The 224,192-nt window shown below is 62.9% G+C and carries 213 protein-coding genes, 1 pseudogene and 2 riboswitches (2 of these 216 only partly in view); of the genes and pseudogenes, 127 read left to right on the top strand and 87 right to left on the bottom strand.

Features of this window, described 5'->3' with window-relative positions:
- The 3 genes in view from ACPW75_RS18100 to ACPW75_RS18090 are tightly spaced (at most 56 nt apart) and all read left to right on the top strand, a layout consistent with a single transcriptional unit that may run on beyond the window.
- Positions 1-91 carry the final stretch of a GNAT family N-acetyltransferase gene (locus tag ACPW75_RS18100; RefSeq protein ID WP_077097550.1) on the top strand. It extends 368 nt beyond the left edge of the window, so only the last 91 of its 459 coding nucleotides appear in the window; its start codon lies beyond the left edge, outside the window; its stop codon occupies positions 89-91.
- Between the two features lie 13 nt (positions 92-104).
- Entirely contained in the window at positions 105-350 is a 246-nt protein-coding gene (locus ACPW75_RS18095; RefSeq protein WP_049046857.1) for a DUF3624 domain-containing protein, read from the top strand.
- Between the two features lie 56 nt (positions 351-406).
- Complete coding sequence (locus ACPW75_RS18090) at positions 407-1,153, top strand: SDR family oxidoreductase (RefSeq protein ID WP_077097552.1); 747 nt, start codon at positions 407-409, stop codon at positions 1,151-1,153.
- 61 nt (positions 1,154-1,214) lie between these two features.
- Here ACPW75_RS18090 and ACPW75_RS18085 read toward each other — a convergent pair whose 3' ends face one another.
- Positions 1,215-2,687 carry a C69 family dipeptidase gene (locus ACPW75_RS18085; protein ID WP_190283842.1) on the bottom strand — a complete coding sequence of 491 codons (1,473 nt, stop codon included), beginning with the start codon at positions 2,685-2,687 and terminating at the stop codon, positions 1,215-1,217.
- 465 nt (positions 2,688-3,152) lie between these two features.
- Here ACPW75_RS18085 and ACPW75_RS18080 point away from each other — a divergent pair, with 465 nt between their 5' ends.
- Positions 3,153-3,605, top strand: coding sequence for a hypothetical protein (locus tag ACPW75_RS18080; RefSeq protein ID WP_077097556.1), 453 nt, complete (start codon positions 3,153-3,155; stop codon positions 3,603-3,605).
- A 195-nt stretch (positions 3,606-3,800) separates the two neighbouring features.
- Here ACPW75_RS18080 and ACPW75_RS18075 read toward each other — a convergent pair whose 3' ends face one another.
- Entirely contained in the window at positions 3,801-4,382 is a 582-nt protein-coding gene (locus tag ACPW75_RS18075) for a hypothetical protein (RefSeq protein WP_017408897.1), read from the bottom strand.
- A gap of 211 nt (positions 4,383-4,593) precedes the next feature.
- Here ACPW75_RS18075 and ACPW75_RS18070 point away from each other — a divergent pair, with 211 nt between their 5' ends.
- A complete protein-coding gene (locus ACPW75_RS18070; RefSeq protein ID WP_077097558.1) occupies positions 4,594-5,769 on the top strand; it encodes an iron-containing alcohol dehydrogenase in 1,176 nt (391 codons plus the stop codon).
- 143 nt (positions 5,770-5,912) lie between these two features.
- Here ACPW75_RS18070 and ACPW75_RS18065 read toward each other — a convergent pair whose 3' ends face one another.
- The 3 genes from ACPW75_RS18065 to ACPW75_RS18055 form a co-directional block, all read right to left on the bottom strand.
- Positions 5,913-6,542, bottom strand: a complete 630-nt coding sequence (locus ACPW75_RS18065) for a glutathione S-transferase family protein (RefSeq protein ID WP_179101497.1) — start codon at positions 6,540-6,542, stop codon at positions 5,913-5,915.
- 108 nt (positions 6,543-6,650) lie between these two features.
- Positions 6,651-7,919, bottom strand: coding sequence for an O-acetylhomoserine aminocarboxypropyltransferase/cysteine synthase family protein (locus tag ACPW75_RS18060; protein WP_077097561.1), 1,269 nt, complete (start codon positions 7,917-7,919; stop codon positions 6,651-6,653).
- Positions 7,920-8,075: 156 nt separating this feature from the next.
- Positions 8,076-8,252 (bottom strand): hypothetical protein, encoded by a 177-nt coding sequence (locus ACPW75_RS18055; RefSeq protein ID WP_077097563.1) that lies wholly within the window; start codon positions 8,250-8,252, stop codon positions 8,076-8,078.
- Between the two features lie 100 nt (positions 8,253-8,352).
- Here ACPW75_RS18055 and sgrR point away from each other — a divergent pair, with 100 nt between their 5' ends.
- From sgrR to ACPW75_RS18040, 3 genes are read left to right on the top strand one after another with little or no spacing between them, the layout of a single operon-like run.
- A complete protein-coding gene (sgrR, locus tag ACPW75_RS18050; RefSeq protein WP_179101493.1) occupies positions 8,353-10,086 on the top strand; it encodes an HTH-type transcriptional regulator SgrR in 1,734 nt (577 codons plus the stop codon).
- Between the two features lie 35 nt (positions 10,087-10,121).
- Positions 10,122-10,517 carry an acyl-CoA thioesterase gene (locus ACPW75_RS18045; protein ID WP_039215100.1) on the top strand — a complete coding sequence of 132 codons (396 nt, stop codon included), beginning with the start codon at positions 10,122-10,124 and terminating at the stop codon, positions 10,515-10,517.
- A gap of 31 nt (positions 10,518-10,548) precedes the next feature.
- Positions 10,549-11,262 carry a hypothetical protein gene (locus tag ACPW75_RS18040; protein ID WP_077097567.1) on the top strand — a complete coding sequence of 238 codons (714 nt, stop codon included), beginning with the start codon at positions 10,549-10,551 and terminating at the stop codon, positions 11,260-11,262.
- A 50-nt stretch (positions 11,263-11,312) separates the two neighbouring features.
- Here ACPW75_RS18040 and ACPW75_RS18035 read toward each other — a convergent pair whose 3' ends face one another.
- Together ACPW75_RS18035 and ACPW75_RS18030 are read right to left on the bottom strand one after the other, a co-directional pair.
- A complete protein-coding gene (locus ACPW75_RS18035) occupies positions 11,313-12,068 on the bottom strand; it encodes a lipase secretion chaperone (RefSeq protein WP_077097569.1) in 756 nt (251 codons plus the stop codon).
- Positions 12,065-12,976 (bottom strand): lipase family alpha/beta hydrolase, encoded by a 912-nt coding sequence (locus ACPW75_RS18030; RefSeq protein WP_179101494.1) that lies wholly within the window; start codon positions 12,974-12,976, stop codon positions 12,065-12,067. Before ACPW75_RS18030 ends, ACPW75_RS18035 begins: the two co-directional genes overlap by 4 nt.
- 290 nt (positions 12,977-13,266) lie before the next feature.
- Here ACPW75_RS18030 and ACPW75_RS18025 point away from each other — a divergent pair, with 290 nt between their 5' ends.
- A complete protein-coding gene (locus ACPW75_RS18025; protein WP_043125593.1) occupies positions 13,267-13,692 on the top strand; it encodes a hypothetical protein in 426 nt (141 codons plus the stop codon).
- A gap of 21 nt (positions 13,693-13,713) precedes the next feature.
- On the top strand, positions 13,714-14,328 hold the full coding sequence (locus ACPW75_RS18020; protein WP_077097573.1) for a superoxide dismutase: 615 nt from the start codon (positions 13,714-13,716) through the stop codon (positions 14,326-14,328).
- Positions 14,329-14,381: 53 nt separating this feature from the next.
- Here the strand turns inward: ACPW75_RS18020 and ACPW75_RS18015 are convergent, their stop codons facing one another.
- From ACPW75_RS18015 to ACPW75_RS18000, 4 genes are all read right to left on the bottom strand, one after another.
- On the bottom strand, positions 14,382-15,344 hold the full coding sequence (locus ACPW75_RS18015) for a SanA/YdcF family protein (RefSeq protein WP_179101495.1): 963 nt from the start codon (positions 15,342-15,344) through the stop codon (positions 14,382-14,384).
- 211 nt (positions 15,345-15,555) lie between these two features.
- Complete coding sequence (locus tag ACPW75_RS18010; RefSeq protein WP_077097575.1) at positions 15,556-18,303, bottom strand: collagenase; 2,748 nt, start codon at positions 18,301-18,303, stop codon at positions 15,556-15,558.
- A 491-nt stretch (positions 18,304-18,794) separates the two neighbouring features.
- Complete coding sequence (locus ACPW75_RS18005; RefSeq protein ID WP_179101496.1) at positions 18,795-19,118, bottom strand: fimbrial protein; 324 nt, start codon at positions 19,116-19,118, stop codon at positions 18,795-18,797.
- Between the two features lie 93 nt (positions 19,119-19,211).
- Positions 19,212-19,297, bottom strand: a riboswitch (cyclic di-GMP riboswitch).
- A gap of 65 nt (positions 19,298-19,362) precedes the next feature.
- The gene (locus ACPW75_RS18000) at positions 19,363-20,280 is read right to left on the bottom strand and encodes an IS5 family transposase (protein WP_024946304.1); all 918 of its coding nucleotides are present in this window, start codon (positions 20,278-20,280) and stop codon (positions 19,363-19,365) included.
- 1,033 nt (positions 20,281-21,313) lie between these two features.
- Here ACPW75_RS18000 and ACPW75_RS17995 point away from each other — a divergent pair.
- The 6 genes from ACPW75_RS17995 (at position 21,314) to ACPW75_RS17970 (ending at position 27,265) form a co-directional block, all read left to right on the top strand.
- A complete protein-coding gene (locus tag ACPW75_RS17995) occupies positions 21,314-21,856 on the top strand; it encodes a fimbrial protein (protein WP_011704492.1) in 543 nt (180 codons plus the stop codon).
- A gap of 99 nt (positions 21,857-21,955) precedes the next feature.
- Entirely contained in the window at positions 21,956-22,345 is a 390-nt protein-coding gene (locus ACPW75_RS17990) for a hypothetical protein (RefSeq protein WP_016349292.1), read from the top strand.
- A gap of 67 nt (positions 22,346-22,412) precedes the next feature.
- Positions 22,413-24,947, top strand: a complete 2,535-nt coding sequence (locus tag ACPW75_RS17985; protein WP_077096675.1) for a fimbria/pilus outer membrane usher protein — start codon at positions 22,413-22,415, stop codon at positions 24,945-24,947.
- 10 nt (positions 24,948-24,957) lie between these two features.
- On the top strand, positions 24,958-25,689 hold the full coding sequence (locus tag ACPW75_RS17980) for a fimbrial biogenesis chaperone (protein ID WP_077096674.1): 732 nt from the start codon (positions 24,958-24,960) through the stop codon (positions 25,687-25,689).
- 2 nt (positions 25,690-25,691) lie between these two features.
- Positions 25,692-26,717 (top strand): fimbrial protein, encoded by a 1,026-nt coding sequence (locus tag ACPW75_RS17975; protein WP_077096673.1) that lies wholly within the window; start codon positions 25,692-25,694, stop codon positions 26,715-26,717.
- An 8-nt stretch (positions 26,718-26,725) separates the two neighbouring features.
- A complete protein-coding gene (locus ACPW75_RS17970) occupies positions 26,726-27,265 on the top strand; it encodes a fimbrial protein (protein WP_077096672.1) in 540 nt (179 codons plus the stop codon).
- A gap of 2 nt (positions 27,266-27,267) precedes the next feature.
- Here the strand turns inward: ACPW75_RS17970 and ACPW75_RS17965 are convergent, their stop codons facing one another.
- From ACPW75_RS17965 to ACPW75_RS17935, 7 genes are all read right to left on the bottom strand, one after another.
- Positions 27,268-28,500 (bottom strand): winged helix-turn-helix domain-containing protein, encoded by a 1,233-nt coding sequence (locus ACPW75_RS17965; protein WP_077096671.1) that lies wholly within the window; start codon positions 28,498-28,500, stop codon positions 27,268-27,270.
- A 301-nt stretch (positions 28,501-28,801) separates the two neighbouring features.
- A complete protein-coding gene (gene menE, locus ACPW75_RS17960; protein WP_077096670.1) occupies positions 28,802-30,208 on the bottom strand; it encodes an o-succinylbenzoate--CoA ligase in 1,407 nt (468 codons plus the stop codon).
- A 10-nt stretch (positions 30,209-30,218) separates the two neighbouring features.
- Positions 30,219-31,148, bottom strand: a complete 930-nt coding sequence (menC, locus tag ACPW75_RS17955; RefSeq protein ID WP_077096669.1) for an o-succinylbenzoate synthase — start codon at positions 31,146-31,148, stop codon at positions 30,219-30,221.
- On the bottom strand, positions 31,148-32,008 hold the full coding sequence (gene menB, locus ACPW75_RS17950; RefSeq protein WP_077096668.1) for a 1,4-dihydroxy-2-naphthoyl-CoA synthase: 861 nt from the start codon (positions 32,006-32,008) through the stop codon (positions 31,148-31,150). The genes menC and menB overlap by 1 nt, the downstream gene beginning before the upstream one ends.
- Positions 32,001-32,771, bottom strand: coding sequence for a 2-succinyl-6-hydroxy-2,4-cyclohexadiene-1-carboxylate synthase (gene menH / locus ACPW75_RS17945; RefSeq protein WP_077096667.1), 771 nt, complete (start codon positions 32,769-32,771; stop codon positions 32,001-32,003). The genes menB and menH overlap by 8 nt, the downstream gene beginning before the upstream one ends.
- Positions 32,761-34,491, bottom strand: a complete 1,731-nt coding sequence (menD, locus tag ACPW75_RS17940; RefSeq protein ID WP_077096666.1) for a 2-succinyl-5-enolpyruvyl-6-hydroxy-3-cyclohexene-1-carboxylic-acid synthase — start codon at positions 34,489-34,491, stop codon at positions 32,761-32,763. Before menD ends, menH begins: the two co-directional genes overlap by 11 nt.
- Positions 34,492-34,525: 34 nt before the next feature.
- On the bottom strand, positions 34,526-35,872 hold the full coding sequence (locus tag ACPW75_RS17935) for an isochorismate synthase (RefSeq protein ID WP_077096665.1): 1,347 nt from the start codon (positions 35,870-35,872) through the stop codon (positions 34,526-34,528).
- Positions 35,873-36,079: 207 nt separating this feature from the next.
- On the opposite strand from ACPW75_RS17935, the gene ACPW75_RS17930 reads away from it, so the two are divergent.
- The gene (locus ACPW75_RS17930; RefSeq protein WP_043118361.1) at positions 36,080-36,985 is read left to right on the top strand and encodes a 1,4-dihydroxy-2-naphthoate polyprenyltransferase; all 906 of its coding nucleotides are present in this window, start codon (positions 36,080-36,082) and stop codon (positions 36,983-36,985) included.
- A gap of 106 nt (positions 36,986-37,091) precedes the next feature.
- Entirely contained in the window at positions 37,092-37,307 is a 216-nt protein-coding gene (locus ACPW75_RS17925; RefSeq protein ID WP_029304506.1) for a DUF6500 family protein, read from the top strand.
- Positions 37,308-37,386: 79 nt separating this feature from the next.
- On the opposite strand, the gene ACPW75_RS17920 is transcribed toward ACPW75_RS17925, so the two are convergent.
- Positions 37,387-38,784: a PepSY-associated TM helix domain-containing protein gene (locus ACPW75_RS17920; RefSeq protein WP_077096663.1), complete on the bottom strand. Its 1,398-nt coding sequence runs from the start codon at positions 38,782-38,784 to the stop codon at positions 37,387-37,389.
- Positions 38,785-39,057: 273 nt separating this feature from the next.
- On the opposite strand from ACPW75_RS17920, the gene ACPW75_RS17915 reads away from it, so the two are divergent.
- Complete coding sequence (locus tag ACPW75_RS17915; RefSeq protein WP_077096662.1) at positions 39,058-39,453, top strand: hypothetical protein; 396 nt, start codon at positions 39,058-39,060, stop codon at positions 39,451-39,453.
- Between the two features lie 43 nt (positions 39,454-39,496).
- On the opposite strand, the pseudogene ACPW75_RS17910 reads toward ACPW75_RS17915, so the two are convergent.
- From ACPW75_RS17910 to ACPW75_RS17890, 5 genes and pseudogenes are all read right to left on the bottom strand, one after another.
- Positions 39,497-39,571: pseudogene (locus tag ACPW75_RS17910) on the bottom strand (YkgJ family cysteine cluster protein); the annotation flags it as partial.
- A gap of 55 nt (positions 39,572-39,626) precedes the next feature.
- On the bottom strand, positions 39,627-39,917 hold the full coding sequence (locus tag ACPW75_RS17905) for a YkgJ family cysteine cluster protein (RefSeq protein ID WP_016349308.1): 291 nt from the start codon (positions 39,915-39,917) through the stop codon (positions 39,627-39,629).
- 72 nt (positions 39,918-39,989) lie between these two features.
- Positions 39,990-41,366 carry an ATP-dependent RNA helicase DbpA gene (gene dbpA / locus ACPW75_RS17900; protein WP_425904333.1) on the bottom strand — a complete coding sequence of 459 codons (1,377 nt, stop codon included), beginning with the start codon at positions 41,364-41,366 and terminating at the stop codon, positions 39,990-39,992.
- A gap of 127 nt (positions 41,367-41,493) precedes the next feature.
- Positions 41,494-42,276: an IS3 family transposase gene (locus ACPW75_RS17895; RefSeq protein ID WP_223936907.1), complete on the bottom strand. Its 783-nt coding sequence runs from the start codon at positions 42,274-42,276 to the stop codon at positions 41,494-41,496.
- A 35-nt stretch (positions 42,277-42,311) separates the two neighbouring features.
- Positions 42,312-42,626 (bottom strand): transposase, encoded by a 315-nt coding sequence (locus ACPW75_RS17890; RefSeq protein WP_039026396.1) that lies wholly within the window; start codon positions 42,624-42,626, stop codon positions 42,312-42,314.
- A 521-nt stretch (positions 42,627-43,147) separates the two neighbouring features.
- Here ACPW75_RS17890 and ACPW75_RS17885 point away from each other — a divergent pair.
- Positions 43,148-44,353 (top strand): NupC/NupG family nucleoside CNT transporter, encoded by a 1,206-nt coding sequence (locus ACPW75_RS17885; RefSeq protein ID WP_016349310.1) that lies wholly within the window; start codon positions 43,148-43,150, stop codon positions 44,351-44,353.
- 92 nt (positions 44,354-44,445) lie between these two features.
- Here the strand turns inward: ACPW75_RS17885 and ACPW75_RS17880 are convergent, their stop codons facing one another.
- The 4 genes from ACPW75_RS17880 to ACPW75_RS17865 all read right to left on the bottom strand — a co-directional run bounded on the left by ACPW75_RS17880 (position 44,446) and on the right by ACPW75_RS17865 (position 46,488).
- Positions 44,446-44,946 (bottom strand): metal-dependent hydrolase, encoded by a 501-nt coding sequence (locus tag ACPW75_RS17880; protein ID WP_039215114.1) that lies wholly within the window; start codon positions 44,944-44,946, stop codon positions 44,446-44,448.
- 92 nt (positions 44,947-45,038) lie between these two features.
- Positions 45,039-45,596 carry a cytochrome b/b6 domain-containing protein gene (locus tag ACPW75_RS17875; protein WP_077096660.1) on the bottom strand — a complete coding sequence of 186 codons (558 nt, stop codon included), beginning with the start codon at positions 45,594-45,596 and terminating at the stop codon, positions 45,039-45,041.
- 49 nt (positions 45,597-45,645) lie between these two features.
- Positions 45,646-45,915 carry a PepSY domain-containing protein gene (locus tag ACPW75_RS17870; protein WP_077096659.1) on the bottom strand — a complete coding sequence of 90 codons (270 nt, stop codon included), beginning with the start codon at positions 45,913-45,915 and terminating at the stop codon, positions 45,646-45,648.
- A gap of 120 nt (positions 45,916-46,035) precedes the next feature.
- Positions 46,036-46,488, bottom strand: coding sequence for a YaiI/YqxD family protein (locus ACPW75_RS17865; protein WP_011704516.1), 453 nt, complete (start codon positions 46,486-46,488; stop codon positions 46,036-46,038).
- Between the two features lie 105 nt (positions 46,489-46,593).
- Here ACPW75_RS17865 and zntB point away from each other — a divergent pair, with 105 nt between their 5' ends.
- Together zntB and ACPW75_RS17855 are read left to right on the top strand one after the other, a co-directional pair.
- Positions 46,594-47,586 carry a zinc transporter ZntB gene (gene zntB / locus ACPW75_RS17860; protein ID WP_179101450.1) on the top strand — a complete coding sequence of 331 codons (993 nt, stop codon included), beginning with the start codon at positions 46,594-46,596 and terminating at the stop codon, positions 47,584-47,586.
- A gap of 9 nt (positions 47,587-47,595) precedes the next feature.
- Positions 47,596-48,114: a mechanosensitive ion channel domain-containing protein gene (locus ACPW75_RS17855; protein WP_045790742.1), complete on the top strand. Its 519-nt coding sequence runs from the start codon at positions 47,596-47,598 to the stop codon at positions 48,112-48,114.
- Positions 48,115-48,156: 42 nt separating this feature from the next.
- Here ACPW75_RS17855 and ACPW75_RS17850 read toward each other — a convergent pair whose 3' ends face one another.
- The 11 genes from ACPW75_RS17850 to ACPW75_RS17800 form a co-directional block, all read right to left on the bottom strand.
- Complete coding sequence (locus ACPW75_RS17850) at positions 48,157-48,405, bottom strand: hypothetical protein (RefSeq protein WP_011704519.1); 249 nt, start codon at positions 48,403-48,405, stop codon at positions 48,157-48,159.
- A gap of 63 nt (positions 48,406-48,468) precedes the next feature.
- Entirely contained in the window at positions 48,469-49,044 is a 576-nt protein-coding gene (locus tag ACPW75_RS17845; protein ID WP_077096658.1) for a DNA-J related domain-containing protein, read from the bottom strand.
- Complete coding sequence (locus ACPW75_RS17840; protein WP_179101449.1) at positions 49,041-50,828, bottom strand: cation:proton antiporter; 1,788 nt, start codon at positions 50,826-50,828, stop codon at positions 49,041-49,043. Before ACPW75_RS17840 ends, ACPW75_RS17845 begins: the two co-directional genes overlap by 4 nt.
- A 182-nt stretch (positions 50,829-51,010) precedes the next feature.
- Positions 51,011-51,532 (bottom strand): MltR family transcriptional regulator, encoded by a 522-nt coding sequence (locus ACPW75_RS17835; RefSeq protein ID WP_005308438.1) that lies wholly within the window; start codon positions 51,530-51,532, stop codon positions 51,011-51,013.
- Between the two features lie 114 nt (positions 51,533-51,646).
- Positions 51,647-52,792, bottom strand: coding sequence for a mannitol-1-phosphate 5-dehydrogenase (locus tag ACPW75_RS17830; RefSeq protein WP_016349320.1), 1,146 nt, complete (start codon positions 52,790-52,792; stop codon positions 51,647-51,649).
- A 37-nt stretch (positions 52,793-52,829) separates the two neighbouring features.
- On the bottom strand, positions 52,830-54,752 hold the full coding sequence (locus ACPW75_RS17825) for a PTS mannitol transporter subunit IICBA (RefSeq protein WP_016349321.1): 1,923 nt from the start codon (positions 54,750-54,752) through the stop codon (positions 52,830-52,832).
- A gap of 454 nt (positions 54,753-55,206) precedes the next feature.
- Complete coding sequence (locus ACPW75_RS17820) at positions 55,207-56,253, bottom strand: DUF418 domain-containing protein (protein WP_077096656.1); 1,047 nt, start codon at positions 56,251-56,253, stop codon at positions 55,207-55,209.
- 21 nt (positions 56,254-56,274) lie between these two features.
- Positions 56,275-56,868: a TetR/AcrR family transcriptional regulator gene (locus ACPW75_RS17815; protein ID WP_077096655.1), complete on the bottom strand. Its 594-nt coding sequence runs from the start codon at positions 56,866-56,868 to the stop codon at positions 56,275-56,277.
- A gap of 192 nt (positions 56,869-57,060) precedes the next feature.
- Positions 57,061-59,082, bottom strand: coding sequence for an exoribonuclease II (locus ACPW75_RS17810; RefSeq protein ID WP_077096654.1), 2,022 nt, complete (start codon positions 59,080-59,082; stop codon positions 57,061-57,063).
- A gap of 100 nt (positions 59,083-59,182) precedes the next feature.
- Entirely contained in the window at positions 59,183-60,082 is a 900-nt protein-coding gene (locus ACPW75_RS17805) for a LysR family transcriptional regulator ArgP (protein ID WP_077096677.1), read from the bottom strand.
- A 267-nt stretch (positions 60,083-60,349) separates the two neighbouring features.
- Positions 60,350-60,973 carry an acyl-homoserine-lactone synthase gene (locus ACPW75_RS17800; protein WP_043125540.1) on the bottom strand — a complete coding sequence of 208 codons (624 nt, stop codon included), beginning with the start codon at positions 60,971-60,973 and terminating at the stop codon, positions 60,350-60,352.
- Positions 60,974-61,035: 62 nt separating this feature from the next.
- On the opposite strand from ACPW75_RS17800, the gene ACPW75_RS17795 reads away from it, so the two are divergent.
- From ACPW75_RS17795 to ACPW75_RS17780, 4 genes are all read left to right on the top strand, one after another.
- Positions 61,036-61,818 (top strand): LuxR family transcriptional regulator, encoded by a 783-nt coding sequence (locus tag ACPW75_RS17795; protein WP_005315931.1) that lies wholly within the window; start codon positions 61,036-61,038, stop codon positions 61,816-61,818.
- Positions 61,819-62,031: 213 nt separating this feature from the next.
- On the top strand, positions 62,032-62,652 hold the full coding sequence (gene lysE, locus ACPW75_RS17790) for an L-lysine exporter (protein ID WP_011704530.1): 621 nt from the start codon (positions 62,032-62,034) through the stop codon (positions 62,650-62,652).
- Positions 62,653-62,779: 127 nt separating this feature from the next.
- Complete coding sequence (locus ACPW75_RS17785) at positions 62,780-64,759, top strand: bifunctional 2',3'-cyclic-nucleotide 2'-phosphodiesterase/3'-nucleotidase (protein WP_179101452.1); 1,980 nt, start codon at positions 62,780-62,782, stop codon at positions 64,757-64,759.
- A 126-nt stretch (positions 64,760-64,885) separates the two neighbouring features.
- Entirely contained in the window at positions 64,886-66,223 is a 1,338-nt protein-coding gene (locus ACPW75_RS17780) for an IS4-like element ISAeme15 family transposase (protein ID WP_024945976.1), read from the top strand.
- Positions 66,224-66,266: 43 nt separating this feature from the next.
- Here the strand turns inward: ACPW75_RS17780 and ACPW75_RS17775 are convergent, their stop codons facing one another.
- The 8 genes from ACPW75_RS17775 to hslR all read right to left on the bottom strand — a co-directional run bounded on the left by ACPW75_RS17775 (position 66,267) and on the right by hslR (position 73,805).
- Complete coding sequence (locus tag ACPW75_RS17775) at positions 66,267-66,743, bottom strand: glycine zipper 2TM domain-containing protein (protein WP_005308463.1); 477 nt, start codon at positions 66,741-66,743, stop codon at positions 66,267-66,269.
- A gap of 137 nt (positions 66,744-66,880) precedes the next feature.
- Positions 66,881-67,333 carry a GNAT family N-acetyltransferase gene (locus tag ACPW75_RS17770; protein WP_039215349.1) on the bottom strand — a complete coding sequence of 151 codons (453 nt, stop codon included), beginning with the start codon at positions 67,331-67,333 and terminating at the stop codon, positions 66,881-66,883.
- Between the two features lie 120 nt (positions 67,334-67,453).
- Entirely contained in the window at positions 67,454-67,849 is a 396-nt protein-coding gene (locus ACPW75_RS17765) for a nitrous oxide-stimulated promoter family protein (RefSeq protein ID WP_026080215.1), read from the bottom strand.
- 112 nt (positions 67,850-67,961) lie between these two features.
- Complete coding sequence (locus ACPW75_RS17760) at positions 67,962-69,764, bottom strand: aminopeptidase P family protein (protein WP_077096420.1); 1,803 nt, start codon at positions 69,762-69,764, stop codon at positions 67,962-67,964.
- Positions 69,765-69,797: 33 nt separating this feature from the next.
- The gene (locus tag ACPW75_RS17755) at positions 69,798-70,463 is read right to left on the bottom strand and encodes a GntR family transcriptional regulator (RefSeq protein WP_011704535.1); all 666 of its coding nucleotides are present in this window, start codon (positions 70,461-70,463) and stop codon (positions 69,798-69,800) included.
- Between the two features lie 175 nt (positions 70,464-70,638).
- The gene (pckA, locus tag ACPW75_RS17750) at positions 70,639-72,264 is read right to left on the bottom strand and encodes a phosphoenolpyruvate carboxykinase (ATP) (RefSeq protein WP_190283847.1); all 1,626 of its coding nucleotides are present in this window, start codon (positions 72,262-72,264) and stop codon (positions 70,639-70,641) included.
- Positions 72,265-72,413: 149 nt separating this feature from the next.
- Complete coding sequence (gene hslO, locus ACPW75_RS17745; RefSeq protein ID WP_024943636.1) at positions 72,414-73,298, bottom strand: Hsp33 family molecular chaperone HslO; 885 nt, start codon at positions 73,296-73,298, stop codon at positions 72,414-72,416.
- Between the two features lie 108 nt (positions 73,299-73,406).
- Complete coding sequence (gene hslR, locus ACPW75_RS17740) at positions 73,407-73,805, bottom strand: ribosome-associated heat shock protein Hsp15 (protein WP_016349333.1); 399 nt, start codon at positions 73,803-73,805, stop codon at positions 73,407-73,409.
- 214 nt (positions 73,806-74,019) lie between these two features.
- Between hslR and exeC the strand changes: the two genes are divergently transcribed.
- The 13 genes from exeC to exeN all read left to right on the top strand — a co-directional run bounded on the left by exeC (position 74,020) and on the right by exeN (position 85,679).
- Complete coding sequence (gene exeC, locus ACPW75_RS17735; protein WP_274460900.1) at positions 74,020-74,868, top strand: GspC family type II secretion system variant ExeC; 849 nt, start codon at positions 74,020-74,022, stop codon at positions 74,866-74,868.
- A 21-nt stretch (positions 74,869-74,889) separates the two neighbouring features.
- Positions 74,890-76,923 carry a GspD family T2SS secretin variant ExeD gene (exeD, locus tag ACPW75_RS17730; RefSeq protein WP_024943634.1) on the top strand — a complete coding sequence of 678 codons (2,034 nt, stop codon included), beginning with the start codon at positions 74,890-74,892 and terminating at the stop codon, positions 76,921-76,923.
- Positions 76,923-78,428, top strand: a complete 1,506-nt coding sequence (gene exeE, locus ACPW75_RS17725; protein ID WP_016349336.1) for a GspE family T2SS ATPase variant ExeE — start codon at positions 76,923-76,925, stop codon at positions 78,426-78,428. The genes exeD and exeE overlap by 1 nt, the downstream gene beginning before the upstream one ends.
- A 1-nt stretch (position 78,429) precedes the next feature.
- Positions 78,430-79,650: a GspF family T2SS innner membrane protein variant ExeF gene (gene exeF / locus ACPW75_RS17720; protein ID WP_077096415.1), complete on the top strand. Its 1,221-nt coding sequence runs from the start codon at positions 78,430-78,432 to the stop codon at positions 79,648-79,650.
- A gap of 116 nt (positions 79,651-79,766) precedes the next feature.
- Positions 79,767-80,198 (top strand): GspG family T2SS major pseudopilin variant ExeG, encoded by a 432-nt coding sequence (exeG, locus tag ACPW75_RS17715; RefSeq protein ID WP_005308483.1) that lies wholly within the window; start codon positions 79,767-79,769, stop codon positions 80,196-80,198.
- Between the two features lie 47 nt (positions 80,199-80,245).
- Positions 80,246-80,365 (top strand): type II secretion system protein, encoded by a 120-nt coding sequence (locus tag ACPW75_RS17710; protein WP_017785800.1) that lies wholly within the window; start codon positions 80,246-80,248, stop codon positions 80,363-80,365.
- Complete coding sequence (gene exeH, locus ACPW75_RS17705) at positions 80,362-80,913, top strand: GspH family T2SS minor pseudopilin variant ExeH (protein WP_029301893.1); 552 nt, start codon at positions 80,362-80,364, stop codon at positions 80,911-80,913. Before ACPW75_RS17710 ends, exeH begins: the two co-directional genes overlap by 4 nt.
- Positions 80,910-81,269, top strand: coding sequence for a GspI family T2SS minor pseudopilin variant ExeI (gene exeI / locus ACPW75_RS17700; RefSeq protein ID WP_005308487.1), 360 nt, complete (start codon positions 80,910-80,912; stop codon positions 81,267-81,269). The genes exeH and exeI overlap by 4 nt, the downstream gene beginning before the upstream one ends.
- A 68-nt stretch (positions 81,270-81,337) precedes the next feature.
- Positions 81,338-81,967, top strand: a complete 630-nt coding sequence (gene exeJ, locus ACPW75_RS17695; protein WP_077096414.1) for a GspJ family T2SS minor pseudopilin variant ExeJ — start codon at positions 81,338-81,340, stop codon at positions 81,965-81,967.
- A gap of 89 nt (positions 81,968-82,056) precedes the next feature.
- Positions 82,057-83,070, top strand: coding sequence for a GspK family T2SS minor pseudopilin variant ExeK (exeK, locus tag ACPW75_RS17690; RefSeq protein WP_077096413.1), 1,014 nt, complete (start codon positions 82,057-82,059; stop codon positions 83,068-83,070).
- Positions 83,071-83,189: 119 nt separating this feature from the next.
- Positions 83,190-84,374 (top strand): GspL family type II secretion system protein ExeL, encoded by a 1,185-nt coding sequence (gene exeL / locus ACPW75_RS17685; protein WP_029304526.1) that lies wholly within the window; start codon positions 83,190-83,192, stop codon positions 84,372-84,374.
- On the top strand, positions 84,371-84,862 hold the full coding sequence (gene exeM, locus ACPW75_RS17680; protein WP_016349344.1) for a GspM family type II secretion system protein ExeM: 492 nt from the start codon (positions 84,371-84,373) through the stop codon (positions 84,860-84,862). The genes exeL and exeM overlap by 4 nt, the downstream gene beginning before the upstream one ends.
- A gap of 61 nt (positions 84,863-84,923) precedes the next feature.
- Positions 84,924-85,679, top strand: coding sequence for a GspN family type II secretion system protein ExeN (exeN, locus tag ACPW75_RS17675; RefSeq protein ID WP_017408951.1), 756 nt, complete (start codon positions 84,924-84,926; stop codon positions 85,677-85,679).
- A 60-nt stretch (positions 85,680-85,739) separates the two neighbouring features.
- On the opposite strand, the gene ACPW75_RS17670 is transcribed toward exeN, so the two are convergent.
- Positions 85,740-86,555: a helix-turn-helix transcriptional regulator gene (locus tag ACPW75_RS17670; protein WP_143238992.1), complete on the bottom strand. Its 816-nt coding sequence runs from the start codon at positions 86,553-86,555 to the stop codon at positions 85,740-85,742.
- A 180-nt stretch (positions 86,556-86,735) separates the two neighbouring features.
- Between ACPW75_RS17670 and tyrS the strand changes: the two genes are divergently transcribed.
- Positions 86,736-88,004: a tyrosine--tRNA ligase gene (gene tyrS, locus ACPW75_RS17665; RefSeq protein WP_077096412.1), complete on the top strand. Its 1,269-nt coding sequence runs from the start codon at positions 86,736-86,738 to the stop codon at positions 88,002-88,004.
- A gap of 170 nt (positions 88,005-88,174) precedes the next feature.
- On the opposite strand, the gene yrfG is transcribed toward tyrS, so the two are convergent.
- Positions 88,175-88,843, bottom strand: coding sequence for a GMP/IMP nucleotidase (yrfG, locus tag ACPW75_RS17660; RefSeq protein WP_077096411.1), 669 nt, complete (start codon positions 88,841-88,843; stop codon positions 88,175-88,177).
- A gap of 138 nt (positions 88,844-88,981) precedes the next feature.
- Here yrfG and nudE point away from each other — a divergent pair, with 138 nt between their 5' ends.
- From nudE to ACPW75_RS17645, 3 genes are all read left to right on the top strand, one after another.
- Complete coding sequence (nudE, locus tag ACPW75_RS17655; protein WP_016349349.1) at positions 88,982-89,590, top strand: ADP compounds hydrolase NudE; 609 nt, start codon at positions 88,982-88,984, stop codon at positions 89,588-89,590.
- Positions 89,591-89,625: 35 nt separating this feature from the next.
- Positions 89,626-90,438, top strand: coding sequence for a 3'(2'),5'-bisphosphate nucleotidase CysQ (cysQ, locus tag ACPW75_RS17650; RefSeq protein WP_011704554.1), 813 nt, complete (start codon positions 89,626-89,628; stop codon positions 90,436-90,438).
- Between the two features lie 412 nt (positions 90,439-90,850).
- Complete coding sequence (locus tag ACPW75_RS17645; protein ID WP_044799096.1) at positions 90,851-92,122, top strand: aromatic amino acid transport family protein; 1,272 nt, start codon at positions 90,851-90,853, stop codon at positions 92,120-92,122.
- 72 nt (positions 92,123-92,194) lie between these two features.
- On the opposite strand, the gene ACPW75_RS17640 is transcribed toward ACPW75_RS17645, so the two are convergent.
- The 3 genes from ACPW75_RS17640 to metJ all read right to left on the bottom strand — a co-directional run bounded on the left by ACPW75_RS17640 (position 92,195) and on the right by metJ (position 93,729).
- Entirely contained in the window at positions 92,195-92,533 is a 339-nt protein-coding gene (locus ACPW75_RS17640; RefSeq protein WP_029301901.1) for a tRNA-binding protein, read from the bottom strand.
- Positions 92,534-92,617: 84 nt separating this feature from the next.
- On the bottom strand, positions 92,618-93,370 hold the full coding sequence (locus ACPW75_RS17635; RefSeq protein ID WP_077096410.1) for an AraC family transcriptional regulator: 753 nt from the start codon (positions 93,368-93,370) through the stop codon (positions 92,618-92,620).
- A gap of 35 nt (positions 93,371-93,405) precedes the next feature.
- The gene (gene metJ, locus ACPW75_RS17630; RefSeq protein WP_005308521.1) at positions 93,406-93,729 is read right to left on the bottom strand and encodes a met regulon transcriptional regulator MetJ; all 324 of its coding nucleotides are present in this window, start codon (positions 93,727-93,729) and stop codon (positions 93,406-93,408) included.
- Between the two features lie 208 nt (positions 93,730-93,937).
- Between metJ and metB the strand changes: the two genes are divergently transcribed.
- Positions 93,938-95,101, top strand: coding sequence for a cystathionine gamma-synthase (gene metB / locus ACPW75_RS17625; protein WP_077096409.1), 1,164 nt, complete (start codon positions 93,938-93,940; stop codon positions 95,099-95,101).
- On the top strand, positions 95,101-97,569 hold the full coding sequence (locus ACPW75_RS17620; protein WP_077096408.1) for a bifunctional aspartate kinase/homoserine dehydrogenase II: 2,469 nt from the start codon (positions 95,101-95,103) through the stop codon (positions 97,567-97,569). Before metB ends, ACPW75_RS17620 begins: the two co-directional genes overlap by 1 nt.
- 425 nt (positions 97,570-97,994) lie before the next feature.
- Here ACPW75_RS17620 and ppc read toward each other — a convergent pair whose 3' ends face one another.
- Positions 97,995-100,628 carry a phosphoenolpyruvate carboxylase gene (gene ppc / locus ACPW75_RS17615; protein ID WP_077096407.1) on the bottom strand — a complete coding sequence of 878 codons (2,634 nt, stop codon included), beginning with the start codon at positions 100,626-100,628 and terminating at the stop codon, positions 97,995-97,997.
- A 215-nt stretch (positions 100,629-100,843) separates the two neighbouring features.
- On the bottom strand, positions 100,844-101,989 hold the full coding sequence (gene argE / locus ACPW75_RS17610) for an acetylornithine deacetylase (protein ID WP_045529046.1): 1,146 nt from the start codon (positions 101,987-101,989) through the stop codon (positions 100,844-100,846).
- A gap of 268 nt (positions 101,990-102,257) precedes the next feature.
- Between argE and argC the strand changes: the two genes are divergently transcribed.
- From argC to ACPW75_RS17580, 6 genes are all read left to right on the top strand, one after another.
- Positions 102,258-103,265: an N-acetyl-gamma-glutamyl-phosphate reductase gene (argC, locus tag ACPW75_RS17605; RefSeq protein ID WP_077096406.1), complete on the top strand. Its 1,008-nt coding sequence runs from the start codon at positions 102,258-102,260 to the stop codon at positions 103,263-103,265.
- 23 nt (positions 103,266-103,288) lie between these two features.
- Entirely contained in the window at positions 103,289-104,092 is an 804-nt protein-coding gene (gene argB, locus ACPW75_RS17600) for an acetylglutamate kinase (protein WP_077096405.1), read from the top strand.
- Positions 104,093-104,117: 25 nt separating this feature from the next.
- A complete protein-coding gene (locus ACPW75_RS17595; RefSeq protein ID WP_179101431.1) occupies positions 104,118-105,029 on the top strand; it encodes an ornithine carbamoyltransferase in 912 nt (303 codons plus the stop codon).
- Between the two features lie 54 nt (positions 105,030-105,083).
- On the top strand, positions 105,084-106,319 hold the full coding sequence (locus tag ACPW75_RS17590) for an argininosuccinate synthase (RefSeq protein ID WP_016349361.1): 1,236 nt from the start codon (positions 105,084-105,086) through the stop codon (positions 106,317-106,319).
- 423 nt (positions 106,320-106,742) lie between these two features.
- On the top strand, positions 106,743-108,125 hold the full coding sequence (argH, locus tag ACPW75_RS17585; protein WP_077096403.1) for an argininosuccinate lyase: 1,383 nt from the start codon (positions 106,743-106,745) through the stop codon (positions 108,123-108,125).
- 127 nt (positions 108,126-108,252) lie between these two features.
- The gene (locus tag ACPW75_RS17580) at positions 108,253-108,888 is read left to right on the top strand and encodes an FMN-binding negative transcriptional regulator (protein WP_077096402.1); all 636 of its coding nucleotides are present in this window, start codon (positions 108,253-108,255) and stop codon (positions 108,886-108,888) included.
- A 73-nt stretch (positions 108,889-108,961) separates the two neighbouring features.
- On the opposite strand, the gene ACPW75_RS17575 is transcribed toward ACPW75_RS17580, so the two are convergent.
- From ACPW75_RS17575 to ACPW75_RS17555, 5 genes are all read right to left on the bottom strand, one after another.
- Positions 108,962-109,423 carry a hypothetical protein gene (locus tag ACPW75_RS17575; protein ID WP_077096401.1) on the bottom strand — a complete coding sequence of 154 codons (462 nt, stop codon included), beginning with the start codon at positions 109,421-109,423 and terminating at the stop codon, positions 108,962-108,964.
- 200 nt (positions 109,424-109,623) lie between these two features.
- Positions 109,624-109,836 (bottom strand): hypothetical protein, encoded by a 213-nt coding sequence (locus ACPW75_RS17570; protein WP_016349365.1) that lies wholly within the window; start codon positions 109,834-109,836, stop codon positions 109,624-109,626.
- 108 nt (positions 109,837-109,944) lie between these two features.
- On the bottom strand, positions 109,945-110,286 hold the full coding sequence (locus tag ACPW75_RS17565) for a DUF1294 domain-containing protein (RefSeq protein ID WP_011704568.1): 342 nt from the start codon (positions 110,284-110,286) through the stop codon (positions 109,945-109,947).
- The gene (locus ACPW75_RS17560) at positions 110,283-110,873 is read right to left on the bottom strand and encodes a sugar O-acetyltransferase (RefSeq protein WP_016349367.1); all 591 of its coding nucleotides are present in this window, start codon (positions 110,871-110,873) and stop codon (positions 110,283-110,285) included. Before ACPW75_RS17560 ends, ACPW75_RS17565 begins: the two co-directional genes overlap by 4 nt.
- A gap of 80 nt (positions 110,874-110,953) precedes the next feature.
- Positions 110,954-112,216: an MgtC/SapB family protein gene (locus tag ACPW75_RS17555; RefSeq protein ID WP_016349368.1), complete on the bottom strand. Its 1,263-nt coding sequence runs from the start codon at positions 112,214-112,216 to the stop codon at positions 110,954-110,956.
- A gap of 209 nt (positions 112,217-112,425) precedes the next feature.
- Between ACPW75_RS17555 and ACPW75_RS17550 the strand changes: the two genes are divergently transcribed.
- From ACPW75_RS17550 to cbl, 6 genes are all read left to right on the top strand, one after another.
- The gene (locus ACPW75_RS17550; protein ID WP_077096400.1) at positions 112,426-113,427 is read left to right on the top strand and encodes a sulfate ABC transporter substrate-binding protein; all 1,002 of its coding nucleotides are present in this window, start codon (positions 112,426-112,428) and stop codon (positions 113,425-113,427) included.
- Between the two features lie 56 nt (positions 113,428-113,483).
- Positions 113,484-114,059 (top strand): RBBP9/YdeN family alpha/beta hydrolase, encoded by a 576-nt coding sequence (locus ACPW75_RS17545; protein WP_077096399.1) that lies wholly within the window; start codon positions 113,484-113,486, stop codon positions 114,057-114,059.
- A gap of 279 nt (positions 114,060-114,338) precedes the next feature.
- Positions 114,339-115,178 carry a sulfate ABC transporter permease subunit CysT gene (gene cysT, locus ACPW75_RS17540; RefSeq protein ID WP_005308571.1) on the top strand — a complete coding sequence of 280 codons (840 nt, stop codon included), beginning with the start codon at positions 114,339-114,341 and terminating at the stop codon, positions 115,176-115,178.
- Complete coding sequence (gene cysW / locus ACPW75_RS17535) at positions 115,175-116,071, top strand: sulfate ABC transporter permease subunit CysW (RefSeq protein WP_077096398.1); 897 nt, start codon at positions 115,175-115,177, stop codon at positions 116,069-116,071. The genes cysT and cysW overlap by 4 nt, the downstream gene beginning before the upstream one ends.
- A gap of 22 nt (positions 116,072-116,093) precedes the next feature.
- Positions 116,094-117,161: a sulfate/molybdate ABC transporter ATP-binding protein gene (locus ACPW75_RS17530; protein ID WP_011704575.1), complete on the top strand. Its 1,068-nt coding sequence runs from the start codon at positions 116,094-116,096 to the stop codon at positions 117,159-117,161.
- A 176-nt stretch (positions 117,162-117,337) separates the two neighbouring features.
- Positions 117,338-118,285: an HTH-type transcriptional regulator Cbl gene (gene cbl / locus ACPW75_RS17525; RefSeq protein ID WP_011704576.1), complete on the top strand. Its 948-nt coding sequence runs from the start codon at positions 117,338-117,340 to the stop codon at positions 118,283-118,285.
- Between the two features lie 72 nt (positions 118,286-118,357).
- Here the strand turns inward: cbl and gbpA are convergent, their stop codons facing one another.
- Both gbpA and ACPW75_RS17515 read right to left on the bottom strand, forming a co-directional pair.
- Positions 118,358-119,782: an N-acetylglucosamine-binding protein GbpA gene (gbpA, locus tag ACPW75_RS17520; protein WP_179101430.1), complete on the bottom strand. Its 1,425-nt coding sequence runs from the start codon at positions 119,780-119,782 to the stop codon at positions 118,358-118,360.
- Between the two features lie 62 nt (positions 119,783-119,844).
- A riboswitch (cyclic di-GMP riboswitch) is annotated at positions 119,845-119,930 on the bottom strand.
- 265 nt (positions 119,931-120,195) lie between these two features.
- On the bottom strand, positions 120,196-121,893 hold the full coding sequence (locus tag ACPW75_RS17515) for a methyl-accepting chemotaxis protein (protein ID WP_077096396.1): 1,698 nt from the start codon (positions 121,891-121,893) through the stop codon (positions 120,196-120,198).
- A gap of 295 nt (positions 121,894-122,188) precedes the next feature.
- On the opposite strand from ACPW75_RS17515, the gene ACPW75_RS17510 reads away from it, so the two are divergent.
- Together ACPW75_RS17510 and ACPW75_RS17505 are read left to right on the top strand one after the other, a co-directional pair.
- Entirely contained in the window at positions 122,189-124,036 is a 1,848-nt protein-coding gene (locus ACPW75_RS17510) for a M3 family metallopeptidase (RefSeq protein WP_190283848.1), read from the top strand.
- A gap of 76 nt (positions 124,037-124,112) precedes the next feature.
- Positions 124,113-124,904: a substrate-binding periplasmic protein gene (locus ACPW75_RS17505; protein ID WP_077096393.1), complete on the top strand. Its 792-nt coding sequence runs from the start codon at positions 124,113-124,115 to the stop codon at positions 124,902-124,904.
- Between the two features lie 13 nt (positions 124,905-124,917).
- Here the strand turns inward: ACPW75_RS17505 and ACPW75_RS17500 are convergent, their stop codons facing one another.
- Positions 124,918-127,113 (bottom strand): glycoside hydrolase, encoded by a 2,196-nt coding sequence (locus ACPW75_RS17500; RefSeq protein WP_077096392.1) that lies wholly within the window; start codon positions 127,111-127,113, stop codon positions 124,918-124,920.
- 332 nt (positions 127,114-127,445) lie between these two features.
- Here ACPW75_RS17500 and ACPW75_RS17495 point away from each other — a divergent pair, with 332 nt between their 5' ends.
- Complete coding sequence (locus tag ACPW75_RS17495) at positions 127,446-128,108, top strand: hypothetical protein (RefSeq protein ID WP_179101429.1); 663 nt, start codon at positions 127,446-127,448, stop codon at positions 128,106-128,108.
- Positions 128,109-128,128: 20 nt separating this feature from the next.
- Positions 128,129-129,472 (top strand): zinc-dependent metalloprotease, encoded by a 1,344-nt coding sequence (locus ACPW75_RS17490; RefSeq protein WP_077096389.1) that lies wholly within the window; start codon positions 128,129-128,131, stop codon positions 129,470-129,472.
- 97 nt (positions 129,473-129,569) lie between these two features.
- Here ACPW75_RS17490 and ACPW75_RS17485 read toward each other — a convergent pair whose 3' ends face one another.
- Positions 129,570-132,740 (bottom strand): S41 family peptidase, encoded by a 3,171-nt coding sequence (locus tag ACPW75_RS17485; RefSeq protein ID WP_190283849.1) that lies wholly within the window; start codon positions 132,738-132,740, stop codon positions 129,570-129,572.
- 260 nt (positions 132,741-133,000) lie between these two features.
- Between ACPW75_RS17485 and ACPW75_RS17480 the strand changes: the two genes are divergently transcribed.
- From ACPW75_RS17480 to ACPW75_RS17455, 6 genes are all read left to right on the top strand, one after another.
- Positions 133,001-133,477 carry a L,D-transpeptidase family protein gene (locus ACPW75_RS17480; RefSeq protein WP_024944607.1) on the top strand — a complete coding sequence of 159 codons (477 nt, stop codon included), beginning with the start codon at positions 133,001-133,003 and terminating at the stop codon, positions 133,475-133,477.
- Between the two features lie 150 nt (positions 133,478-133,627).
- Positions 133,628-134,347, top strand: coding sequence for an AzlC family ABC transporter permease (locus tag ACPW75_RS17475; RefSeq protein WP_011704586.1), 720 nt, complete (start codon positions 133,628-133,630; stop codon positions 134,345-134,347).
- Positions 134,348-134,349: 2 nt separating this feature from the next.
- On the top strand, positions 134,350-134,691 hold the full coding sequence (locus tag ACPW75_RS17470) for an AzlD domain-containing protein (protein WP_010635181.1): 342 nt from the start codon (positions 134,350-134,352) through the stop codon (positions 134,689-134,691).
- Between the two features lie 116 nt (positions 134,692-134,807).
- Positions 134,808-136,334, top strand: coding sequence for a YjjI family glycine radical enzyme (locus ACPW75_RS17465; protein ID WP_077098185.1), 1,527 nt, complete (start codon positions 134,808-134,810; stop codon positions 136,332-136,334).
- 37 nt (positions 136,335-136,371) lie between these two features.
- Positions 136,372-137,223, top strand: coding sequence for a YjjW family glycine radical enzyme activase (locus ACPW75_RS17460; protein ID WP_077098187.1), 852 nt, complete (start codon positions 136,372-136,374; stop codon positions 137,221-137,223).
- 192 nt (positions 137,224-137,415) lie between these two features.
- Positions 137,416-137,739 (top strand): DUF1820 family protein, encoded by a 324-nt coding sequence (locus ACPW75_RS17455; RefSeq protein ID WP_011704589.1) that lies wholly within the window; start codon positions 137,416-137,418, stop codon positions 137,737-137,739.
- Positions 137,740-137,781: 42 nt separating this feature from the next.
- On the opposite strand, the gene ACPW75_RS17450 is transcribed toward ACPW75_RS17455, so the two are convergent.
- The 3 genes from ACPW75_RS17450 to ACPW75_RS17440 form a co-directional block, all read right to left on the bottom strand.
- Positions 137,782-138,705 carry a LysR family transcriptional regulator gene (locus ACPW75_RS17450; protein WP_077098189.1) on the bottom strand — a complete coding sequence of 308 codons (924 nt, stop codon included), beginning with the start codon at positions 138,703-138,705 and terminating at the stop codon, positions 137,782-137,784.
- A 60-nt stretch (positions 138,706-138,765) separates the two neighbouring features.
- On the bottom strand, positions 138,766-139,962 hold the full coding sequence (locus ACPW75_RS17445; RefSeq protein ID WP_077098191.1) for an aromatic amino acid transaminase: 1,197 nt from the start codon (positions 139,960-139,962) through the stop codon (positions 138,766-138,768).
- A gap of 168 nt (positions 139,963-140,130) precedes the next feature.
- Positions 140,131-140,406, bottom strand: coding sequence for a metal/formaldehyde-sensitive transcriptional repressor (locus ACPW75_RS17440; RefSeq protein ID WP_005308614.1), 276 nt, complete (start codon positions 140,404-140,406; stop codon positions 140,131-140,133).
- A 71-nt stretch (positions 140,407-140,477) separates the two neighbouring features.
- On the opposite strand from ACPW75_RS17440, the gene dmeF reads away from it, so the two are divergent.
- Positions 140,478-141,437: a CDF family Co(II)/Ni(II) efflux transporter DmeF gene (dmeF, locus tag ACPW75_RS17435; protein WP_190283850.1), complete on the top strand. Its 960-nt coding sequence runs from the start codon at positions 140,478-140,480 to the stop codon at positions 141,435-141,437.
- Between the two features lie 63 nt (positions 141,438-141,500).
- On the opposite strand, the gene ACPW75_RS17430 is transcribed toward dmeF, so the two are convergent.
- Entirely contained in the window at positions 141,501-141,911 is a 411-nt protein-coding gene (locus ACPW75_RS17430) for a hypothetical protein (RefSeq protein ID WP_011704593.1), read from the bottom strand.
- 281 nt (positions 141,912-142,192) lie between these two features.
- On the opposite strand from ACPW75_RS17430, the gene pulA reads away from it, so the two are divergent.
- On the top strand, positions 142,193-146,230 hold the full coding sequence (gene pulA / locus ACPW75_RS17425; protein WP_252411086.1) for a pullulanase-type alpha-1,6-glucosidase: 4,038 nt from the start codon (positions 142,193-142,195) through the stop codon (positions 146,228-146,230).
- Between the two features lie 193 nt (positions 146,231-146,423).
- On the opposite strand, the gene ACPW75_RS17420 is transcribed toward pulA, so the two are convergent.
- Positions 146,424-148,841 carry a zinc/cadmium/mercury/lead-transporting ATPase gene (locus ACPW75_RS17420; protein ID WP_179101545.1) on the bottom strand — a complete coding sequence of 806 codons (2,418 nt, stop codon included), beginning with the start codon at positions 148,839-148,841 and terminating at the stop codon, positions 146,424-146,426.
- Positions 148,842-149,058: 217 nt separating this feature from the next.
- Here ACPW75_RS17420 and tpx point away from each other — a divergent pair, with 217 nt between their 5' ends.
- Positions 149,059-149,559, top strand: coding sequence for a thiol peroxidase (tpx, locus tag ACPW75_RS17415; RefSeq protein ID WP_016349389.1), 501 nt, complete (start codon positions 149,059-149,061; stop codon positions 149,557-149,559).
- A 62-nt stretch (positions 149,560-149,621) separates the two neighbouring features.
- On the opposite strand, the gene ACPW75_RS17410 is transcribed toward tpx, so the two are convergent.
- A complete protein-coding gene (locus ACPW75_RS17410) occupies positions 149,622-150,440 on the bottom strand; it encodes a transporter substrate-binding domain-containing protein (RefSeq protein ID WP_077098236.1) in 819 nt (272 codons plus the stop codon).
- Between the two features lie 169 nt (positions 150,441-150,609).
- Here ACPW75_RS17410 and ACPW75_RS17405 point away from each other — a divergent pair, with 169 nt between their 5' ends.
- Positions 150,610-151,830: a DEAD/DEAH box helicase gene (locus tag ACPW75_RS17405; protein WP_425904332.1), complete on the top strand. Its 1,221-nt coding sequence runs from the start codon at positions 150,610-150,612 to the stop codon at positions 151,828-151,830.
- Positions 151,831-152,010: 180 nt separating this feature from the next.
- Entirely contained in the window at positions 152,011-153,492 is a 1,482-nt protein-coding gene (locus tag ACPW75_RS17400; protein WP_077095876.1) for an alkaline phosphatase D family protein, read from the top strand.
- Between the two features lie 73 nt (positions 153,493-153,565).
- On the opposite strand, the gene ACPW75_RS17395 is transcribed toward ACPW75_RS17400, so the two are convergent.
- The 6 genes from ACPW75_RS17395 to ACPW75_RS17370 all read right to left on the bottom strand — a co-directional run bounded on the left by ACPW75_RS17395 (position 153,566) and on the right by ACPW75_RS17370 (position 159,396).
- Positions 153,566-154,354 carry a hypothetical protein gene (locus ACPW75_RS17395; RefSeq protein WP_077095877.1) on the bottom strand — a complete coding sequence of 263 codons (789 nt, stop codon included), beginning with the start codon at positions 154,352-154,354 and terminating at the stop codon, positions 153,566-153,568.
- Positions 154,351-155,667, bottom strand: coding sequence for a sphingomyelin phosphodiesterase (locus ACPW75_RS17390; protein ID WP_143238966.1), 1,317 nt, complete (start codon positions 155,665-155,667; stop codon positions 154,351-154,353). Before ACPW75_RS17390 ends, ACPW75_RS17395 begins: the two co-directional genes overlap by 4 nt.
- Before the next feature lie 208 nt (positions 155,668-155,875).
- Positions 155,876-157,435 carry a methyl-accepting chemotaxis protein gene (locus ACPW75_RS17385; RefSeq protein ID WP_077095878.1) on the bottom strand — a complete coding sequence of 520 codons (1,560 nt, stop codon included), beginning with the start codon at positions 157,433-157,435 and terminating at the stop codon, positions 155,876-155,878.
- A 238-nt stretch (positions 157,436-157,673) separates the two neighbouring features.
- Complete coding sequence (locus ACPW75_RS17380; RefSeq protein ID WP_077095879.1) at positions 157,674-158,504, bottom strand: CPBP family intramembrane glutamic endopeptidase; 831 nt, start codon at positions 158,502-158,504, stop codon at positions 157,674-157,676.
- A 163-nt stretch (positions 158,505-158,667) separates the two neighbouring features.
- Positions 158,668-158,958, bottom strand: coding sequence for a hypothetical protein (locus tag ACPW75_RS17375; RefSeq protein ID WP_011704604.1), 291 nt, complete (start codon positions 158,956-158,958; stop codon positions 158,668-158,670).
- 63 nt (positions 158,959-159,021) lie between these two features.
- Positions 159,022-159,396 carry a YacL family protein gene (locus ACPW75_RS17370; RefSeq protein ID WP_029304568.1) on the bottom strand — a complete coding sequence of 125 codons (375 nt, stop codon included), beginning with the start codon at positions 159,394-159,396 and terminating at the stop codon, positions 159,022-159,024.
- 321 nt (positions 159,397-159,717) lie between these two features.
- Here ACPW75_RS17370 and ACPW75_RS17365 point away from each other — a divergent pair, with 321 nt between their 5' ends.
- The 7 genes from ACPW75_RS17365 to ACPW75_RS17335 all read left to right on the top strand — a co-directional run bounded on the left by ACPW75_RS17365 (position 159,718) and on the right by ACPW75_RS17335 (position 167,125).
- Positions 159,718-160,833 (top strand): sugar diacid recognition domain-containing protein, encoded by a 1,116-nt coding sequence (locus ACPW75_RS17365; RefSeq protein ID WP_011704606.1) that lies wholly within the window; start codon positions 159,718-159,720, stop codon positions 160,831-160,833.
- Positions 160,834-160,952: 119 nt separating this feature from the next.
- Positions 160,953-162,215: a GntP family permease gene (locus tag ACPW75_RS17360; protein WP_011704607.1), complete on the top strand. Its 1,263-nt coding sequence runs from the start codon at positions 160,953-160,955 to the stop codon at positions 162,213-162,215.
- Between the two features lie 9 nt (positions 162,216-162,224).
- Positions 162,225-163,358, top strand: a complete 1,134-nt coding sequence (locus ACPW75_RS17355; protein WP_077095880.1) for a glycerate kinase — start codon at positions 162,225-162,227, stop codon at positions 163,356-163,358.
- A 210-nt stretch (positions 163,359-163,568) separates the two neighbouring features.
- Positions 163,569-164,132 (top strand): NnrU family protein, encoded by a 564-nt coding sequence (locus tag ACPW75_RS17350; RefSeq protein ID WP_077095881.1) that lies wholly within the window; start codon positions 163,569-163,571, stop codon positions 164,130-164,132.
- A 62-nt stretch (positions 164,133-164,194) separates the two neighbouring features.
- The gene (locus tag ACPW75_RS17345) at positions 164,195-164,728 is read left to right on the top strand and encodes a glutathione peroxidase (protein ID WP_076361516.1); all 534 of its coding nucleotides are present in this window, start codon (positions 164,195-164,197) and stop codon (positions 164,726-164,728) included.
- Between the two features lie 82 nt (positions 164,729-164,810).
- Positions 164,811-165,746 carry a LysR family transcriptional regulator gene (locus ACPW75_RS17340; protein ID WP_016349403.1) on the top strand — a complete coding sequence of 312 codons (936 nt, stop codon included), beginning with the start codon at positions 164,811-164,813 and terminating at the stop codon, positions 165,744-165,746.
- 182 nt (positions 165,747-165,928) lie between these two features.
- On the top strand, positions 165,929-167,125 hold the full coding sequence (locus ACPW75_RS17335) for a NupC/NupG family nucleoside CNT transporter (RefSeq protein WP_011704612.1): 1,197 nt from the start codon (positions 165,929-165,931) through the stop codon (positions 167,123-167,125).
- 263 nt (positions 167,126-167,388) lie between these two features.
- Here the strand turns inward: ACPW75_RS17335 and ACPW75_RS17330 are convergent, their stop codons facing one another.
- Positions 167,389-167,883, bottom strand: coding sequence for a methylated-DNA--[protein]-cysteine S-methyltransferase (locus ACPW75_RS17330; protein WP_077095882.1), 495 nt, complete (start codon positions 167,881-167,883; stop codon positions 167,389-167,391).
- 33 nt (positions 167,884-167,916) lie between these two features.
- A complete protein-coding gene (arfB, locus tag ACPW75_RS17325) occupies positions 167,917-168,333 on the bottom strand; it encodes an alternative ribosome rescue aminoacyl-tRNA hydrolase ArfB (RefSeq protein ID WP_077095883.1) in 417 nt (138 codons plus the stop codon).
- A gap of 201 nt (positions 168,334-168,534) precedes the next feature.
- On the opposite strand from arfB, the gene glnK reads away from it, so the two are divergent.
- From glnK to ACPW75_RS17300, 5 genes are all read left to right on the top strand, one after another.
- Positions 168,535-168,873, top strand: coding sequence for a P-II family nitrogen regulator (gene glnK, locus ACPW75_RS17320; RefSeq protein ID WP_011704615.1), 339 nt, complete (start codon positions 168,535-168,537; stop codon positions 168,871-168,873).
- Positions 168,874-169,080: 207 nt separating this feature from the next.
- On the top strand, positions 169,081-170,088 hold the full coding sequence (locus ACPW75_RS17315; RefSeq protein WP_077095884.1) for a Fe(3+) ABC transporter substrate-binding protein: 1,008 nt from the start codon (positions 169,081-169,083) through the stop codon (positions 170,086-170,088).
- A 40-nt stretch (positions 170,089-170,128) separates the two neighbouring features.
- A complete protein-coding gene (locus ACPW75_RS17310; RefSeq protein WP_077095885.1) occupies positions 170,129-171,754 on the top strand; it encodes an ABC transporter permease in 1,626 nt (541 codons plus the stop codon).
- A 69-nt stretch (positions 171,755-171,823) separates the two neighbouring features.
- Positions 171,824-172,858 (top strand): ABC transporter ATP-binding protein, encoded by a 1,035-nt coding sequence (locus ACPW75_RS17305; protein ID WP_077095886.1) that lies wholly within the window; start codon positions 171,824-171,826, stop codon positions 172,856-172,858.
- Positions 172,859-172,961: 103 nt separating this feature from the next.
- Positions 172,962-173,867, top strand: a complete 906-nt coding sequence (locus ACPW75_RS17300) for a Dyp-type peroxidase (RefSeq protein WP_077095887.1) — start codon at positions 172,962-172,964, stop codon at positions 173,865-173,867.
- A gap of 86 nt (positions 173,868-173,953) precedes the next feature.
- Here ACPW75_RS17300 and argR read toward each other — a convergent pair whose 3' ends face one another.
- Positions 173,954-174,424 carry a transcriptional regulator ArgR gene (argR, locus tag ACPW75_RS17295; RefSeq protein WP_005308670.1) on the bottom strand — a complete coding sequence of 157 codons (471 nt, stop codon included), beginning with the start codon at positions 174,422-174,424 and terminating at the stop codon, positions 173,954-173,956.
- Between the two features lie 201 nt (positions 174,425-174,625).
- Between argR and ACPW75_RS17290 the strand changes: the two genes are divergently transcribed.
- The 6 genes from ACPW75_RS17290 (at position 174,626) to ACPW75_RS17265 (ending at position 179,641) form a co-directional block, all read left to right on the top strand.
- Positions 174,626-175,366, top strand: coding sequence for an ATP-binding cassette domain-containing protein (locus ACPW75_RS17290; protein ID WP_077095888.1), 741 nt, complete (start codon positions 174,626-174,628; stop codon positions 175,364-175,366).
- A gap of 25 nt (positions 175,367-175,391) precedes the next feature.
- Positions 175,392-176,129, top strand: a complete 738-nt coding sequence (locus tag ACPW75_RS17285; protein WP_011704620.1) for a transporter substrate-binding domain-containing protein — start codon at positions 175,392-175,394, stop codon at positions 176,127-176,129.
- 3 nt (positions 176,130-176,132) lie between these two features.
- Positions 176,133-176,783 (top strand): arginine ABC transporter permease ArtQ, encoded by a 651-nt coding sequence (gene artQ / locus ACPW75_RS17280; protein WP_017409015.1) that lies wholly within the window; start codon positions 176,133-176,135, stop codon positions 176,781-176,783.
- 2 nt (positions 176,784-176,785) lie between these two features.
- Positions 176,786-177,448 carry an arginine ABC transporter permease ArtM gene (gene artM, locus ACPW75_RS17275; protein ID WP_077095889.1) on the top strand — a complete coding sequence of 221 codons (663 nt, stop codon included), beginning with the start codon at positions 176,786-176,788 and terminating at the stop codon, positions 177,446-177,448.
- A gap of 221 nt (positions 177,449-177,669) precedes the next feature.
- Positions 177,670-178,605, top strand: a complete 936-nt coding sequence (mdh, locus tag ACPW75_RS17270; protein ID WP_077095890.1) for a malate dehydrogenase — start codon at positions 177,670-177,672, stop codon at positions 178,603-178,605.
- Between the two features lie 436 nt (positions 178,606-179,041).
- Positions 179,042-179,641, top strand: coding sequence for a tetratricopeptide repeat protein (locus tag ACPW75_RS17265; protein WP_016349413.1), 600 nt, complete (start codon positions 179,042-179,044; stop codon positions 179,639-179,641).
- 102 nt (positions 179,642-179,743) lie between these two features.
- On the opposite strand, the gene hmpA is transcribed toward ACPW75_RS17265, so the two are convergent.
- Positions 179,744-180,937 carry an NO-inducible flavohemoprotein gene (gene hmpA, locus ACPW75_RS17260; protein WP_077095892.1) on the bottom strand — a complete coding sequence of 398 codons (1,194 nt, stop codon included), beginning with the start codon at positions 180,935-180,937 and terminating at the stop codon, positions 179,744-179,746.
- A gap of 110 nt (positions 180,938-181,047) precedes the next feature.
- Here hmpA and ACPW75_RS17255 point away from each other — a divergent pair, with 110 nt between their 5' ends.
- Positions 181,048-181,515, top strand: a complete 468-nt coding sequence (locus ACPW75_RS17255) for an Rrf2 family transcriptional regulator (protein WP_011704626.1) — start codon at positions 181,048-181,050, stop codon at positions 181,513-181,515.
- Positions 181,516-181,549: 34 nt separating this feature from the next.
- Here the strand turns inward: ACPW75_RS17255 and ACPW75_RS17250 are convergent, their stop codons facing one another.
- Both ACPW75_RS17250 and ACPW75_RS17245 read right to left on the bottom strand, forming a co-directional pair.
- Positions 181,550-182,830, bottom strand: coding sequence for an HlyC/CorC family transporter (locus ACPW75_RS17250; protein WP_024944580.1), 1,281 nt, complete (start codon positions 182,828-182,830; stop codon positions 181,550-181,552).
- Positions 182,831-182,870: 40 nt separating this feature from the next.
- The gene (locus ACPW75_RS17245) at positions 182,871-183,662 is read right to left on the bottom strand and encodes a cytochrome C assembly family protein (RefSeq protein ID WP_011704628.1); all 792 of its coding nucleotides are present in this window, start codon (positions 183,660-183,662) and stop codon (positions 182,871-182,873) included.
- Between the two features lie 286 nt (positions 183,663-183,948).
- Between ACPW75_RS17245 and ffh the strand changes: the two genes are divergently transcribed.
- From ffh to rplS, 5 genes are all read left to right on the top strand, one after another.
- Positions 183,949-185,325 (top strand): signal recognition particle protein, encoded by a 1,377-nt coding sequence (gene ffh / locus ACPW75_RS17240; RefSeq protein ID WP_011704629.1) that lies wholly within the window; start codon positions 183,949-183,951, stop codon positions 185,323-185,325.
- 183 nt (positions 185,326-185,508) lie between these two features.
- Positions 185,509-185,757, top strand: coding sequence for a 30S ribosomal protein S16 (rpsP, locus tag ACPW75_RS17235; RefSeq protein ID WP_005341383.1), 249 nt, complete (start codon positions 185,509-185,511; stop codon positions 185,755-185,757).
- Positions 185,758-185,781: 24 nt separating this feature from the next.
- Positions 185,782-186,303: a ribosome maturation factor RimM gene (gene rimM / locus ACPW75_RS17230; protein WP_011704630.1), complete on the top strand. Its 522-nt coding sequence runs from the start codon at positions 185,782-185,784 to the stop codon at positions 186,301-186,303.
- 34 nt (positions 186,304-186,337) lie between these two features.
- Positions 186,338-187,087, top strand: a complete 750-nt coding sequence (gene trmD / locus ACPW75_RS17225) for a tRNA (guanosine(37)-N1)-methyltransferase TrmD (protein ID WP_011704631.1) — start codon at positions 186,338-186,340, stop codon at positions 187,085-187,087.
- A gap of 32 nt (positions 187,088-187,119) precedes the next feature.
- The gene (gene rplS / locus ACPW75_RS17220) at positions 187,120-187,467 is read left to right on the top strand and encodes a 50S ribosomal protein L19 (RefSeq protein WP_005313505.1); all 348 of its coding nucleotides are present in this window, start codon (positions 187,120-187,122) and stop codon (positions 187,465-187,467) included.
- A gap of 103 nt (positions 187,468-187,570) precedes the next feature.
- Here the strand turns inward: rplS and ACPW75_RS17215 are convergent, their stop codons facing one another.
- Together ACPW75_RS17215 and mutH are read right to left on the bottom strand one after the other, a co-directional pair.
- Positions 187,571-187,900, bottom strand: coding sequence for an isoamylase early set domain-containing protein (locus tag ACPW75_RS17215; protein ID WP_011704632.1), 330 nt, complete (start codon positions 187,898-187,900; stop codon positions 187,571-187,573).
- Between the two features lie 82 nt (positions 187,901-187,982).
- A complete protein-coding gene (gene mutH / locus ACPW75_RS17210; RefSeq protein WP_039214258.1) occupies positions 187,983-188,657 on the bottom strand; it encodes a DNA mismatch repair endonuclease MutH in 675 nt (224 codons plus the stop codon).
- A 733-nt stretch (positions 188,658-189,390) separates the two neighbouring features.
- On the opposite strand from mutH, the gene rppH reads away from it, so the two are divergent.
- The 8 genes from rppH to ACPW75_RS17170 all read left to right on the top strand — a co-directional run bounded on the left by rppH (position 189,391) and on the right by ACPW75_RS17170 (position 197,085).
- The gene (rppH, locus tag ACPW75_RS17205) at positions 189,391-189,918 is read left to right on the top strand and encodes an RNA pyrophosphohydrolase (RefSeq protein ID WP_011704634.1); all 528 of its coding nucleotides are present in this window, start codon (positions 189,391-189,393) and stop codon (positions 189,916-189,918) included.
- 14 nt (positions 189,919-189,932) lie between these two features.
- Positions 189,933-192,212, top strand: a complete 2,280-nt coding sequence (gene ptsP / locus ACPW75_RS17200) for a phosphoenolpyruvate--protein phosphotransferase (protein ID WP_024944576.1) — start codon at positions 189,933-189,935, stop codon at positions 192,210-192,212.
- A gap of 67 nt (positions 192,213-192,279) precedes the next feature.
- Positions 192,280-193,104 carry a prolipoprotein diacylglyceryl transferase gene (lgt, locus tag ACPW75_RS17195; protein WP_011704636.1) on the top strand — a complete coding sequence of 275 codons (825 nt, stop codon included), beginning with the start codon at positions 192,280-192,282 and terminating at the stop codon, positions 193,102-193,104.
- 94 nt (positions 193,105-193,198) lie between these two features.
- Positions 193,199-193,993 carry a thymidylate synthase gene (gene thyA / locus ACPW75_RS17190; protein ID WP_077095895.1) on the top strand — a complete coding sequence of 265 codons (795 nt, stop codon included), beginning with the start codon at positions 193,199-193,201 and terminating at the stop codon, positions 193,991-193,993.
- A gap of 226 nt (positions 193,994-194,219) precedes the next feature.
- Positions 194,220-195,410 (top strand): Na+/H+ antiporter NhaA, encoded by a 1,191-nt coding sequence (gene nhaA / locus ACPW75_RS17185; protein ID WP_077095896.1) that lies wholly within the window; start codon positions 194,220-194,222, stop codon positions 195,408-195,410.
- On the top strand, positions 195,407-195,814 hold the full coding sequence (locus ACPW75_RS17180; RefSeq protein WP_045529143.1) for a hypothetical protein: 408 nt from the start codon (positions 195,407-195,409) through the stop codon (positions 195,812-195,814). Before nhaA ends, ACPW75_RS17180 begins: the two co-directional genes overlap by 4 nt.
- Complete coding sequence (gene nhaR / locus ACPW75_RS17175; protein ID WP_017409027.1) at positions 195,801-196,733, top strand: transcriptional activator NhaR; 933 nt, start codon at positions 195,801-195,803, stop codon at positions 196,731-196,733. The genes ACPW75_RS17180 and nhaR overlap by 14 nt, the downstream gene beginning before the upstream one ends.
- Before the next feature lie 49 nt (positions 196,734-196,782).
- Entirely contained in the window at positions 196,783-197,085 is a 303-nt protein-coding gene (locus tag ACPW75_RS17170; protein WP_016349423.1) for an ArsR/SmtB family transcription factor, read from the top strand.
- Between the two features lie 50 nt (positions 197,086-197,135).
- On the opposite strand, the gene rpsT is transcribed toward ACPW75_RS17170, so the two are convergent.
- Entirely contained in the window at positions 197,136-197,399 is a 264-nt protein-coding gene (rpsT, locus tag ACPW75_RS17165; protein WP_005308808.1) for a 30S ribosomal protein S20, read from the bottom strand.
- A gap of 191 nt (positions 197,400-197,590) precedes the next feature.
- Between rpsT and murJ the strand changes: the two genes are divergently transcribed.
- Entirely contained in the window at positions 197,591-199,156 is a 1,566-nt protein-coding gene (gene murJ, locus ACPW75_RS17160) for a murein biosynthesis integral membrane protein MurJ (protein WP_016349424.1), read from the top strand.
- 39 nt (positions 199,157-199,195) lie between these two features.
- Here murJ and ACPW75_RS17155 read toward each other — a convergent pair whose 3' ends face one another.
- Positions 199,196-199,393, bottom strand: a complete 198-nt coding sequence (locus ACPW75_RS17155; protein WP_162183721.1) for a hypothetical protein — start codon at positions 199,391-199,393, stop codon at positions 199,196-199,198.
- On the opposite strand from ACPW75_RS17155, the gene ribF reads away from it, so the two are divergent.
- The 11 genes from ribF to tppA all read left to right on the top strand — a co-directional run bounded on the left by ribF (position 199,298) and on the right by tppA (position 211,548).
- Positions 199,298-200,272 carry a bifunctional riboflavin kinase/FAD synthetase gene (gene ribF, locus ACPW75_RS17150; protein WP_077095897.1) on the top strand — a complete coding sequence of 325 codons (975 nt, stop codon included), beginning with the start codon at positions 199,298-199,300 and terminating at the stop codon, positions 200,270-200,272. The two genes, ACPW75_RS17155 and ribF, sit on opposite strands and share 96 nt — an antisense overlap.
- Complete coding sequence (ileS, locus tag ACPW75_RS17145) at positions 200,272-203,133, top strand: isoleucine--tRNA ligase (protein ID WP_017409029.1); 2,862 nt, start codon at positions 200,272-200,274, stop codon at positions 203,131-203,133. Before ribF ends, ileS begins: the two co-directional genes overlap by 1 nt.
- Entirely contained in the window at positions 203,133-203,636 is a 504-nt protein-coding gene (lspA, locus tag ACPW75_RS17140; protein ID WP_011704644.1) for a signal peptidase II, read from the top strand. The genes ileS and lspA overlap by 1 nt, the downstream gene beginning before the upstream one ends.
- A complete protein-coding gene (gene fkpB / locus ACPW75_RS17135; protein ID WP_011704645.1) occupies positions 203,633-204,085 on the top strand; it encodes an FKBP-type peptidyl-prolyl cis-trans isomerase in 453 nt (150 codons plus the stop codon). The genes lspA and fkpB overlap by 4 nt, the downstream gene beginning before the upstream one ends.
- Positions 204,085-205,020 (top strand): 4-hydroxy-3-methylbut-2-enyl diphosphate reductase, encoded by a 936-nt coding sequence (gene ispH / locus ACPW75_RS17130; RefSeq protein WP_029301961.1) that lies wholly within the window; start codon positions 204,085-204,087, stop codon positions 205,018-205,020. Before fkpB ends, ispH begins: the two co-directional genes overlap by 1 nt.
- A 261-nt stretch (positions 205,021-205,281) precedes the next feature.
- Positions 205,282-205,785: a type IVa pilus pseudopilin TppE gene (tppE, locus tag ACPW75_RS17125; protein ID WP_011704647.1), complete on the top strand. Its 504-nt coding sequence runs from the start codon at positions 205,282-205,284 to the stop codon at positions 205,783-205,785.
- Positions 205,782-206,195 (top strand): type IVa pilus pseudopilin TppB, encoded by a 414-nt coding sequence (tppB, locus tag ACPW75_RS17120; protein ID WP_077095898.1) that lies wholly within the window; start codon positions 205,782-205,784, stop codon positions 206,193-206,195. The genes tppE and tppB overlap by 4 nt, the downstream gene beginning before the upstream one ends.
- Positions 206,192-207,286: a PilW family protein gene (locus ACPW75_RS17115; RefSeq protein WP_077095899.1), complete on the top strand. Its 1,095-nt coding sequence runs from the start codon at positions 206,192-206,194 to the stop codon at positions 207,284-207,286. The genes tppB and ACPW75_RS17115 overlap by 4 nt, the downstream gene beginning before the upstream one ends.
- Positions 207,287-207,296: 10 nt before the next feature.
- Positions 207,297-207,773: a pilus assembly PilX family protein gene (locus tag ACPW75_RS17110; RefSeq protein ID WP_077095900.1), complete on the top strand. Its 477-nt coding sequence runs from the start codon at positions 207,297-207,299 to the stop codon at positions 207,771-207,773.
- Between the two features lie 11 nt (positions 207,774-207,784).
- Complete coding sequence (locus ACPW75_RS17105; protein WP_077095901.1) at positions 207,785-211,138, top strand: pilus assembly protein; 3,354 nt, start codon at positions 207,785-207,787, stop codon at positions 211,136-211,138.
- A gap of 8 nt (positions 211,139-211,146) precedes the next feature.
- Positions 211,147-211,548 carry a type IVa pilus pseudopilin TppA gene (tppA, locus tag ACPW75_RS17100; protein ID WP_016349433.1) on the top strand — a complete coding sequence of 134 codons (402 nt, stop codon included), beginning with the start codon at positions 211,147-211,149 and terminating at the stop codon, positions 211,546-211,548.
- Between the two features lie 4 nt (positions 211,549-211,552).
- On the opposite strand, the gene ACPW75_RS17095 is transcribed toward tppA, so the two are convergent.
- On the bottom strand, positions 211,553-211,939 hold the full coding sequence (locus ACPW75_RS17095) for a type IV pilin protein (RefSeq protein WP_077095902.1): 387 nt from the start codon (positions 211,937-211,939) through the stop codon (positions 211,553-211,555).
- A 94-nt stretch (positions 211,940-212,033) separates the two neighbouring features.
- On the opposite strand from ACPW75_RS17095, the gene ACPW75_RS17090 reads away from it, so the two are divergent.
- The 8 genes from ACPW75_RS17090 to luxS all read left to right on the top strand — a co-directional run bounded on the left by ACPW75_RS17090 (position 212,034) and on the right by luxS (position 219,622).
- The gene (locus ACPW75_RS17090) at positions 212,034-212,570 is read left to right on the top strand and encodes a GspH/FimT family pseudopilin (protein ID WP_011704654.1); all 537 of its coding nucleotides are present in this window, start codon (positions 212,034-212,036) and stop codon (positions 212,568-212,570) included.
- Positions 212,561-213,184: a PilW family protein gene (locus tag ACPW75_RS17085; RefSeq protein ID WP_077095903.1), complete on the top strand. Its 624-nt coding sequence runs from the start codon at positions 212,561-212,563 to the stop codon at positions 213,182-213,184. The genes ACPW75_RS17090 and ACPW75_RS17085 overlap by 10 nt, the downstream gene beginning before the upstream one ends.
- Before the next feature lies 1 nt (position 213,185).
- The gene (locus ACPW75_RS17080; RefSeq protein ID WP_077095904.1) at positions 213,186-214,283 is read left to right on the top strand and encodes a PilX N-terminal domain-containing pilus assembly protein; all 1,098 of its coding nucleotides are present in this window, start codon (positions 213,186-213,188) and stop codon (positions 214,281-214,283) included.
- Between the two features lie 12 nt (positions 214,284-214,295).
- Positions 214,296-216,395 (top strand): type IV pilus modification PilV family protein, encoded by a 2,100-nt coding sequence (locus ACPW75_RS17075; protein ID WP_077095920.1) that lies wholly within the window; start codon positions 214,296-214,298, stop codon positions 216,393-216,395.
- A 73-nt stretch (positions 216,396-216,468) separates the two neighbouring features.
- On the top strand, positions 216,469-218,091 hold the full coding sequence (locus tag ACPW75_RS17070) for an NAD+ synthase (RefSeq protein ID WP_077095905.1): 1,623 nt from the start codon (positions 216,469-216,471) through the stop codon (positions 218,089-218,091).
- A 9-nt stretch (positions 218,092-218,100) separates the two neighbouring features.
- Positions 218,101-218,439, top strand: coding sequence for a nitrogen regulatory protein P-II (gene glnB, locus ACPW75_RS17065; RefSeq protein WP_005308848.1), 339 nt, complete (start codon positions 218,101-218,103; stop codon positions 218,437-218,439).
- Positions 218,440-218,500: 61 nt separating this feature from the next.
- Positions 218,501-219,094: a transglycosylase SLT domain-containing protein gene (locus tag ACPW75_RS17060; protein ID WP_274461005.1), complete on the top strand. Its 594-nt coding sequence runs from the start codon at positions 218,501-218,503 to the stop codon at positions 219,092-219,094.
- Positions 219,095-219,112: 18 nt separating this feature from the next.
- Positions 219,113-219,622 (top strand): S-ribosylhomocysteine lyase, encoded by a 510-nt coding sequence (luxS, locus tag ACPW75_RS17055; RefSeq protein ID WP_011704660.1) that lies wholly within the window; start codon positions 219,113-219,115, stop codon positions 219,620-219,622.
- Between the two features lie 62 nt (positions 219,623-219,684).
- On the opposite strand, the gene ACPW75_RS17050 is transcribed toward luxS, so the two are convergent.
- Positions 219,685-220,707 (bottom strand): GGDEF domain-containing protein, encoded by a 1,023-nt coding sequence (locus ACPW75_RS17050; protein WP_029304632.1) that lies wholly within the window; start codon positions 220,705-220,707, stop codon positions 219,685-219,687.
- Between the two features lie 134 nt (positions 220,708-220,841).
- Here ACPW75_RS17050 and rnr point away from each other — a divergent pair, with 134 nt between their 5' ends.
- The 3 genes in view from rnr to ACPW75_RS17035 are tightly spaced (at most 10 nt apart) and all read left to right on the top strand, a layout consistent with a single transcriptional unit that may run on beyond the window.
- Positions 220,842-223,235, top strand: coding sequence for a ribonuclease R (gene rnr, locus ACPW75_RS17045; protein WP_016349442.1), 2,394 nt, complete (start codon positions 220,842-220,844; stop codon positions 223,233-223,235).
- Positions 223,232-223,981 carry a 23S rRNA (guanosine(2251)-2'-O)-methyltransferase RlmB gene (rlmB, locus tag ACPW75_RS17040; RefSeq protein WP_011704663.1) on the top strand — a complete coding sequence of 250 codons (750 nt, stop codon included), beginning with the start codon at positions 223,232-223,234 and terminating at the stop codon, positions 223,979-223,981. The genes rnr and rlmB overlap by 4 nt, the downstream gene beginning before the upstream one ends.
- Before the next feature lie 10 nt (positions 223,982-223,991).
- A protein-coding gene (locus ACPW75_RS17035) for a Crp/Fnr family transcriptional regulator (protein WP_077095907.1) crosses the window boundary here: on the top strand, positions 223,992-224,192 show its 5' end (the start). It continues 366 nt past the right edge of the window; the window shows 201 of its 567 coding nt (coding positions 1-201); it begins with the start codon at positions 223,992-223,994; its stop codon lies off the right edge, out of view.

Here is a 224,192-nt window from a genome sequence, read left to right as displayed (position 1 = left end):
GCTGGGTTTTCGGCCCAGACAGAAGCTGCCGGACTATTATGGCCACGGTCAGCACGCCCACCGGCTGGTGCTGGCGCTGAAGCAGGCCTGAGAGAGGAGAGGGGATGAGCTGCGACAACTGCCTCGCCACCGCCATCAGGGCCAAGCTGGGGCGCTGCCCGGTCTGCGCCGGCCAGACCTTCGTCATCGGTCTGGTCGGCTGGCTGGTCTGGTGGTGGTGTGGCGCCGACACCTCGGTCAACGCCCTCACCGGCCTGCTGTTCGCGCTGGGGGGATCGGGCCTGTTGCTGCTCCACCTGCTGGTGTTTGTCTGGCGCAGGGCGACCGGGCGTGAATTGAGCGATGAATGAATCAGATTGATTTCAAACAGATAAATAACAATAGCGCTGTAGATATGGAGGTTCAGATGATAGCAATGGTAACGGGCGCCTCGTCCGGGTTTGGTGAGTCCATCAGCCGTCAGCTGGTGCAGGCGGGCTACCGGGTGATCGGTACCGGCCGCCGCGGCGAACGGCTGGCTGCGCTGGCCGACGAGCTGGGTGCGCAGTTCCTGCCGCTGGTGTTCGACGTGCAGGACAAGGCGGCCACCCGCGCCGCCATCGACGGGCTGCCGGCCGAGTGGCGCGAGGTGGATCTGCTGGTCAACAACGCCGGGCTGGCGCTGGGGCTGGAGCCGGCCCACAAGGCGGATCTGGAAGACTGGGAGCAGATGATCGCCACCAACATCAGCGGTCTGACCCTGCTCACCCGATTGCTGCTGCCGGGGATGGTGGCGCGCAATCGCGGCCACGTCATCAACATCGGCTCCATCGCCGGCACCTACCCCTATCCGGGCGGCAATGTCTACGGCGCCACCAAGGCGTTCGTGAAGCAGTTCAGCCTCAACCTGCGCGCCGATCTGGCGGGCACCGCCATCCGCGTCACCAACGTGGAGCCGGGCCTGTGCGGCGGCACCGAGTTTTCCAACGTGCGCTTCCACGGTGACGATGCCAAGGCGGCCACCGTCTATCAGGGCGTGCAGGCGATCCAGCCACAAGACATCGCCAATACTGTGCTCTGGATCAGCCAGCAGCCTGCTCACGTCAACATCAACAGCATCGAGATTATGCCGGTGGCGCAGACCTTCGGCCCGCTCAATATCAGCCGTCGCTGATGGTTGCAGCTGACAAAATAAAAGAGGCTCCCAAGGGAGCCTCTTTTCGTTGGCGAGCCGATTACAGGCTCATGATCTTCTTGAACTCCTCCGGCGAGTACTTCTGCTCGGTGCGCTTGGTGAGATCCGTCATCAGCTTGTAGCGCAGCTCTTTGGCCATCTGATAGGTCTGCTCCAGCTGGCCATAGGAGTAGTCGGCGGCCAGCCCGATGGCGGTAGCCTTGTCGCTGGCATAGGCCTGCTTCAGGCTCTGGTCGAGCAGGGCCACCTCCTGGTAGAGCTTGCTGCTCTCCTTGCTCCAGACGCCGCGCAGCAGCGGCAGGTACTTGTCCGGATCGGCGCTGGCCAGCGCGGTCAGGCTACGGAACTGCCAGTAGGCGGAGTCATCGGAGTAGCTGTCGCTGCCGGTGCGATAGGGCAGGGGGTAGGACTCCAGGGTGTTGTAGAGCGGCACCATCACCGATTCGGCCAGCACGCCGTAGCTCTGCCAGATCAGCCCCTGCAGCTCTTTGGGCATCTCCTTGCGCAGCTGGATGACGTGGGATTCGAGCTGCCTGTCGATGCGGATCGGCCGTTCCGCCTTGCCCGCCAGCGGGGTGCCCTCATAGGTGGCGCTCAGCAGTTTGGCCACGTCCGGCACGGCGATGGGGGTATCCGGCTTCATAAAGAGCGGATATTGCGCCTGCCGGGTCGGCTGCGGGTGGCTGGCAGTCAGCATTTTCTGGCCGAGCCACTCCCGATCCACGTTATACGGGTCAGCGATGACCCCGAACGCCTTGGCGAAGTTGAACTCTTTCGGGTCGGCGTTATCCAGCAGTTTGTGTTCGCGCACGAACTCCAGCAGCTTGGGTGAGTGCAGCACATCGGCACCGTCGAGATCGACGCCGTGGATGCGCAGGCCGTTGGCCACCATGGCGTAGCTGTCGTCCGGCACCCGCACCGCGATCCAGTGGTGGCCGGAGCCGATCTCCATCAGCCAGGCCTCGTTCACATCCGCCAGATAGAGGCTGTTGCCTTCCCCGGCGCCATATTGCTCCACATAGCGGCCGAGCAGTGCGACCCCCTCTTTGGCCGTTTTGGCCTGCGGCAGGATCAGGGTCGGGATGATGGCCTCGATGACCCCCTTCTCGATCAGCGGATCGGCTTTCTGGGCCTTGTCGTTGACCTCGGCGCTGGTGGTGGCCGAGATGGCGACGTTGAATTCGTTGATGCCGCGCTCTTCATAATATTTGCCGGCCGGGTCGCTGGACGTCGCATCCCAGTCGCGGATGGCGGAGTAGGCGAAGAAGGCCTTGGGCATCGGCACTTCCAGCCCGTTGCCCAGTTTCCAGATTGTGCCCTCGTTCTGCTGGGCGGGCCGGAAGGCCAGGTACTTGTTCCAGTTGTTGACGCCAAAATCCTCGTTTCTGGCGATCATCACGCTGCCATCGGCACTGGCGCCCTTGCCGACGATGAGGCCGGTACAGGCGTCGGCACTGGTACCAAGTAGGGTGAGCAGGGTGGCGGAGAGAAGACTCAAGGTGTGTTTTTTCATGGGATTGCCCGAAGCGTAACTGTGAGTGAAAGCCAGGCGGTGGGATGCAGGTCTGCCGCAGTGCGATCGGCCGCCGATACGCTGCCGGGGGATCGTGCTGCTCATGGTCGATGACGCAAACATTTCATCCATAACACTGCTTGCTGGTCGTTTTGTGCGCCGAAATTGTATGCCTCGTTGGTTGTTTATTTTGTGATCTATGAGCCGTTCCTTTGCTTTGTCTGGTAAAGCGTGAAAAAGGCAGCGATATGCACCAGAAGCTGCCGATTGGGCAGCGCAGCGTCATGATTCTGACGTCTAGATGACCATCGGGAGGCTCGCAAGCCCGTGCGAGCCGGGATCTGCGCCAATCTGGCAAGTTGGCCTGCAACTTGCTGGTTTTATTGCCAATGATGGGGCCTGGCGCCTCATGCCATCGAATCAGCGACCTCGTCATGCCGGATCGGCATGCAGACCGGAGCCCCCATGGATATCAAACCCTACAGCCAGCAGCTTGCCCAGAGCGCCTCCAACAACCGCGCCCTCGCCACCCTCAGCAGTACCGACAGCGGTCAGGGGGGCGGCTGGGAAGATCTGGTCAACCTCTCCTCCCAGCGGATCACTGGCCAGGCCCAGCAGGCGCTGACCTATGAACACCTGGCCAAGAACAGCAAGCTGCCGCCAGCGCTCGACATCGGCTCCGACAAGGGCGGCGTGATGCAGCAGCTGGTGGACAAGGCGCTCGGTTTTGATCGCAAGAAGTTCAACGAGATAGAAGAGAAGCTCAAGACGATTGCCGACAACAAGCAGCTGACTGCCGAGGAGCGGGCGGAGCAGAGCAAGCCGCTCAACGAGCAGCGGGACGCCATGTTGCAGGATGCGATGGACCGCCTCACCGGCAAGAAGAGCAGCGCCAAGGAAGAGACCAAGAACGCCTGAGCGGCGGGATGACTCGAACGGCAATCCATGGTCGGTGGGGGCAATCACTTGCCCCTGTGCAGGCACCAGCGGGTTGCCGATGCGGCGCAGCACGGGCCGCTCTGCGCCGCTATAACGGCAGCAAAAAAGGGAGGGCGGCTGCCACTCCCTTGGTGACCGGACGGAGCCCGGCCGCTGCATCGACTCAGGCCGTCGCTACTTCTTCTCGGGCAGAATGCCGATCCCCACCGCCTGGGTCTGCACGGCCTTGATCTGGTCGCCCTTGGCGATGAGCGCAAACTGGGCCGGGTTGTGCACCTTGAGCACCAGGGTATGATCCACCCCCTTCACCGTGATGGTCTGCTGCCCCTTGTCGACCGCGATGACGTCGCCATAGAGAGTGACCTTTTTGCCGATCCCGGCGCCCGGCTTCTCGCCTGCCTCGGCCTTGTCGGCCGCCACTTCCACGACACGTTTTCTCACCCCGGCGGTGCCCTTGAGCAGCTCCAGATCCAGCATCTGCATGTATCTCAGTGCTACCGTATCGCCCACCTTGAGGTTGGCCAGGTTGGTGACCTGCTCACCGGCGACGATGTCGAATGCCTCGCCGGCGGCGTTTTTCAGGCTGACCTTGCGGCTGGCCATATCGATGGCAGTGACCGTGGCCTGGGCCGAGACGGCTTCCACCAGATTGGCCTTGCCAGGGGCCGTGGTGACTTCGGCCGCCACCTCGGCGGCCTGTGCCAGGCAGGTCGAGAGGGAGAGCAAACCGGCAATCCATGCATGCTTGAGTTTCATGTGTCAGACCTTATCAACAAAAGAGTGAGGAGGGTGGGAGCGGGGCGATGAGAGTGGAACACCCGGTTCCCAGAGAGACCATAGCAGAGCGGCACGGAAACAGGAGTGGCGCCGCATCACATCTTTCCGCTAGCCCGGCCCCCGCTGCGCAATTTGATAGCCGGCTCCCGTTTTTTGACCTGCCGGAGCCACAGGCGCACAATTCCCCTGCATGCATTCAACCGAGGGCTCTGCCGTGTACAACTTCCAATATGCCAATCCTACCCGCGTCTGTTTCGGTGACGGCCAGATCGCCAGGCTGCCCGAACTGATCCCGGCCGGCAGCCGCCTGCTGGTGCTCTACGGCGGCGGCAGCATCAAACAGAACGGGGTCTATGAGCAGTTGACCCAGGCGCTGGCGGGACGGGAGTGGCTGGAGTTTCCCGGCATCGGGGCCAACCCCCAGTACGATCAGCTGATGGAGGCGGTGGCCCTGGTCAAGCGCGAGCGCATCGACTTCCTGCTGGCGGTCGGCGGCGGTTCCGTGGTGGATGGCAGCAAGTTCGTGGCCGCCGCAGCCTGCTTCGAGGGGGCGGATCCCTGGGAGATCCTGCTGCACAAGGCCCCCATCAAAGGGGCGTTGCCGCTGGGCTGCGTGCTGACCCTGCCGGCCACCGGCTCGGAGAGCAACCCGGCCGCCGTGGTGAGCCGCGGGGAGGCCAAGCTCTCCTTCATGAACCCGCTGGTGCAGCCGGTGTTTGCGGTGCTGGATCCCACGACCACCTACAGCCTGCCGCCACGCCAGGTGGGCAACGGGGTGGTGGACGCCTTCGTCCACATCATCGAGCAGTACCTCACCTTCCCGGTGGGGGGCGAGGTGCAGGACCGGCTGGCGGAAGGCCTGCTGCAGGTGCTGGTGGACAACGGTCCGCGCGCGCTGGCGGAGCCTACCAACTACCAGGTGCGCGCCAACCTGATGTGGGCGGCCAGCCTGGCGCTCAACGGCCTCATCGGTCGTGGCGTACCGCAGGACTGGTCCACCCACGCCATCGGTCACCAGCTCACCGCCCTGCACGGGCTGGATCATGCCCAGAGTCTGGCGGTGGTGCTGCCCTCCCTGCTGCGCGAGCAATCGGCCCAGAAGCAGGAGAAGCTGGCCCAGTTCGCCGAGCGGGTATGGCACTCCAGCCGCGAGGACAAGGCGCTGCGCATCGAGGAGGCGATCATCCGCACCGAGCAGTTCTTCCAGCAGATGGGAGTGGGCACCCGCCTCGCCGACTACGGTCTGAGCGAGAGCTGCATCCCCGGCATCTGCTCCAACCTCAAGCGTTTCGGCCTGACCGCCCTCGGGGAGCAGCAGGACATAGATCCCGACAAGGTAGCGCGGATCCTCTCTCACGCCCTCTAGGCCTGAGGCCCCTGGCCAAGAGGCGATCCGGACAATAAGTGCAGCCAGGATCCTGTCCCACGCGCTCTGATCATCTGGCTGTCGATCAGAAAAAAACGCCCCGATCTCGGGGCGTTTTGCATGGTGTCGCCAGGCGCGGCCGTTTATCCGGCGCTGCGGTCCAGCTCGCGCTCCAGCGCCGCTGCCTTCTGGCGGGCCGGATGGGTGTTGAGTCGCTGCCAGTAGGCCTGCAGATGCGGGAACTGGGCCAGCTGGCCGCTTTGCGCCAGCAGATCCACCAGGAAGGAGTTCAGGATGTCGGCGCCGGTGAGGCGATCGGCCACCAGATAGCGGCGGCTTGCCAGTACCTCATCGAGGTAGCCCAGCACCTTGGCGCACTCGGCCTTGGCGTAGTCCGGCAGGAAGCGCATCGGGCTGCCGTCCTTGCGCACGAACATGTCGAGCAGCAGCGGCAGAATGCCGGAGCTCTCGGCGAAGTGGAGCCACTGCAGGTATTCGGCATAGTCCGGGCTGTCGGTGGCCGGGGCCAGCCGTTCCGGGGCGTGGCGGGCGATCAGGTATTCGGTGATGGCGCCCGACTCCGCCAGTACCCGGCCGTCGAACTCGATGACCGGCGACTTGCCGAGGGGGTGGATGGCCTTGAGCTCGGGCGGTGCCAGAAAGGTGGTGGCATCGCGCTGATAGGCTTTGATCTCATAGGGCAGGCCCAGCTCTTCAAGCAGCCAGATGATGCGTTGGGAGCGGGATTTGTTCAGGTGGTGCAGGACTATCATGGAAACCTCGACGCAGTGACGGAAGGCGGTGATACGCAGCGGCGCGGTGGCGGGTTCACCGCTGGCCAAAAAAGAGCGGGCTGGATGCCCGCTCCTGCGTTGACTGACTCAGGCCTCCAGCGCCTGATCCAGATCCGCCAGTATGTCCTCGATGGCCTCGATCCCCACCGACAGCCGGATCATCTCAGGTTTCACCCCGGCCTTGGCCTGCTCTTCCTCGCTCAACTGGCGATGGGTGGTGGAGGCGGGGTGGCAGGCCAGCGACTTGGCGTCGCCGATGTTGACCAGCCGCTTGAAGATCTTGAGCGCATCGTAGAAGCGCACGCCCGCTTCGTAGCCGTCCTTCAGGCCGAAGGAGAGGATAGCCGAGGGGCGGCCGGCCATGTATTTCTCCGCCAGCAGGTAGTGGGGGTGACCCGGCAGACCGGCGTAGCTGACCCAGGCCACCTTGGGGTGATGCTTGAGGTGATGGGCCACCCGCAGGGCGTTGTCCACGTGGCGCTCCATGCGCAGGCTCAGGGTCTCCAGCCCCTGCAGCAGCAGGAAGGCGTTCATTGGCGCCAGCGCCGCGCCGGTATTGCGCAGCGGCACGGTGCGCACCCGCCCGATGAAGGCGGCCGGGCCAAAGGCCTCGGTATAGACCACCCCGTGATATGAAGGTTCGGGTTTGGTGAGTTGGGGGAAGCGCTCGGCGTGATCCGCCCAAGGGAACTTGCCCGAGTCGACGATGACGCCCCCCAGTGAGTTGCCGTGGCCGCCGACATATTTGGTCAGGCTGTGCACCACGATGTCGGCGCCGTGTTCGATGGGTTTGCACAGCACCGGGGTGGCGACCGTGTTGTCGACGATGAGCGGCACGCCGCGGGCGTGGGCCACCTTGGCGAAGGCCGCCAGATCGACGATGTTGCCGGCCGGGTTGCCGATGCTCTCGCAGTAGACCGCCTTGGTGTTGTCGTCGATGAGGGCGGCGATGGCCTCGGCGCTGTCATCCTTGGCGAAGCGCACCTCGACCCCGAAGCTCGGCAGCATGTGGGCGAACAGGGTGTAGGTGCCGCCATAGAGCTGGGGGGTGGAGACGATGTTGTCGCCGGCGGCGGTCAGCGCCTGGATGGCGTAGGTGATGGCGGCGGAACCCGCCGAGACCACCAGGCCGGCGATGCCCCCTTCCAGCGCGGCCATCCGCTGCTCCAGCACATCGTTGGTGGGGTTCATGATGCGGGTGTAGATGTTGCCTGGCACCGCCAGATTGAACAGATCCGCCCCGTGCTGGGCGCTCTCGAACTCGTAGGCCACCGTCTGGTAGATGGGTATGGCAACGGCCTTGGTGGTGGGGTCGCTGGCAAAGCCGTGGTGCAGGGCCAGGGTCGCATCTTTCATCACACACTCCTTGTTGGATGTTGCTGGGTAGCAGTTATAGATGGATAGACGTCCAATCTATCAGGCCCAGCGCCGATGTAAACCACCCAATCCGGCAAAGCAATTGCGCCCGCTGGCGAACTGCGCCCCTCCTTGTGCGATCCGGGAGAAGGGGGCTCAGAGGCGGCGGCGATACTCCCGATCGTCGATCTGGTTCATATCCCACTGCATCAGGCGGTTTAGCTGGCTCATGGGAGCCTCGATCAGGGTCAGCGGCCTGGGCAGGATCCGCTTGAAGTAACGGCGCAGGATCTGCTGGATCCGGTTCGGTTTGATGGGGTTGGCGTGGCTCATGATGGTGCTCCTCTGCTGTGGTTCTCACGTTCGCCAGCAGTATTGAGCTAAAATGCGGAAGTAAAAACTGATGACTTTCAGCAACAGGATTTCCTCTTTTATGCCTACCAGCCGCCTTTACCAGCAATTCCAACGGCTCGCCCAGCAGCTTGGCTGCGACGAGCGGGAGATCAGCCTCGCCGAGGTGGCGGATCTGCTCTGCTGTACCCCGCGCAACGCCCGCCTGCTGCTGCGCCGCATGCAGGATCAGGGTTGGCTCGGCTGGGCGGCGGAGGCCGGGCGGGGGCGGCGCTCCCGGCTCACCCTGCTCGACAACCAGGAGAGCCTGACCCGGCGCCGGCTGCGGGATCTGCTCAGCCAGGGCCAGCTGGCGCAGGCGGTGCGGCTGGCCGAAGATCGCCTCGATCTGCTCACTCCGCTGCTGATCGAGCAGCTCGGCCAGGCCACCCGGGAAGGGCGCCAGATCCTGCGGGTGCCCTACTACCGGCCGCTGCCGCGCCTGCTGCCCACCGGCCCGCTGCGCCGCTCCGAAATCCATCTGAGCCGCCAGATCTTCAACGGCCTGACCCGGCGAAATGAGGAAAATGGGGAAATCGAGGGGGATCTGGCCCACCACTGGGAGTGTCTGGGCCCCTGTCACTGGCGCTTCTACCTGAGGCCGGCGGTGCGTTTTCACCACGGCCGCGAGCTGGTGGTGGAGGACGTGGTGGAGAGCCTGCTGGTCTTGCGCGATCGCCCGCTGTTCGCCCATCTGGCGCGGCTGGAGAGTCCCTGGCCGCGCACCCTGGATCTTCATCTCGACAGCCCGGATCCTCTGCTGCCCCAGCTGCTGGCCGAGCCGGTGGCGGCCATCCTGCCGCGCGAGCTCAAGGGGGAGGCGGGTTTTGCCCTGCAACCGGTAGGCACAGGTCCTTACCGGGTGACCGCCAACGATCCGCTGCAGCTGTGCCTCGAGGCATTCGACGACTACTTCGGCCTGCGCGCCCTGCTCGACGAGATCGACATCTGGATGCTGCCGGAGCTGGCGGAGCGGCTGGAGAGTCACCTGCAACTGGGGCGCGACAGCCCCGAGCTCGGCACCATGCGCGGCGAGTCGGAGCTGGAATCCGGCTGCTACTTCCTGCTGCAGGACGACAGATCCGCCCCCTTGCAGGATCCCGCCCTGCGCCAGTGGCTGGCCGGCCTGCTCAACCCCATTGCCCTGATGGCGCGGGTCGCCCCCGAGCTGCAGCGAGGCTGGACCAGCGCACTTGGCCTCTTGCCCCACTGGCGCGAGGCGCAGCCGGCCCCGCTGCCGACGCCGAAACAGCTGCCGCGCCAGCTGGTGCTGGCCTGCTTCAACCAGCACCTGGAATTCAACGAGTGTGCCAACGCCATGAGCAGCCTGCTGGCAGAGCAGGGGATCCGGCTCGAGGTGCGCACCCTGGATTACGGCCGCTGGGTGAGCGGGGCGGACGAGGACGTGGATCTCTGGCTCGGCACTCTCAACCTGGAGCACGAACATGCCTTCGCCCCCTACGCCTGGTTGCAGGGCACCCCGCTGCTGCGCAAGGTGTGGGGCAGTCAGCAGCGTCTGTGGCAGGGGCTGACGCAGTGGCGTGCCAGCGGTGAGGAGCCGGGGCCGCGCGCCTTGCTGGCAAGCGTGCAGCAGCAGGGCTGGTTCGTACCGCTGTTTCACCACTGGCTGGAGCTGGAGAGCCGGGTCGGCGTGCACGGGGTGCGGATGACGGCGCTCGGCTGGTTCGATTTTCGCAGCGCCTGGCTGCGTCCGGAGCTGGCCGTCGGCGCCGGCGATACGACGGGGGAGCTTGAGTCCAAAGGCGGGCCGCGTTAGCCTGAGCGCGGTCCAACGACAAGGAGTCGATATCCATGCTGGAAATGCAGATCCAACCCCGTTTTCAAGAGACAGATGCCCTCGGCCACATCAACAACACGGTGCCGGCGGTCTGGTTTGAATCGGCCCGCGACCCGCTGTTTCGCATCTTCTCCCCCGAGCTGGATGTGCACAACTGGCATCTGATCATCGCGGGCTACACGGTGCAGTTCAAACGGGAGCTGTTCTACGGCCAGCAGGTATTGATCAAAACCGGGGTCCGCCGGATCGGCTCCAGCTCCTTCACGCTCTGGCAGGAAGCCTGGCAGGGGGACGAGCTGGCGGTGACCGCCGAAACCACCCTGATCCATTTTGACTACCAGTCCCGCCAGTCCATCCCCCTGAGCGAGCGCCACCGGGAGGGGCTACGGGCCTGGCTGATAGAAAGCTAACCTTGGCCCACCGGCCAATCACAGGACACTTATGCGCAATACCGTGATCGCCCTGAGCCTCGGCTTGGGACTGGGGCTCTGCTCCCTGCCTTCCGTGGCGGCCTCCCTCGCCGAGCAGTTCTCCCTGATGGAAAAGGGGGCCGAGAGCGCCCTCGATACCCGTCTGTTCAGCCACGACGGCGTCGACATCAAGGCCTGGGTGGATGGCGCTCCCGTCATCATCGCCGTGCCCATCATGAACGAGCAGGGCAAGCTGGAAGGGGAGAGCCGCTACTACTTCAAGGGCGGCAAGCTTTTCGGGGTGAAGGAGCCCGCCGCCCAGTTCGCCTTTGACGACGGCGGCAAGCTGACCCAGTGGCTGGACGAGAAGGGCCAGCCCGCCGAGTTCGTCAGCAAGATGAGCATGCAGCAGCGGGAAGTCTGGCTCACCAAACGGGCGGCCGAGCTGGGCAAACTGTTTGCCCAGAGCCCGGCCGAACAGAAGGCGGCCAAGGGGGGCGTCAAGCTCAAGGGAGCGGAGCTCGCCCACTGGCTCTGCAACGGCAAGCTGATGGCACTGGCCGGGGGTGACAAGGTGACCTTCGAGCAGGCCAAGCTCAAGACCCGTGCCGAGGGCATCGAGGGGGAAGTCTCCCTGCGCCAGGAGAAGGGGTGGCAGGATCTGAGCCTCAAGTGCGAGGTGCAGGGAACCCAGGTGACCCGCCTCACCTGGCAGCCGCTGCCGGGCGCCAACAAGCCGCTGTAAGCACGGTTTCAGCATGAAGCGAGGGGGCCCAGATATGGACCCCCTTTTATTTATTGTGGTGACGACTCGCCCAGCCTGAGCCGGGTGAGGGCTTCCACCCGTCGCCACTGGTCGGGCTCGAACCAGCGCGCCAGGATCTCCGGCTGCTGTTCGGCCCGGCGCTCGTCGGGCAGGGGCTTGAGTTCGGCCAGATAGCCGGCCAGCTGTTGCTCGAATCCCTGCTGACTCTCCGCCAGCAGGTGCAGCCGGTCCGCCGCCTCCGGCCCCAGTTGCTCGCGCAGCACGGCGTCCCGCTCGGTCGCGGGCAGCCGCTCCAGACTCTGCAGGTCGCCGAGCAGGCGGCTGTTGGCCTCCGCCTCCCGAAACCACTGGGGCTGCTCCGCCAGCCAGAGCTCGAGCTCGCTCGCCAGCAGCGGCTTGTCGGCATCGCCAGCCTCCGCCAGCGCCTTGCGGCGCAGGGTCCACTGCTCCATCAGCCGATCTTCGGCAAACAGCTGCTCCTGCTCGGCCGGGGTGAAGCTCTGCTGGCGCAACTGCTCGCGCTCGTCGAACAGCACCTGCAGGCTGGCCAGACCCGGATCGGTCGGTACCGTCAGGCTGCCTTCGGCGGCGAGAAAGGCTTCATAGCGGGCCTGCAGCGAGTTCTCATCGGGCGAGGAGGCCGCCTGCCGGGCCTGGGTGGAGCTCGGCCCTGCCTCTTGCGCCGGGGGAGCGGCTGGGGTGGAGTTCAGGGCGGACCACAGCTGCCAGCCCCCCAGCAGAAGGGCCGCTCCCAGCGGAGCGGCTATCAGCCATGCCTTGCTCATAGCCCCAGTCTCTGCAGGCGGTTGGCGTGCTGGCGATAGAGGCTGACCGGGTCGGTCTCAAACAGGTGGCGAATGCCGAACGACTGGTTCACCTCGTCCAAGTGGTTCATCCGGTAGTCGGTGCCGATCACCTTGCCGAGGTGGCTGCTGCACACCCCGACCAGGCCGTCGTTGTGCTCCTTGAAGAAGCTGCCGGTCAGCGCCAGCGCCGGATCCACCGGATCCAGGATGTTGGTCATGGTGCCGCGTCCGCTCCAGGAGAAGTAGTAGACACCATTGGCGGCCTGCATGGGCCCTTCGCCACAGTACTGGCTGGGCAGCCCCTCGGGGTAGCGCTGGTTGAAGCGCTGGGCGCCGGCGCTGGTGAGTGCGTCGAGGGCGGCGAGGGGATCCTGCGGCAGCTGGCTGCCCCCGGAGAGCAGCGAGATGACCCCGGACAGGGCGGAGGCGGCGGCCACCGCCAGCTTCTCGGCCACCGAGCCCGGTGCCACGTTGGCGCGCACCAGATCGGCGATCTCCGAGCCGTAGTTGACCCCGCCCACGCTGGTGGCGGAGGCGACCAGCTCGGGGGCGACCGAGGCGACGTAGCGAATGGTGGGGCCGCCGTGGGAGTGGCCGATGAGGTTTACCTTCTCCGCCCCCGTGATGGCCAGCACCTGCTGCACCTGCCTGAGCAGCTGCTCACCGCGCAGTTCCGAGCTCTGGGTGGCGGAGACCTGAGCCACATAGACCCTGGCGCCATCCCGGGTCAGCGCCTGGGGGATGCCGTAGAAGTAGTCGACCCCGAGCAGCTTGTCGAAGCCGAACAGACCGTGCACCAGCACTATGGGGTAGCGGGTCTGGGTATAACCTGCCGCCTGGCCCAGCATGGGCAGGGCGCACAGCAGCACCAATAGCCATTTTTTCATCTTGTCCATCCTTGTGAATAAGGTTGCCGCAGCGGCAACCACTGGCCTCATGCCAGTACCAACCAGCATGACGGAGCGGGACGTTTGCATCTGTGCAAATGATCACCAAACAGACAGATTCAAAAAAGCCCTACCCATATGGGCAGGGCTGTTGGCGGTGCCGGCACAACTATCCCTTGTGTTCGCCGCTTACATAAGTTAAATAATAATTATTATCATTTGTGGTGTTAAGGATCATGGCGGCGAGCTGGGTAAGAGGATGGGTGGGGACGGAGGAGAGCGACAGCAGCATGGTGCACTGGAAGGTGCAGACCATGAGCGGCAATCGCCACTTCGATGCCGGTGAACACGGCAAGGCGCTCTCCTGCTATCAGCAGGCGCTGTGGCTGGCCCGCCAGCAGTTTGCCGGCTGGCCCGACGTGGACGAGGCGGTCGCTGCGCTGGTGGTGGCCCACCACAATCTGGCGGATCTGCTGGTCGCCATGGCGCGGCCGGAGCGCGCTGCCGACCTGTTGTGCCACATCCACGACTGCCTGCTCGCCACCAGCCAGTCGCCGGCCAGCCCCGATCCTCTGCGGGATGCGGCCTTGCGCCATACCCGCAGTACCCATGCCGAGCTGCTCGCCTTCCTGCGCAAACACGGCAACCACGACGGCATCCGCCGCTGCCTCGGTCAGTGCCTGTGCCAGACCGGGTCCGCCCGCCAACTGCATTAATCACAATAAACAGAGGTGACCATGAGCCATACCCTGCCAGCCCTTGCCTATGCCTATGACGCGCTGGAACCCCACATCGATGCGCTGACCATGGAGATCCATCACAGCCGTCACCATCAGGCCTATATCAACAACCTCAATGCCGCCCTGGCCGATCTCCCCGAGCTGGCGGTGCTGCCGGTGGAGGAGCTGCTTGCCCGTTTCGACAGCCTGCCTGGCAAGGTGCAGGGGGCGGTGCGCAATCACGGCGGCGGTCACGCCAACCACAGCCTGTTCTGGCAGGTGATGAGTCCGCAGGGCGGTGGTGAGCCAGCCGGCGAGCTGGCTGCGGCGATCGAGCGGGATCTGGGCGGACTGGAGGTCTTCAAACAGGCCTTTACCCAGGCGGCGCTGAGCCGTTTTGGCAGCGGTTGGGCCTGGCTGGTGGTCGATCGGAGCGGCAAGCTGCAGGTAGTGAGCAGCGCCAACCAGGACAGCCCCCTGCAGGATGGGCTGGTGCCCATTTTGGGGCTGGATGTGTGGGAACACGCCTATTACCTGAAGTACCAGAACAAGCGTCCCGACTACATAGCCGCGTTTTACAAGGTGATCGACTGGGACGAGGTGGCGCGGCGTTACGTGGCGGCGCTGGCCTGATCGCCGGAAATACCGAGCCCAATGAAAGAGACCCGCCTGTTGGCGGGTCTCTGCTATTGAGGGGTCGGCGCGCTGCTGGTTGCTGCCGCTGCGCTGGCGGCAGCCGGATTATCCACGGGCGTTGCCTCGCTCGGCACGGCTGCGCTGGTGGTCTGGGCACTGCTGGTTGGTGTTGCCGCACTGGCGGCAGCCGGGTTATCCACGGGCGTTGACTCGCTCGGTGCAGCTGCGCTGGTTGCCGCCGCCGCACTGGTGGCGGTGGCAGCGCTCACTGCCGCTGCCGGTTTGGCCTTCGGCTTATGAGGGGGCGGTGCAATGGGCAGGCAGGGCTGGCTCGCCCCTATGGTGCTCAACGCCTGGCAGGGGACCGGGCCGCCGATGACGATGGGCTCGCCGAGGAACTTGGGACCCTTGTCCAGCACGTAGAGGTCGAGCAGCCCCATCAGGCGGGCGAACACCTCGCGCACCCGGGTCTTGATGCCCTGATAGGCGCTGGGGTCCACGGCGTTGAAGCCGACCGCCTCGATGCCGAAATGGCGGGCGATGAAGATGGCGCGCTCGTTGTGAAAGGCCTGCGAGACCACGGTGAAGTGGGCCTGACCGAACACCTCCTTGGCTCGCACGATGGAGTCCAGGGTCCGAAAGCCGGCGTAGTCGCTGTAGATGGCGTTGGCCGGGATGCCGGCCTGGATCAGGGCCCGCCGCATCTGGCGCGGCTCGTTGTACTGCACGGTGGCGTTGTCGCCGGAGACCAGGATGTAGTCCACCTTGCCGTTGTTGTAGAGCTCGGCGGCGGCCTTGATCCGGTACTTGAAGTAGTGGTTCGGGCTGCCGCCAATCAGGTATTTGGAGGTGCCGAGCACCAGGGCGACCCGGTTGTAGGGCACCGCATTGACGTCGTCGTAGGTGTAGTGACGGGCGTCCGAGACGGTCCACTCGCTGTAGCCCAGCAGTGTGGCGACGGAGGCCAGCAACAGGCAGAGGCAGGCGAGCAGGATCTTGGCAAACTTCTTCATGCGCGGTGCGGTTCGGGTCTGAAGTAAGAGGTGACAGAGGGTCATTCTATTACAAGTTGCCGCCGTACGTCAGGCTTGATGACCGCCCAAGACGTCACTCGGGCAGAGGTTGTCGCAGGGAGAGGTCGGCTAACTGCTTGATCCTGAGCCGATTAAAATCGTTCATAAGCAGGGGCGGCCATGGCCGCCCCTTGTCATAGCCGTCTCGTCCTCAGTGGGAGGAGTCGTTGGCCTTGCACTCGTCGGAGTCCTTGTTGGCTTCCCACCAGGGCAGCAGCTCGCGGCCGAGCCACTGCTGGTAGGCCTCGCTGTCATTGGCAATCAGCTGGTCCAGCTCGGCTTCGAAGGCGCTCATGGCCTGCTGCTGATCCGGGTTGCGCAGGGCCTGGGCCATGGCCAGCCAGCTGGCGCCGCGACCGGTCTCGTTCAGGAAGCGGTGCACCGTGTAGGACCAGGAGTAGACCATCTCGCCACCCTTGTCGTAATCCAGGTGCAGGATGTCGGCCAGGGCCGGACGGTCGCTGGCCGGGCGGCCGGCGACGTTGTCCAGACCGCGGGCGAAGCACTGGCCGTGGGCGATGAACTCGGCCAGCCCTTCCGACCACCAGGTGGTGCGGTTGAGCGGGTAGTGGCCGAAGCTGCCGTATTGGTTGAAGCGGCCGTCCAGGTAGTGCACGTACTCGTGGCGCAGGTTCCACACCTGGAACGCTGGGCGCTTCCACTCCGCCTCGTAGGCGAAGAAGCGGGCCTGGTTGCCGGGGCGAGCCGGATCCCCTTCAAGGTAGATGCCACCGTTGTCGGTGGAGACGCCGCCGAACAGGGCACTGCCGTAGCGTTTCCAGTCGTCGGAGGAGTTGAAGACCACCAGTTCCAGCGCCTCGTTGTGATCATCCGCCACCGGCTGCCAGCCGGTTTCCATCTGCTGGTGGAACTGCTGCTCTTCGGCCCCCAGTTCACGGCAGATCCCCTCGGCCTGATCCATGGTCAGATCCTGGGCCCGCAGGCGCAGGGTCGGCGAGCAGGTGTGCTCGAACGGCAGCACGTCCTCCACCCGGACGGGGGTGCAGAGTCCGGCGAAGTCACCGCTGATGCAGGCTTCGCTGGTGCGGTCCGTGTAGGTCAGGTAGTAGGTGGAGAGGGTCAGCGACATGTCTTCCAGCAGATCCTGACTCTGCTGGCCGCCGGGGATCAGGTCGTGGTGGCGAACCAGTGCGATGACGGAGTCATCCAGCAGCTTGCGGTAGCCGTCGAGCTCGTCCGGGCGGGTATAGCGGGCGACCCGGTAGAGGCGGGTGTAAGCATCCAGCACGTTGTTGAGCAGGAACAGATCGGCGCCATCCCGTCCCTTCCACAACGCGAGCTCGCTTATGCCGAGGGCGTGCAGCTGCTTGCGCAGCTCGCCGTCCTGTTGGCGGAAGTCGTTGGCGAAGGGATCGCTGTAGTCGCTGGCGAAGTCGAGGAAGTTGAGCAGATCGAACAGACCGGTCGCCCAGGCGTGCTGGCCGTTGATCTCGCTGGCATGGCGGGTGCTGTAGGCCAGCATCTGGTTGAACTCGCCGAGCAGGGTACCAAAGCGGCCCTGCACTGCCGGGCTCTTGAACTGGCCGTGCAGGGCGATGCTCCAGGCACCCATGACGGCGCCTACCTCGTCGCTGGCCTGCTCCGGGAAGAGCAGCGGATGGGCACCCAGCGCCGTCAATGCCTCGGCCAGCGCCTCGGCTGCGGCCGGGCCGTCTTCCTTGTGCTTGCCGTAGTTGTGGTAGTTGTGGGCACGCACGTATTCCAGCAGCAGCTTCATGGCCGGATGGGCCGGCTGATTGGCCGCCAGCAGGCTCTGGATGCCGCGCGACACGGCCAGCAGCTTGGTGTCATCGTGACCATAGTTCTCCTGCCAGACCGGTGCGGGCTGGCCACTGGCATCCTGCACTATCTTGGCCGCTTCGGCGTCCAGCATCTCGGTGCCCGGCAGATCCGGCTCGGAGCAGGCGCGGCCGTCGGCACGGCGACAGTCGAGTTGCTCTTCCTTGCTGGCCAGCACGATGGGGCGATTGAGCACCCGGTTCTCCTGCCACTCGGTTGTTTCCGGCAGGGTCTGCCATTCGCTGCCCCCCACCGGGTATTGATAGCCGGTGTCCTTCAAGACCACCTGCACCTCGCTGCCGGCGGGCAGGGTCTGGCGGCACACCCGGTAGCTGATGGTCTTGTCCCCTTCCTGACGGGTCTGGGGTTCATCGCACTCCTGCTGGGTCTTGGCCTGTTCCAGCAACCAGGTGTACTGGCGCCAGACGTACAGCTCGCTCACCTGCTTGGCGGCCTGGCTGCCCGCGATGGGCTGCAGGCGGAAGAAGATCTGCTCGAGGCGGCCATCCCGTTCATTGGGAGTCTCTTCCAGCACCTTCAACTGCTGCCAGTTTTGCGGCAGGTACTGCCATGCCTGCTCGGCGCAGCGGCCTTCGGCGTTGAGCTCGCAGCGATCCAGCTCCTGCTCGCTGTGACCCAGGATGACCCGCTCCGCCAGCGGCAGACGATCCTGACGCGGCGCGGTCGGGGTGCCTGCCAGTGGCTCCCAGCGGCCCTGCTTCATGCCGTAGCCAAAGTCATAGCTGCTGGCCGGGACAGCCTTGCCAGCCGGCACCACCTCTTCACAGCTGAGGTAGCGGATCTGCCAGCCCTGCTCGATCTTGAGCTGCGGCTCGCCGCACTGCTGCTCTGCCAGTGCGGCCAGGTTGGCATCGCTCCAGTCGAAGCGGCGATACACCCTCAGCTGCTGATAGGGGGCACTGCCGCTGCGGGCGCTCAGCTCGTAGGTCACTTCGGTGAGACGATCCCCCAGCTGACGGCTGGATTCACCTTTGAGTTGATACTGTTGCCAGTCGGAGGGGGAGTAGTTGGCCAGCGCCGAAGTGGCAAACAGGCCCGGTGCTGCCAGCAGCAGCAACCTGGTACCCAGATTGTTCATTTTTATCCCTTTGTTTGATTGTCTGCGTGATTGACGCGTGCAATCTAGTCAGCCCCAAAAGGATATCAACCCACCAATCAGGCCATATAAATCATTCATTTAGATTAAATCAAAATAAAGCGAGCCCCATTGGGGGCCTTGTTGATAGCAAGGACTCATCTGCCATCTGGGGGGGATCTCAGTCTGAGGCCAGCAACTGTGATCAAAGTCTCGTTTGAGGTTCTTTTGCCAAGCGGGAATGCGACAGTAGCAAGCTGGAGATCAAGCAGGGAAAGTGCTGGTCTACCTGCGTAGAAAGCAGGGGTCATAGTGAGAAGCCGCCGGGCGGCAGTTGGCATGGCAACCAAGGAAAACAGAAGGGGGGTTGGTGGATGGAGAACCGTGATTAACGATGGCAGCCTAAGTGAGGCTGTGGTGGCTCATCCTGCAAAAGGCGAACAGATCCGCCCGAGGTAATGAACAACCCCGGGCAGATGGCAGGAACAATCCGATCAGAGGTAGCTGACGGTGACGATGGCCATGTTGCTGCTGCCGGCAGACAGCTTGTACTGCATGGTGCTGCTGATGGTATTGAGGCTGCCGGCTTGCTGCAGGGTGGCCAGATCCATGGTCTGGCGCTGAGTGCCGGAATAGCAGGTCACGCTGTTGTCGGCGAAGTCGCAGGGGGCTTCATAGATGGTACCGGTGAAGGTGATGGTGCCGTCGGCAGCGGAGGCAGTGGCAGGCAGCAAGGCAGCACCCAGCAGCATGGCTGCGGCGGCAGAAGAAGCGAAACGGATGGCGCTGTTGCGAATGGAAGCGGTAGAAGTGTTCATTTTTATGTCCTTTTCGTCACATGTCGTTGTACGAAAAGGGCAACGCAATCAAAGAGAATGACACAGATACAACTGATGACATCGCTCTTCTCAGATGGCAGCTCCGCTGTCTTAGGTTATGAACCCTTAGACCGGTGGCTTTGCGTCCCGACCTTTCGACCGGTTTGCCCTTTACTCTATGTTTAGATGGCGTTGTTGATCAAATCCGTCGCTGGATGGCCGTTCCCCAACCCGTTGATACCACTCAATTCACTGGCTGGCGAACAGGCATACCAAGCCCTATCAGCTTGTTCATCACCTTCACGCCAGCCAGGATTTCGCCCACCTGGGCGTTGTAGTTCCGCAGGCTCAGCGTTGGCCCGATGAGTTGCTTGAACCGGTACATGGCGGTCTCGGCTATCGAGCGCTGGTGATAGCCGGAGTCTTTCTTCCATTGCTTCAGTTCACCGGCCTTGAGCGCCGTCACCGCCTCGTTGCGGGGATGGTCTTCCTCCCACGGTGCCGCATTTTTTCTCGGCGGTATGGTGGCTTTCGCCCCCTTCTTCTTCAGTAGCGCATGACAGGCCTTGGTGTCATACGCACCATCGGCGCTGACCTGTTTTATCTTGCGTCGTAAGGGGTTGAGCAACGTCGGTAACACCTCGTTATCCGCCACCGTCTCCAGGCTGACTTCGGCAGCGATGACCGCATGGGTTGTGGCATCCACCGCCAAGTGGAGCTTGCGCCACACTCGTCGCTTCTCCTTGCCGTGTTTGCGAATTTTCCATTCGCCTTCGCCATAGACCTTGAGGCCGGTGGCATCAATGACCAAGTGAGCCACCGGGCCTTGGCTGGGGAGGCGGTACTTGATGTCGACGGTCTTGGCGCGCTTGCTGATACAGCTATAGTCCGGCGACTGCAAAGGCACCGCCATCAGTTGGAACAACGAGTTAATGAAGCCTTCTAGCGCCCGCAGCGGCAACTTGAACAAGCCTTTTAGCATCAGGGCCGTCTCAATGGCGGTGTCACTGTAGTGGAAACCTCTCCCTCGGCGGCCATGGTGGACCAGGCAATGCCACTGCTTAATGGCTTGTTCGTCCATCCAGATGGTCAACGAACCGCGTTGCACCAAGGCTTGGTTGTACTGCTGCCAGTTGCTGATCTTGTGCTTGGACTTGCCCATCTGATGCTCTCGGAGACTGCGCTACAGGATCAGATCACCGAGATGACAGATAGTTCCCCGATTTGAGCAACAAGGCCTGTTTAGATGATAACACCCCACTTTGAGAAATCAATCGCCATAAAAAAGTATGGGATATCAGTCACAAATAAAATTTTATATATGACCGTGACAGGAAATATATGGTCTGGCCCATATTAGGCGGTATATATCCAATCTTGTTCATCACTATTGGCTACTGGTTTTCGACGAAGCCTTATTCTGTGGTGAAAATACATGGCTGGCATCTGGTGAATTAAAACCAGGGTCACACAGGAAGGTGGCAAGAGCAGAGATATCAACTTTCCTCCATGCCTAATGGGTTAAAATGATTACCTGATTACCTGATTACCTGATTACCTGATTACCTGATTACCTGATTACCTGATTACCTGATTACCTGATTACCTGATTACCTGGCTATATGGGTGAGCCGTTTTGACTATTGCTTTATAGGTATTTTTAGAATCACCTAAAATACTGCTCAAACATTATTTTGTTGTGTTTTTGTTAATGTTTGTTAAGTGATTAAAAATATCCGATTTCAAATTATGCAATGGGTGTTTGCTATATGAGCTTTATTTATTTCATGGCGTTCGCCAATGTTCCGGTTTGATTTTAAGTGATTGTTTTATAGGTGTTTATAACTGAATTTATAAAAATCAAAATGTATTTGATGTGCATCATATGAGTCGTTAATTTGTCCATCAAGCAAAAGCGGAACACGGTTTTCTGCACAGACGACAAGGATGTATGTAGTTGTGCAGATGAGGTGTAGCGGGAACTGCCCCTGATGCGGTGTGCTGCTTTTGCTTATTTAAATAGACCTTAAAAGGCACAGCTGATTATTGGCATGACCCCTCACCGGCTTAATGAGAGGTTGGGCACCAGCAGTTGCTGTGCAGTATATCGCGGCATCACTGAAGATCGTGACTCCAGCATGATTGGAGTGATGCAGTACAACACACGTTAATCACGTTAATGTAGGTATAAACGAATGAAAGCTAACAAGATTCTGGTTGCTATGGGTGTTGGTTCCATGTTGCTGTGCGGCTCCGCTGTTGCTGCCGGTGGCGCTGGTTCAGGCAAAGTCACCTTCAATGGTGAAATCATCAACGCTCCTTGCTCCGTTGCTCCTGAGTCTGTTGACCAGGTAGTTGAAATGGGTCAGATCAGCACCAAAGAGCTGGCCAGCGGTGGCGAGTCCAACTCCAAGCCGTTCAGCATCAAGCTGCTGAACTGTGAAATCTCCGACAAGGAAGATGCCGTCAAGGTAACCTTCAGCGGTGCCAAAGACCCGGTAGATTCCAGCCTGCTGGTTATCGGTGGTGGTGACGCCGCTGGTGCCGGTATCAAGATGACCGCTCCGGGTGGTGCCCCGATCGTACTGGGTACTCCGACTGCCGCCTTCGGCCTGGTCAACGGTGACAACGAGCTGCCCTTCAGCGCCGTGCTGAAAGGTTATGCCGATCAGACCGCCAACCCGCTGAAAGCCGGCGCTTTCACTGCAGTGACCAACTTTACTCTCTCCTACGAGTAATAGAGTGCTTTAACGTGTGACCAGGGTTGTGGTGGTGCGAGCCACCACAACCTCACACATTCTGTCTCCTCACATCGAACCTTGATCATGAAAACTTCAATGATGGCAGCCATGGTGCTGCAGCTGGTGATGATGGCGGGGTCAGTCCACGCCAATGAACTCACGGATGGACTGGCCGAATCGGGCTGTACGCTGGAGGTGCTGCGCAGCATTCCGCTGCAGGCTCAGCAACCGGGCACACTGAAAATCAGCGGCTGTCAGGTTGAAGGGGCGACGGAGGCATCACTGCCTTTTATTTCCATGTCTGTGCGCGGTGCCATGAGCGATGAGCTGGGCATTCTCAACAACGGCCAATATCACAAGGTATCCGGCGAACGCTTTATTGTTTCGGATATCGTCAACAGTGATCTGGAATTCAATTTGGGGCTCACCAGTAGTCAGCTGTTTTTTCCGGACAGTACGACACTGTTTGAACTCAATTATATGTAAGCAAGCCAATTGCTTAGTGTAGATACCTCATTACGTGAGACCGTTATGCAATTCCTAGAGTGAAAATATGAGCGTTTCAACATCAAACTCTGTGAGAAAAAAACATTATTCAAAAATGGTTTTCATGCTATGCGTGCCCGGCCTGATGGCGGTGGCAAATCACGCATTGGCAGAAACGGAGTTTAATATTGATGCACTCGATCTGGACGAACGGACCAAGATCGACCTCTCCCAGTTTGCCGACGAAGGTTACATCCTGCCCGGCGACTACTACCTCGAGATCGAGGTCAACAAAAACAAGCTGCCCCTGCAGAAGATCCCTTTCTACGAGACTGACACCGGCAAGGGAAAGGGTGGGGTGGCCTGCCTGCCGCAAGAGGTGATCCCCAAGCTGGCGCTGACCGACGAGGCCATCGCCAAGATCGATACCTGGCACGATGGCCAGTGTGCCAACCTGCTGGCGCTGGACGGCGTGGTGATCGCGAACGACATAGGTAACGGCTTGCTGCGCATCGCCGTGCCCCAGGCGTGGATGAAGTACAGCGATCCCAACTGGATTCCGCCCGAACAGTGGGATGAAGGGATCCCGGGGATGATGCTGGATTACAACATCAACGCCCAGGTCAACGAAGGGGATGGTTACTCCAACCGCAACATCAGCAGCTACGGTACGCTGGGGTTCAACTATGGCGCCTGGCGCCTGCGGGGCGACTATCAGGCCAGCTCTTACTGGGGCGACAATGAACGGACATCGACCGAGCTGAACCGTATCTATGCCTATCGCCCCTTGACCGATATGGCTGCCAAGCTGACGGTGGGCGAGCAGCAGCTCAACTCCCAGCTGATCGACGGCTTCCGTTATACCGGCGTCAACCTGGCCAATGACGAGCGCATGTTGCCGCCAAGTCTGCAGGGCTATGCGCCGGAAGTGAGCGGCATCGCCAAGACCAACGCCAAGGTCACCATCTCCCAGTCCGGCCGGATCATCTATGAGACCAACGTGCCGGCCGGTCCGTTTCGCATCCAGGGGCTGGACAGTTCGGTGCGCGGTCGTCTCGACGTGCGGGTGGAGGAGCAGGATGGCAGTGTCAGCTCGTTCCAGGTAGACACCGCGACCGTCCCCTATCTGACCCGTCCCGGTTACGTCCGATACAACCTGGCGGTGGGTGCGCCTTCCGAACAGACGGATTCGGTGCACGATGTGCACGGCCCTGCCTTTGTGACCGGTGATTTCTCCTGGGGGGTGGCCAACTCCTGGTCGCTGTACGGTGGCAGCCTGGTTGCGGGTGAATACAACTCCATGGGGCTCGGTATCGGTCGCGATCTCTATGCCTTCGGTGCCATCTCGGCCGACCTGACCCAGTCCATCGCCAAGCTGCCGGGCCTTTCCACCAAGATTGGCCAGTCGGTGCGGGTGAACTACGCCAAGCAGTTTGATGAATACAACAGCTCGATCACCTTCGCCGGTTATCGCTTCTCCCAGCACAACTTCATGACCATGTCGCAGTTCCTGAGCAACAAGGATCGGCTGGAGAACAACACCACGACCTCGAGCGATGACTACAACACCTGGGGTGACAAGGAGCTCTATACCATCACCGCCAACAAGACCTTCTGGGCGGAAGATGCGGCCAAGGCGCTGACTGTCTATCTGGACTACACCCACAGAACCTATTGGGATCACGAGGCAGAGGATCGCTACGGCCTCTCCATCAACAAGAACGTGAACATCGGCAGCTTCAAGGATGTCTCCGTCTATGTGTCGGCCTACAAGACCAAGACCGAGAACTACGAGGATGACAAGAGTGTCATGCTGACCCTGAGCATGCCGATCGGGGACAGAAAGAGCGCGGGATACAGCGTGCAGTCCTCCAATGGCAAGGTCACCCATCTGGCCACCTATCAGGATTACAGCCGGCCCGATGATACCTATCAGCTGGGGGCGGGCGTGCAAAGCAACGGCCACGCCGTGGCGCGGGGTTACTACAACCATAACAGCGACATCGGGGCGGTCAGCCTCAATGCCTACAGCGTGCAGAGCGAATACACCTCGGTCGGGGCCAGCCTGCGTGGCGGTCTGACGGCGACCCAGCACGGTGCGGCCCTGCACCAGGCGACCCGTCGTGGCGGTACCCGCATGATGGTGGATACCGACAAGACCTCCGGCGTCTCCTTCAACAATGGCCGCGCCGTGACCAACCGCTTTGGCGTCGCGGTGATCAGTGACATGACCGACTATCGCAAGAGCGATACCCGGGTGGACGTGGATCAGCTGGGCGACGACATCGATGCGATGAACGCCATCAAGCAGGGGACCCTGACCGAGGGCGCAATTGGGTATAATGCCTTCGAAATCGCCGAAGGGTTTAAGCTGCTGGCCAACGTCAAACTGCCTGATGGCTCAGTGCCGCCGTTTGGCGCCACCGTCGTCAAGGATTCCGGCCGGGTGCTCTCGGTGGTGGATGAAGATGGCCTGGTCTATCTGACCGGGGTGAAACCGAATGAAGCGTTTGAACTCTCATGGGGCGGGGCCCGCCAGTGCAAGATAGTGGCACCGCAACAAGTAACCGATCTGTCGATGAAGACTCTCACTTGCAAGTAATGGGATACCGATGAAAAAGCTGCTCTCTTATACCTGTCTGGCCGTGCTGGGCATGACCTCGCTCAACGTCAGCGCTGCCATCGTGCTGGACCGTACTCGTGTCGTCTATCCGGGCGGTGCCAAGTCCATCAGCCTCAACATCAAGAACGAGAACCAGAAGCTGCCCTACCTGGCGCAGGCCTGGATTGAAGATGCCCAGGGCCAGAAGATCGCGTCTCCCTTCGTGGTGCTGCCGCCGGTACAGCGGGTGGATGCCAACCAGAAGTCCATCGTGCGTATCGCCAGCGTGCCGGCCATCGACAGCCTGCCCAAGGATCGCGAATCCATCTACTACTTCAACCTGCGCGAGATCCCGCCCAAGAGCGAGAAGAGCAACGTGATGCAGATTGCCGTGCAGTCCAAGATCAAGCTGTTCTACCGCCCCGAGGCCATCCTGCCCGAGCGCGGCGCCATCTGGCAGGATCAGGTGCTGATCACCAAGCAGGGCAAGGCCCTCAAGGTCAACAACCCGACTCCTTACTACATCACCTACGTGGGCCTCGGCCATCCACAGGGCAAGGAGCGGACCACCATCAAGGGTTTCTCCGCCTTTATGGTTGCCCCCAAGTCAGAGCAGACGGTCACCATCCCGGAAACCCTGGGCAATGAATTTGTGATCAGCTACGTCAATGACTACGGCGGATATATGGATATCAAATACCAGTGCACAGGCAATGCCTGTAAAGCTGTGAAGGAGAGATAAAGATGATATTGCGTACCGGTGTACTCGGTATCATGTTCTTGTCCATGCCGGCATTGGCTATCAATGGTGAAGTCAGGGCTGCTACAAAAACTTATGATATTGAGCTTAAAAAGGAAGACATCGTTAACGAGGTAGGTGCAAGAAAAGAGTTTAAGTGGGATTTGAATGGTACTTACCCTGGTACGGCATTCTGTCCAGATCGGGATATTATCGATCAACCTATTTATTACAAGGCAGTAATGAGTGCAGGGTTACCCAGCGTTGGTGGTGGATTTGTCAAGTTAAACGAATTTTTGGATCTCAAGGTTGATATCTGGATTGAAGGTGATCGTCGGGCATATGTTACTGCCCCTTTTACTGAAGAATCCAATTTGGGTAGGTTTACCTGCTACAAGAGAAAGGGCTCTGCAGATTTCGGTTTTAGAAGTGGTAGCAAGGGAATTGTGACGTTTCGCGTTCGTAAACCCATCATCAATGGCGTACAAATCGACGACCATGAAATAGTCGAGATGTTTGGTCGTCTGGGCAGAACGGATTCCGGATTCAATAACGAGGTCATGTCCAGAATCGTTATCAAGTCCTCAGTGTTGTATGTGCCAGAAAAATGCACCATCAACGGAGGGCAGACGATTGAGGTCGAGTTTGGTGACTTGCCTGGTTCCGGGCTGGATGGCAACAACTTTGAAAAAACGGTACCACTTAATTTCGTCTGCAGTGGTGGTGTATTTGACAAAGGGTCATCACTGAAAATAAATCTCGCCATTTCTGGTAAACCCACATCATTTAGCCAGAGTTATCTCAGAACCACTCGAGATGGATATAAAGGTGGTGACGTTATCAAGGATCTTGGTATCAAATTCAAACAACTGGATGGCTCGACACTGAATCTGAATGACTGGTATCCAGTTTCCATGCAGGGGAATATCGGTGACTGGGGTTTTATTGCCGCCCCGATAAGCCCTGCTGGCGCAGAAGTTGCTGCGGGTGATTTCTATGCAACCGGCACTATTGTTGCCTCATTCCAGTAGGAGTCGATATGTTGCGCTTAGGCTGTTTGGGGTTGTTGATTGTTCCGTTGTGGGTCAGTGCTGCTGCCGATGACCTTGAACTGCTTGGAGGGGATCTTCATCTCCATGGCCGTATCATCGATCAACCCTGTGTAATTGCCCCCGAGTCGCTCGATCAGGCGGTGGACATGGGAGTGGTCGATGTCAGGGAGCTTTATGCCAACGGGACCGGGGTTCAGGTCCCCTTTGTCATCCGGCTGACCAACTGCAAGTCGGGTATCTTCCGCATGGCCAAGGTGACCTTTACCGGTTCGCAGGACGCTCAGCTCAGTGGCGGTCTGGCATTTTCGGCAGGCTCCGCCAAGGGGGCCGGCATCCGCCTGTATGACGTGACCCAGTCCCCCTTGACGCTGGGAACTCCCTCCCGTGGTTATCTGCTGGGCGGCACGACGGAGAATGAACTGCAATTCTCTGCCCGGGTGGAAGGGCACCCGGACGCGCTGGCGGCCAAGAATATCCAGCCCGGTGACTATACCGCCGTGGCCAATTTCATCGTGGCTTATGAATAAACTCAGAGGTCGTTGCGCTGGACGACCTTTGAATTGCCGAGGCTGGGCCAGGTGATGACGCCACCCAGATAATTGGAGAGGTAAATGCCGCCCGGCAGCTGAATAAATTGTGCCGTTTGTTTGGGGGGCGTCAGCGCCGCCACCAGGGTTGCCACCATGCCATTGCTGGTCAGCGCCTGCTGATCAATGAAATTGACGATGGTATTTTTGACCTCGACCGAAATATCGCCGTCATCCCGCTCTATATCTCCGACAGAATCCAGATTGAACAGTGTCTGAGCCTTGTCGTCAGTCGCAATAACGGTCGCCACCACAATTTCTCTGTTCATGGTGACAATGAACTTGCTCTTTCTGGTCATCTCCACCCAGTTGTCCGGTGCCTGACAACTGCTGTGGTATCTGACGGTCGTGTCAGCATTATGGTAATAGTTGTGGGATACATTTTTCCCCTGCTGCGCCATGGTCGTGATCACACACTGCAGCTCTTCGGCGATAGGGTGACCATTGCGCAACATGAATATATTTTCCGACAATTGCTGGCTTTTATTGTCGATCGAGAAATAACTGATGGCCTCTTTGCCGACCAGAATGGAAACCTGTTCGTCAGCATAATGAGGAATGCGTTTTATCGGCGGCAACAGGGCGTCAATTTTCAATTTCAGCGCATTTTCCGTATCGCTGGTCATATAAAGCGAGACATGGCTGAGATTGATGGTCCGCAAGGTGTTGGCGGTGGCATAGCTATATATCACCACTGCCAGCGAGGTGAGTGATACCAGCAGCAGCAGCAACAACACGATACGCTTTGGGCTGAAATACCTGTCATATTTGCGACGTGTATATTGGCGGCGGATCTGGGGCGCATTGGCTGGTGCCATCTGATTATCCGCGGGCACGGCCGATTCTTCTGTCTCGCCGACGACCTCGATAGGGGCACAAAAGATATATCCCACTCGTGGAATGGTATCGATCGCATCCATCAAACCGAATGATTCCAGCTTTCTTCTCAATGAGAGGATCTGCCGGTTCAGGTTGGTATCGGTATTGTCCTGGTTTGGCCACAAGGCATCTTGCAGTTTGCTTCTTGGAATGACACTGCCTGCCTCATCACACAGCATTTCGAGCAGCTCGGCTTCTTTGTTGCTGAGCTTGATGTCCTTTTCTCCCTTAGAGAGTCGGAATATTGCCGCGGAGAAAAATATCTCCTCTGCAATTTTATAATTTTTGTTACTCATGTGTGACTCGCCTTACTGCCAAGGAGAGCATTTTACCACCATGCAGTCTTTGTTCAAATAATGCAAAATTGACAATGTCTTTAACTATCAAACGGTTACCTTTCCATTGAAATGCATGATGGCGGATATGGTACTACAGGTAATTAATTCAGTTCAAAAAACGTGCAAAAAAATAGCCATTTATGTAATCGTTCTCACTTACTTGGGCCTGTGAGGAAGATTTTGACACCGCCAGCATTTTCTTTCGAATAATGTGCGTATTTGGATGACTCCTGCATGCCAGGTCCTGTCGCAGGAGTGATTATTGCGCCTTAAGAATATTCTGATATTGCTTGCGCTGCGGCTTGAGGTGACCGCCCAGATCGGGCCAGGGGTGCCACTGGTCCGGCACCATGAAACCGGGCAGAACCTGCCGGATCCAGGCCGCCAGCTCGGCAGGGGACACAGATTCGCCATGCCAGTCGATGAAGGCGGCCGGGCGCTGCCCCCACTCATCGCTCGGTACCGGCACCACCAGCGCCTGCGCCACGGCGGGGTGATCCACCAGTCGCTGCTCTATTGTCTCGGGCTGGATATTCTCGCCCCCGGAGATGAAGAGGTTGTCGAGCCGCCCCTCCACCACCAGTTCGCCATCCGCGGTGAAATGCCCCTTGTCGCGGGTGTGGAACCAGCCTGCCTCATCGAGCAGCCGCTCCAGCTCGCCAGCTTTGAAATAGCCTGCAAACAGGGTGTCACCGCGTACGCAGATCTCCCCCTGCTGGATGCAGACCTCCCGTCCCGGCAGCGCCTTGCCTACCACGCCGGCGGTGGACGGCCGACCGGTGCAGACCTGGCTGCCCATCTCGGAGAGGCCGTAACTCACCTTGGGCTCCAGCCCCATGGCGCTCAGCCGGTTCACCAGGGGCTGGGGAATGGCGGCGCCGCCGAGCAGCAACTCGCGCAGCCGGGTACGGGCGGGGTCAAAGCCCTCCGCTAGCAGTCGCCAGAGCTGGGTCGGCACCAGGGAGAGATGGGTGATGGGTTGCTGCTCGAGCCGCTCCCTGAGCGGGCGGCTGCGATCGTCCAGCACCAGGGCTGCACCCGCCAGAAAGACCCGGAACAGGATGGCGTAACCGCCGACATGAAACAGCGGCAGGGAGAGCAGCCAGCCGCACTCGGCGTCGAGCGGGAGCACGGCGGCCGAGCCCCGCGCCGAGGCCAGATGATTGGCCAGCCGGTGTACCACGGCCTTGGGCGTGCCGCTGGAGCCCGAGGTGAGGATCATGTTGTTGAGCCGGGCTGGATCCAGCATGCAGTCGCCCTCGTCCACCGCCAGCTCATGGGTGAAGTCGAGCCGCAGTGGCTGCCAGTTGCCGGCCGGGATCTCGCCTGCCGACCAGCAGGCCCTGACGGCGAGCAGGGCCGCCAGCTCGGCTTGCCGCGCCAATGGAAAGGCAGGGTTGAGCGGGCAGAAGACGATGCCGCTGCGCACGCAGGCCCAGGCCAGCAACAGGTCGGGCAGGGCGCCGCGCACCACGGCGGCGAGGCGATCACCGGCCTGCAGGCCCGCCTGCCCCAGCTGCTGGCATAGGCCGTTGAGTCTGGCATCCAGCTGTTGGTAGCTGAGCGGGGCGGCGGCGTGAATGGCGATGCGGTCCGGGGCGGACCTCGCCCAGTGACGCACCGGGCAGGGTTGCAGAGGGTGGTGATGGTCAGATAGCGGTGGCATGCAGGCCCCTTCAGTCACGGTGAAACAGGGGCTCCAGCAGGCTCAGGTCGGGTTTGCCGGTCGCGTCCAGCAGATCGGCGGCCAGCCAGCGTTTGGTATCCAGGCCGGGGGCCTGATCCGGCGCCCATTCGCCCGCCAGATGGAACAGCTGGTTCAGGCCGAGGCCGGATTCGAAGCAGGAGGAGACGATCACCTTGAGGCGCAGCTCGCGAGCGCGGGCGACCAGTGCCTCGCAGTGGGCCAGGGAGCCGAGCAGGGTGGGCTTGAGCACCAGGGCGCGCAGCTGGGGGATGGGCTCCCACGGCTTACCTTGGGCCAGCAGTTCGTCGATGGCCACCGGCATGCCGGTGCGATTGGCCACGAAGGCGATGTCGGCAAAGTCGGCGCAGGGGTCTTCCAGGTACTCGATCCGGTTTGGATCCAGATGGCCGCAGAAGGCCCAGGCCTCCTCGCGGGTCCAGCCCTGGTTGGCGTCCAGCACCAGCTTGAGGGTAGGGATGCGGTCGCACAGCAGGCGGATCAGCGCCAGCTCGTCGCGCATGGGGTAACGGGCCACTTTCAGCTTGGCCTTGCTGGGGGTCTTGTGCAGCCAGTTCTTCCAGTGCTTGAGCAGCTCCTGGGGGGAACCCTGGATAAGCGGATAAGGCTCCGGCAGCGGGGTGGTCTGGGCAGGCCAGCAGCGGCGGGCGCAGTCCAGCCCGAATTGCACCGAAGGAAGCTGCGGGGCGATCTCCTGCCCCGCAGCCATCCGTTCCAGACAGGCGATGGCTTCGGCTTGCGCCTCGGCCAGGCTCTCGCGGGAGAAGCCCGGCAGGGGGGCGATTTCCCCCCAGCCGTCGTCAACGCGGACCAGCAGGCCCTCTCGCGCCACCTCCACCTTGCCGTGAAAGGTCAGGGGCTGGGTAAAAGGCAGTTGGTAGCGATAGAGAGCGAGTGTCATCAGGGATTCCTCTTGTATTTGGAGAAGTCGGGACGGCGTTTCTCGTTGAACGCGTTGCGCCCTTCCTGACCCTCTTCGGTCATGTAGAACAGCATGGTGGCATTCCCCGCCAGCTCCTGCAAGCCGGCCTGGCCGTCGCAGTCGGCGTTGAGGGCGGCCTTCAGGCAGCGCAGCGCCATCGGGCTGTTCTGCAGCATCTCGCGGCACCAGCGCACGGTTTCACGCTCCAGCTCCGCCAGCGGCACGACGGTGTTGACCAGCCCCATGTCGAGGGCTTGCTTGGCATCGTACATACGGCACAGGAACCAGATCTCGCGGGCCTTCTTCTGGCCGACGATGCGCGCCATGTAGGAGGCACCCCAGCCGCCGTCGAAGGAGCCCACTTTCGGACCGGTCTGGCCAAACTGGGCGTTGTCGGCGGCGATGGTCAGATCGCACATCATGTGCAGCACGTGGCCGCCACCGACCGCGTAGCCGGCCACCATGGCAACGACCGGTTTCGGGCAGGTGCGGATGTCGCGCTGGAAGTCGAGCACGTTGAGGTGATGAGTCCCCTCGTCATCGCGATAGCCACCGTAGTCGCCACGGATCTTCTGGTCACCGCCGGCACAGAAGGCCTTCTCGCCAAAGCCGGTCAGGATGATGGTGCCGACCTGATCGTCGTAGCGGGCATCGGCCAGCGCCTGCAGCATCTCTTTGACGGTGCGGGGGCGGAAGGCGTTGCGTACCTGGGGGCGGTTGATGGTGATCTTGGCAATGCCATCGTCGGACTTGTGATAGAGGATATCCTCGTAATCGGCGGAGCAATCACGCCACTCGACGGGGGCATAGAGTTCCGCTTCAGTCATTGCTTCAATCATGACGCTTCTCTTCTTGTTGTTGGTTGACCCACTCCGCGAGGAGCCGGGCAAAAGTCTCAGGCTGGTGGGCATGCAGATTGTGGCCGCCATCCAGCTCCAAGTGGTTGATTTTGCGATGCTGACTCGCCATGAGGCAAGCCAGCTGATGGAATTTGTGATCCCGCTTGCCGCTCACGTAGGTGACCTGCAGCGCACCTTGCGCCAGCCAGGGGGCGAGATCCGGCTGCTGGCCCAGAGAGGTGGCGCGCAGCATGGCGGCCACGGCCTTGCCGTCGTTGCCGAGGCGGCGGGCGATCTGACGGGCACGGGCATCCTCGCCCAGATCGGCGAACACCCCCTGCCGATACCAGTCGGCCAATACGGCCGCCAGGGGCTCCTGCTCGAAGCGCCGGGCCCAGCCTTCATCGTGGGCGAGGCGGGCGGGCCGCTCTGCCGGTGGCAGGCCGGGGTGGCAACTTTCCAGCAGCAGGGCCTGCAACCCCACCGGCGCCTGGCTGGCGTGATAGAGGGCGAGTCGCCCCCCCAGCGAATAGCCCGCCAACAGGTAGCGACCGATGTCGCGCGAGGTCAGCTCGTCGTACAGCCAGCGATGGGCCTGCTCGAACCCCGCAACCCGCACTGCCTGGTTGCTGCCATGGCCCGGCAGATCCAGCGCCAGGCTGGGGAGGTCGGCCAGGGCCGCCTGCACGGGTTGCCAGTCGTAGACATCGCCGAGCAGGCCGTGCAGCAGCACCAGCGTAGGTTGATCGGCACTAGCTGCCACGGATCGCGCTTCCCAGTGCCTTCAGATCCTCGGCGACTTCGCTGCTGGGGACCTTGATTTCAATCAGCGTTACCCCCTTTTCCAGCGCGGCGGCGTAATCCCGTTCAAAGTCGGCGAGGCTGGCCGGCGCCCGGTAGTGGAGGCCGAACATGGCGGCGGCGTGTTCGAAGTGCAGGCCGTGGGGCAGGCAGTAGTAAGTCTCCAGCAGCGCGTCCTGGGTCGGCACCGGTAGCATGCGAAAGATGCTGCCGCCATCGTTGTTGAGCAGGATCACCACCAGCGGTCGGCTCGCTTTGCCAAGCAGCGCCAGGCTGTTGAGGTCGTGCAGGGCGCTGAGATCGCCGAGCAGCAGGGTGGTGGGCTCATTGCTGCCCGGCTGGACCGATTGCGCGAAGCCGTAGGCGGTGGCGATGAGGCCGTCGATGCCGGAGGCGCCGCGGTTGGTCATCACCCGGCTGGGGCCTTTGCCCGCCTCGCCGAGCATGTCCATCAGCCGGGCCGGCATGCTGTTGCCGACAAACAGCTGGCCTTTGATCAGCTGGTTCAGACGGTGGCACACCCCGAGCTCGGAGAAACGTTCGCAGGCGCTGCGCACCTGCTGGCTGACGGCCTGCTGGCGCTCCGCCAGCCGGTGCCAGGGCAGGTGCGGGTGCGCCACCGGATGGGCGGCGGCAAAGGCGGCGGGTTCGCACAGCAGGCGGCGGCGCAGCCGGTAGTCCGGGTCGAGCCGGGCTGGCTGCGGGTCGATGAGCCAGTATGCCTGCCAGGGCTGCTGCTTGATGAACTGGCCGAGCCGCTTGGAAATGAGGCGGGCACCGAATTGCAGCAGCACCTCGGCCCGGGCCAGTTCGGCCACGAAGCCGCTGTGTTGCAGGGCGAGATCGGCGTGCACCAGGTTGCGACCATCGAAGCGCAGCTGGCTCTGCAGATCTGCCAGCAGAGGCCAGCCGAGCCGCTCGGCCAGGGCGGCGACCGCCTTGGCCTGGACCGGATCCTGAATGCGGCCGGCGACGATGAGGCCGCGCTTGCCCTGCAGCTCGTCCCAGTCGGGCTGACACGGGCAGGGGGCCTGCGCCAGTTGCCAGGGGCTCCAGGGCTCGGACGAGCGGAGCCAGTCACCGAGGGGGGCCAGGTAGGCGGAGAAGTCCAGATAGGCGTCGCCCGGATAGAGGGGCTCCGGGTACATGCAGTTGAAGTGCACGGGCCCCGGTGTGCGCGCCTGCTGGGCCAGCGCCTGATCCACCGAGCTCAGCACGAAGGCGGCCGGAATGGTGGCGGTGGGGCTCGGCAGGTTCTGCTGATAGACGGGGTAGCGGCCGAAGATCCCCTGCTGGTCGATGGCCTGGTTGGCGCCGTTGTCGATGAGTTCGGGCGGCCTGTCGGCAGAGAGAATGATGAGCGGCACGCCGGTGAGTTGCGCCTCGGCCACCGCCGGCCAGAGGTTGGCCACCGCGGTACCCGAGGTCATGATCACCGCGACCGGGCGGCCGCTGCCCTTGGCCAGCCCCAGTGCCATGAAGCCGAGGCCGCGTTCGTCAAAGTGCAGATGGCGGCGAAAGCCGGGGTGGGCGGCGGCTGCCATGGTGAGCGGTGCCGAGCGCGAGCCGGAGGCCAGCGCGATGTCGCGCACGCCGAGGCGAAAGAGCTCCTCCAGCAAGAGGGAAGACCAGACGTGGTTGAAGGTGGCATGGTGGCTGGCAAACTCTTGGCGCGCGGACATGAGGCTCTCGCAGTGAGGAAACGATGAGAAAACGCTATCCCAGCAGGGAGAGCACGTTGGCGATCTTGTTGTCGAGTTCGGCCCACTCGGCGGCAGGCTCGGAACCCGCGACGATACCGGCGCCGGCAAACAGGGTGATGGCCTGCGCCGTGATGCGGGCGCTGCGGATGGCGACCGAGAACTCCGAGGTCTCCCGGCTCAGCATGCCGCAGGCGCCGGCATACCAGCCGCGGTCATAGGGCTCGCGTTCGCGGATGAAGGCCAGCGCCGCCTCGCGCGGGGCACCGCCCACCGCAGGGGTGGGGTGCAGCGCCTCCAGCAGTTGCCAGTCGCAGACGCCGGGCTTGAGCTCGGCCTCGATGTCGCACTTGAGGTGCTGCAGCAGCCGCAGTTTGAGAATGCGCGGCTCGGTCAGGGTGGCATCTGTGGTGAGCGGCGCCAGCCGGCTGAGGATGTCGGCGTGTACCAGCCGGTTTTCCAGCCGGTTCTTGCTGTCGGCCAGCAGCTCGGCGGCCAGTGCGGCGTCGGTTGCCTCGTCGCCGGAGCGGCGTATGGTGCCCGCCAGCGCCTCGGTGAAGAGGTGCTGATGTTCACGGCGATAGAGCCGCTCGGGGGAGCAGGCGATAAAGCTCTGCTCGGGCGAAAACTGGAAGCCGAAGTGAAAGCAGTCCTGACCGTGCTGTGCCCAGCTGGCCAGCAGCGACCAGGGGGCGACGGCCTGCGGGTCGGCTGTGAGCGTCGCACCGTCATGGGTGAGCCGGCTCTGGCGCGACAGCACCACCTTGGGGGTGTGAGCCTGGAAGTCGGGGGCGGTGACCTGCTCGACCAGGGTCTGCCACTGCGGCTGGCTCGGGCAATCTTCCCGCTGCCATGAATGACGGATCTGCGGCGGCAGAGGGGCTTCCGGCCGAAGGGCGTCGAGGGCGGCGGCGGCGGCCTGCAGTTCGGCCTCGAAGGCGTCGCTGCAGGTCTGCTCCGGCAACCAGAGGTTGAGGCAGAGGGTGACGCACTCGCCACGGCGCACCAGCTCGATGCGGGGCAGCACGAAGCGGCAGGGGCCGAACCCCTGCCAGCCGGGCTGGGTGGGGTCGAACGCCAGTCCGCCATAGTAGCGGGGGCTGTCGTCATGGGGCTGGCTGGTCTGTTCGCAGACCTGGCGGATCGCCTGGGGCTCGGTCAGCTCGCGCAGGCAGCCCAGCGCCACGTATTCGGGGCGGTCGTGTCCTCTGGCATGCCAATAGATACGGGGATAGAGGGTCTGCGCCGCGAGCCAGCCCAGAAAGGAGCCGACCTCGATTGCCACGCGCAGCCGCACGAAGCCGCTGGCATTGCCGTGACGCAGGGCGTCCAGTTGTTGCTTGATATGGGTCTGAGCCAACATGGATTTCGTCTATGAGCCGATAGTGACGGTCCATCCTGCAGAAGGATGCCGTTGGTTTATGCCAAAGGAGCGATTATTCCTATATATTATCTGCCCATTCGTCCATGTAAATCGCCCGGGGAGCTACCTCCCGAGGGGCCAAGTATACCGAAATCCGGTTCGATAACCCTTAACACGATCAATATCTGATTGTTTGGCCATCACAATATGACAAATACCTTATCTATTTGGTTGCTGGCGGCGCGTTTGCGAACGTTGCCGCTGGCGTGCTCCTCCATTTTGCTGGGTTCCGGGCTTGCGGCCAGCCGCGGCGCCTTCGACGGTACCATCATGGCGCTCTCCCTGCTGACCGCCATTCTGCTGCAGATCCTCTCCAATCTGGCCAACGATTATGGGGATGCGGTATCCGGGGCGGACAATGGCGAACGGATCGGCCCCCAGCGCGCCGTGGTCTCCGGCCTCATCACCCGCCGGCAGATGTGCGTGGCCATGGCGCTGACCGCGCTGGCCGCAGTAGTCAGCGGCCTCGCCCTGCTGGGCTGCGCTTTTGGCGATCAGTGGCTGCAGATCCTCACCTTCGTGCTGCTCGGCGGCGCCGCCATCGTCGCCGCTATCACCTACACGGTGGGCAAGACTCCTTACGGCTATCGCGGCTTCGGCGACATCTCGGTGTTCCTGTTCTTCGGCCTGCTGGGGGTGCTTGGCTCCTACTACCTGTTCACCAAGACCCTGCAGTGGGATCTGCTGCTGCCGGCCACCGCCTGCGGCCTGCTGGCCACCGCGGTGCTCAACATCAACAACGTGCGCGACATCGAGACCGACTCGGTGAGCGGCAAGATCACCCTGGCGGTGCGGCTCGGTCGCAACCGGGCCATCGCCTACCACTGGGTACTGCTGGGGGCGGCGTTGCTGACCACCATCGCCTTCCTGCTGACCCAGCCTGCCAGTTTCTGGCCCTGGATCTTCCTGCCGGCCATGAAGCCGCTCACCGATGCCGCCAAGACCCTGCGCCAGAGTTTCGATGGCGAGGTGCTGACCGGCGCGCTCAAGAAGACCGCCATCAGCGCCTTCCTGTTCAGCCTGCTGCTCTCCATCGGGCTGGCGCTCTCCTGACTGGGTGTCATGTGATCGGCAAGGCAAAAGGGCTCCCGGACGGGGGCCCTTTTTGTTGGTTGGGGTATGCTGGCCGCCCAATCACTCATCAGGCCGGAACGCCGCCATGCGCGACTCGCTCAAACAGAAAATCATTCAGGTGTGCCATCAGAAAATCGCGCAGAAGGGGGAGACGGTCGGCGTCTCCTTCTATGCGTTTTTTGCCAACCGTAACGATGACCCCGAGTTGCTGATGGAGGCGGCGACCTGGTGGATCCAGACCCAGCGCCTCGATCACTTCGAGAAGGCGAGGAAGATCCTCCAACTGGTGGAGCAAGCGTAAAGGCGCGCTGAAACCAGGAGGGCTCCCGTGTGGGAGCCCTCCTTGGGTGGCAGCTTGGTGCGGCGCACGGCGCCGGTGACTAGCTGACCCGTGCCAGCCGGGGCGTCCGACGGCGGGCGAAGAGCAGGCTGTCCAGCAGCCAGATCACCAGCATGGAGCCGCCCACCAGCGGGAAGCAGATACCGAGCAGGATCAGCAGGGCAATGGCGCCGCGCATGGGGGGCAGGCTGGCCGGCAAGGGCGGGGCGGCGAGGCGACCACTGGGGCGGCGGCCCCACCAGATCCAGAGCCCGCTCACCGAGCTCAGCAACACCAGCAGGCAGATGAGCAGCATGGCCAGCTGGTGCGGCCAGCCGTAGAGCTTGCCCATGTGCAGCATGACGCCGGTTTCCACCGTCTTGGCGACCGGACCGTAGTCTTGCCAGCGCACGTCGGCCAGCACCTTGCCGCTGTATTGATCGATGTGCAGGGTGGCATCGTTGCGCGGATCATCGGCCGAGATGGCGATGGTGTAGACGCCGCTCGCACCGGCCGGTGGCGTGATGCTGTAGCCCGGCGTGACCTGGCGCGCAGCGGCGATCTCCACCACCTGTTGCAGCGGGATGCGGTGCTCCGCCATCACCATGCCATCGTGCTCGCCGCCGTGACCCATGGCGCTGTGGTCGTGGGCCTTGGGCTCGGCCGAGCTGGGGATGGGGGTGTTCTCGACCGCCCAGGGGACTGTCTGTTGATGGGCATGGTTGAGGCTGCGTGCCAGGGGGGCCGACTTGGGTACCTCGTTCCACATGGCGGCCGGGAAGCGGTTCCAGACGGCGGCAAACTGATCGCCCCAGAAGCCGGTCCAGGTCATGCCGCTCAAGAGCAGCAGCAGCAGGAAACCGGCCCCCCAGAAACCGACCACGGCGTGCAGGTCGCGCCACCAGAGCCGCCCGCGCTGGCTCCAGCGCGGCCACAGGATGCCGCCGACTCCTGGCCCCTTGCGTGGCCACCAGAGATAGAGCCCGCTGATGAGCAGCACTATGCCCCAGCCGGCGGCCAGCTCGATCAGCCGATCCCCTATGGTACCGAGCAGCAGATCGGCGTGCAGGGCGCGCGCCACTGCCTGCAGATTCCACTTGTTGTCCAGGGTGCCGAGCAGGGCGCCGCTGGCGGGATCGAGGAACAGGGTCAGCTCGCTACCGCCCTGGCGGACGATGAACTGGGCGCTGGCCTCCGGGCTGACCGGTGGCAGGTACTTGCTCAGGCTGGCGTTTGGCATCGCCACCATCGCCTTGACCAGCAGCTGATCGGCACTGAGTGGCTGGCTGACGGGGGCGACCTTCATCAGCTCGGGATACATCAGGTTGTCGAGCTGGGGCTTGAACAGATAGACGATCCCGCTCAGCGAGAGCAGGATCAGGAAGGGGGCGACGAAGAGACCCGCATAGAAGTGCCAGCGCCAGATGCGCTGATAGTGGTTCGCGTCCCGATTTTTCATCTCTGTTCCTTGCGCCGTGAGTTAATGTTTCAGTTGGTGGAATGTTGGTGGCGGCGCGGATGATAGCAGCAACGTTTTGTTAACTGCAACAGAACATGGCGGCTGGTCGATGTGGCGGGCAAGGCCGTGCTGAACAGGCCGCCAGTGGGTCAGCCGGTGACGCAATCCCTTCAGGCTCGCGCCAGGTAGAATGGACTTTTTGCAGAGAAATCCTTACCTTGTTGCAACATAAAAGGGTGCTTGCGCGACGAAAATCCAGGGAAGGAGGCAGACGTGAAGTTGCAACCACACGGCCATTTCGAGATGCAGCGACGCGGTCAGGTGCTGATCTGCCGACCGAGCGGCCCTTTCAATCTGGCAGGGGCCATGGCCTATGAGGCTCAGTTCAGCCAGCAGATCGCCAGCCTGCGCGACGCGCCCTGGGGTATTGTCGAAGTAGCGACCGAGTTCGAGGCGGCGGGCCCCGAGGTGCTGGCCCGCTTTCGCCGCCAGTTCGGCTGGTGTGCCAGCAACGGCTGCGCTTTTCTGGCGGTGGTGCTGGCGGGCAGCTTCAAGCAGTATCTGGCGGATCAGGTGTTCGGCGGTTTGCCGTTTCAGGGCGTCCGCTACTTCGAGCAGACAGACGAGGCGCTGCAGTGGCTGGAACGGCAACTGGCCGGGCTGGTCTGACGGCCCATCATCGCGGAAGTGCGATCGAGCGCTCGGTCATCGGTCAGTTGAGCTTGATAAACCACTTGTCCCGCTCGTCGACGCAGTCGGGCTCGCCCATTTCAAATTCACGGCATATCAGGGGACGGGCTTCATGGATGGGGCACATCATCGCGGGAGTGCTCGCCCATCGGTCAGTTGAGCTTGATAAACCACTTGTCCCGCTCGTCGACGCAGTCGGGCTCGCCCATTTCAAATTCACGGCATATCAAGGGGCGGACTTCGTAGATGCGGCACATCATGGTGTTGCGGTCGAGCGCCGCGCACCAGCCATCTTCCAGTCGGTGCATCACCGGCACTTCACCTTCCCGCTCTTCCACATAGCGATCCGGTACGCCGGTATCGGTAAACAGCATCACCTCGAGGCGGCAGCAGCAGGCTTCGCAGTTCTGGCAGCTCACTTCGGGTCGGGTTGTCTGGGTCATGGCATCTGCCTTGTTCTCATGGGCACGGATAAATATGAAACAGGCGCCGAACCGGCGCCTGTGTCGTGAACCTTAGCCCAGCTTGCGAGCGCGGTAGCTGCGCCCCTTGATCTTGCCTTCCTGCAGCCGCTTGAGGGCGGCGCTCGCCACCTGGCGCTTCACCGCCACGTAGGAGTACTGCTCGGAAATCTGGATCTTGCCCACATCGGCCCCGGCAATGCCGCCTTCGCCAGTCAGGGCGCCGAGGATGTCACCGGCGCGCACCTTGCTCTTGCGGCCCGCATCGATGGAGAGGGTCACCATCTGCGGTGCAATCGGCTTGATGTCGCGGCCGATCCCGGCCAGATCCCCTTGCGGAATGGGGGCCTGCTGGTACTCCTCGATGAAGTTGACGCGCTGGGCCTCGTTCGGCTGGTAGAGGCTCAGGGCCAGGCCTTGCTGGCCGGCGCGGCCGGTACGACCGATCCGGTGCACGTGCACCTCGGGGTCGTAGGTCAGCTCGTAGTTGATGACGGCGCCCAGCTCCTTGATGTCGAGGCCGCGGGCAGCCACGTCGGTGGCCACCAGGATGGTGGCGCTGCCGTTGGCGAAACGCACCAGTACCTGATCCCGCTCGCGCTGTTCCAGGTCGCCGTTCAGCGCCAGCGCCGAGAAGCCCTTGGCGGCCAGGTGGTCGGCCACGTCGTTGCAGGCGCGCTTGGTGTTGCAGAACACCACGCAGGAGCTCGGCTGATAGTGGCTGAGCAACCAGCCGAGGGCGTCGAGGCGCTGGCCGGCCGGCACTTCACACAGCTTCTGCTCGATGGCGCTGTCTTCGTGCAGGGACTCCACGCTCACCTCGACCGGGTTGCGCTGCACACCGCGGCTCATCTGGGCGATCCCCTCCGGATAGGTGGCGGAGAACAGCAGGGTCTGGCGGTCGCGCGGGGCGTGGCTGATGACCCGGTTGATGTCTTCGCCAAAGCCCATGTCCAGCATGCGATCCGCTTCGTCCAGCACCAGCGTCTTGAGGCCGTCCAGCTCGAGGGTGCCCTGCTCCAGGTGCTTGAGGATCCGGCCCGGGGTGCCGACGGCGATGTGGGCGCCAAAGCTCAGGGTGGCGGATTGCGGTGCGGTCGGGGTGCCGCCGCACAGGGTGACCAGCTTGACGTTGGGCAGGGTACGGGCAAGACGGCGGATCTCGGTGGCAACCTGATCGGCCAGCTCGCGGGTCGGACAGAGCACCAGCGCCTGCACCTCGAGCCGGTTGACATCGAGGTTGGCAAGCAGGCCGAGGCCGAAGGCGGCGGTCTTGCCGCTGCCGGTTTTTGCCTTGGCGATCAGGTCTTTGCCATCGAGTACCAGGGGCAGGCTCTGGGCCTGGATCGGGGTCATCTGCAGATAACCCAGGCTGGCGAGGTTGTCCTGCAGGGCGGGGGAGAGGTTCAGGCTGCTAAATTCGTTGTTCACAAAAAGACTCTATATCGGAGAAAACGGGCTGCGCCGTGCGCAAGGGCGCGCATTGTATCAGAAAGCGCTGCCGGGTGTGGCGGATTTTTGAACGACTGGATGTAATGACCCAGCCGTTCCTGCACAACTAAGCGGCTTCGGCATAGGCCTGCGCCGGTGTTTTCATCTTTAGCGCCTGGTGAGGACGCTTCTGGTTGTAAAACTGGATCCAGTCGCCAATCACCCGACTGGCATGCTGCAAGGTCTCGAACCTCTGCCGATGGGCACACTGCTCCTTGAGCGTTCTGATCACCCGCTCGACCATGCCGTTTTGTTCCGGCGTGTACGGCGTGATGAACTCCTGCTGCAACCCATAGCTCTTCACCAGTGCTGTGTAGTTGCGGCTGGTAAACACCAACCCATTGTCGCTACGTAACAAAAACGGCGATGCAACTCGTCCCAAGCTGCCGAAGCGAGCAATTAAGGCTTGCTCCAGCGCTGCCTCGGCCGTTTTCGATTTACCACTGCGCGAGAGATGCCATCCCAGTAGTTCACGGGTATGGCAATCAATCACCAGCGCCAAGGAACACCAGCCATCGCGACCAGCCCAGATCCGGCATAGGTCCGTCGCCCAGCGTTGGTTGGGCGCTGAGGCCACCGAAGGCAGGGCCTGGATCCGGGGGCGAAACCCAACCGGACGCTTGCGAACTTGCCAGCCCTTGAGCTGGAAGATGCGCTGTACCGTGTTCTTGTTGAACCCCAACAGGGCTGCAACCGTCCGGTAACCGAACGATGGGTTCTCCTCAATCATGTTTTTGATCGGGGTGACCAGATGCTCCTGAAGCTTGGGCGCGGCCTTGACGCTGCGGTAGTACCAACTACGACGCGGCAGGCCAAACCAGCGGCAGAGCTTGCTGACGGAGACATCAATACCTTCTGCGCGTAATCCCTGCTGAACATCGGCGACTATCTGTCGTCCTCGCCCAGCAGGGAGGCCAGCTTTTTTCTGGCGCGTAACTCCAGCATGGCCTCGCCATAAGCTTCCTGGAGTTCCTTGAGCTGCTTCTCGTACTGCTCGCGAATATCCAGTGGCTTGGCCCGTAAGGCGTTTTCCATGCCCCGTTTGGCGTCATCTACCCATTCTTCAATCTCGGAGGGCGGCAAATCAAAGGCTCGAGCCGCTTCGGCGACGGTGGTCTTGCCCTGAATGATTTCCATGACCAAGGCGGACTTGCGCTTGGCCGTCCAACGTTTGATTTCTTCGTCCATCGTGATGCTCATGTCTGTGATCTCCACTCATTATGACCTGAGCAGGATTTCAGTGGGTCATTACATGGACGGCGACGGTGGCGGGGCTGCGGCAGGGGAAAAACGGTGGCGGCATGTTGTCCGGCTCGTCTGAAAATACCCCACTGCCTTTCGGGAATTAGCTGAAAGAAGCCGGGCCATTCATCGCAAATAAGATAAACGTTTGTCATTTTGATTTGATTAAATAAATTCGCCGTAAATTTAACCTCACCGCTGTGACGCCATTCGCCAGGTTTTAAATAAATGTGAGAAAGCTGTGAAAATAGCCCTTTCAGACTGAGTGGTTTATTTTCAACTCTCTGTTTATTAATGATTTTTATGTTTATTGAACAATGATTAGATGCTTGCGTGAGCGTTTAATTAATTTAAAAACGTTTGTATTATCCAACATGCATATTTTTACCGCAGATTGTGATGGCTATCTGATTTTTAAATATGCAAATGTCTATGATGGCGCCGGTCAAAAAATTACAAATTACTCAGGTGCTACTGGTATGGAATACGTTCACTTTGTGCTCGGACTCGTGATGGTCCTCGCTCTTGCTTTGCTGGCCAACCGCCACAACTGGAAACAGATCAAACTGCGTTATATCGGTCAACTGCTGGTGGTCGAACTGGCGCTGGCCTGGTTCATGCTGAACTCCGAAGTGGGTCTGGCGGTGGTGGGTGGCTTCGCGGCCGGCTTCACCAAGTTGATGGAGTTTGCCAAACAGGGTACCGACTTCGTGTTCGGCGGCCTGGTCAATGAAGGGGCCTTCTCCTTCTTCCTGATGGTACTGATGCCCATCGTCTTCATCTCCGTGCTGATCGGTATCCTGCAGTACATTCGTCTGCTGCCGCTGGTGATCCGCGGCATCGGTACCGTGCTGGCCAAGATCAACGGCATGGGCAAGCTGGAGTCCTTCAACGCCATCAGCTCCATGATCGTCGGCCAGTCCGAGAACTTCATCGCGCTCAAGAACATCCTGCCGCACCTGAACGAGAAGCAGATGTACACCCTGGCCGCCACTGCCATGTCCACCGTCTCCATGTCCATCGTCGGTGCCTACATGCAGCTGATCGAGCCGCGCTACGTGGTGGCCGCGCTGGTGCTCAACATGTTCAGCACCTTCATCGTGCTGTCGCTGATCAACCCCTACGAGCCGGACAATACCGTGACCGACGCCAAGGCGCTGGCCGAAGGTGACGAGCACCACAGCCCGAAGAAAGAGAACTTCTTCGAGATGCTGGGCGAGTACATCATGGCCGGTTTCACCGTGGCGGTCATCGTGGGTGCCATGCTGGTCGGCTTCATCGCCCTGATTGCTCTCATCAACTACCTGTTCGAGATGGCATTCGGTGTCAACTTCCAGTTCGTCATGGGCTACCTCTTCTACCCGATCGCCTGGATCCTGGGCATCCCGAGTGGTGAAGCGCTGCAAGCCGGCTCCATCATGGCGACCAAGCTGGTGACCAACGAGTTCGTGGCCATGATGGACTTGGGCAAGATCGCGGCCCAGCTCTCTCCGCGCACCATCGGCATCCTCTCCATCTTCATGGTGTCGTTCGCCAACTTCAGCTCCATCGGCATCATCGCCGGTGCGGTGAAGGCGCTGAACGAAGAGAAGGGCAACATGGTCTCCCGCTTCGGTCTGAAGCTGGTGTACGGCTCCACCCTGGTGAGCCTGCTCTCCGCCGTGATTGCCGGTGTGATGCTGTAATACCGCCACCCGCTCTCACCATGACAAACCCCTGCCTCGGCAGGGGTTTGTTTTTTTGGGCAACAGCAGGCGCTAGCTGGCCTGACGGAGCGCTAGCCTGGCCAGTGGGCCCAGTAACCGGCGGCCAGCAGGGTGAGAGTGCAAAAGCCGGTCTCGACGGCGCCGCCGCTTTTGAGCGGCCAGCCCGGCAGCCGGTAGCGGCGCTTGCTGGGCCACAGCAGCGGAATGCCGGCCGGGGTGAGCCAGTCTCCCAGCAGGTGGCTGAGGTAGCCGATGATAAGGGCATCCTTGACGCCGGTGGGCAGCAGGGCGGGAGCCAGGCTCTGATCCAGTCCCCAGATGGCGGCGGCCACCGCCAGCAGGCTGTGGGTGAAGCCGCGATGGCCGAACAGCCGCGACAAGGGTTTGGAAATCCAGGGCAGGCGTTGCCCCAGCACCGACTTGGGGTGGTCGAGGTCCGGCAGCAGGGCGCTGGCCAGTGCGGCAGGAATGGTGTGCCACAGGCTGGCGTCGGCCAGGGCCGGCGTCAGCTGGAGTTTGTGGGCGAGCAGGGTGCAGGTAACGGAGAAGAGCAGGTGCCCTTGGGCGGTCATGATGGCTACGACATGGGGAAAATGGCGGCGCATCTTACCAGTGTCGCGGGCCATTGCAGCAAAAAACCGGGGCCCGAGGGGCAGCCCGGTCATTAACTGCGCGGATCTTCCACCTTGGCGTCGGCAGGCACCCGTTTTTTGCCCAGCACCATGGCGCGCACCAGGTCGCTGCGGGTGAGGCGATCGGTCAGGATCACCACGGCCGCATGGACGCCGACGGCGGCCATCAGGGTGTTGGCAATGATGCCGTGCAGCTCCTCCATCCAGTCCTCGCCCCAGAAGGCATCCCAGGTGGTGAGCCAGCCGGTGACGACGGTGCCGACCAGCGACAGCAGCAGCAGCCAGATCATCAGGGCGCCGACTGGGTTGTGGCCGAGGTAGTAGGGGTGACGCCTCTGGGCCAGTTGACGCAGGTAGTAGCGAACCCGGGCCGGGGTCGGCCACCACTGGCCGAAGCGGGCGTAATGGGGACCGACCAGCCCCCACAGCAGGCGGATGATCAGCAGGATGCCCACTGTGTAGCCGGCATATTTGTGGGGCCTGCTGCCCTCTTCCAGCACGAAGAAGTTGAGCAGGCAGAGGGTGACGGTGGCCCAGTGAAACACCCGGATGAGGGGATCCCAGACTTTCACTTCAGACGAGGTTGTCATGGCGTGGCTCCATTAGAAGGGGCCGGCAGGAGACCGGCCCATGGCCGGATTATTCGTCGATCTCTTCTTTGACTTTCTTCAGGTCGGTCGGGTTGAAGTAGATCTCGACCTTGCGCTTCTCCTTGTCCCAACCGTAAATCTCGTAGCAGTTGGTCTTGGTGACCTTGAACTTCTTGATGTCGTAGCCCATCGCCTTGATCTGCTGCTGGGCGTCGGCTTCGCTCATCCACTTGCTCTTGTCGGCCTGGGTACATTGGGGATCGGCCAGGGCTGCGCCGCTCAACAGGGGGATCAGTAACAACAGGGGGGTCAGTTTCATTGCTTGCTCCTTGCGGGTGGTTGGGTCAACAGCCACAAGGTTAGTTCACCTGCCTTAAGAAAGAATTAAGCGCAAAGGGAAATGAATGGGTCTCCCCGGCGGCCGGCCGGGGAGGGAGCATCAACTCAGCTTGCCCCGGATGAGCCACTTGTCGAGGGCGTTGGCGAAGCGCTGCTTGTCGGCCGCGTTGAGGGGGGCCGGGCCGCCGGTCTGCACCCCGGCCGAGCGCAGCTCCTCCATGAAGTTGCGCATGCCGAGCCGCGCCTTGATGGTCTCGCGGGTGTAGATCTCGCCGCGGGGATTGAGCGCCTCGCCGCCGGCATCGATCACCCAGGAGGCGAGCGGAATGTCGCCGGTGATCACCAGATCGCCGGGTTTGACCTGCTGGGCGATGACATGATCTGCCACATCGAAGCCCTTCTCCACCTGCTGGGTCTTGATGAAGGGGGAAGGGGGCACCCGCAGCCCCTGATTGGCCACTAGCGTGGTCACCACCTGGGCACGGTGGGCGGCGCGGTAAAGGATCTCCTTGACCGGAATGGGGCAGGCATCGGCATCGACCCAGATGGGCATGGCAGGGCTTCCTGTGTCTGAAACGAGTGGCGCATCTTAACACGGCCGGCGTGGGGCGGCTGCCCCGGGGCTGAGTCGGGCCCGGCTTTGGTGTAAGCTGGGCCGATGAACATGAGCGAAAAGGACGAGCAGATGGATCGGGTGCCCAGTGACGTAATTTATGGCCTGACCCTGGATGGCAGGGGTGGCATGCAGCCACTGGTGGCGGGCAGCGAGATACCGGCGCAGCAGCCGGGCTGGCTGCATCTGGACTACGGCAATCCGGAGGCAGCGCGCTGGCTGTTGCAGACCCCGCTGCTCAATGATGCGGCGCGCGAGTCGCTGCTCGGCCAGAGCAATCGCCCCAAGCTGGTCCGGATGGGCGAGACGGTGCTGCTGATCCTGCGCGGCATCAACCACAACAAGGACCACAGACCGGAAGAGATGGTGGCGCTGCGCATCTTCATCACCCCGGATCTCATCATCAGCAGCCGGCGCCGGCCGTTGCTGTCGGAGCAGGACGTGTTCAACCAGCTCAAGCTGGGGGGCGGCGCCGATACCCCGGCCGACTGGCTGGTGGAGATCTGCGACGCCCTGACCGACCGGGCCGGGGAGTTCGTCGAGGAGCTGCACGATCAGATCCTGGATCTGGAGGAGATGGTGCTGATGCGCGACCTGCCCGCCAACGGCCGGCTGGCGCTGATCCGCAAGCAGCTCATCATGATCCGCCGCTACCTCTCGCCGCAGCGGGATCTGGTGGCGCGCCTCGCCAACGAGAAGATCAGCTGGCTGGATGAAGATGACCGGCGGCGTCTGCTGGACATCGCCGACCGGCTGCGGCGCTGGCTGGACGATCTGGATGCCGGGGTGGCGCGTACCGCCGTGCTGGCGGACGAGATCAACAACCTGATGGCGGAGGCGACCAACCGCCGTGCCTACCAGATGTCGGTGATGGCGCTGCTGTTCCTGCCCGCCAGCTTCCTGACCGGCCTGTTCGGCATCAACCTGGGGGGCATTCCCGGGGCCGAGAGCCCGACCGCCTTCTGGATCTTCTGCGGCTCCCTGGTGGCGCTGGCGACCGGGCTGGCGGTCTGGCTCAAACATCGGCGCTGGTGGTAAGGAGCAGACATGACGACATGGGAATCTTTTGGCGTGACCCTGCTGTTGCTGCTGGGTCACACCCTCATTCGCGGGCTTATTCACAAGAGCCTGCTGGCGCTGGCCCAGACCCGGCAGGTGAGCGAGAACCGGGTGCTCTACGTGGAGCACGTGTTCCACTTCCTGCTCGGCTGCGCCACCCTGCTGATCCTGGCCGGGGTGTGGGGGCTCGACTTCTCGCGGCTGGTGGTGCTGGCCTCCTCCTTCTTCGCGGTGCTGGGCGTCGCCATGGTGGCGCAGTGGTCGATCCTCTCCAACATCACCGCCAGCATCACCATCTTCTTCGCCTTCCCCTACAAGATTGGCGACCGGATCCGGATCCTCGACAAGGATGACTCGGTCACCGGGGTCATCACCGAGATCGGCCTCTTCTACGTGCGGGTGCGCGATGACAACGGCGATCTGGTCACCTATCCGGCCAACCTGATCTTGCAAAAGCCGGTCAGGCGGCTGGAGGGCAAGGGGACTGAACCCCTGCAACCGGAATGAGAAAAGGCTCCCTTGGGAGCCTTTTTTGAGCCTGCCGATCCCTCAGCGTTCGAAGAAGCGATAGAGGTGCTCGACCTGGATCGGGCAATCCGCCACCAGGTGCACGTGCTGGCGGGCCTCCTCGACCGAGCCGAAGTAGCGGGGGCAGCCCAGGGTGTCGGTCATCTCGTACAGCTTGCCGTCCTGACCCCTGAACTCCACGATCCAGCCGGGCAGGATGGCGTCCTGCAGGATTTCGGCTTCCTTGAAGGCTTGCTGCTGATAGAGCTGGCGAAGTTCGCTGACTGTCATGACATCCTCCCGTGACGCTTGATGCCACTTCAAGTCTAGTGGTTGCAGTCGGGGTCGGCCGGCTCATTTGGCCGATTTGAGGTGCTCCCAGGCCCAGCGCAGGCGGATGAAGGTGTCGGCATCGCCCCCGCGATCCGGGTGGTGTTGCAGCGCCAGCTGCCGCCAGCGGCGGCGGATGACATCGGGCTGTGCCCCGGCCGGCAGGGCGAACAGGGTCAGCGCCTCTGCCCTGTGTTCATCCCGCTCACAGGCCCGCCAGAAACTGCCGAGCAGCGCCTCCACCTCCTCCCGGTCGGTCTGCCAGAACACCTGCCAGTCGAGGTAGTAACTGCGCAGCGCCTCGCCCTGGGCGAGGGCGCTTGCTGCCTCGCGGGTGGCGAGCGGTTCGAGCCGGATATCCAGGGTGCTGATCACCAGCCACCACCCCTCGCCATGAAGCTCGGCCTGCAGCTGGTAGAGGGCGTTCATGATGAGGAAGTTGAGCCGAAACAGCTGCAGCTGCTCATCCCCCGGCAGAGGCGGGATGACCTCCTGGCGGCGCAGCTCGGCCAGCAGTTCGTGCACCTTGTAGCTGCCGCTTGCCTGCCGCAGCAGTGTCAGCAGTGGGGCCAGCAGCGGGTTGGGCCGGGTCTCGCTCATGGGGCGGCCGTCTCCTTCGGTGGCTGCAGGGCGATCAGCAGCTCCCCGGCCTGCGGCTCGACGGGGCCGGTGACGATGCGGGTCCGCCCCTTGCCGTCCAGCACAAACAGCGGGATGGCGCCCGGGTTGGCCTCCTGGTACTGAGCCCAGTCGAACGCCTCGCTCAGCCGGGTCGCCTTGATCTGGCCGCCCCGGCTCAGCAGGCCGCTCAACCGGGCGTAGTTGATGTCGGGACCGAACAGGTTCTGGCGGGCGCGGAAGGTGGCGCTCTCCCGATTGGCCTTGCCGTGCTGCTCGCTGGAGCGCAGGGAGTAGACCTGCTCCTCGCCGTAGAGGTGGGCGAAGTGCAGCACGCCGAGGGCGTTGTTGTGGCGGTTGGGGGAGAGCGCCAGCACTGTGCTGATGCTGGTGAGCGGCAGGTGCAGCTCGGCGTGTTCGGATTGCGGATTGCCGAAGTAGCAGGGCAGGTTGCTCATCCGTGCCTGACGGCAGAACTCCCAGGCCGGATCGCAGAGCTGGACCGGCACCCCCTGATCCGCCAGTGCCCGGCCGATGGCCCGCGCCACCGAGTTGGCCCCGATGATGAGCCAGGTATTGGGTGCACTCTGGCGCATCTTGAGCAGACCGGCCAGCGGCGCCGAGGTGAGGCTCTGCAGCACCACGGTGGAGATGATCACCGCAAACACCAGCGGCACCAGCTTGTCGGCATCGGGAATGCCGGCCTGGTGCAGGCTGATGGCGAAGGAGGCGCTGACCGCCGCCGCCACTATGCCGCGCGGTGCAATCCAGCCGAGCAGGGCGCGGGCCTGCCAGGAGAGATCCGATCCCCAGGTGGAGACCAGGATGCAGAGCGGGCGCGCCACGAACTGCACCACGCACAGCAGCGCCAGCACCATGGGGCCGAGCTGCCAGAGCTGGGCCAGATCGAGGCGGGCCGCCAGCAGGATGAACAGGGAGGAGATGAGGATGACGGCGAGATCCTCCTTGAAGGCCAGCACCTCCTCCAGATCCAGCCCCTCCTGATTGGCGAGCCAGATGCCGAACACGGTGACCGCCAGCAGGCCGGATTCGTGGCTGAGCCAGTTGGAGAGGCTGAAGGTGACCAGCACCAGCGCCAGCACGCCGAACTTGTGCAGGCTGACCGGCAGCCAGTCCTTGCGGATCAGCAGAGTGGTGAGCCAGCCGGCACCGACCCCGATGAGCGAGCCCACCCCCACCGTCTTGGCCAGCGCCAGCAGGGTGTGGCCGATGAGATCACCCTGGCTGCCGAGGCGCACCGCCTCGAACACCAGCACCGCAAACAGGGCGCCGATGGGATCGATGACGATCCCTTCCCAGCGCAGGATGCGGTCTACCTCCCGGGTCGGGCGGATCACGTTGAGCATGGGAGCGACCACGGTGGGGCCCGTCACCACCAGCACGGCGCCGAGCACCATGGCGACCCGCCAGTCCAGTCCCAGCAGGAAGTAACCGGCGCTGCCGATGACGGCGAAACTGGCTAGCATGCCCACCGAGCAGAGGTTGCGCACCACCTTGCCGATCCCCTTGAGCTCGGCCAGGTGCAGGGTGAGCGCCCCCTCGAACAGGATGATGGCGACCGACAGGGAGACCAGCGGAAACAGCAGGTCGCCGAGCAGGGCGTCGGGGTCGAGCAGGCCGCTGACCGGGCCCAGCAGCAGGCCGGTGAGCAGCAGAAACAGGATGGCGGGCACCCGCAGCGACCAGGCCAGCCACTGGGCCAGCACTGAGACCAGGGCGATCCCGGCCAGGGAGAGAGCAATCATGCAGACCTCGATTAAGGCGATGAACCTGGAGGAAGTGTAGTGGGGAAGATGGTCAGATTGACACCAGCCGGCGGCGGGAACAAGGGGGGGAGCGGATCGCGCGACAGCGGTCGTCACGGGGGCATGGCCGCGGGAGAGGGGCAGGGGCAGGGTGTGGCCGCTGGCTGCGGCCACCAGCCGGATTAGATGGGACTCTCTTTGTGGAGTTCGGTGACGCAGTCGGCCACCGCCAGCACCAGCGCCGAGCGCACCACCTGATCGAGCCGGTTCAGCTGCATCTGGTAGAAGGGCCAGTCCTCCTCGTTGGCGGGGGCCTCCTGCGGCATCATGCCGCCCTGGCTGACGCCGTGCAGGCGTGCCAGCAGATCGCGGATGGGCTTGTCGCTGAAACGGTAATCCTTGGGGTCGCGCACCAGAAAATCGCGGATCTTCAAGTAAGCCTCGAGATCCTGATAGCGTTCGAGAGAGATGAGGCCGAGGGCGAAGATGAGCTTGAGGCGCACCTCCAGCTGGCCGAGAGGGCCGCTCTGGTTGAGCAGGGGTTCGATGGCGTATTTGACGGCATACTCCTCCTGACGAAACGCGCGTCGCATCAGAGAGTCGACCGCCTCTTCCAGGATGGTCACGACCTCGAGAAAGAAGCCGCGAGGGCCATCCTGCTCGTTCAATCGCTCCAGTACTTCATCTTCCTGGTGTGTGGTCATAAGTGCATTGGGTCCAGCTGACAGGGAGAGAGTGGGCCTCTCTCCCGGTTTTTATCGTGTGAGGCGCTTTGGTGGCCGGCCCGGGTGGGCCGGCGGCGACGGCGCCTCATCAGGTCACTTCAAATTGCCATAACGGGTGACGATGGCGCTGACGATGTCGCTGTCGGCAGCCAGGCCGGTGATGCGAGCCAGAGCCTGGGCCGGGCCCAGCTCCGCCAGCAGCTGTTGCAGCTCCACCGCCTGCGGGTCATCGGCGTTGCGATAGTGCAGCGCCGCGGCGATCCCCTCCTGCAGGTGATCGCTGGGCAGGCCGTACTCCAGGGTGCCGAGCAGCGGCTTCACCAGCCGATCCCCCGCCGCCAGCTTGCGCAGCGGCTGACGGCCGACCCGGTCAATTTCATCCACCAGATAAGGGTTGGCGAAGCGGGCCAGGATCTTCTCGATATAGGCGGCGTGCAGACGCGGGTCGAAACCGTAGCGTTGTACCAGCACGGCGCCGCTCTCCTCCATGGCGCGGCGCACCTTGCTGCGGATCAGCGGATCCTCGATCGCCTCGCGGATGGTGCGATAGCCCCTCAGCTTGCCGAGGTAGGCGGTGACGATATGGCCGGTGTTGAGGGTGAACAGCTTGCGCTCGACGAAGGCCATCAGGTTGTCGGTGGGCTCCATGCCCGCCACCTGCGGCAGCTCGCCCTTGAACTGGGTCTGGTCGACGATCCACTCGCTGAAGCTCTCCACCGTCACTTCCAGCGGATCATCGTTGGCCGCCGCCGGCGGAACGATGCGATCCACCGCCGAGTCGACGAAGCCGATGCAGGCGTCGAGGGTGGCATGATACGCGACCGGCAGGTACTTGAGTACCTCCTGCTTGAGATGGCTGGTGCCGCGCACCATGTTCTCGCAGGCGATGACGTTGAGCGGTGTCAGGTTGCCGGCATCGAAGCGGGCCTGCAGCCCCTTGGCCAGGGTGCTGGCAATCTTGTCCAGGATGTTGGGGCCGACCGCGGTGGTGACCAGATCGGCGGTGATGATGCGGGCGATCACCTCGTGACCGGCGGAGCTCACCGCCGCCACGTTGCGCACCACGTCCAGCTTCTGATCCGCTCCCACCACGTGCACCTTGTACTCCTGGCGGTGGTTGAGCTGGTCGATCAGGGTCTCGTTGACGTCGGCGAAAGTGACCTGGTGGCTGGCGTCAGCCAGCAGTTTTCCAATGAAGCCGCGACCGATGTTGCCAGCACCAAAATGCAATGTTTTCATGATATTAACCTCTTGAACCAAAGACGATGAAGGACGATCAGGCAGCCTGTTCGGCACCCAGCAAATCCAGGAACTCCTGGGGATCCTGGGTGCTGGCCAGCCGGTCGATGAGGCCGGGTTCGTCCAGTGCATTGGTCAGGCGGGTTATCACCTGCATGTGTTCGTCGTTGCGGGCGGCGATGCCGATCACCAGCCGCGCCACTTCATCGGCCGCCTCGCCGAAGGCGACCCCGGCCGGGTATTGGCAGATGACGATGCCGGTGCGCTTCACAAACTCCTTGGCGGCGATGGTGCCGTGCGGCACGGCGATGGATTCGCCGAGGTAGGTGGAGACCAGCTGTTCGCGCTCCAGCATGGCGTTGACGTAGTCGGGCGCCACGTAACCCCGCTCTGCCAGCAGCTTGCCGGCAGCCCGGATGGCGGCCTCCTTGTTGTCGGCCTTGAGCCCCAGATGCACGTCATGACGGCTCAGGGTGAACACTTCGGCGGCCTGCGGCTCGTAGCTGTCGTCGTTGGCGGCCACCAGCAGCTGCGGGTTGGCTACGTCATCGTTGGCGGCCTGGGTCAGGCTCTGTACCAGCTCCTGATAGAGACCGTTGTCGAGGAAGTTGGTGAGCGAGATGTGGTGGGCGTGCGGCGCGTGGCGACGGGCCCGCTCGGTCAGATCCTTGTGGGTGATGACCCAGTCCACCTGATCGTCGAGCTGATCGATGGCGCGGTTGGTGACGCTGATGTCGAGGCCGGCGGCCTGCACCCGCTTGCGCAGCAGGCCAGCGCCCATGGCGCTGGAGCCCATGCCCGCATCGCAGGCGACCACGATGTTGCGCACTGCCATCAGTTCACCGCCCGGCTTCTTGGCCGCAGCGGTCTCGGGCTTGGCACCCTTCATGGCTTTCATCTTGCGGGTGGCTTCACCGAGGGCATCGGCCTCGTCGGCTTCCGGCTGCTGGGCACGCACGAACACGGCGGCGACCAGGAAGGAGACGGTGGTGGAAGCGACGATGGAGAGCAGCACCCCGATGAGGGAGGCTTTCGGCGTCATCAACAGCACGGCGAAGATGGAACCCGGTGAGGCGGGGGAGACCAGACCTGCGTTGAACAGGGTCAGGGTGAACACCCCGGTCATGCCGCCGGCGATCACCGCCAGGATGAGGCGCGGGTTCATCAGCACGTACGGGAAGTAGATCTCGTGGATGCCGCCGAAGAAGTGAATGATGGAGGCACCGGCAGCGGACTGCTTGGCGGCGCCGCGACCGAACACCATGTAGGCCAGCAGCACGCCCATGCCCGGGCCCGGGTTCGCTTCGATCAGGAAGAAGATGGAGCGGCCGTGCTCGGTGGCCTGCTGGATCCCCAGCGGCGAGAAGATGCCGTGGTTGATGGCGTTGTTGAGGAACAGGATCTTGGCCGGCTCGACGAAGATGGAGGTGAGCGGCAGCAGGTTATTGTCCACCAGGAAGCCGACGCCACCGGCCAGTACGCCGGAGAGCACCTTGACGAAGGGGCCGATCACGAAGAAGGCGAGGATCGCCAGCAGCATGCCGATGAGGCCCGCGGAGAAGTTGTTGACCAGCATCTCGAAGCCGCTCTTGACGCGACCTTCCATCGCCTTGTCGAAACGCTTGATGGCCCAGCCACCGAGCGGGCCGACCATCATGGCGCCCATGAACATGGGAATGTCGGTGCCCACGATGACGCCCATGGTGGTGATGGCACCGACCACGCCGCCGCGCTCACCGCCCATCAGCTTGCCGCCGGTGTAGCCAATCAGCAGCGGCAGCAGGTAGGTGATCATGGGACCGACCAGCTTGGCCAAGGTTTCGCTCGGCAGCCAGCCGGTGGGGATGAAGAGGGCGGTAATAAAGCCCCAGGCGATGAAGGCGCCTATGTTGGGCATGACCATATTGGACAGGAAGCGTCCAAAATTCTGTATCTTGACTTTGGTATCCGGTGATAACATGTCGGGACCCCGTTTTAAGCCTGTTTGATTAAAAGTGGTAGTCGGGCTGGCCGGTTTTGCCGAACCGCCATCCCTGTCGTCTAAGCAACTTCAATCTACCAGCTTGTGATCAAATTAGGCTGAAAACGGGGTGTCTTGTGACGCAGCTCTCAAATACCCCGACCTCCCCCCTCCCTTCATAGTGATATTGATCACATTCACTCTCTGTATTTCGGCTACATTTCGATCTTTGCTGCCGCCAGCATCGTTTTTATGTGACACAAATCACCATTTGCTGTTTGCGCAAACCTGATGTCAATGTGATCCATTTCTCATTTCTATTATTTGTATTCAATTGGAGCAATTTTCCTGACCTGAAAACTGAGGGTATTGACGATGGATTGCTTGAATCCACATTCAAATAACCAATGAATCAATTATTTTGTAACCCACTTTCAGTTTTTCATGATCTCCTTCAGCCGCAGAGCCGACGCATCAGCCACTCCAGCGGGCCTCGCTCGAAGCGCTGACTCCAGAGATTGGCAAACAGCAGCGCCGCCAGGGCGAAGAGGCTGGCGGCCAGCACCACCTCGGGCAGATCCTGCCCCTGCAGCCAGCCGATGGCCTCCAGTACCCCCATGCCGAGCATGATGTGGGCCAGATAGAGGGTCAGGGTCTGCCGGCCGACCGGCAGCCACACTCGCCACCAGCTGGCCTCGGGCAGGGCGCGTCCCAGCCAGAGGCAGAGGGCGATCAGGGTGCTGGCCGCGCCCATGCCGAACAGCAGGTAGAGCGGCGCCGGGGGAATGGGCTGGGTCGCCAGCAGTGGCGCCAGCTCGGGGTTCGGCAAGAGGGTCGGCAACCAGAGCGACAGCCCCTTGGCCAGCGCCATGGCACTCACCCCGCCGGCCAGCAGCCAGCGCTGGGTGACCGGATTGGCCAGAGACTGACGGCTCAGCCAGAGGCCGTAGAGCAGAAAGCCCAGCCAGGGCACCACCGGGTGCCAGCCGTTGAACAGCAGATTGCGGATGAAGCCGGCCAGGGTCCAGAACTCGGGATAGCTGAAGCTGTGCCACTGCCAACCCCGATCGTAATCGAGCAGGAACAGCAGGCCGACGAAGCTTGCCGCCAGCAGCGGGATCAGGGCCAGCAGCCAGGGGGAGGGAAGCCGGAGACAGCAGGCTCCCAGCAGGAAGTAGACGGCGTAGTAGTGGATGATGTCGGCCGGAAACACCAGGTAGTTGAGCAGCCCCACGATCAGCAGGAACAGGGCCCGCCTGGCGGTGTGGCTCATGGCCGCCGACCACGCCAGCTTGCGGGTCGACAGCCCCAGCCCGATGCCGGCCAGCACCACGAAGCTGGCGGCGGAGCGCCCTTCCAGTGCGTCCAGCAGGGGCTTGAGCCAGGTCGGCCCGCCTGCCAACACCCCCATGGCGATGCGAAAATTCACCAGCACCATGCCGAGCAGGGCCATGGCACGGGCCAGATCCAGTCCTTCCAGTCGATTGTGCGGGGTCGTCATGGTGGTGACTCCTTGGAGTGATCAGCAGGCCGGACCCAACAACTGGTCCAGCAGGGACGGCAACCTTTGTTCCACCGGTGCCTGCTCTGGATGCAGGGCCAGGGCGTGGCGCACCGCCTGTCCCTCCAGTGCGTCCAGCAACAGCTGGGCCGTGAGATCCGGTTGCAGGTGTGCAGCCAGCTCCCCCGCCTGCTGGCCACGGCGCACCGTCGCCGCCAGGGCATCGCACAGCTGGCGCTGGTTGCTGGCGAAGGTGGCGGCCATCTCGGGGTGGCGGGTCAGCTCGGCCAGGATCTCGGTGCCGAGCAGCAGGTTCTCCGGGGTCAGCGACCAGGCGAGGTAGCCGGCGGCGAAGCGGGCCAGCGCCGCCCGGGCCGGCCCCTGGACCAGCTCATCCAGCAGGGGTTGCAGCTCGGCCGCCTCCAGCGAGGCGATCAGGGCGATCAGCTCCTCCTTGCGGGCGAAGTGGTTGTAGAGGTTGCCGAGGCTCACCCCGGCGGCGGCGGCGATGTCGCGCATGCCGGTCTGGTGGAAGCCTTGCTCGATGAAGCAGCCGAGCGCCGCCTGGATGATCTGTTCGCGTCGCTGCTCCAGCCGCAGGTTGTTGGTGGTCATGGGGATGCCTCTTGCCTGAAAATTTACCATGAGCGAACGTTCGTTCATTAATTTGTGGGTTCACTCTATGCCCGTAACGAGCAACTGGCAAGCTCGGCGCGTACAAAAAATGATCGGCGGACTCAGCGGGTGGCATGGTCCAATAAAAAAGCCCGCAGAGTGCGGGCTTTTTACAAGGTGGGTAGGCCTGGCTTATTCGGCCTTGGGGGCCTCGTCGGCAGGCGCGGCATCGGCCTCGCTGGTGGGGGCGACCGGCGCCGGGCCGGGCACCAGCTCCACCGCCGGCTTGGCGATGAGGGAGCGGGTCTCTTCCACCGCTTCGGTCAGCTTGACCTCGATGATCTGGCCGAGCTCGTAGACCACCTCGGTCTTGTCCAGATAGACGCGGCCGTTGTCCCAGTTGCACTCCAGCCGATCCTTGTTGTCGAGGATATGGCGGGCGGGCATGAACACCACGGCACCGTTCTCGCGCAGACGCAGCTTGAGGCCGGCGCGCATCACGTCGATGATCTCGGCGTTGAACACCTTGTCGGTGCCGGCATCGGCCTTGAGGTAACGGACATAGAGCCAGTCGCCGATGTCGCGCTCCACCATGCGGTGCAGACGACGGCAGGCGGTCAGGTGCTCGGTGAGCTCTAGGTTCGGGCGCTCACCCGGGGTCTTGCCGGCGATGACGGCTTTGAGCAGGCGATGGTTGACCATGTCGCCGTACTTCCGAATAGGTGACGTCCAGGTGGCGTAAGCATCCAGCCCCAGGCCGTAGTGGGCGCCCGGCTCGGCGGACATCAGCGCATAGCTCTGGAAGCGGCGGATCTTGCCGTCCAGCCAGCGGGTGTCCAGGTTGTCGATCCAGCGGCGCAGGGCGCAGAAGCCGGACAGGCTGGCAATCTCTTCCTTCTCGAACGGGGCCTCAGCGCTTTTCAGCAGATCGATGGCGCCGTCGAGGGACTCTTCGTCAAAGCCGGTGTGGACGTTGAAGATGCCGTAGCCGACTTGCTTGCCCAGCACGCGGCCGGCACAGATGTTGGCGGCGATCATCGACTCTTCCACCATGCGGTTGGCGATGCGGCGCGGCTCGACGTGAATGGCCAGCACTTCGCCGTTCTCGCCCAGCTCGAAGTCGTAGTCGGGACGATCCGGGAACACCAGGGCATGCTCGGTACGCCAGGCAATGCGTGCCTCGGTCATCGCCTTCATCAGCGGCAGCTGGGCCAGCACGCCGGCATCGATATCCAGCTGTTTGCCGTGTTCGGCCCAGTCGGAGACGTCGTCATAGGTGAGACGGGCGTGGGAGCTGATGCGGGCGGCGAAGAACTCGGTCTCCTCCAGCAGCAGGCCATCCTCGGCGATGAGCAGACGGGCGCACAGGGTGTTGCGCTCCTCGCCCTCTTTCAGGGAGCAGAGCTCGTCGGAGAGGGTGCGCGGGATCATCGGCACGTTGCGGCCCGGCATGTAGACGGTGAAGGCGCGCTGGGCAGCTTCCTTGTCCAGCTCGCTGCCTTCGGCCACGTAGGCAGTCGGGTCGGCGATGGCCACCAGCAGCTCCCAGCCGTTGTCCAGCTTGCGGATGGCCAGGGCATCGTCCATGTCCTTGGTCTTGGCACCGTCGATGGTGAAGAAGGGGGTCGCGGTCAGATCGGTGCGCGGCAGCTCTTCCTCTTCGATCACCTTCCACTCCGGCAGATCCGCCGGCTCGACCTGGGCCAGGTTGTGGCGCGCCAGCACCACCCACCAGGGCACGTTGTGATCTTCCTGCGAGGCGATCTTCTGAGTGATCTCGGCAGAGAAGTTGCCGTCCACCAGGGCGTGACGCTTGAGGGTGGCAACCACCCAGTCCCCTTCCTTGAACTCTTTCTCGTCCAGCCCCTTCTTGACGCGGGCCTTGATGGCGTCCTTGATCAGCGGGTGATCGGCGACCACGTTGAGGCGGTCGCGGAACATCTTGACGCGGGCCACGAAGCGAGTCACCGCCTGCTCCAGCAGGGCATCCGGCTCGGCCACTTCCTTCTCTTTTTCGGTACGGATCAGGGCGCTCACCCGGTCACCGTGCATCACCTTCTTCATGTAGGGAGGCGGCACGAAATAGCTGGTCTTCTCATCGACCTCCAGGAAGCCGAAGCCCCGATCGGAGGCGCGGATAACACCCTCTTTCTTGGGGATGTTTTCGCGGATTTGTTGCTTGAGCTGGGCCAGCAGCGGATTGTCTTGGAACATAAGTGAGGAACCTGAAGTGGAAAACCTGGGTGGAGACCTGATGACGGATCGCCCAGCACTATACGTTTTTACCCCTCCAAAGCCAAGGTGAATGGCCGGTTCAGCCGGCTTGCAGTACCCGGCGACCCTGCTCGATCAGGCGCTGGGATATCTGTTTGTGCAGCCCCCGTTCCAGCACCCAGCGGTGCCAGTAGAGCCGCTCGACCAGGTGCTGGTCCGGGCTGAGATCGAGCAGGCTGCCCTCCGCCAGCTGGCGGCGGATCTGCAATTCCGGGATCAGGCAGCAGGCCAGCCCCTGTTCGGCCATGGCGACGAAGGCCTCGGACGAGCGCACCGTGTGGCAGGGGTAGCCGCCGGGTTCCAGCCCGAAGTGGCGGGCCATGTAGCTGACGTGCATGTCGTCGCGCTGATCGAAGGCCACCGCCGGTGCCTTGGCCAGCGCCGCCAGAGTCAGCCCCTGCGGGAAGTGGCGGGTGACGAAGGCGGGGCTGGCGGTGAGCAGATAGCGCATCTCGCCGAGCTCGTCGACGCAGCAGCCGGCCAGCGGCTGGCCGTGCAGGCTGACGGCGCCGAACGCCTGCCCCTCGCGCACCCGATCCAGGGTGCGGCTCTCATCATCCACCAGCAAATTCAGCTCGATGGGGTGCTGCTCCAGCAGCGGGGCCAGGGCCGGCAGAAACCAGGTAGCCAGGCTGTCGGCGTTGACGGCGATGCTGACCCGGATCGGCGCCTGCGGCTCGGCGGGGGAGAGTTCGCCGGCCAGCTCCAGCTCCAGCTGGCGCACCTGACGGTAGTGGGCCAGCAGCTTCTGCCCGAGCGCGGTGGCCTGCAGCGGCTGGCCGCGGATCAGCAGCGGCTCGGCAAACTGCTGCTCCAGCTGCTTGATGCGCTGGGAGATGGCGGACTGGGTAATGTGCAGACGCTGGGCGGCCCGCTCGAAGTTCTGCTCCTGCATCACCGCATCCAGCGCCAGCAGCAGCTTGTAATCCAACGCCTTCATCAGCATGCCTTATCAACAGAGGGAATTGAGAAGGGATGCTACTCAAGTGGTGGCGCGAGAACAACCGGGGATCGCTGAAAATGTCGGCAGACCAGGCGTGACAAGGGCTGTGGGGTCAAAGCGGATTTGTCACTGTGAGATGTGACAGTGGTGGTCAAAAGGTATTCAAGAGATACTCTTTTGCGTCCGTTTTTGCATGGGGTGGAAACGGGCCATAGCGAGAACTTTTAATCCCGGGTCTTACCCCGGGATTTTTTTGCGTTGTCTCTATTCGGTGACCAGTTCGCGCGCTTCGTCATAGGCGCCCTGCAGGGGCTGGCCGACGGCACGGGCGAAACGCTCATCCAGATGGAAGCGGATCCCGACCCCGCGCACGGCGCCCAGATCCACCGCCTGGCGGTGACCGAGCCGTTCGATGGGCAGGCCGAGACGGCGGAAGATCCGCTCCACCGGCAGGCTGACCACGGCAACCAGCTCGCGGATCCCCTGCGCCTTGGCGAAGGCATAGACCTCGCGGAAGATGATGCAGGTCAGTTCGCTGATGCCGTTGCCGAGCCGGGGAGCCCGTTCGGCATCTATGGCGAGGCGGGTCAGCTCCCACACGTCGTTGCTGCGTGGCGGGGCTTCACCGGCGAGGGCGGTGGGGAAGATGCTGGGCAGCATGTAATCCTTGGCACAGCTGAGCAGACGGATGCAGCCGCACAGGCCTTCCTCGTCTTCGATCAGCACCCAGTGGGTATCAGGGGTATCGAAACTGTCCTGCTCCAGACCACGGTGGGATTCCACATCCCAGCCGAGGCGATCGGAGAAGACGCGATTGCGAAAGCGATAAAGCTCGTTTTCTACCTCCCATCTGGGGTGTTCTTTTAATTTTCCTTTGAAAACAAGCATTCAGATGTCTCCATTTCAGTGTTCGGCGCTATAATCGAGGCCCTGGCCAGGGGGGCTAGCATATGAAACAAGACCAACTGCTTGAGTACCTCGAACATTTCACTTCGGTAACGGACGGGGATCGTTTGGCCGAGTTGATCGGTCGGTTCACGCTCGGTATGGGTTACGACTACTACCGGTTTGCGCTGATCATTCCCATGTCGATGCAAAGACCTAAGGTGGTGCTGTTCAACCAGTGCCCAGACTCCTGGGTGCAGGCCTACACGGCCAACCATATGCTGGCCTGTGATCCCATCATTCAATTGGCCCGCAAGCAGACCTTGCCCATTTACTGGAACCGGCTGGATGAGCGGGCGCGTTTTCTGCAAGAGGGCAGTCTTGACGTGATGGGGTTGGCGGCGGAGTTCGGGCTGCGCAACGGAATTTCGTTCCCGTTGCACGGTGCGGCAGGGGAGAACGGCATACTGTCGTTCATCACCGCCGAGCGGGCATCGAGCGATCTGCTGCTGGAGTCCTCGCCCATCCTCTCCTGGATGTCCAACTACATCTTCGAGGCGGCGATCCGGATTGTGCGGGTCAGTCTGCGGGAAGATGACCCTCAGGAGGCCCTGACTGACCGGGAGACCGAATGCCTGTTCTGGGCCAGTGAAGGGAAAACGTCGGGTGAAATCGCCTGCATCCTGGGGATCACGGAGCGAACCGTGAACTACCACCTCAATCAGGTCACCCGTAAAACGGGGTCGATGAATCGCTACCAGGCCATCGCCAAGGGGGTGAGCAGTGGCATTTTGCTGCCCAATCTCGAGCAGGTCGTGGTCACCAACTTCCCCAAGCTGATGCAATAAAACCCGATGATTCTCGGGGCAGAGTGATTGGCTAACAATTGTCAGATCCTGCAATTGACAGTCATGGCCGAATGGCGGCCCTTCTGCCCCGAAGGGGTTATGCCTGCTGCACGGCCATTAGCAAAACCAATGGCTCAGCAGATCAATGAATTTCTCTAAATAGAACTGCCCCCCTTATAGTGCCGTCCAATCACTCTGCTGGACGGTTCATCCATGTTTGCTACCACCCTGCAAGGCTTCACCCTCGGCCTTGCCATGATCATTCCCATCGGTGCCCAGAATGCCTTCGTGCTGAGCCGGGGCATCCACCGCAACCACCATCTGCTGACGGCGACCCTCTGCTGCCTGTGCGATCTCGTGCTGATCGGCATCGGGGTGTTTGGCGGGGCCAACCTGCTGGCGGCCAGCCCGATCGGCCTGGCCCTGCTGACCTGGGGCGGCGTGCTGTTTCTCGGCTGGTTCGGCATCCGTTCCCTGCGCAGTGCCTGGCGCGGGCAGGGAGCCAAGCTGGCGGACTCGCCCCAGTTGATGGGGGTCAAGAGCGTGCTGGCCATGACCCTCGGGGTGACCCTGCTCAACCCCCACGTCTACCTGGACACCCTGATGCTGCTCGGCTCTTTCGGCAGCCAGTTTGCCGAAGAGTTGCGGCCGGCCTTTGCGGCGGGGGCCATGCTGGCCTCGCTGGTCTGGTTCTACAGCCTGGCGTTCGGGGCGGCCGCCCTCTCGCCCTGGCTCGCTCGCGGCAGGGTTCAGCAAGCTATTGATACTATTGTTGGTTTCATCATGCTGGGGCTGGCGTTGCAGCTGGCGAGCGGGGCTCTGCTGGCGTCATAAGGCTATTTTTGTGCCGCACCTCATAAAAATTAATCCCGGCTTCATGCGCTGACATATTCGTCTGTTAAATTCCCGTCGCTGGTAAAGCGACACTCATAATAAAAGGGACAAGACAGTGAATAAAACCATGAAGCTGGGGGCTATTGCAGCCATCGTGCTGTTATCTGCCTGTAGCAATGAAAACGACAGCAAGGCGCAACCGGGTGAGGTTGCCCTGCGTCTGATCCAGACCTCCGATATCCACTCCAACGTGCTGGGCTACGACTACTACCAGAACAAGGAAGATCGCAAGTTTGGCCTCTCCCGCACCGCGCTGCTGATCCGCGCGGCCCGCGCCGAAAACCCCAACAACCTGCTGCTCGACAACGGCGACCTGATCCAGGGCACGCCGCTGGCTGACTACATCTTCGAGCAGTCCGGTGCCGGTTACCTCGACAAGCAGGCCCACCCGGTGTTCAAGGCGATGAACGAGCTCGGCTACGATGCCGGCAACCTGGGCAACCACGAATTCAACTACGGGCTGGATTACCTCACCAAGACCCTGCAGGGAGCCAAGTTCCCCTATGTGAACGCCAACGTGTTCGAGGCGGGCGCCTTCAAGCGTGATGCCAAGGGGCAAATAGACTGGAGCGGCAACAAGTTCACCCCCTACCTGCTGCTGGAGCGCAAGGTGAAGGATGACAAGGGCCAGCTGCAGACCGTCAAGGTCGGTATCCTGGGGCTGACCCCGCCGCAGGTGCTGCAGTGGGACAAGCGTCATCTGGAAGGCAAGGTGGTGGTGGCCGACATGGTCGAGACCGCCAACCACTATGTGCCCGAGCTGCGCGCCAAGGGCGCCGATATCGTGGTGGTGGTGGCCCATACCGGCATCAACGCCAGCAGCTACGAGGCCATGATGGAGAACTCCGCCTGGCACCTGGCCAAGGTGAAGGGGGTGGACGCCCTGATGCTGGGCCACGCCCACAAGAACTTCCCGGGTGACTTCCCGGATCTGCCGGAGGTGGACAACAAGGCCGGCACCCTGAGCGGCATTCCGACCGTGATGCCGGGTTACTGGGGCAACCACCTCGGCATCATCGACCTCAAGCTGGAGCAGGTGGACGGCAAGTGGCAGGTGAAACAGAGCCAGGCCAGCCTGCGCAAGATCGACTCCAGCGAGGGCAGCGCGGTGGATCAACGGGTGGTAGACCTGGTGCAGGCCGACCACGACGCCACCAACCAGTGGCTGGACGAGCCGCTCGGCAAGATCACCTCCTCCATCCACAGCTTCTTCGCCCTGGTGCAGGACGACCCTTCGGTGCAACTGGTGAGCGATGCCCAGCGCAAGCATGCCGAACAGCTGCAAAAAGACGGTCTGCTCAAGGAGTCCTACCCCATCCTGTCGGTGGCGGCGCCGTTCCGTGGCGGCCGCAACGGCATCAATGACTTCACCTACGTGGCCCAGGGCGACATCTCCCTGCGCAACGTCTCCGACCTCTACATCTATCCGAACACCCTGCAGGTGGTCGAGGTGAACGGGGCCACCGTCAAGGAGTGGCTGGAGATGAGTGCCGGCCAGTTCAACCAGATAGACACCGGCAAGACCGAGGTGCAGTGGCTGGTGAACGAGAAGTTCCCCACCTACAACTTCGACGTGATCGACGGGGTCAACTACGAGGTGGATATCACCCAGCCGGCCCGTTACAACAAGGAAGGGGCCAAGGTCAGCGACGGCCAGCGCATCAGCGGCCTCACCTTCAACGGCCAGCCCATCGATCCGGCCCAGAAGTTCTACGTGGTGACCAACAACTACCGCGCCAGCGGCGGCGGCCACTTCCCGGGCATCGACGGCAGCAACATAGTGCATGAAGACCCCTTCGAGACGCGCGAGATCATCGCCCAGTACCTGAAGGCCCAGTCTGCCGACAACCCGGCTGGCTTCAGCCCGGCGGCCAACAACAACTGGCACATGAAGGCCCTGCCGGCCAACGTGGACGTGCGGCTCTACTCCTCGCCCCGCGAGGAGGCCAAGCAGCTGGCCGGTGCGGATCTGGAGTACAAGTCCACCCTGCCGATGGATGACGCCCAGCACCCTGGCTACGCCATCTTCCGGCTGATCCGTCAGTAATTCCCGGCCGACATGGCAATAAAAAAAGCCCTCGCACTGCGAGCAATGCTGATCAGTTAAGGATCCATTGACCGATCCTTCTGCTGTAGGACAATCCGGAACCAATCACTGGTTCCGGATTTTTTTATGTCTATTGCAAACGATCTGAACGATGTTGTTGAGGCATCTGGCGACATGCTGGCTCGGCTGGCCATTTTTGCCGACCATATTCCCGACGAATGGATTACTGCCGCTGCCGCCTTGTCTGAAAAGGCCACTATCCGCCGACGCCGCTTACCTTCTGATATGGTCTTGTGGCTCGTCGTGGGGATGGCCTTTTTCCGCAATGAGCCTATCTCCGAGGTCGCTCGGCGCCTCAACATCTGTGCAGAAGGGTTGGCCAATGATGCCTTGCTCGCGGACAGTGCCCTGTCTCAGGCCCGTCAGCGACTCGGCAAACAGCCGCTCGAGTGGCTGTTCAAACAGTGCGCCGATGTGTGGGGGCGGGAACGTTATCCTGAAGACCATTGGCACGGTTTACAGGTCTTTGCCATCGATGGGGCCCTGTTCCGAACCCAGGATATGCCTGAACTCAGAGCACATTTCGGCTCGGGTAACACCTCAACCAACCGGCAGACACCCTACCCGATGCTGCGGTTGGTCACGCTCATGAATGTCCGCTCGCATGTCATTGCCAACGCGGCCATCAGCCCGTACCGCAAAGGGGAAATCCCCCTGGCCAGCGAGTTCATTCACTCATTGCCGGACAAGTCAGTGACCCTGCTGGATAAAGGCTTCTTCGGTGCCGACCTGTTGCTGCGTATTCAGGCCGAAGACACCGACCGTCACTGGCTCATCCCGGAACGCAAGGGGCTGGTATACACGGAACTTGAGCGCTATGGCGACGGTGACCGTCTGTTGCAAATGACGGTCTCGCCTCAGGCTCGCAAGAAAAACCCGGCGTTGCCGACACACTGGCAAGTTCGCGCAGTGACCTATGAGGTGGCAGGCAAGGAGAAAACGGTCTTTACCTCCCTGCCCGTGGCGCGATTCAGCGCAGCTCAGGTGGCGACCCTGTACCACGAGCGCTGGGAAATCGAGCTGGGATACCGGGATATCAAAAGCGCGATGCAGCACAACGCCATCACGCTGAGAAGCAAGAAAGTGGACTTGGTCTATCAGGAGCTGTGGGGATTGCTGCTTGGATACAATCTGGTCAGGCGGGAGGCCAGCCAGGCCGCCGTAGCCCATCAGCGAGCGCCCAATGAGGTGAGCTTTAAGTTTGCCTGTCATTTCATCGCGAACCAGATGGCAGTGATGGCGGGCGCGTTATCGCCAGCCCATACGCCACGGAGGTTGGCGGAGTTGCGGGGCTGCATAGGCGTCATGTTCATAGAAAAACGCCCCAGGCCATCGAGACCCAGGGCGGTGAAGATATCAAAGACCCGTTTTCCGGTAAATCGCAATGCGGCTCCGCTTAAGTGAACAGCATTGTCGCACTGCGAGGGCTTTTTCATGGGCGGAGGGCTTAGTTGACCACGGCCACGTTGATGGTGCCGTTGCCCTGGGTCATGCGGACCCGGGCGCCCGGCACGAAGGTGGGGCTGGCCTTTTGCACCACCACGATGGATTCGCCGTTCTCTTTCTTGATCTCGAGTTCGACGCCGTCCACCTGGTTGAGCTTGTCACCGGCCGCCTTGCCGGCTGCCGCACCCGCGATGGCGCCACCGGCTGCGGCGATGTCGCTGCCGCGCCCGCCGCCAATGGTGCTGCCGAGCAGGCCGCCGACCACGGCGCCGCCGATGGTGCCGATCAGCGAGTTCTCATCGGCCTGGATCTTGACCGGGCGAGTGGAGAGGATGGTGCCGTAGCTGACGGTCTGCACCTGCTTGGCGCGATCCTTGGTGTAGACGTCGCCGGAGTAGACGTCGCTGTTGGCACAGCCGCTGAGGGTGGTGGCGGTGGTGGTGGCCAACAGGGCGATGAGGGTAATGCGTTTCAACATGATGGGCCTCCTGGGCTGGCATCTAATCTGGTTTGTTCGGTCAGTGATTCAACTCTACGCCAACCGGATTGAGCATGAAACCAGCAAAGTGTAACCAATTATAAGGCCCGGGCCCGGCAAACCCCGTCACCGCCGGCTCAGTCGAGCCGTTTTTCCAGCAGCAGGCGATCCTCGCCCGGGCCGAAATAGTCGCGCTCCTCGGCCAGTTGCTGATAACCGAGTCGAAAGTAGAGGCGCTGGGCCGGATTGGCCGGATCCACCGTCAGTCTGACCCGCTCGATCCCCAGTGTCAGCAGTGACTGCTCCACCTGCAGCATCATGCGTTCGGCCAGGCCGAAGCCGCGCGCCTCCGGCAGCACCGCCAAGGAGAGCAGCCAGCCCTGCGACCGATCCTGTCCCAGTCCGCCCAGGGCATAGCCCAGCAGCTTGCCGTCCAGCTCGGCCACCAGCAGCAGCTCGGGCCACAGATCCATGGCCTGGCGGAAGAAGAAGCCGGGATAGACATCCTCCCCGAATACATTGACGTCGATCTGCCAGATGGCGTGCATGTCGGTGTGGCGCGCCACTCTCAAAACGGGGGGCTGGTGCATCCGGGCTCCTGTGGTGTCGTACGTGCTGCCGGGCGGCAGTCAAAAAGGAGCCACAGGGTAGTGGGCCCGCCGGACTGATGCAAGCGGGTCTGGGGCAGTGGGCAGCAGGGCAGCCCCGGCTCAGGGCGGTAGAGGACGGCTGCCCGGTCGTTTGGGGGCCTTGCGGCGGCTGTCCAGCAGGTGGCGCAGGGCCAGCCAGGGGTGATGCCACAGCATGCGCGGGCCGCTCCACTTCATCACCAGCTGGATCTGCTTGCGCATGGCCGGGGCATAGCAGTGGATGTGGCAGTTGGCACAGGTGGGCTTGTGGCCGTGACCATAGCGGCAGCGGCGCAGCCGCTGGTGGGCGAACTCCTGCAACTGCTGGCAGTGCCGGCAGGCGGGATCCTGATGATGGTGGTCGCAGTAGAGGCGGATCATGGCGCTGACCGTCTGCTGCTCCCGCTTGAGCCTGGGATGCACGGGCGCCTTGTCGGCACGGGCCGGGCGTGCGGGGTGGGAGTGATGGGTCGTCATGCAGGGCATTGTCCGGACCTGGGGCGGTGGGGTCTTGATACAGGTCAAACCAGCGGGCAAAAAAACAGGGCCCGTGGGCCCTGTTTCATCAGACAAGCAGCGTTGTCTGCGCTTAGATGAGGCTGGTTGCCTGCTCCAGCCAGGCGAGATCCTCGCCTTCCAGCAGCGGGCTCAGGCGGCGGTAGACCTCGGCGTGGTACTCGTTGATCCAGCGGAACTCGGCCGGGCTCAGCAGGCTGCGATCGATGAGGCGGGTATCGAACGGTACATAGGTCAGCCGCTCGAAGCCCAGCATCGGCAGCTCGCCGATCTGCTCCTTCTCGGTGACCACCACCAGGTTCTCGCAACGGATGCCGAAGGCATCTTCCCGGTAGTAGCCAGGTTCGTTGGAGAGCACCATGCCCGGCTGCAGGGCCACCAGGCTGCCCTTGGGGGCGATGCGCTGCGGGCCTTCGTGCACGCTGAGGAAGTGGCCGACACCGTGGCCGGTGCCGTGGTCGTAGTTGTAACCGGCTTGCCACAGCGGCTGGCGGGCCAGCACGTCGAGCTGGATGCCGGCGGTGCCGCGCGGGAAGCGGGCCTGATCCAGCGCGATGTGACCCTGCAGTACCCGGGTGAACATTGCCTTGTGCTCGTCGGTCAGCTCACCCACCTTGAGGGTGCGGGTGATGTCGGTGGTGCCGTCCAGATACTGGGCGCCGGAGTCCACCAGATAGATGCTGTCCTGGCCAAAGGTGCGCGGGGTGCCGTTGGTGTGGCGGTAGTGGCACATGGCGGCGTTGGGGCCGAGCGCCGAGATGGTGTCGAAGCTCGGCTCGACATAGTGCTCCTGCTCGCGGCGGAAGGCTTCCAGCTGGTCAGCCAGGGTGCCTTCATCCACCCCGTCGAACTCGCCGCTGGCGATCAGCCGATCCAGCCAGGCCAGGAAGCGGGTGACGGCGACGCCGTCGCGCAGATGGGCGGCGCGCATGCCGGCCAGCTCCACCTCGTTCTTGCACGCTTTGGGCAGCATGGTCGGGTCCTGACCGGCCACCAGGATGGCGCCCGCCTCTTCCATGACCAGTTGAGTCCAGGCGTTGGCGGTGTTGGGATCGGCCAGCACCTTCTGCTGGTCTTCACCGATGCGCTGCAGCACGTCACCCAGCTTGTCGATGGGGTAGACGGAGACATCCTGCCCCACGTGCTGGCTGAAGGCGAAGCAGTCGATCTTGTCGGTGTCGACGAAGAAATCCATGGTGGCGTTGGCGTAGAGCACCGCAAAGCCGAGCACCACCGGCAGCCGCTCCACGTCGCGACCGCGCAGGTTGAGCAGCCAGTTGATGGGCTCGGCCTGGGTCAGCAGCACCGCATCCAGCCCGCGCTTGCGCAGATCGCTGGCCAGCACCTCGCGCTTGGCCTGGCTGGACTGGCCCGCCAGCGCTTCGCTGTAGAGGATGGCCGGATTCTTGGTGGGGGCGGGGCGATCGCTCCAGTGCAGATCGATGGGGTTCTGCTCGACCCGCACCAGCTCGATGCCACGCTCGGTCAGCACCGCCTTGGCATTGTGATACCAGGCCAGGCTGTGCAGGCGGGCGTCGAAGCCGACCCGGGAGCCGGACGGCAGCTGATCCGCCAGCCACTGCACATGGGGATCTTCCACCAGATGGAGAAACTCGAAGAGCTCGGCCGGTGCCTGCATGCGGGCCTGCACCGTGTAACGACCGTCGATGAACAGGGCCGCCCGCTGCGCCAGTATGATGGCGAGGCCGGCGGAGCCGTTGAAACCCGTGATCCAGTCCAGTCGCTCGGCGTAGGCGGGAATGTACTCCCCCAGATGCTCGTCGTCGTGGGGGACGATGAAGGCGTCCAGCTCCATCATGGCCAGTTCGGCCCTGACCTGGGCGACGCGGGTTTCAATAATCTCGAAATGATTCATGTCGTTAATGCCAGATTGTTGTGATGTGAGTGTTCAGTGGTTGTGGCCGCTGTCCAGGATCCGCTTGATGGACTGGCCGGCCGCCTCGATATGTTGCTTGAGCAGTACCACCGCCTCGTGCTTGCGGCGGGCGCGGCACAGCTCCAGCAGCTGGGCGTGCTCGCGCTCTGCCTTGTCGACGCCATCGCTGGCGAACAGCAGCTCGAAGCGCACATAGCGGTCACAGCTCAGATTGATCTGGGCGATCAGCTCCAGTGCCTGGGGGCGGCCGGCGGCCTGATAGAGGGTGGCGTGAAAACTGTGGTTCAGTTCGGCCCAGCGTTCGATCTGGGTGCCCGACTCGAGGGCCTGGTCGAACTGGGCGAGGATCGCCTGCGCCCGAGCGAAGGTCTCCTCCGTCATCAGGTCGACGGCGTGGAACAGGGTATCGGCTTCCAGCAGGGCTCGCAAATAAAAGAGCTCTTCGATGGCCGCGGCGTCCAGCATGGTGACCACGGCGCCGCGGTGGGCCTCGAACTTCACCAGCCCCTGCGCTTCCAGCTGCATCAGGGCCTCCCGCACCGGAATGCGGCTCACCGCCAGCTCCTTGGCGATGGCGTCCTGGCGCAGGGGGGCGCCGGCGGGAAACTCACCGCGCAGGATCCGGCCACGGAGGTTTTCCATCACCATTTGGGTACGGGTCTTGTAGGGTGGGGTCATGATCGGGTCACAGGGGAATCGTTACAAAATTGTATATTGTATAAAGTTGGGCTGAATCTAACGCGCAAGGGCCCACAAGGCAAGGTTTGGCGGGAGTCAAACGCCGCGCTCTGCTCAAAAAAATACCGGCCAGCTGGGCTGACCGGTATGAGATTGGTTGTGAACGGGGTCGCTGTTACAGCTGCGGACCCGCCGCGACCAGACGCTTGCCTTCGTCGTTGTCGGTGAAGCGCTCGAAGTTCTTGATAAAGCGTCCTGCCAGGTCAACCGCCTTGGCATCCCACTCGGCCTTGTTGGCGTAAGTGTCGCGCGGGTCGAGGATCGCCGGGTTCACATCGTGCAGGGCGGTCGGTACTTCCAGATTGAAGATCGGCAGCACCTTGGTCTCGGCCTTCTCGATGGACCCATCCAGGATGGCGTCGATGATGGCGCGGGTGTCCTTGATGGAGATGCGCTTGCCGGTACCGTTCCAGCCGGTGTTGACCAGGTAGGCTTCCGCGCCGGCGGCTTCCATCCGTTTCACCAGCTCCTGACCGTACTTGGTCGGGTGCAGGGAGAGGAAGGCTGCGCCGAAGCAGGAGGAGAAGGTCGGGGTCGGCTCTGTGATGCCGCGCTCGGTACCGGCCAGCTTGGCGGTGAAGCCAGACAGGAAGTGGTACTTGGTCTGCTCCTTGGTCAGCTTGGAAACCGGGGGCAGCACGCCGAAGGCGTCGGCAGTCAGGAAGATCACCTTGTTGGCGTGACCCGCCTTGGAGACCGGCTTGACGATGTTCTCGATGTGATAGATGGGGTAGGAGACCCGGGTGTTCTCGGTCTTGGAGCCATCGTCGAAGTCGATGGTGCCGTCGGCCGCCACGGTCACGTTCTCCAGCAGCGCATCGCGACGGATGGCGTTGTAGATGTCCGGCTCGGCTTCCTTGGAGAGCTTGATGGTCTTGGCGTAGCAGCCGCCTTCGAAGTTGAACACGCCGTCGTCGTCCCAGCCGTGCTCGTCATCGCCGATCAGCTGACGCTTGGGATCGGTGGAGAGGGTGGTCTTGCCGGTACCGGACAGGCCGAAGAAGATGGCCACGTCACCGTCCTGACCCACGTTGGCGGAGCAGTGCATGGAGGCAATGCCGCGCAGGGGCAGGAAGTAGTTCATCATGGAGAACATCCCCTTCTTCATCTCGCCACCGTACCAGGTGCCGCCGATGAGCTGGATCTTCTCGGTCAGGTTGAAGGCGACGAAGTTCTCGGAGTTGAGACCCTGCTCCTTCCAGTTCGGGTTGGTGCACTTGGCACCGTTCATTACCACGAAGTCCGGTTTGAAGGTTTTCAGCTCTTCATCGCTCGGGCGAATGAACATGTTTTTCACGAAGTGAGCCTGCCAGGCCACCTCGGTGATGATGCGCACGGCCAGGCGGGTATCCGGGTTGGCACCGCAGAAGCCGTCGACTACGAACAGGCGCTTGCCGGAGAGCTGTTTGGTCACCAGGGATTTCAGATGTGACCACACTTCCGGGCTGATGGCTTTGTTATCGTTTTTGCCCTGGTCAGACCACCACACAGTATTCTGGGTAGTTGCGTCTTTGACGATATATTTATCTTTAGGGGAGCGGCCGGTGAAGATGCCGGTATTGACATTGACGGCGCCCAGTTCGGTCACCACGCCGCGCTCGAACCCTTCCAGGTCGGCACGTGTCTCTTCCGCGAACAGCTGGTCGTAGGAAGGGTTGCGCAGGATTTCAGTGGAGTTCTTGATACCGTACTGGTCCAGTCCTAATTGCTTGGCCAGGGTGGGTTCTGCCACGATTGTCATTGTATTCTCCTGGGTTCAGAGGTTGGTAGGGTTCTATCTGGCGTTCATCCTATCACTTAGGTGGTAGAGTTTAGCGATCGCCATCAAACTTTATAAAATAGGGTATTTTTTTGTTATTTAAGTTAAAGGCGGGTTTTGCCCGCCTTCAATTAGTGTAACTTGTTTGCATCATTACCGGGAGCCCTGCTGAACAGGGTTTCGACGTCGATCCCATCAAATTGGTACTGGGCGCCGCAATAATCACAGTGCATGTCGATCTTGCCGAGCTCCTGCACCATCTCCATCACCTCTTCTTTCTCTATCTGCAGCAGAGCCCCCTCACAACGGGCGCGGGAGCAGGTGCAGCGGAACTCGACCGCCTGCGGATCGAACACCCGTACCTTGTCCTGGTGGTAGAGGCGGTAGAGGATCTCTTCCGCTTCCAGACCGAACAGCTCTTCATCCTTGATGGTGCTGGTGAGCTGGGTCAGATGCTCGAAATCGTCGCTGTGATCCTCGCTCTGGGCGGGCAGCTCCTGCAGCAGGATGCCGGCGGCGCGCGGCTCACCCTGGTGGTAGCCGGTGCGGATCCACAGCTTGGTCGCCAGCTGTTCGGACTGGGCGAAGTAGTGCTCCAGGCAGCCGGCCAGGGTGTCGGCGTCCAGCGCTATGATGCCCTGATAGCGTTCACCCTGCTCCGGGGTGATGGTGATGACCAGCTGGCCTTCTCCGATCAGGCTCTGCAGCTTGTCGTCGCTCGGCAGTTCCCCTTCATAGCGGGCCACGCCACGCAGCTGCTGGTTGTTGTCGCCGTTGATGACGGCCAGCCGTACCGGGCCGTTGCCCTGCAGCTGCACCGTGATGGAGCCTTCGAACTTGAGGGTGGCGGTCAGCAGGCTGGTGGCGACCAGCAGTTCACCCAGCAGTTTTTGCACCTGTACCGGGTAGTTCTGGGCCTCAACCACGTGGCGGTAGGTGTGGTCCAGCTGGACCAGCTCGCCCCGGACTTCGTACTCTTCGAACAGATAGCGATACAGGAGATCTTGGTTACTCATCATGCATTCCTGGGTTCTTCGGTGGGGTAAATAGATAAAAACATTAATAAACAGCTGGTTAGGAACTTATTCCGGCAACTGTCGTCATAAAAGGGCCATCTTGGCGGGTCAATATTGCTTGACCTTGATCAGCTGGCGCCGCTCCTGCTTGTCGGGGCGACGCTCGGGGCTTGGCGCAAATTGGCTGTTGAAGCGGCGTGCCTCGCTGTTTTCGGCCCGCTTTTTCAGGCTGGCCTCGGTCTCTTCATAGAGCTGCTGGGCCAGCGGGGCGGATTTGCGCTGCTCGCTCACCTCGAGCACCCGCACTTCCCGTTCGTCCTGGCCCTGCCAGCAGCGAATGAGGGCGCCGACCTCGACATGCTTGCCCGGTTTGCTGCGCTGGCCGTTGTAATGCACCTTGCCCCCTTCAATCTGGTCGCGTGCCAGGCTGCGGGTCTTGTAAAAACGTGCCGCCCACAACCACTTGTCGAGACGGACCAGGGCTGGGGTTTCTGCGGGGTTCGGCATGAATCGACTCCGGAATGGCTGAAAGGGGTGCCTGATTATACCAGAGGCGGGCCCCGGGATAGAAACAGGGGGGCTGATGGTGTGACGGAATGTCAATTTTCGCAGCTTCATCCCATCCGGTCGGTTGTCTCTGGGTCCATTGCCGTACACAATAGCCAACCGATTTGGATGCCAGAAAATATTGATAAACATGACGCTACCGTTCAGGGATGACTTGTTGAGCTCCCTTCTGGCCCGTTGTAAAACCGTGCCACTCTCCCGATTCAGCCAGCCTCTGTTCTGGCTTCTGCTGCTGTTGCTGGCCCACCAGTGTGCCGGTCTCACCTGGCGTCTGCTGGATCTCGGCAGCCGGCCCGTCAGCCAGTCCTGGCAACCGTCGGTGGTCGCCAATCAGAGCCAGGGTGCAAACCGGCTCGACCTGAGCAGCGTCAGCCGGCTGGCGCTGTTCGGCAAGGCCAAACAGCAGGCCCAGGCGGCCGATGTTGTCGCAGCCGATGCTCCCAAGACCCAGCTCAACGCCCAGCTCAACGGCGTGCTGGCCAGTTCCGATCCCGCCAAATCCATTGCCATCATCGCCCACAACGGGCTGCAGAACTCCTACGGTATCGGTGATCTCATCGATGGTACCCAGGCCAAGATCCGCCAGGTGTTCCCGGATCGGGTCATCATCGAGCGGGACGGCCGCGACGAGACCCTGATGCTGGACGGGGAAGAGTACGGCAAGCCGCTGCCCAAGCCGGGCAACCAGGACGGCAAGCTCTCCTCGGTGCGCAACGAACTGATGGGCAACCCCGGCAAGATCACCGATTACCTCAATATTTCCCCGGTCCGGGTCGATGGCCGTATGGTCGGCTATCGCCTCAATCCGGGCAGCAATCCGGAACTGTTCAATCAACTGGGGCTGGTCGCCAACGACATGGCGGTCAGCATCAATGGGCTGGATCTGCGGGATAACGCTCAGGCCATGCAGGCGATGCAGCAGGTGGCTGGCGCAACGGAAATGACCGTCACCGTCGAGCGGCAAGGACAGCTCTACGACGTTTATGTCGGCTTGTCAGAATAATGATTTGGAGTAGCACCAAGAATGATAAATAAAGGGAAGGGCTGGCGTCTGGCCACCGTGGCTGCGGCGCTGATGATGGCAGGTTCTGCCTGGGCCACCGAATATTCCGCCAGCTTCAAGAATGCCGACATCGAAGAGTTCATCAACACGGTCGGCAAGAACCTGAACAAGACCATCATCATCGAGCCTTCGGTGCGCGGCAAGATCAACGTCCGCAGCTATGACCTGCTCAACGAAGACCAGTACTACCAGTTCTTCCTGAGCGTGCTCGATGTCTATGGCTTCGCCGTGGTCCCGATGGACAACGGGGTGCTCAAGGTGGTGCGCTCCAAGGATGCCAAGACCTCCGCCATCCCGGTGGTGGACGAGAGCAACCCCGGCAGCGGTGACGAGATGGTGACCCGGGTTGTGCCGGTGCGCAACGTCTCGGTACGCGAACTGGCGCCGCTGCTGCGCCAGCTCAACGACAACGCCGGTGGCGGCAACGTGGTCCATTACGACCCTTCCAACGTGCTGCTGATCACCGGCCGTGCTGCCGTGGTCAACCGGCTGGTGGAAGTGGTGCGCCGGGTCGACAAGGCGGGCGACCAGGAAGTGGATATCGTCAAGCTCAAGTACGCCTCCGCCGGCGAGATGGTGCGGCTGGTGACCAACCTCAACAAGGACGGCAACAACCAGGGCGGCAACACCTCCCTGCTGCTGGCCCCCAAGGTGGTGGCCGATGAGCGCACCAACTCGGTGGTGGTGAGCGGCGAGCCCAAGGCGCGCGCCCGCATCATCCAGATGGTGCACCAGCTTGACCGTGACCTGCAGAGCCAGGGCAACACCCGGGTCTTCTATCTGAAATACGGCAAGGCCAAGGATCTGGTGGAGGTGCTCAAGGGCGTCAGCTCCAGCATCGAGGCGGACAAGAAGGGCGGCGCGGCCACCACCACAGGGGGTGGCGGTGCCAGCATCGGCGGCGGCAAGCTGGCCATCTCCGCCGACGAGACCACCAATGCGCTGGTGATCACCGCCCAGCCGGACGTGATGGCCGAGCTGGAGCAGGTGGTCGCCAAGCTCGATATCCGCCGTGCCCAGGTACTGGTGGAGGCGATCATCGTCGAGATCGCCGATGGCGACGGCCTCAACCTCGGGGTGCAGTGGGCCAACACCAATGGCGGTGGCACCCAGTTTACCGATACCGGTCTGCCCATCGGTTCGGTGGCCATCGCGGCCAAGGATTACCAGAAGAACGGCACCACCACCGGCCTGGCCTCGCTGGCCAAGGATTTCAACGGTATGGCGGCCGGCTTCTACAAGGGCAACTGGGCCGCGCTGGTGACGGCGCTTTCCACCGATACCAAGAACGATATTCTCTCCACGCCGAGTATCGTCACCATGGACAACAAGGAAGCATCCTTCAACGTCGGCCAGGAAGTGCCGGTGCAGAGTGGCTCCCAGAGCTCCACCACCAGCGATCAGGTGTTCAACACCATCGAGCGCAAGACGGTGGGTACCAAGCTGGTGGTGACGCCGCAGATCAACGAAGGGGATTCCGTGCTGCTCAACATCGAGCAGGAGGTCTCCAGCGTGGCGCAGACCCAGGCACCCGGTACCAGCACGCTGGGCCCGACCTTCGATACCCGTACCATCAAGAACGCTGTGCTGGTGAAGAGTGGCGAGACAGTAGTGCTGGGTGGTTTGATGGACGAGAAGACCCAGGAGAAGGTCTCCAAGGTACCGCTGCTCGGCGACATCCCGGTGCTGGGTTATCTGTTCCGCTCGACCTCCAACTCGACCTCCAAGCGCAATCTGATGGTCTTTATCCGACCGACCATTTTGCGTGATGCCGATGTCTACAGCGGTATCTCCAGCAACAAGTACTCCCAGTTCCGCTCCGAGCAGCAGGAGGCGGCGGCGCAGGAGGGCTACCTCACCTCGCCCAAGCGCCAGGTGCTGCCCGAGTACGGCCAGGGCGTGACCATGTCGCCCGAGGTGCAGAAGCAGCTCCAGCAGACACAGTCAGCCCCGCAGACGAGCGGCGGGTCCCAGCCATTCGTGGGTAACAAGTAATGGCAGCATACCAGCTGGATGGCGTCGACATGCCGGCAGCCCTGCCCGAGCTGCCGTTTGCCTTCGCCCGCAACTTCGGGGTGATCCTGACCGAGCGGCAGGGGGCCCCGGTGCTGCTCTGCCGCCAGGGCGTGACGCCGCAAACCCTGCTGGAAGTGCGGCGGGTGGCGGGCTGCGCCTTCACGGTGGAGCAGATGGACGGCGAGGCCTTCGAAGAGCTGCTGATGGCCCACTACCAGCGCGACTCCTCCGAGGCGCGCCAGCTGATGGAGGATCTCGGCAACGAGATGGACTTCTTCGCGCTGGCCGAAGAGCTGCCCCAGAGTGAAGACCTGCTGGATGCCGACGACGACGCCCCCATCATCCGCCTCATCAACGCCATGCTGAGCGAGGCGATAAAAGAAGAGGCGTCCGACATCCACATCGAGACCTTCGAGCGGGCCCTGGTGATCCGTTTTCGCATCGACGGGGTGCTGCGGGAGATCCTGCGTCCCCATCGCAAGCTCGCCTCCTTGCTGGTGTCGCGCATCAAGGTCATGTCGCGGATGGACATCGCCGAGAAGCGGGTACCGCAGGATGGCCGCATCTCACTGCGCATCGGCGGTCGGGCGGTGGACGTGCGGGTTTCCACCATGCCGTCCAGCTACGGTGAGCGAGTGGTGCTGCGACTCTTGGACAAGAACAACGTGCGGCTCGAGCTCAAGCAGCTCGGCATGACGCTGGCCAACCGCAACATCATCAGCGAACTCATTCGCAAGCCCCACGGCATCATTCTGGTGACGGGTCCGACCGGTTCGGGCAAGTCGACCACCCTCTACGCGGCCCTCTCCGAGATCAACTCGCGGGATCGCAACATCCTGACCGTCGAAGACCCCATCGAATATGACCTCGAAGGGGTGGGCCAGACCCAGGTCAACAGCAAGGTTGACATGACTTTCGCCCGCGGCCTGCGCGCCATTCTGCGCCAGGATCCGGACGTGGTGATGGTGGGGGAGATTCGTGACCTCGAGACCGCCCAGATCGCGGTGCAGGCGTCGCTGACCGGTCACCTGGTGATGTCGACCCTGCACACCAACACCGCCATCGGTGCCATCACCCGGATGCGGGACATGGGCATCGAGCCCTTCCTGCTCTCCTCCTCACTGCTGGCGGTACTGGCCCAGCGGCTGGTGCGCACCCTCTGCCCCGATTGCCGCGCGCCGCGCCCCATCACCGAGCAGGAGCGCATTGCCATGGGCATCGAGCTGGCGCCGGATCAGCAGGTGTGGCGGCCGGTGGGCTGCGAGCAGTGCAACCACACCGGCTATCGCGGCCGGACCGGCATCCACGAGCTGGTGGTGATCGACGAAGCGGTGCGCGAGGCGATCCACAGCGCCAGCGGCGAGCTGGCCATCGAGCGGCTGATCCGGGGTCACACTCCCAGCATTCGCCGCGACGGCATCGACAAGGTACTCAAGGGGCAGACCAGCCTCGAAGAGGTGCTGCGCGTGACCCGGGAAGACTGAGATGGCAGCATTCGAATACAAGGCCCTCGACGGCAAGGGACGCAACAAGAGCGGCGTGCTGGAGGGGGATTCCGCCCGCCAGGTACGCCAGCTGTTGCGCGAGCAGGGGTTGACCCCGCTCGAGGTGAACGAGACCACCGAGAAGGCCAAGCGCGAGGCTAACCGCTTCGTGTTGTTCCGCCGTGGTGCCAGCACCGCCGAGCTTGCGATGATCACCCGCCAGCTGGCTACCCTGGTGGGGGCCGGCCTTACCATCGAAGAGGCGCTCAAGGCCGTCGCCGAGCAGTGCGAGAAGGCTCACCTGCGCAGCATGGTAGCCACGGTGCGCAGCAAGGTGGTGGAGGGCTATTCGCTGGCCGATTCGCTGGCGGCCTTCCCCCATGTGTTCGATCAGCTGTTCCGCTCCATGGTGGCGGCCGGCGAGAAGTCCGGTCACCTGGAGAAGGTGCTCAACCGGCTCGCCGACTACACCGAGCAGCGTCAGCACATGCGCACCAAGCTGCTGCAGGCGATGATCTACCCCATCGTATTGACCTGCGTCGCCATCGGCGTCATCTCCGTCCTGCTCACCGCCGTGGTGCCCAAGGTGGTGGCCCAGTTCGAACACATGGGCCAGCAACTGCCGGCCACCACCCGCTTCCTCATCGGTACCAGCGAGCTGATGCAGCACTACGGCCTCTGGTTCCTGTTGCTGCTGCTGGTGGGCGGCTTTGTCTGGCGCTGGTGGCTGACCGACGACAAGCGTCGCCGTCACTGGCACCAGCTGATCCTGCGCCTGCCGGTGATCGGTCGGGTCAGCCGCGGTCTCAACACCGCCCGCTTCGCACGTACCCTGAGCATCCTCAACGCCAGCGCCGTGCCGCTGCTGGAGGGGATGAAGATCTCCGGCGAAGTGCTCTCCAACGACTTTGCCCGCATGCGCATCGGTGAAGCCACCGAGCGGGTGCGGGAGGGGACCAGCCTGCGCAAGTCGCTGGATGAAACCAAAATTTTTCCGCCCATGATGCTGCACATGATCGCCTCCGGCGAGCAGAGCGGCGAGCTCGACAACATGCTGGAGCGGGCGGCAGACAACCAGGATCGGGAGTTCGAAACCCAGGTGAACATCGCCCTCGGGGTGTTCGAACCCATGCTGGTGGTCTCCATGGCCGGGGTGGTGCTGTTTATCGTGATGTCGATCCTGCAGCCGATCCTGGAGCTCAACAATATGGTGAATTTGTAAGGTTCGGACGTTCGAATACGCTTCGCTATTCGAACCTACCCATCCAATCGAGCGATCGTGGTTTAACAGTTAATCGTTGATGGTTCATGCCATCTCATTTCGTGAGGGAGTAAGTCATGCAAAAGCGTCGTCAATCGGGTTTTACCCTGCTGGAAGTGATGGTGGTCATCGTGATCCTGGGGATCCTGGCCAGCCTGGTGGTGCCCAACCTGATGGGCAACAAGGAGAAGGCGGACCAGCAGAAAGCGGTCTCCGACATAGTGGCGCTGGAAAACGCCCTCGACATGTACAAGCTGGACAACAACCGCTACCCGACCACGGAGCAGGGGCTGGACGCGCTGGTCAACAAACCGACCGCCGCACCTGAGCCGCGCAGCTACCGCGAAGGGGGCTACATCAAGCGCCTGCCGCAGGATCCCTGGGGCAACCCGTACCAGATGCTGAGCCCGGGCCAGTTCGGCAAGATCGACATCTTCTCCATGGGGCTGGATGGCGAAGCCGGTACCGATGACGACATCGGCAACTGGAACCTGAAGGATTTCCAATAAGTGATCCCGCCGCGTCGCGCTCACCGAGTCATGCCGGGGCTGCCTGAATGAAGGTGGCCTCTTCTGCCCGTCGCCAGGCCGGTTTTACTCTGCTGGAGGTGTTGCTGGTCGCCATGTTGATGGGTCGGCTCGAGGCCACTGCCATGCAGTTGAGGCTGGCGCCATGAAACATAGTCGCCAGGCCGGTTTTACTCTGCTGGAAGTGTTGCTGGTCGCCATGTTGATGGGGCTGGTTGCCACTGCCGTCACCCTCAGCATGGGCGGCGCCAGGGGGGATAGAGAGCTCGACAAGCAGGCGCGCCGCTTCATGGCAGTGCTGCAGCAGGCGCAGGAGTATTCGGTGATGGATGGCCGGCTGGTGGGCCTGCGTGTCGAGGACAACAGCTGGCAGTTCATGCAGCGCGCGGCCAAGGATCGCAAGTGGCAGGTGATGAGCGGCGACAAGCTGCTGGATCGGGTCGAGTTGCCAGACAACATGCGGCTGGCCATCGAGCTTGAGGGCTTCAGCTGGCGGACCGACTCCGACGAGAAGTACGAGAAGGGGCGCGACGAGAAGGAGCGCACGCCGCAGGTGTTCATCTTTCCCGGTGGCGAGCTGACCCCCTTCGTGCTGACCCTGACCCAGCAGGACGACGATCTGCGCTATGTGCGCACGGTCAAGGCGGACGAGTTCGGCCGTCTGCGTCTGCTGCAGGACGAGGAGGAAGAGGAATGAACGCCCGCGGCATGACCCTGCTGGAAGTCATGGTGGCGCTGGCGGTGTTTGCCATCGCCGGGCTGGCGGTGATGAAGACCGCCAGCGAGCACCTCTCCGGCCTCAACTATCTGGAACAGAAGACCCTGGCGACCTGGGTGGTGGAGAACCAGCTGGTGCAGCAGAAGCTCGAAGCCAAGTGGCCCGGTGACAGCTGGGTGGAAGGGGACGAGCAGATGGCGGGCCAGACCTGGTACTGGCGCTATCGCGGCGTCGCTACCGCCGACAGCAACTTCAAGGCGCTGGACATGGAAGTGCGTACCGCGCCCAAGGCCGACAGCCCGGTGGCCATGATCCGGACCTATATCAGCCGATGAACCTGCATCAAGGTGTCTCCATAAGCCGGAGCCGGCATCAGCCGACGAACATTCACCAACGAGTCTCCATGCTCCGGAGCCAGCGTCAGGCGGGGTTTACCCTGCTGGAGATGCTGGTGGCCATCGCCATCTTCGCCGGCCTGAGCATGGGCGCCTATCAGGTGCTGCAAGGGGTGCTCACCAGCGACGAGGTGGCCAAGCGCAAGGAGGCGCGTCTCTCCGAGCTGCAACTGGCCTTCTCCGTGCTGGAGCGGGACGTCACCCAGATGGTGCCGCGCAGCGGCCGCATCGACGGTGAGAACAACAAAGTGCTGCTGGCGGCCTCCCGCTTCGGCCAGCAGAGCGACGACTGGGGTATGGCCTTCATGCGCGGCGGCTGGCTCAACCCGGACGGCATGCTGCCGCGCTCCGGCTTGCAGCGGGTTGGCTGGCGGCTCAAGGATCACAAGCTGGAGCGGCTGAGCTACCTCTACCCGGATCCGGTGATCGGCACCGAGCCGCGCATCCAGCCGATGCTGGAGCGGGTGACGGCGCTACGGCTCTACTTCTACGACAAGGGGGCCTGGAAAGAGGAGTGGACCCAGCGCAACGTGCTGCCCTACGGGCTGGCGGTGGAGCTGGATCTGGAAGACTACGGCACCATCCGCCGCCAGTTCCTGATCGGGGCCGGTGGACAGAGGGCAGAGAATGGTAACTGATCGTCATTTTCCCCTGTCCGTCACGGAGGATGACGGCACTATTCGATGTCGCCAGTTCCTGATCGGCGCTGGTGGCCAGAGGGCTGAAAATGGCAGCTGATCGTCGTTTTTCCCGCCCAGGCCGTCAGGGGGGCATGGCCCTGCTGGTGGTGCTGCTCATCCTGTCGGTGATGGTGATCATCGCCAGCAACATGAGCGGTCGCCTGCAGCTGGAGCTGCGTCGCACCGCCAACCTCACCGCCGGTAAGCAGGCCTGGTGGTATGCCATGTCGGCGGAGGCGCTGGTGAGCAAGGTGCTGGCCCAGGATTTCAAGGACGACCCCAACGTGGTCAGCCTGGGGCAGAACTGGGCACGCCAGGATGCGGTCTTCCCGGTGGATGACGGCAAGCTCACCGGCCGGGTGCGGGATCTGCAATCCTGCTTCAACCTCAACAGCCTGAGCGTGCCGTTGAAAGACGGGATCAGCGGCGACGATCTGGAGAAGCAGCCCTATCCGGTCAAGGTGTTCAAGGCGCTGCTCAAGCAGCTTGAGGTGGAAGATTACGAGGCGGTGCAGCTGACCGATGCCATCCGGGACTGGACCGACAAGGATACCGTGCTGGTGTCGAGCTACGGCGCCGAGGATGCCTATTACGAAGGGCTCAACCCCCCTTATCTGACCGCCAACCAGTGGATGCTCGGCACCGACGAGCTGCGGGCGGTGCGCGGGGTGAGCGCCAAACTGTACGCCCGGCTGGCGCCCTATGTGTGCGCCCTGCCCAACGACAAGCTGGTGGTGAACGTCAACACCATCCGGCCGGAGCAGTCGGCCCTGCTGGTGGCGCTCTATCTGGACAAGGTGGGGCTTGACGATGCCAAGCGGGTGCTGACCAGCCGTCCCCAGAAGGGGTGGAAGAACAAGAAGGAGATGACGGACCAGATGCCGGTACAGGTGAGCAACATCCAGGGGCTGGATGCGGCGCTGGACGTCAAGAGCAGCTATTTCGAGGCCAGGCTGATTGCCGAGGTGGGTGACACCCGCGCCCGGCTGGAGAGCGTCTTCGTGCGCGGCAAGGACAACAAGCTGGTGATGCTGCGCCGTCTGAACGGCGGCGCCGAATAACAAGGGAGGCGGGTGACGGCCGTTGGCCGGCCCGCGCCATCCCCCGATTGGACTGCAGCCCATGGCTGCGCGCCCGACCATCCCGAGGGATGCGAGCGGGCATGGCAGGAGAGACATTAGTGAGCGAGAGTCTGGTCATCCGTCTGGGGACCAATGCGCAGCAGCCGGTCGAGTGGCTGGTGTGGTCGGGCGGGGAAGAGGAGGTGATCGCCTCCGGTACCCTGGCCTCGGCCCATGCCCTTGGCGAGCTGCAGGAGCGGGCCGGTGGCCGTCCGGCGGTGGTGCTGGTGCCCGGCAGCGATCTTATCTTCCGGCGGGTGAGCCTGCCGGGCAAATACAGCCGCCAGAGTGCGGCCGCCTTGCCCTATCTGCTGGAGGAGCAAATCGCCTCCGACGTGGATGAGTTGCACCTGGTGGTGCTGGGTCATCAGGGTCACGAGGTGGACCTGATGGCGGTCGACAAGGAGAAGATGCAGACCTGGCTCGGTTGGTTGGAGCAGGCTGGTCTCAAGAGCCGGCAACTGCTGCCGGACGTGCTGGCGCTGCCGCAGGCGAGCGAGGGCTGGTCGGCGCTGCAACTGGGCAAGGAGTGGTTGCTGCGCCAGGGGCCCTGCCAGGGCATCGTCGCCGACGAGCCGCTGCTGGCCATGCTGCTGGCGGCGGAGCCGGCGCCGGTGACCATTCACTGCCATACCCCGCCGCCGGCCATTGCGGCGGCCAGCTGGCAGGCGGCCGATCCCGAGCTGCCCATGCTGCTGCTGGCCCGGGGTGCACTCGCCAGTCAGGCCAACCTGCTGCAGGGGCCCTACCGGCCGCAGACCGAATACTCCCGCTACTGGCAACAGTGGCGCAAGGTGGCGGTGGTGGCCGGGGCGCTGCTGGTGGTGGCGTTCGCCCAGCGCGGCGTGCAGCTCTATCAGCTGGCGGAGCAGGACAAGGCGCTCAAGGCGGAGATCCGGCAGGTCTACACCCGGATCTTCCCGGGGGAGAGCCGCATCGTCAACGTGCGCAGCCAGATGACCCAGCACCTCCAGCAACTGGGGCAGACGCCGCAGGACGGGGTGTTGATGGTGCTGACCGAGCTGGCGCCCACCTTCGCCGAAGTGCCCGGCCTCAAGCCCGAGGTGCTGCGTTTCGACGCGGCTCGCGGCGAGCTCAGGTTGCAGGTGACGGCCCCCGGTTTTGCCGAGATCGAGCGTTTTCGCGAGCTGGCCGGCAAGCGCTTCGACGTGCAACAGGGGGAGGTGCGCAGCACCGAAGGCAAGGTTGAAGGGGCACTGGTGCTGAAGGGTAAATCATCATGATGGACAAACTACAAGGCTGGTGGCGCGGCATCAGCGCCCGCGAGCAGCGGCTGGTGGCGGTGGGCGGCAGCGTGCTGTTGATCGGCTTCTGCTACTGGGTTATCTGGCAGCCCATCGGCAATCGCATCGACGAGCGCGAGCGGCAGGTATTGAGCCAGCAGCAGACCCTCGCCTGGCTGAAAGAGAAGGGTGAAGAGGTGCTGGCGCTGCAGGGTGGCCAGGGCCGCCAGCTCGATACCAGCGGCACCCTGGAAGGGGTGGTCAACCGCACTGCCTTCAACCAGAAGATCAAGATTGCCCGCTTGCAGCCCCAGGGTCAGGAGTTGCAGGTGTGGATCGACACGGTGGCGTTCGATGACCTGCTGATCTGGCTGGCGACCCTGGCAGATCGCCATGGCGTGCAGGTGCAGGTGATCGAGGTGGCCCGCGAGAATCTGGCGCCCGGCCTGGTCAAGGTACGCCGCTTGCAGCTGAGCCGTCCCCAATGAAACAACGCGTCCCGAGCAGGGCCATATGCCTGAGCGGGCGTTTGCAGTCGAGTCGTTTTCTATGAAGCAAAGAGTGCTGATTGCCGTGCTGTTTCTGGCGGCCTATCTGGTTTTCCTGCTGGCCAAGCTGCCGGCGTCTCTGGTGGTGCGCTACCTGCCGCTGCCGCCCCTGGTACAGCTGGAAGGGGTGAGCGGCACCCTCTGGAGCGGCCAGGTTGCCCGCCTGCAATACGCCAGCGAGTCGCTGACCCAGCTGCGCTGGGAGCTCAACGGCTGGTCGCTGCTGCGTTTTGCCCCTGAGGTGTCCCTGCGCTTTGGCGAGCGCAGCGGCCTCAACGGGCAGGGGGTGGTTGGCTGGAGCGGCGCCGCCTTTGGCCGCGACATCACCCTCAACGTGCCGGCCCCCTGGCTGCTGGCGCGGGTGCCGATGCAGTTGCCCGTGCCGGTGACGGTGGCTGGCCAGCTGCAGCTCAAGCTCGATCAGGTTGCCCAGGGCAACCCCTGGTGCGACAACCTCTACGGCAACCTCTACTGGTACGGGGCCGATGCCGATACCCCGGCCGGCAAGCTGGTGCTGGGGGATCCCGAGATCAAGCTGACCTGCATCGACTCCCGGCTGGTGGCCGAGCTCAAGCAGGGCTCGGAGGCGGTGCAGGTGCAGGGCAAGCTGGAGCTGCAGGCCAATCGCCAGTACCTGTTCCAGGGCACCCTCAAACCCGGGCCCGAGCTGCCGGAGCAGATGAAGCAGGGGCTGCCCTTCCTTGGCCAGCCCGACGGTCAGGGGCGCTTCCCGCTACGCTACCAGGGCCGCATCTGACGGCCTTGCTGTCTGATCTGGCATGCATGAACACCACCCCGCCCCGGCGGGGTGGTGTCGTTATGGGGTGGTGCCGGCCGGCGCCGTGATGAGGTGATTGAGGAAGAAGCGGAACAGCTCGGCCCGCGAGCGCAGGTGCAGCTTGGCGTAGAGGTGCTTGCGGTGATTCTTCACCGTGCCGCTGCCGATGCCGAGCGCACCGGCAATGGCCTCGGTATCCAACCCCTGCAACAGCAATCCCGCCACCTGGCGTTCACGGCGGGTGAGGCTCGCGCCCCCCACGCTGGCGATGGCCTGCTCCACCGTCGCCTTGAGATCGGTGCCACCCGGCAGTACCGGACTCTGTGCCAGCAACGCGGCTCCCTCCCGCCAGTGCTGGCGGCACAGCGAATGTACCAGCGGAAACAGTACCTCCAGCCTGGCCAGCTCGTCACGACTGAGGGTGCTGCGCTTGTCGAGCCGCCCCAGAAACAGCATCAGGGTGAGGCCGCCGCGCACCGGCAGGATCAATCCAACCTCCTCCTGCCAGCCAGTGGCCTGATAGAAGTGGTGGCGATACTCGGGATCTAGCCGCCCCCGCGACACCTGCGCCAGCGTCCAGACCCCGGCCTCCAGACCCTGTTCCAGCGCCTGCATAAAGGGATCCTGACTGAAGTGGCGGGTGAGGTAGCGATCGAACAGCAGCGCCCGCTGGTGGTGCAGGTTGTCATAGAGGTAAACGGGGCGCTGCCCCACCCCGAGCAGCAGGGCACAGTCGAACGCCACCTGCTGCTGGATAAGACGCACCAGTGCCGCCGGAAAGGCGCTGCCGTGCAGGGCATCGACCACCTCGGTCATGCTGCGGGTCCGGGCATCTGTGGCAAGAGTCTGGATCATGGGCGCTGGTTCATGGCGATGGCTTCCGGGTGGCGGGCAGGCTTCCCGCTATGGTTGTGCGATGGTCACACGATAGCCGGATGCTAGCACGAGAGTGGCAAAACTGTCCCCTGGGGGACATATTCGGCGCAGGCCGGAGCGGCGAGGATGTGGGCTTTTCCCCTTGCTATTGGAGAACCCATGATCAACCCCCACCTGCTCGATGAGCTGACCCGACGCGGCCTGGTGGCCCAGAACTCCGACCCGGCGGCGCTGGCCGACCATCTTGCGACCCCGCGCACCGTCTACTGCGGGTTCGATCCCACTGCCGGCAGCCTGCACATCGGCCATCTGGTGCCACTGCTGATGCTGCGCCGCTTCCAGCTGGCGGGTCACACTCCGGTGGCACTGGTGGGCGGTGCCACCGGACTTATCGGCGATCCCAGCTTCAAGGCGACCGAGCGTAACCTCAACAGCGCCGAGACGGTGCAGGGCTGGGTAGCAAGTCTGTCGGCCCAGATAAAAGCGCTGCTGCCAGCGAGCGAAGGGCTGGCGGCGCCGCAACTGGTCAACAACGCCGACTGGATGGGGCAGATGTCCGCCCTCGATTTTCTGCGCGACATCGGCAAGCACTTCTCGGTCAACGCCATGCTGGCCCGCGAATCGGTGCGCCAGCGGCTGGCCCGCCCGGATCAGGGCATCTCGTTCACCGAGTTCTCCTACGCCCTGCTGCAATCCCAAGACTTCGCGGTGCTCAACCAGCGCCTCGGCTGCACCCTGCAGATCGGCGGCAACGACCAGTGGGGCAACATCACCAGCGGCATGGATCTCACCCGCCGCCTCAATCAGGCCCAGGTGTATGGCATGACGCTGCCGCTCATCACCAAGGCTGACGGCACCAAGTTTGGCAAGACCGAAGGCGGCGCTATCTGGCTCGACCCGGCCCTCACCTCTCCCTACGCCTTCTACCAGTTCTGGCTCGGCACGGCGGACGAGGATGTCTACCGCTTCCTGCGCTACTACAGCTTTATGCAGCTGACCGAGCTTGAGGTGCTAGAGGCTGAGGATGCGAAGCGGCAAGGGCGCAAACTGGCCCAGCAGGTGCTGGCCGAGGAGCTGACCGAGCTGGTGCACGGCAAGGGGGCGCTGGCAGCGGCGCAGCGCATCAGCGAACTGCTGTTCAGTGGCGAGGTGGCCCGCCTTGGCGAGAGCGATCTGGCCCAGCTGGCGCAGGATGGCATGCCAAGCTGCCGAATCGAGGGGGAAACCGATCTGGTGACCCTGCTGGTGGAGAGCCGTCTGGCCAACTCGAAGCGGATCGCCCGCGAGCTGCTGGCGGCAGGCGCCATCAGCCTCAACGGCGAGATCCGCCGGGATGAGCAGCTCACCACCGACTATCGGCTGTTCGGCCGCTACCTGCTGCTGCGCCGGGGCAAGAAGCAGTACCGGCTGGTGACGTGGCTGGGGTGAGTCGCCCCTTGATGGACAAGGGCTGCCTGGGCAGCCCTTTTGTTTATCCATCAGTTCGAGAGCCTTGTAGCCCTGTTGGCTTACATGGCCAGCGGCAATAACTCGGCGCAGTCGCGGAAGGGATGGGGGAGGCGGTGTCTGGTTGCCCAGATGCTCCCCTGCATTTCGGCTTACCCGGCCAGCGGCAATAGCTCGGCGTAATCCCGGATCGCCGGGAAGGCGGTGATGTGCTGCTCGGGCTGGCAACTGTCCGGGTTCTGGATGGCGAGCTGATAGCCGATGCCGTAGTCGGCGGCGGCACGCAAGATCCGCTCGCTGTCATCCACGAACAGGGTGCGGGTCGGGTCGAACGCCAGCCGCTCGCCCAGTGCCTGCCAGCAGTGCTGGCTCTCCTTCGACCAGCCCAGCTCGTGGGTGCTCACCATCAGATCGAGGTGGCCGGCCAGCCCCAGCTGCGCATCCTTCACCGACAGGCTGGCGGGGTGGGCATTGGTGAAGAGCACCAGCTGCTTGCCCGCGGCCCGCAGCGCGGCCAGGAAGGGGATGACGTGGGGCCGCCACTGGATCTTGGCCAGGATCTCCTGCTTGAGGGCTCGGATGTCGAGCCCCAGCGTTTCGCTCCAGTAATCCACGCAGTACCAGTTGAGGGTGCCGCTGACGGCCTGGTAGTGCGCCTCGATCTGCACTCTGGCCTCGGCCAGCGGCAGGCCGAGCCGCTCGGCATAGCGCTCGGGTACCAGCTGTTGCCAGAGGTGGTTGTCAAAATGGAGATCGATCAGGGTGCCATCCATATCGAGCAGGACAGTGTCTATCTGGTGCCAGGGCAGTGGGGTCGGCATGGGGCCTCGGTGGTCGGGTCGAAATGGGCGGGCATTATAACGGATTTTTCCCGCCGCTTTCCCACCCTTGCCCCGTGGTGTTCGAGAGGGGAGTCGTTTACTCTTGAAACACGATTTTTTAACGAGCAGCCAGCCCCGATGAGTGACCTCCACCAACGCAAACCCGTCCACCTCAGCGTCGACACCATGGCGCACGACAAGAGCAAGCCGGAGATCCTCAAGGCCGAGATCGTGGCCGAGAGCCGGCTGTTCAAGGTGGAGTCGCTCCACCTCAAGTTTTCCAACGGCGAGGAGCGGGTCTACGAGCGGATGCGCGGCGGCAACCGGGGCGCCGTCATGGTGGTACCGCTGTTCGATGCCCACACCCTGCTGCTGGTGCGCGAGTACGCGGCGGGCACTCACTCCTACGAGCTGGGCTTCCCCAAGGGGCTGATCGACCCGGGCGAAGATGCCTTCGAGGCGGGCAACCGGGAGTTGATGGAGGAGGCGGGCTTCGGCGCCAACAGCCTGACCTTGCTCAAGCAGGTGTCGCTGGCGCCGGGGTACTTCTCCAGCCGGATGGACATCTTGCTGGCGCGGGATCTCTTCCCCGAGCAGCGGGTGGGCGACGAGCCCGAGCCCCTCGAGGTGATCCCCTGGCCGCTGAACCGGATCGACGAATTGCTGGCGCGACCCGACTTCACCGAGTCGCGCAGCATCAGTGCGCTGCTGCTGGCCCAACGCTGGCTGGCGGAGCAGGCAGAGTAGCCCGCAGGGGCAGTTTGAATACAGAGGATAACAAGATGCAGGAGTTGTTGGCCTGGGTGCCGGGGGTCAAGGAGATCGCGCGCGAAGCGGGCAGGATCCTTCACGAAATCTATCACGGCGGTCAGTTCGAGCGTCAGCTGAAGGAGGATGCGACCCCGGTCACCAGTGCCGATCTTGCTGCCGATGCCTACCTCAAACAGGCGCTGTCGGCGCTCACTCCCCATGTTCCCGTGCTGACCGAAGAGGCGGCCGACATCCCCTTCAGCCAGCGCGCCAACTGGCGTCAGTACTGGCTGGTGGATCCCCTCGACGGCACCGGCGAGTTTATCGCCGGCAGCGGTGACTTCGCCACTCTGATCGCCCTGGTGCAGGACAATGTGCCGGTGCTCGGCGTCATCTATGCCCCCGAGTCGAACGTGCTCTACTGGGCGGTGCGCGGTCATGGCGCCTTCAAGGAGGCGAACGGCGAGGTGCATCCCATCAGCGCCATGCACCACGAGCACGATCAACCCGATTCGCTGGTGGTGGCCATCAGCCGTCGCCAGAAGCTGGAGAACCTGACCCGCCGCCTCAACCCGGCCATCAACTACGAGCTGATCCCGCTCGGCTCCAGCTCACTCAAGTCCTGTCTGGTGGCGGAAGGGGCGGCCGACTGCTACGTGCGGCTCGGCCCCACCGGCGAGTGGGACACCGCCGCCGCCCAGTGCATCGTCGAGGCGGCCGGTGGCCGCATCCTCAGCCTGGCGCTGCAGCCGCTGCGCTACAACGAGACGGAGTCGCTGGAGAACCCGGACTTCATCGTGATGGGGGATCCGGATCTCGCCTGGGGCAGCATTCTGGCGCACTGAGCGGGTGAACAGGTCATCATTGACGACAATCAGGCGGCTCCATGGCCGCCTGATTGCATGGTGTGATCCGCTGGTTTTATCGGGGATGAACAGAAATATCCGCTGGCAAAGCGCGGGAATGACAGTGAATCATCACAAGAGAGGGCGACGGAATGGCACGATTTTTCAGGTAATTCTGCAAACGATCATTTGGCCAAAATAAAAAATTGACCAATAGTGAAAATTTGGTTTTAAATTTCGTTAATTTAACGGAATTTAGTTTTACTCATTTATGTGATCCCGATTCCATTCCCAATCTCACTGGCTGAAGCCCGTAATGGTAGTGATATGTTTCAGGGGGGACTTTTGAGAATTAAATCCCGATAAACCACAATTAACTCAGATTAAAACACTAACAAAAAGTGAATTAGTAATGAGTTTATCTGTAGACGTCACCAAGGAGCTGTCCGGTTCCTGCTCCACCACCGTCAGCGCCACCCCCTGGCGCCGCCACGACACCCACTGGGTCATCAGCCTGTTTGGTACCGCCGTCGGCGCCGGCATCCTGTTCCTGCCCATCAACCTGGGTCTGGGCGGGATCTGGCCCCTCATCATCGTCTCCGTGCTGGCCGGCCCCATGACCTTCCTGGCCCACCGTGGGCTGGCGCGCTTCGTGCTTTCCTCATCGCGCCCCCACGCCGACTTCACCGAGGTGGCCCAGGAGCACTTCGGCAAGATGGCCGGCCGCCTCATCTCGGCGCTCTACTTCCTCTCCATCTTCCCGATCCTGCTCATCTACGGGGTCGGGCTGACCAACACGGTGGAGAGCTTCATGATCAATCAGCTCGGCATGGATGCCCCGAACCGGGTGATGCTCTCCGGCCTGCTGGTGTTTGCCATGATCGCCGTGATGCTGGCCGGTGAGAAGGCGATGCTGCGCGCCTTTGCCGTCATGGTCTATCCGCTGGCGGCCATCCTGGCGGCGCTCTCCTGCTATCTGATCCCCCAGTGGCAGTGGCCGCAGCTGGGTAGCCTGGAGGGCGGCAGCTTCCTCAATACCGTCTGGCTGGCGCTGCCGGTCACCGTGTTCGCCTTCAGCCACGCCGCCGCCATCTCGGGCTTTGCCAACGTGCAGCGCCGGGAGTACGGCGAGCAGGCGGAAGCCAAGAGCAGCCTGATCCTGCGCAACACCACCGTCATGCTGGTGGGCTTCGTGCTGTTCTTCGTCTTCTCCTGCGTGCTGAGTCTCTCGCCAGCCCAGCTGGCCGAGGCCAAGGCCCAGAACGTCTCGGTGCTCTCCTATCTCGCCAACATCACCGACAACCCGGTGATCGTGACCCTGGGGCCGCTCATCGCCTTCATCGCCATCAGCTCCTCTTTCCTCGGCCACTTCCTCGGTGCCCGTGAGAGCCTGAAAAGCCTGATCGCCAAGCCCACCGGCCTGTCGCTGGCCAAGGCGGACCGGCTCGGCATCGCCCTGATGTTCTTCTCCATCTGGGGCGCCGCCATCATCAACCCTGGGATCCTGGGACTGATGGAGACCCTCTCCGGCCCGGTGATCGCCATGATCCTGTTCATCATGCCGGTGGTGGCCATCTACAAGGTGGAGGCGCTGGCCCGCTTCCGCCACCGCTGGGCCAACGGCTTCATCCTGCTGACCGGCTCATTGGCGGTGTCGGCGCTGATCTTCAGCCTGCTGAAGTAACGGCGAGCAACCCGCAGCAAAAAAGAGAGGCGACCCCAGGGTCGCCTCTCTTGTATCGGTTCGGTTGCGGCCTCAGCCCAGCTTGGCGCCGTTCTCCACCGCCTGCTCGGGGATGGCGATCACCACGGCGCCGTCCGGCCGGTAGAAACCGGTCAGCAGAAACTCCGACTGGATCGGGCCTATCTGTTTGGGGGGGAAGTTCACCACGGCGACGATCTGGCGGCCCACCAGCTCCTGCGGTTGGTAGAGGTCGGTGATCTGGGCGCTGCTCTTGCGCACCCCGAGCTCGGGGCCGAAATCCGCCCACACCTTGTAGGCCGGGCGGCGCGCCTCGGGGAAGGGCTCGACCCGCACCAGGGTGCCCACCCTGAGCTCCACCATCTCGAAATCCTGCCAGCTTATGGTCTGCATCTTGGCTCCTCGTTGCCCATACCTTGCATGAGCCTCAGCATGCCTCGAAACGACCTGCGCCGTCTTCGGCAAACGGCCGCCCGGTTACGGCAAGCGGCCGTTTTGTTGGCGCCAGAGGGAAGGGGTCAGTCCGGTTTCGGCCAGGAAGCGCTCGGCGAAGGCCCCCTGATTCTGGTAACCGCAGCGGCTGGCTATTTCGCCGACGGGCAGAGCGGTGTGGGCGAGCAGGGTACGCGCCAGCGCCATGCGTCGCGTCCGGATGTAGTGGGAGACGCTCATCCCCACCTGCTGCTGGAAGGCGTGCTTGAACTGGCTCTGGCCGAGGCAGGCGATGGCGGCCAGCTGCTCGTTGCTGAGGGGCTCGGCGAGATGTGCCTCGATATGGCGCTGCACCTTGCCGATGCGCGGGGCGAGGCGGGCACGGCCGCGCGAGCCTGCCTGCTGCGCCTCTGCCAGCAGACCCAGCCACACCTGCTCCATGCCGGCCACATGGCGCCCCTCGGCCACCATGCGGTGCAGGAAGGCGAGGTAGTGGCGCTGGGCCTGGTCCAGCTCGATGAAGGGGCGCTCGCCCAGCTCGCCGGGCAGCCAGTGACTCTCCTGCACCAGAAACGAGAGCGCCGGATCGGCGGCGTAGTCGTGCCGCTCACCGGGGGCGATGATGCAGGCAAAGCCGGGCGCGAGCCGCCGCCCCTGGCCTTGTACCTCGATCTCGATGGGACCCTCGAGGGGGATCACCAGCTGGGCATGGTCGTGGCTGTGGCTGCAGACGTCGCTCTGGTAGCGACGCAGGCTGAAAGGGGCGGATAGCGATGACGCGGCCTGGGGCCGCGTCATCGAAGGGGGTTTGCTGTTTGGCATCTGCTGCAGGATTACTCGGCGTCGAAATCTTCGATCTCTTTGCCCAGAGCTTCCATGATGGCACGCGCCTCGGCGGGGACGCTGTCCGGATGATCCTTGCGCAGATCTTCGTCGCAGGGCAGCGGCTGACCGGTGAAGGCGTGCAGGAAGGCTTCGCAGAGCAGCTCGCTGTTGGTCGCATGACGCAGGTTGTTCACCTGACGGCGGGTGCGTTCATCGGTCAACACCTTCAGCACCTTGAGCGGGATCGAGACGGTAATCTTCTTGACCTGTTCGCTCTTTTTACCGTGTTCCGCGTAGGGGCTGACGTAGTCGCCGTTCCACTCTGTACCCATGATCCACCTGTTCTCATTTAGCCGTGAGCGCGGATTTTAACCCTTAAGGAATTTAATGGCAATCCAACAGCAAAGCCATTTAGACGTCTAGAAGTGTTGACGGCCTTTTTAAGCTGGCGTAGTGTGGTTCACCATGAGCCTGCAATGGCGGGATGGCGCGTGGCAGAAACAGCATGCCAGCGTGTGAAGAGACATCAAGGAGAGTGACATGACCCACAAGGCCACCCAAGCAGTGCGCACCGGGATTGAGACTGACCAGCAACACGGTGCCGTGGTGCCGCCCATCTACCTCTCCAGTAACTACACCTTTGCCGACTTTGGCGAGCCCCGTCAATACGATTATGCCCGCTCCGGCAACCCGACCCGCACCAATCTGGCGGACGCCCTGGCGGCGCTGGAAGGGGGGGCCGGCGCCGTGGTGACCGGCACCGGCATGGGGGCCGTCCATCTGGTCACCACCGCCCTGCTCAAGGCGGGGGATCTGCTGATCGCTCCCCACGACTGCTATGGCGGCACCTGGCGCCTGTTCGAGTACCTGGCGGCCAAGGGCCACTACCGGGTGCAGTTCGTCGATCAGGGGGATGCGGCGGCACTGGCCGAAGCGCTGGCCCAGCAGCCGGCGCTGGTGTGGGTGGAGACCCCCTCCAACCCGCTGCTGCGGGTGGTGGACATTGCCGCCATCGCCGAGGCGTCCCACGCGGCGGGAGCCAAGGTGGCGGTGGACAACACCTTCCTCTCGCCGCTGCTGCAACAGCCGCTGGCGCTGGGGGCGGACCTGGTGGTGCACTCCACCACCAAGTACATCAACGGCCACTCCGATGTGGTGGGCGGGGTGGCGATCGCCAAGGAATCCGAGCTGGCCGACTCCCTGGTGTGGTGGGCCAACTGTCTGGGACTCACCTCCGGGGCGTTCGACTCCTACCTCACCCTGCGCGGCCTGCGCACCCTGGCTCCCAGATTGCGCGCCCATCAGGAGAACACCGACCGCATCCTCGCCTTCCTGCAGCAGCAACCGCTGGTCAAGCGCATCTATCACCCCAGCCTGCCGAGCCATCCGGGCCACGATATTGCGCGCCGTCAACAGTCCGGCTTCGGCGCCATGCTAAGTTTTGAGCTCGATTGCAATGAGGCGGGCATTCGCGCCTTCCTGGCGGCCCTCACCCTCTTCTCGGTGGCCGAATCCCTTGGCGGGGTGGAGAGTCTGGTGGCCCATCCGGCCAGCATGACCCACAGGGCCATGACCCCGGCCGCCCAGCAGGCGGCAGGCATCAGCAGCCAGCTGCTGCGTCTGTCGGTCGGTATCGAGCACGGTGAGGATCTGGTGGCCGATCTGGCCGCGGCGTTTGCACAGGCACAGCAGGTGGCGAAGTAATGGAACAGCAGCAACAAGGAGAGATCGCGGTGGCAACAGAAGCAGGCTTGAAGCGACGTCACGTCCACAAATTCGGTGGCAGCAGTCTGGCGGATCCGGTCTGTTATCGCCGGGTCGCCAGCATTCTCGAACAGCAAGCCGAGCAGCAGGGGGGCGGGCGAGAGCTGGTGGTGGTCTCCGCCGCCGGCAAGACCACCAACCGGCTGATCCAGCTGGTGGAGCTGGCCGAAGCAGGCGATGAAGCCGCCGGCGAGGCCATCTCGGCCCTGCAGGCCTATCAGCAGAGCCTGATCGACGGCCTGCTGGAAGGGGAGCTTCAGCTCGAGCTGAGCCAGCAGCTGGCCGACGACATGCAGCTGATCGCCAAGACCCTGGAGGGGCAGTTTGACCGCTTCGAGCGCAACGGCCTGCTCGCCTTTGGCGAGGTGTGGTCGGCGCGCCTGTTGGCGGCCTTGCTCACCAGTCGCGGCGACAAGGCCATCTGGCTCGATGCCCGCAGCTTCCTGCGCGCCGAGGATGGTGCCCTGGTCAAGGTGGATACCGCGCTGTCCAGCGAACTGCTCAAGGCGCGGCTGGCGGAACACGCCGGGCGCATCGTGGTGACCGGCTTTATCGCCGCCGACATGGAGGGACGCTCCCTGCTGCTCGGTCGCAACGGCTCCGACTACAGCGCCAGCCTGTTGGCCCTGCTGGCGGACGGCGAATCCACCACCATCTGGAGCGACGTGGCCGGGGTCTACAGCGCCGACCCGCGTCGGGTGAAGGAGGCGCGTCTGCTGGAGCGCCTGAGCCTCGCCGAAGCCAACGAGCTGGCCCGCCTCGGCTCCTCGGTATTGCACTCGCGCACCCTGCAGCCGGTGGCCGACAGCCGCCAGCGGCTCACCCTGCGCTGCAGCTACAACCCGGACGAGGGTTGCACCCACATCCTGCGCCGTGCACCCCGCTCCGGCGGCGCCCGCATCGTCTCCTCGGTGGATCAGATCGCTCTCATCGAGCTGAAGGTACTGCCGCAGACAAACTATGAGCAGACGGTGGCCACCATCGAGGCCCATCTGGCCCGCCATCGCCTCAACCCGCTTACCCTGCAGCGCCAGCCAGATCGCCGGATCCTGCGCCTCGCCTACACCCTCGAGGTGGCGCAAGGGGCGTTCGAGCTGCTGCGCGACTTCCAGCTGCAGGGCAGCTTCACCGGTCTTATCCAGCGCGAAGGCTACAGCCTGGTGGCGCTGGTGGGGGCCGGCGTCACCGACAACGCCGAGCAGTGTCACCGTTTCTACCAGCTGCTGGCGGATCAGCCGCTGGAGTTCGTGCAGGTGGCCAAAGATGGCCTGAGCCTGGTGGCCGTGCTGCGCCAGGTGGTGCTGGAGCCGCTGCTGATCGCCCTGCACAGCGCCCTGTTCAGCCGCCCGAACCGGGTCGGGCTGGTGGTGTTCGGCAAGGGCAATATCGGCGGCCACTGGCTGAATCTCTATGCCCGCGAAAAGGCGCGGCTCGAGCATGAACTGAACCTGGCGCTCACCCTCTACGGGGTGTTCAGCTCGGAAGGGGGCCTGCTCGATGAAGAGGGGCTGGATCCGCTCAAGGTGCAGGACAACTTCAATCCCAAGCCGCTGATCTGGCCCGAGCTGCTGGCCCAGCTGGAGCAGCACGGATTCGATACCCTGATTGCGCTGGACATGACCGCCAGCGAGACGGTGAGCCGCTACTACCCGGACTTTGCCCAGCTCGGCATTCACATCATCGCCGCCAACAAATTTGCCGGCGCCGCCGACAGCGAGTTCTACCAGCGCATCAAGCAGACCTGCCGCGACCATCAGGTGCAGTGGCGCTACAACGCCACTGTCGGTGCCGGGCTGCCTATCCAGTCCAGCATCCAGATGCTGCGCCAGAGCGGCGATCGCATTCAGGGGGTTTCCGGCATCTTCTCCGGCACCCTCTCCTGGCTGTTCCAGCAGTATGACGGCAGCCGCCCCTTCTCCGAGCTGGTGGACGAGGCGTGGCAGCACGGCCTGACCGAGCCGGATCCCCGCGAGGATCTCTCCGGCCAGGATGTGCGCCGCAAGCTGCTCATTCTGGCGCGGGAGGCGGGCTTCGAGCTCGACTCCGCCGATATCGAGCTGGAGAACCTGGTGCCTGTCTCCCTGCGCAAGGTGAGCACGGATCAGTTCATGGACAGGCTGAAAGAGCTGGATGACCCGATCCAGACCGCTTTCGAGGGGGCGCGCCGGGTCGGCAAGGTGCTGCGCTACGTCGCTCGCTTCGAGCACGACGGCAAGGCGCGAGTGGGGCTGGAGGCGCTGGAGCCCCACCACCCGTTTGCCAACCTGCTGCCGTGCGACAATATCTTCGCCATCGAGAGCGACAGCTATCGCACCAACCCGCTGGTGATTCAGGGGCCGGGCGCCGGCCGGGAAGTGACGGCCGCCGCCATCCAGTACGACCTCTGGCAGATCTGTGCCAGCCTGTAACAGCAAACAAACCATTCAGTCAAAGAGGCGCCAGTGGCGCCTCTTTTTATTGTTTAGCGGCAGGTTTTTAGGTCTGCCGGCTGATTTCCCTATCCCGTAAGCGGCCCGTTTTTTAGCTTCTTCAACAGGTTGCAGGCAAGAGTCAGGTAATAACCGGACTTGCACAGGTAGCATGAACGAGCACGGTATTGGTTCCCCCTCTTATTCGCTGAGGCGAGCCCGCTTGTCCAGGCGGTGGCTTCGCGCCCAGCACGGCGACACCGTGTCATCCCCCTTCCTCTCAAGCGGGCAATTGCCCTGACGGCCAATCGCCCCTGCGAATTCGAGGCAACACCTGACGATCAAGGTTCCTGCGGGTCCTGTAGATATGACAAAGGGCGCCGAGGCGCCCTTTGTCATTGAGAGGAGCTTGATAGCCCCGACTATCAACCCGTGTTACGCATACCGGCTGCGATGCCGGCGATGGTGACCATCAGCGCCTGATCCAGCTCGGGATGCAGGGTCTCCGGGTGGTTGCGCGAGCGGCCCAGCAGTTCGACCTGCAGTACGTTGAGCGGGTCTGTGTAGGGGTTGCGCAGCTTGATGGACTCCTTGATCCAGGGCTGGTCGTCGAGCAAGTCGCCCTGCGGGCGCAGCTCCAGCACCACCTGGATGGAGTCGGCAAGCTCCTGACGCAGCTGTTTGCCCAGGCCCCACAGCTCCTTGGGCACCAGCCGGGTGTCGTAGTATTCAGCCAGCCAGACGTCCGCCTTGAGGAACACCATCTCCAGCATCTCGAGGCGGGTGCGGAAGAAGGGCCACTGACGGCTCATCTCTTCCAGCACGCCTTTCTGACCGTCGGCGATGGCTTGCTGCAGCCCCTTGTGGGCACCGAGCCAGGCCGGCAGCATCAGCCGGTTCTGGGTCCAGGCGAAGATCCAGGGGATGGCGCGCAGGCTCTCGACCCCGCCGTTGGGCTTGCGCTTGGAGGGGCGCGAGCCGAGCGGCAGCTTGCCGAGCTCCATCTCGGGGGTGGCGGCGCGGAAGTAGGGCACGAAGTCCGGATGACCGCGCACGATACTGCGGTAGTGATCGCAGGAGACAGACGCCAGCTGCTCCATCACGGCGCGCCAGCACTCCTTGGGCTTGGGCGGTGGCAGCAGGTTCCCCTCCAGCACGGCGCTGGTGTAGAGGTTGAGGCTCTGGATGGCCACCTTCGGCAGGCCGAACTTGAAGCGGATCATCTCGCCCTGTTCGGTCACCCGCAGGCCACCGCGCAGGGATCCTGGCGGTTGCGACAGGATCGCCTGATGGGCAGGGGCGCCACCGCGGCCGACGGTACCGCCACGGCCATGGAACAGGGTGAGGCGCAGGTTGTTGGCCTCGGCCAGCGCCACCAGGGATTCCATGGCGGCGTACTGGGCCCAGCCGGCGGCCATCATGCCCGCGTCCTTGGCGGAGTCAGAGTAGCCGATCATCACGTACTGACGGCCCTGGATGTAGCCGCGATACCAGTCCACCGACAGCAGGCGCTCCATCACGGCGGTACCCGCCATCAGGTCTTCCTGGGTCTCGAACAGCGGGGCGACCGGCATGCGGAACTTGCAGCCGGCCTCTTTGAGCAACAGCTGCACCGCCAGCACGTCGGACGGTGCGCCGGCCATGGAGATGATGTAGATGCCGAACGCATCGGGATCGTGCTGGGCGATGACCTTGCAGGTGTCCAGGGTCTCGCGGGTCTCGTCGCTCGGCTCCCAGTCGGTCGGGATGAGCGGGCGGCGGGAGTTGAGTTCGTTGAGCAGGAAGGCTTGCTTGTCGTCCTCGCTCCATTCGGCGTAGTCACCCATGCCGAGGTAGCGGGTCAGCTCGGAGAAGACCTGGCCGTGGCGCTCGCCATCCTGACGGATGTCCAGCTTGACCAGGTGGATACCGAAGCAGGCCAGCTTGCGCAGCACGTCCAGCAGCATGCCATCGGCGATGTTGCCCATGCCGCAGGCGTGCAGGGAGTGGTAGCAGAGCTCCAGCGGCTCGCGCAGCTGGGCGGTGGTCTTGACCAGATCCCGGCTCTCGCTCGCCTGGCCCTGCACCTTGGCGGTGAGGAACTCCTGGGTTTCGCGCAGCTGTTCGCGCAGCTCGCGTACCAGGGCGCGGTAAGGCTCGGGGTGATCGCCGACCCGCTCGCGCACGGCGTCGGTGCAGTCGGACATGGAGAGCTCGGAGGTGAGCTCCTTGATGTCCTTGTAGAACAGGCTCACCGCCATCCAGCGGCCCAGCTCCAGCACTTCGGCGGTCACCTTGGCGGTGACGAAGGGATTGCCGTCGCGGTCACCGCCCATCCAGGAGGTGAACTTGACCGGCGCGGCATCCAGCGGCAGCCGCACACCCAGGTGGTGTTGCAGCCGCTCGTCCAGATTGCGCATGAATTCGGGGATGGCCGGCCACAGGCTGTTTTCCACCACGGCGAAGCCCCACTTGGCCTCGTCCACCGGGGTCGGGCGCTGTTCGCGGATCTCGTTGGTGTGCCAGGCCTGGTTGACCAGCTGTTCGATGCGATTGAGGATCTTGTCCCGCTCGCGGGGCAGCAGATCGGACAGCTCCAGCGCCTCGAGGCAGTCGTTGAGCTGTACGTGCTTGTGGATCAGGGTGCGACGGGTCACCTCGGTGGGGTGAGCGGTCAGCACCAGATCGATGTCCAGCTCGCGCACGGCCTGGATGATGGCCTCCTGCGACAGGTTGGAGGCTTTCAGCTTGTCGAACATCTGCTCGAGCGGATCCGGGGTGCAGACCTGCTCTTCGCAGCGACGGGAGATGGTGTGGAACTGTTCGGCCACGTTGGCCAGGTTGAGAAACTGGCTGAAGGCGCGGGCCACCGGCAGCAGCTCGTCATCGCTCAGGTTGCGCAGGGTATCGAGCAGACGTTCCCGGTCTGTCTCATTGCCTTTGCGGGAGGATTTGGCCAGCTGGCGAATGGTTTCGATCTTGTCGAGGAAGGCCTGTCCCTGATGATCCTTGATGGACTTGCCCAGCAGTTGACCCAGCATGCCTACGTTGGCGCGTAGTGCGGCGTACTTTTCGTTCATTCCACATCCTTATCTTGTTGGTGCCTGACACCCATCCGGGGTGAGAGACGACCTCACTTATTGTTGTGCGATTACAACATATGCTCCGTCATCTTAGGGTGACAATCTACCCAGATTGTCTGCGCAAGGTCAAATAACAGGCCGATTCAGAACATGTATTTCCATCACCAGTCCCGAGGTGCGATGTCATGTAACTTACTTACATTCCCGTCAATTCAGAGACAGAAACGGCGGATCAGGTGCTGCAATACGCGGGTGGTCGGTTTGACGAACGACAGATCCAGATATTCGTCCGGCTGGTGGGCCTGGGCGATGTGGCCGGGGCCCAGCACTATGGTTTCACAACCGAGCTGCTGGATGAAGGGGGCCTCGGTGCAATAGTTCACGGATTCGGCGGCCCGGCCGCTTGCCCGCTCGGCCTCGCGCACCAGCTCGGAGTCATCGGCGCAGGCGTAGGCGGGGATCGGCTCGTGCAGGTGCTGCAGGTGCAGGCAGCCTGGCTGGTGGATCTCGATGGGGGAGAGCGCCTCTTTGAGCATGCCCATCAGCTCGTCGGGGCCCACCTGCGGGGTGGGGCGCATGTCGATGTGCAGTTCGCAGCAACCGCAGATGCGGTTCGGGCTGTCACCCCCCTGGATGTAGCCGAGGTTCAGGGTCGGCTGCGGCACGGCGAATCTGTGGTCGGCGTACTTCTCCTTCAGGCTGTGCTGCAGCTTGAGCACCTGGCCCATGGCCTGGTGCATGATCTCCAGCGCGTTGACGCCGTTGGCGGGATCCGAGCTGTGACCGCTCTTGCCGGTAATGCGGATGGCTTCCGACATGTGCCCCTTGTGGGCCACCACCGGTACCAGCCCGGTCGGCTCGCCGATCACCGCGTAGTCGGGTTTTAGTTCGGCTGCGGCAGCGATGGCGCGGGCCCCCGCCATGGTGGTCTCTTCATCGGCGGTAGCCAGAATGCGCAGCGGCTTGTTGAGCGTCTTGAGATCGATCTCCTTGAGCGCCTCGACGATAAAGGCGAAGAAGCCCTTCATATCGATGGTACCGAGGCCATAGAGGCGGTTGCCCTCTTCGGTCACCTTGAAGGGATCCTTGCGCCAGGCGCCCTCGTCGAACGGCACCGTATCGGTGTGGCCCGCCAGCAGCAGCCCCCCTTCGCCGTGACCTATCGTCGCCACCAGATTGAACTTGCCCGGCAGATCGGGCAGGGCGGTCACCTCGCACTGAAAACCGAGCTGACCGAACCAGTCGGCCAGCAGCCGGATCACCGCCTCATTGCTCTGATCCCAGCGGGGATCCGTGCTGCTGATGGACGGAATCGCAATAATATTCTTGTAGAGTGAAAAAAAATCCAGATTGGCCACCTGCTCCTCCTTGCTTCCCCGGAATGTTTCTGTTAGAAAATACAAATGCAAAGTGAGTGCATGAATATTCTGTAAGTTTGCCTGAATACGTGGCTCATCGACAAGGCTTCTAGTTGTAAGGGAAAGTTAATGTTCTGTCACCTGATCTATAACCGACGACACACACCCGCCTGAATTGCCCCTCCGCACTTGTGCATGGGGCATCGAACCCCCTTGTGCACCGCAGCACCATGCTGTGAATCTCGAACTCTGACTTGGAATACTCAACATGCTTAACACCGTTATCGTCGGTGCCAGTGGCTACGCGGGAGCCGAGCTGGCCGCCCTGGTCCAGAACCATCCACAACTCAAGTTGTTCGGCCTCTATGTTTCCGCCGGCAGCCAAGACGCCCACAAGCGTTTCTCTTCTCTGCATCCCCAGTGGGTCGGCGCGCTGGATCAGCCGCTGCTGCCGCTGGACGAAGATGGCATGACCCGGATCCTGACCCAGGCCGATCTGGTGCTGCTGGCCACCGCCCACGAGGTGAGCGCCGAGCTTGCACCCAAGTTCCTGGCCAAGGGGCTGCCGGTGTTCGATCTCTCCGGCGCCTTCCGGGTCAAGGATCAGAACTTTTACGACAGCTTCTACGGCTTTACCCACGAGAGCGAACAGTGGCTGGATCAGGCCGCCTACGGCCTGGCGGAGTGGAATGCCGAAGCGGTCAAGGCGGCCCAGCTGATTGCCGTGCCTGGTTGCTACCCGACCGCCTCCCTTTGCGCCCTCAAGCCGTTGCAGCAAGCCGGACTGATTGCCAAGGGGTGGCAGCCCATCATCAACGCCGTCTCCGGGGTCTCCGGGGCAGGTCGCAAAGCGGCCATCAACACCAGCTTCTGCGAGGTGAGCCTCAACCCCTACGGCACCTTCAATCACAGACATCAGCCGGAGATCAGCCACCACCTCGGCAAGGAGGTGCTGTTCCAGCCTCACCTTGGCAACTATGTGCGCGGCATTCTGGCCACCATCTATGTGCAACTGGCGGACGGCGTGACACAGACCCAGGTGGATCAGGCCTACCTCAAGGCCTACGAGGGCAAGCCGCTGGTGCGCCTCACCGGCCAGATGCCCTCCATCCGTGGTGTTGCGGGCACCCCGTACTGCGACCTCGCCTGGCAACAGCAGGGCAACATGCTGGTGGTGGTCTCCGCCATCGACAACCTGCTCAAGGGCGCCGCCTCCCAGGCCATGCAGTGCATAAATATCAAATTTGGATTTGAACCGGCCACCGGCCTGATTTAAGGACTCAAGGAAGGATCGCAACGATGGACAAGCAGACTCTGGTAATCAAGTTGGGTGGCGCACTGATCGAAAACGACGAGGCGCTGACCGCCCTGTTCGCCACCCTCAAGACCTTTCTGGACGAGCAGCACAGACCCCTGGTGCTGGTGCACGGCGGCGGCTGCCTGGTGGATGACCTGCTCAAGGGGCTGGGTCTCACCTCCACCAAGAAGAACGGTCTGCGGGTGACCCCGTTCGAGCAGATCCCCTTCATCGCCGGCGCGCTGGCCGGTACCGCCAACAAGATGATGATGGCCAAGGCCATCGCCACCGACATCCCGGCGGTGGGGCTCTGCCTGGCGGACGGCGGTCTGTGCCAGGTGACCCAGCTCGACCCGGCGCTCGGCGCCGTGGGTGACTGCCAGCCGGGCAACCCGGCGCTGGTGGCGGGGATCCTCGCTCAGGGCTTCCTGCCGGTGGTGAGCTCCATCGGCATCACGGCCCAGGGGCAGCTGATGAACGTCAACGCGGATCAGGCGGCCACCGCCATTGCCGAGGCGCTGGGCGCCGATTTGGTGATGCTCTCCGACGTGAGCGGCATCCTGGATGGCAAGGGCAAGCTGGTGCCCCAGCTCGACAAGGTGACCGCGCTGGATCTGATGGAGAAGGGGGTGATCAGCGACGGCATGGCGGTCAAGGTGAAAGCCGCCCTGCATGCCGCCGAGACCCTGGGCAAACCGGTCTGTGTCGCCAGCTGGCGCTACCCGGATCAGCTGCTCAAGCTGCTGGCTGGCGGCGCCGTCGGTACTATCGTCACGAGTGCCGTCGGCACTGGGGTCCCCCTCTGATCTCCACCGGAACAAGGAACATCCGATGCAACATCTTCTGAAAGACAGTGATCTGAACAAAGCCCAGATTGAAGCGCTGATCGCCCTGGGCAAAGCGGTCAAGGCCGACCCAAAGAAGTACGGCCAGGCGCTGGCCGGCAAGAGCGTGGTGACTCTGTTCGAGAAGCCCTCCCTGCGCACCCGGGTCACCTTCGACATTGGCATCGCCAAACTGGGCGGCCACAGCGTCTATCTGGATCAGCAGAACGGCGCGCTGGGCAAGCGGGAATCGGTGAAGGATTTCGCCGCCAACCTGTCGCGCTGGTGTGATGCCATCGTCGCCCGGGTGTTCGATCACCAGACCCTGGTCGAGCTGGCGGAGCACGGCACAGTGCCGGTGGTGAACAGCCTGTGCAACCTCTACCACCCCTGTCAGGGGCTGGCGGACTTTATGACCATTGCCGAGCACTATGACGACCTGTCGAAGGTGAAGCTGGCCTACCTCGGTGATGGCAACAACGTCAGCCACTCTCTGCTGCTGCTGGGAGCGACCCTGGGTACCGACGTGACCCTGGTCTGCCCGAAAGGCCACGGCCCGGATACCCAGATCTTCCTGCAGGCCCAGGCGCTGGCAGCCCAGTCCGGTGCGACCATCCACATCAGCGACGACGTGGCGGCCATCGAAGGGTTTGACGTGGCCTACACGGATACCTGGGTCTCCATGGGTGACAACACGCCAATGGAGCAGGTAAAAGATATCTTTATGCCTTATCAGATCAACCAGGCCCTGCTCGACCGTACCGGAATCCAGCATGTGCTGCACTGCCAGCCGGCGCACCGGGAGCTGGAGATCACCTCTCAGGTCATGGACGGGCCTGGCTCCCTCATCATGGACGAGGCAGAAAACCGGATGCATATCCAGAACGCCGTACTGCTGACCCTGCTTGGGCACAAATAACGGCAACCGACCCCAAATAACACCCTTTTATCGAATCATCATGGAGAGAAGTAAATGAGCGGAATCAACAAGATCGTACTGGCTTACTCGGGCGGACTGGATACCTCGGCCATCATTCCCTGGCTGAAGGAAAACTATGATGCGGAGATCATCGCCTTCGTCGCCGACGTCGGTCAGGAGCGTGACGATCTGGAAGGGATCGAGCAAAAAGCCATCGCCTCCGGTGCCACCAAGTGCATCGTCAAGGATCTGCGGGAAGAGTTCGTCAAAGAGTACGTCTACCCGACCCTGAAGACCGGCGCCGTCTATGAGGGCACCTATCTGCTGGGGACCTCCATGGCCCGTCCGGTGATCGCCAAGGCCATGGTCGAGGCCGCGCTGGCGGAAGGGGCCGATGCCATCTCCCACGGTTGCACCGGCAAGGGCAACGATCAGGTGCGTTTCGAAGGTGCGGTCGCCGCGCTGGCGCCCCAGCTGAAAGTGATCGCCCCCTGGCGTCTGTGGGACATGCGCTCCCGGGAGGATCTGCTGGCCTACCTGGAGACCCGCAACATCCCCTGCAAGGCGACCCTGAAGAAGATCTACAGCCGCGATGCCAACGCCTGGCACATCTCCACCGAGGGTGGCGAGCTGGAGAGCACCTGGAACGAGCCGTCCGAAGCGGTCTGGCAGTGGACCGTGCCCGCCGAGCAGGCACCGGATCAGCCGGAGTACGTCAAGCTGACCGTGGCCCAGGGTGAAGTGGTGGCCGTTGACGACCAGCCGCTCAGCCCGCACCAGATCCTGATGACCCTGAACGAGCGTGCCGGCAAGCACGGCGTAGGCCGCATCGACATCACCGAAAACCGGATGGTGGGCATGAAGTCCCGCGGCTGCTACGAGACCCCGGGTGGTACCGTGATGGTCGCCGCGCTGCGCGCAGTGGAAGAGCTGGTACTGGATCGCCCGACCCGCGCCTGGCGGGAAAAGCTGGGGGCCGAGTTCTCCCACCTGGTCTATGACGGTCGCTGGTTCACCCCGCTGTGCAAGGCCATCGTCGCCTCCGCCAATGCCATTGCCGAAGATCTCGACGGTGAAGTGGTGCTGAAGATGTACAAGGGTCAGGTCACCGCGGTGCAGAAGAAGTCGCCGAACAGCCTCTACTCCGAAGACTTCGCCACTTTCGGCGCCGACGAAGTGTACGACCAGAGCCATGCCGAAGGCTTCATCCGTCTCTACACCCTGGCCAGCCGGATCCGCGCCATGAAGGAGCAGCACCAGGCCATCGGTGGCGATCACACCCACGGCTAAGCAAGCGCGATAACCCGTTGATTCCGTTGAGGGGGCATGGCCCCCTCTTCTGTAGGTTGAGGGCATGGCTCCTGAGCCATCATCGGCGGTGTGACAAGAGCGGCAGCGCCCCGGCCGCTTCTGTGAGATAACAGGGGAGGTTTTCGAATTATTTGGTGTGCTTTGCCCCCTTCTCCCCTTGCGGGAGAAGGGTTGGGGATGAGGGGGAGGTCATTGGCCATTCCCCTCACCCTAGCCCTCTCCCAGAGGGAGAGGGGACCGGTTCGTAGTTGCTGGATGTGACGTGTTTAACGGCAACAGCGTCGCTCACTACCGCACTGTTATGCAGAAAAATACAGGGCAAGATTTTTGCGCGCAGGCCAAGGGGCTGCGCCAGTACGGCAGGCACAAAGCGCCGCCGACAACGCATTCAAGGAGAGCAGTATGGCACTTTGGGGTGGACGCTTCCGTCAGGGAGCCGATAGCCGGTTCAAGCAGTTCAACGATTCGCTGCGGTTCGATTACCGGCTGGCAGAGCAGGATATTCAGGGCTCCATGGCCTGGGCCAAAGCGCTGGTCAAGGTGGGCGTGTTGACCGAGGGTGAACAGGCCAAGTTACAGCAGGCGATGGAAGTGCTGCTCGCCTCGGTGCAGCAGGATCCCCAGCAGATCCTCAGCTCGGACGCCGAAGATATCCACTCCTGGGTCGAGAGCCAGCTCATCGCCGCCGTCGGCGACCTTGGCAAAAAGCTGCACACCGGCCGCTCGCGCAACGATCAGGTCGCCACCGACCTGAAACTCTGGTGCAAGGCCCAGGGCGAGCTGCTGCTTGGCTCCATCACCGCCCTGCAACAAGGGCTGGTCGCCTCCGCTCGCGCCAATCAGGCCGCTGTGCTGCCGGGTTACACCCACCTGCAGCGGGCCCAACCGGTCACCTACGCCCACTGGGCGCTGGCCTATGTGGAGATGCTGGAGCGGGACTACTCCCGCCTGCAGGATGCCCTCAAGCGCCTCGACACCAGCCCGCTCGGCTGTGGCGCACTGGCGGGCACCGCCTACGCCATCGACCGCGAAGCCCTGGCGCTCGACATGGGCTTTGCCGGCGCCACCCGCAACAGCCTGGATTCGGTCTCCGACCGGGATCACGTGGTGGAGCTGATGCACGTGGCATCCCTCTCCATGACCCACCTGTCGCGCTTTGCCGAAGATCTTATCTTCTACAACACTGGCGAGGCGGGCTTTGTCGAGCTGTCCGATGCGGTCACCTCAGGTTCGTCGCTGATGCCGCAGAAGAAGAACCCGGATGCGCTGGAGCTGATCCGCGGCAAGACCGGTCGGGTGGTCGGCGCCCAGATGGGCATGCTGATGAGCCTGAAGGCGCTGCCGCTGGCCTACAACAAGGACATGCAGGAAGACAAAGAGGGGCTGTTCGATGCCCTCGACACCTGGCACGACTGCCTCGACATGGCGGCGCTGGTGCTGATCGATCTGAAGGTCAATGGCGAACGCACCATGGCGGCGGCCCAGGGCGGCTACGCCAATGCCACTGAGCTGGCGGACTATCTGGTGGCCAAGGGAATTCCGTTCCGTGAGGCGCACCATATCGTCGGCGAGACCGTGGTCTACGCGATCCAGGTGAAGAAGCCGCTGGAGGAGCTGACCATCGGCGAGTTCCAGCGCTTCAGCCCGGTGATCGAGTTCGACGTCTACCCCAATCTGGAGCTGGAAGCGACCCTCGCCAAGCGGGTTGCCAAAGGCGGCGTCGCCCGTGAGCAGGTTGAGGCAGCCCTGACTGCCGCCGAAGCTTGGCTGGCCAAGCGCGGCTGATTGCCAAGCCGAATGAAACGAAGAGGGCTCAGGCCCTCTTTTTTATGTCTATGCCATCGCCTGCCACTACCGATTGCGCAAGAATGGGCTGCTGCATGGACGTCAATGCCTCGCTCAAGGAGCCCTTATGTATCAACCACCCCATTTCGCCGTTACCGACTCCGAGACCCTGCACCAGCTGATCCGGGCCTATCCGCTGGGGGCCCTGATCACCCATGGTGAAGGAGGACTGGATGCCAACCATCTGCCATTCGAGCTGGATTCAGGGGAAGGGGCCCATGGCGTCCTGCGTGCCCACGTTGCTCGCAACAACCCGCTCTGGCAGGATGTGAAAGACGGTGACGAGGTATTGGTGATCTTCAGGGCCGCCGACGGCTACATCTCCCCCAGCTGGTATCCGGGTAAGCATGAGCATCACCAGCAGGTGCCGACCTGGAACTATGCCGTGGTGCACGCCCATGGCCGTATCCGGGTGAGGGACGATGCCCGCTTCGTGCGTCGCTTGCTCGCGACCCTGACCCGTACCCACGAGGCAGGAGAGTCCATTCCTTGGAAGATGGCGGATGCGCCGCGAGACTATCTCGAGGCCAAAGTGGCTGCTGTGGTGGGAATCGAAATCGAGATAACCGGGCTGGTCGGCAAGTTCAAACTGGGTCAGAACAAGGAGGCGGCGGATCGCCTGGGAGCGGCCAATACCTTGCAGGATCGCGGGCAGACCGCGCTGGCTGAGGCAATGCTGAGTCCACCTTGCTCACTACCCTAGCGTGGCAGCATGAGATCCGGCCCGACAAAAACGGCAACCTCCAGGTTGCCGTTTTTCATGGTTCCACTCCCGCTCACGCGCTGGCATTGAGCAGCTTGCCGACCCCTTCCCCCTTGCCGTTGGGCAGGGTTTGCTTGAAGGCGTAGAGCAGCTGATCGAGGTTGAGGTCGCTGTTGCCAAGGGAGCCCTTGAGGGTGTCGAGCTCGCTCTGCAGTGCGTCGAGGCGGGTGCTCTGGGTGCCGTCGGCCAGCTGGGTGCGGGCGGCGTCGATGGCCTGGGGCAGCGACTGGCCTGAGAACTCCTGACCCAGGGTCTGCATCAGCGCCCCCATGAAATGGTTGATGGCGGGGCGGTTCTGCTCGCTGTTGGCATCCTTGATGCCGAGCCGCTGGAACAGGCTCTGCACCGTGGGGGCGAGCCGCTCTTCCTGCACGGGGGTCTCGGCCTTGGCTTGTGGCGTACCATCGCCGAGCAGCTTGCTGCCGAGCTTGAGGGCAAGGGAGGCGAGGGGAAGCAGGGTGCTGATGGCGATCATGATGTCACTCTCCGTACGACTGATGTCATGACGGAGCAGGGAATGGGCCAGTTTGGCGAAAATTCAGCCTGAAAATGGCAGGGGACTGATCCTGCTGTGAATTTAGTTTTTGCCTGGCAGGAGGCGGGTGAGTGCGGGAGGGGGCGGCGGCAAACCCTTGCAGCCCGGGGGCTGGCCGGTTTGCCGCCCGGCTTGCCGGATCAGAGCTCCTTGAACGGGCGGCGCTTCTCCTCCTCGATGACGATGGCCTCCAGATTGGCGATGCGCTCCTGCAGCTGGTTGATGAGCACATCCTGTTTGCCTAGGCGGTCGGTGATACGAATATCCCCCAGCTGGTAGCGGGCCCGCTTGCTGAGAAAGCCGAACAGTGCGCTGATGAAGACGATCAGCACGATACCGGTCCACATGGTCATGAGTGACTCCTTGCCGATGAACAAACGAGAAAACAGCCTGCTTGCCTTCTGTTGTCTCATACCCGATTGCCGGCTGCAATGGCCGACAATCGAGCATTGCGACCCACGTCAGATCGTCTGCCAGAGCGGACGGCCGAGCCAGAGTCCCCACAGGGTGAGGTGCAGCAGCACGATGAACCAGAACACCCTGCGGTAGCTCCCCTTCTGGGTCTTGTGACGCAACCAGTGGCGGGCCACCAGGGCGCCTGGCCAGCCACCGAACAGCTCCAGCAGGTGGAGCCGGGATTCGGGGATGCGCCAGCCACCGCGAATGGCCTGGCGCTTGTCGTGGGCGTAGGCCAGCACCGTCAGCAGGCTCATGGTGGTGACGATGGCGAGCGGCCACCAGTTGGCGTCGGCCAGGCCGAGCCAGGCGGTCCACAGCAGGGGAAGCAGGGCGAGCCAGATCACAGGGCCAGCTCCCAGCCACGGGGGGCGTCCGGGCTCAGGCTGCGGATCACGCGCGCCGGGTTGCCCACCGCCACCGAGTCGGCCGGGATGTCGCGGGTGACCACTGCGCCGGCACCTATGATGGAGCGCGGCCCTATGGTGACGCCGGGGCAGATGATGGCGCCGCCGCCAATCCAGCAGTCATCGCCGATCCGCACCGGCTTGTTGTAGGCGGTCCAGTTGCGTCGCTCCAGATAGTCCATGGTGTGGGTGGCGGTGTAGATCTGCACGTTGGGGGCCAGCAGCACATGGCTGCCTATATGCACCTCGCCCACGTCGAGAATGGTGATGTTGAAGTTGAAGAAGGTCTTCTCGCCGATGTGGATGTTGCGGCCGAATTCGCAGGTGAAGGGAGTGCTGATCCAGCAGGAGTCGGGGCAGTGGCCGAACAGCTCGCCGCACAGGCGCTGGCGCAGGGCTTCGTCACCGGCCGGAGAGGCGTTGAGTTGTGCCAGCAGCGCCTGACCGCGGATCCGGTCGTTCGCTATCTCCTCGCTCTGGCTGTCCAGGGCGCCGCCCGCCAGTACCTTGTCCCAATCGCTTGCCATGCTACAGCTCCTCTCATGTGCCAAGAGGAGCCAGTATACGCGAGCACTTTGGTGGCGTCAGGCTGTCACTTGCTGCAACCTCAGGCGCCGGGCCAGATCAGCGGCAGGATCAGCAGGGCCGAGACGAAGTAGGGCAGCAGCACCCGCAGCCCCAGCCGGCGGCCACCGATCCCCAGGGCCAGCAGCCCCTTCACCAGCGAGTTGACCAGCCCGGCCAGCAGGATGCCGCGGGCCGCCACCTCCAGCGCCAGCTCCTTGTGGGAGAGCTGGGAGAGCGACAAGGTGATGGCGTCCACGTCGGTGATGCCGGAGACCAGCGACAGCAGGTAGACCCCTGAGTTGCCTACCTTGCTCTGCAGCAGGGTGGCCATGAAGCCGATCAGTGCCAGCAGCAGGCCGAACTTGATGGCGGTGGCCAGATCGAGCGGGTTGCTGGTCTGGGGCTGCACCGGGCCGTCGGTCAGCTCCTCGCGCTGGCGCCAGAACCAGAAGGCGAAGCCGTAGACGGTGGCCGCCAGCAGCAGCAGGGGCGCCGCCAGACGCATCGCCAGCTCGCTGTGAATGAGCAGTACCAGCACCAGCAGCCGCAGCCACATGGTGGCCCCCGCCAGCAGGATGCCGGTGGCCAGCAGCCGCTCCAGCCCCCCCTGCTCCTTGTTGAGGCGGGCAAACTGCAGGGTGAGGGCGGTGGAGGAGGCGAGCCCCGCCAGTATGCTGGTGAGCACCAGCCCGGCGCGGGTGCCGAGCAGGCGCACCGCGAAGTGGCCGCAGAACGAGATGCCGGCGATCACCACCACCATCAGCCAGATCTTGAAGGGGTTGAAGGCATCGAGCGGTCCCATCTCCTCGTTGGGCAGCACCGGTAGCAGCACCAGCGAGATGAGCAGAAAGCGCAGGGTGGCGTGAAATTCGGTTTCGCTGAGAAACAGCATCCCCTGCTGGATCTTGCCCTTGAGCCCCATCAGCAGGGCCGCCAGCACGGCGCAGGCCACCGCCTCGCTCGGGCTCAGCAGCACCGACATCAGCCCCAGCAGATAGGTGAGCAGCATGGCCACCGAACTGGTGAGGCCGAACTCCCCCTGCCAGCGCTGGGCCAGCCAGACCGAGAGGCCGCAGCCCGTCACCACCGCCAGCAGACCGAGCAGCGGCAGCCAGGGGCCGAGGGTGGGCAGCAGCAGGGCGCAGACCCCGCCGAGCAGGCCGATGAGGCCATAGGTGCGCATCCCGGCGATGCGCTGGTTGTCCCCCAGCTGGCGCACCTGCCAGCCCCGCTCCAGACCGATGATGAGGCCGATGGCCAGCGACACCAGGGCGCCATTGACGGGTTCTGCATTGATCCACATAACGACTTCCTTTTCGTCATCTGCCTGCCTTGTTTCCATGATGGCACAGCCGGCACCGGGCCAGCGCGGCCTGGCTCACAGAGTGCGCGAATGGCGCCTGCGGCCTCCTGATATGAGCAAATGAGATAAGCAAAGCGTTATTTCTTGGTTCTCGGCATAACAAGCCCACGGCATGCTGCATTCAACCCAACGAGATATGGAGTATCCCCATGAAACTGCGAATGACCGCCCTGACCCTGCTCTCCCTGCTGGCCCTCGGTCAGGCCAATGCCGCCGAGATCCGTTTGCTCAACGTCTCCTACGATCCGACCCGCGAACTGTTCCAGGAGTACAACGGCGCCTTCGCCAAGGAGTGGAAGGCGAAGACCGGCGACGACGTGGTAGTCAGCCAGTCCCATGGCGGCTCCGGCAAGCAGGCGCGCGCCGTGGTGGACGGGCTGGAGGCGGACGTGGTGTCGCTGGCGCTGGCCTATGACGTCAATGCCGTGGCCAAGCAGGGGCTGATTGCCGCCGACTGGCAGAGCCGGCTGGCCAACAATGCGGCGCCCTACACCTCCACCATCGTGTTCCTGGTGAGAAAGGACAATCCCAAGCAGATCAAGGACTGGGATGACCTGGTACGCAAGGACGTGGCCATTGTCACCCCCAACCCCAAAACCTCCGGCGGGGCGCGCTGGAACTACCTGGCTGCTTGGGGCTATGCCCTGAAGAAGAGCGGCAGCGAGGAGGGGGCCAAGCAGTTCGTCGGTGATCTCTACAAGAACGTGAAGGTGCTGGACTCCGGCGCCCGCGGTGCCACCACCAGCTTCATCGAGCGCGGCCTCGGCGACGTGTTGCTGGCCTGGGAGAACGAAGCCCTGCTGGTGCTGGGTCAGCCCGGCAATAGCGACAAGTTCGAGCTGGTGGTGCCGTCGGTCTCCATCCTGGCCGAGCCGCCGGTGGCGGTGGTGGACAAGGTAGCCAAGAAGCACGGCACGGAAGCGGTCGCCAAGGCTTACCTCGATTATCTCTACTCCGACGAGGGGCAGCGCATCATCGCCAAATATCACTACCGCCCCAGCAACCCGGCGATCCTGAAGGAGACTGCGGCCCAGTTCCCGCAACTGGCGCTGTTCACCGTCAAGGATCTGGAAGGGGATTGGGACAAGGCGCAGAAGAAGCACTTCGCCCAGGGCGCCCTGTTTGACCAGATCTACCAGCCGGGTCGCTAAGCGGCCGGTTATCGCCAACTTATCTGGCCCCTGTGCCAGCTGATAGGAGCACCAAGATGAACAAGATCCTCCTGGTTCCCGGTCTGCACAACAGTGGGCCGGATCACTGGCAGAGCCGCTGGCACCAATACTTCCCCCACTGGCAGCGGATGGTGGGGTTGCCGTGGGATCGGCCGGACCTCACGGTCTGGAGCGCCAAGCTGGCGAGCAAGCTGCGCAGCCGGCGCGGCCGGGCTCACCTGGTGGCCCACTCCTTCGGGGCGCTGGCGGCCATCACGGCGGCGCGCCAGCAGCCCGACAAGGTGGCCTCGCTGTTCATCGTGGCCCCGGCAGATCCGGCCCGCTTCGGCTTGCCAGACGAGCTGCTGGCAGGGTCGCTCAAGGTGTCGGCCCAGCTGGTGGTCAGCCGCAACGATCCCTGGATGAGCTTTGAGCGGGCTGAGTACTGGAGCCGCCAGTGGCAGGTGCCGCTGTTCGATGCCGGCGAGGTGGGCCACATCAATGCCCAGTCCGGCCACGGTGAGTGGAATCAGGGGCTCAACCTGCTCGGCACCCTCTATCGGCGGGCCGAGATGGTGGTGGAGCCGACGCCGGCGGTGTGGGAGCGGCGGGCAGCCTTGAGTTTTCGCTGAGCGGCGAGCGTTGATCACAGAGGTTTGGAATAGAGAAGGAGGGCAGGCACCCGACACCACGACAGTCTGATTTGGATAGCTTGGTACATTGCACGACGCTCCATTTTTAGGTCTTTTATTTATATAAAAGACCTTTTTTTCATTTTATGGCTCTAAAAGCCTTGTCCGCCGCTGTTAGACAAAAAAGTGCTTAGCAAAGGCGTTATTGGTGTTTGTTGCCCCAAACAGGAATGCGCAGAATCGCTGTATCTAATGTTTTTCATAACAAACGGATGCGTTATGCGATTTGGTTCTTACTCCGTGCTGCCGGGCTTCGGCCCGACCCTCGGCTTCAGCTTGCTCTATCTGGGCGTGCTGGTGCTGCTGCCGCTCTCGGCGCTGGTGCTGTTCGCGGTGAACAATCTGACCCTGGCCGAGTTCTGGCAGGTGATCGGTTCGCCGCGGGTGCTCGCCTCCTTTCGTCTGAGCTTCGGGGCCGCCCTGGTGGCGGCGCTGCTCAACGCCCTGTTCGGCCTGATCCTGGCCTGGGTGCTGGTGCGCTACACCTTCCCCGGCCGCCGACTGGTGGATGCCCTGATCGACCTGCCGTTCGCCATGCCCACCGCCGTCTCCGGCATCGCCCTGTGCGCCATCTTCGCCCCCAATGGCTGGATCGGGCAGTGGGTTGCCCCGTTTGGCATCGAGCTCGCCTACAACCCCATCGGTGTGGTGATTGCGCTCACCTTCATCGGGCTGCCGTTCGTGGTGCGCACCCTGCAGCCGGTGCTGCGGGAAGCCGAGACCGAGCAGGAGGAGGCCGCCGCCAGCCTAGGTGCCGATCGCTGGCAGACCTTCATCCGGGTGCTGTGGCCGACCCTGGTGCCTGCCCTGCTGACCGGCTTTGCCCTGGCCTTCGCGCGGGCGGTGGGGGAGTACGGCTCCGTCATCTTCATCGCCGGCAACCTGCCGATGGTGTCGGAGATTGCGCCGCTGATGATCATGAGCCACCTGGAGGAGTACGACTACGCCGGCGCCTCGGCCATCGCCGTGGTCATGCTGCTGATCTCTTTCATTTTGTTACTGCTTATCAACAAGTTGCAGGCCTGGAGCTGGGCCCGTATCGGAGGGAGCCGGATATGAACGCATCCAACGCAAGCCTGGCGCTGGCCACGGGCGAGGCGGCGCCGACCACCTCGGTGCGCCAACCTCCCGTCATCCGCGAGCCGGTCTGGGTCAAGTGGCTACTGATCACGGTCGGCCTCGGCTGGTTTGCCGCCCTGCTGCTGCTGCCGCTGGCCACCGTCTTCATCCAGGCGCTGAGCCCTGGCTTGGCCTTTTTCTGGCACGCCATCAGCGAGCCGGAGGCCCTCAGCGCCCTCGGCCTCACCGCCCTGGTGACCCTCTGCTCGGTGCCCCTCAACCTGCTGTTCGGGGTCGCCGCCGCCTGGGCCATCGCCCGTTTCCGTTTCCCGGGCCGGCAGCTGCTCATCACCATCATCGATCTGCCGTTCTCGGTGTCGCCGGTGATCGCGGGGCTGATGTTCGTGCTGATGTTCGGCAGCCGTGGCTGGTTCGGCGAATGGCTGAGCGAGCACGACATCAAGGTGATCTTCGCCACCCCCGGTATCATCCTGGCCACCACCTTCATCACGGTGCCCTTCGTGGTGCGCGAGCTGCTGCCCCAGATGGAGGCGCGCGGCCCGGAAGAGGAAGAGGCGGCCATCATGCTGGGGGCGAGCGGTCTGCAGATGTTCTGGCGGGTCACTCTGCCCGGCATCCGCTGGAGCCTGATGTACGGCCTGCTGCTCTGTACCGCCCGGGCGGTGGGGGAGTTCGGCGCCGTGTCGGTGGTCTCCGGCCACATTCGCGGCCAGACCAACACCCTGCCGCTGCACATCGAGATCCTCTACAACGAGTACCAGACCGGCGCCGCCTTCGCGGTAGCCAGCCTGTTGGCCCTGTTCGGGATCTTCACCCTGCTGGGGGAAACCCTGCTGGCCCGGCTGCGTGCCCAGCCCACTCACTCTCACTGATCACCGAATTCAAGAGGCTGCCATGAGCATTCAGGTACAAGGACTCAACAAGCATTTCAACCAGTACGCGGCGCTGGCCGACATCAACCTCGACTTTCACGACGGTGAGCTGGTGGCGCTGCTCGGCCCCTCCGGCTGCGGCAAGACCACGTTGCTGAGGATCATCGCCGGGCTGGAGCAGGCCGACAGCGGCAGCGTCATCATCCGCGGCGAGGATGCCTCGGATCTGCACGTGCGCGAGCGCAATGTCGGCTTCGTGTTCCAGCACTACGCCCTGTTTCGTCACATGACGGTGTTTGAGAACGTGGCGTTTGGCCTTAGGGTCAAGCCGCGCAGCGAGCGACCGGCCGAGGCGGCGATCCGCGCCCGGGTCAAGGAGCTGCTGGATCTGGTGCAGCTCAGCCACGTGGCCGCGCGCTACCCGACCCAGCTCTCCGGCGGCCAGCGTCAGCGGGTCGCGCTGGCCCGCGCGCTGGCGGTGCAGCCCAAGGTGCTGCTGCTGGACGAGCCCTTCGGCGCCCTCGACGCCCAGGTGCGCAAGGAGCTGCGCCGCTGGCTGCGGGAGTTGCACGACGAGCTGCACGTCACCAGCCTGTTCGTCACCCACGATCAGGAGGAGGCGCTGGAGGTGGCGGACCGGGTGGTGCTGATGAACGCCGGCAAGGTCGAGCAAATCGGCACCCCGGCCGAGGTCTACGACCAGCCCGCCAGCTCCTTCGTGCACAGCTTCCTCGGCAGCGTGAACCTGTTTCGCGGCCGGGTGGCCGGGCAGGGGCTCGGCATCGGCGAGCAGCTGCTGGGCGGGCCCATCAGCTCCCAGCTGGCGGAAGGCAGCGCCGCCGTCGCCTATGTGCGTCCCCACGAGCTGGAGATACTGCCGGCGGATGCACCGGGCGGCATCAGCGCCACCATCACTCGCCTGCTGCCCATGGGGCCGCGCATCCGGGTGGAACTGCGTGGCAATGGGGATACAAACGGTGCACACTTCGAAGCCGAGCTGAGCAAGGAGGCAGCCCGCGCCTTCAGCCCGGGCCAGGGGGTGCGGCTGGTGGCCAAACAGGCCCAGCTCTACCCGGATTACCAGATTTGAGTGGCAGGCCCTTGGCGGGCCGTGCAGGCAAGCAGCGTGACCATGGCGGGGTCTGCCCGCCAGGGATACAACAGGGTCAGTATGGCGCTCAGAGTTCAGGCTCGGGCGGCCAGACAAGATAACAACAAGGCGGCGGGGAAGGCCCCGACCGGCCGGTCAGCGCAGGAGGCGATGACGTGAATTTTCAGCAGTTGCGAATTATCCGGGAGGCGGCACGGCGGGATTACAACCTGACCGAGGTGGCCAATGCCCTGTTTACCTCCCAGTCCGGGGTCAGCCGCCATATCCGCGAGCTGGAAGAGGAGCTGGGGATCGAGTTGTTCATCCGCTACGGCAAGCGGCTGCTCGGCATGACCGAGCCGGGCAAGGAGCTGCTGGTGATCGCCGAGCGCATCCTCAACGACGCCAACAACATCCGCAAGCTGGCCAGCACCTTCGCCAACCGCGAGTCGGGCCGGCTGCTGGTGGCGACCACCCATACCCAGGCCCGTTATGCCTTGCCGCGGGTGGTGAAGGCGTTTCGCGAGCAGTTCCCGCTGGTGCAGCTGGAGCTGCGCCAGGGCAGCCCGGAGGAGATAGTGCGGCTGGTGCAGACCGGCGAGGTGGACATCGGTATCAGCAGCGAGCAGCTCGACAAGAGCGAAGGGGTGGTGGCGTTTCCCTACTACCGCTGGCACCACAACATAGTGGTGCCGGAGCAGCATCCGCTCACCGCCGAGCGGGAGCTGACCCTGGCGGCGCTGGCCCACTGGCCCATCATCACCTATCAGGCCGGCCTGACCGGGCGGGCGCGGGTGGACGAGGCGTTTGCCGAGGCCGGCATCGCCCCGCAGATCCTGCTGACCGCGCAGGACTCCGACGTCATCAAGACCTATGTCGAGCTGGAGATGGGGGTGGGCATACTGGCTGACATGGCGTTTGACACCCAGCGCGACAAGGGGCTGGTGCAGCTGGACGGCAGCCGGCTGTTTGCGCCCCACACCGCCTGGATCGGTCTCAAGCAGGGGCAGTTCCAGCACAACTTCGCCTGGCAGTTCATCCAGCTCTGCAACCCGGAGCTGGCGCTGGCGGACATTCAGGCCCGCGCCATGGGCAGCGAGGCGGCCATCGATTTCCAGATCTGAGGTGGTGCATCAGAAAAAACGGGGAGCCAGTGGCTCCCCGTTTTGTTGATGGCGTCATGCTGGGCCTGCGGCTCAGTTCACCTGGATCCAGGCATCCTGCCAATTGGTGCCGACCCCGGGTTCATACTGGGTGGCACTGGCCGACCACTGGCTGCACCAGCCGCGATAGGGGAAGGGCTTGCACTGGTAGACCTTGCCGTTCTTGGGCTGCAGCACCTTGGTACCGTCGGTGTAGGACTTGAGCCCGTCCGGGAAGGTGAACTGGTAGTCACCGCCGGCGGCCGGATCCTTGAGCATCAGATCCAGGGTCTGCTGCACCGCATCGCCACCGGCCTTGGGTTTGCCCTCGATCACCAGCTGGTGGTGACCGGCGCTGAGCCCGGTGAGCGGCATGGTGAAGCTGTGGGTGCTGTCCTTGATGTCGGCGCTGGTCTGCCCCTTGGCGGCCCCACCGTGATCATACAGGGTGTTGGTGACGGTCAGATCGCCCTCGGCGGCCACGGTAAAGTTGAGGGTGAGCTTGCCCTCGTCGAGCAGGTAGTCGCTCTCCAGGCCGCTCACGCTGACGCCGTTGCTCACTGGCGGCTGCTGTTGCTCGAGCTGGATCTCGACCCGCTCCAGTGCGCTGCCCGCCTTGAAGTAGACCGGGTTCTGGCCGTAGACGGGGTTGAACTGGCCTTCGCCGCTCTGCTGGCCGGCGCGGATCAGGCTCTGCTCTGCATTGATCTTGGTCGCCAGGGCGTGGGTCCAGTTGCTCTTCTGCCCTTGCTCCGGGCTGGCGATGGTCAGCTCGGTCTGCAGATCGGGGCGCACGCCGTTGGCGTCGAACACCAGGGTTCTGGCCTTGTCGCCGACCGCCAGCTCGGTGGAAGGATAGATGGTGCCGCCCTGGCTCCAGGCCAGCGGCGGCTGGGTGCCGCCCTTGAAGTTGGCATCGATCACGTTATAGAAACTGTTGCTGGTGTCCCCCACTTCCCACACCCCCAGGATCACCTGATAGCCGGTGCGCTGGGGCAGGTTGCACTGGTGGGTGACCTGCTTGGGCGGCTGGGTCATGTTGCCGTCCACCACGCAGAAGGGGGTGAGCTCGAAGGCGGCGCGGGTCAGCGGCTGGTTCGGGTTCCAGTCCTGCTTGGTGAGGTAGTAGCGCCAGTTGCGGGTGACGTGGTTGGCGGTGAAGGTCCAGCTGATGGCGAAGGGGCCGGCCTGCACCTCGCGGCGGGTCCAGCGGTCGCTGGTCTGGGCGTTCAGTTCGCGCCAGCTGGCACTGCCGGCCGAGGCGATCTGGCCATCGGGCGGGCCGGCCTGCGGGAAGCCGGAGGGGCCTTCCACGCTCTGGGGCTCCCATTGCACCGCGCCGCACTGGCTGTTGCCGCCGGTCTTGCACAGGTAGTTGCGCGATTCCGGCTGGCTGATATAGCCGTGGGCGAGCACGCTGCCACTGACCAGCAGGGCCAGGGTTGCAGCGACATGATTGAATTGGATTTTTGCTGCCATACATTCCTCTGTTCGACAGATGTGGGCAGTCAAGTTGGCAGGGGGAGTTCCCCGAAGCACGATGTGGCAACCCCGCTATCCTGGACGACATGTCTTTAGACCGGAGGCTTTGCGTCCTGGCCTTTCAACCAGTTTGCCAAATGACTACATAAAGGGTCATGGTGTCGCGTTTGGCGACAACCCATCATGGCTATTTTTGATTAAATAATTAAGTGTAAATCTTTACAGCTTGACCTCATCGGAGTAGAGCAAACACTTAACTGTTTGTTTTTAAATGACGGTTAACTGAACGCCGCCGCATCAATGTCGTCGAACAGGTCGACAAGATGCAAAAAATCCACATTTTTCATCAATGAAGAACGCCCCCGTCAGCCGGGCTGACGGGGGCGTGCGCTGCGACAGGGCAGGACGGATCAGTGGCGAGCGCGGGGGCGTTCGGCCGGGCTCACCTGCCGGTGCAGAGGGGCGAGCCGCTGCTCCAGCTGCTGGTCGATGGCGCTGTCGAGTTTGAATACCGCCAGCCGCTCGTCCAGGCTGCGGGAAAGTCCGGCCAGCAGTTCGCTCTCCTGGGCCAGCTGGGAGGCGGACTGTGACATCTCCAGCGCCGAGTCGTTGATGCCGCTGACGTTGCGGTTCATGTCCTCCGCCACCATGCTCTGCTGCTCCGCGGCGGTCGCTATCTGGGTCGCCATGTCGCTGACGTGCTGGATATGGTTGACGATGAGGGAGAGATCCTGGCCCGCCTTCTCCGACTGGCTGACGCTGCTCTCTGCCAGCTTGCGGCTGGCGTCCATGGCGCTGGCGGCGGTCACCGCCCGCTGTTGCAGCTGGCCGATGGTGCTCTGGATCTCCTCGGTGGACTGGCGGGTGCGACTGGCCAGCTGACGCACCTCGTCGGCCACCACGGCAAACCCGCGGCCCTGCTCGCCGGCGCGGGCTGCCTCGATGGCGGCGTTGAGGGCCAGCAGGTTGGTCTGCTCCGAGATGGCGCTGATGACCGCCGTCACCTCGCTTATCTGCATCACCCCCTCCTTGAGCTGGTTGACCTGCAGGGTGGCTTGCTCCACCTCGGTGGCCAGCGCCTGGATGCCGTGTACGCTGGCGTGCACGTCACGGTTGCCGAGGCCGGCTTCGCTGGTGGCGTCCTGGGTATCGCGGGCGGTGTTCTCGGCGTGGCCCGCCACGTCGGAGATGGTGGCACTCATCTCGTTCATGGCGGTGGCGAGCTGGGCCAGCTGATCCCGCTGGCTGTTGACCGCCTGGTTGGTCTGCTCGGCGGAGGCGGCGATGCGCAGGGCGGCATCCGCCACGTTGCGGGCCCCCTGGCTCGCCTCCAGCAGGGCGCGGCGAATGGCGTCGAGCCCCTGGTTGGTGCAACTGGCGACGGCCCCCAGCTCATCCTTGCCGTGTACCGGGATGCTCACCACCAGATCGCCGGCGGCCACCTGCTGCATGGCCCGGTTGATCTCAGCCAGCGGATTGACGATGGAGCGGCTGATGGCAAAGCCCAGCAGTCCCATCAGCAGGGTCACCAGCAAGGTGGCGCCCCCCATCAGCTGATACTGGGACCAGATGGTGGCCTGGATGTCCTGCAGCAGCACGCCGGAGCCGAGGATCCAGCCCCAGGGCTGATAACCGGCCACCAGCGACATCTTCTGGGCCGCCTCGCCGGAGGGGGAGATCCACTTGTATTCCAGCCGGCCGCTGTGGCCCCCCTTGCCGAGATCCACCATCTGCTGCCAGTGGACGCCGGCGGTGGCGGTGCCGCTCTCACCCATCTGCTGGCCGACCAGCTCGGGTCTGACGGGGTGCACCACCATCCGGCGGTTCTCGTCCAGCACGAACAGGTAGTTGTCGCCGTCAAAGCGCATGCTGTTGAGCATGGCCTTGGCTTCGGCCTGGGCCTGGGGGGCAGGCAGGGTGGCCGCCAGCGTATGGATCCGGCTCATGGCGAGATCCAGCACGGCCTGCAACCTGGCTTCCCGTTCACTCATCAGATTGCGATGCAGGGCACTGACCGAGATGAGCAGCAGTGCGATGAAACCGATCAGCGCCAGTGAGAGCAACAGCATCAGTTTGCGGCTCACGGCAATATCACCGAGCTTGAACATAGTCTCTTCCTTAACTTTCCCGTGCGGGTCTGGTGGTGGCCAGTCCGTTGGCTGGCCCTGATTATTTTGTTATTAACATTTAATTAACTTTCAATGGCTTGGGCCCATAAAACGCCAATTGAGCAATTTGACAATCAGTATAGCCAGCAGACAGAAACCCTCGCTTTTGATAGCGTGATGGCGCGCATCCCGGCGCACTATTTGTCTGCTCAATTTGCAGAAAATGTGAATGAGTTGGCATTTCACCAAAAAGGAGTGGGCGCCCTCGCGGCCGCCCCATAACAAGAGGGAAGTTATGAGTTCCATTGCCAGGAATTATCTCAACCAGCTCAACGCCGACTACCTGCAGGTACACAGGCGCAAGGAGGATCTGTTCTGGTCCACCTACATGGGCACCAGCGACGATCAGGCCGGCTTCACCGCCGCCGAGCAGGCCTACAAGGCGTTCTGCGCCGATCCGGCGCGCCTGCCGGTACTGCGGCAGATGCAGGCCCAGGCCGAGGAGACCGAGCTCAAGCGCGGTCTGGGGGGCTGGATCGCCTTCTTCGAGTGCAACGTCATCGAGGATCCTCAGGCTGCGGCCCTGATGGACGAGCTGGTGGCCGCCGAGGCGGCGCTGTTTGCCCGTCGCCGGGAGCTGAAGCTGACCTTGCTGGACGAGCAGGGCCGGCAGGTGGCCGGCAGCCTGCCCGCCGCCAGCACGGCGCTGGCCGCCAGCAGCGACGAGGCGGTGCGCCACAGCGCGCTCGCCATGTTCCACACCCTGGAGCAGTGGGTGGTCGACAACGGCTATCTGGCCATCGTCGCGCTGCGCAACCGCTTCGCCCGCGCCATGGGTTATCGCGACTACTTCGACTACAAGGTGCACAAGAACGAGCAGATGAGCCCGGCGCAGCTGTTCGCCATTCTCGACGACTTCATCGCCGGCACCGAGCAGCGGCTGCACCAGAGCCTGGCGGAGCTGAAAGCGGCCAAGGGGGAGGTGGCCCTGCTGCCTCACAACCTGCGCTACAGCGTGAGTGGTGACGTGACCCGCCAGCTCGACCCTTACGTGCCCTTCTCGCGGGCGCTGCAGGACTGGGTCGAGAGCTTTCGCCGGCTCGGCATCCAGTACCGCGGCGCCACCCTCACCCTGGATCTGCTGACCAGGGAGGGAAAATACGAGAACGGCTTCTGCCACGGCCCGGTGCCGAGCTTCTGGCAGGAGGGGGAGTGGGTGCCGGCGGTGGTCAACTTCACCAGCCTGGCCAACCCGGCCCAGGTGGGCAGCGGCTGGAGCGGACTCAATACCCTGTTCCACGAGGGTGGCCACGCGGCACACTTTGCCAATGTCACCGGCAACGCCCCCTGCTTCTCCCAGGAGTTCCCTCCCACCTCCATGGCCTACGCCGAGACCCAGTCGATGTTCTGCGACAGCCTGCTGGACGACGCGGACTGGCTCAAGCGCTACGCCAGAAACGCGGCGGGGGAGCCGATCCCCGATGCGCTGATCAAGGCGATGATCGAGGCGCGCCAGCCGTTTCGCGCCTTCAACGAGCGCCAGATTGCGCTGGTGGCCTACTTCGAGCGGGATCTCTACGCCATGGACGAGGCCGAGCGTACCCCGGCCGCCGTGCTGGCACTGGCCCGCCGCTGGGAGCGCCAGATCCTGGGGGTGGAGAGCCCGCGCCCGCTGCTGGCGATCCCGCACCTGCTCAACCAGGAGTCGGCCTGCGCCTATCACGGCTACCTGCTGGCGCTGATGGCGGTGGAGCAGACCCGCGCCTACTTCCTCAAACGCGACGGCTACCTCACCGACAACCCGCGCATCGGGCCGGATCTGGCCGCCCACTACTGGGGGCCGGGCAACGGCATGACCCATGACGAGACGCTGCAAAGCCTGACCGGCAAGGGCTTCAGTGCGGGGCCGCTGGCCCGGGCCTGCAACCAGAGCGTGGCCGAGGCGTGGCAGCAGGCAGAAGCCTGCATGGCGGCGGCCCGCCAGCGTCCTCCAGTTGGCGAGGGTGAGCCGCTCAATGCCCGCATCCGGGTGGTTCACGGCGACCAGCTTATCGCCGACAATAGCGGTTCCGAAGCGGCCATGCTGGCCGACTTCGAGCGCTGGATCCGCGACCACTATCAGGAGACGGTGACCAGCCACTGAGGCGCAAGCCGGTGAACATGCGTTATGTCAGACCCCTGCCGCGGCAGGGGTCTGTTTTCATGGGAAGGAGTCGAGGGTGGGAACAACAGCGCGGTGGCGGTGGCTTCTGGCCACGCTGCTGCTGACGGGAGGGCTGGCGCAGCCGGCCCGGGCACTGCAGGCGCTGACCGAGCAGATGCCCCCTTACAACTATCGGCTGGCCGGTCAGCCGGTGAGCGGTTTCTCGGTGGATCTGCTGCATGCCCTGCTGGCGCGCAGCGGCCTGACGCTGCGCGGTGACATCCAGCTGCAGCCCTGGGCACGGGCCTATCAGAATGCCCGCTATCAGGCGGGCAGCATCCTCTTCTCGGTGGCGCGCACCCCGGAGCGGGAGCAGCAGTTCCAGTGGGTGGGGCCGGTCGGGCCGCGCACCATCAGGGTGTGGCGGCTGAGCTCGCGCACCGACATCCAGCCCCGCAGCCTGCAGGAGGCGAGCCACTACCGGATCGCCGTGGTGCGCAATTCGGCCTCGGCCCAGCAGCTGATCCGCCAGGGGCTGGCGCCGGTCAGCGTCAACAGCGAGGAGGACAAGTTTCGCATGCTGCTGCGCGGCCGGGTGGATCTGGTGACGGCGCTGGATCTGGGGGCCGCCTTTCACATGCACCAGCTGGGCCACGGCCTCGAGGCGCTCACCCCGCTCTTCGTCTATGACGACGGCGAGCAGTACTACTTCGCCCTCAACCTGGCGACGGAGCCGGCCAAGGTGCAGGCCCTGCAGCGGGCCCTCGACCAGATGCGTCAGGATGGCTCGCTGGAGGCGCTGCGCCGGCGCTGGCTCAACCTCCATGCAGTGCCGCCCGCCCCGGCCAGCGGGGCGACCCCCTCCTGATGCCGGCCCGGGCTCAGCCCTGGATCTTCAGCACGCTGACCGGTTTGTCCTTGAGCGCCACCAGCAGCTGGCGGCCCGGCAGCTTGTGGCCGTCGATCATGATGGAGCTGTGGCCGAAGTTGGCCACCAGCCGGCTGCCGTCGGAGAAGCGGGTCTCCTGCACTCGGCCCACCCCGTCACGCCAGCGAAAGCCCACCAGTGCCTTGTCCCACAGCGCCTCGTGCAGCGGGCCGAACTGGCTGTCTAGCCTCACCAGCTCCGGCAGCCGGCTCGCCAGCGTGCTGCGACTCAGGTTGACCAGCGGCGGCGTGTTGTAGAGCAGGCCGAGCAGGGCGCGCTCCTCCTTGATGCCCGGGAATTTCAGATTGTCCAGCAGCCAGTGGTGGCTGTTGAGCACGGAGTCGTGGAACACCGCCTGATAGAGGGGCAGCCGATCCGCCGGGTTGAACACCGTCTTCAGGTAGCGCGGCTTGAGCCGGGCGGGCTGGAAGAAGACCTGCGGCGCCTCGTCCGGCCACCACTTGCCAAGGTAGTAGGGGGACTTGGCCTGCTTGCGCATGGCGGCATCGGTCCAGCCAAAGCCCCAGCTCTGGATGCCGTGGGCAAACAGCAGCGGCTTGCTGGTGAGGGCGTTGCCATCCTCCGAGCCCAGCACTAGCCCGAGTCGCTCACCCACCCAGCTCATGCGGGCGTTGCGGTCGGCGACCATCGCCTGGCTGCCCTGCTGGTGGGCCGGGTTGTAATCGTTGGAGGCCATGGCGGTGCCGTCCACGTCGAGGAACAGGCTGTTGATGCCGCTGGCCTTGGCCAGCTCGCTCATGCGGCTCTTGGCAAACGGCAGGGTGCAGCCGGGGTTGAGATAGACCCCCTCGCCACCAAAGCCCGGCTTGGGCTTGCCGTTGGCCTCGACGATGGCGCAGCGCTTGCCGATCTCCGGCGGCAGCTGGGCGGTGAGCCAGCTGTCGTTGGTGCCGGGCGCGATGGCGGTATCGTAAGAGTCATAGCTGCCCACCAGATAGCCCTGACGCTGGGCGGCGGTGAGGGCATAGCCCTGCTGCAGGGCCGCCGTCCATTGTGGGGTGCCGAGCCACAGCTTGCGCAGTCCCGCCTGCTGCAGCGCCTCGATCACCGGCAGCGACAGCCCCTGGCCCCAGCGCTCCTGCGCCACCAGTTGTTCACCGAACTGGCTCTTGACCCACTGCTGGCGCAGGGCCAGCACCTTGCTCTGGGCCTGCGGGCCCTGCTGGGCAGGCAGCGGCAGCTGGTCGGCAATCAGCCGGTTGAGACCCGCCATGATCAGCGCCTGCTGCCAGGGCTCTGGAGCCTTGGCGGCCAACGCCTCTTGCTCCTCGCTGTTGAAGCCTTGCAGCCACTCCGGCTTTTGCCGGAGCTTGGCCTGCAGCGCGGGCCACGCCCTCACATCTTGCCGATCGAGCAGGGCATCGCCCCACAGGTAGACATGGCTGGCGCCGATCAGCCGCCGCCCGGCGGGGATGCGGGCGACCTTGTCAGCCAGAGACTGCCAGGCCCCCTCGCTCTGCAACCACGCCCGGTAGCGGCGGGCGCCGGCCAGCCAGTCATCCCCCACGCTCAACCGCACCACCATAGGCACCTGCTGGTTGAAGCTGCTGAATTCATGGCTGGCGCTCAGTTGCAGCCGGCCTCCCTGGCGGCTGAAGCGAAGCCGGTTGTCGTAGGGGGTCTGCAGGATCCAGCTGTAGGTCTGCTTGCCGGCATCCTGGCTCCAGAGCGGCAGCTTGAGGTCGTAGTGGGTGTTGAGCTCGGCCAGCTCGTCGCCGACATAGCCGAGCCAGTCGCTGTCGCGCACCGAGAAGCGGCTGCCCTCGCCGAAGGCCAGGGAGAGGTGGGTCTGGTTTTTCGGCAGGCTGAACCAGGCCAGCTGACGGGGACTGTCGCTGACCAGCGTCAACAAGAGGTCGTCACCATCCAGCTTGACCTCCACCCTGGCGTCCTGGGCGGGCCAGTGCCAGCTGGCCTGCTGCTCCCCTTGTTGCAACTGATCGACCTGGCGGGCGGGCTGGCCCGCGCTGACCGGGATCTGGTTGACCGAGATGGCCAGGGTATCGGGATCGATGCGGTAATGCTGGGTCTCGCCCTGCAGTGTCAGGGGGGCGGCGGCCAGCGGCGCCGCCAGCAGTGAAATCAACAGCCAGCCCAGTGCTGGCGCCCGTATCGGCAAACCGTTCATGCAACATCCTTGACCTGATTGATGCCATCAGGGTACGCCGACGCCCGCCCCCCGGTACAGCCAAATCTGCTTAACCCATATGGGGTGAATGGCCTCATTCCAGCCCTTTTTGGAGCCATTTTCATGCGGCAAAAAAGCATCATTCGAACCCTCTCTCAGCCCCCGCCAGCACTGACTTGCGCGACTCATCCTGCGGGTGTGAACCTCCCGCACCCATTTTTTCGACGCCCCATATAGGGGGGTGCCAGCCTGCTCGGCGGTTTCTAGCATGCCTGCTCACTTTGAACGCAATTCATTGTTTTATAAGGATTGTTTTTGACTGGAGTATCAGTATGAAGAGAGCGAAATGGAAGCCTTGGCTGGGGTTGTGCGCCCTCTTGGCCGGGGTGATCGGCTGGTACCTGTGGCCGCACGCGGTGGCGCCCGGTCAGGCGGCGGCAGGGGATGAGGAGCGCGCGGCGGATAGCGGCCCGCTGGCGGAGCTCACGCCACTCGCCGCCATGCCTGCGCCTGTGCTCAAGCCAGCGCCGGTCGCGGCCCCCGCCAAGCCGGATCGGCTGCGGGAAGATGGCTGCCAGCAGCTGGAGACCCCCTGGCAGGCGGCCGAGGTGGATGCCGACTTTCCGCTGGCGGAGCCCGGCGATGCGGTCGAGCAGCCCCAGCCGATCGCCCTGCAGGGCAGCGATCTGGAGCGGGCCCAGGTGGGTGACAGCGTGGCCCTGCCGCTACCGGACGGCAGCACCCTGCAGGCCAGGGTGACCAAGGTTGAGCTGCAGCGGGGCGGGGAGCGCAACTGGCAAGGGGAAATTCGGGTCGACGGTGACAGCTATCCGGTCAATTTCACCGTCGGCAAGCAAGCGACTTTCGGGTTCATCGGCACGCCGCAAGGCAGTTACTCCGTCGAGACCCTGGGAGGCAAGGGTTGGGTTTACAAGAACCCGCCGCTGGATCTGGGTCATGGCGGCGATGACGCCCTGATCCCGACTCACCAATAACAACAGAAAAGGAAGATCACATGCAGAAAACCACCTTGGGGATCATGATTGCGGGATTGCTCGGGGCGACCCCGGTGCTGGCGGAAACCATCGACCTGATGGTGTTGCACAGTCCGGGGCTGGCGGCCCGCTATCAGGGGGACGCCCAGACCCGGATCCAGCACATGATCAACGTCACCAACCAGATCTATGCTGCCAGCGGCCTGGATCTGACGGTGCGGGCCGTGCACGACCAGCAGGTCAATTACCCGGATGGCGGCACCGACAAATCTGCACTCAACGCGGTGACCTACCAGCAGGATCCGGCTTTCAAGCAGGTACCGACCCTGCGCACCCGCTATGGCGCCGACATGGTGGTGCTGATGCGGCCCCAGACCGGTGACCACGGCAGCTGCGGGCTGGCCTGGGTTGGCGGTTCCGCGACCTATACCGATGGCAGCAAGGCGTATGCCGACGGGGATGTCTCCCAGGATGCCGGCAGCATGTTCAGCCATGTCACGGCCACCGGCTGTGGTGACGTGGTGCTGGCGCACGAGCTGGGTCACAACATGGGGCTCAACCACTCCCGCCTGCAGGATGGCACGGGGGGCACTTATCACTATGCGCTGGGACACGGGGTGCGGGGTTCCTTCGCCACCGTGATGGCTTATCCCTCCAGCTTCGGGGTCTACAGCCACGAGTACAAGTTCTCCAGCCCGGACCTGATCTGCAAGGGGCAGCCGTGTGGCGTGGATTATCGGGATCAGGCCAACGGTGCCGATGCGGTGCGGGCGCTGAAGGTGACAACGCCACAGATCGCCGCTTTCTATCCCACCATGGTGTCGGAAGAGCTGCCGGATCTGGGCGAGCTGGAGCGCTCCCTCGAGACCCGGCGCCAGGACCTGGCGGCGGCTCAGGAGCACTACAGCCAGCAGGTGGCGGCCAGAACCGCCCTGCAGGATCGCCAGCAGACGCTCAAGGGCAACTTTGATCGCTACCAGCGCGAGCTGAGCCAGCTGAACCAGCGCAACCGCCAGACGGTGCAGGAGATCAACCGGCTGGTGCGCGAGCACAACAGCTACAACGGCAGCTACGGCCCGCAAGAGTATCGCCGGATCCGCGCCATCCAGGCGGGCCTGAGCGCCCGCATCGATCAGCTGCACGATGAGAACAACGCCATCATTCGCCAGTCCAACGAGATCAGCCTGCGCTACCAGGCCGAGGTGAACGAGTACAACGGCAGCTGGGATCGCTACAACCAGCTGGTGGCAGCGGTGAAGAGTGCCGACGGCAAGGTGGACGAGGCGCGCCGCGAGCTGGAGCTGGCCGAGCACAGGTATCAGCTGGCGCTGGCCCGCCAGCCGGCCGAGACGCAGCCGGCCTGATGCAACAAGGGCGCCTCGCAACAGGCGGGGCGCCCTTGATGTCTGTCAGAGGAGCCGACCGGGCAAGCCCGGCCGGCTCCTCTTTTGCTGGTTGGCGTCAGTCAGCCCGTTTGGCTGCGGGTTTCGCATTCGTCGACAGCTGGGCGAGGGCGGCCTGCACTGCGGCTGCCAGCTGGGGATCGCGTCCCGCCAGCATGTCGGCCGGAGTCAGCGCCACCTGCACGTCCGGGATCAGCTCCTGATTCTCGTACAGGCTGCCGTCGGGGTTGCGCAGTCCCAGGGTCGGGATGCCGTAGGCGAGGCCCGGGATCAGCCTGGAGGTGTGGGCATACACCATGGTGCCGGTGCCCGGCACCGGCTCACCGACGATGGGGCCCACCTTGAGGGTGCGGTAGTACTGGGGAAAGGCCGATCCTTCCGAGTAGCTGCCCGCATTGACCAGCACCACCGAGGGCTTGGTCCACTGGCGGGTGGCGGCGTCCGTCTCCCCCTTGCCAAGGCGTGGCCAGCTGCGGGCCATGCCCTGGGCGCTGCCGCTGCCGGTCAGGAACTCCACCAGGGTGTTGGCCAGATAGCCCCCCTTGTTGAAGCGCACGTCGACGATCAGCGCCTCGCGGTTGCGTTGGCGACCGAGGGCGTCGGCCACCACCTCCTCATAGACGGCGCTGCTCATCTCCGGCAGATAGACGTAGCCGACCCGCCCCTGGCTCAACTGCTCCACCTGGCTGCGGCGCTTGGCGATCCAGCCGTCGAGCTGCAACTGATACTCCTGCTGCAGGTCGATGGCGGTGACCTCCAGCTGGCTGGGCTCCTTGGCCCCCTTGGGCTGCACAGTGAGCGCCAGCCGCTGGCCGGCCTGGTGGTTGAGCAGGGCATCCAGCTCGTTGAGGCTGTGCAGTTCGGTGCCGTTGACGGCCAGCAGGCGGGCTCCCGGCGCGAGATCCGTCTCCTGCTCCAGCGGGCCGCCGGCCAGCAGGGCGTCGAGCTCGACCGCCCCCTGTCGCTCGCGCCAGTAACCACCGAGGCTGGCGGTCTCGTCCGGCATGCGCAGGGAGGGGGCCGGACCGCTGCCCCAGGTGTGGGAGACATTGAGTTCGCCGGCCAGCTCCGCCAGCAGGTTGCCGAAGTCACGATCGTTGCTGATGCCGGGCAACAGGCGGCGATAGGCGGCCACATAGCCGTCCCAGTCCACCCCGTTCATGTCGGCCCGGTAGAACTCGTCCCGGGTGAGGCGGGTGATCTGGTCGAAGGCGGCGCTCATCCGATCCTGCCAGCTGGCGGTGATCAGCAGATTGAAGGGGTGGCTGCTGGCCTCGCCGGAGCGGGTATCGATGAGGGCGATTTCCCCCTCCCGCACCAGGGTGGCGAGGCTGGCATCCTGGTTGAGGCTGGCCTGCGCCGGCCCCGGCTGCTCGGCAAACAGCAGCTTGGTTTCCCCCTTGCGCAGATCCTGGGCGTAGCCCTTGATCTCGCTCTCGCCGTTGGCGCCCATCACCTCCACCAGATAGATCAGATGATCGTCGACGATGCGACTGGCGAGGATGGGGCCCTCTGGCTGCAGCTGGAGTGCCTCCCGGTGGGCCAGGCGGTCAGCTTCGAAGCCGTAACCGGCCTTGGGCGGCGCCTGTTCGGCGATGAAGTCGCTCTTGGCGGCGCGACTGCTGTAGAGACCGAGCAGACTGCCACCGAGGGGCTCGCCATCGGCACCCAGTACCCCGTACTTGGTGGATTGCCAGTAGAGGATGCCGCCGTCCTGACTCCAGGCAGGCTCGCCATCCCGATAGCCGTTGAGGCTGACGTTGACCGGCTTGGCCTTGGCATCCCGGGTATCGATGACGGCGATCTCCTGCTGGGCGGAGTCGGGCTGGATGGTCAGCGCCAGGTGACACGAATCGGGGGCAAAGGCCAGCTCCACCGCGTGACGGGAGGGATTGAACTCGGCGGCGACCAGCTGGCGCTGCTTGCCGCTGGCCAGATCCAGCAGATGGACGGCCTGGCCGTCCACCACGAAGGCGAGCTGTTTGCCGTCGGGGGAGAGGGTCGGCACGCTGATGGCGGCGCCCGGAATGGCCAGCAGTTTCTCCTCGGTCAGGGGGCCGGGGTCGCTGAACAGCTTGTCCGGCTGCCCCTTCTTGAGGCGGTACAGCGCCGCCGGCCCCTCCTGTTCGGAGAGGTAGATGAGCTCCTGCTCTTTATCCAGATAGCGCGGTGCCGACTGCTCGCTGGGGTGGCGGGTGAGCTGGCGTACCCGCTCGCGCCGGGTATCGACCGCGTAGAGATCCCCCTGGCTGACCAGGATCACCTCTTCCCCATCCTGGCGGGCGATGGCCTCGTCGACGGGGCCGGGCTGCCAGCTCTGCTCGGCCGGTACCTTGGCGAACAGCGGCTGGATGACGAGCTTGCGCGGGGTGTCGCTGCCGGCATCGAGGCGGTAGAGCTCCCCCTGCCAGGACCAGACCAGATCCCCCTGGCGGGAGGCAGAGAGGCCGCGCACCGGATGGCCCTTGAAGTGGGTGAGCTGGCGATCCTGGCCGCTGGCCAGATCCCGTTGCCAGACGTTGAAATCGCCGCTGCGCTCGCTCAGGTAGTAGAGCTGCTTGCCCTGCTCGTCCCAGACCGGATCGCTGGCGGCCACCCTGTCTTCAGTCAGCTGGCGATGCTGTTTGCCGTCGAACAGCCACAGACGGGAGACCGCGAACGAGTGCTGGTGCTTGCGAAACGGCTGATCCATGCCCGGCATCTGGTAGGCCAGCTGGTTGCCGTGGGGGCGGGCCAGGGTGGCGGGCAGGGGCTGGGCCGGGGTCAGCGGGCCGCCGGCAACCGGCGTCCAGTAGAGGTTGCCGGCCTGATAGCCTTCTGCCACGAAGTGATCGGCGTCGGGGTCGGTGAGGCGCTGGCTGCTCAGCAGCAGCTGCGTGCCGTCGGCGCTGAAGGCCTGGGGCAGGTCGGGGCGCGAATCCCGGGTCAGCCGCACCATCTCGCCACCGTGGCTCGGCACCACGAACACGTCCTCGTTGCCGTAGATATTGGCGGCAAAGGCTATGAGCTTGCCATCCGGCGACCAGAGCGGGCGCTGGCTCAGGTAGTTACCATCGGTGAGGGGCACGGCGGGGCCGCCATCCCCCGCGCTCAGGTAGACGCGGCCCTGCCAGGTGAAGGCAAGCTGCTTGCCGTCGGGGGAGAGGGCGGGCTCGCGCAGCCAGAGCGGCTCGGCCGCCTTCAGGGAGGAGCAGAGCAGCAGGAGCAGCAGGGAGAGTCGGTATCGCATCGTGAGGTTCCTGAGAGGTGAAAAGCGCCTTATCTTCCCCCAATGTCCCGCCCGGGACTATCCCAAGATAGGGGGGTTATCCCGTTGTTTTGGCAGTTAATTGTAACAATCTATAAAAGATGGTGCGGGATATGTTTCTCTGGATATATTGAGTATTGATGGCGATCCAATATGATGGCGCTCGCCCGCCACACGAGGCGGTGCAGTTCAGATGATTTGGTAACAGAAAAGCCCTTACCAGAGGCTTGCCGAGGGATGGAATGAGAGCCGTATTACTGTGTTTGCTGGGGCTGTGGCCCGCATTGAGTTTTGCCACCCTGTCCGCCGATATGGTGGTGGTGAAGAAATCGAGTTATAGCCTGACCCTGATGAAGGATGGCAAGGAGGTCAAACGCTACTGGATCGCTCTGGGTCCGGCTCCCAAGGGGCACAAGCAGCGGGAAGGGGATCAGCGCACGCCGGAAGGCCGTTACATCCTCGACTACAAGAAGACCAACTCCAACTATTACAAGGCCATCCACATCAACTACCCGAATCTGGACGACATCAAGGCGGCCAACGAGATGGGTGTGCGACCGGGTGGCATGATCATGATCCACGGTCAGCGCAACAGCATAGGCAACACCCGCCTGCAGCCGTCCAACTGGACCAATGGCTGCATCGCCATGCTCAACAAGGATCTGGACGAAGTGTGGAACGCCATCGAACCCGGCACCCCCATCGTCATTCAGCCCTGACTCTCTGCAGTGCGCCACCTCCGGGTGGCGTTCTGTTTTTTGGCTCCCCCTGTTCTGACTCCACCCTCTCTTTACCCGCAGCCTCTTGGTATCCGTCCTCGTGCTGTGCTAGTTTTTCCGGCTCGCCGTGGACGCAACAAGGATGATCCCATGCCATCAGCAACCTGCTCCCGGCCCGTCGGGGCCGAGAGTACCCGCGCGCTCTGGTGGCGCGCTTCCATCGATATTCTGCCGCTCTCCGTCTCGGTGATCCCCTGGGGGATCCTGTGCGGCGCCCTGGCGCTGCAGGTGGGGCTGAGCCCGCTGCAGGCCCAGCTGATGTCGCTGCTGGTCTATGCCGGCGCCGCCCAGCTCTCGGCCACCACCCTGTTCGGGGCGGGGACGCCACTGCTGCCGATCATGGGTTCCACCTTCGTCATCACCTCCCAGCACCTGCTCTACGGCTTCACCTTTCGCCGCGACGTGCTGCCGCTCTCCCTGCGCTGGCGCGCCAGTCTGGCCTTCTTCCTGACCGACGAGATGTTCGCGGTGGCGCTCAAAGACCGGGAGCGCAGCGGCCGTTTCGATCCGGCCTATGCGCTCATCGCCGGCTTCGTCTTCTATCTGTTCTGGAATGCGGCGACCCTGCTCGGCATCGCCGCCGGCCAGTACATCGACGGACTGGATCAGATGGGGCTGGACTTCGCTATCGCCGCCACCTTCATCGCCATGACCATTCCCGCCATGAAGAACCTGCCCATGGTGGCGGCCACCCTGGTGAGCGGTGCCATGGCGCTGCTCACCAAGCCGCTGCTGGCGGAGGTCTACATCATCATCTCGGCGCTCTCCGGCATGCTGGTGGGTTATGTGCTGCACCGGATGAGGAGGTAATCATGAGCTGGCTGATGATAGGCCTGCTGGCCCTGATCACCTTCTTCAACCGCTTCGCCTTCTTCTCGCGGCTGACCCGCTATCAGCCGGGCGCCGAGATGGGAGCCTTCCTCAGCTTCTCGGCCCAGTCGGTGCTGACCGCCATCTGGCTGCCCATCGTCTTCAGCTATCAGCCTGGCACTGGGCTGAGCTGGGATCCGGACTACCTGGTCGCCACCCTGCTGGTGACGGCGCTGACCCTGCTGCGGCTGCCGACCCTGCTGGTGGTGGTGGTCGGCATGGGGGGCTTCTTCCTGCTGCGCTGGCAGGGGGGCGTGGCACAACTGCTGCCCTGGCTGGGCTAGGCCCGTGATCTTGCATGGCGGATGTCTTTATCGGATATCCGCCATGTTGTGAATGTCACTTCAAAAAACACCTCTCAAGTGTGAGGATTTAGCTCCCATCTGTCGAGGAGCGAGCCATGTCCTTCACCGAAACCTGCCAGCGCATCGTGCGCGATCCCCTGCTGTCACCGGCCCAGAAGAGCCATGCCCTGGCGCTGGCCGCCGAAAATGCGCTGCCCTATCCCGAGCTGCCCGCCGAGGTGAGCGAGGCGATGGCCAAGGGCTTTGTCTGCGACATGTTCGAGGGGCACGCCCCCTACAAGCCGCGCTATGTGCTGCCGGATTACGAGAAGTTTCTGCGTCAGGGCTCGGCCTGGCTGGAGCTGGCACCGCCGCAGGATTTCGACGAGGCGCTCGATGCCCTGCGCATCCTCTACCACCACGTGCCCTCCGTCACCGGCATGCCGGTCTGGCTGGGCCGGCTCGATCACCTGCTGCTGCCCTTCGTCGGTGAGCTGGATGACGAGGCCCTCTATCGCAAGCTGAAGGGGTTCTGGATCTACCTGGACCGGGTGCTGCCGGATGCCTTCATGCACGTCAACATAGGCCCGGATGACAACCGGCTCTGCCGCCTGATCCTGCGCATCGACGGCGATCTCAAGCAGGTGGCCCCCAACCTCACCCTGTTCCACGATCCGGCACAGACCCCGGACAGCCTGCTGCTGCTGGGGGTGAAGAACATCGCGGCCTGCAGCAAGCCCCACATCGCCAACTACCCGCTGCATCGCAACACCTTCGATGAGCGCGGCTTCGGCATCGTCAGCTGCTACAACGCCCTGCCCCAGGCGGGTGGCGCCAACACCCTGGTGCGGGTCTCCCTCAAGCGGGTGGCCGAGCAGGCCCACGGTATCGACGACTTCCTGGGCTGCCTGCTGCCCCACTACTGCCGCCTCGCCTCCCGCCTGATCGAGGCGCGTGCCGCCTTCCTGCACCAGGAGTCCGGCTTCTTCGACAGTTTCCTGGTGCAGGAGGGGCTGCTGGAAGAGGATCGCTTTGTGCCCATGTTCGGCATCTACGGCATGGCCGAGGCGGTCAACCTTCTGATGGACAAGGAGAATCTGCCGGAGCGCTACGGCCGTGATGAAGAGGCGAACCAGCTGGGCTACCGTATCTCGGCCCAGCTTGCTCGCCACGTGAGCGAAACGCCGCAATGCCACGCCTGGGGCGGCCGCGCCCTGCTCCACTCCCAGGGCGGGCTCAGCGTGGATCGCGAGGTGACCCCCGGGGTGCGCATCCCCTATGGCGAGGAGCCGGATCCCGCCAGCCACATGCTGGCGCTGGCGCCCCACCACGGCTTCTATCACTCCGGGATCAGCGAGATCCTCACCCTGGATCCCACCATCCGCCAGAACCCGCAGGCGCTGCTGCAGCTCTGCAAGGGGGCGCTCGCCATCGGCATGCGCGAGTTCACCGCCAATGTGGCGGACAGCGATCTGGTGCGGGTGACCGGCTACATGATCCGCAAGAGCGACGTGGCCCGTTTCGCGGCCGAGGGCTCGCGGCTGCAGACTACCTGCCTTGGCGCCGAGGCGAGCGAACTGACCGGGATCCGCCAACGGGCACCGCGGGTGGTGGGGCGCGAGGCGACCCTGTGTGACTACTGAGTGCGGCAGGCGGGCAGGGGCGGCGCGCACCGCGACGGTGAGCCGCTGGCTGCCCTTCTCCTGCGTGGACGGCCCCGGCAACCGGCTGGTGCTGTTTCTGCAGGGCTGCAACTTCGCCTGTCCCGGCTGTCATAACCCGCACACCATCGGCCTCTGCGATCACTGCGGTGACTGCGTGCCCGGCTGCCCGAGCGGGGCGCTGACCCTGCACGAGGGGCGGGTGAGCTGGCAGGCGGCGCGCTGCACCGACTGCGATGCCTGTCTCGATGTCTGCCCCCGCAGCGCGAGCCCCAAGACCGCCACCATGACGGTGGCCGAGGTGCTGGCCCTGCTGCGCCGCTACGGCCCGCTGCTGACCGGCATTACCGTCTCCGGCGGTGAGGCCACCACCCAGCTGCCGTTCGTGATTGCGCTGTTCACGGCCATCAAGGGGGCACCGGATCTGGCCCATCTCGGCTGCCTGCTCGACAGCAACGGTTCGCTCGCCGAGGCCGGCTGGCAACGGCTGCTGCCGGTGCTGGACGGCGCCATGATCGATCTCAAGGGGTGGGGCGACTCTGTGCATCACACGCTGACCGGCTATGGCCGTGAGCGGGTGCTGGCCTCGCTCACCCTGCTGGCGCAGGCGGGCAAGCTGGCGGAGGTACGCCTGCTGCAGGTGCCGGGGCAGAGCGATTATCTCGCTGCCGACGGCACGCTGGAGGGCGGGCTCGCCGCCTTCTTGCGCGCCCTCGGGCCCGTGCCCATCCGCCTCAACGGCTTTCGCCATCACGGGGTGCGCGGGGCAGCGCAGGACTGGCCAGAGGCGACGCGAGAGGAGCTGGAGCAGCTGGCCGCTGCGCTGGCGGTAGCCGGGCTCGGCCCGGTCAGCCTGCCGCCACTACTCTGAATAGCCGGATGCTAATCAGCTGATCGCAAAGGGATTTACTACTACAAGGCAAGATTGGACGGCGAACCGAGCGGTTTGGCGTGGCTTTTTTGCTGCCTGAGTCTTGAGATGACGTAACTGTGATTGCTGTCTATTTGAGCTCTGCGAGGTGGCGGCTAGAATGGGTCAATCGCCCACCATCAACAGACGAACATGAGTGAATCCAACGCCTTATATCGAGTGCAGTTCATTTGTCACAACGAGCGTTACGAAGTCTATGTCAGGGAAGTGAGCCAGGGTCAGCTGTTCGGCTTCATCGAGATCGCCAACTTCGTGTGGGACAACCACACGGCGCTCATCGTCGACCCCAGCCACGAGAAGTTGAAGAGTGAATTTGCCGACGTCAATCGCACCATGATCCCCATGCACCACGTGCTGCGGGTCGATCAGGTGCGCAAGCAGGGGGCCGCCCGCATCACCGAACTGGGCAACAACGTCTCTCCCTTCCCCAGCCCCATCTACACCAAGAAACCCTGACACCCGCCATGCCCGGCCGGCGTGTGCCGGGCAGGGTCGTCCTTATCTCAGCTCGCGGGCCAGTTGCAGGATGCGCTGGCGGAACCAGCGCCGGGCCGGCTCTTCTCCGGCCGGGCCGTACCACACCAGGCTGTGGGTGACGGCACCGTAATCGAAGGGAACCGGCCTGCTCACCAGAGCGTGGGGGGCCGCCTGCTCGGCCCAGCCACCGATGGCGGTGAGGATCAGATCGCTCTGGCGCAGCAGGGCTGCCGCACTGCCAAAATCCGGCAGGATGGCGGCAATCTGCCGGCGCACCTGCAACTGGGCCAGGCTCTGTTCGAAGAAGGGGTTGGCCAGCTCCTGATCGCGAATGGCGATATGGCGCCAGCTCAGGTAGGCATCGAGATCCCAGGATCGCGCCAGCGCCGGGTGATCCGCGCGCAGCAGGCAGACCAGCTTGTCCTCGCGCAGGGTCTCCCACACCAGCCCTTGCTGGCGGGGCAGGGGCTGGCTCTGATCGTGGGGCAGGATCACGAAGTCCAGCTTGCCCGCCGCCAGCGCCGCCAGCCCCTGTTCATCCTTGTTGCGAATGTCGGGCACCAGGCCCGGCACCTCGCGCATCAGCTGCGCCAGGATGGGCCCCATGGGCCAGACCATGCCGCTCTCGCGCAGGGCAAATTTCAGCTGCCCCTGCCAGCTGGCGGGATCGAACCCGCCCTGGCCGGTGAGGCCGTTCAGCTCGCTCAGCAGCCGGTGCAGGGTGGGGCCGAGCCGCTCGGCGAACGGGGTCAGCAGCAGCTGGTTGCCCTGGCGGTAGAGCAGTTGATCGCCGAGCAGATCCCGCAACTGGTTGAGGGTCTTGCTGACGGTGGAGGGGGTGGTGCAGAGCCGCTCGGCGGTGCGGGTGACGCTCTGGCTGTCGAGCAGCAGGTGCAGGGTAACCAGATGACGACCGCCGAGGCGGGAGAGGGCAATGAGATCCATAACGGTTCCACGAGCAAACGGGACAAACAAAAAGCCCCGCCTGAGCGGGGCTTGCGGGGATCAGCCCTTGAGCACGGCGGCCATGGCGTCGGCCACGTAGTCGACGTTGCGGCTGTTGAGGCCCGCCACGCACATGCGGCCGGAGCGCACCAGGTAGACGGCGAACTCCTCGCGCAGGCGGTCCACCTGCTCCGGGGTGAAGCCGGTGTAGCTGAACATGCCGCGCTGGTTGATGAAGTAGCTGAAGTCGCGGCCCGGCACCTTGGCGCTCAGCACCTCGAACAGCTTCTCGCGCATCGCCTTGATGCGGGTGCGCATCTCGGTCACCTCACCGACCCACATGGCGTGCAGCTCGGGTTGGCTCATCACCGCCGCAGTGATCTGGCCGCCGTGGGTGGGGGGGCTGGAGTAGTTGCGGCGCACGGTGGCCTTCATCTGGCCCAGCACCCGGCTCGCCTCTTCGGCATCCTGGCAGATGACCGACAGGCCGCCACAGCGCTCGCCGTAGAAGGAGAGGTTCTTGGAGAAGGAGTTGCTGACGAAGAAGCTGACGCCGGCGGCCACCATGGCGCGAATGGCGTAGGCATCCTCTTCCAGCCCGTCGCCGAAGCCCTGATAGGCGATGTCCATAAAGGGGATCAGGTTCTTCTCGACCACCAGCGCGATCACCTGGTCCCACTGGGCACGGGAGAGATCCACTCCGGTCGGGTTGTGGCAGCAGGGGTGCAGCAGCACGATGCTTTTCGCCGGCAGGCTGCTCAGGCAGTCGATCATGGCGTCAAACTGCACGCCGCCGGTGGCTGCATCGTAGTAGGGGTAGTCGTGCACCTTGATGCCTGCGCCCTCGAACATCGCCTTGTGGTTGTCCCAGGTGGGATTGCTGACCCACACCTCGGAGGTCGGGAAGTAGCGCTTGAGCAGATCGGCGCCGATCTTCAGGGCGCCCGAGCCGCCGATGGTCTGGATGGTGGCGATGCGACCCGCCTTGACCGCTTCGTGGTCGGCGCCAAACAGCAGGTGCTGCACCGCGGTGCGGTAGTTGGCGGCGCCTTCCATCGGCTGGTAGGGGCGCGGGGCCGGGGCGGCGGCGCGCTGGGCTTCGGCCTGCTGTACCGAGGCCAGCAGCGGAATGCGGCCCTGCTCGTCGTAATAGAGGCCGATCCCCAGGTTCACCTTCTGCTCGCGGGTGTCTTTGTGGAAGGTCTCGACCAGGGTCAGGATGGGGTCGCCAGCATAGGCATCGACGTGTTCAAACATGGGGGGTCCTTGCGAAATGGAATCCAGGGTATGGCGATCAATGATCGGCGGTCATCATGGCGTAAAGCCGGCGAGGGCTCAAGTCTGAAAGGGGTGGGGCCGTGGGGCCGACGCCGCCCAGCCGTAAACGGGATGATGTGGGGTTACGCATGGTCCCATCCACCGGCCCTACTTCAGATAGGATCGCAATACCCGCACCACCTGATCCAGATCCTCCAGCCGCTCGGCCGGGGTCGCCTCTTCGGCGCCGAGATGCTCGCGCATGTGGCCCTCCAGCACTTCCAGCATCAGGCCGTTGACGGCGCCGCGAATGGCCGCGATCTGCTGCAAGATGGCGGCGCAGTCGCTCTCCTGCTCCAGCGCGCTCTCCAGTGCCCCTGCCTGTCCCTTGATGCGGCGCACCCGCGCCAGCAGCTTCTTCTTGCCGTGAATGGTGTGTGACATGCAAGATCCTCTCGATCAATAAAACTATACTGGGGTATAGTATATTGCATTGTCGTCCTCAGGAGAAATCCATGTCATCCCTCGCCTCATCCCACTGCCACCAACCCGTCGTCCACGAAGGGAATCCGCTGGCCGAACAGAAGACCCGCTGGGCCGTGCTGCTGACCGTCATCATGATGGTGGCGGAGATCGGCGGCGGCTGGTTCTACAACTCCATGGCGCTGCTGGCCGACGGCTGGCACATGAGCTCTCATGCGCTGGCGCTCGGCCTGTCGGTGCTGGCCTACCGCGCCGCCCGCCACTTCGCCCGTGACCACAGATTCAGCTTCGGCACCTGGAAGATCGAGGTGCTGGGTGGCTTTACCAGCGCCCTCTTGCTGGTGGGGGTGGCCGGCATGATGCTGTTCGAATCGGTGTTCCGGCTGCTGGATCCCAGCCCGATCCACTACCAGCAGGCCATCGTCATCGCCATCGTCGGCCTGCTGGTGAACCTGGCCTGCGCCTGGCTGCTCAAGGATGATCACGGTCATCACCATGGGCACGGTCACGACCACCATCATGATCATCACGACCACGCTCACCCGCACGATCATGGCCAGCATCACGGCCATCAGGATCTCAACCTGCGCGCCGCCTACATTCACGTGCTGGCGGATGCGGCCACCTCGGTGCTGGCCATTCTGGCGCTGGTGGGGGGCATGCTGTGGGGGGCCGACTGGCTGGATCCCCTGATGGGCATAGTGGGGGCCGGGCTGGTGGCGGTGTGGGCCTGGGGCCTGCTGCGCGACTCCGGCCGGGTGCTGCTGGATGCCGAGATGGACGCGCCGCTGGTGGCGGAGATCCGTGAGGTGATCGCCGAGTTGCCGGACGCCGAAGTGCGCGATCTGCACGTCTGGCGGGTGGGCCAGCAGCAGTATGCCTGCGTGCTCTCCCTGTTGATGGAGGCGCCGGTTGCCGCCAGCGAGATCCGCGCGCGGCTCGCCATCCACGAGGAGCTGGTGCACGTCACCATCGAGGTGAGCGCGTCCTGATCCTGGCCGGTTGGCCGCACGCAACAGCAGGAAGGGGCCAAGGCCCCTTCCTGTTTTTCTGGCTCAGTGCGGCTGGCCCTGCACATCCTCCGGTTTGTGCTGCCAGATGGCGCCGAGCAGCAGCTTGAGCAGCAGCTCGGGCGGGTTGTCCAGCAGCCGGCCCGACTCCAGCAGCAGGTGGCCATCGGCCCGAAAGCCGAGGCTGGCGTGGATGGTGCCCTCCTCGCCGCACACCTGGATCAGCCCGCTCAAGCTGCCGCGCTCTCCCGGCTGGCAGCGCAGCCGCAGCTCGCGTGGCTCCCCCAGCAGGGTGAAGGCTCGGGCGAGGGGCGGGGTATCCTCATAATCCGGCCAGTTGAAGAAGTGGTACTGCTCGGCGAGCGTCCCCGCCTGCTGACAAAATTGGTCAAACAATTGGGCAATCTCTTGATACTCCTGGTCCAGCCGTCTGGCCTGCTCTTCAATCCGCTTCATCTGTCGTGGCTCCCTCTCTCTTGCCGTATCCACTTATCCATTTGATCGGAAATCAATTTTTCCAGACATCATGGCTCTGCCCGCAGGTATGTGCCGAATCGGGCGGCAGGTCTGTGAGCCCGATCCGATTTTCGTTATGAAAACGTTATCTTGTTGAAAGCGGTTAACTTTTTTGCCCCCCTGCTCACATTTGAAACGATTTCTGCTGATTAATATGGCACCGCTCGGCAATGACCGGGTACTCGGATATCGAGACTAACTACAGCGGGAATTATAAAAAAATGGATATGAAAAAGACCAAAGTGGCGCTGGTAACAGCCTCACTGCTCGCGCTTTTGTCCGGCTGCAATGACAACAGCTCCTCCCCCTCCACCCCTGACCCCACGGACGGCCCCGTCGCCCGTCTGCCCAATGTGCAACCCCCTGCCGAGCAACTGGTGGCCGGGCCCGATCAGGCGGTGATCGCCCTGGTGGATACCCAGACCAGTGCGGCCCGCGGGGTCACTGGCCCCTTCGCCAACTACAGCCTGCACCTGTGGAACAACGACGCCTGCAGCGCCACCGCCGAGAGCGGCCTCAACGCAGGCTGGGATGACAAGGTCAACACCCCGGCCGCGGCTGACGGCTTCGGCCCGAGCTGGGTGGTGCCCCTCAGCAAGCTGGAAGGCTGCATCAACTTCATCGCCCGCAACGGCGATCTGGCCAACCTGACCGGCAGCGACATGAAGGTGGTCTTCAGCGATCACCCGGACCGCACCGTGGCCATCGTCGCCGGCAAGAACGAGATCTTCGGCAGCCGCGCCGAGGCCTTCACCGCCGCCTTCGGCGTGGCGGGCGCCAGTGCCCACCTGATCGACGGCAACACCCTGATCTGGCAGGGGGGCAAGGACAAGCCCCATGTGCGCCTCTATTACACCGAGTCCGGCACCATCAAGGCCAACGCGGAAGGGGTGTTCGACTTCCCCTACATCACCCTGACTCCGACCAGCCTGACCGCCGAGCAACAGGCCAAGTATCCGCATCTGAAGGATGCCGCCGCCTTCGCCCTGCCGGCTGGCAAGGATCTCAAACCGCTGCTCAAGGGTGAGCTGGTGGCCATCGGCACCGATGCCGACGGCATTCTGCAGGGGGCGACCCTGGTGCAGAGCGCCGGTGCCCTCGATGCCCTCTACAGCGAAGCGGCCACCAAGCTGACTTATGGCGCCGTGGTCGAGGGGGGCAATGTCACTTTCCGGCTGTGGGCGCCGACCGCCAAGTCGGTCAAGCTGGCGCTGTTCGACGGCCAACACAAGCCGCTCGGCGAGCGCACCATGACCCTGGACGAGGCCAGCGGCAGCTGGAGCGTGCAGGGCGGCAGCGAGCTGGTGGGCAAGTTCTACCGCTACGACATCCAGGTCTATCACCCGGTCAGCCGCAAGCTGGAATCCTATCAGGTGACCGACCCCTACTCCCTGAGCCTGGCGATGAACTCCGAGTTCAGCCAGGTGGTGGATCTCAACGATCCGGCCCTCAAGCCGGAAGGGTGGGACAGCCTGAAGGCGCCCCACAGCCAGCAGAACCCGGCCGACATCACCATCTATGAGGCCCATGTCCGCGATCTGACCGGCAACGACGACTCCACCCCGGCCGAGCACCGCGGCAAGTTCCTCGGCCTGACCGATACCGACACGGCGCCGGTCAAGCACCTGCAGGCACTGGCCAAGAGCGGCGTCAGCCACCTGCACCTGCTGCCGGTGTTCGACATCGCCACCGTCAACGAGGATCCGGCCAAGGTCGCCAACATCAGCGACGACTTCGGCAAGCTGTGCCAGGTCAACCCCGAGGTGCAGAACTCCAAGTTCGCCGGCTACTGCAGCAGCGGGCAGACCATTGAGGCCGTGCTCGGCGATCTGCAAGGAAGCGACAGCAAGGAGAACCCGCAGGTGCAGGAGCTCTACGGCTATCTGCGTGGTGTCGACTCCTTCAACTGGGGCTATGACCCCTACCACTACACCACCCCGGAAGGCTCCTACGCCACCAATGCCGAGGGCAGCCAGCGCATCCTGGAGTTCCGCGAAATGGTCAAGGCCATCAAGCAGAACATCGGCATGAACGTGGTGATGGACGTGGTCTACAACCACACCAACGAGGCGGGCCTGGGGCCCAAGTCGGTGCTCGACAAGATAGTGCCCTGGTACTATCAGCGCCTCAATCCGGAGACCGGCTCGGTGGAGAACTCCACCTGCTGCTCCAACACGGCGCCGGAACACGCCATGTTCGCCAAGCTGATGGATGACTCCCTGGTCACCTGGGCCCGCGACTACAAGATCGACGCCTTCCGCTTCGACCTGATGGGCCATCACCCGAAAGATCAGATGGTGCAGGCGCTGGCCGCGGTGAAGAAGGTCAACCCCGAGATGTACTTCTACGGCGAGGGCTGGAACTTCGGCGAGGTGCAGGATGACAAGCGCTTCGTGCAGGCGACCCAGAAACACCTGGCCGGCACCGGCATCGGCTCCTTCTCCGACCGGCTGCGGGATGCGGTGCGCGGCGGCAGTCCGTTCGACGGCGGCGACACCATTCGCAAGACCCAGGGCTTTGGCAACGGCGCCCTGGTGGATGCCAACGAGATGGATGGCGTCGATCGCGCCACTGCCCTGCATCAGGCCGATCTGGTGCGCCTCGGCATGGCCGGCAACCTCAAGGACTTCATCCTGACCGACAAGGACGGGATGCCGAAGAAGGGCTCCGACATCGACTACAACGGTCAACCGGCGGGCTATGCCCAGGATCCGACCGAAATCCAGAACTACGTCGACAAGCACGACAACCAGACCCTGTTCGACAACCTGATCTACAAGGCGCCGCAAGGGGCCGATCTGGTGCGGATGCAGGGGGTGTCGCTGGCCACCGCCATGCTGGGGCAGGGCATTCCCTTCACCCACGCCGGTGTCGAGCTGCTGCGCTCCAAATCCATGGAGCGGGACAGCTACGACTCGGGTGACTGGTACAACCGGGTCGACTACGGCTTAAATGACAATAATTTCGACAAGGGGCTGCCGCGCAAGGACAAGGATGGCGACAACTATCCGCTGATCGAGCAGGTGCTCGGCAAGCACGTCAAACCGAGCGGTGCCGACATGGCGACCATGGTGGGCTTCTATCAGGAGCTGGCCGAGCTGCGTCAATCCTCCCGTCTGCTGCGTCTGGGCAGCGGCGCCGAGGTGATCAAGCGGGTCGACTTCCGTAATACCGGCCCGGATCAGGAGCCCGGCCTCATCGTGATGACGGTGGATGACGGCGTCAATGCGGGTGCGGATCTGGATCCGGCCATCGACGGTCTGGTGGTGATGATCAACGCCACCAATGCTCCCCAGAGCGTCAGCGACTTCCGTGATGGCAACGATCAGCCCATCGACCTGACCAGCCTGCAGTTGAGCCCGGCCCACCACGGCGGCGAGAGCATCGCCCGCGATGCGGCCGTCAATGGCGGTACCCTGACCCTGGGGGCCTGGTCGGCGGCGGTGTTCGTCAAGCCGCAGAGCGGTGCCCAGGGCACTGGCCTGCCGGTCGGCAAGAAGACTGATCTGAGCACGGTACCGCCGTTTGGTGATACCGCCGTCTATCTGAAGGGGTTCCTCAATGAGTGGGGCAACACCAACCAGATGACCTTCAGCAGCAACTTCATGTACGAGTTCACCACCGAGGTGAGCAGCGACAAGCTGGGCACCACCAACGTCAAGATCGCGGATGCCAGCTGGGGTCCCCTCAACTACGGCAGCTGCAATGCGGGTGACAAGCTGGTGGTCGGCACCCCGCTGACCCTTTGCAAGGGCGGCGATACCGGCAACATCGGGCTCGATCTGGCCAAGGCGGGCAGCTACAAGTTCGTGTTTACCGCCATGAACAAGGACAAGCCCACCCTGAGCGTCAGCTTCACCGAGCCGGTGCAGAGCTGCAAGGTGCTGGACACGGTGGCGGGCAATCCGCTCGGCTACAACCTGTTCGTCAAGGGCGAGCTCTCCGGCTGGGCCGCTCAGCCCCAGTACCAGTTGAGCTACAAGGGGATGGACGGCGATCTGGCCATCTATCAGGCGGCCTTCAACTACACCGGCAGCACCGAGTTCAAGGTGGCCAACGAGGACTGGAGCAAGGAGTACCTGCTCAACGGCGGCGGCGCGGTGACGGCGGAGACGGGTTATGCCATCGGCTTCTCCCAGCCGGGCAGCGCCAACAACAGCATCACCTTGCCGCAGGGGCTGTGGAGCGTGCAGGTGAAGGTTGACCCGGCCGGCACCAAGGCCGGTACCGCGGTGATCCAGGAGTGCAGCGCCAAGTAGTCATTCCCATCGAGCCCGGGGCTGGCTCGGCACCCCAGGGTTGAATTCCACCTCGCCAAGGGTGGGATAACTCCGAGAGAGTAAGCAAAGCGCGACTGCCGACCGGCAGCCGCGCTTTTTCTTTGCTGTGGGCGAGGCAATAAAAAAGCCGCCCACTGGGGGGCGGCTGTTGGTTGTGCCGTCAACGGCCGGCTTAGCGCTTGCGCAGCAGGCGCAGGGCGTTGGCGGTGACCAGTGCGGTGGCACCGGTGTCGGCCAGCACCGCAATCCACAGGCCGGTGATGCCGAGCAGGCTGGTGACCAGGAAGATGGCCTTGAGCCCCAGTGCCAGCGCTATGTTCTGGTGGATGTTGGCCAGTGCCGCACGGGAGAGCCGGATCATGGCGGCGACCCCGCCGAGCTGGTTGTGGGTCAGCGCCGCATCGGCGGTCTCCAGCGCCACGTCGGTGCCGCCTCCCATGGCGATGCCGATGCTGGCCCGCTTCATGGCCGGCGCGTCGTTGATGCCATCGCCAATCATCGCGACTTTCTGGCTGAGGCCGAGCTTGGCGATTTCATCGACCTTGCCTTCCGGCAGCAGGCCGGCGCGCCAGCCCATGCCGAGCTCACCGGCGATGGCCTCGGCGGCGCGGGGGTTGTCGCCGGTCAGCATGATGCTCTGCAGGCCGAGCTGGTTGAGCTCTTGCAGCGCCGCAGCCGCTTCTGGCCGGATCTGGTCGCGCAGGGCTAGCAGAGCGGCCGGGGCGGCGTCAGGCTGACCGAGCACCACCACCGTCTTGCCTTGCTGCTCTAGGGTGGCGACCCGGGCCTGCATCGCGGCATCCAGGGTGGCGACCCGGCTCGGCGCCAGCAGCTGCCAGAGGGTACCGTCGATGCGACCTTCCACGCCCATGCCGGGCAGGGCACGCAGCTCCTGGGCCGCGGCGAGGCTGAGGCCCTGTTCGCTGGCCGCCGTCACCACGGCGCGAGCAAGCGGGTGGTGGGAGCCCTGCTCGATGGCTGCCGCCAGTGCCAGCAGTTCGGCCTCCGGCTGGCCATTGAGGCTCACCAGTTCGGTCAGCTGCGGCTTGCCCAGGGTCAGGGTGCCGGTCTTGTCGAAGGCCACGGTATCGATGTGGGCGAGGCGCTCCAGCGCGGCGCCCCCCTTGATGAGGGCCCCCTGTCGGGTGGCTGCCGCCAGCGCTGAGGTGACTGCCGCCGGGGTGGAGATGACCAGGGCGCAGGGGCAACCGATCAGCAGCAGCGCCAGCCCGCGATAGACCCACTCGTCCCAGCTCTGGCCGAAGGCGAGCGGTGGTACCAGCACCACCAGCAGGGCGACCAGCATCATGGCCGGGGTATACCAGCGGCTGAAGCGGTCGATGAAGCGCTCGATGGGGGCGCGCTGGGTCTCGGCCTCCTCGATGAGATGCAGGATGCGGTCGATGGCGTTGTTGCCGGGCTCGGACACCACCTCGAGGCGCAGCACCCGATCCGCCGCCAGGCTGCCGGCGGGCACCTTGTCACCCTGACGGCGCTCCACCGGGATCGATTCACCGGTCAGGGCGCTCTCGTCAAAGGCACCGAGGGCGTCGAGCAGGCGGGCATCGGCGGCCAGGCGGGCACCCGGGGCGATTTCGATGATGTCACCGGGACGCAGCTGGTCGGCAGCGACTTCTTCCCGCACTTCGCCCTCGGCAGTGGTGCGGATGCGCAGCGCCTTGTCGGGCACCAGCGCCATCAAGGCGGTCACTCCGGCTCGGGCGCGGCCGGCGGCGTAGGCCTCCAGATGTTCGCCCAGCATGAACAGCAGCAGCACCATGGCCGCTTCGGCGGTTTCGCCGAGGAACAGGGCCCCCACGGCGGCGACCGTCATCAGGGTCTCGATGGCGAAGGGGGAGCCGCTCTTGGTCAGCGCCCACGCCTTGCGGGAGATGGGCCACAGCCCCCAGAGGGTGGCCAGGGTAAACAGCGGCTGACCGATCTGGCTCGGCAGCAGGGCCGCCACCAGCATCAGTCCGGCCAGCGACAGCGGCTGCCAATACTTGGCGAGCAGGGTCTGCAGCGGGCCGCGCTCGCGGCCGGGCTCCTGCTTGCCGCTGCGCTCGCCCTTGAGCTGGAAGCCGGCGGCCAGCACGGCGGCGGTAACGGGATCGGGGGAGAGGCCGGGGGCCAGATCCACCACCAGCTTCTCGGTGGCAAACAGCACGCGGGCCTGTTGCACGCCGCTCACCCGGCTGACGGCGGTCTCTATCTTGCGGGCGCAGCTGGGGCAGTCCATCCCCAGCACCTGCCAGCTGTGGCGGCGGCTGTTCTGCTCGGGGGCGTCCAGCGGAGGTTCTGCCACGACAGCATGCTCATGGTGGTCGTGCTCCCCGTCATGGGCATGCTGGGCATGGGCGGGCGGTGGAGTGGCGCAACAACCCCCTCTGGGGGGCTCTTCCCCCTCGGGAGCGTCGCTGGCGGCATGATCCTGATGATCATGGGGGGCCTGACTCGCGCAGCAGCTGACCGGTGCGGCCTGGTCGCAGCAGTGGCTGTCGTGCTGGTGCTCGGCCTGGGGCGCAGCGCTCTTGCTGACGGCCTTGATGGGAGCGGCGGCGTGTTGATGGCTGCAGCAGGATTTGCTCATGATGAGTCCCTCTTGGATGGATCCCGCCGGTGCGAGATCTTCGATAACTGAGCCGAGTGTAAACCTTGGTGTTAAGTCCAAGGTCAAGCCCCTTTCTCCCGCTCCTCGCTGCAGGCTGCCGGCAGAGGTGATATCCCTGTGGTTGGCGGGTGTTTGTCCCCGCCCGGCGGGCCTATACTGGAGGGCCTGATCCTCCCTCGATAATCAAGGACATAACATGAGCAATTCCGTTACCCTGCAAGGCAACCCCGTCTCCGTCGCCGGTCACTTCCCGGTTGCCGGCGAGCAGGCCAAGCCGTTTTCCCTGGTGGCCAAGGATCTCTCCGACCTGACCCTGGCGAGCTTCGCCGGTCAGCGCAAGATCCTGAACATCTTCCCGAGCGTCGATACCCCGACCTGCGCCACTTCCGTGCGCAAGTTCAACGAGCAGGCCAGCGCGCTGAACAACGCCGTGGTGCTGTGCATCTCCGCCGACCTGCCGTTCGCCCAGTCCCGCTTCTGCGGCGCCGAAGGGCTGGACAAGGTAGTGACCCTCTCCACCCTGCGTGGTGCCGCCTTCCTGCAGGACTACGGCGTGGCCTTCTCCTCCGGCCCGCTGGTGGGTCTGGCTGCCCGCGCCATCGTGGTGCTGGATGAAGAGAACAAGGTGCTGCACAGCGAGCTGGTAGCCGAAGTCGCCGACGAGCCGAACTACGCTGCCGCCCTGGCCGTACTGTAAGCAGGCAGACTGACAACAATCCCGCCGGGGCATGGCCCCGGCGGGATTTTTTTATGGAACAGTCAGGGGGATTTGGTCACGTTTTTGGCGGGTAGTGGCTCCGGGTGGGGTTGCCACTCGACATAGGGGCGGTGCAGCCTTGAGTAGATCTCTGCCAGCTTGCCGGAGGCGGCGAGCCGGTCGATCGCCTCACCGAGGAAACGATCCGTTTCATCCCCGGCAGGCCCCTTGGCGATGATGAAGACATCCTCGAAATCCCCCAGGTGTTCCCGATGGACATTGGTCAGCTTGAGCTGGCGCAGCATCAGGTCGGCCTCCTCCTGGGCCCAGATGAAGGCGTCGATGCGCCCGCGCGAGAGCTTGCGCAGGGACTGCTCTATGCTCATCGACCGTTGCAGCGGAATGGGCAGAAAGCCGGGGGTCGCCTCGATCAGCAGATCCCGCTTGGTGGGTACTATGCCGTAGGCCATGTCGGGGGTGATGAGGTGGTCGGTATTGCTGTAGAGCACGTGGGTGACCTTGCCGAAGCTGCGGGTGCTGAAGCGATAGGGCAGCAGGTCGGCATCCTGCAGATTGCGGATGGCGGGCAGGCTGAAATCGGCGGTGCCGGCGATCACCCCGGCCATGGCCCGGGCGAGGGGATAGATGGTGATCCGGATGCTCACCTCGGGGTAGAGCTCATCGATGGCGCGCACCAGATCGACGAAGGGGCCGGTCTTGTCGGCGTTGATGAGCCCCGGCAGCTCGCCGAGGTGGGCGTTGAGGATGCGTACCGGTTTGGCGGCAGGGGCGGCCGCCGTGTCGGCGCGAGAGAGGCTGAGGCTGGTCAGCCCCGTCAGGCAGAGCAGCAACAACAGCAGCAGAGAGGGATGTCTGGTCATGGTCTGGTCATGTCCCCGGGGGAGGTTCCCTGAAGTGTAGTCAGGTCCGCTTTGCGCATGGCGGGCCGGGAGTGGGCCAGTGGCCGCGATGGATGGGATTTTACTTATGGTCGGCCGCTCACTAGACTTCGCCCCCACCTCCCTATTCTGTCGATAGCTGCGTAGCCCCATGACTTTTGATGAACTTGCCCTCGCCCCCGCCCTGCTGGCGACCCTGCCCGCCGACCTCAAGTGCCCGACCCGGGTGCAGCAACTGGCCATTCCCGCCGCGCTGGCGGGTCGGGATCTGCTGGCACTGGCCCGCACCGGCAGCGGCAAGACCCTGGCGTTCGGCCTGCCGCTGCTGCAGCGGCTGGACCCGGCCTGCGATCGGGTGCAGGGGCTGGTGCTGGTGCCGACCCGCGAGCTGGCGGTGCAGGTGAGCGAGGCGCTGCAGGGGCCGGCCGCCGGGCTGGGTCTGCGACTGGTGACCCTGTGCGGCGGGGTGGCGCAGGCGCTGCAACAGGCCGAACTGGCGCTGGGGCCGCAACTGCTGGTGGCGACCCCGGGGCGACTGCGGGACCTGCTGGCCCAGCAACTGCTGGGACTGAGCCAGCTGCGCCATCTGGTGCTGGACGAGGCGGATCGGCTGCTGGAGATGGGCTTCTGGCCCGACATCCAGTGGCTGCTGAATGCCATGCCGGTCGAGCGTCAGACTCTGCTGTTCTCGGCCACCCTGCCAGCCGAGCTGGATGCGCTGGCGACCGGTCTGCTGACCGAGCCGGTGCGGGTGGAGGCGGATCCCCGCAACAGCGTGGCCGACGACATCGAGGAGCGCCTCTATCTGGTCAACAAGAGCAGCAAGGTGCCGGCGCTCATCAGCCTGCTCAAGTCCCACGAGTGGCCGCAGGTGCTGGTCTTCATCAGCGCGCGGGACGACGCCGACGGGGTGGCCCGCAAGCTGGCCAAGGCGGGCATCATGGTGGCGGCGCTGCACGGCGAGAAGGAGCAGGCGGTGCGCGAGCAGGCGCTCGGCGACTTCAAGGCGGGCAAGGTACGGGTGCTGGTGGCCACCGACCTGATGGAGCGCGGCATTCACGTGGAGGCGCTGCCGCTGGTGATCAACCTGGATCTGCCCGCCAGCGCCCCCGTCTACGTGCACCGCATCGGCCGCACCGCCCGGGCCGGCCGCAGCGGGCTCGCCATCTCGCTCACCTGCCATGGCGAGGTCGACACCCTGGCGGCGATCCGCACCCTTACCGGCCGCGAGCTACCGCTGGCCGAGCTCGCCGACTTCCCGGTCACCGATCAGCCAGCCAGCGGGGAGGGCAAGCGCGCCCCCCGCGACAAGCAGGCCAATCGTCGTACCCAGGCCAAACGCAGCGCCAAACAGTTCAAGGGCAAGGGCTGAGGTCATTGCTGCCGCCTTGCTCCGTTTCGCGACAAGCAAGGTGATCACAACGTCGCACCCAGGCCAAACGCAGCGCCAAACAGTTCAAGAGCAAGGGCTGACCTGCCCTGCCCGCTTGGGCAGTACCAAAGGACGCCCGTTTCACTATGCTCCATGGGTTCAACCACGGAGGGATAGGCAATGGCGAGTCTGGTGATGGGGCCCCTGCTGGGGCTCGAAGCGGAGACGCAATACAGCATCTGTTTTTTGGCGGGGCCTGACTGCAAGGGCGCCGGGGTCAGGATCAACGGCAGCCTGCTGGCCGCCGGCAAGCAGGCGGATACCCCCAGGGGTGGCTTCTGGCGGGTCAGCTGGACGGCAACCCCGGCCGAGGCGGGTTCGAGCGTGGAGTACCAGATCCTGCTGGACGGGGAGCCCGCCCGGGATCTGGCCGGTGAGGATCGCTGGCAGTTTCATCTGCCTGGGTCGGTGGAGCGGGTGCGCATCGGGTACGCCTCCTGCAACGGTTTTTCCGACTTCAAGCTGCTCACCTCCACCCCGCAGCCCTATGTGATGTGGGACAAGCTGGCCGCCGAGCACGCCACGCACCCCTTCTCGCTGCTGCTGATGGGGGGCGATCAGGTCTATGCCGACTCCCTCTGGACCACGGTGCCCAGCCTCAAGGCCTGGAACGAGCTGGACATGGCGGAGAAGGTCAAACGCAAGGCCACTCGCACCATGGAGGAGCAGCTCGATCGCTTCTACTGCGATCTCTATTGCAAGCAGTGGGGGCGGCCCGAGGTGGCGCGCCTGCTGGCCCGGATCCCGAGCGCCATGATGTGGGATGACCACGACATCTTCGATGGCTGGGGCAGCTATCCCGAGTCGCCGGACAATCTGCAGGGCTGCGACGTCTATCGGGTCATCTATGCCGCCGCGTCCCGCTATTTCCGGCTGTTCCAGCTGCGCTCCATTGCCAACGTCTCCCTGCTGGATCCGGTCAAGCTGGGCCACCACTCCTGGCGGCTGAGTTTTCGGGGTTACCAGATCCTGGCGCTGGACAACCGGGCCAATCGGACCCGCGCTCAGGTGATGAGCCCGTCCCAGTGGGATCAGATCAACGACGCGCTGGCCGCCTGCGACGCGGGCCACCTGCTGGTGTTGGCGGGGGTGCCCGTGGTCTATCGCGACTTCTCCTTCACCGAGGCGGCGCTGGATGCCACCCCCTGGGAGGAGGAGCTGACCGACGATCTCAAGGATCACTGGCGGGCCAAGGATCATCAGGGGGAGCGGGCCCGGCTCATCATGCGGCTGCTGGACAATGCCAAGAGCCGGCGTGGCTGCAAGACCCTGATCCTCTCCGGTGACGTGCACGTGGGCTGCCTTGGCGTCATTCAGGACAAGCGTGAAGGGGTCACCAATGTGCACCAGCTGGTCTCCTCCGGTATCGTCCACCCCTGTCCCACCCAGTTCCAGTGGATGGGGATCCTCGCTATGACCAACGACGATGCCGAATACCTCGACGAGAACCGGCTGATCCGCGCCGAGCTTATCAAGCCGTTCGGCTCCCCCGTCTACCTGCGTACCCGCAACTTCGCCACCCTGCTGATGGGCACCGACAACAAGCTGTGGGCCAACTGGCATTGCGAGAACGGGCTGGCGGCCAGCTATCCGCTGGCCTGATGGCTGTGAAATTCGAAGGGCCCTGACGGGCCCTTTTTCTTGTGAGGATCAGATGCCCCAGGCCGTTGCCTGCTCAGGGCTGATCCGGCGTCTGGGCGAAGAAGTCGCGCCGAAACTGGCCGAGTACCGCCTCCCTGTGCTGCTGCCAGCTTGCCTCGTCCATGTTGCCCCGGCTGGCCGCCAGCTGCTGCTCCAGCTCGGTCAGCTGCTGCTGGTAGTGGCTGCGCTGCGCCAGCTGCTGTTGTCGGCTGGCGGCAAACTGCACGGTCGCTTCGGCCTGCCCGGCCGGCAGGAAGTGGCGAGCCAGGGTCGCCAGTTCCTCGTCCCCCCACAGCTGGCGCGCCTGCTGCAAGCGGGCAGCCGGGTTGAACAGCTCAGTCGCCAGATCCGGATGATCCGCCGCCCACTCATCCTGCAAGCGGGTGAGGGCGGCCAGTCGCTCGGCCAGCGGCAGTTGCTCGTGCTCCTGCGCCAGCTGCTCGAGTGCCAGGGCGTAGCGCCCCTGCAGCCGAAACAGGCTCTCCCCCTCGCTCAGCCATTGGGCCTCTATCGCCTCCAGATTGGCCAGCCGCTCGGCCAGCGGCTGCTCGCTGTCGCTCACCTCGCTGGCGAGCTGCCGGTTCATCTCGTCCGGCAGCTCGCGCCAGCTGGCAGGCGCAGGCGCTGGGCCGGCTGGCACGGTGGTAGCGGCAACCGGGCCGCTAGCGCGGGCCTGTGCCGGCTGTGTCTGCGGCGACGCTGCGGCGGCTGGCTGAGCGAGCTGGCCGGTGTGTGCCGGCCGCGTTGGCGCCTCCTGCCAGCTTAGGTTGAGCAGCAACAAGGCCAGCACTGCCAGTGCCAGCAAGCCGTAGCGGCGCTTCATCGGCTGATCTCTCCCTTGACCGGGAAGTGATCGGAGAGGTTGCTGGCGGGCCAGAGGCTGCCATCGCTGCTGCGCGGGATCCAGACGCTGTTGAGGTTGTGGCGCACGGCGCCGTATTCCCGGCTCACCACCAGATAGTCGAGGTACTCCACGTTGGCACCGCCGGAGAGCGGACCGCCGGCATAGGGGTTGATCCTGGGATCGAAGGTGGCCTCGGTGTAGCCGCCATAACCCGGCTCGTCGGCGTTGAGGTTGGCCAGCATGCCGGCGTAGTCGTCGGCAAACTTGCGCTTGTTGACGTTGAAGTCGCCGCCGTAGATGACGGTGTCGCTGGCGGGGATCTTCAGGCTGGCGGCCAGGGTGCGGATCTGGCCGAACTGGATCTGGCGCAGCCGGCGCGCCTCGTCGGTGTCGAAGCTGGCGGTGTGGGTGGCGAACAGGTGCCAGGCCTTGCCCCCCTTGATCACCTCCGCATACATCACCCCCTTGTCGGCGAAGCAGTCGGTGCCGGTGCACTGGGGATAGACCAGCTGGGCCTCGCGCACTATGGGGTAGCGGCTGACGATCACCACGCCGCCGTCGTGGATGTTGACCCCCGGCTTGTCGAGCACCCTGGTCTGGTACGGGTACTCCTTGGCCAGTGCCTGCAGGAAGCCCTCGCGACGGCCATCGAACACCTCCTGCAACAGCAGGGCGTCATAGCCCTTGAGGTACTCGGGCAGCAGCGCCAGCCGCTCGCCGATGCTGGCGGCGATCACCGGCAGCGCCCAGACGTTGTAGCTGGCCACCTTCAACCTGGCTTCGTCAGCTTCGGGCTGCTCCACCTGCCTGGGCGGAGTCAGCATGTAGTGCAGATCGTCGTAGCGGCCGGTGAACTTGGCGGCAAAGGCCAGCTCCTGCGGCCCGCTCAGGCGGTGGATGGCGCGATCGCTCTGCCAGCCGGAGTTGTCTGCCGGCGTCTCGCCGCCGTGTTGCAGGGTGCTGTTCCACCAGGTGCCCTCCATCTTCTGGTTGAGGCGATAGGTGTCGCCGCTGGGAGTGGTGACCCGGGTTTCGAACAGATAGCTCTTGCCCGCCTTCACCCCCTCGTAGCGGTTGAAGCTGAGCACCATGGCGCTCTCCCAGGGGCCCAGCTCGGTTCTGTGCTGAAGCCACTGGCTGCCAGCCTGCAGCTGGCCGGAGCCGCTCTGGCGGATCTCCAGCTGGACCGGATCCGGGCTGTTGTTGGTGAGGTAGACGTCGGTGTCGGCCAGCGCCTGCAGCGGAAACTGGCTGGCCAGCAGCAGGGCGGCATAACTGAGGGGTTTGTGCATCATGAAGTCCTTCTGGTCGAGGCACGCTGGAAAGTGACTGTTATGGCGGGCACAGAGGTCATTTCATTTACATTTTTGTTACAAATAAATGAAAGGCCCCATATGGGGAGGTGTTAACCCATGGGGTTGGCAACGGCCAAAGGGACGGGGGAGGTCAGGACAAACGAGGTGAAGCGGGCGTGCCGGGCGGCACGCCCCTGCAAGGCGGTCAGTGCTGGAACTGGTTGATCAGGCGGGAGAGGGCATGCAGCCGCTCCACCAGCAGGGTGATGCCGTCGAGGGCCTGGCGGCTGTTGTCGGCGGTGTGGCTGGCCAGCTGATGGATCTGGTGGATGCCCTTGTCCAGGGTGCTGGTGACATCCGCCTGCTGGCTGACGGCCTGGGCAATCTCGTCGCTGGTATGGGTGACCCGGGCCAGCATACGGTTGATCTGGTTGAGCACCTCGGCGGTGGTCCCCACGTGCTGCTGGCAGCGGTCCGAGGTCTGGGCGCCCTGGCTCATGCCGTCGGCCAGCTGACGGGTCGTCTGCTGCAGCGCCTGGATCATCTCGTTGATCTCGCCGGTGGAGCTGCGGGTCTTCTGGGCCAGCGCCCGGATCTCGTCGGCCACCACCGCAAAACCGCGCCCCTGCTCGCCGGCCCGCGCCGCCTCGATGGCCGCGTTGAGGGAGAGCAGGTTGGTCTGATCGGCGATCTGGCTGATCACCTCCAGGATCCCGCTGATCTTCTGGCTGTCGCCGGTCAGCCTGGCCAGCACGGCGTGGTTGGCATCGAGCTCGTGATGGAGCTGATCGACAGAGGACTGGGTGGTGGCCAGCGCCCGCAACCCCTCGGCGGAGACCTGCTGCACCTCGCCCACCAGTTCGCTGGCCTGATGGGCGTTGCTCGCCACGTCGCGAATGGAGTGGCTGAGCTCGGTGATGGCGGCGGCCAGCTGCTCGCTCTGGGCCCGTTGCTGCTGCAGGTGGATGTCGATGGTCTGGATATTACCCCTGTCATCCTCGGCGGCCTGCAGGATCTGCTGGTTGGTATCGGCGCTGCGCCCCACCACCGCCTTGAGCTCGGCCCGCTTCATGCGAAGCGCCAGCTCCAGGGCCGCCAGGGTGTCCCGCCGCCTGGTGTAGAGCACCTGGCAAAGCGGGGTGCCCATCTCTTCGCCGGCAGTGCGGGCCAGCCGGTTGAGCCGCTGCTGCAGGCGCCAGCCGTGCAGCATCTGGGCCAGCAGGGCCAGTGCGCCTGGCGCCCCCCACAGCGGATTGCCGCTGATGATGGCCGCCAGCAGGGTGAGCAGGGCGCCGCCTGACAGCAGCAGGGTGAGCAGACCGGGTTCGAGGGCGAGCCGGCTCAGCCAGGGCAGCGCCTTGCCGGCCCGGATGCGGGCGTAGAGCTGCTCCGCCCAGGCGATGTCGTGTTCGCTCGGGCGGGTGCGCACCGACTGGTACTCGATGATCTGTCGCTGTTCGTTGAGGATGGGGGTGACATAGGCGTTGACCCAGTAGAACTTGCCGCTCTTGGCGCGGTTCTTCACCAGCCCCATCCAGCTTTTGCCCTGGCGCAGCCGCTGCCACATGTCGGCAAAGGCGGCCTTGGGCATGTCGGGGTGGCGTACCAGATTGTGGGGCACCCCCTCCATTTCGGCGGGGTGATAACCGGCCACATCACAGAAGTGCTGGTTGGCGTAGGTGATGTGGCTGGCGGGGTCGGTCGTCGAGATCAGTGACAGGTGGTCGGGGAAACGTATCTCCCCCTCCCGTTGGGTTGTGGTCATGAGTGCATCCTGATTGAGCCAAGTAACTGATAGATTTGTTTTTATTTTTTGTGATTGTTACCGGCCCATTCTAGGGGGCGGCAAGCGCGCTATCTTGGCTTGGGTCAATTAATCGCCACTCTCGCTTAGCTAAATAGTGCAAATGAAAGGTGCATCTGCGCAGGCGGATGGCAAAGGAGTGGGCGGCATGCTCCAAGGGGGGCAGAGGTTGCAGGCGCCCCGCAGGGGGCGCCCGGGATCAGCGGCTGGCCAGCGGGTAGGTAAAGAGGGCAAGGTGGGCGAAGTTGAACAGGAAGTGGATCGCGATGGCGACGCTAAGGCGCCCGCTCAGCAGGAACGCCAGGCCATAGCAGGCCCCCGCCAGCGCGGCGAACAGCACCAGCAGCGGGCCGCCGGCCAGATGGGCGGCGCCGAACAGCAGGCTCGCCACCAGCACCCCAAGCCAGCGCCGGCTGTGTGCGGCGATCCCCTGCTGCAGGAAGCCGCGAAACAGCGCCTCTTCCGCCACGCAGGTGAACAGCAGGTTGTTGAGGGCAAACAGCCACCACCAGTTGGGCAGGCCCACCTCGGGCTTGAGGGCCCCCAGCTGCCAGGCGGCGACTAGCAGGGCCGCCAGCGGCACCAGCAGCAGTGCCAGTCTGCGCCACTGAACGGCGCCGCCCGGGCCCAGCAGGGCGGGCCAGGCCAGCAGCAGGCCGAAGAAGACCAGCGGCTTGTCCAGGTTGAGGTACATGTTGAACGGCACGCTGGCGGGGCCGGCCTGCACCTGATCCAGCACCTTCAGGTTGGTGAAGCCGGGGATGAGGTGCAGCATCAGCGCCACCGCCCACAGCAGCACGGCGCCCAGGGCGACGGCGCGCCAGGGCTGGGGCAGGGAGGGAGTGCGCCAGGCCAGCAGCAGGCCCGCCGCGCTGGCCAGCAGGGCGATGGGGCTCAGGTGGCCGAGGCCGAGGGCCGCCAGCAGGGCAACGGCCAGCATGATGAAGCCGGGCAGCCGTTGCCGGGCCAGACAGAGCAAGACGGCCAGCGCCAGTGCTCCCCAGATGAGTGAATCAGGTAGAGGTAACATTGAGTCTCCAAGGCCGATGAAAGTCCCGCACCTTAACAATGGGACATCCCATGAGACAAGGCTTAATAAGCTGGTCGGATCCCGTGTTCGGCTGGCTGCCAGGGCGCGCGGCCATAAAAAAACCGGAGCTGGGCTCCGGTTTTGGCAAGGGTGACAAGGCGTCTCAGCGGCCGGATTCGGCGATCACCCGGGCAATGATGTCGGCACGCTTGCTGGCTTCCAGCTCGCCCAGGGCGATCAGGCCAGCCTTGAAGATCACGTTCTTCGGCAGGCTGACGTCGTCCAGGGTGGCGATGGCTTCGACGTGCATACCGTTCAGACGGCTGGCATCGCGCGGGCTCAGGTTGACCTGGGTGTTCAGCACCTGCTTGCCTTTCTTCTTGGCAGGGGCGGCTTTTTTCGGTTGTTCCTGCTCGTCTTCCGGCAGTTCGTCATCAAAATCGTAAATAGACATAGTCAATCCTGTTGGTTAGGCAATGGGGCATGGTTGCCCGATGTCGTTTTTCAGAGGGGTCGATCAGCCCATATCCTCGTTGCGGATAAAGGCGCGCCAGGAGCCGAGCACCTGGGCAAAATCTTCCAGCCCGCACATGGCCAGCTGTTCATCATCGTAGTAGGCGAGATCGTCGAGATCCTCATCCTGCTCGATATTGAGGACGTTGGCTTTCACCTCGGCTTCCTCGTGGGTCAGCAGCAGGGAGTAGTCGCCGCCCAGCAGCCGGTATTCGACGCGAGTCCGGCTGGAGAGCTGATCGATGATGGCGAACAGCTCGTCGAGTTTATCCTCGTCCTTGCCCACTTCGTCGATCAGCCACTGGCCGATGGCCTCATGGCCCATGGAGAACCGGGCGCGATAACCGCCGAACGGATCGCGGCGAAATTCATAATCCATAGTTCAGTCCATAGCGGAAGGGTGAGTCGTCATGGGCAGGGCAAATCCTGCTCCATGGCGGGGCGCATATAGCGTAAAGTGGCCTATTCTAGCGAGCCCCCCCTCGCTTGTCTTGAAGATGTGGCATCTTTGCCCCGCTACCGGCGCTTTGTGGTCGGTCCGGCCCCCGCTTTGGAGATGTGATGCAGCTAAACGATACCCTCGCGCGCCAGAGAGTCAGTCGGGCGATAAAGATCCTCTCTTCTTCGGCCAACGTGATGAACGAGCCACAGGGACTCATCATCGCCTCAGGCTATTCCCGTTTCGTTCAGCGGAGTACCTATGCAGCTCAATGACACCCTCGCACGGCAGATAGTCAGCCGGGCGATGAAGATCCTCTCTTTTTCGGTCAACGTGATGGACGAGCACGGCCTGATCATCGCGTCCGGCAACCCGGAGCGGCTCCATCAGCGTCATGAGGGGGCCGTGCTGGCGCTGACCGAAAACCGGGTGGTGGAGATCAGCGACGCCACCGCCCGCGAGCTCAAGGGGGTACGCCCCGGCATCAACCTGCCCATCGCCTATCAGGGGGAGCTGCTCGGGGTCATCGGCATCTCGGGCGATCCGGACGAAGTGCGTGCTTACGCCGAACTGGTGCGCATGACCGCCGAGCTCATTCTGGAGCAGGCGGCGCTCACCGAGCAGCTGCAGTGGGACAAGCGCCACAAGGAGGAGCTGGTACTGCAGCTCATCCGTGGTGAAGGGCGGGACGATCAGCTGCAGCAGGCGGCCCGTTTCCTCGGGCTGGATCTGGCCCAGCCGCGGGTGGTGGCCGTGCTGGCGCTGGAGGAGGCCGACCCGGCCCGGCTGCGGGAGCTGGTGCATCTGCTGGAAAACCCGGAGCGGGACAACCTGGTGGCCATCAACGGCCTGGACGAGATAGTGGTGCTCAAGCCGGCCCAGCTCAGCGACGGCATCTGGCAGTCGGCGCAGGAGCGCAGCCGCATCAAGCAGCTGCTGGCCCGCATTCCCCACTTTCGGGTGCGCATCGGGGTGGGTGATTACTTCGCCGGCACCGGCGGGCTGGCGCGTTCCTACCAGACGGCGCGGGACACCTTGCGCCGTGGCATGCGGCAGGCGCCGCGCAAGCAGGTCTATTTCTTCGAGGATTATCGGCTGCCGGTGCTGCTCGGCAGTCTGGCGGACTCCTGGCAGGCGGATCAGCTGCGGGCCCCGCTGCACAAGCTGGCGCAGGAGGACACAAAGGGAACGCTGCAGAAGACGCTGCGCCAATATTTCTTGCAGGATTGTGATCTGCATCCCTGCGCCGAAGCCCTGTTCATCCACCCCAATACCCTGCGCTATCGGCTGACCCGGATTGAGCAGATAACCGGGTTGAATTTCAACAAGTTAGATGACAAGTTTCTGCTCTATCTCGGGCTCAACCTCGACAGTTGATTTGTTCATTCATACAGAAAGTTACGTTTTACAAAGCTGATATTTGTTTTTTTGACCAAAGCATTCCGATCCCGGATCACCATAATGGCCACCACTCACTCATTTGAAAGGTGCCCGTCATGATCCCTGTATCCGCGCTTGGCGCTCTCGCCGCGCTCTCCATCGCCATCTTCCTGATCCTGAAGAAGGTACCGCCCGCTTACGGCATGATCGTCGGCGCCCTGGCCGGCGGCCTGATAGGCGGCGCCGATCTGACCCAGACCGTCGCCCTGATGATCGGCGGTGCCCAGGGGATCACCACGGCGGTGATGAGGATCCTGGCGGCGGGCGTGCTGGCCGGCGTACTGATCGAATCGGGCGCCGCCACCACCATCGCCGAAACCATCGTCAAGAAGCTGGGCGAGACCCGCGCCCTGCTGGCACTGGCGCTGGCGACCCTGATCCTGACTGCGGTCGGCGTGTTCGTGGACGTGGCCGTCATCACGGTCGCCCCCATTGCGCTGGCCATCGCCCGCCGTGCCGACCTCTCCAAGGCGGCCATCCTGCTGGCGATGATCGGCGGCGGCAAGGCGGGCAACGTCATGTCTCCCAACCCCAACGCCATCGCCGCAGCCGATGCCTTCCACCTGCCGCTCACCTCGGTGATGGCGGCCGGCATCATCCCGGGCCTGTTCGGGCTGGTGATGGCCTACTGGCTGGCGAAGCGCCTCAACAACAAGGGCAGCAAAGTCGCCGCCGATGAGGTGGTGAGCTTCAATGGCAGCAAGCTGCCGGGCTTTGCCGCCGCCATCAGTGCGCCGCTGGTGGCCATCCTGCTGCTGGCCCTGCGCCCCATTGCCGGCATCGTGGTGGACCCGCTCATTGCACTGCCCCTCGGCGGCCTGGTCGGCGCCCTGATGATGGGCAAGTTCAGCAAGGTGAACCAGTTTGCGGTCTCGGGCCTGGCCCGCATGGCGCCGGTGGCCATCATGCTGCTGGGTACCGGTACCCTGGCGGGCATCATCGCCAACTCCGGTCTCAAGGATGTGCTGATCAGCGGCCTGACCGCCTCCGGCCTGCCCTCCTACCTGCTGGCCCCCATCTCGGGTGCCCTGATGTCGCTGGCGACCGCCTCGACCACCGCCGGTACCGTGGTGGCCTCCAACGTGTTCAGCTCCACTCTGATAGAGCTCGGCATCAGCAGCCTGGCGGGGGCCGCCATGATCCACGCCGGTGCCACCGTGTTCGACCACATGCCCCACGGCTCCTTCTTCCATGCCACCGGTGGCAGCGTCCACATGGGCGTGGGTGAGCGGCTCAAGCTCATCCCCTACGAAACCGCGGTCGGTCTGACCATTGCCGCCGTCTCCACCCTGATGTTCGGCGTGTTTGGCCTCGCCTAAGGAATTGATATGAAAATTGTTATCGCCCCCGATTCATTCAAGGAGAGCCTCAGCGCCATGGCGGTGGCCGATGCCATCGAGGCCGGATTCAAGCAGGTGTTGCCGAACGCCACCTACGTCAAATTGCCGATGGCCGATGGCGGCGAGGGGACAGTGCAGTCCCTGGTGGACGCCACCGGTGGCCGCATTCTGCCCTTCTACGTGACCGCTCCCCTTGGCAACAAGGTACAGGGCTTCGTCGGTCTGCTGGGGGATGGCGAGCGCGCCGTCATCGAGATGGCGGCGGCCTCCGGCCTGCATCTGGTGGCGCCTGAGCTGCGCAATCCGCTGCACACCTCGAGCAGCGGCACCGGCGAGCTGATCCTGGCGGCCCTCGACATGGGGGTGAAGCATCTGATCCTCGGCATCGGCGGCAGCGCCACCAATGACGGCGGTGCCGGCATGATCCAGGCGCTCGGCGGCAAGCTGCTCAAGCGCGACGGCACTCCCATCGCGCCGGGCGGCGCCGGTCTGGCCGAGCTGGCCACCATCGATCTGAGCGGGCTCGATTCGCGCCTCGCCAAGATCACCATCGAGGTGGCCTGTGACGTGGACAACCCGCTGTGCGGGCCGAAAGGGGCCTCCGCCGTGTTTGGTCCGCAGAAGGGGGCGACCCCCGCGATGGTGGCGCAGCTGGACGCCAACCTGGCCCACTACGCCGACTGCATCGAGCAGGCGCTTGGCAGGCAGGTGAAGGAGATTGCGGGGGCGGGCGCCGCCGGTGGCATGGGGGCGGCCCTGGTGGGTCTGCTCGGCGCAGAGCTCAAACCCGGCATCCAGATCGTCATCGAGGCACTGAAACTGGCCGAGGCGGTGGCCGATGCGGATCTGGTCATCACCGGCGAGGGACGCATCGACAGCCAGACCATCCACGGCAAGACGCCAATCGGTGTCGCACGCTGCGCCAAGCAGTTCGGCAAGCCGGTGATCGGCATTGCGGGCTGCCTGACCGACGATTACGGCGTGGTGCACGAGCACGGGCTGGATGCGGTGTTCGCCGTGGTCAACCGCGCCATGTCGCTGCCGGAGGCGCTGGCCACCGCCACCACCAACCTGCAGCTCACGGCCCGCAACGTGGCGGCGCTCTATCTGCTGCGACCCTGACTCTCTTCTGGCCGGCGCCTGACGCCGGCCAACCTCGCCCCGTGTCGCGGTGACGACCTGCACCGCTGCAGGTCTGCCCGAAACACCTTGCCGATCAGATGATCGGCTTTTTTCATTATCCTGCTGTATAGCCTGTGCTTTTCTGCGGTTTCTGTATTCTGGCCGCCGACTTTGCGGCATAGTGATCCCCCATAGTACAAGGAGCAACCCATGATCTTGCTGACCCTGGGGGTACTGCTGTTTACCCTGATCCACCTCTATCCCTGCTTCGCAGCTTCCCATCGGGCCCGCTTGCGCGAGCGGCTGGGGGAGAATCGCTACAAGGGACTCTTCTCGTTGCTGGTGTTCATCGCCATCGCCTGCATCATTGCCGGCTGGCGCACCGCCAGCCCCCTGCCGCTCTATTTTCTGCCCGCCTGGGGACCGACCCTGATGATGGCGGTCATGCCCATCGCCCTGATCCTGTTCTGCTCCGGCCAGGGGCCCAATCACCTGCGGCGCTGGCTGGTGCATCCCCAGCTGCTCGGCACCCTGCTCTGGGCCGGTGCCCACCTGGCGGTCAACAGCGAGGCCCGCTCCCTGGTGCTGTTTGGCGGCATCGGCCTGTGGGCGCTGGTGAGCATCGTCTGGATTTCGGTGCGGGACTGGCAGCGTCATCCCCGTCCGGCGGCCAACTGGTATGGCACCGGGCTCAGCGTAGGGGCCGGGCTGGCGCTCACGGCTCTGCTGATCTTCTGGGGGCACGGCATGCTCACCGGCATCCCCCTCTATTGAGCGGGTGAACCGGCCGGCGTGCCCGCGCGTATGTCACTCATCTGCCTGACAGGAGTCGCTCGATGAAATGGATCATGTTGTTGCTGACACTCGGGGCCGGGGCGGCCGTCGCCGCCTGCCCGGACTACTTCAACGTGGAGATGCGGGAGCTCAACAGCACCCAGCGCCACAACCTCTGCCAGCTGACCGAGGGCAAGGTGGTGCTGGTGGTCAATACCGCCTCCTACTGCGGCTATCGCGGCCAGTTCCGGGATCTGGAGACGCTCTACCAGACCTACAAGGAGAAGGGATTGGTGGTGCTCGGCTTCCCCTCCAACGACTTCTGGCAGGAGGCGGGGGAGGAGGGCAAGACAGCCTCGGTCTGCCGACGCGATTACGGGGTGACCTTCCCCATGTTCAACCGGATCGCCGTGCGCGGGGCCGATGCCAGCCCGCTTTACCGGGGGTTGGCCACGGCGGCGGGCGAAGCGCCGGGCTGGAACTTTCACAAATACCTGATCGGGCGTGACGGCAAGCTGGTCGCGAGTTATGGCGCGAACCAGAATCCGGCGGACGATCCCCTGCAAAAAGAGGTCAAACGGGCGCTCGGCCTTTAGCGCTACCCCGCGGCGGGCGGCTCTGGAATAATGGGGGCCCGCTCTTCTCTCTGGTAATCCCGTGCTGCAACGTCTGCCCCAAATGGTGATCTTCGATGCCCTGGTCCGTGAACAGGGCATCTCGGCGGCCGCCCGGCGGCTTGGGGTCTCCAAATCCCACATCAGCAAACAGCTGGCCCAGCTGGAGACCGAACTCGGTGCCCAGCTGGTGCAGCGCACTACCCGCCGCTTCTCTCTCACCGAGCTCGGCCAGGAGTATGCCCGCCACTGCCGCGCCCTGGTGGCGGTGGCGCTGGAGGCGGACTCCATGGTGGCGGAGCGGCGCGGCAAGGTGAGCGGCATCCTGCATCTGGGGGTGGGCCAGTCTTTCGGCCGGCTGCACGTGATCCCGCGCCTCAAGGCGTTTCAGGATCGCTACCCCGAGCTGGAGCTGGAGGTCTCGCTGTTTGATCACCGCACCAACCTGGTGGATGAGGGGCTGGATCTCTGGATCACCACCTACGAGGACAAACCCGAGGCCCTGGTGGGGCAGCGGCTGGCGGACATTCACTTCGTGCTGGTGGCCTCGCCGGACTATCTGCTGAGCCATGGCACCCCGCTGCACCCCAGAGACCTGGCTCAGCACAACTGCATCACCTATCAGAGCCGGGAGCGGCGCTACCACGAGTGGTCGTTTCGCCAGGGTAAGGAGCGCCAGACGGTGCAGGTAGCCGGCAACTACCGGGTGGATCTGGCGGAGGCGGTGCGCGACGCCGCCCTGGCCGGGCTCGGCATCGCCTACGTGGCCAACTATCTGCTGGACAAGGAGTTGCAGTCCGGCCAGCTGATCCCGCTGCTGCCCCAGTGGCGGCCGAACCAGAAGATGGCGGTGCACGCCGTCTATGCCAGACGCGAGCACCTGGATCCCAAGATCCGGCTGTTCATCGACTTCCTCAAGGAGAGCTTCGGTCCGAATCCCTACTGGGAGCAGCGGCTGGCTCCCTGGCTCGGCGGCAAATTGTCCGGCACCGAGGAATAATCGTTTCCATATAAGAACACTGGCTTTCGCTTGAAACCAAAATCAAGTCAAATCAGCCAGTTGCCGCAACCGGTATCGTGCAAACGTTTTTGCTAACAGGGCTGTAACCAAGTGGACTTGCAGTGGCGAGGCCGGGAGCGCAGAATCCGCGCCCATCTTTCGTCCCACCTGATGGAGTCCCTATGATTGCCCTGCTCGGCATCCTGAGCATTCTGGCCGTGGCCACGCTCTGCTCTGATAATCGTCGTCGTATCCCGTTGCGAACAGTGGGTCTGGCCCTCTGCCTGCAAATCCTTTTCGCCGGCCTGGTGCTCTGGCTGCCCGCCGGTCAGCACGTGCTGAACGGGGTAAGCGAAAGCGTCAGCAGCGTGATCGGTTACGGTCAGGAGGGGATCGCCTTCCTGTTCGGCGATCTGGCCAAGTTCAAGCTGGGCTTCATCTTTGCCTTCAACGTGCTGCCGGTCATCATCTTCTTCTCCGCGGTGATCGCCATCCTCTACCACATCGGCCTGATGCCGAAAGTGATCGCCCTGCTTGGCGGCGGCCTGCAGAAACTGCTGGGCACCGGCCGCGCCGAGAGCCTCTCCGCCACCGCCAACATCTTCGTCGGTATGGTGGAGGCGCCGCTGGTGGTCAAACCCTATCTCTCCAAGATGTCGGATTCCCAGTTCTTCGCGGTGATGAGCTGCGGCCTCGCCTCGGTAGCTGGCGGTACCTTGGTGGGTTACGCCAGCATCGGGGTCGAGCTGAAATACCTGATCGCGGCGGCCTTCATGTCGGCGCCGGCCGGTCTGGCCATGGCCAAGATCCTGGTGCCGCCTGCCGCCGAAGAGCAGGACCATCATCAGGACGTGGTGATCCCGCGCGCCACCAACGTGATTGAAGCAGCCGCCGATGGCGCCATGTCCGGCCTCAACATCGCGGTTGCCGTGGGGGCCACCCTGCTGGCGTTCGTCGGGGTGATCGCCATGCTCAACGGCCTGCTGGGCTGGGCCGGCGACCTGGTGGGGCTGGAGCTGAGCTTCCAGATCATCCTGGGCTGGCTGTTTGCTCCCGTCTCCTGGCTGATCGGTATCCCCTGGGAACAGGCTCAGGCTGCCGGCGCCCTGATCGGGACCAAGATAGTGGTGAACGAGTTCGTCGCCTTCATCGCCCTGGTGCAGGATCAGACTCTGAGCGAGTCGAGCAAGGCCATCGTCACCTTTGCCCTGTGTGGTTTCGCCAACATCTCCTCCATGGCGATCCTGATCGGTGGCCTGGGCGCCATGGTGCCGGAGCGCAAATCCTTCATCGCCCGTTACGGCATGCGCGCCATCCTGGCGGGGGTGCTGGCGAACCTGATGAGTGCCTCGCTGGCAGGCTTGTTCCTCGCCCTCTGATTGACCCTGGAGCTAGCACCTTCCGGTCAGAGCCCGCTTCGGCGGGCTTTTTTGTGGTCGCTTGCCGGCAAAAAAAAGCGCCTCAGGGAGGCGCGGGGAAAAAGACAGATTGGAAGCGTCACATGGGTGCCACTTGAATGAGGGATGAGCCATGCCATCCAAGTGTGAAGCCATGATGCCTGATGCTGTCTGAAGCCCTTCTGAGGCGATTCTTCATACTATGTTCATTTTGCTAAACGCAATGGGACTGACTGGTTATAGGGTCAGGGGGCCAGTGCAAAGTTGTCGTCGGTCTGTTGTTCCAGCGCCAGCAACCAGCGTTTGATGGGGATGCCGCCGGCATAACCGGTCAGCTCGCCGCTGCGGCCGATCACCCGGTGACAGGGCACTATGATGCTGAGCGGATTGCGCCCGTTGGCCGCCCCCACCGCGCGAACCGCCTTGGGATTGCCGATGGCCTGGGCTATCTCGAGGTAGCTGACGGTCTCGCCATAGGGAATGTCGCCCAGGGCGCGCCACACCGATTGCTGAAAAGGGGTGCCCCGGGCGGCCAGCGGCAGATCGAAGCGGCGCAGGCGACCGGCGAAGTAGGCCGCGAACTGTTCGACGAAGGGGGCCAGCGCCTGATCGTCGCGCTGCCATTCGTCGGTCGGGGTCACCGGCTGCTCGCCTAGCACGAACTCCACATAGCGCAGCCCGTCCCGGTCGATGGCGATGAGCAGGGGGCCGTGGGCGCTGTCGCAAAAACTGAATTTCATTCTGTCATCCTCGGGCGTTGGGCAAGGGCCCGGCTAGTCCACTACCGGCTTGCCGCGGGTCGATTTTATCTCCCCCTTGCGCTTCTTGGCATCGACCCGCTTGCGCTGGGAGCTGCGGGTCGGCTTGGTGGCGTGGCGGACCTTGGGGCGCCAGGCCGCTTTCTTCAGCAGCTCCACCAGACGGTTCATCGCCTCCTTGCGGTTCATGTCCTGGCTGCGGTGGGTCTCGACCCGGATCATGATGAAGCCGTCGTGAACTCGGCTGTCGCTCAGCTTGTCGAGCCCCTCCTTGTAAAGTGGGGTGAGGCTGGGGGAGTTGCGGTAATCGAAGCGCAACCAGACGGCGGAGTCGGTCTTGTTGACGTGCTGGCCACCGTTGCCCTGTGCCCGCATGGTCTGGAATTGCAGTTCATGCCAGGGCAGGGTAACGCTGTTGGAGATGACTAACATACTGCGGTGCTCTTGTTTGGTGCATCGGCTGTGGCTGGCTCAGCTTGGTGCCTCATAATGGGGCGAGATGCGCTCCCTTGGTGATGCCGGGAGAGTCCTGCTCCAGGCCTAAATGCTATCTTTTTGAAATTAAACAATAAAAAGACTTGGCACAAGAATTGATTCCCCATTCATGACATACCATGGATTGGGAGCAACCAGATGAAGCTGATTACTGCGATTATCAAACCCTTCAAGTTAGACGACGTGCGCGAGGCCATCGCCAACCTGGGGGTCGAGGGTCTGACCGTGTCCGAGGTCAAAGGGTTTGGCCGCCAGAAGGGGCACACCGAATTATACCGGGGAGCCGAGTATCAGGTCGACTTCCTGCCCAAGGTAAAGCTGGAGATAGCGACGGCCGACGACAACGTCGAAGGGGTGATCGAGGCGATCTGCAAGGCTGCCTATACCGGCAAGATCGGTGACGGCAAGATCTTCGTCTACGACCTGCTGCAGGCCGTGCGCATTCGGACCGGTGAGAGCGACGACGAGGCGCTCTGATCGCGCTGGATGGGGCGAATGATCGGTACGTTGTCGCTGATTGACTCCATGGTGGGGCCGGATAGGATTCTATCCGGCCCCTTTGTTTGAACAGGGTTTAAATATGTGATCCCGCCACATCAGGATTTCTTGATCCGGCTGTCGAGCTCAATGCAAAATGCAAACAGCAATGGTTCTCACTCGATATAGCAACTCAAGGAATGGATGATGAAAATGAAGATGTTGGCACTGGCTTTCTCTGCGTTGGCGGCTCAGTCGGCATTGGCGGCAGGGGAGGTGAATGTCTACTCCAACCGGCAGGATGAGCTGATCAAGCCCATCATCCAGCAGTTCGAGAAAGAATCGGGCATCAAGGTCAACGTGGTGTTCGCCAAAGAGGGGCTGAACGAGCGTCTGGAGCGGGAAGGCAAGCTCTCCCCGGCGGATCTGATGCTGACCGTCGACATCAGCCGGCTGACCGATCTGGTGGACAAGGGGCTGGTGCAGCCGGTGGACAGCAAGATCCTGCAGGAGAACATCCCCGCCATCTATCGCGATCCGGACAACCGCTGGTTCGCGCTAACCACCCGGGTGCGCGCCATCTATTCCAGCAAGGATCGTCTCGGCAAGCTCGATACCATCAGCTACGAAGATCTGGCCAAGCCTGAATTCAAAGGAAAAATCTGCACCCGCAGCGGCAAGCATGAGTACAATGTGGCGCTGGTCTCCTCCATGATCGCTCATCACGGCATGACCGAGACCAAGAGCTGGCTGGAAGGGGTCAAGGCCAACCTGGCGCGCAAGCCGCAGGGCAACGACCGGGATCAGGTCAAAGCGATCAAGGATGGTATCTGTGACCTGTCGCTCGGCAATAGCTACTACCTGGGTGCCATGTTGAAGGATCCGGCGCAGAAGGCTTGGGCCGATGCCGTCTACATCAACTTCCCGAACCAGGCTGACCGCGGCGCCCACGTCAACGTGAGCGGCGTGGCCATGACCAAGTACGCCAAGAACAAGGTTGAGGCCCAGAAGCTGATGGAGTTCCTGGCCGGCGACACCGCCCAGCACATGTATGCGGACGTGAACGCCGAATATCCGGTCAAGGCCGGGGTCGAGCCTTCCGCTATGGTCAAGTCCTGGGGCAGCTTCAAGTCTGACGCGCTACCGGTCAGCGATTACGCCAAGCACCGCAAGGACGCCTTGCAGCTGCTGGATGAAGTGAAATTCGACTTGTAATTCAGATGGGGCCAAGGGCCCCATCAACCTCTGTGGTCTCATGAAAAATTTTGGATGGATTACCGGCAGCTGGGCCAGCGCCCTGCTGCTGGCTTTGCCGGTGCTTGCTCTGGTCTTCTCCGCCTTGTCGGCCGACGGAGATCTGTTTGGCCACCTCGCCGATACCGTGCTGTTCGACTATCTGGCCAATACCCTGGGGCTGGTGGTCGGCGTCGTGCTGCTCAGCCTGCTGTTCGGGGTGCCGACCGCCTGGCTGGTGGCCATGTGCCAGGTGCCGGGGCGGCGGGCCCTGCAGTGGGCGCTGATGCTGCCGATGGCCATGCCCTCCTATATCGTCGCCTATGTCTACACCGACCTGCTCGACTACTCGGGCCCGCTGCAGGCGGGGTTGCGGCAGCTGTTTGGCTGGGGCGGGCCGGCCGACTACTGGTTCCCGGCCATCCGCTCCCTCGGCGGCGCCGCCTGGGTGCTGGCACTGGTGCTGTTCCCCTACGTCTATCTGCTGACCCGCGCCTCCTTTCTGGAACAGTCGGTCAGCCTCATTCACTCCAGCCGCCTGCTCGGTTGCTCCCCCTGGCAGAGCTTTCGCCGCCTCAGCCTGCCGCTGGCACGCCCGGCCATCATGGTCGCTGTGTCGCTGGTGGCGATGGAGACGTTGGCCGATTTTGCCACCGTCCACTTCTTTGCCATCAATACCCTGACCACGGCGGTCTACGACACCTGGCTCGGCTATGGCAGTCTGGCTACCGCTGCCAAACTCTCCTGCCTGATGCTGCTGGCGGTGGTGCTGCTGATCGCGCTGGAGCGCCGCTCGCGCAGCCGGCAGCAGGTGTTCCAGAAGTCGATGGGTCATGAGCAGCCGCTGCGCTACCCGCTCAAGGGGATTCGCCGCGCTCTGGCCGGGCTCTGGTGCTGGGGGCTGGTGCTGGCCGGCTTCGGTCTGCCGTTCGTCATTTTGCTGGATTACGGCGTGCGCTACTTCGAATTGTCGTGGACGCCGGAGTTCGTCCGCTTTGCCGGCAACAGCTTGGCTATCTCGGCGCTGACCGCCCTGCTGGCCATGGGCATCGCCCTGTTGCTTGGCTTCTGTCGTCGTCTCGATGGCGGAGTCAAGAGCCTGCTGCCGCTGCGCATCGCCGCCATGGGTTACGCCATGCCGGGTACCGTGCTCGCCATCGGCGTGCTGGTACCGCTCACCGCCCTCGACTTTGCCATCAACGATCTGGCCGAGTTGCTGGGGCGTCAGGGGCCGGGGCTGCTGCTGACCGGTACCATCACCGCCATCGTGTTCGGCTATCTGGTGCGCTTCGTGGCCATCGCCATCGGCTCGGTGGAGAGCAGCATGGGCAAGATCTCCCCCAGCCTCGATATGGCGGCTCGCTCTCTGGGGCAGGGGGATGGCGCCATGCTGCGGCGGGTGCACCTGCCTCTGGTACGGCGCGGCCTGTTTGCCGGTGCCATGCTGGTGTTCATCGAATCCATGAAGGAGCTGCCTGCCGCCCTGCTGCTGCGGCCGTTCAACTTCGATACCCTGGCGACCCACGTCTACCAGTTCGTGTCGGACGAGATGCTGGAGCGCGGCGCGCTCGGCGCCATCGTCATCGTGCTGGTGGGGCTGTTGCCGCTGATCTGGGTCAACCGCAACCTGGATGGGGCGGGGCACTGAGCCCGCCAACCTTGAAATGTTGTCCGGCCGTCGGTCGGTCTGGTTCAAAAGAATATGAGGAAGTCAGCCTTGTCCTGTTTGCAGGTTGAAAATGTCAGTTGCCGTTACAACGGCCGCAATGTGCTGGAGCAGCTCTCCCTGACGGTGGCTGACAACGAGATCGTCTGCCTGCTGGGAGCGAGCGGCTGCGGCAAGACCACGCTGCTCAAGGCCATCGCTGGCCTGCTGCCGCTGGCGGAGGGCACGATCCGCCTCGGCGATACCCTGCTCGACGGGCCCGGTGCCAGCGTGCCGCCCGAGGCGCGCAACATCGGCATGATCTTTCAGGATTACGCCCTTTTTCCCCACCTGACGGTGGCCGACAACGTCGGCTTCGGTCTGACCAAATTCGATCGCCGTGCCCGTCAGCAGCAGGTGGACGAGGCGCTGGCGCTGGTCAATCTGCAGGGGCTGGGGGATCGCTATCCCCATCAACTCTCCGGTGGCCAGCAGCAGCGGGTGGCGATTGCCCGGGCGCTGGTGTGCAAGCCGCGGCTGATGCTGCTGGACGAACCCTTCTCCAACATCGACACCCAGGTACGGATGAAGTTGATCCTGGAGATCCGCGCCCTGCTCAAGCAGCAAGGGATCGGCGCCATCTTCGTCAGCCACAGCAAGGAGGAGGCCTTTGCCTTCGCCGATCGACTGGCGCTGTTTCGCGCGGGTCACATCGAGCAGGTGGGCCAGCCGGAGCAGCTCTATCGCCGCCCCCAGAACCGCTTCGTGGCGGAGTTTCTCGGCGGGGTCAATTACCTGGCGGCCGAGGTGGTGGACAGCCACTGCGTGCGCACGGCGCTCGGGGTCATCTGCGGCAGCGAGCCCCATGGCCGGGCCGTGGGTGAGCTGCTGCAACTGATGCTCAGGCCACAGCAACTGTTGCTGGAGAGCGCCGCAGATGGCGAGCTCAAGGTGGTGGAGCAGCAGTTCCTCGGCCATCACTGCCGGGTGCTGTTCGAGAGCGGCGAGCTGCGGCTGGAGGCGAGCATCGGCGAGCCGCTGGAGGGAGCGCGGGCGCGGGTCAGGGTGACGCCCCACGCGCTGGTGTTGTTTGACCCTTTACCCTGAACGCGTGATATCGTCGTGAAATCAATGAACTGGAACCGCGCTGGTTTATAATCGCGCAACGCTAATCGCCCATATCGCCAATGTCTGTTCAGGGGAGAGATATATGAAAGCCCAAGCCGGGATCTGTGCCGAGCCCAATCTGCACGCCCTCTATCTGATGTTCAACCGCACCGGTGACGCCGCCGAGCTGGTGGCCCGTCTGGCCAGGTTGCCGGCCCTGTGGGAGGCGGTAGCCGCCGATTTCCCCGCTGCCGGCTTCAGCGGTCTGGTCGCCGTCGGTGCCGATGCCTGGGATGGCCTCTATCCTGCCGCCCGTCCGCCCCAGTTCCGCGGCTTCATGGCACAATCCGCCAACGGCCAGGAGGCCCCCAACACCCCGTTCGATCTGTTCGTGCAACTGCGCGCCGATCGGGTCGATGTGCTGCATCACGCCGGTCAGCGCGTCATGGCCCTGCTGGCCGGGCTGGTGGAGCTAGCAGAAGAGGTGCGCGGTTTTCGCAACCTCGACTGCCGCGATCTGACCGGTTTCGTCGATGGCACCGAGAACCCGCAGGATGAGCACCGCGCCGAAGTGGCGCTGCTGGACGGCGGCGAGTTTGCCGGCGGCTCCTACATCCACGTGCAGCGCTGGGTCCATGCCATGAGCGACTGGGAGAAGCTGGCACTGAAGGAGCAGGAAGACATTATCGGTCGCACCAAGGTCGACAACATCGAGTACGAGTCGGCCGACAAGCCGCTGACCGCCCACATCAAGCGGGTCAACCTCAAGACGCCAAAGGGTGAGTCCATGGAGATACTGCGCCAGAGCATGCCCTGGGGCACCATGACAGAGCAGGGGCTCTACTTCATCTCCTGCTGCCGCACCCCGCAGCACTTCAACGCCATGCTGGCCAGCATGTACAAGGGGGAGGGCAGTCACTTCGATCACCTGCTGCGCTTCACCAGGGCGGTGACCGGCGCAGCCTTCTTCGCCCCTTCAGAAGATTTTCTGGTGGCACAGGGCAAATAAGGCTCGCCCACCCGCAGATAACAAAAATCCCGGCCTTGGCCGGGATTTTGCGTTTTGGCGGGACCGCGATGACGCGGCGGCAACCATTACGGCGTCTGTTCGAACAGCTCGAGGGCGGAGAGGTAGAGCTCTTCGATGTCGGTGTCGCTGGTCGGGGTGATGAAGATGGTGTCGTCACCAGCGATGGTGCCGAGGATCCCTTCGGCCTTGCCGAGGGAGTCGAGCAGGCGGGCGATCAGCTGGGCCGCACCCGGGCTGGTGTGGATCACCACCAGGGCACCGTTGTGGTCGACATCCAGCACCAGGTTCTTGAGCGGGCTGGAGGTGGTGGGCACGCCCAGTTCCACCGGCAGGCAGTAGACCATCTCCATCTTGGCATTGCGGGTGCGAACGGCGCCGAAGCGGCTCAGCATGCGCGATACCTTGGACTGGTTGATGTTTTCGAAGCCCATCTCTTGCAGGGCAGTCACTATCTCTGCCTGGGAGCCAAATCGTTCTTCTTTCAGCAAGGCTTTAAAGGCCTTGGCCAGTTTTTCTTGCTTGTCGTTATGCTTCATCTTGGACTCACGAATGAGGAGGTTTGGCTGCCTGTCACGCTCAGGCGGCAGATATGAACAGCGTGCCCATTTTGCATTCATATGCCTATTTTTGCAAGGAAGCGGCGCTTGTTCTGCATATTGATTCAAATATAGCTTGCATCCACCCATGCCAGCGTTAGAATCAGGACGAAATTTTGAAAACTTATTCAATTGGGCTGTATGGGTATTGAATTAATCGGTATCGAAAAATCCTGGCACAAGGTGCCGGTACTGCAACAGGTCAGCTTTCGGACCGCTCCCGGTGAGACCTTGGTGCTGCTGGGCCCGAGCGGTGCCGGCAAGAGTTCTCTGCTGCGCATGATGAACCTGCTGGACACCCCGGATGCCGGTATTCTGCGCATCGGTGAAAGTGAATTTTCTTTCCCGTCCAGCCTCTCCACCGCCGAGTTCAACCGCCAGACCCAGGCGCTGCGGCGCAAGGTGGGCATGGTGTTCCAGCAGTACAATCTGTGGCCCCATCTCACCGTGATGGAGAACCTCATCGAGGCCCCCGTCAAGCTGCTCGGCATGAGCAAGGCGGCGGCCATGGAGAAGGGGGGCTATCTGCTGGCCCAGCTGCAACTGGCCGACAAGCGCGACGCCTGGCCGGCGCGGCTGTCTGGCGGTCAGCAGCAGCGGGTGGCCATCGCCCGTACCCTGATGATGGACCCCCAGGTGCTGTTGTTTGACGAGCCGACGGCGGCCCTCGACCCCGAGATCACCAAGGAAGTGGCGGAGATCATCCGCAACCTGGGCCAGACCGGCATCACCCAGGTGGTGGTGACCCACGAGGTGGAGTTCGCCCGCAAGGTGGCCAGCCAGGTGATCTATCTGGAGAAGGGGCGGATCATCGAAGCCGGCTCCGCCGCCATTTTCCAAGCCCCGCAAACCAGCCGGTTTGCCGAATTCTTGATGCATTGATATTCAAATCGATAAGGAAGCTGTCATGAAAAAGAGTCTGTTGCTGGTCGCCGCCATGGGCCTGCTGAGCACCTCGGTGCTGGCCAAGGAGATCAAGTTCGCCACCGAGGCCACCTACGCGCCGTTCGAATACCTGGACGACAAGAACGAGTTCCAGGGTTTTGACATCGATCTTGCCCGCGCCATCTGTGAACAGGCCAAGCTGGAGTGCAGCTTCCACAACCAGGCTTTCGACAGCCTGATCCCCAGCCTGAAATTCCGTCGTTATGACGCCGCCATCGCCGCCATGGACGTGACCCCGGAGCGGGCCGCCCAGGTTGATTTCTCCGACATCTATTACCAGAACTCCGCCGTGTTCGTGACCAAGAAGGGCGCCTTCAAGGGGCCGGAAGAGCTGGTGGACAAGACCGTCGGCGTGCAGAACGGCACTTCCCATCAGTCCTATCTGGTGGACAACTGGGTGAGCAAGGGTCTGCTGACCGTGCCCTACGCCAGCTACCAGAGCGCCTTCCTCGACATGATGAACGGCCGCACCGACGGCGTGTTTGCCGATACCGCGGTCGCCGCCGACTGGCTCAAGCAGCACAAGGAGTATGCCGTGATCGGCACGCCGGTGACTGACGCCAAGTACTTCGGTACCGGCTTTGGCATCGCGGTGGCCAAGGGTAATCAGGAGCTGCTGACTCAGCTGAACAAGGGGCTGGCCGACATCAAGGCCAACGGCACCTATCAGAAGATCTACGACAAATATTTCGCGCACTAAGCCATGTTGAGCCTGTTGTTGGATGCAGCCTGGATGACCCTCGGGCTGGCCTTGGCATCCCTGGTCGGGGGCATGGTGCTGGCGCTGGCGTTCAGCGCCGCCGAACTGAGCAAGCAGCGCGCTCTGGTGTGGCCGGTGGCCACACTCACCACACTCATTCGTGGCCTGCCCGAGCTGCTGGTGGTGCTGTTCATCTACTTCGGCTCGACCCAGGTGCTGTTCCTCATCACCGGCGAGTACGTGGAGTTCAGCCCGTTCGCCTGCGGCGTGCTGGCGCTCTCCCTGCTGTTCGCCAGCTACGCCACCCAGACCCTGCGGGCTGCCCTCAATGCGGTGCCCGCCGGGCAGCGGTTGGCGGCGCTGGCGCTCGGTCTTGGCAAGGGGCACATCTTCTTTCGCATCGTGCTGCCCCAGGCGTGGCGGCACGCCCTGCCGGGGCTCGGCAATCAGTGGTTGGTGCTGCTCAAGGACACCGCACTGGTCTCCCTCATCGGGGTGAACGAGATGATGCGCCAGGCCCAGATGGCCTCGGCCAGCACCTATCAACCCTTCACCTGGTATGCCGCGGCGGCCCTCATCTACCTGGCCATCAGCCTGGTGAGTGAGTTTGGCTTGAAGCAGGCGTCCCGTTACACCCGTCGTTACGGAGGCTGATCATGCAGGATTACCTGATGACCCTGCTGGGTGGCCTGGCGATTACCCTGCAACTCACGGCATTCAGCCTGCTGCTCGGGGTGCTGATGGCGGCTGCCATGACCTGGGTGCTGGAGCGTCGCATTCCGGTGGCGACCCAGCTGGTGCAGCTGTGGGTGCTGATCTTCACCGGCACGCCGCTGCTGATCCAGATCTTCCTCATCTACTACGGGCCGGGCCAGTTTGCCTGGCTCAAAGAGGGGCCGCTCTGGCCGCTGCTCAAGCAGCCCTGGTTCTGCGCCGTGCTGGCGCTCGGCTTTAATACCGCCGCCTACTCCACCCGGTTGTTCAAGGGGGCGCTCGATGCCATCTCGGCCGGTGAGGTAGAGGCCTGCCGCGCACTCGGTTTCTCCGCTAGCCAGACTTTGTGGATGAAGGTGCGTCACGCCGCCCGGCGGCTGGTGCCCGCCTATTCCAACGAGGTGATCCTGGTGCTCAAGGGGAGTTCGCTCGCCAGTACCATCACCATCATGGATGTGATGGGGCTGGCTCAGCGCCTCAATGCCCAGACCTATGACACCCTGGCGGTGTTCACCGTGGCCGGTGCCCTCTACCTGACCATGAACGGATTGTTAACAATTGGTTTTCGTTGGTGTGAACGCAGGGCGTTGGCCTTCCAGGGCTGAAGTCGGTAGATCTACCTATTAATGGTGAGGGGAAGTGCAGGAAATCTGTGCTTCCCCTCCAATTTTTTGCATTTCCCCCCATTTTTATTCGCCGCCTGTTTATTGGCTCACAGAACCTGTGATTACAACTGTTATCAGATTGTTTTTTAGGGGGGGATCCTTTAAGGTTGGGCGCACAACAAGAAACAACCTTAAACCTACGCTTAAACATGGAGTTGATCATGAAAGTTGCCGTTCTGGGTGCCGCCGGTGGCATCGGCCAAGCCCTCGCTCTGCTGTTGAAAAACCGTCTGCCTGCTGGTTCCGAATTGAGCCTGTATGACATCGCTCCGGTGACCCCGGGCGTGGCGGTCGATCTGAGCCATATCCCGACTGACGTGAAAGTAAAAGGTTTCTGCGGTGAAGATCCGAGCCCGGCTCTGGTCGGCGCCGATGTCGTGCTGATCTCCGCCGGCGTGGCTCGCAAGCCCGGCATGGATCGTTCCGACCTGTTCAACATCAACGCCGGCATCGTCAAGAACCTGGTGGAAAAGTGCGCGGCCTCCTGCCCGAAAGCGCTGATCGGCATCATCACCAACCCGGTCAACACCACGGTCGCCATCGCGGCCGAAGTGCTGAAGAAAGCCGGTGTCTATGACAAGCGTCGCCTGTTTGGTGTCACCACCCTGGACGTGATCCGTGCCGAGACCTTCGTGGCCGAGGCCAAGGGTCTGAACGTCGACAAGGTGCGCGTCAACGTGATCGGTGGCCACAGTGGCGTGACCATTCTGCCGCTGCTCTCCCAGATCGACGGTGCCAGCTTCACCGCCGACGAAGTGGCCGCCATGACCAAGCGTATCCAGAACGCCGGTACCGAAGTGGTGGAAGCCAAGGCCGGTGGCGGTTCCGCTACTCTCTCCATGGGCCAGGCTGCCTGCCGTTTCGGCTTGTCGCTCATCAAGGGTCTGCAGGGTGAAGCCAACGTCATTGAGTGCGCCTACGTGGAAGGCGACGGCAAACACGCCACCTTCTTCGCGCAGCCCATCCTGCTTGGCAAGAACGGTGTCGAAACCGTGCTGGACTACGGCAAGCTGAGCGCCTTCGAACAAGAGGCGATGGATGGCATGCTGGCCACTCTGAAAGCCGATATCCAGCTGGGTGTCGACTTCGTCAAGTAAGGCGTCCGGATGGACAGCAAGGGGAGCTTCGGCTCCCCTTTGTCGTTATGGTGACGGATGCAGGCGGCGCCGGCCTAAGGGGATGCTGCCGGCTGCCGATAACAGGGTGCTGCAGGAGATCCTTATGATGAAACCCATTACCCTTGTCGGCCTTCTCTGTTTGCTGACGCCCCCATTGCTGACGAGCCAGGCGCAGGGGGCCGAGCCTTCCGCCTCTGCCGCCGCCGCGACGAGCGGGGCCGTGGCCGCCTCCGCACCGGCCAGTACGCCGGCGCAACCGGAGGCGGCGGTCCCATCTGCTGCAGCCGCGGTGCCGGCGGCCACGGATACCACGGCTGCGCCATCGACCAGCCCGGCGACGGCCGATGCGCCGGCAGCGGCCCCCATTCCTGCACCTGCCGCCACGGATAGCGGGCGCTCACCCAATAGCCGCCCCATGACCAGCACCCCGAGCAGCAGCAGCGGCCTGAATGTGGACAGTGGCACACTGCAGGCGGTGCCGCTCTATCGCCAGGACGAGCTGCTCAACTGGATTGAACAGGGGCGTCACCTGCAGCAGGTAAAGCAGGACAGGTGCCAGCTTACCCAGGATATCGAGGTGCGGGCCGAGGTGATGAAGGTGCCTGCCTATCAGTTTCTGTGGGGGGACATGCTGGCCTGGGGGGTCTGCATCAAGCCCAACGCGGAGCTGGGGGTCAAATTCATGTGGGAGGCGGCCAATCAGGGATTGGCGCCGGCGCTGGAACAACTGGGCCGTTACTACTGGAAAGGCACGCTGGTGCAAAAGGATCTGCTCAAGGCCGAGACCCTGATGCGGGAGGCCGCCAGCCTGGGCTTCCAGCGGGCACAGATAGAGTGGGTGGAGATGCTGCTGCAGGGAATGGGCAGCCCGCTCGACTATGAAGAGGCCTACCACTGGTTGCACAGCACGGTGATCGGCGACAAGGCGCTGCACCAGAAGGCGACCAGCCTGCTGAGCCGGCTCGGCAACCGGATGCCGGCCAATGCCATCGCCCGCGCCAAGGCGATGCACTGAGCCAAAAAAATGACCCACGGATCTGCATCCGTGGGCCGGGAGGTGCCGGCCGCCGTGCCGTGACAGGCTGGCCCCTCATCTGGTTATAGTGATTAGCCCGCCTTACAGATCTTGGTGGGGACCAAAAACTTCGTAATGGAGCTGGCCGGCCGGAATGTCTGCCGCGATCAGCTGCTGCTTGACTGCCTGCATGAAGCCGACGGGACCACAGAAGTAGTAGTGGGCCTGCGGCGTGATGCGCTCCTTCACTGCAGTCAGGTCCATGGTGCCGGCAAAGTCGTAATCTTCGCCCTGCACATCACTGGCCTGGGGCTCCCGATACCAGACCCGGCTCAGCAGGTTGGCGTTTTGGCGGGATTTTTGCTGAATATCCTCCCTGAAGGCATGTACGGCACCCTGTTCACAGGCGTGCAGCCAGGTGATGTCGGCCTGATGGCCGTTCGCCAGCAACTGGTTGAGCATGCTTATCATCGGCGTGACACCCACACCGGCCGAGAGCAGCACCACCGGGGTATGGCCATCGGCTTTCAGGTAGAAATCGCCGGTGGGGGGCATGACCTCAATCTTGTCACCCGCTTGCAGATGATCGTGCAGCAGGTTGGAAACCTGGCCCTGCGGCTCGCGTTTGACGCTGATGCGGTAGTGCTGGCCGTTGGGGGCATCGGAGAGGGAGTACTGGCGGATCTCCTGATATTCCAGCTCGGGGTGGACCAGCTTGATGCTGAGGTACTGGCCCGGCTTGAAGTCCAGTACCGGCTTGCCATCTACCGGCGCCAGCAGGAAGGAGGTGATGAGCTCGCTTTCGAGCCGCTTCTCCTTGATCAGGAAGGGGCGGGAACCCTGCCAGCCACCTGCCTGGCTCGCCTTCTCCTGATAAATCTCGCTCTCGCGGCCGATGAAGATGCTGGCGAGCACACCATACGCCTTGCCCCAGGCATCCAGCACCTCGTCGGTGACCGCACTTCCACCCAATTCTTTGAGCGTGGCCAAGAGATGACTACCTACAATGTGATATTGTTCTGGCTGGATCAGGAAACCCGTGTGCTTGTGGGCGATACGCTCCACGGCCCCGGCCAGTGCCCCCAGGTTGTCGATGTTCTTGGCATAGGCCGCCACCGCATTGAACAACGCCAGCGGCTGACCGCCGCTGCGCTGGTGCGCCAGGTTGAAAATGTCCTTCAGTTCCGGGTTATGGCTGAACATGCGCTGGTAGAAGTGCTGGGTGAGCGCGGGGCCCGCCGATTCGAGCAAAGGGATGGTGCTTTTGATGACGGCGATGGTGGCTTGGTCTAACATAGGGGGTCCTTGCTAATTGAACATCTAAAATGTCACTTAATAAGCTGCATCCTAGATGTTTATTTGATCTGAATCAATAATCAATTTCCGCGCGATGCGCCACAGGCACTATGAGACTAACTAGCTATACCGATTTTGGATTGAGAGCCCTGCTCTATCTGGCGACCCTGCCGGAGGGCGAATTGTCGAGCGTGGCCAAGGTCTCCGCCTTGTATGACGTCTCCCGCAATCACATGGTGAAGGTGGTGAACCAGCTGGTGAAACTGGGCTATCTGCAGTCCCAGCGCGGCAAGAATGGCGGGATCCGCATGGCTTGTGCGCCGGAGACCGTCAACATCGGTCAGGTGATCCGGGCGCTGGAAGGGAATCTGGACGGGATAGATTGCGGCTCGCCGGCCTGCCACATCGTCTCGGTCTGTCTGCTGAAGAATGCCCTGAAGGAGGCGATGAACGCCTTTCTGGCGGTGATGGACAGCTATACCCTGCAAGACCTGCTGGCCAATCGCGACGAGCTGCAGAAGGTATTTGGCGAATTGATCCCGACTCTGGTGCTGGAGCCGGACGAGGAGAGCGAGTGAGCAAGAAAAAAGGCTGCCAGTGGCAGCCTTTTTTTCAATCTTCAAAGCCAGACTCGTTACGGTATAAATCAGGCATGATCCGCGCCATCTTCACCATGTTGTTCTCCACTTCCAGGATCTCGATGGGGTAGCCGGCCAGCCGCAGACTGATGTTGGGCTGGGGGATCTCCTCCAGGTATTCCAGGATGGCACCATTGAGCGTTCTGGGCCCGTCGATGGGCAGTTGCCAGCTCATCTCCTTGTTCAGCTCGCGGATGCTGGCGGAGCCCTCCACCAGGAAGGTGCCGTCCGGCTGGGGGTGGATCTCGTCGCTGGGAGCGGGGGTCATGGAGGTAGTGAAGTCGCCCACTATTTCTTCCAGAATGTCGTCCAGAGTGATCAGTCCCTGAATGTCGCCGTACTCGTCAACGATGAGGCCGATCCGCTCCTTGTTGCGCTGGAACTTAGCCAGCTGGACGTTGAGCGGCGTTCCCTCCGGGATGAAGTAGATCTCGTCCACCTCCCGCAGCAGGCTCGACTTGTTGAACTGATCCCTGGCCATCAGCCGCAGTGCGTCGCGGGCGTGCAGAAAGCCCACCACGTCGTCGATGTTGTCGCGATAGAGCAGGATCTTGGTGTGGGCACAGTGGGCCAGCTGGCGCAGTATGGTTTTCCAGTCGTCGTTGATGTCGATGGCGTAGATCTCGCTGCGCGGCACCATGATGTGCTCCACCGTCATCTTGTCCAGATCCAGAATGCTGAGCAGCATCTCCTGATGGCGCTGGGGGATGAGGCTGCCGGCCTCGTTGACGATGGTGCGCAGCTCCTCGGTATTGAGGGCGTCATCCTTGCTGGGGTTGAGCCGCAGCAGCTTGAGCAGGCCGCTGGTGATGCCGTTGATCAGCCAGACCAGCGGCGAGAGCGGCACCATCAGCCCCTTGAGCACCCAGGAGGCCGGGTAGGCAATCTTCTCCGGGAACATGGCTGCCAGGGTCTTGGGGGTCACTTCACCAAACACCAGCACGATCAGGGTCAGGCCGAAGGTGGCGATGGCCACCCCGAGATCGCCGAAGACGCGGATACAGACGATGGTGGCGATGGCCGAGGCGAGGATGTTGACCAGGTTGTTGCCGATCAGGATCAGCCCCAGCAGGCGATCCGGGCGGGATAGCAGCTTTTCTACCCGGCGGGCGGCCTTGTGTTTGGTCTGGGCCAGATGTCGCAACTTGTAGCGGTTGAGGGACATCATGCCGGTTTCGGAACTGGAGAAAAAAGCAGACAAGAGGATCAAGATAACGAGAACAATCAGCAATGTACTCGTTGAGATACTGTCCAAGAAGGGCTCCTGTGGGAGTGGGTGATAAAAAGGGTGGCGGTCAGCTCAACAAGACTTCTTTGACGAAGCGGCTGCCAAAATAGGCCAGAGTCAGGATGAAGCTGCCGATCAGGCTCAGGGTGATCACCTTGCGACCGCGCCAGCCACGGGTATGGTGGCCCCACAGCAGCAGCACGTAGACGCACCAGGCCAGGATCGAGAGGATGGCCTTGTGGGACTTGCCCTGGGCGAACATGTCTTCGAGGAAGAACAGGCCGGAGGCAATGGAGAGAGTTAGCAGGAACAGACCCGCCGAGATGAGCTGGAACAGCCGCTTCTCCACCGTCATCAGGGGCGGCATGGCGGGCAGCTGGCTGATCTTGCGCGACTTCAGCTGCCGGTCCAGACAGGCTAGCTGCAGCGCAAACAGGCAGGCGATCATCAATACCGAGTAGGCCATCAGCGCCAGACCGATGTGCAGCAGCAGCTGGGGATGGGCCTCCAGATGGGTGATGTAGCGGCCGGGAATGAGGGCGCTGGCGGCCAGCAGCAGGGCCGAGAAGCTGTAGACCACCGGCAGCAGGATCCAGCCGTTGAAGCGGCGGGTGACGCAGGTCATGAAGCAGCTGATGATGAGACTGACCAGCGAGGCTACGTTGAGCATGCTCAGATTCTGGCCGGAGTGAGTCACCAGCACTTCGCCGGCCACGGCGGTGCCATGGGCGATCAGGGCCAGTCCGATGCAGGCAAACAGGGGGGCTTGTCCCACTGGTTTGGCACTGAGCAGCAGGTGCAGAGAGGCGATGATGGCCAGCAGATAGAACGCCAGGGCCAGAACAGAGATCACGATCATAACCGGGTCGTTGTCGAGCAAGCGATTGGGAATAGGAAGGGCAGTATACCTTGCACAAGATGTGCTCGCCAGTTGTGCTGCCGCCGATCCGCCCATATATAGGCAGCAGTCTGCCGCCGCGGCACGCACCAGAAGGCGCGCCGGCGCCGGCCGAAATACCAGCCTGGGTTCATTGTACCTGCCCTTTTGAGGGGCAGGTCACCGTCGTGTGCGGCGAATAATCGTCCTCATTGCGCCGGCTGAGGTATAATGCCCCCATTTGTTACGCCAAGAACCGGAATGCGTCATGTTTGAGAATTTGACTGAACGACTCTCGCGCACCCTGCGCAATGTCAGCGGCCGTGGTCGTCTGACCGAAGAGAACATCAAAGAGACCTTGCGCGAAGTTCGCATGGCGCTGCTCGAGGCGGACGTCGCCCTGCCGGTGGTGCGTGACTTCGTGGCTCGCGTCAAGGAGCGGGCGGTTGGCCAGGAAGTGGCCAAGTCCCTGAGCCCGGGCCAGGCCTTCATCAAGATTGTGCATGGCGAATTGGTCTCGGTGATGGGGGAGGCCAACGAGCAGCTCAATCTGGCTGCCCAGCCGCCAGCCATCATCCTGATGGCTGGTCTGCAGGGGGCCGGTAAAACTACCACGGTCGGCAAGCTGGCCAAGCTGCTCAAAGAGCGCAGCAAGAAAAAGGTGCTGGTAGTCAGTGCCGACGTCTATCGTCCGGCGGCGATCAAACAGCTGGAAACCCTGGCCAATGACATCGGTGTGGACTTCTTCCCGAGCGATGCCAGCCAGAAGCCGGTCGACATCGCCAATGCGGCCATCGATCAGGCACGCAAGAAGTTCTATGACGTGGTGATCGTCGATACCGCCGGCCGCCTGCACGTCGACAGCGACATGATGGACGAGATCAAGCATCTCCACGCCACCATCAAGCCGGTCGAGACCCTGTTCGTGGTGGATGCCATGACCGGTCAGGACGCCGCCAACACTGCCAAGGCCTTCAACGAGGCGCTGCCGCTCACCGGCGTGATCCTCACCAAGGCGGACGGCGATGCCCGCGGTGGTGCCGCTTTGTCGGTGCGCCACATCACCGGCAAACCGGTCAAGTTCATCGGTATGGGCGAGAAGACCGATGCGCTGGAGCCGTTCCACCCGGATCGTCTGGCTTCCCGCATCCTCGGCATGGGCGACGTGCTCTCTCTCATCGAAGAGGTGGAGCGCAACGTCGATAAAGAGAAGGCGGCCAAGCTGGCCAGCAAGGTCAAGAGCGGCAAGGGCTTCGATCTGGAAGATTTCCGCGAGCAGCTGGCCCAGATGCGCAACATGGGCGGCATGATGGGCATGCTCGACAAGCTGCCGGGCATGTCCGGCTTGCCGGACAACATCAAGGATCAGATGGATGACAAGCTCACCGTGCGGATGGAGGCCATCATCAGCTCCATGACGCCCAAGGAGCGTGCCCATCCCGACCTCATCAAGGGCTCTCGCAAGCGTCGTATCGCTGCAGGCTCGGGCATGCAGGTGCAGGACGTAAACAAGCTGCTCAAGCAGTTCACCGAGATGCAGCGGATGATGAAGAAGATGTCCGGCAAGGGTGGCATGCGCAAGATGATGGGGCAGATGAAGAACATGCTGCCACCGGGATTCGGTGGTGGCCGCGGCCCCTTCTGATTGCCGGTCGTCATGCACACGTCAAGGGCTCACCATGGGTGGGCCCTTTTCATGGGGCCGCTTGTGCAAAAAATGGCTGGCTTGGTTGCAATTATTACGAATCCAAGTAGAATTACGCGGCTTATTTTAAGCTAGGGTCCGCGTGTTTGCGGGCCTTGTTCATTAGATGTTAATGAGGACGATATGGTAACCATTCGTTTACAACGTGGTGGCGCGAAAAAGCGTCCGTTCTACCAGGTAGTAGTTGCTGACAGCCGTAACGCCCGTGACGGTCGTTTCATCGAGCGCGTTGGTTTCTTCAACCCGGTTGCTTCTGGTAACGCTGAAAAGCTGAACCTGGACCTGGCTCGTATCGAGCATTGGGTTGGTACTGGTGCCGCTGTTTCTGACCGCGTTGCCAAGCTGATCAAAGACGCTGCCAAAGCTGCTTAATCAGCCAAACGGTAAGGAGTTAAGGTGGAAAAACCTGTAGTTCTGGGCACCCTGGGTACCGTTTACGGCATCAAGGGCTGGCTTAAAGTGAACTCCTTCACCGATGTTGCCGAAGCGATTTTCGATTACAACCCCTGGCTGATCAATCAGAACGGGGTGTGGCGTGAAATTCAGGTTTCATCCTGGAAGCGTCACAACAAGGGTCTGATCTGCAAACTCGATGGTATCGACGTGCGCGAGGATGCCCTGGCATTGACCAATGTCGAGATTGGCGTAGCCGCCGATCTGTTGCCTGCGTTGCCTGAGGGCGAGTTCTACTGGCGTGACCTGATTGGTTGCTCGGTAGTGACCACCAAGGGATACGACCTGGGCAAGGTGACCGAATTGATGGAAACCGGCTCCAACGATGTGTTGGTGGTTGAGGCCAATGTAAAAGATGCCTTTGGTGCGAAGGAGCGGTTGATTCCGTTCCTGGAAGAGCAGGTGATCAAGAACATTGATCTGACTGCTCGAACAATCGAAGTTGATTGGGATCCTGGTTTCTAGTTTCCCGCGCTAACACGGGTGCCGGAGGTTTCTTATGTGGATTGGGGTGATTAGCCTCTTCCCTGAAATGTTCCGAGCCATTACCGAGCACGGGGTAACGGGTCGGGCCGTCAAGAGTGGCCTGCTGCAGATTGAGTGCTGGAACCCCCGGGACTTTACCCACGACAAACACCGTACGGTCGATGATCGTCCTTATGGTGGTGGGCCCGGCATGTTAATGATGGTTCAGCCGCTGCGTGACGCGATTCATGCAGCCAAGCAAGCGGCGGGAGACGGGGCGAAAGTCATCTATCTCTCTCCTCAGGGACGCAAGCTGACTCAAGCGGGCGTGACCGAGTTGGCGACGAATCAGAAACTGATTCTGGTCGCCGGTCGATACGAAGGTATCGATGAACGCGTGATACAAACCGAAGTCGACGAAGAGTGGTCTATCGGGGATTACGTGTTAAGTGGTGGCGAGTTGCCTGCCATGACCCTGATCGATGCGGTTTCGCGTCTGGTCCCTGGGGTTTTGGGCGATCAGGCCAGTGCCGAGCAGGACTCCTTCACGGATGGCCTGCTGGATCATCCCCACTACACTCGGCCGGAGTTGTTGGATGGATTGGCGGTGCCAGAGGCGCTGACAAGCGGCAATCACGAAGTGATTCGGCGCTGGCGGCTCAAGCAATCGCTCGGACGAACCTGGCAGAGAAGGCCGGAACTTATTAACAACCTAGCTCTGACTGACGAGCAAGAATCACTTCTTGCCGAGTATGTCCGCGAAGTGCGTGACAGCGTTAAGTAGAGTTTTCAGTTTATCCTAGGTAAGGAAAGACAATGAGCAAGATTATTCAGCAGCTTGAACAAGAGCAACTGCGTACCGACATCCCGGCTTTTGCCCAGGGCGACACCGTACGTGTTCAAGTTCGTGTTAAAGAAGGTGGTAAAGAGCGTCTGCAGGCTTTCGAAGGCATCGTTATTGCCAAGCGTAACCGCGGTCTGCACTCTGCTTTCACCGTTCGCAAGATCTCCAACGGCGAAGGTGTTGAGCGTGTATTCCAGACTCACTCTCCGCTGATCCACAGTGTAGAACTGAAGCGTCGTGGTGATGTTCGCCGCGCCAAACTGTACTACCTGCGCAACCTGTCCGGCAAAGCTGCTCGTATCAAAGAGAAGCTCAACTAATTCGATTCGAATTGGTGTCGGTATGTCGGCGAAAAGCTCGACAGGTAGTGAAAAGGCTCGCCAATGGCGAGCCTTTTTTGTATCCGCTTCCGGGTGTGCCGGCTCAACCTGGCTGGCTGACCCGCACCACCGAGTTGTCGCGTCCGAAGGGACCGGGCACGTAGTCATCCGCCGCCCAGTCATTGTCGTAGTGGGTCTCCCCGTTGGGTTGCACCAGCTGGTAGCAATACTCGAAATGAGCGGGACCGTCGGTCGGCAGATTGAGGGTGGTCTTGAACTCACCGCTCTTCATCCGCTTGAGCTCGATGGGTTGCCACTGGCTGAACTCCCCCAGCAACAGCACCTGCTCGGCCTCTCCTGCGGCCTCTTTTTCCACGGCAAAGGTCACCTTGACCTCGGGGCGAGACTTGAGAAATTGCTTGTTGATCGGCATGACGCCTCCTTGTCCTGATTGCGAAGAAATAGCTGCTGGCTATTTTTATATCACTTTATGACAAGGATGTTGATAACCGAGATCAAGCGGGCAGGGCAAAGTGGCGCTGCAGCAGCCCGTGGGTAAAGCCTATCTTGAGGTAAAAGCCGCGCGGCAGGGTCATGATCGGCTGGCCATTGCGGCCGATGGCCCGGGTCAGAGCCTTGTTGTTGGCCGCCTTGGGACGCAGTTGCAACACCTGGCCGTGGCGGGCGCTGATCTGCTCCACCTCTCCCAGCACTATCATGTCCATCAGCTCTTCCCAGTCCTGGCGCAGCAGCCGCTCCTCCTCTTCATTCGGACTCCACAACAGCGGCATACCGATGCGGCGCTCACCGATGGGGATCTCGCGGCTGCCCTCCACCGGGATCCAGAGCACGCGAGAGAGCTTGTTGCGCACATTGGATTGTTCCCACTGCTGGCCGCTGACACCGATCAGCGGTGCCACGCAGACGAAGGTCGTCTCCAGCGGTTTGCCCTGAGGATCGATGGGGATCGTCTTGAGTTCGATGCCAAGATCCGGGAAGTCCTGTTCGGGCTTGCTGCCAGCGCTGGCCCCTAGCTGCCACTCGATCAGCTGACCAACCCAGCCCTTGTCACGACGCAGATCCGCCGGCACGGCGATGTCGGCCGTGGCGGCCAGCTGGGCCAGCGTGAAGCCCGCCATGGCATAGGCGCGGGCCAGCAATTCCTGCTCGGACTGGGGGTTGGTGGGCATGGTTCACTCCTGCAAAGGGGAATTATTCTAGCAACTCTGATCCTCGCTGAGGATCGCTGTTTTTATAACCGATCCTGGCAGGGGTATGCACAGGGGGGGCTGTTTTGTGAGTAAGTACTTATCATAATGATTTTAAACAAATTTGTCTCTATACCCTCGGTCATTGACCAGCAGGATCCAGGCTCAAAATAGTTGTCCAAGGGTTTGCTCGCGCTGTTGCACACAGTTATCCACAGAAATCTTGGATAACTGCCGGCAAGTGCTAATAGTTGGCTCATTGTTACAAAAAAATGTGAAACAGCACCGATTTCAACGGCGATTCCAGAGCAGATAGTGTGCCACTCCTGTGGATAAAATAGCCATGGTGGATCTTTGAACAGTCGAACTTGTTCACAATCGAGATCCCGGATCGCTGGCCGTGAAAGACATGGATCTTGATCCAGCATTGATTGTTTAACATCATGTATTTAAATACATATTCTGTTTTTATCAACATGGGGTATGCTGTCGCCTGGTTTGGATCAGATAAATGAAACTACTGTATATACCTGCTTGCTCACAGGCTTATGCACAGTCTGGGTGGGCAACTTGGTCCAGTTGATCCTTGGATTTGTTTATAAGTCGGCTTGAAATTGAAAGTTATTCATGAGTGGGGGATCGCAGTCCCTGTTTGCTGCCACGAGGTGAATGTGGAACAATCCCCTTATAGATTCAGCCTTTATAAGGTGATCACGTGATAGATGGCGACGGGTTTCGTCCCAATGTCGGAATCGTGATCTGTAACCGTGACGGACAAGTATTGTGGGCTAAGCGCTATGGGCAGCACTCCTGGCAGTTTCCGCAGGGAGGGGTTGATGATGGTGAGACGCCGGAGCAGGCCATGTATCGTGAGCTGTATGAGGAGATAGGCCTCAAGCCCGAAGATGTGACCATCATGGCCACCAGTCGCAACTGGCTGAAGTACCGCTTGCCCAAACGCCTCGTTCGTTGGGACAGTTCACCGGTCTGTATTGGCCAAAAACAAAAATGGTTCTTGCTGCAGCTGGATCCGGGCAGGGAGTCCAGGATCCAGTTCGGCTGTCATGGTCATCCCGAGTTTGATGACTGGCGTTGGGTCAGCTTCTGGTATCCGGTCCGTCAGGTCGTCTCTTTCAAGCGGGAAGTCTATCGACGGGTAATGAAGGAGTTTGCCCCGCTGGCGATGCCGGTGCCGGCTGTTCAGGTCAACAAGAAGGATGGGCGGCGCAATCGCCCCCGTTAAGGAGCACAGATTAGTTGTTAACGGAACTCAGACGCATCGTCGAAAGCATGGCCGAGGCCAATACCCTCGAGCTGGCCTTGCAGGCACTGGTCAGCCAGACCCGGCTGGCCATGATGGTGGACTGCTGTTCCGTTTATGTCTCAGAACCCGAGATGCGCCGCTACCGGCTGGCCGCGACCGATGGTCTGGCCGAGTCGGCGGTGGGCAAGGCCACCCTGCCGTTCGAGCAGGGCATCGTCGGTCTGGTGGGTCAGCGGGAAGAGCTGATCAACCTGGCCGATGCCCCCTCCCATCCCAGCTTCAAGTTCCTGCCCGATGTGGCCGAAGAGGCGTTTCGCTCCTTCCTCGGCGCCCCCATCATGCATCAGCGTCAGGTGGTGGGCATTCTGGTGGTGCAGCAGAAGGAGAGCCGCCTCTTCGATGAGGGGGAAGAGTCCTTCATGGTGACCCTGGCGGCCCAGCTGGCGGCCCGGATCGCCCAGGCCCAGGCCAAGGGCTGGTTGCAGAAGACCGACTGGAGCAAGCCGCTGCGTGGCATTGCCGGTGCCAGCGGCATCGCCATGGCCAAGGCCTGGGTGTGGCGGCCGCGCAAGGAGCTCAACTCCATCACCCCGCGCAAGGATGAGGATCACGCCAGACAGCTGGAGCGGCTGAATGTGGCGGTGGAGGAGGTGCGCCACGATCTGGAGAGCCTGGCACTGCGGTTTCGCGAGAGCTACAGCCAGGACTCGGTCGCCATCTTCGACATCTACCTGCATCTGCTGAACGATCCGGGCTACATCAAGCCCATTCGCAACAAGGTGAGCAAGGAGCACTGGACGGCGGTATCGGCGGTCAAGCTCATCAGTGACCGGCTGATCGATCAGTTCAAGGGGATGAAGGATCCCTACCTGCAGGAGCGCTCCACCGATGTGAAGGACATTGCCCAGCGGCTCATCAGCCGGCTGGTGCAAAACGAGCCAGAGCATATCGCCATCGGCGAGCCGGTGGTACTGGTGGCCGACGAGGTGACGGCCACCATCCTGGCTGAAGTCCCCCGCGAGTTTCTGACCGGGGTGGTGTCGCTCAAGGGGGGCACCAACTCCCACGCCGCCATTCTGGCTCGTGCGATGGGGGTGGCGGCCATCATGGGGGTGGATCTGCCGCTTGGCGACATCGGCGGTCGTATGCTGGTGGTCGATGGCTACAGCGGCGATCTCTTCATCGAGCCCAATCAGGTGATCCTGACCGAGTACCGCCAGCTGCTGAGCGAAGAGCGGGCGCTCGATACCCTGGTGCGCAGCGTCGACAACCAGCCCTCCGAGACGGCCGACGGTGTGCCTGTCTCCCTGCTGCTCAACGCCGGGCTCAGTGCCGACACCGAAATATCCCTCAATCAGCTGGCGGACGGGGTCGGCCTCTATCGCACCGAAATTCCCTTCATGCTGCAGGACAGCTTCCCCTCCGAGTGGGAACAGACCGCCCGTTATCGCGGCATTCTGGAGACCTACCGCAACCGGCCGGTCTGCATGCGGACCCTGGATGTGGGTGGCGACAAGCAGCTGCCCTATTTCCCCATCGTCGAGGAAAATCCCTTCCTTGGCTGGCGGGGGATCCGGCTCACCCTGGATCACCCCGAACTGTTCCTGGTGCAGCTCAAGGCGATGCTGCGGGCCAGCGAAGGGCTGGACAATCTGGCCATCATGCTGCCGATGATCAGCAGCGTCAGCGAAATCAAGGCCTCCCGCCGCCTGCTGGATCAGGCCTGGCGAGAAGTGTCGGAAGAGGCGGCCAGCCGTGAGGCGGTGATCCGCTACCCGAGCCTGGGGGTGATGATCGAGGTGCCTTCCGCCCTCTACATCCTGCCCGAAATGGCGCCGCTCATCGATTTCTGGTCGGTGGGCAGCAACGATCTGACCCAGTACCTGCTGGCGGTGGATCGCAACAACGCCAGGGTCGCCAACATCTACGATGCCTTCCATCCGGCGGTGATCCGCGCCCTGCAGCTGCTGGTCGATGCCTCCCATCGTTACCAGAAGCCGGTGTCGGTGTGTGGCGAGCTGGCCGGTGATCCGGTCGGGGTGCTGTTGCTGCTGGCCATGGGCTATCGCCGCTTCAGCATGAACACGCACAACATCGCCCGCATCAAGTACGTGCTGCGTCAGTCCACCCTGAGCGAACTGACGGTGCTGCTGACGGATGGCCTCAAGCACGACAACCCGCACGTGCTGCGCGGCCTGTTTGCCCGCTATCTGGAAGAGCACGGCCTGGGCGGTTTGCTGCGCGCCGGTCACAAAACGAAACAGACTGATTGATAATCATGCCTTGTCCCTGCTGACGAATGATCGGAAAATGCGGCTTTTCTTATGACTGGGGCCGCATATGCAGCACGATGGATATTGGGTTTTCTCGCAGATTGATCCCGTAGCATTCAGTTTGGGACCACTATCGGTACGCTGGTATGGTCTCATGTACCTGTTTGGTTTCGCATTTGCCATGTGGCTGGCGGGGCGCCGCGCGGATGCGCCGAACAGTGGCTGGACCCGCAACGAGGTCTCGGACCTGCTGTTTTACGGCTTCCTCGGGGTGATCCTGGGTGGCCGGGTCGGTTACGTGCTGTTCTACAACTTCGACATGTTCCTGGCCGATCCCCTCTACCTGTTCAAGATCTGGACCGGTGGCATGTCGTTCCACGGCGGCCTGATCGGGGTCATCACCGCCATGGTCTGGTTTGCCCACAAGACCAACCGCCACTTCTTCACCGTGGCTGACTTCGTGGCACCGCTCATTCCGTTCGGCCTCGGCGTCGGTCGCATCGGCAACTTCCTCAACGGTGAGCTGTGGGGCCGGGTCACCGATGTGCCCTGGGCCATCATCTTCCCGGAGGCAGGTCCCGAGCCACGCCACCCATCCCAGCTCTATCAGTTCGCGCTGGAAGGGGTGGTGCTGTTCATCATCCTCAACCTGTTCTGGCGCAAGAACCCGCCCCGTGGCGCCATCTCCGGCATGTTCCTGCTGTTCTACGGCCTGTTCCGCTTCCTGGTGGAGTTCGTGCGCCAGCCGGACAGCCAGCTCGGTCTCTACTTCCAGGAGATCAGCATGGGCCAGATCCTCTCCACCCCGATGATCATCATCGGTGCCCTGATGATCTGGGTTGCCTACAAGCGGCCGCAGCTGTTCGGTAACAGCGTCAAGGAGGCAAAGTAATGCGAGCCTATCTCGGTCTGGTACAGAAGATCCTGCCGCAGCCTGCCTGTGTGGCTGTGAACCCGTTTGGTGAGACCTTGAAGGAGGCAAAGTAATGCGAGCCTATCTCGACCTGATGCAGAAGATCCTCGATGAAGGGACCGTCAAATCCGACCGTACCGGTACCGGCACCGTCTCCCTGTTCGGCCATCAGATGCGCTTCAATCTGGCGGAAGGCTTCCCGCTGGTCACCACCAAGAAGTGCCACCTGCGCTCCATCATTCACGAGCTGCTGTGGTTTCTCAACGGCGATACCAACACCGCCTACCTGAAAGAGCACGGCGTCAGCATCTGGGACGAGTGGGCCGACGAGAACGGCGATCTGGGGCCGGTTTACGGCGCCCAGTGGCGCTCCTGGCCGGCGGCTGACGGGTCTGTGATCGATCAGATCCAGAAGGCGGTGGACGACATCAAGCACAATCCGGATTCGCGCCGCATCATCGTCTCCGCCTGGAACGTGGGCGAACTGGACAAGATGGCGCTGGCTCCCTGCCACGCCTTCTTCCAGTTCTACGTGGCCGACGGCAAGCTCTCCTGCCAGCTCTACCAGCGCAGCTGTGACGTGTTCCTCGGCCTGCCGTTCAACATCGCCAGCTACGCCCTGCTGACCCACATGATGGCCCAGCAGTGTGACCTGGAAGTGGGCGACTTCGTCTGGACCGGTGGTGACGTGCACCTCTACTCCAACCACATGGAGCAGACCGCGCTGCAGCTCACCCGCGAGCCGCGCCCGCTGCCGACCCTGGTGATCAAGCGCAAGCCGGACTCCATCTTCGACTACCAATTCGAGGATTTCGAGATAGAGGGTTACGACCCCCATCCCGGCATCAAGGCGCCCGTCGCCATCTGATGTGAAAGGCGCCCATGAGGCGCCTTTTTTATGCATAAAAGCCACGGAATATTCACTCTGATGACTGGGCTTAGAGTGATATTCGTGTGGGAGAAAACCTGCTTATAGCAGGCATGTTTGATTTTGCCTTCGGTTTTCTCGTTGTATTTCGCAGTAAGAAACGATTTTCCATTAATTGTTATGGGATATAGACTCAAAACAAAGTAATACTGTGGATAATTTAACCATGAGCGACGTAATCAAAAAGTTCCTCAAGCTGGAGGCCGCCTCCGGAATAATTCTGATCATGGCGGCCATGCTGGCGATGATCCTGGCCAACAGCGGCCTGGCCGGCAGCTATCAGGCCTTCCTCGATACCCAGGTGCAGGTACGCATCGCCGCCCTCGACATCAACAAGCCGCTGCTGCTCTGGATCAACGATGGCTTCATGGCCGTCTTCTTCCTGCTGGTCGGCCTCGAGGTGAAGCGCGAGATGCTGGAAGGGGCCCTCTCTTCCCGGGTGCAGGCCACCTTCCCGGCCATCGCCGCGGTGGGCGGCATGCTGGCACCCGCGCTCATCTATGCCTTCTTCAACTACTCGGATGAAGTGGCGCGCGCCGGCTGGGCCATTCCCGCCGCCACCGACATCGCCTTCGCCCTCGGAGTGATGGCGCTGCTGGGCAAGCGGGTGCCGGTCAGCCTCAAGGTGTTCCTGCTGGCGCTGGCCATCATGGATGACTTGGGCGTGATCATCATCATCGCGCTGTTCTACACCCAGCAGCTGTCGCTGACGGCGCTGGCGATCGGCATCCTGGCGACCCTGACCCTGCTGTGGATGAACCGCCGCGGCGAGGATCGGATCAGCCTCTACATGCTGGTGGGGCTGGTGCTCTGGGTGGCGGTGCTGAAATCGGGCGTCCATGCGACCCTGGCCGGGGTCATAGTGGGCTTCATGATCCCGCTCAACGGCAAGCGCTATGTCTCGCCGCTCAAGCAGCTGGAGCATGCCCTGCACCCCTGGAGTGCCTACCTGATCCTGCCGCTGTTCGCCTTTGCCAATGCCGGGGTATCGCTGGAGGGGATTGGTCTCTCCGCCCTGCTGAGCCCGGTGCCGCTCGGCATCATGCTGGGGCTGTTCATCGGCAAGCCGCTCGGGGTGTTTACCATCAGCTGGCTGGCGGTGAAGCTCGGCATTGCCCAATTGCCCAACGGGGTCAATTTCAAACAGATCTTCGCGGTCAGCATCCTGTGCGGCATCGGCTTTACCATGTCGATGTTCATCGCCTCGCTGGCCTTCGAGCACGGCGGGTTGGATTACGGCAGCTATTCGCGCCTCGGGATCCTGGTGGGATCGACCCTGGCGGCGATCGTCGGTTATCTCGCCCTGCGCATGGCGCTCCCGAATCGGGAGGCCGACCAAAGCACGGAGGGGTTATGAAAAGACTAGGATGGCTGGCCTTGCTGGCGCTGAGCCAGACGGCCTGGGCCGGCAGTCTGCAGGATTGCCAGCAGGATGCGGCCTCGGCCGGCTGCTCGGCCTACCTCAACGGGGTGGTCGACAGCGCCCTGATGCTGGGGGACAGGCAGGCCAAGGCCCAGTTTGGCGAGACCTTCGCCGAGCGGGCGCTGAGCAGCCGGGCCGGCGAGCGGGTCAAACAGTCCAACAAGCGTTATTGCGGGGAGCGGATGCCGGATCCGGCCCGCCTCAAGGCCCATCTGCAGGCGCAGTTCGACGCGAACAAGGTTGACTCGATCAGCGACATGTATGACATTCTGGCGGCTGAACTCAGTTGCTACCGGAGTCCGCGCAGCGCGGGAACCCCATCGGATGTCACACCTTAACTACAACCATCTTTACTATTTTTGGATGACTCAGAAGAAGGGCTCCGTCACGCAAGCGGCGGAAGCCCTCTTCTTGACGCCGCAGACCGTCACCGGCCAGATCAAGCTGCTGGAGCAGCGCCTGGGCGGCAAGCTGCTGATGCGCAAAGGGCGTTCCCTCGAGGCGACCGAGCTGGGTCAGCTGGTGTTTCGCTATGCCGACAAGATGTTCAGCCTCTCCTACGAGATGCTGGATATCGTCAACTACCGCAAGGAGAGCCAGATCCTGTTCGACGTCGGCATCGCCGATGCGCTCTCCAAACGTCTTGCCAGCCGGGTACTGCTCTCCGTCATCCCCAACGACGGTTCCATCCACCTGCGTTGCTTCGAATCGACCCATGAGTTGCTGCTGGAACAGCTGAGCGAGCACAAGCTCGACATGATCCTGTCGGACTGCCCGGTGGACTCCAGCCAGCACGCCGGCCTGCTCTCCAAGCGGCTCGGTGGCTGCGGGGTCAGCTTCTTCTGCAAGGCGCCACTGCCGTCGCTGCCTTTTCCGGCCTGTCTGGAGGAACGCAAGCTGCTGATCCCGGGCCGGCGCACCGCCATGGGCCGCCAGCTGACCCAGTGGTTCGAGCAGCAGGGCGTATCGCCCAGCATCCTCGGCGAGTTTGACGATGCGGCCCTGATGAAGGCATTCGGCTTCTTCAACCAGGGCATCTTCATGGCTCCTACCATCTATCGGGAGGAGATCCTGGAAGGGGAGGAGGTGATGCTGCTGGGGGAGACCCAGGATCTGATGGAGGAGTACTACGTCATCTTCGCTGAACGGATGATCCAGCATCCGGCGGTAAAACGGGTATGCGAGAGCGATTTCTCCTTTCTGTTTGCCGGTCAGGAGGATTTCACCACGATTCAACCGGCAACCCTGTCATTTTAAATCGACGGGCCACAGAGTATGATTCTTGCCTCGAACGAGAGGGAATGAGATGCAACTGGAAGAGATGGAGGCAAATGCAAGCCGGGCGGTCGCTCTGCTCAAGGCGCTGGCCAACGAGCGGCGCTTGTTTATCCTGTGTCAGCTGCTGGAGCGGGAGCTGTCGGTGGGCGAGCTCAACGAGCGGCTGGGTTTGAGCCAGTCGGCGTTGTCACAGCATCTGGCTGTGTTGCGGCGGGATGAACTGGTGGAGACGCGCAAGGAGGCCCAGACGGTCTACTATTCGCTGCGCAGCCATGAGGTGCGCGAGATGATAGGATTGCTGCACAAGTTGTATTGCAGCGAACAGAAATAAAAAACCGGCACGAAGGCCGGTTTTTTTAGCTTTGTTCAGCAGATGCTGAATTAAGCCATAGCTTTGATCTGGGCAGACAGGCGGCTCTTGTGACGAGCAGCTTTGTTCTTGTGGATCAGGCCTTTGGTCGCCATACGATCCATGATCGGCTGAGCAACAGCGAAAGCGGCAGTCGCGGCAGCCTTGTCGCCAGAGGCGATGGCAGCGATGACTTTCTTCAGGTAGGTACGGGTCATGGAACGACGGCTGGCGTTGTGCTGACGACGTTTCTCTGACTGAAGAGCGCGCTTCTTAGCAGATTTGATGTTAGCCAAGGTAAAACTCCTAAAACTGTCTTAGCGAGTGTATTGAAAAGGCCCGGAAATATGCCTTCTCAACCACATATTGTCAAATGATTTGTGCAAATAAACACCGCCCCCCGGTGGTGTGTCAGATGGGAGACGGTTAAACTGTCGGCCGATTCTAACAGCATTCTTTTCTTTCCGACAGTTCCAGAGGCCTCGTCTTGAGTAAGAAATTGATCAAATCCGGCATGATAGTGTCCGGAATGACGTTGGCGTCCCGCGTGATGGGCTTGGTGCGCGATGTGGTCATCGCAAATCTGCTCGGTGCCGGGGTAGCCGCAGACGTCTTCTTCTTTGCCAACCGCATTCCCAACTTTCTGCGTCGCCTGTTCGCCGAAGGTGCCTTCAACCAGGCCTTTGTTCCCGTGATGACGGAGTACAAGAAGAAGGGCGACGAGAGCGAGGTGCGCGAGTTGCTGGCCGCAGTGGCGGGCACCCTCGGTGGGATCGTTACTGTGGTCACCCTGCTCGGGGTGTTGGGCTCCGGGGTGCTGACCGCCCTGTTCGGCTGGGGCTGGTTCTGGGACTGGTTGCACGGCGGGCCGGCGGCCGAGAAGTTCGAGATGGCGAGCCTGATGCTCAAGATCACCTTCCCCTATCTCTGGTTCATCACCTTTACCGCCATGGCGGGGGCCATCCTCAATACCTTCGGCCGCTTCGGGGTCTCCTCCTTCACGCCGATCTTTCTCAACATCACCATGATCGCCGCCGCCTGGTGGATCTCGCCCTGGTTGGACGACCCCGAACTGGCGCTGGCCATCGGTGTCTTCCTCGGCGGTCTGGTGCAGTTCCTGTTCCAGTTCCCGTTCCTGCGCCAGATCAACATGCTGGTGTGGCCCAAGTGGGGTTGGCACCATCCGGGGGTGGTGAAGATCCGCACCCTGATGATCCCGGCGCTGTTCGGGGTCTCGGTCAGCCAGATCAACCTGCTGGTCAACACCATGCTGGCCTCGTTCCTCGCGACCGGCGCCATCAGCTATCTCTATTACTCGGACCGACTGCTGGAGTTCCCGCTCGGCATGTTCGGTGTCGCCATCAGTACCGTCATCCTGCCGGCGCTGGCCAAGAAGCACGTGGATGCCGATCCGGCCGACTTCTCCCGCACCATGGACTGGGGGGTTCGGATGGTGATGCTGCTCGGCCTGCCCGCCATGGTGGGGATTGCCGTGCTGCGCGAACCCATTCTGCGGGTGCTGTTCATGCGCGGCGAGTTCGGCTTGCACGAGGTGAGCATGTCCAGCGCCAGCCTGCTGGCATCCACCACGGGCCTGCTGTCGCTGATGCTGATCAAGGTGCTGGCCCCCGGCTACTACGCCCGCCAGGATACCCGCACTCCGGTACGGATCGGGATGATGTCGATGGCGGCCAACATGGCCTGCAACCTCATCTTCATCTATCCGCTCGGTTACGTGGGGCTGGCGCTCTCGACTGCCTGCTCTGGCACGCTGAACGCGGCCCTGCTGTTCAAGGGACTCCATCAGCAGAACGTCTACCGGCCCTCCCGCCACACCGGGGTATTCTGCCTCAAGCTGCTGACCGCGAGTCTGCTGATGGGGGGCGTGCTCCTCTACCTCTCGCCGGATCTGGCCCAATGGGGCGCCTGGCACATGAGCAAGGCGAGCATGCAGCTGACCATGCTGCTGGTGCTGGGGGGCGCGATCTATGCTGGTGTCCTGCTGGCGCTGGGCATTCGGCCAAAAGATCTGAGAGCGGGGCGGGATGACTGAGTCGGCCCGCCATGGCGGAAGTCCCGCTTGAGCCAGCAATCAGGGCGGGATGGCTGAAATCGGGTCAGCAACAGGGCTGACCCAGAGTGCCGCCTGATATATAATCCGGCGATTTTCATAGCAGCGACGCACAAGGCATTGATGGAGCTTATCCGCGGTATTCACAATATCAAGCCCCGTCACCGGGGGTGTGTATTGACCATTGGCAACTTTGATGGGGTTCATCAGGGTCATCATGCCGTGCTGTCTCGCCTGCAGGAAAAAGCAGCCCATTTGGGGTTGCCCGCCTGCGTCATGCTGTTTGAACCGCAGCCGCTGGAACTGTTTGCCGGGGCTGCGGCGCCGGCCCGCCTCAGCCGCCTGCGGGAGAAGTATGAAGCGCTCAAGGGGATGCAGATCGATCGCATGCTCTGCGTGCGCTTCAACCATCGCTTCGCCGAGCAGTCCGCCACCACCTTCATCGAGCAACTGCTGGTGGAGAAACTCGGCGTGCACTATCTGGTGGTGGGCGACGATTTTCGTTTCGGCAAGGGGCGGGAAGGGGACTTCCACCTGCTGGAAGAGGCCGGTCGGCGCTTCGGTTTCGAGGTGATCAGCACCCAGAGCTTCCAGTTGTCCCGTCAGCGGGTCAGCAGCACGCTGGTGCGCGAGGCCCTCGCGGCCGGCCGCATGGCGGAGGTGGAGCTGATGCTCGGCCGCCCCTATACCATCAGCGGCCGGGTGGCTCACGGCGACAAGCTGGGCCGCACCATAGGTTTTCCCACCGCCAATCTGGCCCTCAAGCGCCAGGTGATCCCGGTCGGTGGCGTGTTCGCGGTGGAAGTGTTATGTTCCGGCAAGACCTTCCCCGGTGTCGCCAATGTGGGTGTACGGCCGACCTTGAGCGGTACACAAGCCAGATTGGAAGTACATCTATTTGATTTTTCTGGCGACCTATATGGTCAACAGGTCAAGGTGCTGCTTCGCCACAAGCTGCGCGAAGAGCAGAAGTTTGCCTCTTTCACCGCCTTGAAAGAGCAGATCGAACGAGATGCCCTGGCGGCCCGAGCCTGGTTCGGGCTGCCACTACTCCATTTACCCAGCACTCTTTTAGAAAAGAAGGGAACCCAGGACTGATGAGCGACTATAAACACACCCTGAATCTTCCGGAAACCGAGTTTCCGATGCGTGGCGATCTGGCCAAGCGCGAACCCAACATGCTGAAACGTTGGTACGATCAGGATCTTTACGGCGCCATTCGCCGCGCCAAAGCGGGCAAGCCTTCGTTCATTCTGCACGATGGCCCCCCCTATGCGAACGGCAGCATTCACATCGGTCACTCGGTCAACAAGATCCTCAAAGACATCATCATCAAGTCCAAGGGCCTCTCCGGTTTCGACTCCCCCTACGTGCCGGGCTGGGATTGCCACGGTCTGCCCATCGAACTGAAAGTAGAAGGCATGGTCGGCAAGCCGGGCGAGAAGGTCTCTGCTGCCGAGTTCCGCGCCGAGTGCCGCAAATACGCCAAGACCCAGATCGAAGCGCAGAAGACCGACTTCATCCGGTTGGGCGTGCTGGGTGACTGGGAACACCCCTACCTGACCATGGATTTTGGCACCGAAGCCAACATCATCCGTTCCATGGCCAAGATCGTTGAAAACGGCCACCTGCACAAAGGCTCCAAGCCGGTGCACTGGTGTACCGACTGTGGCTCCGCGCTGGCCGAAGCCGAAGTGGAGTACTACGACAAGAACTCCCCCTCCATCGACGTGCGCTTCAAGGCCGTCGACGAGGTGGGCGTTGCCGCCAAGTTTGACTGCGCCGAAGGCCATACCGGCAAGGGCCCGATCTCTGCCGTGATCTGGACCACCACCCCCTGGACCCTGCCCGCCAACCGCGGCATCGCCATGCACGCCGATCTGGACTATGCGCTGGTGCAGGTGGAAGGGGAGCATCCCGAGCGCCTGATCCTGGCCGCCGAGCTGGTCAAGGACGTGATGGACCGCGCCGGTATCGAGCAGTTCCACAACCTGGGCTACGCCAAGGGCGCCGCGCTCGAGCTGCTGCGCTTCAACCACCCCTTCTACAGCTTCGACGTGCCGGTGGTGCTGGGTGACCACGTTACCCTGGATGCCGGTACCGGCGCCGTGCACACCGCCCCTGGCCACGGTCAGGAAGACTTCGTGGTCGGTCAGAAGTACGGTCTGGAAGTGGCCAACCCGGTTGGCAGCAACGGCGTGTACCTGCCGGATACCGAACTGTTTGCCGGCCAGCACGTGTTCAAGGCCAACGCCTCCGTGGTCGAGGTGCTGACCGAGCGTGGCGCCCTGCTGCACCACAAGGTGTTCAACCACTCCTACCCGCACTGCTGGCGTCACAAGACCCCGATCATCTTCCGTGCCACCCCGCAGTGGTTCATCAGCATGGAGCAGAAGGGTCTGCGGCAGCGCGCGCTGGAAGAGATCGAGCGCATCGAGCAAGACGGCATCAAACAGCACGGCCAGAGCGGCTGGGTGCCGGCCTGGGGTAAAAACCGCATCCAGGCGATGGTCGAGAACCGTCCTGACTGGTGTATCTCCCGTCAGCGTACCTGGGGCGTGCCCATCTCCCTGTTCGTCCACAAGGAGACCCAGGAGCTGCACCCGGAATCCGTGCGCCTGATGCACGAAGTGGCCAAGCGGGTCGAGCAGTCCGGCATCCAGGCCTGGTGGGATCTGGACAAGGCCGAGCTGCTGGGCAGCGACGCCGACCTGTACGACAAGGTGCCTGACACCCTGGACGTCTGGTTTGACTCAGGTTCGACCCACTCCTCCGTGGTCGACGCCCGTCCCGAGTTCAACGGCAACCCGGCCGACATGTATCTGGAAGGCTCTGACCAGCACCGCGGCTGGTTCATGTCCTCCCTGATGATCGGCGTGGCGATGAAAGACAAGGCTCCCTACAACCAGGTGCTGACTCACGGCTTCACCGTGGATGGCCAGGGTCGCAAGATGTCCAAGTCCATCGGCAACGTGGTCAGCCCGCAGGACGTGATGAACAAGCTGGGTGCCGACATCCTGCGTCTGTGGGTCGCCAGCACCGACTACACCGGCGAGATGACCGTCTCCGACGAGATCCTCAAGCGCTCTGCCGACGCCTATCGCCGCATCCGCAACACTGCCCGCTTCCTGCTGGCCAACCTGAACGGCTTCAATCCGGCGACCGACATGGTGGCACCTGCCGACATGGTGGTGGTGGATCGCTGGGCCGTGGGCCGTGCCAAAGCGGTACAGGCCGAGATCATGGCGGCGTTCGACGAGTACAACTTCCACGGTGTGACCCAGAAGCTGATGCAGTTCTGCTCCATCGAGATGGGCTCCTTCTACCTGGACGTCATCAAGGACCGTCAGTACACCGCCAAGGCTGACAGCCTGGCCCGTCGCTCCTGCCAGACCGCCCTGTATCACATCGCCGAGGCCATGGTGCGCTGGATGGCGCCGATCATGAGCTTCACCGCCGACGAGATCTGGGCGCTGCTACCGGGTGAGCGCGGTGAGTTCGTGTTCACCGAGGAGTGGTACGACGGCCTGTTCGGGCTGGAAGCGGGTGAAACCCTCAACGACGATTTCTGGGCCGAGATCCTCACCGTGCGTGGTGAAGTGAACAAGGCGCTGGAAGTGGCTCGTGGCGAGAAGCGCATCGGCGGCTCCCTGCAGGCTGAGCTGACCCTGTTCGCCAAGCCGGCACTGGCTGCGCGTCTGAACGCCCTGGCCGATGAGCTGCGCTTCGTGCTGCTCACCTCCAAGGCCAAGGTGGTCAGCGTCGATGCCGCCCCGGCAGACGCCGTGGCGACCGAGCGCGACGACCTGTGGCTGAGTGTGGCCCAGTCTGCTGCCGCCAAGTGCGACCGCTGCTGGCACCATGTGGAAGACGTGGGCACCATCGCTGGTCACGAAGAGATCTGTGGCCGCTGCGTCACCAACGTCGAGGGTGACGGCGAAACTCGTCAATTTGCCTGATGAACATGACTCACCATAAAAGCGGCCTGCGTTGGCTGTGGCTGGCAGTGCTGGCCTTTGTACTGGACCAGGCGAGCAAGCTCGCCGTGGTCAAGCTGCTGCCATTTGGCTACCCGGGGGTGGAGATCACCCCCTTCTTCAACCTGGTCCATGTCTACAACAAGGGGGCAGCTTTCAGCTTCCTGGCCGATCAGGGCGGCTGGCAGCGCTGGTTCTTCGCGGTGCTGGCGTTTGCCATCTGCGGCTTGCTGATCCACTGGCTGCGCAAGCAGTCCGTCGCTCAGCGCTGGAGTGGCATCGCCTACTCGCTGATCATCGGCGGGGCGCTCGGCAACGTGTTTGACCGGCTGGTGCTGGGCCACGTGGTCGACTTCCTCGATTTCTACTGGCAGCGCGCCCACTGGCCTGCGTTCAACCTGGCGGACAGCTTCATCTTCATCGGTGCCGCCATGATAGTGCTGGACGGTTTTCGCAGTGAGAAGAAGAAGGACGTGACGCCATGAGCCAGCCGATTGCGGCAGACAGCAGCGTGCTGTTCCACTTCGCCATCAAGCTGGAAGATGGCTCGGTGGCCGACAGCACTGCGCTGCAAGGCAAGCCTGCCCGCCTGCGGATGGGCGATGGCAGCCTGACCTCCAGTTTCGAGCAGTGCCTGCTGGGGCTGCGCGAAGGGGAGAGCAAGAGCTTCACGCTGGCGCCGGAAGAGGCCTTCGGCCTCTCCAATCCCGACAACATCTATCATCTGGACCGCGCCAAGTTCGGTGCCGATGTAGAGCCCAAGGTCGGTACCATCATCCTGTTCGACCAGCCCAACGGCAGCGAGCTGCCGGGTATCATCCGGGCGGTGGCAGGCATGTCGGTGACGGTCGATTTCAACCATCCCCTGGCCGGTCACACCGTCACGTTCGAGGTGGAGATCCTGGGGGTTGATGACGAGGAAGCGGTTCACTGATGAATATTCTTCTGGCCAATCCCCGTGGTTTCTGTGCCGGTGTCGATCGGGCGATCAGCATCGTTGAGAGCGCGCTGGAGAAGTTCGGTGCCCCCATCTATGTCCGTCACGAGGTGGTGCACAACCGCTACGTGGTGAACAAGCTCAAGGAGGCGGGCGCCGTCTTCGTCGAAGAGCTGGATGAGGTGCCGGACGACAGCATCGTCATCTTCTCCGCCCACGGCGTCTCCAAAGCGGTGCGCGAGATGGCCAAGTCCCGTGCCCTCAAGGTGTTCGATGCCACTTGCCCGCTGGTGACCAAGGTGCACATGGAGGTCCATCGCGCCAGTCGCAAGGGCTCCGAGGCCGTGCTCATCGGTCATGCCGGTCATCCCGAGGTGATCGGCACCATGGGTCAGTACGAGAATCGCGAGGGGGGCATGTATCTGGTGGAGACGCCGGAAGACGTGGCCAAGCTCAAGGTGAAGAACCCGGACGACCTCTGCTTCGTCACCCAGACCACCTTGAGCGTGGACGAGACCTCGGATGTCATCGATGCCTTGCGTGTCCACTTCCCCAAGATCCAGGGGCCGCGTAAGGACGACATCTGCTACGCCACCCAGAACCGTCAGGATGCGGTGCGGGAGATGGCGGGGCTGGTGGACGCCATGCTGGTGGTGGGGTCGCGCAACTCCTCCAACTCCAACCGCTTGCGGGAGCTGGCCGAGAAGGTGGGCGCCAAAGCCTATCTCATCGACGACGCCTCCATGATCGAGGCCGACTGGCTGGCGGGAGTAGAGGCGATCGGTGTTACCGCCGGCGCTTCCGCCCCCGAGGTGCTGGTGCAGTCGGTCATCACGCGCCTGCGCGAGCTGGGCGGCAAGGTGGTGGCCGAGCATCCCGGTCGTGAAGAGAACGTGGTGTTTGAGGTGCCGCCGGAGCTGCGCATCCTGTGAGTCAGCCGTCCCGTGCGGGATAGAGCCATGAGTGCCTGAGCCACCTCCTGTGAGGTGGCTTTTTCATGGGCGATTCTTATGACTCTTGTTGCCCGGTTTGTGGCGAGATTGCAGCGAAATTTGATGATGTATGTCCAAGATCTGAGTAGATTGAATTGCAAGCGAAGGTCTGCGGTCTAGACTGCTGATGATCTTCTCATCTGGCTTGATGGCACATGGATATGCGAACGAGCCTCCCCGACAAAATCAGAGCGAAACAGGATGTTTTTGCGTTCAGGTTTTAGCCTCATCGAGCTGATGGTCACCGTTGCGCTCATCTCTATCCTGCTGACGTTGGGAGTTCCCTCCTTTAGCGCGATATTGCGCAACATGACGCTGACCAGCCAGGCCAACAACTTCGTGGCCGCCATCAACCTCGCCCGCTCCGAAGCCATTCGCCGCAATACTGCGGTCACGCTTTCCGCAACCGCCAGCAACCTGACCCAGAACCACTGGGAATCTGGCTGGCAGATCTGGGTCGATCGCAACGGCAATGGCACCCTGGACAACGGCGAACTGCTGCGGCTCTTTCCCGACATGGGCGCCGGCACTCTGGTCAGCAATACGTCGCTGGTGCGTTTCAGTGGCAATGGCTTTCTCGACGGGCGTCAGCAGGTGGCGCTGGTGTTCTCTCTGCAGCCGCCGGAGTGTGCCCAAGAGGCCTCGCGCGACATCACGATCACCCCGGCCGGGCGTCCATCCATCGTGGAGACCAGCTGCATATGAAACGACATCAGGGGGTATCTCTGTTTGAGATCATGATTGCCGTGCTGGTGCTGTCGATCGGCATTCTCGGCATGGCGACCCTGCAGTTGCAGGCGCTCAAGAGCAATCAATCGGCGCTCACCCGCACAGAAGCGACCCAGTTCGGCTACATGATCACCGACATGATGCGAGCCAATCGCAGCGCGGCCCTGCTCGGCCAATACAATGTCGGGCTGGGAGAGGTCGTCTCCGGCAGCTCGATGGCGGTACAGGATGTGCAGTACTGGAAACAGGCGCTGACCGGCCTGCCGGGCGGTGACGGGGCCATTGCCGTCAGCGCCGGGCAGGCGACCATCACCATCCAGTGGGATGCCAGCCGGCTGGCTACCGAGCCTGCGCTGCGCAGCATGACCCTGAGGACGGATCTGTGAGCGGGCGGCGCACCTTGTTGCGTCAGGCCGGTGTCGGTCTGGTGGAGGTGATGATCGCCCTGCTGCTGTCACTGCTGACGGTCGGGGTCATCATTCAGGTGCTGCTTGGCAACCACAAAACCTATCTGACCGGCGAGGCCATCGCCCGGGTTCAGGAGGACAGCCGGTTTGCCGTCAACCTGCTGCAGCAGGAGCTGCGGATGGTGGGCTATCAGGGTTGCCTCAGCAAGCAGGGGGTCAACATCACCAACACCCTTAACGGTGGTACGGCGCTGCCCTACAACTTCACCGTCTATCTGCGCGGCTATGACAATGTCACTGCGACGCTGCCCGCGGCGTTGTCGGCCCTGTTTACCGCTGCCGAGCCCAAACCCAAACCGGGAACCGACGTGCTGCTGGTGCAGGGGCCGACCGGCGCCGGGGTGCCGGTCACTCGCAACAACAGCGCCGCCCAGCTGTTCGTGCAGCAACTCTCCAGCAAGGCCAACTACTGCGGTACCGGCAAGCAGGGCTACAGCGACCTGTGCGAGGGGGACATCGTCATGGTGTCCGACTGTCAGAAGGCGCGGATCTTCCAGATCACCCAGACCCAGGTAGTGGGTGGCGGCAGTGAGGTCAACATCGGCCACTCCAACGACAACAAATACACCCCGGGCAATGCTGTCAGCTCCTGGGGCGGCGCCAGCAGCCCGGTCGAGGAGCGCTTCGGTGCCGGCTCGGTATTGAGCCGGATGGAGACCCGGATCTATTACGTCGCCCGCCCCTCTGCCAACGCACCCTATGCCCTTTATCGCAAGAGCGGTCTGGCCGCCGGCATGCTGCTGGTGGACGGGGCCACCGATGTTCAGCTGACCTTCGGCGAGGATCAGAACCGGGATCGGGCGGCGGATCGCTATGTGAGTGCCGCCAGCAACCCGAACTGGGACAACGTGCTGGGGATCGGCGTTCAACTGCTGATGCGCAGCGGTCAGGGCAATGTGGTATCGGATCCGCAGGCCATCAGCTTTGCTGGCGCCACCTTCCAGGCTGTCGACAATCACTGGTACTGGGTGGCCGAAACCACGGTCGCCCTGCGTAACCGGCTGCCATGAGGGGGGAGGCATGATGGCTCGACAAGGGGGAATGGCGTTGGTGATCAGCCTGATTTTTCTTGCGGTGGTGAGCCTGCTGGCGATGGCCAGCATGCAGAGCGCCCTGCTGCAGGAGAAGATGGCGGGCAACCAGAAGGAGTCACAGCAGGCGCTGCAGGCGGCGGAGATGGCGCTGCGTGCTGCCGAGCGTTATCTGGAGGCGGGTAGTTCAGGCCCCTACGACAACAGTGCCGGCCTCTATGAGTTCGTCAGCGTGGCGGTGGATCCCGCCTCTCCCTCCACTGCCTGGCGCACCTATGCCAATAGTGGCCTGAGCGGACGGGCCCCCGAATATTTTATCGAGCGGTTGCCCTATACCCAGGGCAGCAACGAGAGTCTGGCGGTTGACGAGCCCATCAGCGAGCGCCGCCTCTATCGCATCACGGCAAGGGGATTCGGACTCTCGGACGAGAGCCGGGTGCTGTTGCAATCGACCTACAGCCGCTAGGAGAACAACCCATGCGTGCATCTGGCTACGGACTCTCGGCCCTGCTGCTCTGCTCCCAGGCGCAGGCGGCCCTCGATATCGCCCAGGTTCCCCTCTATCTGGGTACCCGGGCCGAACCCAACATCATGTTCAGCCTCGATGACTCAGGTTCGATGCATTTCGAGTTGATGCCGGAGGGGTTGATCGAGAACAGTGCTCGCTACGTCTATCCCAGAGCCGACAACGTCTATGGCAGCGAGGATTATGACAACCGGACCGTGACCTTCACCAGCAGCAACGACCGCAACGCCTATACCCGCTCAAGCAACAACAACAAACTCTACTACAACCCGCAGCAGAGCTATCGGCCCTGGGCCAAGGCGGACGGCACCCTGATGGCGAATGCCAGCATCAGCTGCGCACCGCACAACCCCTTCAATACCGCCGCCGGCTGTCGTGATCTGACCAAGAACAACCGCTCCAAGTCCTTGCGTTACTACACCGGGTTCTCCTCCACCGATTACAACGACGATGAAACCTTCTGGCCTGCCGTCTACTTTGCCTACAAGGGCAGTGGCGACGTGAAGAAGGTGGGCAGCTATACCCGGGTCGAGATAAAGTCCGGCAGCACCTATGGCGGGCGCCCCAATCGCAGCGATTGCAAGAGCGCCCCCGTTTGTACCTATGACGAGGAGATCCAGAACTTCGCCAACTGGTACACCTACTACCGCTCCCGGATCCTGGCGGCTCGTGCCGGGGTCGGCCGTGCTTTTGCAAGCCAGGGGCAGGCCCTGCGGGTGGGTTTTGCCACCATCAATGCCAGCGGCAGCGTGATCCGCGGAGTTGCACCTTTTTCCGGCACGGATCGCAGTGCCTTTTTCAGCGACCTCTACAGCCGCGATATTCCGGCCGCCGGCACGCCGCTGCGTACCAGCCTGAAGGATGTGGGGGAGTACTTCTCCCGCACCGACAACAACGGCCCCTGGGCGGCCAGTGCCGGCAGCACCTTACCCCACCTCACCTGCCGGCAGAGCTACAACATCCTGATGACCGATGGCTACTGGAACGGGGATACCCCCTCGGTGGGGGATCTGGACAAGGATGGTTACAGCAATACCCTGGCCGACGTGGCCTACAAATACTGGAAAACCGACCTGCGTGCCGATCTGGCCGACAAGGTGCCGACCAGCACGGCAGATCCCGCCAACTGGCAGCATCTGGTCAACTTTACCGTTGGACTCGGGGTCAACGGGTCGCTCAATCCGGCCAACGGTATCCCGAACCGCTGGCCCAATCCCCATGATCCGGATGACAAGGAGTACAAGAATGCGACCTACATTCCGGAGTACAAGATCGATGACCTGTGGCACGCGGCACTCAACAGCAAGGGCAGCTTTTTCAGCGCGGGCGACCCCGACATCTTTGCCGCAGCCCTGAGCAGCACCTTGGCCCAGATCGCGGCCCGCAACAGCTCCGCCAGCTCGGTGACCGCCAACGCCACCCGGCTGGACAGCAATACCCATATCTACCAGGCCCGCTACAACAGCGGCGACTGGTCGGGGCAACTCATCTCCATCCCCCTCAACAGCGATGGGTCGCTGGGCAACATGGCCTGGGATGCCGCCACCCTGATCCCGGCACACACCTCCCGCAGCATCTTTACTCGACAAAACGGAGTCGGCATTCCCTTCACCTGGGCTGCTCTCAATGCCACCAACCGTGCCCTGTTCAACCTAGCCGGCGACAGCCAGGGGGAAAACCGGGTTGCCTATTTGCGCGGTGATCGCAGTCGCGAGCAGAGCAATGGCGGTCTGTTTCGCAGTCGCAGCGATCTGCTGGGGGACATCATCAACTCGGATCCCGTCTATGTCGGCAGCCGGGATTACGGCTACGGCAGCGCCACCGGTCTGACCCAGGCGGAGCGGGACGGTTATCTGAGTTTCCTCGGTTCTACGGCTATTCGCAGCCGTACACCCATGCTCTACGTGGGGGCCAATGACGGCATGCTGCATGGTTTCAGGGTCGCCAACGGGGTGGAGACCCTGGCCTACATTCCTGTCAGCCTGTTGGGGGATCTGAGCTTGCTGACCAAGCCGGATTACAGCCATCGTTACTATGTCGATGGCACGGCCAAGGTAGGCGATGCCTATCTTGGCAGCAGCTGGAAAACCGTGCTGCTGGGATCGACCGGTGCCGGTGGCAAGGCCGTGTTTGCCATCGACGTGACGGCGCCGGACAACTTCACCGCCGACAAGATGCTGTGGGAGTTTACCAATACCGAGATGGGAGTGGCGCTGGCGGCGCCGACCCTGGTTCGGGTTAAGTCCGGCAACAAATGGGTGGCGCTGGTGGCCAACGGTTACAACAGCACCAGCCAAACGGCGCGCCTGTTCGTGCTGGATCTGGCGACCGGTGCGGTGATCAAGGAGATAGACACCCAGGTGGGCTCGGCCAGCGAACCCAATGGTCTCTCATCCCCCTTGCCGGTAGACGAGGATGGTGACCGGGTGGCGGACTATGTCTACGCCGGCGATCTGCAGGGCAATCTGTGGAAATTCGATCTGACCGACAACAACAGTGCCCAGTGGGGGAGTGCCTTCAAGACTGGCAACAAGCCAAAACCGCTGTTTCAGGCGTGCAACGGGACCTGCTCCGCCAGCACGCGTCAACCCGTCACCATGCGCCCGCTGGCCATCCGTCATCCCAAGGGGGGCATCATGGTGCTGGTGGGGACGGGCAGCTATTTCACCAATGACGACAAGTTGCTGCCGGCGACCCCCAGGCTGGAGGCCGTCTACGGCATCTGGGATACGGGGGCTAGCGTACTCAGCAGCCAGCTGTTGCAGCAGAGCATCACCCACGAGTACTCCGCCAATGGCACCACCATCAAGTTCAACATCAGGGTGGTGTCCAACACGGCTGTCAACTACACCAGCCAGAAAGGGTGGTATCTGGTGCTCAAATCCCCTGCGCTGAGCAAGGGGGTAGGGGAGCGAGCCGTGTCAGAGATGCTTTATCGCAACAAGCGGCTGATCTTCAACACCCTGATCCCCTCGGCGGACGCCTGTGACTTCGGTGGGCGCTCCTGGTTGATGGAGCTGGATCCCGTTTCGGGGGCGCGTTTGACCTACTCGGTGTTCGACGTCAATGGCGATGGCGCGGTCAACGATGACGACTATGTGGGGATCAAGGACAGTGGTGGCAACGACATCAAGGTGCCGGTCAGCGGCAAGCAGTTTGACGAGCTCACCACGACGCCGAGCGTGGTGGAAGATGCCGACATGGAGCGCAAGTACATCAGTGGCTCCAGCGGCAACATTTCGGTCACGCTGGAAGAGGGGGCGGGTGATCTGGGTGGTCGCCAGTCCTGGTTGCAACTGGAGTAGAGGTGGAGATGGTGCGTGGATTTTCCCTGATGGAGCTGATGATTGCGGTAGCCGTGATGGCCATTCTGACCGTGATCGCCTATCCCAGTTACAACAGCTACATGGCCTCTGCCAAGCGGGCCGAAGCCAAGGCCGCCTTGCTGGAGGCGGCGCAATACATGGAGCGACAGTTTACCGCCGACGGCAACTATGATGGTGGCAACCTGGCCTCCGCCGGGCTGGCTACCTTGCCCAGGGATGGCGGGACTGCCTATTACAATCTGGCGCTCAACGCCAGCGGCGCCAGCTATACCCTGACGGCGATCCCGACCGGGGTGATGAACGGCGATCCTTGCGGCCTGCTGACCCTTGATCAGGGCGGACAGCAGGGGGTGTCGATGGCCAGCATGACGGCAGCCGAGTGCTGGTAGTTTGTCACCAGCAGGCAGCGGGAGTCTTGGCATCGGCCTTGTTGAGGGTCAGGGTATTGCAGATGGTGCTGCCGCTCTTGTCGCCTACCTGTGCTCCCTTGCTGGTGGCGATCAGGGTATAGCTGGTGGCGGTGGCACCTGAAATGGAGAAGTCATAGTAGCTGCTGGTGGGGTTGCCCACTTGGGATGGGGTGGCGCTGTAACTGGTATTGGAAACCCGGAACTCTTCCTGTTTCAGCTGCATGCTGAGCAAGCCCTTGAGCGCTTCGGCCCGGCGGGATTTGCGCAAACCATCGGTAAAGCTGGGATAGGCGACAGACGCTATGATGGCGACGATGGCGACCACGACGATCAGTTCAAGCAAGGTGATTCCGGACTGTTTGATTCTCATGGGGCGGCATGCTTCGTGAAACAGGTTGATACTATAGGATAGTACTGACAGTAGACCCTACTGGCACGTGCAAAAAGAAAGGAGTCTTGAGCTGATGGAAGGCAGAAAGGGCAGATCCGCCGGTTTTACCCTGATAGAGCTGATGGTTGCCCTGTCCTTGGTCGCCCTGTTGCTGACCGTGGCCATCCCCAGTTATCAATCCCTGCGCCAGGATCAGATGGTCAAGGCTGCCACTCAGGCGGTCTACACCGACATGATGCTACTCAAGTCCGAAGCACTCAAACGCAACCGAAATTTGCAAATGATCCTGTTCAACAGCGGCACCGGCAACTGGTGCTATCGCATCAGCATCGATGGCAGTTGCGCCAGTTGCAACGACACCTGTTCCAGCATCGAGGGGCGTAAAGGCGTTGATGCCAGTGAATTTCCCGGGATCATTCTGACGGGCACCTACACGGAATCCTCAAGCCAGATACGTCCCATCAGCTTCTCTCCCCGGCGCGGTACCCTGCCAAGCGGCAGCATCACGGTGAGCTCCTCGGCCGCCAGTATGAAGGTTGTCACCAACAACCTTGGACGTGTACGTACCTGTGCCGTCAGCAACCTGGTGGGAGAGGTAGCATGCAACTGAAAATACGGGGTTTCAACCTGGTCGAGTTGATGGTGGCTATGGTGGCGGGCTTGCTGCTGGTGGCCGCAGTCATTTCGCTGTTTGCCACCATTCTCAAGGCCAATTACACCGCCATGCAGACCAGCCGTCTGAATCAGGAAGTTCAGTTGCTGACGGACATGATGGCACGAGACATCCAGCGGGCCGGGTATGACGCTAACGCCACCCAGTTTCTTGCCGCTCCTTCTGGCAGCCGGTCCAGTTTCTATTTTGATACGGCCACGGATCTGATGGGGGAAACCGCGACGGGCTCCGGCCTGTATACCTGTATCAGGGTGCGCTATGACAACGATGAAAATGGAGTGTTGAGCAGCGATGACACCCTGGTTTACAGCTACAGCAGTAGTAGCAAGGGGATCAAGCAAGGGACCGGGACTACTACCTGTGGTAACGGAAGCCTGATCTCCAGCGACGATACCATAGAGATCACCGCCATGACCCTCAAGCTTTTAACAAGTAGCCAGACCAATGGCGCTAGGGCGTTGCAATTGGTGGTGAGTGGGCGGTTCAAGGCTACCCCTGCACTGACTTTGACGCTGCAGCGGGATATTAAACTGCGCAATGATGGGTACTGACATGAGCCGACAAGCCGGTTTTACCACCTTCACCATCACTTTGTTGCTGGTGCTGATCCTGCTGGGCATTTCACTGCTGGTGGGCAAGATGCTGGTGGCAGATCGGCGAGTGACCCTCAACGAGGTGCTCTATCGTCAGGCCATGGCAATGGCGGAAGTGGGTCTGGCCGATGGACTGGGGCGGTTGACGCTGGACCCGAGCTGGAGGACCAGCGGGGCCACGACTACCTTGACCACGGGCAGCTATACCCTGTCATCTTCTGACGATACAGCGATCACAGTGGGGTCGGTGGTCGTGACGCCGATAAGGGTTCGTTCCCAGGCGACTCTTAGTAACAGTCAGGCCCAGGCGGCAGTCGAAACCAAGGTTGTACGTTTCAGCGTATTGGCCGGCTCTCCTGCCGCGCCTCTGACCGTGGCTGGCGGCATGGCGGTCGGCGGCAACTTCACCATAGTGGCCAATCCCAATGGTGGCGGGCTGGGGGTACCACTGTCGGTCTGGACCAGCGGCAATGTCGATCTGATAACGGGGACCGGACAGACTTGTCATCAGGGGGACTACAACGGCGGCTGTTCGGCCAACATCAGCCAGAAGGGGGACAAGCAGCCGGATATCAAGGACAACGATACTGCCTTCCCGACCGATCTGGTTTGGTATCTGTTCAATGAAAAGGATGATGCCAACGGTTGGGCCAATCTGGAGGCCAGGGCGACCCAGAAGCTGACAAACTGCAGTTCGCTAGGTCCTGCCTCAACTGGACTCATCATTGTGGATGGGGACTGCAAACCCTCTTCCAACGTCGGCTCCGCAACGGCGCCTGTGATTCTCATCGTGCGCAATGGCAATCTGGCGGTCAACGGCAATACGGTGCTGTATGGCTTGGTGTTTGCCTACTCATCCAACCCCGCAGCAGCCGGGACGGATGTGAAGCTGACCGGTGGGGCCATCGTGTATGGCGCCATGGTTTCCAACTATCAACTGGGCAACGCCAACGGTACCTACGATGCCAAGTATGATGCCAGTGTCCTGAGCAACATCTCGAATGGTGCCGCATTCCAGATCGTCAATCAGGTGCCCGGCAGCTGGCGAGACTGGTAAGGGGATATGGAGATGAAAGGGCAAAAAGGATTTGGCCTGCTGGAGATCCTGATCACGCTGGTGGTGCTGGGAGTGGGTATTGTTGGCCTGGTCGCCATGTCCAAGTCGGCGCTGACGGTTTCGCAGGATGGCCGGCGTTATGAGACGGCGATGCGACTGGCAGAGTCAAAACTGGATGAGTTTCGCAACTTCAATAGCGTAGTGAACGCGACGGCCCCACTGACCGCCTACAACCAGATTGCCTCCGCCAACTCGACAGTAACCTTGTCGGGTGAGGCCTACTCGGTGGGATGGACGGTGACCAATCAGTATCTGAATGGCTCAACCTGGCAGAACGTGGCGCCGGCGGGCTATCGCCTGAGTTACCCGGGCCGCAAGGCGATCACGGTCAACGTAGGGTGGACAGACAGCGAAGGGCAGGCTCAGGCGCTGCAACTGGCCGGCAATGTTTCACCCATCGAATCCTTGAGCTCCGATCAGCTGGATGGCGGTTTGAATACGGCGAGGCAAGGCCCCAAGGTCAACTACACCCCCGGCGTGGCGCCTGACGTCATCTCGGTGGAGCTGGGCGATGGCAACAAACAGGAGACCAGCAAGCCACTGCCGACCGTCACATCCAAAGATGGTCTGGTGGGCAAGCTGGTCCAGTTCGAAACAGTGACTTACAAACCCGCAGCGGGTGGCAACACCCAGCAGGTGCTGCAGGACATGGCATCCGTCTCCTGTTCTTGCAGTTATGGCTCCAGCCTGAGCGCCTACTTGCCGGGTCAGGCCTACAGTTCAGCCAGCAACCAGCTCTATTGGAAATCAGGCTCGCTGCAGACCAAGACCACGGGGACGCTCGACAGCAGCGTCAATGGCCAGCCCACGCTCTGTACCAGCTGCTGCAAGGATCACTTCGATGGCAGTGGTTCCAGCTTCACCAACTTCTATGCTCCGCTCAACACCAGCCGGGTACGCTACAGCAGCAGCCTCAGCACGGCGAACAGCGGCAAGTACGTGGATGCCTGCCGTTTCGTCCGGCTGGATGGCTATTATCGCCCGCTGCCTGACTGGAACCTGGTCAAGGTAGTGGTGACCACGGCCGATTTCCTAGCCAAACCAGCGAACCAGGCCAGTTATCAGAAATACATCAAGTATGTGGTCAAGACCTACATCGACTGGCAGAAGTCGACCCTGAACTGGACCCAGGGGGCCTCCGCCACCTTGCCGACCATCACCGATTTTTCAGCCTGGCTGGCTACCAACGCGGAAGCCGGGGGCGATACCACGACCGGGATCACCGTCAATACGGGCACGGCGCAGCTCATCGCCCGCGGCATCTATGTGGATGTGCTCGACCCTGTCTATCTGGTGGGGATTGATACCAGCGCGGTGGACTATCTGACCAAGGTGCCGTTTCAGGACATCAACCTGACCATGCTGGCGGAGTGGGCCATGGCTCCGCAGAGCTTGTTGACGGGCAATGCCACCGACTATGCCGCCGTCACCAACGAGACGGTCAAGACGGTGGTGGATCTCAACAACTACTATTTCGGCAGTTACAGCCGCGGCTACATGACGGCGAAGAAATCGACCAAGGACAGCAACCAGGTGCTGCAGAGCGTCACCGTGCGTGTCACTGCCTATCAGGGGAATTCCGGTATCACGGCTTCGCTCATCTCGCCACGGGACCAGTCGCTGGCGCAGACGGCGGACATGCTGGTCAAGGTGGATACAGGATCGCAGACGGTACCGACCGTCAGTGTCAGTGGCTGGATCCAGTGTCTGACCCGAGGGACGGGTGGCAAGAATCCCCCACCGGTAGCGTGCAGCAAGAATACGTTCAACAGGCTGAGCATCACGACCCCCAACTCCGGGGCGACCTGCCGCATCGACTATCCACAGGCCAACAACCAGCCTGCAGCTTATCTGTGTACAGCCCCGGCGAACTCGACGTTGGCTATCAACCTTGCCTATTCCAACCAGGGCAGCACCACCTATATGTTGCAGCCACCCTCCTTCAGCGTGCAGATGACGCAACAGTCCAATAATCAGGTGCTGAGCGGCCCCTGTTCACTGCTGGTGGACAACGGAGTGACCAACGCGACCAGCCTGACTTGCACCCCTTGAGCCTTGGGCGCTGGCACAGCCAGCGCCTTTTCTTTATCATTCCCCATCATTTTCGAATTCAAGATGCATCGCCATGGCAAAAGCCCTCTCTCTGATGCTTGCCCAGTTGAATCTGACGGTAGGCGCCATCGAAGATAACTGTGACAAGGTGCTGGCGGCAGCCGCTGAGGCCGACCGGCAAGGCGCCGATCTGCTGGTCTGCTCCGAACTGGCCCTGACCGGCTATCCGCCGGAAGATCTGCTGCTGCGCGCTGATCTGATGATCCGGGTGGAGGCCGCCCTGGCCCGCATCGCGGCATGGCAGGGGGCTTGCGCCATTCTGGTGGGTCACCCCTGGCGCGACGGGGAGGCACTCTACAACGCCGCCTCCCTCTACGAGCAAGGCAAGCTGGTCGCACGCTACTTCAAGCAGGATCTGCCCAACTACGGGGTATTCGACGAGAAGCGCTACTTCACTGCGGCAACCGAGACCTGTGTGGTCCCCTTCCGTGGTCATCAGCTGGGGCTGCTCATCTGTGAAGACCTCTGGCAGCCGGGTCCGGCGCTGGCCGCCAAGGCGGCGGGAGCCGAGCTGCTGCTTACCATCAATGCCTCACCCTATGATCAGGAGAAACCCTGGATCCGCCGCGAGCTGATGGCCGAGCGCTGCGATCAGACCGGTCTGCCGCTGATCTACCTCAATCAGGTATGTGGTCAGGACGAGCTGATCTTCGACGGCTGCTCCAAGGTGTTCAACAGCCAAGGCGAGCTGACCCACAAGCTGGCTCCGTTTGCCGAAGAGCTGGCGCTGGTGCGCTTTGCCGATGGGCAGCCGGTAAAAGAGCGGGAGCCCGCCGCGCCGCTGGCGCCATTAGCCGAGACCTATCAGGCACTGGTACTGGCGGTGCGCGACTACGTCACCAAGAACGGTTTCCACGGCGCCGTGCTGGGCCTCTCCGGCGGCATCGACTCGGCATTGACCCTGGCCATCGCGGCCGATGCCATCGGCGCCGACAAGGTGCAGGCGGTGATGATGCCGTTCCGCTACACCGCCCAGATGAGCGTGGAAGATGCCAAGGAGCAGGCCGAGCGGATGGGGGTGGAGTTCAACATCATCTCCATCGAGCCCATGTTCGAGGGGTTTATGGCCCAGCTGGCACCGCTGTTTGAGGGCACAGCCCGCGACACCACCGAAGAGAACCTGCAGGCCCGCTGCCGTGGCGTGCTGTTGATGGCGCTCTCCAACAAGCGTCGCCGCATCGTGCTGACCACTGGCAACAAGAGCGAGATGGCGGTGGGCTATGCCACCCTGTACGGTGACATGGCCGGCGGTTTCGACGTGCTCAAGGACGTCCCCAAGACGCTGGTCTTCAAGCTGTGCGAATACCGCAATTCCGTCGATTATGTGATCCCGCAGCGGGTCATCGACCGTCCTCCTTCGGCAGAATTGGCACCGGACCAAGTGGATCAGGACAGCCTGCCCCCCTATGACATCCTGGATGCCATCCTCAAGCGCTATGTGGAAGAAGATGCCTCCGTGGCTGACATGGTGGCGGAAGGCTTCGAGGAGGCGGTGGTGCGCAAGGTGATCCGCCTCGTGGATCTCAACGAATACAAGCGCCGTCAGGCGGCGGTCGGGCCCCGCATCACGGCCCGCAACTTTGGTAAGGATCGCCGTTACCCCATCACGTCCGGGTTTGGCAAACAGAACTGGTAAGGAGTCACCATGAAGAAGATTGAAGCCATCATCAAACCGTTCAAGCTGGACGATGTGCGCGAGGCCCTGGCCGAGATCGGCATCAACGGCATGACAGTGTCCGAGGTCAAGGGCTTCGGCCGTCAGAAGGGCCACACCGAGCTCTATCGCGGTGCCGAGTACATGGTCGATTTCCTGCCCAAGGTGAAGGTGGAACTGGTGGTGCAGGACGAGGATCTCGATGCCTGCCTGGAAGCGATCCAGAACACCGCCCGCACCGGCAAGATTGGTGACGGCAAAATCTTCGTCTGCGAGGTGGAGCGCGTCATTCGTATCCGTACCGGCGAAGAGAACGAAGACGCCATCTGATGAGATGGCAGAGCCTCGTGATGAGCCAACGAATGGAGACTCGATCCCGCTGATGTCCTGGATGCGCCTCGTTACGGTGGCCGGCCTGCTGGCCGGTCTGACCGCCTGTAGTACCCGGCCGCCGGCCCAGCCGGAAAACCTGTGCCAGATCTTTCGCGAAAAACCGGACTGGCACAAGGCGGCGCTCAAGATGAACGAGAAGTGGGGAACCCCGATCCAGGTGGTGATGGCCATGATGTATCAGGAGTCCTCCTTCGTGCACGATGCCCAGCCGCCGATGCAGTATTTCCTCTTCATCCCGACCGGGCGGGCCAGCTCTGCCTACGGCTATGCCCAGGTCAAAGATGAAACCTGGGCTGACTACCAGCGGGAAACCGGCAACGGCTGGAGCGATCGCGACGACTTTGCCGACGCCATCGACTTCATGGGCTGGTACACTCACAAGGCCCAGCGGCTGAACGGCACCTCCAAGTGGGATGCGTATGGCCAGTATCTCAACTATCACGAAGGGTGGGGTGGCTATCGGCGTGGCAGCTACCGCAGCAAGGGATGGCTGATGAAGACATCCCGCAAGGTGGAGGCTCGCGCCCAGCGCTACGGCGCCCAGTATCGACAATGCAAGGATCAGCTCTCCAGCGGGGGCTGGTTCTGGTAACCAAATCAGGAGTCAGAAATGCCGTTATTGGACAGTTTTACCGTTGACCACACCCGCATGGCTGCGCCGGCGGTGCGTGTGGCCAAGACCATGCAGACCCCGAACAAGGACACCATTACCGTGTTCGACCTGCGTTTCTGCGTGCCGAACCAGGAGATCCTCTCCGAGCGTGGCATTCACACCCTCGAGCACCTGTTTGCCGGCTTCATGCGTGATCACCTGAACGGCAACGGGGTGGAGATCATCGACATCTCCCCCATGGGCTGCCGGACCGGCTTCTACATGAGCCTGATCGGTGCACCGGACGAAGCCCGGGTTGGTGCCGCCTGGCAGGCCGCCATGAGCGACGTGCTGACCGTGCAGGAGCAGGGCAAGATCCCCGAGCTGAACGAATACCAGTGCGGTACCTACAGCATGCACTCGCTGGAAGAGGCCCATGCCATCGCCCGCCACGTGCTGGAGCGCGGCATCGGCGTCAACCGCAATGACGAGCTGGCCCTGCCGGAAGAGAAGCTGAAAAGCCTCTGATCCCGGAATGGCAAACATGAAAAAGGCCGGTCAATGACCGGCCTTTTCGCATGCTGACGGAATCAGGATGGCAGCGGCATAACCCGGTTGCGACCCAGCTCCTTGGCCTTGTAGAGCAGCTTGTCGGTGCGCTCGACCAGGCTGTCGCCCGTCTCCTGACCGCTGTACTCACCCACCCCGAACGAGGCGGTGATGTGGTCGATGCGCCGGCCCGACTTGCGATCCAGGATCGACATCTTTTCGATGGCCCGGCGCAGGCTCTCCGCCATCTGGCGGCTCAGCGCCAGACTGCGCATGGGGACCAGCAGGGCAAACTCTTCGCCGCCGAGGCGGTAGGCTGTGACGCCCTCCTTGCAAGTTTCCCGCAGCCGCTTGCTGAAGGCGCGCAGCACCTGGTCCCCCAGCAGGTGGCCATATTCGTCGTTGAAGTTCTTGAAGCGGTCTATGTCCGACAGGATCAGGGAGAAGGGCTGCTTGCTGCGGATCAGGCTCTCTATCTCCAGATCGAAGGCGCGCCGGTTGAGCAGGCTGGTGAGGGCATCCTCGTTGGCCAGCTTGCGAGTCTCGTTGAGCGCCTCGCGCAGCTCCTTGATCTCCTTCTCGGCGCTGCTGAGCTGGTTGCGAAAGTGCATGGTGGACATGCGCACGTCCCGCGACTCGCGCACCAGATCCCGCAGGATCCCCATGGTATCTTCCAGGCTTAGCCCCTCGTCGTCGATGAGGCTCAGCCGATCGAAGCTCTTGTCGAGCATGTCCTGAAACATGCCGGTGTCGGAGAGGGCATCCTGCATGGTGTGACCAAGCTCGTTGGCCATGGCGGCCAGGTTGAGCTTCATGGTTTCCATCTGCTGCTCATCTTGCGCGGCGAGGTGCTGGTGATAGAGGCGTTCACAGGTGGTGAGAGAGCAGGTTCCCTGCAGCTTGATGGCCTGATCGATGGCCTGATTGAGCTCGGGCATGCTGGCCGCCACGTAGTTATACCAAAGGGTGTAATTATCCGGCGTGGTGGGGATTTGATACTTGATCATCAGGGGAACCGCCTGCTTGAGATAGGCGGCGGATTGGGCGAACGAGTCCTTGCTCATGAGTTCCATGTCTCATCATGCCTGCAAACTGTGCATAGTATGACAGAGAGATTGGCCAAAAGGCAGTCGATGGATGCCATTCGCCCCCCCCTCCGATATAATGGCACCGTTACCACCTACCCTAAGGCCTGCTTATGTCTCAAAAAGATCCTTTCCTCGAACGCGAGGCCGAAAAATACGAGAACCCCATCGCCAGTCGCGAGATGATCCTCGACCTCATCAAGGGCCATGAAAAGCCCATGTCCCGTGAAGAGCTGGCAAAGGTCCTCAAGCTGACCGAAGAAGAGCCGCTGGAAGCCCTGCGCCGTCGTCTGCGCGCCATGGAGCGTGATGGTCAGCTGGTATTCACTCGCAACCAGTGTTACGCCCTGCCGGATCGCCTGAATCTGGTGAAAGGCTACGTGCTCGGCCACAAAGATGGCTTCGGTTTTCTGCGCCCCGAGGGTGGTGGCCCGGATCTGTTCCTGAACAACCGCGAGATGCAGCGCCTGATGCACGGCGACTACGCCCTGGTGCAGCCTACCGAGATCGACCGCAAGGGGCGCCAGGAGGCGCGTCTGGTACGCCTGCTCAAGTCCCGTGAAGCAGACATTGTCGGTCGCTACTTCGTCGAGAACGGCGTCGGCTTCGTGGTGCCGGATGACAGCCGCATCGGCCAGGACATCATCATCCCGGAAGGGGAGAACAAGGGGGCTCGCCAGAGCCAGGTCGTGGTCGTGCGCATCAATCAGCGCGCCACCGCCCGCTTCAATGCGGTCGGCACCGTCTTGGAAGTGTTGGGTGAAAACATGGCGCCCGGCATGGAGATCGAGATCGCCCTGCGTACCCACGGCATTCCGCACACTTGGCCGGAAGAGGTGACCAAGGAGGTTGCCGGTCTGGGCGAACAGGTACCGGAGAAGGCCAAAGAGGGTCGCATCGACCTGCGTGCCCTGCCGTTGGTCACCATCGACGGGGAAGATGCCCGTGACTTCGATGACGCCGTCTTCTGTGAAGCCAAGCGCGGCGGCGGCTGGCGCCTGTGGGTCGCTATTGCCGACGTCTCTGCCTACGTGAAGCCGGGCACGGCCCTCGACACCGAAGCCTACCAGCGCGGCAACTCGGTCTACTTCCCCGAATTCGTGGTACCCATGCTGCCGGAGGTGCTCTCCAACGGCCTCTGCTCGCTCAACCCGCAGGTTGACCGTCTCTGCATGGTGTGCGAGATGACCATCTCCGCCGCCGGCCGCATGTCCGGCTACAAGTTCTACGAAGCGGTGATGAACTCCCATGCCCGCATGACCTACACCAAGGTGGCGGCGATCCTGGAAGGGGATCCCAAGCTGCGTCAGCAGTACGAGCCGCTGGTGGGTCACATCGAAGAGCTCAACAACCTCTACAAGGCGCTCAAGCATGCCCGCCATCAGCGCGGTGCGGTGGAGTTCGAGAGCGAAGAGACCCGCTTCATCTTCAACGCCCAGCGCAAGATCGACCGCATCGTGCCGCTGGTGCGCAACGACGCCCACAAGATCATCGAAGAGTGCATGATCCAGGCGAACGTGGCCGCTGCCCGCTACATCGAGAAGAACGAGGCCGCCGCCCTGTTCCGGGTGCACGACCGTCCGGGCGAAGAGCGTCTGACCGGTTTTCGTGACTTCCTGGCCGAGCTGGGTCTGGAGCTCAAGGGGGGCCTGGAGCCCGAGCCGAAAGATTTCGCCGACCTGGCCGCCAAGTTCGAAGGGCGCCCGGATGCGGAGCTGCTCTCCACCATGCTGCTGCGCTCCATGCGTCAGGCCATTTATCAGGCCGACAACATCGGTCACTTCGGTCTGGCCTTGAAGTCTTACGCTCACTTCACCTCGCCGATCCGTCGCTACCCCGACCTCATTCTGCACCGGGCGATCAAGTATCAGACCGCCAAGGAGCAGCAGGCCAACCTGCGCCACAAGTGGACTCCGAGCGGTGGCTACCACTACCAGCTGGAAGAAGTGGACCCGATGGGCGAGCACTGCTCCATGACCGAGCGCCGTGCCGATGACGCCACTCGCGACGTGGCCGACTGGCTCAAGTGCGAGTACATGCTGGATCACGTGGGTGACGAGTTTGACGGCGTCATCGCCAGCGTCACCGGCTTTGGCTTCTTCGTGCGTCTGGCCGAGATCCACATCGACGGTCTGGTGCACGTCAGCACCCTCACCAACGACTACTACCAGTTTGACCCGCTGCACCAGCAACTGATCGGCGAGAACTTCCGCCGCCGCTACCGTCTGGGTGACAAGGTGCGGGTCAAGGTGATGGGCGTGAATCTGGATGATCGCAAGATCGACTTCGTGATGGTCGAAGAGCCGCTCAAGGCAACTGGCAAGAACGCCAAAGAGATGGCGCGCAAGCAGGCAGAGATCAAGAAAGAGAAGGCCAAGAGCGCACAGCGTCACGAAAAACGTAAAGAGGGCAAGGATCACGGCAAATCCGACAAGGGCGGCCGCGCCAAACCGAGCAACAGACGACCGAGCAAAAAAGCTCGCGATAAGGCCAAGAGCACTAAATGAGTACTGAACTGATCTACGGCATTCACGCTGTATCCGCGCTGCTGGAGCGCACCCCGGAGCGTTTCATCGAAGTGTGGGCCCTCAAGGGGCGCGATGACGACCGGCTGCAACCCCTGCTGGCCGAGCTGGATGCGCTCGGCCTCAAGGTGCAGAGCGTGAACCGCAAGACGCTCGACGACAAGGCGGAGGGCAACAATCACCAGGGCATCATGGCCCGGGTGAAAGAGGCGCCGAAGCTGGCCGAACACGACCTGGCCAGCCTGCTGGACAAGTTGGCCGAGCAACAGACTCAACCCTTCCTGCTGGTGCTGGACGGGGTGACCGATCCGCACAACCTGGGCGCCTGCCTGCGCAGCGCCGATGCGGCCGGAGTGCATGCGGTGATCGTGCCGCGCGACAAGGCCACCGGTCTGACCCCGATCGTGCGCAAGGTCGCCTGTGGCGCCGCAGAGGTGGTGCCGCTGATCCAGGTCACCAATCTGGCCCGCAGCCTGCGCGAGCTGCAGGAGCGTGGCGTCTGGATCGTCGGTACTGCCGGCGAGGCGGATCACGACGTGTATCAGGCCAAACTGACCGGCCCGATGGCGCTGGTGATGGGCGCAGAGGGCAAGGGCATGCGTCGCCTCACCCGCGAGCATTGCGACGAGCTGGTGAGCATCCCGATGGCAGGGGCGGTATCCAGCCTCAACGTCTCGGTAGCGACCGGCGTCTGTCTGTTCGAAGCCGTGCGCCAGCGTCGTGCCTGAGGCAAGCTGAATGGACAGACCCCCGTTTTGCCGGGATCGGGTCACAGATGAGCAGGAGGCCGCGCGCCTCCTCTCTTTTGCCCGTCCGCTGACCCTGAGCCCCCGTGCCTGCCTCTGGCATGCCGGCGATCGACCCGATCAGCTGGTGATGGTGGAGCAGGGGCTGCTGCGGGCCAAGGTGGTGCTGGCGGATGGCCGCGAGTACATCAAG

It is taken from the genome of Aeromonas sp. FL131 (assembly GCF_049860615.1).
GTDB lineage: Bacteria > Pseudomonadota > Gammaproteobacteria > Enterobacterales > Aeromonadaceae > Aeromonas > Aeromonas hydrophila.
Note: the sequence above shows the minus strand (reverse complement) of the source record. Positions and strands in the feature narration are given on the sequence as shown.

Excerpts from the sequence above, each read along its gene's own strand:
- ACPW75_RS18055 (WP_077097563.1), bottom strand. The coding sequence starts at position 8,252 with ATGAGCCACGCCAACCCCATCAAACCGAACCGGATCCAGCAGATCCTG.
- cysQ (WP_011704554.1), top strand. The coding sequence starts at position 89,626 with ATGCAGGAGTTGTTGGCCTGGGTGCCGGGGGTCAAGGAGATCGCGCGC.
- ACPW75_RS17490 (WP_077096389.1), top strand. The coding sequence starts at position 128,129 with ATGCAGAAAACCACCTTGGGGATCATGATTGCGGGATTGCTCGGGGCG.
- ACPW75_RS17395 (WP_077095877.1), bottom strand. The coding sequence starts at position 154,354 with ATGAAGCGCCGCTACGGCTTGCTGGCACTGGCAGTGCTGGCCTTGTTG.
- ACPW75_RS17905 (WP_016349308.1), bottom strand. The coding sequence starts at position 39,917 with ATGACCCAGACAACCCGACCCGAAGTGAGCTGCCAGAACTGCGAAGCC.
- ACPW75_RS17865 (WP_011704516.1), bottom strand. The coding sequence starts at position 46,488 with ATGCCCATCTGGGTCGATGCCGATGCCTGCCCCATTCCGGTCAAGGAG.
- ACPW75_RS17555 (WP_016349368.1), bottom strand. The coding sequence starts at position 112,216 with ATGTGGATCAATGCAGAACCCGTCAATGGCGCCCTGGTGTCGCTGGCC.
- ACPW75_RS18015 (WP_179101495.1), bottom strand. The coding sequence starts at position 15,344 with ATGAAGAAGTTTGCCAAGATCCTGCTCGCCTGCCTCTGCCTGTTGCTG.
- ACPW75_RS17770 (WP_039215349.1), bottom strand. The coding sequence starts at position 67,333 with ATGCACCAGCCCCCCGTTTTGAGAGTGGCGCGCCACACCGACATGCAC.
- ACPW75_RS17060 (WP_274461005.1), top strand. The coding sequence starts at position 218,501 with ATGCGCCTCGTTACGGTGGCCGGCCTGCTGGCCGGTCTGACCGCCTGT.
- ACPW75_RS17935 (WP_077096665.1), bottom strand. The coding sequence starts at position 35,872 with ATGTTGGCTCAGACCCATATCAAGCAACAACTGGACGCCCTGCGTCAC.
- metB (WP_077096409.1), top strand. The coding sequence starts at position 93,938 with ATGACCCACAAGGCCACCCAAGCAGTGCGCACCGGGATTGAGACTGAC.
- ppc (WP_077096407.1), bottom strand. The coding sequence starts at position 100,628 with ATGAACGAAAAGTACGCCGCACTACGCGCCAACGTAGGCATGCTGGGT.
- trmD (WP_011704631.1), top strand. The coding sequence starts at position 186,338 with ATGTGGATTGGGGTGATTAGCCTCTTCCCTGAAATGTTCCGAGCCATT.
- ACPW75_RS17155 (WP_162183721.1), bottom strand. The coding sequence starts at position 199,393 with ATGATGACCCTGATGAACCCCATCAAAGTTGCCAATGGTCAATACACA.
- ACPW75_RS17450 (WP_077098189.1), bottom strand. The coding sequence starts at position 138,705 with ATGGATCTCATTGCCCTCTCCCGCCTCGGCGGTCGTCATCTGGTTACC.
- menE (WP_077096670.1), bottom strand. The coding sequence starts at position 30,208 with ATGCCACCGCTATCTGACCATCACCACCCTCTGCAACCCTGCCCGGTG.
- ACPW75_RS17340 (WP_016349403.1), top strand. The coding sequence starts at position 164,811 with ATGGTGATCTTCGATGCCCTGGTCCGTGAACAGGGCATCTCGGCGGCC.
- sgrR (WP_179101493.1), top strand. The coding sequence starts at position 8,353 with ATGCCTACCAGCCGCCTTTACCAGCAATTCCAACGGCTCGCCCAGCAG.
- ACPW75_RS18070 (WP_077097558.1), top strand. The coding sequence starts at position 4,594 with ATGCATTCAACCGAGGGCTCTGCCGTGTACAACTTCCAATATGCCAAT.
- ACPW75_RS17335 (WP_011704612.1), top strand. The coding sequence starts at position 165,929 with ATGATTGCCCTGCTCGGCATCCTGAGCATTCTGGCCGTGGCCACGCTC.
- nhaA (WP_077095896.1), top strand. The coding sequence starts at position 194,220 with ATGAGCGACGTAATCAAAAAGTTCCTCAAGCTGGAGGCCGCCTCCGGA.
- ACPW75_RS17710 (WP_017785800.1), top strand. The coding sequence starts at position 80,246 with ATGAAGGTGGCCTCTTCTGCCCGTCGCCAGGCCGGTTTTACTCTGCTG.
- ACPW75_RS17265 (WP_016349413.1), top strand. The coding sequence starts at position 179,042 with ATGACCAGCACCCCGAGCAGCAGCAGCGGCCTGAATGTGGACAGTGGC.
- ACPW75_RS17245 (WP_011704628.1), bottom strand. The coding sequence starts at position 183,662 with ATGATCGTGATCTCTGTTCTGGCCCTGGCGTTCTATCTGCTGGCCATC.
- ACPW75_RS17550 (WP_077096400.1), top strand. The coding sequence starts at position 112,426 with ATGAAACTGCGAATGACCGCCCTGACCCTGCTCTCCCTGCTGGCCCTC.
- ACPW75_RS17085 (WP_077095903.1), top strand. The coding sequence starts at position 212,561 with ATGCAACTGAAAATACGGGGTTTCAACCTGGTCGAGTTGATGGTGGCT.
- ACPW75_RS17530 (WP_011704575.1), top strand. The coding sequence starts at position 116,094 with ATGAGCATTCAGGTACAAGGACTCAACAAGCATTTCAACCAGTACGCG.
- ACPW75_RS17640 (WP_029301901.1), bottom strand. The coding sequence starts at position 92,533 with ATGCAGACCATAAGCTGGCAGGATTTCGAGATGGTGGAGCTCAGGGTG.
- nhaR (WP_017409027.1), top strand. The coding sequence starts at position 195,801 with ATGTCACACCTTAACTACAACCATCTTTACTATTTTTGGATGACTCAG.
- ACPW75_RS17440 (WP_005308614.1), bottom strand. The coding sequence starts at position 140,406 with ATGTCACACACCATTCACGGCAAGAAGAAGCTGCTGGCGCGGGTGCGC.
- ACPW75_RS17290 (WP_077095888.1), top strand. The coding sequence starts at position 174,626 with ATGGGTATTGAATTAATCGGTATCGAAAAATCCTGGCACAAGGTGCCG.
- ACPW75_RS17170 (WP_016349423.1), top strand. The coding sequence starts at position 196,783 with ATGCAACTGGAAGAGATGGAGGCAAATGCAAGCCGGGCGGTCGCTCTG.
- ACPW75_RS17575 (WP_077096401.1), bottom strand. The coding sequence starts at position 109,423 with ATGATCGCCATCAGCACCCTGCTTCCCCTCGCCTCCCTTGCCCTCAAG.
- rlmB (WP_011704663.1), top strand. The coding sequence starts at position 223,232 with ATGAGTACTGAACTGATCTACGGCATTCACGCTGTATCCGCGCTGCTG.
- ACPW75_RS17785 (WP_179101452.1), top strand. The coding sequence starts at position 62,780 with ATGAAGCTGGGGGCTATTGCAGCCATCGTGCTGTTATCTGCCTGTAGC.
- argB (WP_077096405.1), top strand. The coding sequence starts at position 103,289 with ATGGACAAGCAGACTCTGGTAATCAAGTTGGGTGGCGCACTGATCGAA.
- ACPW75_RS17410 (WP_077098236.1), bottom strand. The coding sequence starts at position 150,440 with ATGACCAGACATCCCTCTCTGCTGCTGTTGTTGCTGCTCTGCCTGACG.
- ACPW75_RS17780 (WP_024945976.1), top strand. The coding sequence starts at position 64,886 with ATGTCTATTGCAAACGATCTGAACGATGTTGTTGAGGCATCTGGCGAC.
- ACPW75_RS18000 (WP_024946304.1), bottom strand. The coding sequence starts at position 20,280 with ATGGGCAAGTCCAAGCACAAGATCAGCAACTGGCAGCAGTACAACCAA.
- ACPW75_RS17090 (WP_011704654.1), top strand. The coding sequence starts at position 212,034 with ATGGAAGGCAGAAAGGGCAGATCCGCCGGTTTTACCCTGATAGAGCTG.
- zntB (WP_179101450.1), top strand. The coding sequence starts at position 46,594 with ATGAACATGAGCGAAAAGGACGAGCAGATGGATCGGGTGCCCAGTGAC.
- metJ (WP_005308521.1), bottom strand. The coding sequence starts at position 93,729 with ATGGGTACAGAGTGGAACGGCGACTACGTCAGCCCCTACGCGGAACAC.
- ACPW75_RS17925 (WP_029304506.1), top strand. The coding sequence starts at position 37,092 with ATGCGCGACTCGCTCAAACAGAAAATCATTCAGGTGTGCCATCAGAAA.
- ACPW75_RS17095 (WP_077095902.1), bottom strand. The coding sequence starts at position 211,939 with ATGAGAATCAAACAGTCCGGAATCACCTTGCTTGAACTGATCGTCGTG.
- thyA (WP_077095895.1), top strand. The coding sequence starts at position 193,199 with ATGCGAGCCTATCTCGACCTGATGCAGAAGATCCTCGATGAAGGGACC.
- ACPW75_RS18035 (WP_077097569.1), bottom strand. The coding sequence starts at position 12,068 with ATGAGCAAGGCATGGCTGATAGCCGCTCCGCTGGGAGCGGCCCTTCTG.
- ACPW75_RS17800 (WP_043125540.1), bottom strand. The coding sequence starts at position 60,973 with ATGCTTGTTTTCAAAGGAAAATTAAAAGAACACCCCAGATGGGAGGTA.
- ileS (WP_017409029.1), top strand. The coding sequence starts at position 200,272 with ATGAGCGACTATAAACACACCCTGAATCTTCCGGAAACCGAGTTTCCG.
- exeI (WP_005308487.1), top strand. The coding sequence starts at position 80,910 with ATGAACGCCCGCGGCATGACCCTGCTGGAAGTCATGGTGGCGCTGGCG.
- ACPW75_RS17810 (WP_077096654.1), bottom strand. The coding sequence starts at position 59,082 with ATGTTCCAAGACAATCCGCTGCTGGCCCAGCTCAAGCAACAAATCCGC.
- ACPW75_RS17330 (WP_077095882.1), bottom strand. The coding sequence starts at position 167,883 with ATGAAATTCAGTTTTTGCGACAGCGCCCACGGCCCCCTGCTCATCGCC.
- ACPW75_RS17570 (WP_016349365.1), bottom strand. The coding sequence starts at position 109,836 with ATGACCATGTGGACCGGTATCGTGCTGATCGTCTTCATCAGCGCACTG.
- ACPW75_RS17390 (WP_143238966.1), bottom strand. The coding sequence starts at position 155,667 with ATGCACAAACCCCTCAGTTATGCCGCCCTGCTGCTGGCCAGCCAGTTT.
- ACPW75_RS18075 (WP_017408897.1), bottom strand. The coding sequence starts at position 4,382 with ATGAAACTCAAGCATGCATGGATTGCCGGTTTGCTCTCCCTCTCGACC.
- ACPW75_RS17485 (WP_190283849.1), bottom strand. The coding sequence starts at position 132,740 with ATGCGATACCGACTCTCCCTGCTGCTCCTGCTGCTCTGCTCCTCCCTG.
- ACPW75_RS17315 (WP_077095884.1), top strand. The coding sequence starts at position 169,081 with ATGAAAATGAAGATGTTGGCACTGGCTTTCTCTGCGTTGGCGGCTCAG.
- argR (WP_005308670.1), bottom strand. The coding sequence starts at position 174,424 with ATGAAGCATAACGACAAGCAAGAAAAACTGGCCAAGGCCTTTAAAGCC.
- ACPW75_RS17400 (WP_077095876.1), top strand. The coding sequence starts at position 152,011 with ATGGCGAGTCTGGTGATGGGGCCCCTGCTGGGGCTCGAAGCGGAGACG.
- ffh (WP_011704629.1), top strand. The coding sequence starts at position 183,949 with ATGTTTGAGAATTTGACTGAACGACTCTCGCGCACCCTGCGCAATGTC.
- ACPW75_RS17080 (WP_077095904.1), top strand. The coding sequence starts at position 213,186 with ATGAGCCGACAAGCCGGTTTTACCACCTTCACCATCACTTTGTTGCTG.
- ACPW75_RS17765 (WP_026080215.1), bottom strand. The coding sequence starts at position 67,849 with ATGACGACCCATCACTCCCACCCCGCACGCCCGGCCCGTGCCGACAAG.
- ACPW75_RS17350 (WP_077095881.1), top strand. The coding sequence starts at position 163,569 with ATGATCTTGCTGACCCTGGGGGTACTGCTGTTTACCCTGATCCACCTC.
- ACPW75_RS18025 (WP_043125593.1), top strand. The coding sequence starts at position 13,267 with ATGGTGCACTGGAAGGTGCAGACCATGAGCGGCAATCGCCACTTCGAT.
- ACPW75_RS17345 (WP_076361516.1), top strand. The coding sequence starts at position 164,195 with ATGAAATGGATCATGTTGTTGCTGACACTCGGGGCCGGGGCGGCCGTC.
- lspA (WP_011704644.1), top strand. The coding sequence starts at position 203,133 with ATGAACATGACTCACCATAAAAGCGGCCTGCGTTGGCTGTGGCTGGCA.
- ribF (WP_077095897.1), top strand. The coding sequence starts at position 199,298 with ATGGAGCTTATCCGCGGTATTCACAATATCAAGCCCCGTCACCGGGGG.
- ACPW75_RS17380 (WP_077095879.1), bottom strand. The coding sequence starts at position 158,504 with ATGTTACCTCTACCTGATTCACTCATCTGGGGAGCACTGGCGCTGGCC.
- ACPW75_RS17445 (WP_077098191.1), bottom strand. The coding sequence starts at position 139,962 with ATGTTTGAACACGTCGATGCCTATGCTGGCGACCCCATCCTGACCCTG.
- menC (WP_077096669.1), bottom strand. The coding sequence starts at position 31,148 with ATGACACTCGCTCTCTATCGCTACCAACTGCCTTTTACCCAGCCCCTG.
- ACPW75_RS17965 (WP_077096671.1), bottom strand. The coding sequence starts at position 28,500 with ATGAGTAACAAAAATTATAAAATTGCAGAGGAGATATTTTTCTCCGCG.
- gbpA (WP_179101430.1), bottom strand. The coding sequence starts at position 119,782 with ATGGCAGCAAAAATCCAATTCAATCATGTCGCTGCAACCCTGGCCCTG.
- ACPW75_RS17180 (WP_045529143.1), top strand. The coding sequence starts at position 195,407 with ATGAAAAGACTAGGATGGCTGGCCTTGCTGGCGCTGAGCCAGACGGCC.
- hmpA (WP_077095892.1), bottom strand. The coding sequence starts at position 180,937 with ATGTTAGACCAAGCCACCATCGCCGTCATCAAAAGCACCATCCCTTTG.
- ACPW75_RS17070 (WP_077095905.1), top strand. The coding sequence starts at position 216,469 with ATGGCAAAAGCCCTCTCTCTGATGCTTGCCCAGTTGAATCTGACGGTA.
- ACPW75_RS17845 (WP_077096658.1), bottom strand. The coding sequence starts at position 49,044 with ATGAGCGAGACCCGGCCCAACCCGCTGCTGGCCCCACTGCTGACACTG.
- ACPW75_RS17645 (WP_044799096.1), top strand. The coding sequence starts at position 90,851 with ATGAGTTTATCTGTAGACGTCACCAAGGAGCTGTCCGGTTCCTGCTCC.
- exeE (WP_016349336.1), top strand. The coding sequence starts at position 76,923 with ATGGCAGCATACCAGCTGGATGGCGTCGACATGCCGGCAGCCCTGCCC.
- artM (WP_077095889.1), top strand. The coding sequence starts at position 176,786 with ATGCAGGATTACCTGATGACCCTGCTGGGTGGCCTGGCGATTACCCTG.
- ACPW75_RS17475 (WP_011704586.1), top strand. The coding sequence starts at position 133,628 with ATGCCATCAGCAACCTGCTCCCGGCCCGTCGGGGCCGAGAGTACCCGC.
- exeN (WP_017408951.1), top strand. The coding sequence starts at position 84,924 with ATGAAGCAAAGAGTGCTGATTGCCGTGCTGTTTCTGGCGGCCTATCTG.
- arfB (WP_077095883.1), bottom strand. The coding sequence starts at position 168,333 with ATGTTAGTCATCTCCAACAGCGTTACCCTGCCCTGGCATGAACTGCAA.
- ACPW75_RS18080 (WP_077097556.1), top strand. The coding sequence starts at position 3,153 with ATGGATATCAAACCCTACAGCCAGCAGCTTGCCCAGAGCGCCTCCAAC.
- argC (WP_077096406.1), top strand. The coding sequence starts at position 102,258 with ATGCTTAACACCGTTATCGTCGGTGCCAGTGGCTACGCGGGAGCCGAG.
- exeG (WP_005308483.1), top strand. The coding sequence starts at position 79,767 with ATGCAAAAGCGTCGTCAATCGGGTTTTACCCTGCTGGAAGTGATGGTG.
- ACPW75_RS17635 (WP_077096410.1), bottom strand. The coding sequence starts at position 93,370 with ATGACGCGGCCCCAGGCCGCGTCATCGCTATCCGCCCCTTTCAGCCTG.
- ACPW75_RS17375 (WP_011704604.1), bottom strand. The coding sequence starts at position 158,958 with ATGTCTATTTACGATTTTGATGACGAACTGCCGGAAGACGAGCAGGAA.
- ACPW75_RS17405 (WP_425904332.1), top strand. The coding sequence starts at position 150,610 with ATGACTTTTGATGAACTTGCCCTCGCCCCCGCCCTGCTGGCGACCCTG.
- hslR (WP_016349333.1), bottom strand. The coding sequence starts at position 73,805 with ATGCCGAACCCCGCAGAAACCCCAGCCCTGGTCCGTCTCGACAAGTGG.
- ACPW75_RS17620 (WP_077096408.1), top strand. The coding sequence starts at position 95,101 with ATGGAACAGCAGCAACAAGGAGAGATCGCGGTGGCAACAGAAGCAGGC.
- cysT (WP_005308571.1), top strand. The coding sequence starts at position 114,339 with ATGCGATTTGGTTCTTACTCCGTGCTGCCGGGCTTCGGCCCGACCCTC.
- ACPW75_RS18020 (WP_077097573.1), top strand. The coding sequence starts at position 13,714 with ATGAGCCATACCCTGCCAGCCCTTGCCTATGCCTATGACGCGCTGGAA.
- pulA (WP_252411086.1), top strand. The coding sequence starts at position 142,193 with ATGGATATGAAAAAGACCAAAGTGGCGCTGGTAACAGCCTCACTGCTC.
- ACPW75_RS17995 (WP_011704492.1), top strand. The coding sequence starts at position 21,314 with ATGAAAGCTAACAAGATTCTGGTTGCTATGGGTGTTGGTTCCATGTTG.
- ACPW75_RS17930 (WP_043118361.1), top strand. The coding sequence starts at position 36,080 with ATGACAAATACCTTATCTATTTGGTTGCTGGCGGCGCGTTTGCGAACG.
- menB (WP_077096668.1), bottom strand. The coding sequence starts at position 32,008 with ATGATTGAAGCAATGACTGAAGCGGAACTCTATGCCCCCGTCGAGTGG.
- tyrS (WP_077096412.1), top strand. The coding sequence starts at position 86,736 with ATGATCAACCCCCACCTGCTCGATGAGCTGACCCGACGCGGCCTGGTG.
- ACPW75_RS17385 (WP_077095878.1), bottom strand. The coding sequence starts at position 157,435 with ATGACCACAACCCAACGGGAGGGGGAGATACGTTTCCCCGACCACCTG.
- ACPW75_RS17365 (WP_011704606.1), top strand. The coding sequence starts at position 159,718 with ATGCAGCTCAATGACACCCTCGCACGGCAGATAGTCAGCCGGGCGATG.
- ACPW75_RS17670 (WP_143238992.1), bottom strand. The coding sequence starts at position 86,555 with ATGATCCAGACTCTTGCCACAGATGCCCGGACCCGCAGCATGACCGAG.
- ACPW75_RS17840 (WP_179101449.1), bottom strand. The coding sequence starts at position 50,828 with ATGATTGCTCTCTCCCTGGCCGGGATCGCCCTGGTCTCAGTGCTGGCC.
- ACPW75_RS17760 (WP_077096420.1), bottom strand. The coding sequence starts at position 69,764 with ATGAATCATTTCGAGATTATTGAAACCCGCGTCGCCCAGGTCAGGGCC.
- exeD (WP_024943634.1), top strand. The coding sequence starts at position 74,890 with ATGATAAATAAAGGGAAGGGCTGGCGTCTGGCCACCGTGGCTGCGGCG.
- fkpB (WP_011704645.1), top strand. The coding sequence starts at position 203,633 with ATGAGCCAGCCGATTGCGGCAGACAGCAGCGTGCTGTTCCACTTCGCC.
- ACPW75_RS18045 (WP_039215100.1), top strand. The coding sequence starts at position 10,122 with ATGCTGGAAATGCAGATCCAACCCCGTTTTCAAGAGACAGATGCCCTC.
- ACPW75_RS17830 (WP_016349320.1), bottom strand. The coding sequence starts at position 52,792 with ATGAAAACATTGCATTTTGGTGCTGGCAACATCGGTCGCGGCTTCATT.
- ACPW75_RS17255 (WP_011704626.1), top strand. The coding sequence starts at position 181,048 with ATGAGACTAACTAGCTATACCGATTTTGGATTGAGAGCCCTGCTCTAT.
- ACPW75_RS17920 (WP_077096663.1), bottom strand. The coding sequence starts at position 38,784 with ATGAAAAATCGGGACGCGAACCACTATCAGCGCATCTGGCGCTGGCAC.
- exeM (WP_016349344.1), top strand. The coding sequence starts at position 84,371 with ATGATGGACAAACTACAAGGCTGGTGGCGCGGCATCAGCGCCCGCGAG.
- ACPW75_RS17430 (WP_011704593.1), bottom strand. The coding sequence starts at position 141,911 with ATGAAGCGGATTGAAGAGCAGGCCAGACGGCTGGACCAGGAGTATCAA.
- luxS (WP_011704660.1), top strand. The coding sequence starts at position 219,113 with ATGCCGTTATTGGACAGTTTTACCGTTGACCACACCCGCATGGCTGCG.
- exeF (WP_077096415.1), top strand. The coding sequence starts at position 78,430 with ATGGCAGCATTCGAATACAAGGCCCTCGACGGCAAGGGACGCAACAAG.
- ACPW75_RS17465 (WP_077098185.1), top strand. The coding sequence starts at position 134,808 with ATGTCCTTCACCGAAACCTGCCAGCGCATCGTGCGCGATCCCCTGCTG.
- ACPW75_RS17825 (WP_016349321.1), bottom strand. The coding sequence starts at position 54,752 with ATGTTATCACCGGATACCAAAGTCAAGATACAGAATTTTGGACGCTTC.
- ispH (WP_029301961.1), top strand. The coding sequence starts at position 204,085 with ATGAATATTCTTCTGGCCAATCCCCGTGGTTTCTGTGCCGGTGTCGAT.
- ACPW75_RS17890 (WP_039026396.1), bottom strand. The coding sequence starts at position 42,626 with ATGAGCATCACGATGGACGAAGAAATCAAACGTTGGACGGCCAAGCGC.
- ACPW75_RS17495 (WP_179101429.1), top strand. The coding sequence starts at position 127,446 with ATGAAGAGAGCGAAATGGAAGCCTTGGCTGGGGTTGTGCGCCCTCTTG.
- mdh (WP_077095890.1), top strand. The coding sequence starts at position 177,670 with ATGAAAGTTGCCGTTCTGGGTGCCGCCGGTGGCATCGGCCAAGCCCTC.
- ACPW75_RS17755 (WP_011704535.1), bottom strand. The coding sequence starts at position 70,463 with ATGACCCCACCCTACAAGACCCGTACCCAAATGGTGATGGAAAACCTC.
- ACPW75_RS17050 (WP_029304632.1), bottom strand. The coding sequence starts at position 220,707 with ATGAGCAAGGACTCGTTCGCCCAATCCGCCGCCTATCTCAAGCAGGCG.
- argH (WP_077096403.1), top strand. The coding sequence starts at position 106,743 with ATGGCACTTTGGGGTGGACGCTTCCGTCAGGGAGCCGATAGCCGGTTC.
- ACPW75_RS17975 (WP_077096673.1), top strand. The coding sequence starts at position 25,692 with ATGATATTGCGTACCGGTGTACTCGGTATCATGTTCTTGTCCATGCCG.
- ACPW75_RS17480 (WP_024944607.1), top strand. The coding sequence starts at position 133,001 with ATGAGAGCCGTATTACTGTGTTTGCTGGGGCTGTGGCCCGCATTGAGT.
- tppA (WP_016349433.1), top strand. The coding sequence starts at position 211,147 with ATGGTGCGTGGATTTTCCCTGATGGAGCTGATGATTGCGGTAGCCGTG.
- ACPW75_RS17455 (WP_011704589.1), top strand. The coding sequence starts at position 137,416 with ATGAGTGAATCCAACGCCTTATATCGAGTGCAGTTCATTTGTCACAAC.
- nudE (WP_016349349.1), top strand. The coding sequence starts at position 88,982 with ATGAGTGACCTCCACCAACGCAAACCCGTCCACCTCAGCGTCGACACC.
- ACPW75_RS17285 (WP_011704620.1), top strand. The coding sequence starts at position 175,392 with ATGAAAAAGAGTCTGTTGCTGGTCGCCGCCATGGGCCTGCTGAGCACC.
- ACPW75_RS17510 (WP_190283848.1), top strand. The coding sequence starts at position 122,189 with ATGAGTTCCATTGCCAGGAATTATCTCAACCAGCTCAACGCCGACTAC.
- ACPW75_RS17590 (WP_016349361.1), top strand. The coding sequence starts at position 105,084 with ATGAGCGGAATCAACAAGATCGTACTGGCTTACTCGGGCGGACTGGAT.
- lysE (WP_011704530.1), top strand. The coding sequence starts at position 62,032 with ATGTTTGCTACCACCCTGCAAGGCTTCACCCTCGGCCTTGCCATGATC.
- rnr (WP_016349442.1), top strand. The coding sequence starts at position 220,842 with ATGTCTCAAAAAGATCCTTTCCTCGAACGCGAGGCCGAAAAATACGAG.
- ACPW75_RS17835 (WP_005308438.1), bottom strand. The coding sequence starts at position 51,532 with ATGACCACACACCAGGAAGATGAAGTACTGGAGCGATTGAACGAGCAG.
- ACPW75_RS17885 (WP_016349310.1), top strand. The coding sequence starts at position 43,148 with ATGGAATACGTTCACTTTGTGCTCGGACTCGTGATGGTCCTCGCTCTT.
- rplS (WP_005313505.1), top strand. The coding sequence starts at position 187,120 with ATGAGCAAGATTATTCAGCAGCTTGAACAAGAGCAACTGCGTACCGAC.
- ACPW75_RS17075 (WP_077095920.1), top strand. The coding sequence starts at position 214,296 with ATGAAAGGGCAAAAAGGATTTGGCCTGCTGGAGATCCTGATCACGCTG.
- ACPW75_RS18085 (WP_190283842.1), bottom strand. The coding sequence starts at position 2,687 with ATGAAAAAACACACCTTGAGTCTTCTCTCCGCCACCCTGCTCACCCTA.
- ACPW75_RS17595 (WP_179101431.1), top strand. The coding sequence starts at position 104,118 with ATGCAACATCTTCTGAAAGACAGTGATCTGAACAAAGCCCAGATTGAA.
- ACPW75_RS17470 (WP_010635181.1), top strand. The coding sequence starts at position 134,350 with ATGAGCTGGCTGATGATAGGCCTGCTGGCCCTGATCACCTTCTTCAAC.
- ACPW75_RS17420 (WP_179101545.1), bottom strand. The coding sequence starts at position 148,841 with ATGAGCAAATCCTGCTGCAGCCATCAACACGCCGCCGCTCCCATCAAG.
- cysW (WP_077096398.1), top strand. The coding sequence starts at position 115,175 with ATGAACGCATCCAACGCAAGCCTGGCGCTGGCCACGGGCGAGGCGGCG.
- ACPW75_RS17875 (WP_077096660.1), bottom strand. The coding sequence starts at position 45,596 with ATGACAACCTCGTCTGAAGTGAAAGTCTGGGATCCCCTCATCCGGGTG.
- ACPW75_RS18065 (WP_179101497.1), bottom strand. The coding sequence starts at position 6,542 with ATGATAGTCCTGCACCACCTGAACAAATCCCGCTCCCAACGCATCATC.
- glnK (WP_011704615.1), top strand. The coding sequence starts at position 168,535 with ATGAAGCTGATTACTGCGATTATCAAACCCTTCAAGTTAGACGACGTG.
- ACPW75_RS17105 (WP_077095901.1), top strand. The coding sequence starts at position 207,785 with ATGCGTGCATCTGGCTACGGACTCTCGGCCCTGCTGCTCTGCTCCCAG.
- ACPW75_RS17815 (WP_077096655.1), bottom strand. The coding sequence starts at position 56,868 with ATGACCACCAACAACCTGCGGCTGGAGCAGCGACGCGAACAGATCATC.
- ACPW75_RS18010 (WP_077097575.1), bottom strand. The coding sequence starts at position 18,303 with ATGAACAATCTGGGTACCAGGTTGCTGCTGCTGGCAGCACCGGGCCTG.
- ACPW75_RS18090 (WP_077097552.1), top strand. The coding sequence starts at position 407 with ATGATAGCAATGGTAACGGGCGCCTCGTCCGGGTTTGGTGAGTCCATC.
- yrfG (WP_077096411.1), bottom strand. The coding sequence starts at position 88,843 with ATGCCGACCCCACTGCCCTGGCACCAGATAGACACTGTCCTGCTCGAT.
- menD (WP_077096666.1), bottom strand. The coding sequence starts at position 34,491 with ATGTCCGCGCGCCAAGAGTTTGCCAGCCACCATGCCACCTTCAACCAC.
- ACPW75_RS17310 (WP_077095885.1), top strand. The coding sequence starts at position 170,129 with ATGAAAAATTTTGGATGGATTACCGGCAGCTGGGCCAGCGCCCTGCTG.
- ACPW75_RS17980 (WP_077096674.1), top strand. The coding sequence starts at position 24,958 with ATGAAAAAGCTGCTCTCTTATACCTGTCTGGCCGTGCTGGGCATGACC.
- dmeF (WP_190283850.1), top strand. The coding sequence starts at position 140,478 with ATGTCATCCCTCGCCTCATCCCACTGCCACCAACCCGTCGTCCACGAA.
- ACPW75_RS17850 (WP_011704519.1), bottom strand. The coding sequence starts at position 48,405 with ATGACAGTCAGCGAACTTCGCCAGCTCTATCAGCAGCAAGCCTTCAAG.
- tppB (WP_077095898.1), top strand. The coding sequence starts at position 205,782 with ATGAAACGACATCAGGGGGTATCTCTGTTTGAGATCATGATTGCCGTG.
- mutH (WP_039214258.1), bottom strand. The coding sequence starts at position 188,657 with ATGCCCACCAACCCCCAGTCCGAGCAGGAATTGCTGGCCCGCGCCTAT.
- ACPW75_RS17545 (WP_077096399.1), top strand. The coding sequence starts at position 113,484 with ATGAACAAGATCCTCCTGGTTCCCGGTCTGCACAACAGTGGGCCGGAT.
- ACPW75_RS17560 (WP_016349367.1), bottom strand. The coding sequence starts at position 110,873 with ATGGCAAGCGATTGGGACAAGGTACTGGCGGGCGGCGCCCTGGACAGC.
- ACPW75_RS17215 (WP_011704632.1), bottom strand. The coding sequence starts at position 187,900 with ATGCCGATCAACAAGCAATTTCTCAAGTCTCGCCCCGAGGTCAAGGTG.
- ACPW75_RS17360 (WP_011704607.1), top strand. The coding sequence starts at position 160,953 with ATGATCCCTGTATCCGCGCTTGGCGCTCTCGCCGCGCTCTCCATCGCC.
- ACPW75_RS17110 (WP_077095900.1), top strand. The coding sequence starts at position 207,297 with ATGATGGCTCGACAAGGGGGAATGGCGTTGGTGATCAGCCTGATTTTT.
- ACPW75_RS17990 (WP_016349292.1), top strand. The coding sequence starts at position 21,956 with ATGATGGCAGCCATGGTGCTGCAGCTGGTGATGATGGCGGGGTCAGTC.
- ACPW75_RS18095 (WP_049046857.1), top strand. The coding sequence starts at position 105 with ATGAGCTGCGACAACTGCCTCGCCACCGCCATCAGGGCCAAGCTGGGG.
- exeJ (WP_077096414.1), top strand. The coding sequence starts at position 81,338 with ATGCTCCGGAGCCAGCGTCAGGCGGGGTTTACCCTGCTGGAGATGCTG.
- ACPW75_RS18060 (WP_077097561.1), bottom strand. The coding sequence starts at position 7,919 with ATGAAAGATGCGACCCTGGCCCTGCACCACGGCTTTGCCAGCGACCCC.
- ACPW75_RS17985 (WP_077096675.1), top strand. The coding sequence starts at position 22,413 with ATGAGCGTTTCAACATCAAACTCTGTGAGAAAAAAACATTATTCAAAA.
- ACPW75_RS17855 (WP_045790742.1), top strand. The coding sequence starts at position 47,596 with ATGACGACATGGGAATCTTTTGGCGTGACCCTGCTGTTGCTGCTGGGT.
- ACPW75_RS17515 (WP_077096396.1), bottom strand. The coding sequence starts at position 121,893 with ATGTTCAAGCTCGGTGATATTGCCGTGAGCCGCAAACTGATGCTGTTG.
- ACPW75_RS17580 (WP_077096402.1), top strand. The coding sequence starts at position 108,253 with ATGTATCAACCACCCCATTTCGCCGTTACCGACTCCGAGACCCTGCAC.
- exeK (WP_077096413.1), top strand. The coding sequence starts at position 82,057 with ATGGCAGCTGATCGTCGTTTTTCCCGCCCAGGCCGTCAGGGGGGCATG.
- tppE (WP_011704647.1), top strand. The coding sequence starts at position 205,282 with ATGTTTTTGCGTTCAGGTTTTAGCCTCATCGAGCTGATGGTCACCGTT.
- ACPW75_RS17355 (WP_077095880.1), top strand. The coding sequence starts at position 162,225 with ATGAAAATTGTTATCGCCCCCGATTCATTCAAGGAGAGCCTCAGCGCC.
- ACPW75_RS17500 (WP_077096392.1), bottom strand. The coding sequence starts at position 127,113 with ATGAACGGTTTGCCGATACGGGCGCCAGCACTGGGCTGGCTGTTGATT.
- lgt (WP_011704636.1), top strand. The coding sequence starts at position 192,280 with ATGCAGCACGATGGATATTGGGTTTTCTCGCAGATTGATCCCGTAGCA.
- glnB (WP_005308848.1), top strand. The coding sequence starts at position 218,101 with ATGAAGAAGATTGAAGCCATCATCAAACCGTTCAAGCTGGACGATGTG.
- rpsP (WP_005341383.1), top strand. The coding sequence starts at position 185,509 with ATGGTAACCATTCGTTTACAACGTGGTGGCGCGAAAAAGCGTCCGTTC.
- exeH (WP_029301893.1), top strand. The coding sequence starts at position 80,362 with ATGAAACATAGTCGCCAGGCCGGTTTTACTCTGCTGGAAGTGTTGCTG.
- ACPW75_RS17880 (WP_039215114.1), bottom strand. The coding sequence starts at position 44,946 with ATGACCGCCCAAGGGCACCTGCTCTTCTCCGTTACCTGCACCCTGCTC.
- ACPW75_RS18005 (WP_179101496.1), bottom strand. The coding sequence starts at position 19,118 with ATGAACACTTCTACCGCTTCCATTCGCAACAGCGCCATCCGTTTCGCT.
- ACPW75_RS17795 (WP_005315931.1), top strand. The coding sequence starts at position 61,036 with ATGAAACAAGACCAACTGCTTGAGTACCTCGAACATTTCACTTCGGTA.
- ACPW75_RS18030 (WP_179101494.1), bottom strand. The coding sequence starts at position 12,976 with ATGAAAAAATGGCTATTGGTGCTGCTGTGCGCCCTGCCCATGCTGGGC.
- ACPW75_RS17805 (WP_077096677.1), bottom strand. The coding sequence starts at position 60,082 with ATGAAGGCGTTGGATTACAAGCTGCTGCTGGCGCTGGATGCGGTGATG.
- artQ (WP_017409015.1), top strand. The coding sequence starts at position 176,133 with ATGTTGAGCCTGTTGTTGGATGCAGCCTGGATGACCCTCGGGCTGGCC.
- ACPW75_RS18040 (WP_077097567.1), top strand. The coding sequence starts at position 10,549 with ATGCGCAATACCGTGATCGCCCTGAGCCTCGGCTTGGGACTGGGGCTC.
- tpx (WP_016349389.1), top strand. The coding sequence starts at position 149,059 with ATGAGCAATTCCGTTACCCTGCAAGGCAACCCCGTCTCCGTCGCCGGT.
- ACPW75_RS17300 (WP_077095887.1), top strand. The coding sequence starts at position 172,962 with ATGAAAGCCCAAGCCGGGATCTGTGCCGAGCCCAATCTGCACGCCCTC.
- hslO (WP_024943636.1), bottom strand. The coding sequence starts at position 73,298 with ATGAGTAACCAAGATCTCCTGTATCGCTATCTGTTCGAAGAGTACGAA.
- ACPW75_RS17870 (WP_077096659.1), bottom strand. The coding sequence starts at position 45,915 with ATGAAACTGACCCCCCTGTTGTTACTGATCCCCCTGTTGAGCGGCGCA.
- ACPW75_RS17970 (WP_077096672.1), top strand. The coding sequence starts at position 26,726 with ATGTTGCGCTTAGGCTGTTTGGGGTTGTTGATTGTTCCGTTGTGGGTC.
- ACPW75_RS17370 (WP_029304568.1), bottom strand. The coding sequence starts at position 159,396 with ATGGATTATGAATTTCGCCGCGATCCGTTCGGCGGTTATCGCGCCCGG.
- ACPW75_RS17775 (WP_005308463.1), bottom strand. The coding sequence starts at position 66,743 with ATGTTGAAACGCATTACCCTCATCGCCCTGTTGGCCACCACCACCGCC.
- pckA (WP_190283847.1), bottom strand. The coding sequence starts at position 72,264 with ATGACAATCGTGGCAGAACCCACCCTGGCCAAGCAATTAGGACTGGAC.
- ACPW75_RS17820 (WP_077096656.1), bottom strand. The coding sequence starts at position 56,253 with ATGACGACCCCGCACAATCGACTGGAAGGACTGGATCTGGCCCGTGCC.